We start from the raw sequence: 224,353 nt of genomic DNA on the forward strand, positions 1-224,353 counted from the left end.
CCCACCCGCCCGCCCGCCCGCACCAGGACAGCCCAACGAACGGCGCGACCAGCCTCACCGCCGCTCGCACCGCGCCAGTTCACACGACGGCGCCCCCCACACCGCCCGCCGTTCCATCGCACCAACAGACCCACGCCCGGACGCACCCACGCCGAGATCGGCCTGCCGCCAAGATCGGCCTGCCGCCCGAACGCACTGTTCGCGGACGAACAGCACCAGCACGACGAGGGCGCCGCCCGACGAACCCACGCCCGACGAACCCACGCCCGACAAACCCGCGCCGGTCGACTTCATGCCGGTCGACTTCATGCCGGCGCGACTCAGAGGAGCTGCTTCGCAACGGTCCCGCCGGCGGCGACCGCCCACGTGCCACCCCGCGGACCAACCGTCCCCCGGCATCACGGCGCGCCGGAGTCACCACCCGTCCGGCATTCGCGCGGCCCGCGACACACGCGTGGCCGCTGCGACAGGCCCGGTGTCGCAGCGCCCACGGACAAAAGCGCCCTCTGCGGCAGCGCAAGACCCGCACGACATCGATGCCGCTGGTCGTGGACGCCGTCGATGACACCCGCTCGGCTGCCGCGGATCCCACAGCCACCGACTCCGGCGCCGCCGCCTCACCAGGCACCGCCGACTCGGGCACCGCCAGCTCGGGCACCGCCAGCTCGGACGTTGCCAGCTCGGACGTTGCCAGCTCGGACGTTGCCAGCTCGGACGTTGCCAGCTCGGACGTTGCCAGCTCGGACGTTGCCAGCTCGGGCGTTGCCGGCCTCATCGCCGATGCCGACTCAGCCTCAGACATTCCAACCGTCGACTGTGGACACTCAGCAGGGTCATGAACGGCCTCGGCGATCAGGGCCTCCGCCGAGGCCGCCCACGCCGCAGCGGCCGGCGCCCCACCGGGCGAACCACCCACCACCGCAGCCGGCTCCACACCAGCCTCCCGCCCCAGACCGGGGGCGGCGAAGTCCCCTCCCGCACAGCTCGCAGGACCCCGAACGCCCCCAGTTGCCCTCGTGACGCGGAGACGGGCCAGCTTCGTCGCATGACGCGCGGCCAGGCCGTGCCTGCGGGCCTCGGCGAACTCGGCCTGAGCCCGCCGGCGCTCCTCACGGTGACGGAGCCGCTCGGCCCTCGCCGCGGCGAACCGGGCCAGCCAATCGATCTCCCCGGCAGCAGTCGCCGAGCCGGAATCCGGTGCGTCCAAAGAAAAGTACGGTCGTGGCATGCGCCGCCTCCCCCGATAGGCGCTGCCCCCTCATTCTCGCGCCCGCACACCACCACGTCCAGCGCCATCACGCTGTGCGCACGCCCCACCACGGCAGACCCGCGGAAGTGCTCAGGCGGCGCCGGCCGTGGTCCGGATCAGGTCGGCGCAGACGGCTGGCTCGTCCGAGAACGGCAGGTGGCCGCAGCCCGCCAGCCGGACGTGCCGTGCCGACGGCAACGCCCCGGCCGCCCGGCGGGCCTGGAACGCGGGCAGGATCGCGTCCCGGCTCCCCCACGCCACCGTCACCGGCACGCCGCCGCCCAGCGCCCCCACTCCGGCCACCGCGCTCCCGTCGGCCACCAGACCCCCGCCGGCCACCGCACCCGCACCCGCGCCGGGGAAACGGTGACCGGCGAACGCGGCCCGCGCCGCGGCGAACCCCGGGGCCGCCACGAGCGCGTCGACGTCCGCGACCGCGGCCGCCGGATCCAACCGCCCGGGGTGACCGAAGAACATGCCGAACAGGGCGACCCGGCCGAGCCTCGTAGCGGCCAGGGCAGGCAGCACCGGACGGGCCAGCCGGCCCAGGCCCCGGGCAGCGGTCACCGACACTTGGCACCAGCGGCGCGACACCGGGCCCCAGAAGCCGATCGGCGCGAACGCCGTCACCGAACGCGCCACGCCGCGGCGGCCCAGCTCGAGGGCGACGCCGCCGCCGAGGGAGCTGCCGGCGACGTGGAAGGTGGCGGCGTGCGGGAAGGCGCCCGCGGCGAACGCCGTGACGGCGTCGGCGAAGGTACCGACGTCGGCGGCACCAACGGCGGCGGACGCGCCGAACCCCGGCAGGTCGAGCGCGACCACGTCGAACGACCCGCGCAGCAGCGGCAGGACCGGCTGCCACAGCTGCCAGCGGCTGCCGAGGCCGTGGATGAGCACGAGCGGCTCGCCGGAGCCCTCGCGGTGGTGCGACAGCGTGGTCACCGGCCCACCGTACTTGTTGACACCCGGCCAACAACAGGGCACGGTGACGGCATGCGGATGAGCGGCGGGCCCGCCGAGCGGGGCCGGCGGCTGGAGCCTGACGTCCGGCGGGAGCAGATCCTGGCCGTGGCGGTGCGGTTGTTCGGGGAGCGGCCCTACGCCGAGGTGTCCACGACGGACATCGCGGAGGCCGCCGGGGTGGCCCGCGGGCTCATCAACCACTACTTCGGCACCAAACGGGGGCTGTTCGTCGAGGCGGTGCGGGTCCTCGTGACGATCCCGGCGGTGGCCGTGGAGCAGCTGCCGGAGGGTGACCTGGCGACCAGGGTCGACGCCAGCGTGGCGTGGTTTCTCGACGTGGTGTCGCGGCACAGCAGGTCGTGGCTGGCCGCGGTCGACGGCGGCGGGGTGGGCCGGGACCCGGACATCGAGCGGGTCCTGCGGGAGGCCGACGACATCGCCGCCGACAGCATCCTCGTGGCGGTCGGCCTGGCCGGCGACCACGGGCACCGCGACGAGCTGCGGGCGATGACGCGGGCGTACTGCGGCCTGGCCAAGGCGACCGCGCGGGAGTGGCTGGAGCGCGGCGTGCTCAACCGGGCGCAGGTCCACATCCTGCTGTCGACCACCCTCGTCACGCTCGTGGAGCGGGTCTTCCGCACGCTGGGCGGCCGGCCATGAGGATCGCCGTCATCGGCGCCGGGTTCGGCGGCATCGCCGTCGCGCACCTGCTGCGCCAGGCCGGGTTCGGTGACCTGGTCATCTTCGACAAGGCCGACGGCCCCGGCGGGGTGTGGCGGGACAACACGTACCCGGGCTGCGCCTGCGACATCCCCGCGCCGCTGTACTCGTACTCGTTCGCGCTCAACCCGGACTGGTCGCAGCGGTTCCCGCCGCAGCCGGAGATCCTGGCGTACCTGCGGCGCTGCGTGCGCGACTTCGACCTGGAAACCACGCTGCGGCCGCGCACCGAGGTGACCGCCGCCGACTGGACCGGCGAGGCGTGGCGGGTCACGCTCGGCGACGGCACCACCGAGACGTTCGACGTGCTGATCCCCGCGATGGGGCAGCTGTCGCGGCCGGTCGTGCCGGTGCTCGCCGGCGCGGAGGACTTCGCCGGCCCGGCCATGCACACCGCGCGCTGGGACCCGGGCGTCGACGTGGCCGGCCGGCGGGTCGGGGTCATCGGCACCGGCGCGAGCGCGATCCAGCTCGTCCCGGCGATCGCGGGCACCGCCGCGCACGTGAGCGTCTTCCAGCGCTCGGCACCATGGACGCTGCCGAAGCCCAACCGCCGCTACGGCCCGTGGCGCCGCGCGCTCAACCGCCGGTTCCCCGCGCTGATGCGCGCCGCCCGCGCCGGCACCTGGCTGCTCACCGTCATCACCGGCAAGGCGGTCACCGGCAGCCGCCCCGCGCGCCTCGCGGTGTGGGCCCTGTCCACCGCGCAGCGGCTGGTGCAGGCGCGCGGCATGCGGCGGGCGGTCACCCCCGACTACGCCATGGGCTGCAAGCGGGTGCTGTTCACCGCTGACTGGTTCCGGACCCTGCGCCGGGGCGACGTCGAGCTCGTCACCGCCGACATCGAGCGGGTGACCGCCGCCGGCATCCGCACCGCCGACGGTGTGCTGCACGCCTGCGACATCCTCGTGTACGGCACAGGCTTCGCCGCCACCGAGTTCCTCACCCCGACCCGGATCACCGGGCGGGACGGCCGCGCCCTGCACGACGAGTGGCGCGCCGGCGCGTTCGCGCACCTCGGCATCGCCGTGCCCGGTTTTCCCAACATGTTCCTCATGTACGGCCCGAACACCAACACCGGCAACACCTCCGTCGTGTACTTCCACGAGGCGCAGGCCCGCTACATCGTGCAGGCGGTGCGCCTGCTCGCCGCCCGCGGCCCGGTCGAGGTGCGCCCGGAGGTGGCCGCCGCGTTCGACACCGAGATGCAGCGCCGCCTCGGCGCCAGCGTCTGGGCCGGCTGCGACAGCTGGTACCGCACCCCCGGCGGCCGCGTCGTCACCAACTGGCCCGGCATGGCCGCCGAGTACGCCGCCCGCACCGCCCACCTCGACGAGGCCGACTACGCCACGGTGACCCCCCGGCGCCCGCCGGCACCGAGGCAGGCACCCGCCGGACCGCGGCACCAGGAGCGCACAGCCGGAGGACCGGCGGCCTGAGAGGTCAGTTCGTAGTCGGGTCGACGACGGGCCGGACCATCACGCGTCGGGTGCTTGCCGACAAGGCTGACGCCGGGAAGGCGGACCGTGCCGATCTGCGCCGGCACGGCATCCGGGCGATGCTCCCGATCAAGGCCGATCGTGCCGCGAACCGGGGTGGTCCGTCGTGGCGGGTGAGGAGGGCTGACGCTCGGCGGTGCCGAAGCGCATCCTGAAGTCGCCCGCGACGAACGACAGCAGCGGCCGGCGGCCGGCGAGGAACCGCAGCGGACCGTCCGGCGCGACCGTCCACGTCACGCGGGCGGGTGCGTACCGCGCCGTCGAGCGGATCGGGGTGGTGCACGCCCGGCCGGCCAGGGCCTGCGCCACCCGGAACACCGCCGGCAGCCGGGGTGGCCGGCCGTCGCCGCGGGGCAGCGTCGCCCAGGCGATCGGGCCCTCCGCCGACGAGGCGCGGGCGGTGCCGGCGGCCGGGGGCAGGGTCAGCTCGGCGAGGTCCTTCGGGATGCCCCAGAGGGCGCGGCCGCCGTCGCGGGACGCCACGCTGTCGACCCAGATGTGGGTGATGGTCACCCGGGGGCGCCAGCCGGCCCGGGTCAGCACGGCGCAGAGCAGCTCGCGGTAGCTGAGGTCGCCGCCCGGCCGGTAGTCGACCCACGCGGTGCCCACCAGGCCGCGCCGGCCCAGCCGCAGCGGCCGCACCGCCCCGGCCAGCTCCGGTGGCAGGGCGGGCAGGCCGGCCACCGGCACGGCCCAGACGGACACGTGCATCCGGCCGCGCAGCGACCACGGCGACGGTGGATACGACATCGACGAGCTTGCCTCCACGTCGGCACTCTACGCCTCTTGACAGTCTGCCAACAAGCGGAGGTAAATGAGTCCTCAGGAAACAGCGTTTCGTCCAGCGATACACGTCAGGAGGTAAGCGCTCGATGGTCTCCAAACGACGCTCCGCCGCTGCGGCCCTGCTCGTCGCGGCCGCCCTGAGCCTGCCCGGCACGGCACACGCCGCCGGGTGGACCCAGGTCAGCAACACGGTCGACGTCTCGTGCGCGGGGCTGACCTACCGGCCGGCGGCGGACTGGTTCCTGCCCGCCGGCACCGCCAAGGGCCTGGTCTACCTGCAGCACGGCTTCTCCCGCTCCAACGGCAACATGGCCGACCTCGCCGAGCACTACGCCGCGGCCGGGTTCGTGGTGTTCGCACCGACGCTGCCGTCCGCCGACATCTTCGGCTGCACGGTGAGCAACCTCGGCAACAACGCGCCGTTCCTGAACAACGTCGCGACCTGGCTCGGCCAGGCCAGCAGCCCGACCGGCGCGCTGGCCCGCAGCTACGCCAACGCGCTGAGCAGGGCGGGCCGCCCGGCCACGGCGCTGCCCACCTCGTACGTCATCGCCGGCCACTCCGCGGGCGGCGAGGTCGCCTCGTACGTGGCCAACCGCCTGCGCACCAACTACCCGGCGCAGTTCGCCCGGGTGCGGCTCGTGCAGCTGCTCGACCCGGTGAAGTCGTTCCTCGGGTCCAACATGGACACCGCCCTCGCCGGCCTGAACCTGACCAGCACGCCGATCTACGCGATCTCGTCGCCGCCGTACACGGCGAACAGCAACGCCAGCGGCACGGTCGAGCTGACCGAGGACGTGCACCGGGCCTTCCTCGGGGTCCGGCTCACCACCGGCTCGCACTGCGACGCGGAGGGCGCCAGCACCGACGGGCTGTGCACCGTGCTCAACGGCACGCCCCAGCCCGGCAACGTCACCGCGCTGCAGACCTTCGCGGTGGCGTGGGCGAGCGACGCGGTCGACGGCACGACGACACCCACCTACTACCCGGGCGGCGCGTACTACCAGTCGCTGCTCACCGGCGGCGTCACCCAGACCCTCAGCGGCAGCTGACGGACCCGGCGACGGGGGTCCGCCGCGAGGCATTGACGGCGGGCCCCCGTCTTCCCGTACGCTGTCGCCAAGGGAAACTGCGTTCCACTATGGGAAACAGAGGTCCGAATGGCTCAACGCTTCAGCCGCCGCGGCGTGCTGCTCGCCGCCGGCGGCGCGGTCGTCGCCGGCGCCCTGATCAGCCCGGCCCCGGCCGGCGCCGCGTACTCCTCGGTCGGCACGTACGGCACCACGGTCAACGGCGACCCGGCCGACGTGTACCACCCCAACACTTCCTCGCCGCACCAGCCGTGGCCGGTCGTCCTGCTGCTGCAGGGCGCCAACGTCGGCCGGGCCAACTACGCCGGCTTCGCCCGCAAGGTCGCCTCGTACGGCTTCGTGGTCGTCGTGCCGGACCACACCCGCGTCATCTTCGGCGTGCCCGGCCTGTACGCCGACGGCGCCGAGGCCACCTGGACGGTCGCCTGGGCCACCGCGGAGAACGCCCGCACCGGCTCGCCGCTCAAGGGCCAGATCGACACCGGCACGCTGCTGCTCACCGGCCACTCGTTCGGCGGCGCCGCCGGGCTCGGCCTGTCCACCGGGCTGTCGACGCCGCCGTTCACCGACGTGCCCGTGCCTGCGCCGGCACAACTCAAGGCGGCCGCCTTCTACGGCACGAACAACGCCGTGCCGGGCAGCCCCGTCATCCCGCCCGTCGCCAACACGATCCCGGTCGCGCTCATCCAGGGCGCCGCCGACGGCGTCGGCAGCCCGGCGAACGGGCTCGGCACGTACGCCGTGCTGCAGGGCGTGCCGAAGCTGTACGTGAGCGTGGCCGGCGCCAACCACTACGCCATCACCGACGTCCAGAACCCGGCCGGCGCGCGGCCCGACCTGTCGCCGCAGACCCTCGACCAGGCCACCGGCGTCGAGGTCGTGGCCCGGTGGGCGGCGCTGTGGCTGCGTGCCCAGCTCGGCGACCCCGTCGGGTGCGCCTGGGTCTACGGCCTGGGCGACGCCGTCGACGCGGGCGTGGAGACCCAGTTCGCCCGCTGACCACCGCCGCGGGGCGTCCCGGCCCACCGGCCGCGGCGCCCCGCGGCGTTCACTTTCCTGATGACAACGACCCCTCGTTGACCAGGGCCGATAGTGTTCCACCGATCGACGTCAGGACGGTTTCGGTGGAATTGAACCTGCATGTGCAAGGTCGCATCGGTGGCGGCACCGTCATCGTCGTGCGCGGTGACCTGGACTACGGTGCCGCGGCGCGGTTCCGCGCGTGCGTCGAGCGCGCCCTGCAGCCGCCGCCGGGCACCCTGTACCTGGATCTGCGGCTGGTGACGTTCGTCGACTCCAGCGGCATCGGCGCCCTGGTCGCCGCGCACGGGCTCAGCGAACGCGCCGGGTCGCGGCTGGTGCTGGAGAACCCGTCGGGCGCGCTGGTGCGGACCCTGCGCACCGCGGGTCTGGTCACCCTGTTCAACCTGCCACCGGCGTAGCGGCCCCGACGCCTCAGCACCCGGCACGGCGTCACCCCGACCGGCCCGCCACCGGCACCGCGCCGGCGTCCCCGGCGCGGGCCTTGCCCGCCGGCAGCGCCTGCATCGGCAGCCGCCGCGGCGCGACCGGCGCCGGGCCGCGGCGACGGCGGCGCGGCGTCCAGTCCTTCCACGCCATCGCCCGCCGCTCGATCAGGTGCCAGGACAGCGCGGCGGCCGCGAACGCGGCGGCCAGCGACATGGCGACGTAGGGCAGGTAGCCCCACCGGCTCCAGCCGAGGCTCGCGAACACCTGCTGGCCGATGAACCCGTAGATGTAGACGCCGTAGGAGTAGTCGTTGCGCCGCCCGACCCGGCGCAGCGCGGCCGGCAACCGCACCGCCGCCCAGGCCAGCACGTACACCAGCGCCGGGAAGCCGATCACGAAGAACCCGCCGAACAGCAGCGACCCCGCGAGAGCCACCAGGCAGGCCAACCCGGCGCCGTCGTGGATGACGACCCGGTCGCGGTACAGCTCCAGCACCGCCCCGCCGAGGAACAGCAGCCCCAGGTACATGACCCAGTGGAAGGACACCGCGCCGAGCAGCGGCAGGTGCACCGAGCCGTAGTGCGGGGTGGGCGGGCCGAGCAGCGGGCGGCCCTGGATCCAGTCGACGACGACCACGCCGTACAGGGCCGCGGCGAGGCACACGACCACCCACCGCCGCCGGCGCAGCACCGCGGTCACCGCGAGCAGCGCGGCCAGGCCGTAGCAGAGCACCTCGTACACCAGCGACCACAGCGCCCCGTCGAACACGCTGCCGCCGGTCTGCCGGCCCCACGGGGTGGACGCGCCGAGCAGGTCGTGGATGCCGTACTGGCGGACCCCGGTGAACCAGTTGCCGGTCACGTACTGCAGCGGCCCCTTCGGCCCGGACCAGAACCCGTCGAGGGTGCCCCACTCGCGCAGCGCCACCAGGGGCGCCACGACGAACGCGGTGACCAGCAGGCACACCCACAGCCCGGGCAGGATCCGCAGCATCCGGTGCCACACGAACCGCCACGCCGACGTCCGCGCCGCGCTACGGGTGATCAGCAGCCCGGACAGCACGAAGAAGCTGAACACGGCGAGCGTGCCGGTGTTGGTCTGGTCGCGGAACAGCGACTCGCCGAGATCCTCCCAGCCGAAGCCGAGCGACGTGGCGTGCGTCAGCACCACCACGACGGCCAGGCCGAGACGGATCGCCCCGATGCCGTTGTCGCGTCCGACGTACAGCTGACCGAGGGTCGCGGGCGGGAGCCCGTGCCGCGGCCTGGGCCTGCGCCGCGAGCGTTGCCGGACGACGACCGGCCGGACATGCTGCCCCTGCAGCTGCACCAACGCATGCCTCTCCCCTCGCCGGGGCGGGAACCCTCGGGCGAAGCGGGTGTCATGACGCCGCAGGGCGGGGCAGCGTCGAGCTGAGCGGAACGACACCAGGGGGAAGGGCGAGCACCTGGATGTGGTGAAGGCCGGGCGGGCCCACATCCGCGACGATGGTACCGCCGGGGAGACACCGCCGCGCCCGGAACGCCGGACGTTCACGTCCTCGCCGTCCGGGGTACCACTGCGATATGCCAACGATCGTGCAACGCATCACGAAGTTCCTGCAGAGCCCCGCCGGGCGCCGCGTCGTGGAGCAGGGCCGCCGGGAGTTGGCGAAGCCGGCCAACCAGGAGAAGCTCCGCCGGCTCGCCGCGAAGGTGGCCGGCGGCCGCCGGCACTGACCCCGCGCCGCGCCTATTGTGCTGGGCATGCGCCTGGTGTCCCTGCTGCCGTCCGCCACGGAGATCGTCTACGCGCTCGGCCTCGGCGACGACCTCGTCGGCGTCACGTTCGAGTGCGACGAGCCGCCGTCGGCGCGGGTGGACAAGACCGTCGTCGTCGGCGGCCGGGACACCCGCGGCATGGCTCCCGGCGAGATCGACGCGTACGTGCGGGACCAGTTCGCCGCCGGCGCCGACCTGTACACGCTGCACGCCGGGGCGCTCGCCGCTCTGGACCCGCAGCTGATCCTGACCCAGGACCTGTGCCGGGTCTGCGCGCTGCCGTCCGGGCACGTCGAGGACGCCCTGGAGCACCTCGGCTGCCGGGCGGACGTGCTGTCGCTGGACCCGCACTCCCTCGACGACGTGCTCGGCACGATCCTCGCCGTCGGCGACCGGGCCGGGGTGCCGGACCGCGCCGGGCGGCTGGTCGCCGCGTTGCGCGCGCGGCTGGACGCGGTCGCCGCCGCGGTGGCCGCGCGGCCCCGCCCGGCGGTGCTGATGGTGGAGTGGGTCGACCCGCCGTTCACCGCCGGTCACTGGGTGCCCGACCTGGTGCGTGCGGCCGGTGGCGAGCCGGTCGCCGCGAGCCCGGGCGCCCGGTCCGTGCAGACCTCGTGGCAGCACCTGGCCGCGGCCGGTCCGGACGTGGTGGTCGTGGCGCCGTGCGGCTTCCACCTCGACGGCGCCGTGGCGCAGGCCCGCCTGGTCGCGCCGCGGTTCCCCGGCGCGCAGGTGTGGGCGATCGACGCCGACGGCATCGTGGTGCGGCCCGGCCCGCGGCTGGTCGACGGGGTCGAGGCGCTCGCCGCCGTGCTGCACCCCGGCGCGGTGCCGGACCGGCCGGCCGCGGTCGCCCGGGTCGCGTAGGCCGCCGCACACGACGACGGGCCCGTGCAAGGCCCTTCACAGGACCTCGCACGGGCCCGGACTGTCCGAGCCAGCGCTGCTGCCGCGCTCAGGTGGCGACGGCGCGCGCCGCGGTCACCGGCGGGTGGCCGGCTCCCCGGAGCAGGGGTGTCAGACGCCGCGGACGTTGTCCGCCTGCGGGCCCTTCTGACCCTGGGTCACGTCGTACTCGACCTTCTGGCCCTCGGTGAGCTCCCGGTAACCGGAGCTCGCGATGGCCGAGTAGTGCACGAACACGTCCGCGCCGCCGTCATCCTGCTGGATGAAGCCGAAGCCTTTTTCAGAGTTGAACCACTTCACGGTACCGCTAGCCACGCGTTCCTCCTGAACACGACGAGTCCTGCCGGCCATGCTGACCGGCGGTGAAGACCTCGCCGCGAACCACCGTACGCGAGGTGGCGCCCGTCCGCTTCATCTCAGCCGTGCCGATCGTCGCATTCGCCCGCTGGTATGAGGTGCAGAACGGGCAATAACGGTTGAAAGAGGATGGACAACGTCACCCGTTCGTTTGTATTCCACGACACATCGGGCGAGAATCCCGTCCCATGACCGCGATCACCCACCTGGACCTCACCGGCTTCCAGCAGGTCGACCAGCTCGCCTGGCGGGACGCGCAGGGCACGGTCATGTCGCTGCACTTCTTCAACCTGCGCCCGGACCTCCCCGCGTCACCGCAGGACCCGGCCGCGCTGCTGGCGGGCCTGGCCAGACACACCGCCGGCGCCGGCGCCGGGCTCATCGACGCCGCGGTCGAGCCGGTCGACGGCGTGCCGGCGGTGCGGCAGCTGCTGAAGGTCCGCCACCCCCAGGGCCACGGGCAGGTGTTCATCGGCTCCTACACGGTGCCGCGCGCGACCTGCAGCACCGTGCTGAAGCTGCAGGCCCCGGAGACCGGCACGACCGGCATGCGGGAGGCCGTCGTCATGGCACAGCTCGGCCCCGACCGGTTCTACACGCCGTCGCCGTACGCCCCGGACGCCACCGGCGGGCTGCCGAACCACTGGGCCGACCACGAGCAGTACGACGCGCAGTTCCCGCAGCACCCGCTGACCCTGGTCCGCGCCACGCTGCGCCGCCTGCTGCCGAGCGTCCGGCTGGACGAACGGTTCAAGGCCCTGCCCGCCTTCTGAGGCTCAGCGGACCTCGAGTTCGAACAGCGAGTAGCCGTACTGGCCGTTGCGCCGGGTGCCGGTCATCCGCACGAACCGGGCCGGCGCCGCGGCGAACCGCACGTCCTGCACCCCGCCGGCGCCCTCACCGGTGCGCCACACCGTGCGCCACGTGGTGCCGTCGGCGCTGACCGCGAGGTCGTACTCGACGCCGTACGCCGCCTCCCACCGCAGCACGACCCGGCTGACCAGCCACAGCCGGCCGAGGTCGACGCTGATCCACTGCGGGTCGCTGAACGCGCTGCTCCACCGGGTGCGCGGGTCCCCGTCGACGGCGAACCGGGGCTCGTAGGCCGCCCCCTCCACGGACGACGCCGCGGCGGGCCGGCCCAGCGCCAGGTCGGCTCCGTCGGCATTGACGGCCGCGGCAGGTGTACTGCCACCCGGCGCCACCGCCGACGTCCTCGGCGGGACCGTCCGCGACGACCTCAGCACGCTGGACGCGCCGGCCGCGCTGGACACCGCCGGCGGCGGTCCGGATGCCGGCGGTCCGGACAGCTCCGCGGTGGACCGCGCGCCCGACTCGGGCGGCAGGGGCAGCGCGGACGGGACCGCCACCGGCGCGCCGGCGCCGTCGTCACCGTCCCCGCGGGTCAGCAGCGTCGTGATCAGCCCGGCGAGCAGCGCCACCACCACGGCCACCATCACGACGACGACCGGCCGCCGGCGCCGTCCACCCGCGTCCCTGGTCTCCTCCGCGGCGCCGACCGGGGCGCCGGCGTGGTCCGCCGGGGCGGCGGGTCCCGTCCGGGCGCCGCCGCCGGGCCGCCGGTGCCCGGCCGGCCGGGCCGGTCGACCCGGCCCTGACGGCTGCCCGGCCACGTACGGCCTGACCAGGCGCGGTGGCTCAGGGTCCTGGTCCGCCACCGGACGCCCTCCCTCCGGCCCGATCATGGCGGGCCGACGGTTCGGAGCTTAGGGCCACCCGCGCCCCGCCGCTGGGGAACGCCACCTACCCCGGCACTGTCGCACGAGGGAACGGGACCGGCGGTGGCACCGGGAACAGGTGCAGCCTTCGCAGAGGCACGCCACTTCGGCTGCTGGTGACGGCACGGGGTGCAGTACCGTCGGGCGGTGACCGTGTTCCGGCCCGCCGTCCGGGTCATCTGCCTCGACGCCGCGCAGCGGGTGCTGCTGCTGTGCTGGCGGGACCCGGCCGACGGCAGCGTGCTGTGGGAGCCGCCCGGTGGTGGCATCGAGCCCGGCGAGACGCCGCTGGTGACGGCGCGGCGGGAGCTGGTCGAGGAGACGGGGCTCGATCCGGCGGCGGTGCGGGAGCGGGCGGTGCCGGTCGAGCGGGACCTGTGGTGGAACGGGGTCCACTACGCCGGGGTCGAGCACTTCTTCCTGGCCCGGTTCGACGGTGACCGGCCGCCGCTGAAGCGTGCCGGGTTGCTGCCCGACGAGCAGGTCAACCTGCAGGCGCACGACTGGGTCGGCTGGGCGGAGCTGGGATCGCTGCCGGACCGGCTCGAGCCGCCGCACCTCCTCGACGTCCTCACCGAGCTGGCCCCCGACGGCCCGTGGAACGGCGGCTGAAGCCACCGGCAGCACCGGCGCGGCCGCGCGGGCAGCGCGAACCTGGACGGGACCCGGGCGGCAATCAGGGCGCAACGCGGACGCCGCATCATGGAGCCTTCGACCGATGGGGAGGAATGCCGTGCTGTTGTCCGTCGCCGCCGGGGTGGCCGCCGCGCCGTTCGTGTGGTTCGTGGGGTCGCTCGCCGGGGTCGCTACGTCGGCGCTGGTGCGGGAGGTGCGGGTCGAGCGGGAGGTGCGCCGGATCCGCCGGGAATGGGCCCGCGGCGCGGGATCACCATGGCGGTCCCCGTCTCAGGGTCCGGCATGACCCGGCACGCCAGCCCGAACACGGCCTCGACGACGCGCTCCGTCACCACCGCCGGCGGCGGTCCGGCGGTCACGACCCGGCCGGCACGCATCGCGACGAGGTGCGTGGCGTAGCGGGCCGCCAGGTTCAGGTCGTGCAGCACGGCCACCAGCGTGCGGCCGTGGTCGCGGTGCAGCCGGGCGCACAGCTCCAGGACCTCGATCTGATGGCTGATGTCGAGGTACGTGGTCGGCTCGTCCAGCAGCAGCAGCGGCGTGTCCTGGGCGAGCGCCACGGCGATCCAGACCCGCTGGCGCTGCCCGCCGGACAGCGCGTCCACCGGGGTGCCGGCGAGGTCGGCGACGCCGGTGGCGGCCATCGCCGCGCGCACCGCGTCCCGGTCCGCCGCGCTCCACCGGCCCAGCGGCCCGTGGTGCGGGAACCGGCCGTGCGCGACGAGGTCGGCGACGGTGATGCCGGCCGGGGCGAGCGCCGACTGGGCCAGCAGCCCGAGGGCCCGGGCGACCTCACGGGTCGGCCGGGTGCTGATGTCGCGCCCGTCGAGCAGGACCGCGCCGGCCCGCGGGCGCAGGGTCCTGGCCAGGGCCCGCAGCAGCGTCGACTTGCCGCACGCGTTGGGCCCGACGATGACGGTGAACGACCCGTCGGGGACGGTGACGGTCAGGTCGTCCGCGACGGTGCGCCCGTCGTAGCCGAGGGTCAGGCCGAAGCCGCCGAGCCGGTCAGGCACGCTTCCTCCCGCGGGCGAGCAGCCAGACGAGGTACCCGCCGCCGAGCAGCCCCGTGACGACCCCGACCGGCACCTGGTGGCCCGGGACGGCGCGCTGCCCGACGACGTCGGCGGCGGTCAGCAGGGCGGCACCGAGACACATCGAGGGCACGAGGTTCGGCCCGGGCGCACCGGTGAGCCGGCGGGCCAGCTGCGGCGCGGTCAGCGCGACGAACGCGACCGGCCCGGCGGCGGCCGCCGCGGCCGCGCTGAGCAGCACGGCGCCGCCGAGCGCGGCGAAGCGGACCGTCCTGACCCGCACGCCGAGCGCGTGGGCGGGGTCGTCGCCGAGCTCCAGGGCCCGCAGCGGCCGGCCGCACGCGACGACCGCCGGGCCGGCGACACCGACCGCGACGGCGACGGCGGCGGCGTTGCCCCAGCCGCGGCCGTCGAGGCTGCCGGTGAGCCACAGCACGGCACGGGCGGCGTCGACGACCTGCGCCCGGGTCAGCAGGTAGTTGTTGACACCGGTGAGGACCGCGGCGGCGCCGATGCCGACGAGGATGAGGCGGTGGCCGTACCCGCCGTCGCGCCAGGCGAGCAGGTGGATCGGGGCGCCGGTGGCGATCCCGCCGAGGACCGCGCCGCCCGCGACGGCCGCGGCGCCCCCGCCGGCGGCGACGACCGCGACGAGCGCCCCGGTCGCCGCGCCCTGGGTGAAGCCGAGCACGTCGGGGCTGCCGAGCGGGTTGCGGACCAGCGACTGGAACACGGCCCCGGACAGCGCGAGCGCGGCGCCGGCGAGCAGGCCGGTGACGACCCGCGGCAGCCGCAGCTCGGTGACGATGAACGTCTCCGCGGCCGAGCCGCCGCCCGCCAGGGTGCGCAGCACGTCCGGCACGCTCATCGGGTAGTCGCCGCTGCCGACCGCGTACACCGCGACGGCGAGCGCCGCCAGCGCGCACGCACCCCCCGTCCACCTGGCCCGCACCGCCGCGTGCCCGCTCATCACTCGCGGCTCCTCGCTGCGCTGCGGGCCGCTCACGCCACCACCTCCGCTACGCTCCGGCGCCGGCCTGAGCTCCAAACTGAGCCGCTGATTCGCAGCCCTCCGCTGCGCTGCGGGCCGCTCATGCCCGCCTCCGGCGGACCACGGCCAGGAAGCAGCCGCCGCCGACGACCGCGGTGACGACGCCGACCTGCAGCTCGCCGGGGCGGGCGACGACCCGGCCGAGCACGTCGGCGCCGAGCAGCAGGACCGGCGCCAGCACCGCGCAGAACGCGAGCAGCCACCGCAGGTCGGGGCCGGTCAGCGGGCGTACCAGATGCGGCACCAGCAGCCCGAGGAAGACGATGGGGCCGCAGGCGGCCGTCGCGGCGCCGCACAGCAGCACGACGGCGACCGCCGCGGCCGCCCTGACCCGCACCGGGCTGGTGCCGAGGGCGCGGGCGGCGTCGTCGCCCAGCGCGAGGACGTTGAGCGTGCGGGCGAGCACCGCGGTGAGCAGCACCCCCGCGGCGACGAACGGCAGGACGAGGGTGGCGGTGCCGGGCCGCGCCGCGGCGAGGGAGCCCGCGGTCCAGAAGCGCATCCGGTCCAGCGAGGCGGTGTCCAGCAGCTGCACCGCGGTCACGTAGGCGTACAGCACCGCGGTGACGGCGGTGCCGGACAGGGCGAGCCCGGCCGGGGTGGCCGTGCCGCCACCCGCGACGGCCCACACGGCGACGGTGACGAGCGCGGCGCCGACGAACGCGAACCAGATGTACCCGGACAGGTCGGACACGCCGAGGAACGCGATGGCCGTCACGACGGCGGCCGCCGCGCCGGCGTTGACGCCGAGCAGGCCCGGGTCGGCCAGGGGGTTGCGGGTGAGCGCCTGCATGAGCGCGCCGGCGAGGCCGAGGGCGACGCCGACGAGCAGCCCCAGCGCCGCGCGGGGCAGCCGTAGCTGCCGCACCACGGCGACCGCGCTGTCCGCGGCACCAGCGCCGGCGCCGGCGTCAGCGCCGGTCAGGGCGTGCCAGACGTCAAGCGGGGCGAGGGACCGCGCGCCGATCGCCAGGCTCGCGACGACGGTCAGGACGAGCAGTCCTGTGGCGGCGACCAGCCAGCGTCCTCTGTGGACACCTTGCACGGAGGAGCTCCCGGGGGTGGACTTGACACGATCAACTTAGGTGAGGCTAACCTTACGCCACTCCAGGAATCAAGTCAGCGATCGGAAGGCGAACCACCATGCCCCTCTCCCGACGGCGTCTCCTCACCGGTGCCGGCACCCTCGGCCTCGGCGCCCTGCTCGCCGGCTGCGGCGACAAAGACGACAACGGCGGCAGCGGCGGCAGCGGCGGCCCGTGGGAGTTCACCGACGACCGCGGCACGAAGGTGACCGCCGCGAAGGCGCCCAGCCGCGTCGTGGCGTACGTCGGCTCGGCCGCCGCGCTGCGCGACTTCGGCGTCGACGCCCGGGTCCTCGCCACGTTCGGCCCCTCGAAGAGCGCCGACGGCGGCAAGGACCCGCTCGCCGGCGACCTCGACGTGAACCGCCTCACGTCGCTGGGCAACGCCTGGGGCGAGTTCAACATCGAGAAGTACGCGTCGCTGAACCCGGACCTGCTCGTCACGAACATGTACGAGCCGAACGCCCTGTGGTACGTCCCCGACGACAGCAAGGACAAGATCCTGTCCCTCGCCCCGAGCGTGGGGATCAGCGTGTCCGGCGGCGTCACCCTGCTGCGGGTCATCGAGCGGTACGCGGCCCTCGCCGCGGCCCTGGGCGCCGACCCGGCCGCGGCGGCGGTCACCGACGCCAAGGCCCGTTTCACCGCCGCCGGCGAGGCCGTCAAGGCGGCCGTGCGGGCCAACCCCGGGCTCAAGGTGCTCGCCGCGTCCGCCAGCCCCGACCTGCTGTACGCGTCGACCCCGCAGGCGTACGCGGACCTGAGCTACTACCGCGAGCTCGGCGTCGACGTCATCACCCCGTCGAACGTCACCGGCGGCTTCTTCGAGAACCTCAGCTGGGAGAACGCCGACCGGTACGCCGCCGACATCATCCTGCTCGACAGCCGCACCTCGGCGCTGCAGCCCAAGGACCTCACCGCCAAGCCGACGTGGGCGGGCCTGCCGGCGGTCAAGGCCGGCCAGCTCGTGCCGTGGCTCAGCGAGCCCCGCTTCAGCCACGCCGGCTGCGCCGGCCCCCTCGAGGCCCTGGCCAAGGCCCTGGCGTCGGCGAAGAAGGTCACCCCGTGACGTTCGACTTCTTCGACGTCACGGTGCTGCGCCGGGAGCCGCTCTCGCCGTCGGCGGTGCGGATCGTGTTCGGCGGCGCCGGCCTGTCGGCGTTCGCCAGCGGCGGGCGGGACCAGCGGTTCAAGCTGTTCCTGCCGCAGCCGCACCAGCGGGCCGCGGACGTGCCCAGGGGCGAGGACTGGTACCCGCGGTGGCGGGCCGCCGACCCGGCGACGCGGGCGGTCATGCGCACGTACACGGTCCGCGAGCAGCGCGACGGCGAGTTCGACGTCGACTTCGCCGTGCACGACACGGCCTGCGCCGGGCCGGCGTCGACCTGGGCCCGGCACGCCCGCCCCGGCGACCGGGCCGTCGTGCTCGGCCCGACGGTCGCCGACAACGGCGGCGTCGACTTCCGCCCGCCGGCCGGCACCGACTGGATCCTGCTCACCGGCGACGAGACGGCCGTGCCGGCCCTCGCCGGGATCCTCGCCTGGGTCGGCGGGTCGCTGCCGGTCCGCGCCTGGGTCGAGGTGCACGACCCGGCCGACGTGCGGGACCTGCCCCGCCCCGACGGTGCCGAGGTGACCTGGCTCGTCGGTGGCGGGCTGCTGGACGCGCTGCGCGGCGCCGACCTGCCCGCCGGCACGCCCTACGCGTGGGTCGCGGGTGAGTCCGGCGTGGTGCGCGCGGTGCGCCGGCACCTGGTCGGGGAGCGCGGCTTCGACCGGCGGCGGGTGATGTTCACCGGGTACTGGCGCCGCGGCGCCACCGAGGACGACCTCGTCGCCGAGTCCGACGCCTGACGCCCGCCCCGGACCGCCGGATGGCTCAGTCCCACGCCCGGCCGAGCCGGGCGAGCTGGCCCGCGTACTCGATGCGGTCGAGCCACGGCGCCGGCCACGCGGCCATCCCCCGCTCAGCACCGATGAACGCGCCGGCCAGGCAGGCGATGGAGTCGGAGTCGCCGGACGTGGTCGCGGCCCGGGCGAGGGCGGTCACCGGCTCGCCGGCGTGCCGGATGGCGCACAGCAGGCCGGTCGCCAGCGCCTCCTCGGCGACCCAGCCGGCGCCGGTGGCCGCGCACGGGTCGCCGCCGTCGTCGGGCCGGGTGAGGGCGAGGTCGAGCCGGTCGAGCACGTCGGCGCACTCGTCCCAACCGCGGCTGATGAAGTCCGCCGGGGTGGCCACGCCCGGCTGCTGCCACAGCGTGCCGAGCCAGTCGCCGCGGTACGTGGTGCGCTGCGACCGGCACCGCTCGCGCAGCTCGGCGGGGAGCGCCGCGAGCACGGCGCCGTCGCGCAGCAGGCGCACCGCGTAGGCGGTCAGCTCGCTGGCGGCCAGGGCGGTCGGGTGCCCGTGGGTCATGGCGGCCTGCAGCTGCGCGACCCCGGCGAGGGTGTCCAGGTCGTAGCCGGGGACCAGGCCGGCCGGGGCGACCCGCATGTTGGCGCCGCAGCCCTTGGAGCCGGCGACGGTCGCCTCCACCCACGGCAGCCCCCGGTCGAGCCCGCCGCAGGCGCGCAGGCACGTCATGCCGGGTGCCCGGTCGTTGTCGGGGCTGTGCGCCCACGCCACGAACCGCTCGCGCAGCAGCGGCTCCAGCGCGGCCGGGGTCGGCTCGGCCGCGTCCAGCAGCGCCGCGCCGACGGCGAGGGTCATCTGCGTGTCGTCGGTGACGAGCGCCGGGTCGCCCTCCAGATCGCGGGGGCCGCCGGGTCCGTACCGCGCGACGATCGCCTCGACGGTCAGGAACTCGGTCGGTTTGCCGAGCGCGTCACCGTACGCCAGTCCGAAGAGGCACCCTGAGGCCGAAGTCGACACCAGTGGATCGTAGCCGCCGCACACGCGAAGGCCCCGGCGGCAGCCGGGGCCTTCGCCGCACGCGTCCGCTACGCGAGCGGGTCGGTCTTGCCGGTGGTCGCGCTGGCCTTGCGCGGCGCCTTCGGCGTGGACGCCGTCGCGCCCGGCATGGCGGCCGGCGTCGCGGACCCGCTGGACGTCGCGGTGAGGTGCTTGGCGCCCGGCGAGGCCGCCGACGAACCCGACGACGACATCGACGACGCCGAGTCCGTCACGGCGGCCGGCGAGGCGGGGGACGTCGCGAGCTTCCTGGCCGTCTGCTGCGCCTGCGCCAGCGTCGGGTTGGCACGCAGCTGCCGGGCGCCCTCGACGATCTGCTCGTACTTGCCGCGGCCGGCCCGGGTGCCCAGCACGTATCCGGTGGCGAGCCCGGCGGCCAATGTCAGCAGTCTCATCCTGGTCTCCCTCGAAGGTGCGTCGCTCAGCTTCCCGCCGTGGTGCCCGCGACGCGGGGCCCTCAAACCCGATCGCTCGCCGGGGGTGACGCCGTCCGCGCCGGAATTCGTGATCGTGCAGGGAGACGACGTACGGCTGCGCGAGCGGAGAGGCCGGTTCATGGGTAGACCCGTCCGCGCGGGCATTGTCGCGCTGGCCCTGCTGCTGGTGCCGGCCGTGCTCGGCGCCTGCACCTCGGACGCCCCCGCGAAGCCGCCGCCGTCGCCGACGGTCACCGACCCGACGGACTTCGGCCTCGGGCCGGTCGACCCGTCGGCGAGCTCGGACGCGGGGGTGTCCGTCACCACGATCGCCCGGCACCTGGACATCCCGTGGGGGGTGACGTTCCTGCCCGACGGCGGAGCGCTGGTCACCGAGCGGCGCACGCTGCGGATCCTGAAGGTCGGCCCCGGCCGGGCCGCGAACGGGACGCTGACGGTCACCCCGGTGGCGAAGATCAGCGAGGCCACGGCGGACAACGAGGGCGGGCTGCTCGGCATCGCCGCCTCGCCGCGCTTCGCCCTGGACCAGACGGTGTACGTCTACTACACCACCGACGTCGACAACCGGATCGCGAAGCTGCGGCTCAACGAGCGGCCCAGGCCGATCGTGACCGGCATCCCCCGCGGCGGCATCCACGACGGCGGGCGGCTCGCGTTCGGCCCCGACGGGTACCTGTACGCGAGCACCGGCGACGCGTCGCACACCGAGGGCGCGCAGCAGCTGAGCAGCCTCGGCGGGAAGATCCTGCGGATGACCGTGGACGGCAAACCGGCGCCGGGCAACCCGTTCCGCGGTTCGCTGGTGTGGTCGTACGGGCACCGCAACCCCGAGGGCATGGCCTGGGACGGCACCGGCACCATGTACGTCGCCGAGATCGGCGAGTCGGTGTGGGACGAGCTGAACGTGGTCCGGCCCGGCGGCAACTACGGCTGGCCGCTGGTGGAGGGCATCGGCGGCAAGCCGCAGTACGTGGACCCGATCGTGGCCTGGCACCCGGAGGTCGGGGTCAGCGCCGACGTGGCCGTGGTCGGCGACACCGCGGTGGTCACCTGCCTGCGCGGCCAGCGCGTCTACCTGGTCGGCGTCGGCGGCGCCCGCGAGCAGCAGGCCGGCAGCCGGCCGACGGAGGGCGGCACGCCGGACACGTGGGGGGTCCGCTGGCGGCCCGGTGCCGGGGTGACGGGCCGCCCGAAGGAGGTCCTGGCGACGCGGTACGGCCGGCTGCGCACCGCGATCGCGGCGCCGGACGGCAGCGTGTGGCTCACCACGTCCAACCGTGACGGCCGCAACCCCAACGGGCCGACCGTCGAGGACGACCGGATCCTCCGGCTGACGCTGCATCCGCTCGCCACGCCCGGCCCCCGGTGACGGTGCGGCCGTGCGGTTCCCGCCGAGAACGGTCCGGGGGCGCCGGCAGGCGGCGGCCGCCTGCCTGGCCGTCGCCGTCGCGCTGGGCGGGCTGGTGCTGGTGCGCCAGCGGGCCGGGGAGACACACGGCCGGCGGTGCGCGGAGCCGGGCGCGGCGGCGATGGCGGGCCGGGTGGTCGGCGACGCCGAGCTGTCCCAGCGGCAGCTGCGCTGCGCCGACCTGGAACGCTCCACTGTGGACGGATTCGTGCGGGAGGCGAACCTGAGCGGCGCCAACCTGCACGCGGCCCGCCTGGGGTCGGTGTCGCTGGAGAACGTCGACCTGTCCGGCGCCGACCTCAGCGACGCCGCGGCCCGCGACGCGATGCTCACCGGGGTCGAGCTCGGCCGGGCCGACCTGCGCCGGACCGCCTGGCACGGCAGCACGTTCACCGACGTCGGGCTGCGCGGCGCGGTGCTGCGCGAGGCGGACCTGCGCCGCACCGAGTTCCACCGCTCCGACCTCGGCGGGGCCGACGCCCGCGACGCGGATCTCACCGGCGCGTCGCTGGTCGACACCGACCTGCGCGGCACCCGGCTCGACGGCGCCGACCTGGACGGCACGACGTGGTCCAACGTGGTGTGCCCGGACGGCACGAAGTCCGGCGGTGACCGGCGCGAGTCGTGCGCCGGTCACCTCACCCCTGCCTGAACCACGCTCAGACGCGACCCGTGCCGGCGTTCGCCGTGACCGAGGCGGCCACGGTCGAGGTGGACTCCAAGGTGTACGGGTACGGCGGGCTGGTGAACGACCCGACCTGGGTGATCAGGTTCGGCCCGCAGCCGGTGTAGACGTTGCCGCGCTCCACCGCGTAACCGTCCTGGACGCTCAGCGTGGTGGTCTTGACCGGGGTGGCGACGTTGACGAACACGTTGCCCTCCACCAGCACCTGGGCGCCCATGCGGGAGTGCACCCCGTTGTTGTCGTCGTGGTAGTAGTTGTTGAACACGTGCGCGGTGCCGAAGCGGATGCTGGGCAGCCGCGCGTCGGCGTTGTAGAGCTCGTTGTGGTGGTAGGTCACCGTGAGGTGCCCGACGTCCTCGGCGGCGTTGTCGTCGTCGTGGCTGACCAGCGACGTCTTCCAGTGGTCGTGGATCTTGTTCCAGGAGACCGTGACCCAGTCGCTGGCGTGGGTGATGTCGATCAGCCCGTCGTAGTAGTCGATGTCATGCGCCCGGTCGCTCCACAGCTCGTTGTGGTCGATCCAGACGTGGTCGGCGTCCTGCACGGTGATCGCGTCGGTGCCGACCGGGTTGGACAGCTTCAGGTTGCGGATGATGACGTTGTTGTAGTGCGAGATCTTCAGGCCGCCGCCGTTGATGCCGGAGTTGGCGCCGAGGCCGACGATCGTCTTGTCGCCGCGGACGGTGGCCTGCCCGGAGCCCTGCAGGATGCCGTTGACCTGGACGGTCTGCGGGGTGTGCCGGCCGACCTCGGTGACCAGGTCGGCCCAGGTGGACACGGTGACGGTCGGGCCGCCCGCGCCGCCGGTGGTGCCGCCGGCGAGGGTCGCGTAGCCGACCTGGCCGGCGGGCGGGTTGCCCGGCGGCGTGCCAGGCCCGGACGAGGACGGTCCGGGGCTGGACGGCGGGGTACCCGCCGACCCGGCGACCCGGACGTCGTCGAACGAGGCCGCGGCGTGGTAGGTCCACACCCCGACCTTGCCGGAGGCGAACGCGGTGGCGGTGCCCTGCGCGACGAGGGCGCCGCCGACGTAGCCGCGCAGGGTGGTGCCGGCGGCCTCGACCCGCACCGCCGTCCACGCGCCGGTGGCGGCGGTGTGGGTGCCGGCGCCGATGACGGTGACCGTGCCGTTGCGCACGGCCTCGAGCTGGGCCCGGCCGTCGGTGTACAGGGCGAACCGGTAGGCATTGGTGGAGCTCTGCTGGCGCACGGCGAGCGCCACGAACCCGTCTGCGGCCCGCTCGACGGGCCTGAGGCGGGCCTCGGCGGTGACGTCGGCCCACGCGGAGCCGGCGTACGCGCGGGCGTCGCCGGTGGTGGCGCTGGTCTGGCGCAGCGCGCGGGAGCCGTCGGTCACCACCGACCAGCTGCCGCCGGACTTGGACCAGCCGTTGGCGTTGCCGTCCTCGAAGTCGTCGGTGAACACAGTGGTGTCCGCGGCGGCGATCCTGGCCGCGCCGAGCAGCAGCGCGGCCACGGCCACGGTGACGGCGGCCGTCGAGGACCACCGCCGGTTGAGCAACCGGGCATACATGGGAGTTGGACCTCCTGGCGGGGAGTTGGAGGCCGGGGGCGGGTCGGGCGCCGCGGGGCCGGCGCCCCTCAACCGGCGCACCGGGTGAGGAAAACGGTTTCCTCGACGGTAGGATCGACATTGCCGAGTGTCAATGCGTTGACGAGCCGCGGGGAAGATCTGCAACAAACCTGCACATCGACGTTCGTTGACTTGTTCCACGACCGCTCCTAGCGTCGCCGGAAAGGGCTTTCCTAAGTCTTTCCCGCCAGTCATGGAGGCCGTCATGCGACGTTCCCTCGCCGTGCTGCTGACCGCCGCCGCGGTCCTGCCCGGCTCCCCCGCCCTCGCCGCACCCGCCGTCCCCGCCGCCGCGCTCGCCGCCGAGACCGCGCCGACCGGCTTCGCCGCCGTCAACGCGCTCGGCCGCGACGGCACCACCGGCGGTGCCGGCGGCCAGACCGTCACCGTCACCACCACCGACCAGCTCCTCGACGCCATCGACAGCACCGCCACGCTGGTCATCCGTGTCCAGGGCCGCATCGCCATCACCAGCAAGCAGGGCGTCCGGCCGAACAAGACCATCATCGGGGTCGGCACGAACGCCGAGATCACCGGCGGCGGCTTCGACTTCTACCGCTCCTCCAACGTCATCGTGCGCAACCTGCGGTTCACCGACGCCGAGGACGACGCCATCAACATCGGCCAGCAGTCGCACCACATCTGGATCGACCACAACACGTTCTCCGGCGCGGTCGACGGCTCGGTCGACATCGTGCGCGGCGCCGACTACGTGACGGTGTCCTGGAACCACTTCGACCACACCGACAAGACGATGCTCATCGGCCACTCCGACGGCGCCGCCGGCACCGACGTCGGGCACCTGCGGGTCAGCATCCACCACAACTTCTTCGACCACAGCCGGCAGCGGCACCCGCGGGTCCGCTTCGCCGACCCGGTGCACGTCTACAACAACGCGTTCGTCGGCAACGAGCTGTACGCGATCGCCTCCACCGAGAACGCCGGCGTGCTCATCGAGGGCAACCACTTCCAGGACGTGCCCTACACCGTGTGGTCCACCGGCGGGTACGCCGACAGCGGCCCCGGCCGGGCGGTGGCCCGCGGCAACGTCTTCGTGCGCTCCGGCACCCCGCAGCTCGGCGGCACCGTGATCGAGCCGCGGACGTTCTACCCGTACACCCTGGACGACCCGGCGACCGTGCCGGCCCTGGTGCGGGCGGGCGCCGGTGCCGGGCACCTCTGAGCGCCGCCGCGCAGGGCACCGGCCGGGGAGGTCCGCCGCCCCGGCCGGTGCGTGTCGCGCCTCAGATGTGTCCCGTGCCCGCCCCGGCGAGGACGGCGGCCTTGACCGTGTCCGCGCTCTGCGCGGTGTAGCCGTAGTACGTGCCGGGTTCCTGGACCGTCCCACCGATCGTGCCGGGCGCGCTCTCGCCGATGAAGAGGTTGCCGCGGGCCACGATGCGGCCCTTCGGGCCGGCGTAGTCGATGGCGTACGCCTCCTCGGTGTCCTCGAACACGTTGTGCTCGATCACGCAGCCGGCCGACGCCTGGCAGGCGACGCCGATGTCGGTGTTGTAGAGGAAGTAGTTGTTGAACACGTGCACCGGCTCACCGAAGCGCACCCGGGGGTTGCGTTGCGGGGTGCGGTCGAAGAAGTTGTGGTGGTAGGTCACCTTGAGCTGGCCGGTGTCCTGCGCGCCGTTGCCGTCGTCGTGCCCGAGCAGCATGTTCTTCGTGTGGTGGTGCGTGTGGTTCCAGGACACCGTGACGTAGCTCGAGCCGCGCTTGATGTCCACGAGGCCGTCGTAGCCGCGCGACAGGTCGTTGTGGTCGATCCAGACGTGGTGGCTGAACATCTGCACGTTGATGGCGTCGTCGGGGGTACCGGTGAAGACCAGGTTCCGGATGATGACGTTGTGCACCGCGTCGGCCGGTGGTGCTGTCACCGCGTCGTCGACCGGCAGCCCGATGTTGAGCCCGCCGCCGGTGAGCCCCGAGGCGGCGCCGATGCCGAGGATCGTCTTGTCCGACGTCACGTCGTGCATCGGGCCGGGCAGCGTGATGACGCCGTTGACCCGGATGATCAGCGGCCCCGGGCGGGCGATCGCGGCCAGGAACGCGGTGGCGTCGCCGACCGTCACGGTCGGTCCCCCGCAGCCGCCGGTCGTGCCGTTCTGCCCCCAGGCGTTCACCGCGGCGAACCCGACGACCACCGGCGGGTCGGTGCACTCGCCGGGCGGGTCCGTGGGCTGTGACGGCGTCGGCGACGAGCTGGGCGGGGCGCCCGGCGCGGTATCGGCGGTGACGTCGTCGAAGGTGGCGCTCGCATACGTGGTGAGCAGCCCCAGCCGGCCGGCGGTGAACGTGGTGTCGGTAGCCGTGACGACCTGCGCGCCGTCGACGAGCCCGCGCAGGGTCGCGCCGGCCACCTCCAGGCGCACGGTGGCCCACGTGCCGGCCGGCACGGACGCGACCCCGGTCGCGATGGTGCTCGTCGTGCCGCCGACCCGCTTGACCAGCCGGGCCTGGCCGCCGGTGAGGGCGAGCGCGTAGTAGTTGCCGCTGCTCTGGGCGCGGGCGATCACACCGACGGACTGGCCGTTGTACGCGATCGGCCTGACCCTGGCCTGCACGGCGTAGTCGGTCCAGGTGCTCGCCCCGGCGAACGCCCGGGCGTCGCTGCTGGTGCCGGCCTGGCGCAGCGCGCGGGAGCCGTCGGTCACGACCGACCAGCTGCCGCCCGACTTGGACCAGCCGTTGGTGTTGCCGTCCTCGAAGTCGTCGGCGAACAGCGGCGCGCCGAGCGCGGCGCCGGCAGCGCCGACGACCACGGCCGCGACGAGCGTCACGGCCGCGGCGGCGCCGACGCCGCGGCTGGAGATGGGCATGGTGAGCTGCACGGGTAGCCTCCCGGTGCTGGAACGGCGGGAGCGGGCGGGCGGCACCGCGACGGGGGCGGCACCGCGCCGCCGGCTCATGAGTGAACTTGGCGGAGCTCCTCAGGAAAGGCCTTTCCTGAACAGACGCTAAGCCCCTTTATCGAAACCCGTCAACGAAAAACGTTCGCAGGAAAGTTGCAGCGCCCGGCCCGTGCGGTGCTCAGCTCTCGTCGGCGAGCAGCTGCGCGGTGGGCAGGCGTTGCAGCAGGACCGCCGGGACGAGCGCGGCACCGGCGGCCAGGACGGCGCCGGCGGCGACCGCCCACGCGGCGGTGGTGAGCAGGCCGCCGGTGAGGTCGCCGACGAGCCATGCGGCACCGGCCACGCCGAGACCGGCGCCGAGCACGCCGCCGAGCACCCCGATGCCGAGACCCTCGGCGGCCACCAGGCGGCCCAGGGCCGCCGAGGTCCAGCCGGTGGCGCGCAGCGTGGCGAGCTCGGCGGCCCGGTCGCGGATGTTCAGGTAGAGCACGTCGGCGACGGCGAGCACGCCGAGCAGGACCGTGGCCACGGCCGCGATCGTGTCGACGGCCCTGACCCGCAGGGAGACCGCGTCGCCGAGGAGGGTGCCGACGATCGCGCCGTGGAAGGTGAACGTGATCGCGCCGAGCACGGTGGCCGCGGCGATGCCGATGGCGAGCGCGCCGGCGCCGAGCGCGGTCCGGCCCGGTACCCGCACCAGGTTGAGCAGGCCCATGCTGAGCGGGCCGCGGGGCCGCCCGGCGCGGCGGGGCCGGGTGACCGCGGGGCGCAGGCCGGCCGCGGGGCGTGCCCGGGCCGCACCGAGCGCCGGCAGCAGCCCGGCCACCAGTGACAGCACGACCGCGGTCGGCACCGCCAGCAGCGCCTGCGTCCACGTGGTGCGCACGTCCAGCAGCGCGCCGAGCGGGGCGGCGAGGGCGAGGGCGCCGAGGCCGGCGACGGCGCCGATGGTGGCGACCTCGCCGAGGACGGCGGCGAAGACGCGGTGCGCGGGCCAGCCGAGCGCGGAGAGCGTCGCCAGCTCCGTGCGGCGGTCGCGGACCCCGGCGGTGACGGCGTTGGCCAGGAAGAGCGCGCACACGACGAGGACCAGCACGAACAGCACGGCGCTCTTGCGGTCCACGGCGGTGATGATGTTCGCGGCGACGCCCTTCTTCACCCAGTGCTCGGTGACGCGCAGCTCGGGGCGCTGGTACCGGCCGGCGGCCAGGGTCACGGTCTGCGGGGCGGGCGAGGAGCCGTACGTGATGTCGACGTCGAGCCCGGTGCGCGCGGCGATGTCCTCCGCGACCAGCCGGACCCGCTCGCGGGAGGTGGCGGAGAAGCCGTGCACCCCGGCGACCCGGACCCGCACCGCGCTCAGCGGCGCGGCCTTGTCGGTGCCCCGCGTGTCGTCGAGCAGGTCCGGCAACGCGTCGAGACCCATCAGCATCATCGGCGGCGAGGACAGGTAGCCGGCCGGGTTGGCGCCCGGGGCGAGCGGGCGGCCGCCGAGCAGGTCGCGGGTGTGCTGGTCGGCGCCGACGACCAGCGGCGGCTCGTAGGTCTCCATCGGCACCCGGCTGAGCGGGTTGAACGTGGTGAGCCGCTGCGGGTCGAACGTGCCGACGACGCCGAGCTCGGTCTTCGTCATGTCGCCGTAGACGCGCACCGACACGTTGTGCACCGTGCGGAAGGAGGTGTCGTCGATCTGCCACGGCGCCGGGAAGCCGAACGTGTGCGGCAGCAGGTAGGCGACCGGGTCGTAGGGCACCGGGACCGCGGTGAGCCCGCCGTCCGGGGACTGCAGGTAGGTGACGCCGCCGATCTGCAGCAGCCACTCATGGCTGTACACGAAGCTGAAGCCGTTGCCCTCGCGCTCCATCTCGGTGCTGGTCGTGTGCTTGTAGGCCGCGTCGGTGTCCAGCAGCTCCTCGCGGAGCCGGGCCGCGGGCGCGGCGGCCAGCGCGGCGAGCGTGGCGCCCGGGTCACCGGACGGCAGCGGGCCGTCGATGCGCGCCCGGGACATCGCGACGGCCGCCGTGGTGTCGGCGTACCGGCGCGACGTGGCCAGCACCGGGACGATTTTGCTCGCTGGCGAGCCGGCCGCCGGGCTGACCGTGCGGGCCGGCGCGTCGCTCAGGAACGTGCCCTGGGTGGCGCCCCGCAGCCCGACGAGCCGGTCCTCGGCCTGCGGGTCGACGGCGGCGACGAGCATCGGCTCGTGCCACGCCACGGTGATGACCAGCCGGTCCTGCGGCGGTTGCCTACTCCCGATCCCGGTGTCGAACGTGCCGTCGGCGCGCAGGCCGACCACGAACACGTCCTGCGTGGTGGCGTCGGTGACCTGCCCCTGCTCGGGGAACGGGCACAGCGGCCGGCCGTCCTCCAGCGCCCCGAAGTTGCCGCCGCAGAACTCCTTGAACGGCATCGTCCGCCCGCCCGGGAACACCACGTCGGAGCCGGCGGAGGTGGGCCAGGCCACGTCGTGCTTCGTCACGTACACGTAGACCGGGGTGGCCGGTGCCCGGCTGAGGCCGCGGTCGGCCAGCAGCGTCCGGTCGACCCGGATGACCTGCCGGTCGAGCGCGCGGTCGACGAGGTCGGTGATGTCGACCGGCGCGCCGACCGCGGCGTTGACCGTGCCGGCCATGGCGATCGGCGCCGCGACGTCGACCCCGGGCACCGCGCGGATCTTCGCCCAGTCGTCCATGGTGATGCCGCCGTAGATGCCGGAGACGGCGTTGGGCCGCAGCAGCGCCCGGTCGTCCTCCAGCGGCAGCCGGCTGCCGCGCGGGCGCACCAGGATGTCATAGGCGGCCCGCACGTTGGCGTCGACGGTGCCGGTGACCTGCAGCCGCGCCGTGGCGGTGGCACCGGTCAGCACGGTGAAGCCGGTGGTGGCGGTGAGCACTCCGACGAGGAGTGCCACCGCTCGCCCCGCCCGCCCCCGAAGATGTGCCCAGACGAATCGGATCACGCCGCCACTGTCGCCCATACATTGTCACAATGCAAGCCCCGTTCGGTCCGGGTTCGCCGTGAGGGTCGGCGCCCGGGTGGGTACGACCACAGCCGTGACCACACGCATCGAACCCGACGACGACGTGACCAGGCTGCGCGCCGACATCGCCCGGACCAGAGCCGGCCTCGCCGGCAGCGTCGACGCGCTGGCCGCCCGCCTCGACGTGCCCGGCCGGGCCCGCGACGCCGCGGCCCGGCGGGTCGCGCCGGTGCGCCGGCTCGCCGGCGGCGCCGTCTCCACCGCCACCGGCGCGACCGGCAGGGTGGTCTCCGCGGCCGCGACGGCGACCGGGGCCGCCTGGGGAGTGGCGCAGGGGCTCGCCCGCGACGGCGCGGGGCTCGGCGTCGCCCTGGCCCGCTGGGGCACGGACAGCCTGGGCCACGTCGTACGGGCGTTCACGCGCCGCGGGTGACGTCCGCGCCGCCGCCGGGCGCGGACGGCACGGGCCACGTCGCGCAGGCGTTCACGCGGCGCGGGTGACGTCCCCGCCGCCGGTGGCCGGGAAGGTCGACGGGTGGGAGCACCCTCGCGCGCACCGTCGCCGGCAGGGCTCGGCCGCCGGCTCGCCGTCGAGCTGATCGGCACGTTCTGGCTGGTGTTCGCCGGCTGCGGCACGGCCGTGCTCAGCGCGCGCTTCGACGACATCGGCGCCGGGCTGCTCGGCGTAGCGCTGGCGTTCGGGCTGGCCCTGCTGACCGCGGCGTACGCCTTCGGCCACATCTCCGGCGGCCACTTCAACCCGGCGGTCACGGTCGCGCTGTGGCTCGGCCGCCGCACCAGGGCCGCCGACGTGGTGCCGTACGTGCTCGTCCAGGTGGTCGCCGCCCTCGCCGCGGCGGCGGTGCTGCTGGCCGTCGCCGAGGGCCGGGCCGGGTTCAGCCTGGACCGCGAGGGCCTGGCCACCAACGGCTACGGCACGGACTCCCCCGGCGGGTACAACCTCGGCGCCGCCCTGCTCGTCGAGTCCGTCCTGACCGCGGTGTTCGCGCTGGTGGTCCTCGGTGCCACCGACCTGCGGGCACCGCGCGGCACCGGCCCTCTCGCCATCGGCCTGACGCTCACCGTCATCCACCTGGTGAGCATCCCGGTCACGAACACGTCGGTGAACCCGGCCCGCTCGACCGGCCCCGCCCTCGTCGCCGGCGGCGCCGCCCTGTCGCAGCTGTGGCTGTTCTGGGTGGCGCCGATGATCGGCGCGGTCGCCGCCGGGATCGGCTACCGGTACGTGACCGGCGGCACCGGTACGGTAGAGGCGGCCGCCGAGGCACAGGACGTCGACGACCGCCCCGGCTGACCCCCGGGCCGGCTCACCGGGCCCGGGTGCGCACCGCAGCCGGCGCTGCGGTGGGCACGGCGCCGGACCCGGCCGCGCGCACGATGCGGCGGAACGTCGGGCACTGCATGTGGCTCGGTGCGGGGCAGGCGGCCGCGTGGCGCAGCGAGTCGCGCAGCACGGTGAGCCGGCCGATGGTGCCGTCCAGCTCGTCGGCCTTCGCCGCGAGCATCCCCCGGTCGAGGTGCGGCTGCCCGTCGGGGCCGAACATGCGCGCGATCTCGTCGAGGGAGAAGCCCGCGGTGCGGCCCAGGGCGATCAGGGCCAGCCGCTGCAGGACCCCGGGCTCGAACTGGCGGCGCAGCCCCACCCGGCCGGCCGAGGCGATCAGCCCTCTCTCCTCGTAGTAGCGCAGGGTCGAGGCGGGCACGCCGGCGCGGCGCGCGACCTCGGCGATGTCCAGGTGCGTCATGCGGTTGACCTCAAGTCGGCTTGAAGTGACACCGTCGCATCCCGGACGGGGTCCCCGCAACCACAGGAGACGCAGATGAACCAGACGGCACGCTGGAGCGGCACCGCCGGGCAGGCCTGGATCGACGCGCAGGCCATGCTGGACGAGCTGTTCCGGCCGTTCGAGGACCTGCTGGTCGCCGAGGTCGCCGGGCTCGGCGCCGGCCGGGTGCTCGACGTCGGCTGCGGCACCGGCGCCACCACGGTCGCGATCGCCCGGCGGACCGGCACCGGCGGCTGCGTGGGCGTCGACATCGCCGAGCCGATGGTCGCCGCGGCCCGGGCGCGCGCCGCACGCGACGGCGTGCGGGTGACGTTCGTGCACGCCGACGCGCAGGAGCACGCGTTCCCGGCGGCCGGGTTCGACGCGGTCGTCTCCCGCTTCGGCGTGATGTTCTTCACCGACCCGGTGCGCGCCTTCGCCAACCTGCGCCGGGCCGCGGTGCCCGGCGCCGCCCTGCGCGCCGTCGTGTGGCGCGACGCGGCGCAGAACCCGTTCATGACCACCGCGGAGCGGGCCGCCGCGCCGCTGCTGCCCGACCTGCCGGCCCGCCGCCCGGACGAGCCCGGACAGTTCGGGTTCGCCGCCCCGGCGCGGGTGCGGGCCGTCCTGTCCGGCGCCGGCTGGACCGGCGCCCGCCTGCGGCCGGTCGACGTCGCGTGCGTGCTGCCGGGGCGCGACCTGGAGCACTACTTCACCAGGCTCGGCCCGCTCGGCCTGGTCCTGGGCCGGGCCGACGCCGCCACCCGGGCCCGCGTCGTGGACACGGTGCGGGCCGCCTTCGACCCGTACGTGCACGGCGACGAGGTCCGCTTCACCGCCGCCTGCTGGCAGGTCGACGCCGAGGCGCCGGCCGGGTGAACCCGCCCTAACATCGACGGGTGGACATCTTCGACGCCGCGGACGGCACCCGGCTCGCGTACCGCCGCGTGGGCACCGGCAGCCCGCTGATCTGCCTGCCCGGCGGGCCGATGCGGGCCGGCGCGTACCTCGGCGACCTCGGTGGCCTGCCGGCGCACCACACGCTGATCCTGCTCGACCTGCGCGGCACCGGCGGGTCGGCGGTGCCCCGGGACCCGGCCACCTACCGGTGCGACCGGCTCGCCGCGGACGTCGAGGCGCTGCGGATCCGGCTCGGCCTCGACCGGGTCGACCTGCTCGGCCACTCCGCCGGGGCCGCGGTCGCGCTGCTGTACGCGGTGCGCCACCCCGACCGGATCGGCCGCCTGGTGCTGCTGAACCCGTCGCCGCGGGTGGTCGGTATCGAGGTCACCGACGCCGACCGGCGGGAGGTCGCCGAGCGGCGCCGCGGCGAGCCGTGGTTCCCCGACGCGTACGCCGCGTTCGAGCGGATCTGGGCGGGCACGCCGGAGCCCGCCGACTGGACGGCCGTCACCCCGTTCACCTACGGCCGGTGGGACGACGCCGCCCGCGCCGACGCCGACGCCGCCGACGGGCAGCGCAACGACGCCGCCGCGGCCGCGTACTACCCCGGCGTCGACGTGTCGGCGGTCCGGGCCGCGCTCGCCGGCCTGCGGGCCCGGGTGCTGCTGGTCGCCGGCGAGCACGACGTCGCCCTGCCGCCGAAGCGGGCCGCCGAGTACGCGGGCCTGTTCCCGCACGCCGAGGTCGCCGTCCAGCCCCGCGGCGGGCACTCGCCGTGGCTGGACGACCCGGCGTGGCTCGCCACCACCGTGGCCGCCTTCCTGCGCTGAAACCGGTCCGGACCGGCACCCCGGCGGGAGTTGACGCGGGTTTGTACGGTGACGACCGCTTGTGGCGGGTCACCCCCCGCCGGGATCAGCCGAGAAGGAGCACACATGAAGCGCCTGGCGCTTTCGACATTGTTGGTGGCGGTACTGGGCACGGCGCTCGCCGGTTGCGGTGAGGACGCCGCGGACACCCCCGCCGCGCAGAGCACGCAGCAGAGCACGCAGCAAGCCACGCAGCAGGCCGGGCAGGACAGCACCTACCCGAAGACCGACGAGGGCGCCAAGGCGCTGCTGCAGGCGCTGCCGAAGGACCCCGCGCTGGTCCGCAAGCTGAAGCCGACGACCGAGGACTACCAGGCGCTGTTCGCCGGCGACGTCGCGACGAAGGCCGAGCGGTTCTACGCGACGAACCTGTGGAACGGTGACGCCAAGGTCGGCGGCGACGCCGCGCAGACGGAGCTGAAGCTGTTCAAGGCCACCAGCGAGGAGATCCGGTCCTGGTCCTCGGCGGTCGAGGCGAACTTCCCCGGCGGCTACCAGCAGATCGGGCCGCACCTGAAGCCCGGGCTCACCTGGTACCGGTGGAAGTACACCGAGCCGGGCAAGGACACCGGCATGGCGTACGAGGGCCTCGTGCACGTCAACGGGCACTGGGTGTGGGCGCCGAAGCCTTGGAAGGCCCTGGAGGGCTGACCGCGGTCGCGGGGGCCGGTAGGCTACGCGGGCCGGCCCCCCGCGACGTGAGGCAGATGACGCATGGACGAGCGGGAGACGCTGGACTGGCAGACGTTCGGGGACGCCTCGCGCGGTCTGGCCCAGGCGGTCGCCGACGACGGGTTCCGGCCCGACGTGGTGCTGTGCGTCGCCCGTGGCGGGCTGCTGCTGGCCGGCGCGCTGGGATACGCGCTGGACGTCAAGCGCCTGGTGATGATGAACGTGCTGTACTACACCGGTGTCGACGAGCGCCTCGACGCGCCGGTGGTGCTGCGGCCCACGCCCGACGGTGAGGACCTCGCCGGGGCCCGGGTGCTCATCGTCGACGACGTCTCCGACACCGGCGCCACGCTGCGGGTGGTCCGCGACTTCTGTGCCGTGCACGCGGCCGACGTGCGCTGCGCCGTGCTGTACGAGAAGCCGCAGACGGTGGTGCGGTGCGAGTACGTGTGGCGCCGCACCGACCGCTGGATCAACTTCCCGTGGTCGAGCGAGCCGCCGGTCGTCGCCGCCTGACGGGCCCGGTCACGACAGGCTGCGGGTGCGTCGCAGCGCCTGCTGCAGCTGCTGGAGCAGCTCGGCGGCGGTGAAGGGCTTGCGCAGCAGCGGGTCGTCGGTGAGGGTGCGGCCGCCGGGCAGGTTGCCGGCGGTGTAGCCGGACATGTAGAGCACCGGCAGCTGCGGGCGCAGCAGGCGGGCGGCTACGGCCAGCTGCGGCCCGGCGATGTCGGGCATGATGACGTCGGTGAGCAGCGCGTCGACGGTGAAGGCGGGGTCGGCGCACAGGTCGATCGCGGCGGCGGCCGACGCGGGGGCGGTGACCCGGTAGCCGGCCCTCGTCAGGATCCGCACGACGATGTCGCGGACGTCGCCGTCGTCCTCGACGACGAGGATGTGCCCGCCGGCCTCCTCGACGGTGCCGGGCCCGTCGTCGGCGGCGCCGGCCGCGGTGGCGGGCGGGTCCGACGACGGCAGCAGGACCGTGATGGTGGTGCCGCGGCCGGGCACGCTGTCGATGTGGATGTCGCCGCCGGCCTGGGTGACGACGCCGTACGCGGTGGCGAGCCCGAGGCCGGTGCCGTTGCCGGGGCCCTTGGTGGTGAAGAACGGCTCGAACGCGCGCGCCACGACCTCGGTCGGCATGCCGCAGCCGGTGTCGGTGACGGTGAGGCTGACCGTGCCCGGTGCCGGCGCCACGCCCGCGCCGCCGGCCGCTGCGGGCCTGCCGGGCAGCGGCGGCAGCAGGTGCCTGGTGGTGACGGTGAGCCGGCCGCCGTCGCTCATCGCGGCCCGGGCGTTGACGACCAGGTTCACGATGACCTGCTCGAGCTTGCTGCGGTCGATCGTCACCGGCGGCAGGTCCGGGTCGAGGTCGGTGGTGAACGTGATGTCCTCGCCGATGGTGCGCTGCAGCAGCTGTTCGGTGTCGGCGACGACCTGGTTGAGGTCGAGGACCTCCGGCTGTGACGGTTCGAGGCGGCTGAAGATGAGCAGCTGCCGGGTGAGCGCGGCGGCGCGTTCGGCGGCGTGGCTGATCCGCACGATGTCGGGGTGGCAGGGGTGCGACTCGCCGAGGGCCTCGGTGATGTCGGTGGCGTACGCGGTGATGATGGCGAGCAGGTTGTTGAAGTCGTGGGCGATGCCGCCGGCGAGGTGGCCGAGGGAGTCGAGCCGCTCCGCCTGGCGCAGCTCGTGGTCGAGGCGCTGCTGCTCGGTGACGTCGCGCAGGGTCCCCTCGACCGCGACGGGCTCGCCGTCGGCGTCGGTGATGAGGATGGCTCGCTGCTCGATCCACAGCCGCCGGCCGTCGGGGTGGTGCGCCCGCAGGATCTGCGGCGCCCGCCGCGGCCGCAGCCACGAGCCGGTGAACGCCTCGCGGTCCTCGTCGTCGATGATCGCGGCGAGCAGGGCCGGGTTCGCGTACACCTCGGCGGGTTCGTGGCCGGTGATGCTGGTGATGGCCGGGCTGATGTACTCCAGGCCGCGGTCGGGCCGCAGCCGGAACCGGAAGATGATGTCGATGGCGTGCTCGGCGAGGAGCCGGAAGCGTTGCTCGCTGTCGCGCAGCGCCGCCTCCGCGGCCCGCCGCTGCCGCCGCTCGCCGGCTTCGCGCAGCTCGCGCTGCACCGCGGGCACGAGCCGGCTGGCCCGGTCCTTGAGCACGAAGTCGCTGGCGCCGGCCTTCATCATGGCGGCCGCGATCTCCTCGCCGACCTGCCCGGACACGAGGATGAACGGCGCGTCGCCGCCGTTCTCGCGCAGGGTCCGCAGCGCCTCCTCGGCGGTGAAGGCCGGCAGGTTGTAGTCGGAGATGACCAGGTCGGGCGGGTGCGCGTCGAGCGCGGCGCGGAACTGCTCGGCGGTGGTGACGATGTCGGCGGCGAGGTCGAGGCCGCCGCGGTGCAGCCGGGTCACGATGAGCCGGGCGTCGTCGGGGTCGTCCTCCACGATCAGGACACGGGTCTGCGGCATCAGCGGCTGCCGGGGCGGGCCGGGACGGGTTCGTTGACCACCAGCCAGTACCGCCCGAGGATGTTGGCGGCGTCGACGAAGTCCGCGAAGACGACGGGTTTGCGCACGTAGCTGTTGGCGCCGAGGCGGTAGCTCTCGACGATGTCGCGCTCTTCGCTGGAGGTGGTGAGCACCACCACCGGCAGCGGCTGGGTGACCGGGTCCGCGCGGATGCGCCGCAGCACCTCGAGGCCGTCGTACCGGGGCAGCTTCATGTCGAGCAGGATCAGCGCGGGGCGCAGGGGCGCGCCGCCGTCGCTGGGGTGCAGCAGGTCGATCGCGGCGGCGCCGTCGGACGCGACGACGACCCGGTTGCGGATGTTGTTCTTCGTGAAGGCCCGCAGGGTGAACGTGACGTCGTCGGGGTTGTCCTCGACGAGCAGGATGACCCCGTCGTTCATGTCGTCTCCGGTACGGGCACCGCCCGGTCCTCGCGCCGGGGGGCGAGCGTGAACCGGAACACCGCACCGGACCCGACCGTGCCCTCGGCCCAGATCCGGCCGCCGTGGCGGGTGACGATGCGGTGCACGATCGCCAGCCCGATGCCGGTGCCCTCGAAGTCGGTGACGGCGTGCAGGCGCTGGAACGGCTCGAACAGCTTGCCGGCGAAGCGCATGTCGAACCCGGCGCCGTTGTCGCGCACGTACAGCACGCCGCGGTCCTCGGCGCCGACCTCGATGACGGCGTCGTCGCGTCTCGAGGTGAACTTCCACGCGTTGCCGAGCAGGTTCTGCAGCACGAGCCGGACGAGGTCGGCGTCGCCGGCGGCGGCGAGCCCGTCGGCGACGGTGACCCGCACCCGCCGGTCGGGTTCGACGGCGCGCAGCTCGGCGGCGACGTCGCGGGCGATGGCGGTGACGTCGACGGGTCCGCGGCGCAGCTCGGTGCGGGTGGCCCGGGACAGGTCGAGCAGGTCGTCGATCATCGTGGCCATCCGCGCCACGTTCGCCTGCAGCCGTCGCAGGTACTCGCGGCCCTCGTCGTCGAGCCGGTCGCCGTAGTCCTCCAGCAGCAGCTGGCTGTAGCCGTCGAGGGAGCGCAGCGGCGCCCGCAGGTCGTGCGACACCGAGTACGCGAACGCGTCGAGCTCCCGGTTGGAGGCGCGCAGCTCCGCGGTGCGGTGCAGGACGCGGTCCTCCAGCTCGGCGTTGAGCTGCCGCACCTGCTCCTCGGCGCGTTTGCGTTCGGTGATGTCGGTGGAGATGCCGCAGACCGCGTACGGCGCGCCGTCGGCGCCGATGAGCGGGAACTTGACGGTGACGTACGTGTGCGGGCCGTCCTCGCCGGGTGCCTCCTCCTCCATCTGCACCGGCCGGCCGTGCCGCGCCGCCTGCAGGTCGTTGGCGCGGAACGCGTCGGCCACGTCGGCGGGGAACAGGTCGTGGTCGGTGAGGCCGACGATCGCGTCCCGGCGCACCTCGAACAGCCGCTCGTACTCGCGGTTGACCAGCATGTACCGGCCGTCGAGGTCGCGCATGTAGATGACCGCGGAGGTGTTGTCGATGAGCGCCAGCAGCTGGTCGTGCCCGACCCGCGGGTCGTGGCCGGCGGCCGCGGTGGCGTTCACGACGCGTCCGGCGGCCGGCCGCCGCCGGAGCCGCCGGCGGGTGGGCGTGGCCGTACCAGCGCCGCGGACGGCGGATCGGACGGCGGCGGGGACGGCGGGGCGAACCGTACCCGCGGCGGTTGGGTGCGGCGCAGCGCGTCGACGCCGGCGAGGGACTCCAGGTCGGCGGTCGGCAACCGGCGCAGGGCGCGCAGCGGGTGCCGGCCCCGCAACCGCACCAGCCGCTCCAGCGTGCGCTCGTCCATGCCGGTGGTGCCGCGGCGGTTGGAGACCACACCGGTGTCGCCGGCGCCGGTGCGGTCCCGGTCGCGTTGCGGCGCGAACAGGTACTTCTTGGCCAGCATGAGGTGCGCGCTGGAGACCCGCGCGTGCGCGCGCAGCACCAGGTAGAGCGCGGCGAGCGCCGGGCAGGACCCGAGCAGCGCCCGCAGCCCGGCCGGCGACCGCCCGGACAGGTCGGTGCCGGCGCCCAGCCGCGCCAGCAGCATCCGCGGCAGCCCGGGCCGGTCCATGACGGCCGTGAGCCGGTCCCACTCCCCGGCGAGCAGGCCGGGGCGCAGCCGGGCGAGGTGCGCGCGGTGGCCGGGCAGGTCGATGCCGAGCAGCAGGTCACGTTCGATGGCCTCGGGGTCCAGCGCGCCGCTGGGCGGCACGTCGCCGGGGCGCCAGTGCACGGCGAACTGGCGGAAGACGTCCATGAAGTGCCCGGCCCGCAGCCCGTCGCCGGCCGGCAGCGCGGCGAAGCCGGTGTTGAGCCGGCGCAGCGCGTCCAGCAGCTCCGCGGCGACCCCGAGCCGGTGCACCGCGTCCGCGCCGCAGACGTCGACGCTCTCCTCGGCGATGGGGGCGAGCGCGAGGTTCACCGCCCGCTCGTACGTCTCGGACAGCTTGATCAGCTCGAAGAACCCGGTCTCGTCGCGTTCGCCGGTGTACGTGCGCACCTGCCCGTCGTCGAACACGCCCGGCAGGGTGGCCAACCGGGCCTCGCCCCACCAGACCTCGGTCGCGGGGAGGTTCCACCGGGTCAGCGAGGCGTACGCGTCCCGGTCGGGGTGGCCGGCACCGGTCTGCTCGGCCAGGCCGGTGAAGTAGTCGAGGAACGGCACGCACGCCTCGCCGACGGGCAGGTCGAACGCCCGCTCGGGCCGCCGCCGGTGTGCGGTGTCCCGCTCCTGGTGGTGCCGGCCGAGGGCGGCGCCGGCGAGGCCGAGCAGCACGACGAGCCGCCGCGCCTCCAGCGGGGTGCACCGCTGCGGCGCGGCCGGCAGGCCGGCCAGGGCCGCGGTGACCGCGACCGGGAACTCACCGGGCGGCCGGCGCCCGGCGATGATGTCGCGGTTGAGCTCCGGCATCGGCCCGCTGACCCAGGCCGCCACCGCCGGCACGCCCGAACCTACGCGCAGCGCAGTCGCATGACTACGCTCGGTATGCACCTGAGCAACGTACCACGCACGGGCGGCGGAGCACCGGTATCCGGTCCCCCGCCGCCGCGCCGCGGTCAGGGGTTGGTGTCGCCCTGGCCCGTGTGCTGCTGGGCATAGTCGACGCCCTTGTCGACCTGCTCGTCGTACTTGCCGCCGGTGCGCCGGTCGACCTGCTCGCCGGCCTTCTCCGCGGCCTTGTCGATCTGCTCGTCGTGCTGGTCGGCGAAGTCCTTCGCCCGGTCCATGAAGTCGTTCATCGGTGTGCTCCCAGGTGTCGGTGGTTCACGAACGGGCGCTGGCGGTCACGTTCTGCTTGACCTCGGCGGCGGCGCCCTTGGCGGTCTCCCCCGCGGAGCTCGCGGTGGTGCGGGCGGCGTCCTTGGCGGTGTCGCCGACGGCGGTCGCCGCGTCCTTCGCCCGCTCGCCGATCTCCTGCGCCGCCTCGGTCAGCGGCTGGCGGACCGGCTCGACGAGGTCGTCGGCGTGGTCGCGGACCTGGCGGCCGGCCCGCTTCTCCAGCTCGGTCGCGGGCAGCAGCGACGCGGCGAGCAGCCCGGCACCGAAGGCGATCAGCCCGGCCGCGACCGGGTTGCCCTGCGTCTGGCGGCGGACCGCCGCCGGTGCCTGGCGCGCCTGGTCGGCGACCTCGCCGGCGGTGTCCTTGACCGTGTCCACGGCGCCGGACGCCTTGTCCTTCACCGCGTCGACGGCCCCGGACGTCCGGCCCTTGACCGTGTCGCCGCTGTCGTGGGCGGCACCCATCACGCGCTCCGTCACGCCTCGCACCTTCGCCTTCGTGTTCTGCCAGCCGCGCCGCGCGACCCGGCTGGGACTGGTCCTGTCGGCGAGCCGGTCCACGTCGTGGGCCAGCCGCGCCCTGGTCAGCTCGATGTCGTCTCGGATGTGGTCGGGTGCTTCAGCCATTTCGCGTCCTCCTTCAGCGTCTCGACGGTCCGGCGCGGCACCGGCGACACGGTGCGCGCCTGCTTGCGGCCGGCGGCGAACAGCGCCGCGGCGACGACCGCCCACAGCACGGCGACGATGAACGCCGCCCAGCCCAGCGGCATGACGTTGTCCAGCGCGTACGTCAGCGCGAGGCTCAGCATCAACGCGGTCAGCAGCCCGGCGATCCCGGCGCCGCTGAACATGCCGGCCGCCTTGCCGGCCTTGGACGCCTCGGCCCTGAGCTCGGCCTTGGCCAGCTCGACCTCCTGCCGGAACAGGTTGGACAGGCCTTCGCTGATGTCGCTGATGATCTCGCCGAGCGAGCCGGGCTCCTCCGGCGGCACCGCACGGCCGTACCCCGGCGCGCTCATGAGCGGGGCGTCGTCGCCGACGGGACCGGCTCGGCGGCCGTGGCGGCACCGCCGCCGTACACGGTCGGCACCGGCTCGACAGGCGCCACCGGCTGCACGGGCACCGGCTGGACCGGCACCGGCTGGACGGGCACCGTGGGCAGCTGCTGCGTGTCGGCGGTCAGGCGGTCGGCGCCCGCGTACGGGTCGCGGTAGGCGCCGGCGTACGGGTCGCCGTAGGCGCCGGCGGTGTCGTGCGCCGGCTCCGCGCTGAAGACGCCCTTGCCGAGGCGCCCCACCACGAACCCGGCCGCGGCGGCCGCGAGCAGGAACGTGCCGGGGCGGCGGCGGGCGAAGTCCTGCACGCCCTCCAGGACGCCTTCCGGGCCGTGCTCGGCCAGGTAGTCCGCCACCCGGCGGCCGCCCTGGGACACCTGCGTGACGACCTTGCTCGCCGGGGAGTCGCCGCGCTCGCCGGCCATCTGGTCCAGCTCGTCGGCGAAGCGGCGCACGCCGTCGGCGAGCCGGTCGTTCTGGGTGCGCGCCTCCTGACCGACCCGGTCGCGCACGTCACGGGCCAGATTTCGCGCCTGCGCCTTCGCCTCGCCGGCGACCTCGCCGGCCTGTTGCTTCGCGGTGCCGGCGGCATCGCGCGCGGCGGCGCCGGCCGTCCGCGCGGCCTGTTGCACACCACCGCCGTCCGGTGTGCCGGTCCGGTCCTCGTAGCCGAGTTCCGCCATCAGAACCTCCAACGTGTCGGGGGGATGGCCGCCGTGTACCCCGGCACATCGGGGGTAATCACGACGATGACGGTGGATCGTCCCCAGGTAGGAACGATTTAGCGTCGGCGATTTTCTGGTTGGCGGGCGCATTTCTGGGAAGCGCGCGAGCGGGCGCGCTTCACCGGCAGGCGCGCGCGAACGGGCGCGCTTCTCCGGCAGGCGCGCATGAGAGGAGGCGACCATGACCGATGTCGAACGCGGGCGCACGGCGCAGGACGAGCACGGCGACGCCGTGCCGCGGCCGCCGACCGCGAACCAGGGGCCCGACGAGCTCGGCGCGCTGCCGAAGCGCTCCTACCTCGCGGTGCTCAAGCGCACCGTCAAGGAGTTCGGCGACGACAACGTCACCGTCTGGGCGGCCGCGCTCACCTACTACGGCGTGCTGTCCATCTTCCCCGGGCTGCTGCTCATGGTCACCGCGCTGCGGCTGTTCGGCCAGGACACCGTCAGGTCGGTCGTCGACAACGTCTCCGGCATCGCGCCCGGCTCGGTCGCCGACATCCTCGGCGGCGCCGCCGAGAACCTGCAGAAGGGCGGCGAGGGCACGGCCGGGCTGCTCGCGGTCGTGTCCGTGCTGGGCGCGCTGTGGTCGGCGTCGGGATACATCGGCGTGTTCATGCAGGCGTCCAACGCCATCTACGACGTACCCGAGGGACGCCCGATCTGGAAGACGCTGCCGATCCGGCTCGGCGTCACGCTGCTCACCGGGGTGCTGCTCACCGCCGCCGCGCTCATGGTCGTGTTCACCGGACGCCTCGCCGACCAGGTCGGGCACGCCCTCGGCATCGGCTCGGGCGCGGTGACGGTGTGGAACATCGCGAAGTGGCCGGTGCTGGTCCTGATCGTCAGCCTGCTGTTCGCGATCCTGTACTGGGCCTCGCCCAACGCCAAGCACGGCGGCTTCCGGTGGGTCAGCCCCGGCGGGCTGGTCGCCGTGGTGCTGTGGCTGGCCGCGTCGGGCGGGTTCGCGCTGTACGTGGCGAACTTCGGCTCGTACAACAAGACGTACGGCAGCCTCGCCACGGTGATCATCTTCCTGGTGTGGCTGTGGATCAGCAACATCGCGATCCTGCTCGGCGCCGAGTTCGACGCGGAGCTGCAGCGCAGCCGCGCGGTCCAGGCGGGCCACCCGGAGACCGAGGAGCCCTACGTGGAGCTGCGCGACACCCGCAAGCTGGACCGCTGACCCTAGCCGCGGTCCTCGCCGCCGGCCGTGGCGAGGGGCCCGGCGGCGGCGAGGAGCCCGGCGGCGGCGAGGAGCCCGGCGACGGCCAGGCCGTTGGTGACGGTGCCGTCGCGGACCCAGGCGACGGCCTCCTCCAGCGGCACCCACCGCAGCCGCAGGTCCTCGTCGTCGTCCGGGTCCGCACTGGTCTCGCCGAGCTGCCGGGCCAGGTACACGCGGACCCGCTCCCCGGTCATGCCCGGCGACGGGTGCAGGTCCAGCAGGCGCTCCCAGCGGCCGGCGGTGACCCCGGTCTCCTCGGCCAGCTCGCGTTTCGCGGCGTCGAACGGCTCCTCCCCGTCGTCGAGCAGCCCCGCCGGCAGCTCCCACAGCGTGTCGCCGACGGGGTGGCGGTACTGCCGCACGAGCAGCACCCGCCCGCGCTCGTCGAGCGCGACGACGGCGACCGAGTCGGCGTGGTCCACGACCTCCCGCACGACCTGCCGGTCACCCTGGCGCAGGGTGTCACGGTGCACGGTGATGATGTCGCCGGCGTAGACGACGGTGCGGTCCAGCAGCTCCGGTGTGTCCATGCTTCCGGCGGTACCCACCGCGGCCGCGCACCCAACAGCGGTTCCCAGAAACCTTTCAGCCTGGCCTGCTAGCGTCGGACCATGGACGGCTGCAGTACCGGGCCGGGCGTCGTCCCGGCTACCCTCGGCACGGCGACCGGTGGACACCGGCCGTGTTGATCCTGATCGGTCTCGTGCTCATCGTGGCCCTCACCGCGGCCACCGGATACTTCGTCGCCGCCGAGTTCGCCTATGTGGCGGTCGACCGGGCGAAGCTCAAACGTGCCGCCGACCGCGGTGACGTGCCGGCGCGGCGGGCGCTGCGGGTCACCGAGCGGCTGTCGTTCATGCTGTCGGGCGCGCAGCTCGGCATCACCGTGACGGCCCTGCTCGCCGGCTATGTCGCCGAGCCGTATCTCGGCCGCGGCCTGGCCGACCTGCTCGGTGTCGCCGGGGTGCCGCGCGCGGCCAGCACCTCGATCTCCGTGGCTCTGGCGCTGCTGACCGCCACCGCGGTGCAGATGGTGCTCGGCGAGCTCGGCCCGAAGAACTGGGCGATCGCCCGGCCGGAGGCGCTGTCCCGCGCGCTGGCCCGGTTCACCCTGTTCTACCTGGCCGCGGCCGGCCCGCTGATCCGCATGTTCGACGCCGCGGCCAACCGGCTGCTGCGCCGCGCCGGCATCGAGCCCATCGAGGAGCTGCCGGAGGGCGCCACCCCGGAGGACCTGGCGCGCATCATCGCCGACTCGCAGACCGGCGGGCTGCTCGACGCGGACACCTCGCAGCTGCTGCAGCGTGGCCTCGTGTTCCGGGCCCGCACCGCGGAGGAGGCGATGGTCGCGCGGGTCGACGTGGTCACCGTCGCCGCGACCGACCCGGCGGACCGGCTCGTCGAGCTGTTCGACACCGGCCACACCCGCTTCCCGGTCGTCGGCGACAGCGTCGACGACGTGCTCGGTGTCGTCGGCGGCGCCGACCTGGTGGCGCTGCCCGCCGCCGAGCGGCACCGCACGACGATGGCGCAGATCGCCGCGCCGCCGGTGCTGGTGCCGTCCACGGCGCCCCTGCCGGTGGTGCTGGAGCGGCTGCGCGCCGAGCACCGCCAGCTCGCCTGCGTCGTGGACGAGTACGGCGGCTTCGCCGGCATCATCACCCTCGAGGACATCGCCGAGGAGCTGGTCGGGCAGATCCGCGACGAGGACGACGCCCCGGAGCCGGCGGCGGTCCGCCAGCCGGACGGCTCGTGGCTCGTCCCGGCCCGCTGGCGCATCGACGAGGTCGCCCGCACCACCGGCGTGACCCTGCCCGAGAGCGACGACTACGACACGGTGTCGGGCCTGGTGCTGCAGCGCCTCGGCCGGGTGCCGCAGACCGGCGACACCGTCGACGTCGAGGTGCCCCCGTCAACGCCGGAGGACCCGCACCGCACCGTGCGCATCGACGTGCTCAGCGTGCACCGGCACGTCCCGGCGACCGTGAAGGTGTCCGCATGAGCGGCCCGCAGCGCAGCGGAGGGCTGCGAATCAGCAGCTCAGGGTGGAGCTCAGGCCGACGCCGCAGCGCAGCGGAGGTGGCGGCATGAGCGGCCCGCAGCGGAGCGAGGAGCCGCGAATCATGGGCTCAGGGTGCAGCTCAGGCCGACGCCGCAGCGCAGCGGAGGTGGCGGCATGAGCACTGGTTGGGCGCTGGTCGTTTCGGTGATCCTGCTGGCGCTGAACGGCTTCTTCGTGGCCGCCGAGTTCGCCCTCGTCGCCAGCAAGCGGCACCGGTTGGAACAGGCGGCGACCGAGGGCGGCCGGGCCGCCGCCGCGGCGCTCGCCGGCAGCCGGGAGCTGTCGCTGATGCTCGCCGGGGCGCAGCTGGGCATCACCCTGTGCTCGCTCGGCCTCGGCGCGCTCGCCGAGCCGGCGGTCGCGCACCTGCTCGACCCGGTGTTCACGGCGGTGGGCGTACCGGCGGAGGTCAGCTACCCCATCGCGTTCGTCATCGCGCTCGCGGTCGTGGTGTTCCTGCACATGGTCGTCGGTGAGATGGCGCCGAAGTCGTGGGCGATCAGCGACCCCGAGCGTTCGGCGCTGCGGCTGGCGTGGCCGTTCCGGGCGTTCACCCGGCTCGTACGCCCGCTGCTCACCGTCCTCAACGGCCTCGCCAACGCGTGCCTACGGCTGATCAAGGTCGAGCCGCAGGACGAGCTGTCCGCGGCGCACGGCCCGGAGGAGCTGATGATGCTGCTCGAGTCGTCCCGCCAGCACGGGACCCTGGGCCAGGACCAGCACCTGCTGCTGAGCCGGATGCTGCGCCTGCAGGACACCACGGTCGCCCAGGTGATGATCCCGGCGGCGGACATGGTGACCGTGCCGGCCGACGCGACCGCCGACGACATCGAGGACGCGCACCGCGCCACCGGCCGGTCCCGCTTCCCGGTCGTGGACGCCGGCGGCGCCGTCACCGGCGTCGTGCACGTCCGCGACGCGCTGCGCAGCACCACCGCCGGCGTCCCCGCCCGCGCCGACGGGCTGATGATCGCCGCGTTCTCGGTGCCGGCGCGCAGCAGCGTCCTGGCCGCCGTCCGGTCGATGCGGGAGTCCCGCGCGCAGCTCGCGGTCGCCACCGACGGCGGCGCGGCGGTCGGCCTGGTCGCCCTCGAGGACCTGCTGGAGGAGGTCATCGGCGAGTTCGACGACGAGACCGACGCCGTCACGGCCGCCCGGTGACCGCCGCTCACCCGTTTCGCCGTCACCCGAGCGGGTAGGCGTCGGGGCATGGCAACGGACGGAGTGTGGCGCGACGAGCGGCAGCTGCCGCTGGAGGAGCTGACGGCCGCGGTGGCGACCTCGGCGACGGACGGGCAGGGCGACGACCTCGCCGGCAACGACGCCGGCATCGAGCAGGCCCTCACCGAGGAGGCCGGCGAGCGCCCCGACGGGGCGGACGGCGATCCCGACCCGACCAGCAGCGCGGGCCGGGCGCTGCGGACCGACTACGTCGGCCGCACCGGCCCCAACTGACCCAGCCGGTCGCGCATCGGGGTGCTGCGCAGCACCGCCACCGGCGACCACTCGGCGAGCACCAGGGTCGCGTCGTCGGCCGGCGCGCCACCCTGGTGCTCGGCGACCGCGTGCGCCAGCCGCCGCACGGTCTCCGGGGGCGGCAGCCCTTCCGCCGCGTGCCGCTCCGTCAGGTCGATGAGCCGCCGTACACCGAACTCGTCACCGGCGGCGTCGCGCGCCTCGGTCACCCCGTCGGTGTAGAGCAGCAGCCGGTCGTTGGCCTGTAACGCCTCCTCGGCGACCTCGACGTCGTCCATGACGCCGAGCGGCATGCGCCGGCCGGCGTCGAGGTCCTGCACCACCCGCCCGGTGCGCAGCAGCAACGGCGCCGGGTGGCCCGCGTTGATGTACCGCAGCCGCCCCGCGTCCAGGTCGAGCTCCGCGAGCACGGCGGTCACGAACCGGCTGTCGGGGAACTGCTCGGCCAGCGCGACGTCCGCCGCCCGGGCCTGCTCGCGCAGGTCACCGCCGGCGCGGCGGGCCGAGCGCAGCGCCGACATCGCCACTGCGCACGCCAGGCTGGCCGCCAGGCCGTGCCCGACGGCGTCGAGGATGACGATGCGCGCCTGGGCGCCGTCGATCGCGTAGTCGAACCCGTCGCCGCCGACGTCGTAGCACGGTTCGAGGATCGCGCTGATGACCATCCGCTCGCAGGCCGACGTCAGCGGCGGCAGGAGCTGGCGCAGCAGCTCCGCCCCGGTGGTCATCGGCCGCGACCGGCGCACCTGGGTGAGGAAGTCGCCCTTGTGGGTGGTCACGGTGATGAGATGTCCGATGAGTCCGGCGACCGTCTCGAAGCGCGACCGCAGCTCGCCGTCGCGCACCTGCGGCTCCCCTGCGGCGACGGTGAACTCGACCACGCCCAGCCGGTCCGTGCCGTTCACGATCGGCACGCACCACCCGCCGTCCCCGGTCGCCGCGGAGCGCACCATCGCGAACGCCTGCCCGGCCATGGTCGTGGCGAGCGGCTGCGGCTGCCCCGGCGGCTGCCCCGGCCGCGGTACCTGTCGCAGGTTGCGCTGCTCCTCGTCGACGAGGTGGATCGTGGCGCGTACACCCAACGGCGCCAGGGCCTCGTCGACGGCCGTCGCCAGCCCGTCCGGCTGGAACAGGTGCGACCCGTCCAGGATCGTCGTGAACGCCTCGAGCCAGCGCTGCTCGACCGTCTCTACCATGCGCAGCTCACCCCTCGGCACCGGCCACAGGTCCCACGACCGTCCTTCACGATCGCGTCGGTGTACGGATTTCCCACCCGTCCCGCGAAGGAAACGGCAGTGGTGTTGACCTGCCTCCGTTGCCGATAGGCTCAGGGCGTGGAATTCTCCCTTGCCCGGGAAGGCGCCGCCGGCCACCAGAGCGAACGCGTCGCCGTCGAGGCGACCGAACGCGACGGGGCCGTCGTCGTCACCGTCACCGGCCGCGTGCTGTACGACACGCTCGGTCCACTCGCGGAACAGCTGAGCCACCTGGTCGCGGGCCCGTCACCACGCGTCGTGCTGGACCTGGCACAGGTGCCGATGTGCGACTCCAGCGGCCTCAACCTGTTCGTGCGCACCCGCACCGAGCTGCTCGCCGCAGACGGCTGGCTGCGCCTGGCCGCCACCCAGCCCATGGTCGACAACGTCCTGCACATCACCAACCTGGACCGCATCCTGCCCCGGTACCCCACGGTCGAGGAGGCCACCGGGGCCGCCTGACGGACCTGGGCCGCTCCTGCGGGGCGGGTCCAGGTCAGGGGGCAGCGGGTCGTCCGTGGGTGCGGGCGGCGCACCGCCGAGCAGCTGCTGGTGCAGCGTGGCGCCAAGACCAGGCATCAGGGCGGCCGGCGCGTCCACGCGCCGGCATCACCACACGCCGCGACCGCCACGCAGGCGCCGGCTGGCAGAACACCAGCGATTCCACCGATGCCCGCACGCCCGGGCGACGGCAACGTACATCCATGACATCCTATGCACTGCCACGGCGGGCGGCCGGTGCCGCCGTGGTCCTCGGACTCGTCGCCGCCGCCCCGTCCGACTTCGCGGCTGCGGCCGCGGCCGCAACGTCGGACCGGACACCCGTCGGCCGGGCGAGCGTCACCGGCCCGCTGCCCGGCACCGTTCCCGGCGACCCCCGCTCCCCCGACACGTACCCCTTCTTCTCCACCACCGACGACCTCACCAAGGCCGGCTACGTCGAGCAGGAGTTCATCGTCTCCGGCACCGCCGACGGCTACGACACCGCCGGCGGCAAGGTGGCCGGCGGTGTGCCGTACACGACGCGGATCATCGTGCGGCGGCCGGCCGCGGCGGTCAGGTTCAGCGGCACGGCGCTGGTCGAGTGGCAGAACGTGACCGCCGGGTACGACCTGGACGCCTTGTGGGACGCCGACGCCGTGACCCGCGCCGGGCACGCGTGGATCGGGGTGTCGGCGCAGCGGGTCGGGGTGGACCGGCTGCGTGGCTGGAGTCCGGCGCGGTACGGCGACCTAGACGTGACCGGCGGCGGGCGGTTCACCGGTGACGAGCTGTCCTACGACATCTTCGCCCAGGCGGCGAAGGCGCTCCCGGAGGCGATGGGCGGGCTGCGGATACGCACCACCCTGGCGGTCGGCGCGTCGCAGTCGGCGGCCCGGATGACGGTGTACTACCAGAGCGTCCTGCCGAAGGTGGCGCCGGTCTTCGACGGGTACGCGTTCATCGTGGGCACCGCACCCACCCGCGCCGGGGACGAGCCGGTGTTCCAGGTGCTGTCGGAGACGGACGTGCGGACCCCGGACCGGCCCGCCGACACCGACCGGTTCCGACGGTGGGAGGTGGCCGGCGCCGCGCACTCGGGGTGGCGGGGGCAGCAGTACCGGGCGCCGATCTCGGTGCGGGACCTGGGCGCCGCGCCGCAGTACGCGTGCGGCAGCCCGCCGTTCAGCCGGGTGCCGCTCGATCACGTGGTCGCCGCCGCGTACGAGCACCTGGTGCGCTGGGTCCGCCGGGGCACCCCGCCGCCGGTGGCGCCGCCGCTGCTGTTCAACACCGACGGGACCAAGGCGCGCGACACGCTCGGGCTCGCCGCCGGCGGGATCCGGCTGTCGCAGGTGTCGGTGCCGACGGCGCTCAACACCGGCGACAACACCGGGGAGACGTTCTGCCGGCTGTTCGGCACGCACCAGCCGTTCGACGAGGCCGTGTTGCGGCAGCTGTACCCCCACCGCGCGGGCTACCTCGCGAAGGTGGTCCAGGCCGACGTCGGCAACGTGCGCGCCGGCTACCTGCTGCCCGCCGACGCCTGGCAGAACCTGACCGGGCACTCTTAGCGAACCCTTAGCGCCGCCGCGCACCGGTGGCAGGACGGCGGGTGGGAGGATCCGCGGGTGACCGGCATGCGGATCCTCGTCGTCGACGACGACGCGGCGGTGCGGGACTCGCTCGCGCGGACGCTGCGGTTCGAGGGGTACCGGGTGGACACCGCCCGCGACGGGCAGGAGGCCCTGGACGCGGTCCGCGCCGACGAGCCCGACGCCGTGATCCTCGACGTGAGCATGCCGCGGATGGACGGGTTGCAGGCGTGCCGGCTGATGCGCGGCGGCGGGCTGCTGGTGCCGGTGCTCATGCTGACCGCCCGGGACAGCGTCGGCGACCGGGTCGCGGGGCTCGACGCGGGCGCCGACGACTACCTCGTGAAGCCGTTCGCGCTGCAGGAGCTGCTGGCCAGGCTCCGCGCGCTGCTGCGCCGCTCGATGCTCACCGCACCGTCCGGTCCCGCGGCAGAACCGGCGGCGGGGCCGGCGGGAGGCCCGCTGGTCTTCGCCGACCTGCGGCTGGACCCGGCGACCCGCGAGGTGTGGCGGGGCGGGCAGCCGCTGCGGCTGACCCGCACCGAGTTCGCCATTCTCGAGGTGTTCCTGCGCCACCCGCGGCAGGTGCTGACCCGCACGGTGCTGTTCGAGCTGGTGTGGGGCTACGACTTCGGCGAGACGTCCAACAGCATCCATGTGTACCTCGGCTACCTGCGCCGCAAGCTGGAGGCCGACGGCGGTCCGCGGCTGCTGCACACGGTGCGCGGGGTCGGGTTCGTCCTGCGTGAGGAGCCGCTGTGAGCGGGCCGGAGCGCAGCGGAGGGCCGCGAACCAGGGGCGCAGTGCGTGGCTCGCGGCGGCGCCGGAGCGCAGCGGAGGTGACGGCGTGAGCGGGCCGGAGCGCGGCGGAGGTGACGGCGTGAGGGGTCCGGAGCGCAGCGGAGGTGACGGCGTGAGGGGTGCGCCGGTGCGGTGGTGGCGCCGGCGGACGTTGCACGACCGGCTGTCGCTGTTGGTGACCGCGGCGGTCGCGGCGGCGGTGCTGACGGTGGCCGGGATCGCGTTCGCGGCGGTGTCGCAGATCCAGCGCCAGCAGCTGCACTCGCAGCTGGACGCCGACGCCCGCTCGATCGCGGCGCAGCCGGAGCTGTGGCGCGAGGGCCCGCCGCCGTTCGGCCCGGGCGGCCGGCACGACCTGCGGTACCGGCGCGACATCGGCCCCCGCTGGCAGGTCCTGGGCCGCGACGGCACGGTCGTCGCCGGCTCCACGAACGGCCTGCCGGTCACCAAAGGCGCCCGGCGGGTCGCGGCCGGCCAGGCGCCGGCGCTGCGGGAGCGGGTGCTGCTGGACGGGCACAGCTTCCTGATGCTGACCGTGCCGGCCGACCGCGGCGGCGGCGCCGTGCAGGTCGCCGTCGACCAGACCCCCGCCAACCGGACCCTGGCGGTGTTCGGGCTGCTCATGGCGGCGGGCTGCGTCCTGGGCATCGGCGGCGCGGCGGCGCTCGGCCGCACCGTCGCCCGCGCGGGCCTGGTGCCGGTGCAGCAGCTGACGAAGGCCGTCGAGCATGTCGCGGTCACCATGGACCTCAACCGCCCGGTCCCGATCCACGGCGTCGACGAGATCGCCCGCCTCGGCCAGTCCGTCAACACGATGCTCGCCGCGATCGACGCGGCCCGCCAGTCGCAGCGGACCCTGGTCGAGGACGCCGGCCACGAGCTGCGGACCCCGCTGACCAGCATCCGCACCAACATCGAGCTGCTGCTGGCGGTGGAGCGGCAGCCGGAGCTGGCGCACCGCCTGCCGCCGGACGAGCGCGCGAAGCTGCTGCGTGACCTCGACGCCCAGGTCGCGGAGCTGGCCGCGCTCACCACGGAGCTGGTCGAGCTGGCCCGGGAGGAGACGACCCGCGAGCCGGCCGAGGACGTCGAGCTGACCGACGTCGTGGACGCCGCGACCGACCGGGTCCGCATCCGCGTGCCGTCGGTCACGTTCACCACCGACCTGCGCCCGTGCACCGTCCACGGCCGCCCCGGCGAGCTGGAGCGGATGCTCGTCAACGTCCTGGACAACGCCGCCAAGTGGAGCCCGCCCGGCGGTGTCGTGCACACCGAGCTGGGCGTCGACGCCGGCGGCTGGGCGCGGCTCGTGGTCAGCGACACCGGGCCCGGGATCGACGCCGAGGACCTGCCGCACGTGTTCGACCGTTTCTACCGGGCGCCCGCCGCCCGCGGCATGCCGGGCTCCGGTCTCGGCCTGGCGATCGTCGCCCAGACCGCCGCCCAGCACGGCGGCACCGTCACCGCCGGCCCGCACGACCCGACCGGCACGACGGTCACGATCCGCCTGCCGGTCACCGGCTCCGCGGACCCGGGGGCCGGACCCACCTGATCAGGCGGCGACGGCCGGCCCGCGTCCCCTCCACAGCACCACGCCCGCGCTCGCCGCCACGACCAGCCCGATCGCGACGATCTGCGCCGGGTGCAGCTGCTGCCCGAGCAGCACGAACCCGGCGAGGGCGGCGATCGCCGGGCCGAGGCTCATCAGCACCGCGAACGTCGACGTCGGCAGCCGGCGCAGCGCTGTCAGCTCGAACGTGTACGGCAGCACCGACGACAGCACCGCGACCGCCGCGCCCAGCACGAGCACCCGCGGGTCGAGCAAAGCCCCGCCGGCCAGGAGCAGCCCCGCGGGCAGGGCGAGGACCGCGGCGACGAGCATGGCGAGGGTGAGGCCGTCGCGTTTCGGGAAGTTCGCGCCGGCCCGGGCCGACAGCATGATGTACCCGGCCCAGGCGGTCCCGGCGAGGAACGCGTACCCGACGCCGAGCGGGTCGAGCTGGTCGAAGCCGCCACTGCCGAGCAGCGCCACGCCGGCAAGGGCGAGCAGCGCCCACAGCCACGCGATCCGGCTGCGGGCGGTGACCACCGACAGCGTCAGCGGGCCGAGCACCTCCAGGGTGACGACCGGGCCGATCGGCATACGCGCGATCGCCGCGTAGAACGCCAGGTTCATGCCGGCCAGGACCGCGCCGAAGACCCCGACGAGCAGCCATTGGCGGCGACTGTACCCCCGCAGCCGCGGCCGTCCGACCGCCAGCAGCAGCGCGGCGCCGATGACGAGGCGCATCGAGACGACCCCGGCCGCCCCGGCGACGGGGAACAGGGTGGTGGCCACCGCCGCTCCACTGTGGACGGACGTCTGCGACGCGAGGACCCGCCACACCCCGCCGGCGCGGGCCGGCCGCTCGGCGGCGGCGGTCGGAGCGGGCACGGCCAGCACGTCGGTCATGACGTCACCTCCGCTGCGCTCCGGCGCCGCCCTGACCGCGAACCTGCGCCCATGATGCCCAGCTCCTCGCTCCGCTGCGGGCCGGTCATGCCCCAACGCTATGCACCGGCGCGGATCTTGTGAAATGCCGCTTCGCCGGCGGTTATGCTGCACACGCATGACCATCGAGCTGCGGCACCTCCGAGGGTTCCTCGCCATCGCGGAGGAGGGCAACCTCACCCGCGCGGCCGCCCGGCTGCACCTGACGCAGCCGGCGCTGAGCCGTACCCTGCAGCAGCTGGAGGCGCACCTCGGCGTCCGGCTGGTCGACCGGTCCACCCATCACCTGGCGCTGACCCCGGCGGGCCACGAGTTCCGGCGCAACGCCGCCGCCGCGATCGCCGCCGTCGAGCACGCCCTGGACCCCGACCGCTCCCGCGGCCTGCCGATCCGGCTCGGGCACGCGTGGTCGGCGCTCGGGGCGTACACCACCGTCCTGCAGCGGCGGTGGAAACGCGCGCATCCGGAGACCGTGCTGGAGCTGCTGCGCCTCGACGAGCGCAGCGCGGGCCTCGCGTCCGGCGCGGTCGACGTCGCCGTCCTGCGCGGCCCGGCCGGCGTGCCCGACGTGCCGGGCGTCACCGCCACCCACCTCATGCGCGAGCCCCGCCTCGCCGCCGTCGCCGACGACAGCCCCTTGGCCGGACGGGCCGCGCTGACCCTGGCCGACCTGGCCTCGCTACCCCTGGCCCTGAACACCGTCACCGGCAGCACCACCCTAGCGCTGTGGCCGCCGGGCGGGGCACCGTCACAGGTCGTGCCGGTGAAGAACACCGACGACTGGCTCGCCGTCATCATCGCCGGCGACGCCGTCGGGGTGACCGCCGCCGGGACCGCCGCCATGCACCCGAACCCGGCGGTGCGCTACCTGCCCCTCACCGACGCGCCGCCGGTCGACGTGATCCTGGCCTGGCGCGAGCCGGTCACCCACCCGGCGGTGCCGGACCTGCTACGCCTGGCCCACGACGTCGTCCGGCGCTGACCTCCCCGCGCTACGCACCACGTCGTGCGCGGCGAGGTGTGGCTGGACACGGCCGGCACCCGCCTGCGGGCCGCCCCCGGCGACCTGCTGCTGCTCCCGCACTGGACACCCCGCGCCCTGCGCCACCGCCCCGGGGCGCCCCTGACCGACGCGCCGCCGCCCCAGGCCCAGGACACCCTGTCGGTGCTGCGCCACCTCGGCGGCGACGGCCCGCGCACCGTCGTGCTGAGCGCCGAGCTGACCGTGACCGGCGCCGCCCGGGACCGCCTCATCCGCGCCTTGCCCCCGGCCGTCCTGTTCCCAGGACCGCAGTGCCCCGGACCGCAGTGCCCCGGACCGCTGTGCCCCGGACCGCTGTGCCCCGGACCGCTGTGCCCCGGACCGACGTTCCCCGGACCGACGTTTCCCCGGACCGACGTTCCCCGGACCGCCGTTCCCGGACCGCTGTTGCCAGGACCACCGGAAGCACCGGCCGCCGAGCCACGCCCGGACCCCGACCCGCGACCAATCCCCGCCCGCGACCAGACCCCAACCTGCGACCAGCCCCTGACCCGCTGGCGGATGGAACTCGCCGCCGCCATGCTGCGCGACGAGCCCGGCCGCACCCTCGCCGAGGTCGCCACGGCGGTCGGCTACAGCGACGAGTTCGCGTTCGCTGCCGCGTTCCGCCGCGAGGTCGGCACCCCGCCCGGCGCCTACCGAACCGCCGGCCCACCGCCGGCCCACCGCCGGCCCGCACCGCCGGCCCGCCACCCGGCGTCGCCGCACCCCCGGCGGCGCGGCGGTGAGCTGTGATGCGACCATCGACGGCCGGCACCAGGGCGGGCAGTCGGGGAGGCGAGGCATGCGGCGCGACACACCTGGCTGGCCGTTGCGCCGGCGGCGGTTGCAGCGGGCGCCCCGGCGGGCGTTGACGTACGAGGAGGCCGTGGCGGACCGGCAGGGCGACGGGACGCTGCTGCGCACGCACGGGCGGCGCACGGGCCGGGCGGTGCTGCTGCTGCACGGGTACACGCACAGCCCGCGGCAGGTCGCCCGGCTCGCCGAGCTGTTCCACGAGCGGGGGTGCAACGTGTACGCGCCGCTGGCGCCGGGGCACGGGGCGGGCGGGCGGCATGCCGGGTTCACGGCCGCGGATCTGCTCGCGTACGCCGGTGACGCCCTCGACGTGGCGGCCGCCCTGGGCGAGGAGGTGGGGGTGGTCGGGGTCTCCGCCGGTGCCGCGCTCGCCACGTGGCTCGGTGCGCACCACGGCGATGTGGTGGGCCGGCTGCTGCTGATCACGCCGCTGTTCGCGCCGCACCCGGGGCGGGTGCCGGCGGCGTTGCTGCGGCCGGTGACCGTCCTGTACGGGCTGCGCCTGGTCCCGGACCGGGTCAACGCGCGGGGGTACTCGTTCACGGCCGTCGCCCAGTACCTGCGGGTCGCGGCGAACCTGCCGGCCGTGCCGGTGCGGGGGGCGCTGCGGCGGGTCGCGGTGGTGACGTCGCCGGGCGACACGGTGGTCGACGCGGGCCAGGCCGTGGCGGTGCCGGCCCGGCTCGCCGCGGCGGCGGGCGCGGCCTTCGTCCATCATGTCCTGCCGGACGGCGAAGGCCACGCCCACAACGTCATCGGCGCGCACGCCCAGGCCCTCGACCAGGTCTACCTCGACCTGTACGACGGCTGACGGCTCACCCCTCGTGCCGCCCGGGCGACCCCGACGCCACGTGCCGCCCGCCGCCCGCCACGTGCCCCACCGGACGGGCACCGGCGCCATCGGCCGCAGCGGAGGCCGCAGCGGGAGCCGCAGCGGAGGCCGCGGCCGAGGGCGCGTCGGAGGGCGCGGCGGAGGCCGTACCGGAGCCGGGGGACGAAGCGCCCGGGCGGGCCGGCCACCAGAAGCGCTCCCCGAGCAGCAGCGCGATCGCCGGCACGACGACGGTGCGCACGACGAGCGTGTCGAGGACCACGCCGATGCCGACGATGACGCCGATCTGGGTGAGCACGATGACCGGCAGCACGCCGAGCACGGTGAAGACCGCGGCGAGCAGGATGCCGGCGGAGGTGATCACGCCGCCGGTGGCGCCGAGCGCGCGGATCACCCCGGCGCGGGTGTCGCCGCGCGCCGCCGCCTCCTCGCGGGCGCGGGTGACGAGGAAGATGTTGTAGTCGACGCCGAGCGCGACGAGGAACAGGAAGCTCAGCAGCGGCACGCCCGCGTCGAGGGCGGGGATGCCCAGGCCGTGGCGCAGCACCAGGCTCGCGGCGCCGACGCTGGCGGCGAAGCTCACGATGACGGTGAGCAGGAGCAGCAGCGGCGCCACGAGCGAGCGCAGCAGCACCACGAGCACGAGCAGCACGACGAGCAGCACGAGCGGGACGACGACCGTGTTGTCGCGCCGGTACGCGTCGCGCTGGTCGAGGTCCGCGGCGGGCGCGCCGCCGACGAGCGGGTCGCTGCCGGCGATCCCGGCGAGGGCCGAGCGCATCGCGCGCACCGTGTCGTCGGCGGCGGGCGTGCCGGACGCGGCCCGCAGGTCGACGCGCAGCTTGGTGAGGGTGCCGTCGTCGGAGCGTTCGGGGCGGGCGACCGCGGCGACCCCGTCGAGGCCCTCGATGGTGGCGACGGCCCGGTCGGTGGTGGCCGCGGCGACGATGACGGTCACCGGCTGCGACGAGCCGGCCGGGAAGTGCCGGGCGAGGGCCTCCTGGGCGGTGACGGACTCGACCTCGGTGCGGAACTGCTCCGTCTGCGACAGCCCGATCGACGTGCTGAGCAGCCCGGCGGTGAGCACGGCGAGCACGACGGCGGCGCCGGCGAGGACCCGGGCCGGGTGCCGGCCGACGCCGTGCGCGATGCGCGACCACACGCCCTTGCTGGTCGGATCCTGGCTGCCGACCTGCGGCACGAACGGCCAGAAGATCCCGCGCGGCAGGCTGACCAGGGCGGCGGGCAGCACGACGAGGCCGAACAGCAGCGCCACGGCGACGCCGATCGCGGCGGCCACGCCGAGGGTGCGGTTGGCGGTGAGCACCGCGGCGAGCAGGGTGAGCAGGGCGAGGATCACGGTGCCGGCGCTGGCGACCACGGCCGGCGCGGCGTTGCGCAGCGCGACCTTCATCGCCTCCCGGCGGTCCGGTGTGTGGCGCAACTCTTCGCGGTACCGCGAGATGAGCAGCAGCGCGTAGTCGGTGCCGGCGCCGAAGACGAGCACGGACACGATGCCGCTGACCGAGGCGTCGGTGCGCTCGCCGACGACCTTGGCGACCCACGGCAGCAGCTTCGCCACGACCTGGTCGCCGGTGCCGATGACCACGAGCGGGACGATCCACAGCAGCGGGCTGCGGTACGTGAGCAGCAGCAGCACCGCCACGACGCTGGCGGTCGCGATGAGCAGGGTGACGTCGGCGCCCTCGAACGCGGCGGAGATGTCCCGGCCGAACGCGGGACCGCCGGTGACCTGCGCGGTCAGCCCGCCGGGCAGCGTACCGCCGGCGTGCACGACGTCGCGGATGCGCTCCACCGCGGTCGACTGGGTCTCGCTGTCACCGCTGAGGGTGACGGCGAGCAGCGCGGCCCGGCCGTCCTCGGCGACCGCGGGCGGCGGCACCTGGCCCCCGGTGGCGGTGCCGGCGAGGGTGGTGCGGGCCTGCTCGATCACCGCCTTGTCGGCGTCGGTGAGGGGTGCGTCGCGGCGCTCGTACACCACGACGGCGACGTCGGTGCGGCCGCTGGCGAACCGGTCCGCGAGCTGCGTCACCCGGGTCGACTGCTTGCCCGCCGGCAGGCCGTCGCCGGGCTCCGCGTCCGGCTGGGCCGGCGAGGTGAGGAACACCAGCGCCGACAACCCTACGGTGACGAGCAGGATCAGGACAGCGCCCAGCCGGCTGGTGACGGCGGCTGCCACTCGTGTGCCCACGTTCTTCCCTCTCGACGACCAAATAGTTCCACGATCGAACTTTGTGCTGCCCCTTGATACCCGGTCCACACGAATCGACGCAAGAATCGACGCATCTCTGCGTAGCTGTGACGCTACGTCAAGAATCTGCCCGCCGACAGCCGCCCTCGCGGCGCCGGCGCCGGAGCAGCGGGCGGTGATCGTGCCGCGGCGCTTCGAGGACCTCACCGAGGCGCAGACCGCCGACGCGCTCGGCTGCCGGGTCGGCACGGTCAAGAGCCAGACCCGCGACGCCCTCGCCCGGCTGCGGCGGATCGCGCCGGGGGTGCTGAGCGGGGCCGAGCAGGACCCCAGCCGGACGCAGGCGCCGCCGACGCGGAACCCGCCGCCGCCGACCCCCGCAGGTGTCGCAGGGACTCGCACGCAGGCTCGCCGCGGCCGCCGAGCAGATGCCGGCCGGTTGCACCTGCCGTGGCCGTGGCAGGCCGACGTCGCCGTCGACCCGGTCGCCTGGAGCCACGACGGCCGGCGGCTGCTCGTCCACGACGGACGGCACCGGGATCTGGCTCGTCGTCGCCCTGGCCCGCCGGCTTCGGTAAACAGACCTTCCAATCCCGGTGCCGGTGGACAATCATGGACACATGCAGCGCACCGGGTGGCAAGGGCACGAATCCTGGCCAGGCTGGCGGCGCGACCTCGGCTGGCTGCTGCTCGCGCTCGCGGTCGCCGTGCCGATCCTGTTCGCCGCCCACTACGCGGCGGTGTCGATCCCGCCGCAGGACGCCACCGCTGACCTGCTCGCCGAGCAGGCGGACCGGGCCGCGGCCGCCCGCACCCACGCCTGGCTGGGCCTGGCCGCCGCACCGGTCATCGCCGCGGCGGGCGCGCTGTGCCTGACCTGGAGCCGCCGCCCCCGCCGTGACCTGAGCGCCACCTGACCCACTGGTCGCCAGTTGATCGCGACTCGAGCCGACGATCACCGCCTGATTCACGCGGGCACCCGGACCTGTCGTCGCCTGCCACCCGCGGCAGGTCGCGCGGCCGACCCGACCCCAGTGACAGGCAGCGCCGCCGAGACACTCCCGCGACGGGCAGGCCCGACGGCCCCGTCCGGAAGCCGCGGGCCGGGTCGTCACGCCCCCTTCGGACAGGCGGCGCGGCCGTCCACAGTCCCGCCCCATCAGCGTGCCGTCACCGGCCCGCCGGCCGGGCGACCCGTCAGCAGACGGGCGGGGCGCCCGTCGCCGCGGCGCCGACCGGGCTGGTCGCGGCCGACGGCGACGCCGGATCCGACGGCGACACCGAAGGCGACGGTGACGGCGACGCGGCGGCCGGGCTGTACATGAGGGTGCCGGTCTGCTGGAACGCCGAGGCGCCGAGGGCCACGCCGGGCAGGGTGACCTGGTGGCCGGCGGTGTCGGTGACGCGCAGCGTGACCGGGCCGGTCAGCCCCGACGGGCCGGTCCACGTGTTGTCGGTGTTGTGCTTCAACGGGGTCCAGCCGGCGGGCGTCTGCAGCTCCACAGTGGACAGCCGGTTGCCGTGGTTGTCCAGGACGACCGACAGCGACGAGTAGCCGGTGCCGCCCTTCGCGCGGACCTTCAGCGGGCCGGGCAGCTCCGGGTCCCGGACCGCGCCGTACGTGATCTTGATGATGCCCGCGCCCACGTCGCCGATGCGGCCGAAGGCGGCCCTGCTCAGGTCGATCTTGCCGGCGGGGCAGGACGGGCACTGGTCGACCACCTGCACCATGGTCGTGCGGCCGTTGGGGCCGGTCACGGCGAGATACGACCCGCACGCCGCGCCGCCGGCCCACTCGGCGGGGCCGATGGCGGCGTAGCCGTCGCTGGACGGGGCGCCGAGGTTGCACATGCCGTTGCGGTTGGTGCTGTAGTACGAGGCGCTGCCCGCGCGCACGTTCTCCACCACTGGTTCACGGGCGGCCGGCGGGGCGGCGCAGGCGGCGTTGCCGCTGTCCTGGGCGACGAGCACGATCGAGACGACGACGGCGAGGACGCCGCCCGCGGCGGGGATCATCCAACGCAGGTGACGGCGGTCCATGGGTCCGGGAGTCTAGAAGCCGCCCCCGCGTTGAGGGAAATCGCCGGAACAAGAAGCACTCGACGTGCAGGTATCCGTTGACACGACGGCATCGACGGGCGTTCCATGTGTGGATGCGCAGCGTCGCGTCATTGATCCTCGCGGCCGGTCTCCTCGCCGCCGTCCCGTCCCCCGCCGCCGCGGACCCGCCGGTGTGCGGTCCGCCCGTGGCCAGCACCACGCAGCCGGGCTACACCGTCGCCGACCCGGACTGCGACGTCAACGGCACCCCCTTCGTCCCCGTCGCCGGATCCAGCGTGTGGACCGGGATCGACGACGGTGCCGCGTACCGCATCGAACGGCCCGCCGCCTGGAACGGCGAGCTCGTCCTGTACGCGCACGGCTATCGCGGGCTCGGCACGACCGTGTACGTCGACAGCCCGTCGCTGCGCGCGCACTACCTGGCGCGCGGGTTCGCGTGGGCCGCGTCCAGCTACCAGACCAACGGCTACGACGTCGGTCAGGGCGTGCGCGACACGTACGAGCTGATCCGGCGCTTCACCGAACGCACCGGGCAACCCGCCCGCGCCGTCTACATGACCGGCGCCTCGATGGGCGGGCACGTCACCGCCGTCGCCATCGAGGAGCACCCGCAGGCGTTCGTGGCCGCGATGCCGGTCTGCGGCGTCCTCGGCGACGCCGAGCTGTTCGACTATTTCCTCGACGCCAACGTCACGGCCGCGGCGCTCACCGGCACCACCATCACGTTCCCGCAGGCTCCCGTCGATCCGTCGTTCCAGGAGGTGTACCGCCAGCAGGTGGCCCAGCAGGTGCCACTGCTCGGCCAGGGCGCCGGGCTGACCCCGCTCGGGCGGCGCTGGGGCGACTTCGTCGAGCAGCGCAGCGGCGGCACCCGGCCGGGCTTCGACAACGCGCTCGCCTACTGGAGCGCGCTGCCCGGCATCCCGCCCCTGACCTCCGTGCCGTTCCTGTTCGGCGTCTACCCAGGGCTGTCCGGCGGCACCGCCGGCGTCGCCGAGGGCAACATCACCTCCAACCGGTTCACCGTGTACCAGGGTGACGACAACCCGTGGCTGTCCCGCGACGAGCTGCGGCTCAACCGCGACGTGCTGCGCGTCGACCGGACCGACCGCCCGTCGCGGGACCTGTCCGGGGTGCCCCGCGTCGACGGCCGGCCGCGCGTGCCGGTGCTGTCCATGCACACCATCGGCGACCTGTTCGTGCCGCTGTCCATGGAGCAGGAGTACGCCCGCCGCGCCAACCTCCAGGGCCGCGGGAAGCTGTTCGTGTCCCGGGCCGTGCGCGCCCTCGGGCACTGCGAGTTCACCGGACCCGAGCTGGCACAGGGCTTCGACGACCTGGTCACCTGGGTGCGCACCGGGCACCGCCCGGCCGGCGACCCGATCCTGGACCGCCGGGCCGTCGCAGGTGCGCAGTTCGGCTGCCGGTTCACCCTCACCGACCGGCCGGCGTTCGGCCCCGCCTGCCCACGCTGAGCCCCTGCGGGCGGCGGCCGGGGCCGCCGCCCGCGGCGGGTGTCCACGATGCGCTACACCCTCGCGGCCCTCGGGTCGCCAGCGTGGCTCAAGTCCCGGCACCGGCCGCGCTCAAGTGACGGCCAAGCGATCCTTAACCGGCGGCCAAGCGGCACCGGACACGGTGGGTCCCGCGGCGCCCCGAACCGGTGGGCGCCACCGTCCGAGGGGACCCACCATGACCCTGTCCGCCACCCCGGCCCTGGACACCGCCGGCATCGCCGACCTCACCGCCGCCGTCCGCGGCCCGGTGCTGCTGCCCACCGACGAGGGCTTCGCCGAGGAGACCGCCGTCTGGAACGTGGCGAACCCGCACAGACCCCTGGTCGCCGTCGGCGCGACCAGCACCGCCGACGTCGCCGCCGCGGTCGGCTGGGCCGGCCGGCACGGGCTCGCGGTCGCCGTCCAGGCCACCGGCCACGGCGCCGTCCGCCCCGCCGTCGACTGCGTGCTCATCACCACCCGCCGCATGCGGGACCTCACCGTCGACCCGGCCGCCCGCACCGCCCGCGCCGCCGCCGGGGTCCGCTGGTCGCAGGTCATCGAGGCGACCGCGCCGCACGGCCTCGCCCCGCTCAACGGCTCCTCCTCGCAGGTCGGCGTCGTCGGGTACACCCTCGGCGGCGGCCTCGGCCCGCTCGGGCGCACCTTCGGCTTCGCCGCCGACCACGTCCGATCCGTCGAGATCGTCACCGCCGACGGCGTGACCCGCACCGTCGACGCCGACCACGAGAGCGACCTGTTCTGGGCGGTCCGCGGCGGCAAGGGCAACTTCGGCATCGTCACCGCGATCGAGTTCGCCCTGTTCGACGTGCCGGCCCTCGCCGGCGGCGGCATCTACTTCCCCGCCTCCCACGCCGCCGAGGTCCTGCACGCCTACCGCGCCTGGGCGCCCACGCTGCCCGAGCGGATGAACACGTCCCTCGCGCTGCTGCGCCTGCCCCCGCTGCCGCAGCTGCCCGAGCCGCTGCGCGGCGCGTTCGTGGTGCACCTGCGGGTCGCGTACCTCGGCGACGCCACCGACGCCGCCCGCCTCCTGGAGCCCATGCTCGCCGCCGCCCCCACCCTCCTCGGCGGCGTCGGCGACCTGCCCTACCAGGCCGTCGACGCCATCCACCAGGACCCCGTCGACCCGACCCCGACCCGCGAGCGCGGCGTCCTGCTCGGCGACCTGACCGCCGCGACCGTCGAGGCCCTGCTCGCCACCGCCGGTCCCCAGGTCGACGTGCCGCTCATCATGGTCGAGCTGCGCCATCTCGGCGGCGCCCTCGGCCGCCCGCCGGCGGTGCCGAACGCGGTCACCGGCCGCGACGCCGCGTACTCGCTGTTCGTCATCGGCCTCGGCCTGCCCGACCTGGTGCCGGTCGTGGACGCGGTCACCGACGCGGTCCTCGCCTCCGCCGACGCCACCGTGCCGGGCGGCCTGCTGAACTTCTCCGGCGGCGGCACGCCGGAGGCCCTGCAGGCCAACTGGCCCCCGGCGGACCGCGACCGGCTGCTGCGGATCAAGCGCTCGTACGACCCGGCGAACATGTTCTCCACCAACCAGGCGATCCTCGCCTGACAGCGCGGCCAGGCCACGGACGCGGCGGCTGACGGGCGGCGGACGCGGCGGCTGGTGGTCGGTGGGCCTCTCCGCTCGACCAGCAGCCGCCCGCCGCCCCGAACACCGCCGCGCGTGCGACGGCGGCACGCCCACCACGGGTGGCGCCTGCCGCCGTCCACAGGGCCGCCGCGCCCGGGCGCCCGCCCCGGTCAACGCCGACATCGCCGGCCACAGCCAGGACGGACGGCCCGCCATCCCACCGGTACACGCCGGCGCGGTGGTGGCAGGATCGGCCCGTGGAGCTGAGAGCCGAGCTGCTGCCGCCCGCCGTCGCCGCGGAGCGCCTCGCGGAGGTGCGGGCGCGCATCGCCGCGGTCCGGGGCCTGCTGGAGCGGGGCGACCCGCGGGCCGCCGACGAGATCGCCGCGCTCAACGACGCCACCGGCCACGAGTACACCGCCGATGACCTGCGCGACCAGTGCGGCGGCCCCAACCTCGACGAGCTGGCCGCCGAGGCCGCGGCTCCCCCGGTCCGGCGGACCCCGGCCACCAGCCGCGTCACCCGCGACGAGCTCGTCGAGATCGTGCGCCGCATCCTCGCCGCCGACCGGCACACCGACTTCTTCGTCGCCCTGTTCGAGGCGAACGTCATCATGCCCGGCGCCGCCGGCCTCATCTTCCACCCGCCGCCGCACCTCGCCGGCGCCGAGGCGGAGGAGATCGTGGCCGCGGCGCTCGAGTACCGGCCGATCGCCCTCTGACGCGGGACCCCCTCAGACGGTCCCGAGGGCGTCCAGGGTCGCCGCGTCCAGGGTGACGTCGAGCGCGGCGACCGCCGCGTCGTACTGCGCCGCGGTCCGCGGGCCGATGAGCGTGACCCGCTCCGGGTCCCGCTGGTGCAGCAGCCAGGCCAGGACCAGCTGGTTGCCGGTCACGCCGAGCCCGGCCGCGACCCTGGCCACGGTCGCGAGACGGGCGTCGGTGTCGCCGCCCCGGTACGACTGCATCACGTGATGCGTCCCCCGCTTCGCCGGGTCGTCGTAGATGCCCTTGAGGATCGGCGAGTACGCCACCAGCGTCAGCTCCGGGTGCGCCCGCACGTACGCCAGCTGCTCGTCGTCCACAATGGACACCTTCGGGGTGGTCGGGCGCAGGTACGAGTGCTCCTGCTGCACGGCGACGGGCGCGGGCCAGCCGTGCTCGGCGCACAGCGCGGCGATGCGCTCCAGGCGGGCCGTCGACACGTTGGACCAGCCGATGTGCCGGGTCTTGCCGGCGCCGACCAGCCCGGCGAGCGCCTCGAGGGTCTCCTCCAGCGGGGTCGCGAGGTCGTCGACGTGGACGTAGTACAGGTCGACGTGGTCCACGCCGAGCCGGCGCAGGCTCGCGTCGAGGGCGTGCCGCAGCGTGTCGGCGCCGGCTCCCGCGTACTGCGACGCGGAGGGGCGCCGGCCGTCCAGCGCGGCGGCCGGGTCGGCGACCCACGCGCTGCCCTTGGTCGCGAGGAACACCTCGTCGCGCCGGCCCCGCTTGGCGAACCACCGCCCGAGCAGCGACTCGCTCTCCCCGCCGGTGAACGGTCCCGCCCCCGCCGGCGGGTCGGGCCACCACGCGTAGCAGTCGGCGGTGTCCAGGAACGTGCCGCCGGCGTCGAGATACCGCTCCAGGATCAGGGTCGAAGTGTCCTCGTCGGTGCTGGTGCCCATCAACATGCAGCCGAGGGCGAGCGCGCTGACCTGCTCGCCGGTGCGGCCGAGTGGAACTGTTCGCATACGGCCGACGCTAGGACCTGGAGCGCGCACCAGGTCAAGCCGCGGCCCTACGCCGACGTGCGCTGCTGCATGCGGCCCAGCTCCCGCCGATACCAGCCGATCTTCTCCTTGATCCTGGCCTGCTCGTCGCGCAGTTCGGCGATCTTGCGCTCGATGTCCCGGTCGTGCTCCTCGAGCAGCTCGGCGCGCTCGGCGAAGGTGCCGTCGCCGTCGCGGGCCAGCTCGGCGTAGCGGCGCATCCGGGCGATCGGCATGCCGGTGTCCCGCAGGCAGCGCAGCACGTCCAGCCACGCGAGGTCGTCGTCGGTGAACAGCCGCTGCCCACCGGCGGTGCGGTCGATGCCGTCGAGCAGGCCGATGCGCTCGTAGTAGCGCAGCGTGTCGAGGCTGAACCCGGTCTTCTGGGCGGTCTCCCGCGGCGAGTACGGCATACCTCAGTTTCCCACGACGCCGCGGATCGCATCGCCCAGCGCACGCATGGTCGCCAGCACCTCACCGACCGTCGCCACCTCCGGTGGCCAGTTCGCGAGGACGGCGTAGCTGACCGGACCGGCCGGGCCGGTGACCACCCCGACGTCCGCGCGGACCCCCTCGTCGGTGCCGGTCTTGTTGCGCAGCACCACGCCGGCGTGCGACAGCGGGTCGAGGTCGAACGCCGACGCCACCATCGACAGGTCCGCCGACGTGCCCAGCCACCGCAGCACCTGCGGCCCGCCGTCAAGGTCCGGCAGCCGGTGCAGCAGCAGCGACAGCTCCTCGGCGCTGCCGGAGGACAGCCGCGGCGGGTGCGCGGCGGTCCGCACGTCGCGGACCACGTCGTGCAGCGCCGTCGCGGTCAGGCCGAGCGACCCGGCGAGCGCCGCGACCCGGTCCAGCCCGGCGTGGCGCAGCAGCACGTTGGTGGCCAGGTTGTCGCTCACCGAGGCGACCAGCACGGCGAGGTCACCGGCCGGGAGCACGTCGGTGGACAGGTGCTGCCACAACCCCGAGTCGGCGACCGGCTCGACGTCACGCCGGTCGCACGGCAGGTCGAGCGGCACGCTGCGCGCGACCTGCAGCAGCAACAGCAGCTTGCCGACGCTCGCGGTGGACAGCACCAGCTCCGGCCGGTGCGCGTGCAGCACCGCCCCACCGGCGTCGCGGACGCACACGGACCAGGTGACGGCCGTGTCTGTCCCCCGACCGGCCGGCGCATTCCGCCGGACCGTCAGATCAGGCCAGTGCACGTCCGGCCGATGGCGAGGCATGCGACACACCCCCCGCACCCTGCTCGTGGCCCTGACGGCCCTCTTCGTCGTCGTCGCGTCGTCCACGGTACCGGCAGCCGCCGCCGCCCCGCGCACCTGGTGGAAGCCGGCCGTGGGCGCGACGTGGCAGCTGCAGTACACCGGCACGCTGGACCTCTCCGTGCCCGCCGACGTGTACGACATCGACGGCGCCGACGCCACGAAGGCCCAGGTGACGAAGTTGCACACGGCCGGCCGCAAGGTCCTGTGCTACGTGGACGCCGGCTCGTGGGAGAACTGGCGCACCGACGCCGCCCGCTTCCCGGCCGCGGTGCTCGGCAAGGCCCTCGACGGCTGGGCGGGCGAGCGGTGGCTGGACATCCGGCAGTGGGACACGCTGCGCCCGATCCTCACCGACCGCTTCGCCGTGTGCAAGGCCAAGGGCTTCGACGCCGTCGACCCGGACAACATGGACGGCTACGCCAACCCGTCGGGCTTCCCGCTCACCGCCGCCGACCAGCTGCTGTTCAACCGCAGGGTCGCCGACCTGGCACACTCCCTCGGCCTGGCCGTCGGCCTGAAGAACGACCTCGAACAGGTCACCAAACTGCACCCGTCCTTCGACTTCGCCGTCAACGAGTCGTGCGTGCAATGGAAGGAGTGCGCGGCGCTCGGCCCGTTCGTCACCACCGGCAAGCCGGTGTTCCACGTCGAGTACAAGGCGTCGTCCTGCCCGACGGCGGCGAACCTGCGCTTCAGCTCGATCCGCAAGAACCTGCGCCTGGACGCCTTCCGCGCCGCCTGCTGACCGCCGCTGACTGTTGTGACCGCGACGCAATCACCGCCCCAGCATGCGGTCCGGCCGCGCCGACCGAGGCAAGGCTCGACGCCGACCGAGGCAAGGCTCGCCGCCGACCGAGACGAGGCTCGCCGCCGACCGAGACGAGGCGCCGACCGAGACGAGGCGCCGACCGAGGCGAGGTCATTCGAGGCGCCGGAAGTCGACGGTGACGTCGAGGCCGCCCTCGGGGCGGGGCAGCACGCGCAGGGCCGCACCGTGGGCGGTGGCGATCGCCTGGACGATGGCCAGGCCGAGGCCGTGACCCTCGGTGCGGCGGCCGATCCGCTGCCCTTCCAAGCGCTGGAACGGCTGCAGCAGCCGCTCCACCTCATCGGCCGGGACGACCGCCCCGGTGTTGCGCACCGTGAGCCGGGGGGCGCCCCCCACCGTCGCCGTCGACACCTCGACCCAGCCGCCGTCGACGTTGTGCCGCACGGCGTTGTCGACCAGGTTGGCCACCAGGCTCTCGGCCAGCCGCGGGTCGCCGGCACCGACCGCCGGGCCGAGGCCGGTGTCGACCCGGACGCCGCGGACCTTCGCCTCGTCCGCGCGGCGGCGCAGCGCGGCGGCCGCGATCTCGGCCAGGTCGACCGGCTCGTCCCGCTCGACGCCCTGCTCGCCGCTGGCCAGGGTGAGTAAGGCGTCGACGAGGCGCTCCTGGGCGGCGCCGAGGGCGAGCACCTCCTGGCACGCCTCGCGTAACGTGTCGACGGTGGCGTCGGGGTCGGCGAGGGCGACCTGCAGCAGGGCCCGCTCCGCCGCCAACGGGGTGCGCAGCTCGTGGGAGGCGTTGGCCACGAACCGCCGCTGCGACGCGAACGCGGCCTCGAGCCGCTCGAAGACGCTGTCCAGGGTCTCGGCGAGATCGGTGAATTCGTCGTCCTCGTCCTTGTCCTTGCGCCCTAGCCGCCCGAGCCGCCGGTTCAGGCTGTTCGCCGAGATGTCCTGAGCGGTGGCGATGATGGCCCGCAACGGACGCAGCACCCGGCCGGCGGTGATCCAGCCACCGACGACCGCGATGCAGCTGGACAGCAGCACCGTCGCCACGATGATGCGCAGCATCCGGTCGTCGCCGGGTGACGGGGGCGGCGTCGCGGGCGAATGGTAGATGTCGTCGGCCGGGGCGGTGGCGGCCGATCCGTAGGTGAACAGTCCGATGCCGGAGACCACGGCGAGGACGAACGGCACCGCGTACAGCAGCGTGAGCCGCATCTGCAGGCCGCGCCGCCGGCGGCGGGGAGCGGCGCTCACGGCTCGCCGATGCGGTAGCCGGCCTCGCGGACCGTGTGGATGAGCTCGGGTGCGCCGAGCTTGCCGCGCAGCCGGCGGATCGTCGTCTTCACCACCGTCGTGAACGGGTCGGCGGCCTCGTCCCACACCCGCTCCAGCAGGTCCTCCGCGGAGACCGGCCGGCCGTCGGCGGCGAGCAGGCACTCCAGGACGCCGAACTCCTTCGGGCTGAGCTCCAGGCGGCGCCCCGCCCTGGTCGCGACCCGGCGGGCCGGGTCGAGGGTGAGGTCGCCGAGCTCGTACACCGTCGGCAGCGCGACCGCCGGCCGCCGCGCCAGGGCCCGCACCCGCGCCACGAGCTCCTCGAAGTCGAACGGCTTCGGCAGATAGTCGTCGGCGCCGAGGCCGAGGCCGTCGACGCGCTGCTTGACGGTGCTGGCCGCGGTCAGCATCAGCACCCGGCTGCTGGAGCCCGCCGCGACGATCCGCCGGCACACCTCGTCGCCGTGCACGCCGGGCAGGTCGCGGTCCAGGACGACCACGTCATACCGGTTCACGGCGAGCCGGTCGAGGGCCTCCACGCCGTCGAGGACGACGTCGACCGCCATGCCCTCGCGGCGCAGCCCCGTGCCGACCGTCCTGGCCAGGACCTCGAAGTCTTCGATCACCAGCACCCGCATGCCACCACCATGCCAGGTCGTCGGTGTCAACGAGGTGTCAGCGGCTGTCACCGTGCTGTCACCGCCCCGCCGGTACAACGGGACGCATGATTGTCGTCAACGGCCTCCGCAAGCGATTCGGGTCGCACACCGCCCTCGACGGGATGACGTTCAGCGTCGAGCCCGGCCAGGTCACCGGCTTCGTCGGGCCCAACGGCGCCGGCAAGTCCACCACCATGCGGGTGATCCTGGGCCTCGACGCGCCCGACGCCGGCACCGCGCTCGTCGGCGGCCGGCCATACCGCACGCTGCGCCGCCCGCTGTGCCACCTGGGTTCGCTGCTCGACGCGGGCGCGCTGCAGCCTGGCCGCACCGCCCGCAACCACCTGCTGTGGCTCGCGCACTCCCAGGGGCTGCCCGCCCGCCGCGTCGACGAGGTGCTGGAGCGCGCCGGCCTGCAGGGCGTCGCCCGCCGCGCCGCCGGCGGCTTCTCCCTCGGCATGCGCCAGCGGCTCGGCATCGCCGCCGCCCTGCTCGGCGACCCACCGGCGCTCATGCTCGACGAGCCGTTCAACGGCATGGACCCCGAGGGCATCGTGTGGATGCGCCAGCACCTGCGCGGGCTGGCCGCCGAGGGCCGGGCGGTGCTCGTGTCCAGCCACCTGATGAGCGAGCTGCAGGACACCGCCGACCATGTCGTGGTCGCCGGCCGCGGCCAGGTGATCGCCGACACCAGCATCGCCGCCCTGCTGCAGGCGGCCGCCGCCGGCCGGGTCACCGTGCGCCTCGGTGCCCCCTTCGTCGATGTCGCGGCAGATGTACTGGACTCAGCCGGCGCCACCGCCGTCCGCACCGACGAGGGCACGCTCACCGTCACCGGCCTGCCGGCCGAGGCGGTCGTGGCGGCGCTGACCGGCGGCGGGGTGCCGTTCGCCGAGATCTCCACCCACCGCGCCACCCTGGAGGAGGCCTATCTGGAGCTGACCCGCGACGCCGTCGAGTTCCGCGCCACGACCGCCCCGCAGGTGACCCGATGAAGGGCTATGCGCGGCTCGTACACGCGGAATGGACCAAATTCCGGACCATCCGGGGGTGGATGGTCGGCCTGGTCGCCGCCGCCGTCGTCATCGTCGGCTTCGGGCTCTTCCCGGGCATGGAGGGCACCTGCGGCACGCGCGGCGCCGGCTCCGAGTGCGCGCTGCCGGTCGGCCCTGAGGGGCAGGAGGTCAGCGACACGTTCACGTTCGTGCACCGGCCGCTCGCGGGTGACGGCACGATCACGGTGCGGGTCGCGTCGATGACCGGCACCCGGCCCGACCTGTCCGGCAAGGAAGGGGAGATCGAGGAGGTGGTGCCGTGGGCGAAGGCCGGTCTGATCGTCAAGGACGGCACCCGGCGCGGCTCCACGTATGCGGCGGTCATGCTGACCGGCGGGCACGGCGTGCGCCTGCAGCACGACTACGTGCACGACCGCGCCGGCAGCGCCGCCACCGCGGCCGGCCCGAGGTGGCTGCGGCTGACGCGGGCCGGGGACCGCGTCACCGCCCTGGAGTCCGCCGACGGCACCAGCTGGAACGGGATCGGCACGGTCCGGCTCACCGGCCTGCCGGCGACGGCGGAGGTCGGCCTGTTCGTCGCCTCGCCGCAGTTCACCGAGGCGACCGGCGCCGCCTCAGCGGCCGGCGGCCCGTCCCGGGCGACCGCCGAGTTCGACCAGCTGACAACGGCCGGCGGCTGGCAGCCGGGCGGCTGGACCGTCGACCAGATCGGCGCCGACGCCGCCCCCGGCGGGTCCGGTGGACCGGGCGGACCGGGCGAACCGGGCGGACCGGGCGGACCGGGCGGGGCAGGCGGCCCGGGCCCCGGTGGGCAGAGCGGCGGCGAGCGCGGACCGGGCGGCGGCCGACCGAACGGTGCCGAGCAGACCGCGGGCGGGTTCACCGTCACCGGCTCCGGCGACATCGCACCGGCGGTGGCGGGGGCGGCGGGGCTCGGCACGACGATCAGCCAGACGCTCATCGGCACGTTCGCCGGGCTGGTCCTCGTCGTCGTCCTCGGTGCCATGATCATGACTGGTGAGTACCGGCGCGGCCTGATCCGCACGTCGCTCGCCGCCGCGCCGCGCCGGCTGACGGCGCTGGCCGCGAAGGCCACCGTGCTCGGCACCGTCACGTTCGTCGCCGGCCTCGTCGCGGCCGCCGTGGTGGTGACGTTCGGGCCGGACATCATGCGCGGCAACGGCATCTACGTGCATCCGGCGTCGGCCGCGACGCAGCTGCGGGTCGTCGTGGGGACCGGTGCGCTGCTGGCCGTCGCCGCCGTCCTCGCCCTCGCGTTCGGGGTCCTGCTGCGGCGCGGCACGGTGGCGGTGACGCTCGCGATCGTGGCGACCGTCCTGCCGTATCTGCTGTCGATGACCGTCCTGCCCGTCGCCGCCGGTGCGTGGCTGCTGCGGGTCACGCCGGCGGCGGCGTTCGCCGTGCAGCAGAGCACCCTGCGATATCCGCAGGTCGACGGCGTCTACACGCCCGCCAACGGGTTCTTCCCCCTTGAGCCGTGGGCCGGGTTCGGGGTCCTGCTCGCCTGGGCCGTCGCCGGGATGGCGTTCGCCGCGTACCGCTTCCAGCGCAGGGACGTGTGACGTGCGCCGATACCTGCACGCCGAATGGACGAAGCTGCGCACCGCCCCCGAGACGGTGTGGCTGCCGCTCGGCATCGTGGTCGCCACCGTGGCGGTCGGCCTGGTCGTCGCCGTGAACATCCCGTGCACCGGCCCGCACTGCGGCGGTGACCCGACGAAGGCCGGCCTCACCGGCGTCCAGCTCGGCCAGGCGGTGGTGGCGATCCTCGCGGTCCTCGCCGTCGGCGGGGAGTACGGCACCGGCATGATCCACACCACCGTGGCCGCGATGCCGCGCCGCTGGGCGGTCCTCGCGGCGAAGGCGGCGGTCGTCACCGCGGTCGTCGCCCCCGCCGCGACCCTCGCGGTCGCCGTGTCGGCCCTCGCCGGCCGGCGGATCCTGCCGGCTGAGGCGGCGCTGCACACGGTGCTGCGGGCCGCCGGCGGCTCGGTGCTGTACCTGCTGCTGATCGGCCTGCTCGCCCTCGGCGTCGCCACCCTGGTCCGCAACGCGGCCGCCGCGATCGGGGTGGTGCTCGGGCTGCTGTACCTGTTCCCGATCCTGGCCGCCGCGGCCGCCGATCCGGACTGGGAGCGGCACCTGCTGCAGGTGGGCCCGATGACCGCGGGGCTCGCCGTGCAGGCCACCACCGGCCTGGACAAGCTGCCGATCGGCCCGTGGGCGGGCCTGGGCGTGACCGCCGCCTGGGCGGCCGGCGCCCTCCTCGCCGGCGCCGCCGCCCTGGCCGCCAGGGACGCCTGAGTGGCGAGGAGGCGGCACATGAGCCGGCAGGCGCGGGGGCGGGGGGGGTCGCCAGTGGGGCACGCTTAGCGGTCGACGCTGATGGGTACCGAAGCGGATGTGCATGTCGCTGTGATCGCCCACGCTGGCAAGACGCTTGGTGGAGGGCTCGACGAGCTGCGGCGGGTTCTGGCCCGTGCCGGTGTCGAGCGTCCCGACTGGCGGGAGGTTCCGAAGAGCCGCAAGGCACCCAAGCAGCTGCGCAAGGCCGTCGAGGCGGGCGCCGAGCTCGTCTTCGTCTGGGGCGGCGACGGCATGGTGCAACGGTGCGTCGACACCGTGGCCGGGTCGGACGTCACGATCGCGATCATCCCGGCGGGCACCGCGAACCTGTTCGCTTCGTCGCTCGACATCCCGCAGGACATCGTCGAGGCGGTGCGGATCGGGCTGGAGGGGACGCGGCGGCGGTTCGACCTGGGCAAGGTGGCCGGGGAGCACTTCGCGGTCATGGCGGGGGTCGGCTTCGACGCGGCGATGATCGATGACGCGGACAAGGGGATGAAGAGCCGGGCCGGGAAGCTGGCGTACTTCGGCACGGCCGTACGGCACGTCGGTGACGACCCGGTCAAGGCCACGGTCACCGTCGACGGTCAGGAGTGGTTCTCCGGGCCGGCGACGTGCGTCCTGCTCGGCAACATCGGCACGATCGCCGGGGGGATCGAGGCGTTCGACGACGCCAGCCCGTTCGACGGGCGGCTGGAGGTCGGGGTGTCCACCGCGAAGGGGGCGCTGCAGTGGGCCCGCACACTGGGGCGGATGGCGTTCGGGCGGACCGACACGTCGCCGTTCGTCAAGGTGACCAGCGGGCGGAAGGTCAGGGTCCGCTTCGCCGAGCCGGTCCTGCTGGAGCTGGACGGCGGCGCCCGGAAACCGGTGCGCAAGCTGAAGGCGAAGGCCGTCCGGTCCGCCGTCACCGTCGCCGTCCCCTGACGTCATTGGCGCCGTCCCCTGCCGTCATTGGCGCCGTCCCCTGACCGTCCACCCGGGCGGGGGCGACGGAACCGGGGCCGGCCGCGGCGCGTCGAACGGGCGACGCAGCGGCCGACACCGGAGGTACCCGGGGGTGACGAGACAGCGGCGGGCCCGGCGAGCCGTGACGGCGGCCCTCGCGGTCGCGATGCTCGGCAGCGGATGCGGATCAACCGCCGCCACCAAGCCACCCGAAGCAGCCGGGCCCGACAAGCCGGGGGCCAAGAAGCCGGGGGCCAAGCAGCCGGAACCGAAGCAGCCGGAACCAATGAAACCGGGGCCGGCCCAGTCACCGAGGATTTGGACCGGCTCCGGCGACTGGGAGCCCGCCGCGGGCGCGTTCAAGGAGGCCCTCGCCGCCGGCAAGGTCACCGCCGTCGCGCCCCCCTCCCAAGGGCCGCCGAGCGCCGAAGGCGACGTCGTGTGGGAAGCGGGCGGGCGGCGTACCGTGGCGATCATCACCGCTGCGGAGGCCCTGGCGGCGCTGGCCGGTGAAGGGCGGGACTGCCCGCGGTGCGAGACGATCCGGGTGACCGGGGCGCGGCTCGGCACGGCCCGCATCCAGACGGCGACAGGGGCGGCGACGGCGCCGGCCTGGCAGTTCACCGTCAAGGGGTCGGCGGTGCCGGTGACGAGGGTGGCGTTCGGCGCGGGCGTGACGGTGCGTCCGCCGCCGTGGAACGCCGACGACCCGCCGGGCGGGCTGCGCATCGACGCTGCGACGGTGACGGGCACGACGCTGACCGCGCAGTTCGTCGGCGCGCCGCAGCCGGCGACGCTGCCGTCGGGGATGGACTGCACGGCGGAGGTGGTGGCGTCGGCGAACGCGGTCGTCGTCATCGTCATGGCGCACCCGTTTCCGGGCGGGCAGGCGTGCCGGTCGATCGGCGCGCCGCGGACCGCGACGGTGCGCCTCGCCGGGCCGCTCGGCGACCGCGCCGTCCTTGAGGTGCAGCAGGGCACGCCGGTGCCGGTGACCGTTGAATAATGGGCCCGTGGCGTTGCAGAAGCTGGGTTTCCTGACCATCGGGCTGTTCGACGCGGCGGACCCACGCCGCGGGCACGAGTCGACGCTGGAGGTGATCCAGCTCGGTGAGCGGCTCGGGTTCGACAGCGCGTGGGTGCGGCACCGGCACCTGCAGTTCGGCATCTCCTCGCCGGTGGCGGTGCTGGCGGCGGCGAGCCAGCGCACCAGCACGATCGAGCTCGGCACCGCCGTCATCCCGCTCGGCTGGGAGAACCCGCTGCGCCTCGCCGAGGACCTCGCCACCGTCGACGTGCTGTCCGGTGGCCGGCTCAACCCCGGGGTCAGCGTCGGGCCGCCGATGCACTTCGACCGGGTCCGGCACGCGCTCTACCCGGACACCGCCGACGCCGAGGACTTCAGCTACGAGCGGGTCCGGCGGCTGCTCGACCTCGTGCGCGGCGTGCCGGTCACCGACGCCGGCGTCGAGGGGTTCGAGGTGTTCTCCGACCGGGTGCAGCCGCATTCCCCCGGTCTCGGCAGCCGGATGTGGTATGGCGGGGGCAGCCTCTCCTCGGCCCGCTGGGCCGGCGAGCACGGGATGAACTTCCTGACCAGCAGCGTCGTCAAGGCCGAGGAGTCGGAGGACTTCGCCGAGATCCAGCGGTCGCACATCCGCACGTTCCGCGACCACCACCCCGACGGCGAGCGGGCCCGCGTGTCGCAGGGGCTCGTGGTCATCCCGACGGACTCGGCCACGCCGGAGCAGCGCCGCAGGTACGAGGAGTACGCGCGGCAGCGCACCCCGCGCACGGCGAGCCCGCAGGGCCCGGCCCGGATGATGTTCGCCCCGGATCTGGTCGGGCCGTCGGAGCGGATCGCGGAGCGGCTGCACGCGCACGCCGGGTACCAGGAGGTGCGGGAGGTCGCGTTCGCGCTGCCGTTCAGCTTCGAGCACGACGACTACGTGCAGATCCTCACCGACATCGCGACCGTGCTCGGCCCGGCACTCGGCTGGCGGCGAAGCCCCTGACAGCCCGGCGGCGAAAACTCGTGACGGCCGGATGTCGATCCGGCGGCCCGCACTTCGTACAGGTGGTGAAGGGCCGGCGCGGTGCCGGCCCCGGGCACCGGAAGGTGGGCGAGCATGCGCAAGCTGACCGTCATCGAGTTCCTGACCCTGGACGGGGTCATGCAGGGGTTGGGATCGCCGGACGAGGACCGTGACGGCGGGTTCGAGCACGGCGGGTGGAGCGCGCCGTACTTCGACGAGCGCCAGGCGGCCGCCGCGGCGGAGGGGCTCGCCTCGACGACGGCGTACCTGTTCGGCCGCCGCACGTACGAGAAGATGTTCGAGTTCTGGCCCACGCAGCCGGACACGAACCCGATCGCCGCGCACATGAACGCGACCGAGAAGTACGTGGCGACCGGCACGCTCACCGAGCTGACCTGGCACAACGCCCGGGTCCTGGACGCCCCGCTCGGGGCGGGGGTGCGCAAGCTCAAGAGCGACGGCGACGGCACGATCGCGGTGCTCGGCAGCGGGGCCCTGGTGCAGGATCTCATCGCCGAGGACCTCGTCGACGGGTACCGGCTGTTCCTGCACCCGCTGCTGCTCGGCACCGGCAAGCGGCTGTTCCGCGGGGCGCCCGCGCCGCAGCGTCTGCGGCTGGTGGACTGCACCCAGACGAGCACCGGCGTGCTCATCCTGTCCTACGACCTCACCGGTGACCGCTGAGGTCAGGTGACGTGCTTGCGGGCGGTGTCGCGGGCCCGCGACACCGCCGGCATCCGGGAGCGCAGCAGCCACGAGTCGGTCTGGCAGCCGCGGCACGTGCGCACGGCGCCGACGGGGACGCGCGTGTCGCCCCGCACGTATTCGAGGCGGTGCCGCTCGACCAGCGGGCGGCCGCACCGGGGGCACTCGTCCGCGTCGGTGCCGATCGTCGTGTACGCGATCTGCTGTGTGCTGTACCGCACCGTCGAGTACGACCGCTCGTCACCGATGCGCAGGTCAGGGTTGCGCGGCGCACCGGCGTAGGGTCCGGTGTCGGCGTGGGAGAAGGCGTCGGCGACACCACCGAAGATCCGGAACCGCCGGCGCAGCCACGCCATGAGCTCGGACCTGCGCTCGGCCGGATCGGTCACGACACACCCCCAGGCCGCCCGGCGGCGGGTGGCGAGGCGCCCGGCTCGCCGGCGGCGGGTGGCGAGGCGCCCGGCTCGCCGGCGGCGGGTGGCGAGCCGCCCGGCTCGCCAGTCGGCGGTGGGAGCAGCACGGCGAGGACCCCCGCCGCGACCTCACCCACGGCGGTCGCCGGGTCCGCCGCGTGCAGCAACGCGAGCCCACCGCCGAGCGCGCCCCACGCGACGACGAGGTCCCGCAGCGGCAGCGCCGGTCGGATGCCGAGGCGCCGGCAGTGCCGGTCGAGGTCCGCGGCGACGGTCTCGTCGAGGCGGCGCTGGGTGGCGGCGAGCGCCGCCGCGTGCTCGGGCCGCCCGGCGACCGCGGCCAGGTACTCGGCGGAGACGGCCGTCCACCGGGTGGCGGTCCGCTGGACGTACACGGCGGGATTGAGCACGGCGAGCAGCTCCTCCCGGCTGGTGGCACGGTCGAGGGCGGCCCGCAGCCCGTGCAGGTGCGTGTCGGCGTGGGCGTCGACGATCGCCTGCCACAGCCCTTCCTTGCCGCCGAAGTGCTTGTAGACCGCACCGCGGGTGTATCCGGCCTCGGCGGCGATCTCCTCGACGGTCGCGGCGAGGAACCCGCGCCGCAGGAACACCGCCACCCCGGCCTCGAGCAGCTGCTCGTGCGTGCGGTCCTGTCGCTGCGCCCTCGTCAGCCTCACCGGCGCCCGTCCCAGTCAGAAACGTCGTGTTTCCAGAAACACTACGTCACTGACCGGCGGGTGCCAACAGCGCGGACAGCACGGTGTCCAGATAGGCGCCCTGGCCGGTGGCGTCCGCGGGCAGCAGCTCCGGTAGGCGCGCGGCGAGCTGCGCCTGACCGACATAGGCGGTGTACGCCAGCAGCGCCCGCCGCCCGGCCTCCCCCGGCGCGAACCCGGCCTCGGTGAACAGCTGCTCGACGTAGTCGAGGCGGCGGCGGGTGACCCGGTGCACCACCGGCGCGACGAGCGGGTGCTCGGCGACGGCCAGCACGTTCATCTCCAGTCGGCTGGAGCGCGCGTGCCCGAGCACCGTGGTGAAGAGCAGCGCCAGCTTCTTCGGCGGGTCGCCGGCCGCCTCGACGAGGTCGATGATCGCGTCGGTGCAGGCCCGCTCCCATAGCTGCATGGTCGCCTCGACGAGCGCGTCGCGGTTGGCGAAGTGCCAGTAGAAGCTGCCCTTGGTGGCGCCGAGCCGGGCCGCGAGGGGTTCGACCGCGACCGCGGCGAGCCCGCCGTCGGCGATCGCGGCGAGCGCCGCCGCCGTCCAGTCCTCCGCGTTGAGCCGCCGTTGTGCCATGCCCATACGGTAGCGTACGGTGGCGCCATACGGCACCGTATGGAGGTGGTCATGCGCAATGTCCAACGCCGCACGATCGACGCGCCCATGGACCGGCTGGGCGCTCTGCTGGACCGGGTCGCCGGCCCCGACGACCCGCTGTGGCCGGCGCCGGCGTGGCCGCCGATGCGGTTCGACCGGCCGCTGGGCCCCGGCGCCACCGGCGGCCACGGCATGATCCGGTACACCGTCGTCGAGCACGTGCCCGGCCGCCTGCTGCGCTGCCGGTTCGACCCCACGATCGGCGTGGTGGGCGAGCACGAGCTGCGCCTCGAGCCGGCCGGTCAGGGCACCGCACTGGTGCACGTCATCGACGGGCGGCTCACCGGTGGGATGCGGTGGTGGTGGCCGCTGGCCGTACGGTGGCTGCACGAGGCCCTCCTGCAGGACCTCCTGGACAACGCCGAGCGGGCCGCGACCGGCACCGTGCGCCGCCCGGCCCGGTGGTCATGGTGGGTCCGCCTGATGCGCCGCGCGGTCGCCGGTCGCGCACGTCGAGCAGCCACCGGCGAGCGCCGAGGCCAACCGCGCGCGGGGCGGCCGCGGCGGGTGCCGCTGCCGCACGGGGCCCGGCTCGCCGCCGGCACCCTGGACCGGGTCGACCTGATGGACGCGTGGCAGGGCCCCCGACCGCCGGGCGCGAGCACCGACCCGGCCGCGTGGCGGGCCGCGATGTTCGGCCGGCCGCCGCGCTGGGTCGGTGCGCTGATGCGGCTGCGCAACCACATCCCCGGTCTCGAGCCGCTGCACCCGAAGGAGGTGTTCACCCCGCTGGACGCCCGCGACGACGAGGTGCTGTTCGGCGCCGACACCCGCCACTTCGACCTGCGGGTCTCGCTGTTCGTCGACGCGCGGTCGGTGGTCTGCTCGACCCTGGCCCGTCCCCGGACCCGCCGCGGCCGCGCCTATCTCGCCGTGGTCGGGCGGGTCCATCCTCTGGTCGTCAGGACGATGCTGGGCCGCGCCCTGCGCAGCGCCCCGCCCGCCACCGCGACCTGAGCACGCGCCGCCCGGTCAACCGGGCCGCCGCGACCGGCGGAAGCCCTCCACCGGCCCGGCGCCACCAGGAAAGGCCCGCCCGGCGGGGCGTCAGCCGGCCGGGGTCTGCGCCATGACGGCGAGCAGCCCGCCGTCCGGGTCGGTGAAGAACGCCATCCACTCCTCCACGCCGTCCGCGTGCCTGAAGATCATGTGCGGTGCGCCCTCGAAGGTGACGCCGCGTGCGGTCAGCCGCTCGTGGGCGGCGTGGATGTCCGGCACCCGGAAGTAGATGATCGACTGTTCGCCGGGGGCGGCGCCGTCCTCGCGGCGGCTCAGGAACAGCCGGGTGCCGCCGCAGTCGAAGAACGCCAGATCCCCGTACGTGTACAGGTGTGGCAGGCCGAGGACGCCGCCATACCAGTCGACGGCACGGCCGATGTCGCTGACGTGGCGGGCGACCTGCCCGATCCCGCCGAGCCGGAACTCCACTGTGACCTCCCGACGGTCGACGCCCCACGATACGCCCGCTCACTCCCGGATCGCCGACAGCCGCGCCGCGGGCGTGCGCAAGGCCAGCGCCGCCGGCACGACGCTCGCCACGAACGTGATCGCCACGCACACCCCGGCGACCACCAGGATCGGCGTCCAGGGCACCACGGTGCGCGGGTCGGCGACCATCGGCGCCAGGCCGGCCCGCAGCCCGGCCAGCATCCCCGCGGTGATCACCCCGGCCAGCAGCACCCCGGTCGCGCCGACGAGCAGCGCCTCGACGCCGATCATGGCGAGGACCTGCCGTGGCGTGCCGCCGCCGAGGCGCAGCACCGCGAGGTCCCGGCCGCGGCCGCCGATCGCCATGACGAGCGTGTTGGCGATGGCGATCGCCGTGTACACCAGCGCCATGCCGAGCACCGCGACCAGCGCCAGGTGGTTGAGCCGGCGCTGCTCGGCGTTGCGCTCGCGGAAGTAGTCGGCGGCGGTGACGGTCCGCGCGCCGTCGACGGGTGCCCCGGTGAGGTACACCGCGTCGGCGCCGGTCAGCGGCGCGTGCGCGGCGCGCAGCGCCCACGGCAGCAGGACCGTCTGGTCCAGGTCGATCGACGGGGCGAGGACCGCCACGACCCGCAGCCGGACCGGGGTCGCGTCGTCCAGCCACAGCCGCGCCTCCCCGCCGGTGCGCCACCCCTCGGCGCGGGCCAGCACTCCGCCGACCACGACGGTGTCGGTGCCGGCCAGGTCGGCGACGGAGCCGGAGCGCACCGGCAGCCGCAGCACCCGTTCGAGGCCGGTGCCGGCGTACAGGGCGTCGAACTGCTCCGGCGCGCCGTCGTGGCGCACGTACACCACGGACTGCGCGGTCGGCACGCCGGTGCCGGGGTCGGCGATGCCGGCGGAGCTGACCGGCAGGGCGAGCGTGGGGGCGGCGACCCGGGTGGCGGCGGCGCGCTCCTCGGCGTCCCACAGCGTCGCGGTCGTCGCGAACGTCGACGCGGCGATCCCGGCGGTGACGAGGATCGGCGCGACGGTCGAGGCGGTGCGCCGCACCGCGGTGCGGGCGTTGTCGCGGGCGAGGGCGCCGGCCACGCCCGGCAGCAGGAGCCGCCCGACGAGCCAGGCCAGGCGCGGCGCCAGTACGGGCGCGAGCAGCGCGACGCCGGTGATGGCCAGCTGCGCCTCGAGCATGATCAGCCCGATGGCCTCGGGGCCGAGGCCGGGCACCAGGGCGACGAGCGCGCCCGCGCCGCCGAGGAACAGCAGCCCGAAGACCCAGCGCCCGGCCGTCATGACCCGCCGGTCGACGGACGCCTCGCGCAGCGCCTCGATCGGCCGGACCCGGCCGGCCCGGCGGGCGGCGACGGCGGCGCCGGTGAGCGCGACGAGCAGGCTGACCCCGAACGCGGCGAGCAGCGGCCACAGGATGAACCGCGCGGTGAACCCGGCGGGCGCGAACCCGGACCCGGCCAGCCACGCGGCGAACGGCGGCGCGACCACGGTGCCCGCCGCGCAGCCGGCGGCACCGGCGACGACGCCGACGATGAGGGACTCGCCGAGCACGAGGCGGCGCACCTGCCGCGGGGTGGCGCCGGCGGCCCGCAGCAGGGCGAGTTCGCGGCGGCGCTGCGCGACGGCGAACGCGAACGTCCCGGCGACCACGAACACCGACACGAACAGGGCGACCCCGGCGGTGGTGCCCAGCAGCGCCGCGGCGACGACGAGCAGCTCGCCGTCCGGGTCCGGTTCGGCGCCGGCCCGGCGGTCACCGGTGAGGACCGCGGCGTCGGGGCCGGTCACGGCGCGGACCTGCCCGGCGGTGACGCCGCTGACCGCGATCGCGTCGACGCGCCCGCCGGCGAGCCGGGCCGCGGCCCCGTCGGTGAGGTACACGGCGGGCGGACCGGTGACGACACCCGCGACGGTCCACGTCCGGCGGCCCAGCGGGGTCCACGCCTCGACCCGGTCGCCCTGGCGGTGCCCGGTGGGTGCGGTGAGCACGACCTCGTCGTCGCCGCGCGGTGGGTCTCCGCCGACGAAGGTGTACGGGTGCAGCCCCGCGCTCGACCACGGGTGCGCCCGCACCGCGGCCCCGTCGGCGCCGATGAGGTCGACGGGCACCGCGTGGTCCACCACGACCGTGGCGCCGGGCAGCGCCGCGAGCCGGGCCGCGGTGTCCGGGGGCAGCTGCCCCGGGCGGCGGGTGCGCAGGGTCTCGGTGTACCGCTCGCCGTCGCCCTCGTCGACGGTGACGCTGACCGTCTGGTGGCCGGTGACGACGACGGGGCTGTGCACGTACCAGACGGGCGGACGGCTGCCGGCGACGGTCGAGGCGATCGTCAGGCCGGTCGTGGCGAGCAGGCACGCGCCCAGCCCGAGGGCGACGAACACGCCGATGAAGGACGCCCACCGGGCGCGCAGCGTCTGCCGGGCGATGCTCAGCACGGCACCGTCTCCAGTTCGGTCATGCGGGCCGCGACGGCCTGCGCGGTCGGGTGGTGCAGCTCGCCGGCGACGCGGCCGTCGGCGAGGAACACGACCCGGTCGGCGTACGAGGCCGCGAGGGGGTCGTGGGTGACCATGACGACGGTCTGCCGGCCGGCACCGTCCACCATGGACCGCAGCAGCCGCAGCACCTCCCGCCCGGTCGCGGAGTCCAGCGCGCCGGTCGGCTCGTCGGCGAACAGCACCGCCGGGCGGGTGACGAGCGCCCGGGCGATCGCGACCCGCTGCTGCTGCCCGCCGGACAGCTCCGCGGGCCGGTGCCGGCCCCGGTCGCCGAGCCCGACCGCGTCGAGGACGGCACGGATCTCCTGGCGCGACGGGCGCCGGCCCGCCAGGCGCAGCGGCAGGGCCACGTTCTGCTCCGCGGTCAGCGACGACAGCAGGTTGAACGACTGGAACACGAACCCGATCCGGTCCCGGCGCAGCAGCGTCAGCCCGGTCTCCGACAGCGTCGACAGGTCGGTGCCGGCGACGGTGACGGTGCCGCCGGTGGGCCGGTCCAGGCCGGCCGCGCACTGCAGCAGCGTGCTCTTGCCGGAGCCGGACGGCCCCATCACCGCGGTGAACGTGCCCGCCGCGAACCCGAGGGTGACCTCGTGCAGCGCGGTCACGGCCCCGTCGCCGGCGCCGAAGCGCCGGTGCACCCGGTCGAGCGTGACGACATCGGTTTCCATACCGTCGATTGGACCGGCCGGGACCCTCCGGGCACACGCCCGCACACTGGACCATGCGCGGTAGTGCTGACCCCACCATCCGCCGGCACACAGATCCACCAGCATGATCGGCTACGATCAGCGCCGCTGGAGGAGGGCGCTGTGGTCGATCGGGTGGTGGTCGGGTTCGCCGGCGGGGGCGCCGGCGAAGGTGACCTGTCTTGGGGGCAGCAGGACATCTGGCAGGCCATGGTGCGCCAGAAGTCGTGGCTGCCCAACGGCGCCTGGGGCCCGCTCGAGCCGGGCACGACCGTCGATGACGTCGCCGAGCAGCTGCGGTACATGATGAGCCGCTACCCGACGGCCCGCACCCGGCTGCGGTTCGACGCCGACGGGCGCCCGAGCCAGGTCGTGGCGGGCTCCGGCGAGATCACCCTGGAGATCGTCGACGCGGGTGGGGACGATCCGGCGGCCGTCGCGGAGGCGGTCCGGCTGCGGCTGCAGGACACCGCGTACGACTTCACCGAGGACTGGCCGATCCGGATGGCCGCGGTGCGCTCCGGCGGCGCGCTCACCCACCTGGTCGTCGTCATGTGCCACCTCGTCGCGGACGGCTTCGGCACCCAGGTGCTCCTGGAGGACCTGGCGACCCGGGTCACCACCCCGATCCCCGAGCTGCAGCCCCTCGAACAGGCGCGCTGGCAGGCGTCGCCGGCCGGGCAGCGGCAGAACACGCTCGCGCTGCGGCACTGGGACGGCATCCTGCGCGCCATGCCGGCGCGGCGCTTCCCCGACACGGTCGACAAGCCCGAGCCGCGGCACTGGCGGGGCGAGTTCCAGTCGTTCGCGCTCGGTCCGGCCCTGCGGGCGGTGACCGAGCAGACCGGCGTGCCGCCGGCGCCGGCGCTGCTGGCGGTGTTCGCCGTGGCGCTGGCCCGGGTCACCGGGATCAACCCGGTGGTGCTGCGCCCGATGGTCAACAACCGGTTCCGCCCCGGGCTGGACCGCGTCGTGTGCATGCTCGCCCAGTACGGCCTGTGCCAGCTCGACGTCGCCGGCGCCTCGTTCGCCGAGGTGCTGGACCGGGCCCGGCGCGGGGCGATGACCACGTACAAGCACGCGTACTACCACCCGGTGGAGCTCGACGAACTGGTCCGCCGGGTCGTGCGGGAACGCGGCGCGGACCTCGAGCTGCCCTGCTACTTCAACGACCGCCGCGCCGACACCGGCAAGGCGTCCGGCGAGCCGGCGCCGTCGCCGCAGGAGCTGCGCGCCGCGGCGGCGCGCGGCACGTTCCGGTGGACGACGCGGCAGGACGTGCCGTTCGAGCCGCTGATCGTGCACATCGACGACGTCCCGGGCGCGGTGCAGGCGATCATCTTCATGGACACCCACGTGGTGTCCCCGGCCGACGGCGAGGCCCTGCTGCGCGGCATGGAGGCCGCCGCGGTCGAGGCCGCGCTGGACCCGAGCGCACCGACCGGAGTCTGACCGGCCGCGTCAACGGCGGCGGTCGGACCGGCCTGCCCCGGCCGCGTCAACGGCGGCGGTCAGACCCGGCCGGACCGGGACCGCGTCAGCGGCGGGCGGGCGGGGCCGCGTCCGCGGGGCGGCCGGGCCGGGCCGGGCCGGGACCGGGGTCGCGTCCGCGGGGCGATCAGGCCGGGCCGGGCCGGGACGGGCCGCGTCAGCGGCGGCGGGCGTCGCGGGCCGGGCCGAGCCAGACGGCGTTGCACAGCAGCACACCGGCGAGCCCGGCGCCGGCGACGCCCGCCCAGCCGGCGGCCAGGGCGACGGGCCGGGAGAGGGCGTCCCGCGCGAGGATCCCGGCGGCGAAGCCCGCCGGGTCGATCCGCACGGCCGCCGGGTCGCCGGGCCGCGCGTCGGCGTCGCACGGCAGCCGGCCCAGCGGCCGCCGGTCCTCGGCGAGGGCGATGTCGCAGACGGGGCCGCAGCCGCCGCCGTGCTCCGCGATCTGGACGCAGCCGGTGGCGACGACCACGCCGTCGGCGTCGCGGCCGGCGACGCCGAGGTAGGCGTCGGCGGTCCAGGCCGCCGCCCCGAACGCGATCCCGCCGAGCACCACCATGAGCACCGGCGCCCGGCGGGCCGCGGGCGGCTCGGACCACGGCTCACCGGCGCGGCCCGCGGCGAAGGCGGTCACCATGAGCACGGCGAGCGCCGGCAGGTACGCCAGCATGGTGTGGCCGGTGACGGCGAGCAGCCCGCACGCGGCCACCGCGCCGAGCCACAGGACGTACACCAGGACGAACAGCGGCGCGCGCGACGGCATCGGCCCACGATCGCACGGCGCCCGTCGACGCAGCAACGCCCGTCGATCCCCGGGCGGTTTCGCAGCACCGGCCGCCGCGGTCGCCCGCGTGGCGGCGGCGATCCCGCACATGTCAGAGCGTTTCGAGGTTTACCATCTGATTTGTCCGGTATGAGATCAGCTCCCGGATCGCGCAACGTGACGTATTCGGGGGTATGCATGGTCGCTTCGACGCCCGGCCGGCGGGTTTTGACGGTGGCGGTGACGGCGGCCGTCCTCGCGGGCGGCTCGGCGACCGCCGCCGGCGCCAGCACCGGCCACCACCCGGTGGCGACGTGGTCGATGAACGAGGGCGCCGGTGCCCGTACCATGATCGACAGCAGCGGCAACGGGTTGCACGGCAGCATCGGCGGCGAGGTAGTCACGGACGTGGGGGTCCGTGGCGCGACCGGCTACCGGTTCACCCGCCTGCAGCCGGACCGGCCGCCGGCGCACCCGCGGCACCTGGTGACCGTCGCGGACAGCTCCGCGCTGGACCCGGGGAGCCGGGACTACGCGGTCACGCTGCGGCTGCGCACCACCTACCAGTTCGGCAACATCATCCAGAAGGGCCAGGCGACCGCCTCGGGCGGCAACTTCAAACTGCAGATCCCCAACGGGATCGTGCAGTGCCTGTTCCGCGGCTCGAACGGCACCATCATCGTGCAGGCGTCGCGGCGCATCAACGACGGCTGGTGGCACGTCGTGCGCTGCGAGCGGACCGGATCCGGGGTGAGCCTCGCGGTCGACGGCCGCACCGTGGCCCGCCGCGGCGGCTGGACCGGCCCGATCGCCAACGGCTGGCCGCTGTCCATCGGCGGCAAGACCGACTGCGACCAGCGCGACGTCGGCTGCGACTACTACGCCGGCGACCTCGACTGGGTGGAGATCGAGGCCCGCTGACCCCGCCCGACCGGCGGTCAGCCGGTCAGGCCGGACAGCCCGTCGCCGACCAGCTTGGCCCCGAGCACCAGGCACAGCACCGACACGATCACCGCGTTGTTGCGGCTCATCCAGCCCTTGAGCCGGTCGAGCAGCCGCGCGGAGCGGGCACCCGCCGCCAGGTGCAGCGCCACCGGCGCGGCGACCGTGACCGAGGCGAGCACGGTGAAGACCGCGTACGCGACGGCCTGCCGCCCGGGCGGGCCACCGGTCCGCGCGATCGCGGTCGCCGCCGCGGCCAGCAGCAGGTTCTTGACGTTGAGCGCGGACAGCAGCACCCCGACGCCCGCGGACCGCACGGCACCGAACTGCGCCAGCCCGCGCATCCAGCCCGGCATCGGCGGTTCGGTGTCCCGGGCCGGCCGGCCGCGGAACTGGCGCACCGCCAGGTACAGCAGCAGCGTCCCGAGCGTCAGCTGCAGCCAGCTCACCCAGGTCGGCGGGCCGGCCTCGCCGCCGTGCGCGCCCGGCCCGACGACGGCGAGGACCACGACCCCGACCGCGGCCAGGCCGGCGACCCAGCCGAGCAGGAACGCCGGGCCGTTGCGCCGCGCGCCGGGCGTGGTGAGCAGCAGGACGACCGCGATGACCGGGATCGGGCTCAGCGCGACGCCCACCGCCAGCGGCAGGACCTGCCCGATCGCGGCGCCCACCGCACCGCTCATCGCCGTGCCCCCGTTTCCGGCCCGCGGTCCCGGCCGCTGTCCGGTCCGCTCGCGGTCCGCTTTGTTGCCGGTCCGCTCCCGGGTCGCGGACCCCGGGCGATCGTGTCCGACGCGGGCGTGCCGCGCCCCACCCGCGCGGGGGGAGATCAGTGCAGGACGCCGCCCGGCGGGGTGTCCACCAGCACCCGGGCCCCGGCGAGCGGCGCGTCGTCCAGCGCCGCCCGGTGCACCCGCACCGCCTGGTACGTCAGGCGCTCCGCCAGCGCGGCGCGCAGCGGCGGCCACAGCTCGGCCCGTCTCGCCGCGATGGCGCCGCCGACGGCGACCGCGTCGAGCCCCGCCGCGAGCGCGAAGTTGGCCAGGCCGCCGGCGAGGTGCCGGGCGTACCCCTGCCAGAAGCCCGGATCGTCGACGTCCTCGAGGGGCCTGCCGAGCCGCCGGCCCAGCGCCGCGCCGCCGAGCAGCGTCTCCAGGCAGCCGGTCTGCCCGCAGCCGCACCGCAGGTCGTTGCCGGCGACGAGCTGATGGCCGGCCTCGGTGGTGAGGGCGACGAAATGGCCGCCGGCGCCGAGCCGCAACGCCGCGCCGACGCCGGTCGACAGGGTGACGTAGCCGCACCGGTCGGCGCCGCGCAGGCTGCCCAGCGCGTGCTCGCCGAGCAGGCCGCAGGTCGCGTCGTGGGCCACCCGTACCGGAGCATCCAATGTGGACTCCAGGTCGTGGCGCAGCGGGCGGCCCTCGTAGCCGCGCAGGTGCAGCGAGACCCGCACGTCACCGGCGGCGGTGACCCGCCCCCCGAACGACACCCCGACGGCCGTGGGGGTGCCGGGGACGGCGTCGCGGAGCATGGCCAGCTGCCGCTCGTAGTCGGGGTCGGTGCGCAGCCGCACGACGGTGCCGTCGCCGGGGTCGACCCGGGTGTGCGTGCCGCCGATGTCGACGGCCACGACCGCCACCGCCCGCTCAGCCGAGCTCGGGGCGGGGCTCGGGGGCCGGCTGGTCCCACGGCTGCTTCGGGCCGCCGGTCGCCAGCAGCGCCGCGATGATCAGGCTCATGCCCACCACGTGCAGCGTCAGGAACAGCAGACCGGTCGCCGCGAGGAGGGCCTTCGCCTCCCGCAGGCCGCCGCCGCCGATGAGCTGCGGCAGGAGCGCCACGTAGACCAGGTCGGCGAGGGCGCCGGCGAGCAGCACCGCGAGCCCGGCCACGCCGAGCGTCCAGGCGCGCGGCGCCAGGCGCCGCCGGCGCACGCAGAGCAGCACCACGCCCACGACGAGCGTGGCGATCGCCGGCATCGAGTACGCCATCTGCGGCACCGAGAAGTACAGCTCCCCCATGTGCCAGCACCGTAGTCGACGCGGGGGCGCCACGTCAGCCTCGGCCGCGCGCGACGACAATGGGCCGATGATCGAGAACGTGCGGCACCCTGTCGAGGACGACCATCCCCGGGTCGTGGCGGTGCTCGTGGACTGGTGGGACGGCATCGGCGGCGAGACCGGCGACCGGTACCGGTCGAGGCTGCTGCCCCGCCTGTTCTTCCAGCACTTCACCGACACCAGCTACGTGCTGGACCTGCCCGGCGGCGAGCTCGGCGCGTTCCTCGTCGGGTTCGTGTCCCAGTCGCGCCCGACCGTCGGCTACATCCACGTCGTCGGGGTGGCCCCGCGGCTGCGGCGCACCGGGGTCGGCGCCGCCCTGTACCACCGCTTCTGCACCGACACGGCGGCCCGCGGCGTCCGCGAGGTCCACGCCATCACCGGCCTCGCCAACCGCCGCTCGGTCGCGTTCCACACCGGCCTCGGCTTCACCCTGCGACCGGGCGACACCGAGGTCGACGGCCTGCCCCTGCACCGCGACTACGACGGCCCGGGCCTGGACGCGTTCACGTTCGTCAAGCACCTGCCGTGACCGGCCCGCGGCCCGGCACCGGCGCGGTGGGCGCCCCGCGGCGCGGCACGGGAGCCGCGAACCATCGGCGCGGCCTCAGCGCACGACGGCGCCGCGGCACGGCGGAGGTGACGGCGTGAGCACGCGCGTCACGTTCTTCGACCCGGTGCACGGCATCGGGCTGCGCGTCGCCGCCGGCAGCGGCCGCAGCTGGCAGGACCTGCCCGGCGGCGACCCGGTCCACGCGCACTGCACCCTGGACGTGCCCCGCGACACCCTGCTGCCGGCACCGGACGGCCAGGAGCGCCCGTGCTCCGACACGCTCTTCGTGCGGTGGGCCGACCTGGCCGCGTTCGCCGACGACCTGCTGGCGCTGCGCCCCGGCGGGGTCGCCCGCCTGGGCGACGTCCGCGCGTCCCTGGCGGTGCGGATGCGCCGCGACGGCCGCCTGCGCGCGGAGGCCGTGTTCACCGTCGGGCACCACGTGAGCACGACGGTGCGCTGCCACACCCTGTGGGACGACCACCACGGCACCGCCGCCGACCTGCCCGCCCTCGCCGACCAGCTGCGCGGCGCCCGGGCCTAGGATCGACGGATGTCGGTGTTGCTGGTGGGGGCGAACCCCGGGCTGACGGTGCGGCGCGACGGGGCGACCGTCGCGTTCGTGTCGATGTGGCGGGTGGACTGGTCGCCGCACGGGGCGGGGCGGGCGATCGTGCTGTGGCACGAAGGGCGCACCGGTGTCGTCACCGCGACGCCCGAGCTGGGGCGGTGGCTGGCCGGCACGTTCACCCGGCACTTCCCCGAGGTCGAGGGCCTGCCGTGGCCGGAGCCGGTGGTGACCGAGGCGCCGGTCGCGTTCGGGCTCGACCTCGCCGCCGGCTGCACGGTCACCGGCGGCGAGGTCGGGGTGGAGCTGCGCGGGCCGTCGGGGCACCGCCTGATCACCGTCGAGAACTTCCAGGGTCAGGAGCTGAACCTGTCCACGGTGTACGCGAAGTGCGCCGGCGGCGGGCTCACGATCGGGGGGCGGCCGGTGCCGGGGACGGTTGCGGGGTTTGTCGCCGACGCCGAAGTGTGGACAGCACCGGGCTGATCCGCAGCAGGAACTCCGCCGGTTGTCGATGGTGCGGTCCGGTGGCAGTACCCCCATGAGGAGCACCGTCATCGCGGCGCCGGCGATCCCGGCGGCCAGCCACCACCAGCGACGGATCACGCCTTCGCCGTCCAGAACGGGCCCAGCGCCAGGGCGTCCATGTCGGTCGTGAGGTAGCAGCGCACCGCGTCCTGCGGGGTGCACACGATGGGCTCCTCGTTGTCGTTGAACGACGTGTTCACCACCATCGGCACGCGGCTCGCGGTGCTTGACCTTCTCGTTGAGCCGGTCCTTGGAGTCGGCGCCGCGCGGGTCGGCGAGGATCGAGCGGTTGCCCAGCGCGCGGGGGCCGACCTCGTTGCGGCCCTGGAACCAGCCGATGATCTTGCCGTCGGCGATCGCGGCGGCGGTCTTCGTGATCGGGTCGCGGCGCTCGTACTGCAGGCCGGCCTCCGTCAGCGCCTTCTTCATGTCGGACTCGGTGCAGGACGGGCCGAGGAAGATGTACTCGCCGCTCGGGCGGGGCTGACCGAGGCCGGTCGACACGACGGTCGCGGCGCCGAGCGCGGAGCCGTCGTCGGCGGCGGCCGGCTGGGCGAAGAACTCCTGGAACCCGGTCCGCAGCAGGATCTTGCCGTTCATGACGCTGTTGAGCGCGACGCCGCCGGCGGTGAGCAGCCGCGGGTTGCCGGTCTTGGCGTGCAGCCAGCCCGCGACGTGCAGGCCCGCCTCCTCCAGGGTGTTCTGCAGCGCGTACGCGACGTCGGCGTAGTGCTGCGGCACCGCGTCGCGGGTCTTGGGCCGGGCGGGCCGAACGTCGCCCGGAACTTGTCGGAGACTGGTGCTTGCCGGTGGCGTGGTGGCGGAACCAGCTCAGGTTCAGCGCGTAGCGTCCGTCACTGTCCAGGTGTACGAGCTCCCGGAACTGCTCGACGAAGGTCGGCCGCCCGTACGCGGCGAGCCCCATGATCTTGCCCTCGTCGCGGGTCGGGTGGAACCCGAGCCAGCCGGTGACGTCGGCGTACATGGCGCCGAGCGAGTGCGGGAACCTGACCCTGCGCAGGTCGCGGATGCGGTCACCCTCCGCGGTGGCGAGCAGGGTGCTGGTGCCGTCGCTGCCGATGCCGTCCCAGGCGATGATCGCCGCGTCGTCCCACGGCGAGATGTGCAGGGCGCTGGCCGCGTGCGCGTGGTGGTGGTCGACCAGGTGAACCTTGAACTTGATCGGGCCGTCCTGGCCGGTGGCCGCGCGCGGCTGCGACGCCCGGCGGTACAGCACCAGCAGGGTGCCACCCATGTGGTGGTCGTCGGCGCTGGTCGAGGTGTGCCGGCCCGCCGTGGGCGCGGAACCCGCGGGCCTTGTCGCCGTAGTCGCCGGCGTCGTTGTGCAGCACGCCGAGGGTCGCCGGGAAGTACCGCAGGAGATGCTTCGCGGCGCGCCACAGCAGCTTTCGGCCCTGAAAAAAGTATGCGACATGACCGACGTCGGCGAGGGTGATACCGGCGTGGCGCAGGCACCACTGCACCGCCAGGGCGGGAAGAAGATCGTTCCGTCGCCCGACGACTTGCAAAAGTATTGACGTTGATCCCAGGTAAAGGAAGGCTTACTGCCGGATTGTTGACCGCCAGCAGATCATGACGGAAGATCAGTTGCATTGACGCTGATCTCACGTTCGAGCTGAGCGACCCGGCCGCCTCCGCCGCTCCGTCGTGGTGGGCGTCCGCGGTCCGCGACGCGGAGCTGCACCAGGTGCGTGACTGGCCGGTCATGCGCACGCTCGCCGAGACCCGGCGCGGCCCGGTGCTCGCCGGCGCCTTCCGCGACGGTGGCAAGGTCGTCGGGCTCGGCTCGCTGCGGCTGCGGGGGCTGCGCGGGCTCGGCCTCGCCGTCGCCGACGTGGACAGCATGGTGATCGGCGCGTTCCCCGGCATCGCCCTGACCGGTGGGTTGCCCGGCACCCTGCACCCGTCGGGCGGGCCGCCGCCGGAGCTGTTCGGCGCCGCGGTCCGGGCCCTCGAGACCGCGCTGCGGCAGGCGTTCGGGCGTCGGCTGCAGGCCGTCCTGTACCGCCAGATCTACCGCCGCGAGCTGCCGGAGCTGCTGCGCGGCGTGGCCCTGGTCCGGGCCGGCGTGCCGGCGCTGCTGCTGCGCAACACGTTCGCCGACTACGACGCGTACCTGCGCACGCTGCGCAAGTCCCGGCGGGTCGACCAGCAGCGGCTGGTGCGCAACATCGACGCCGACCCGTCCGTCACCGTCCGCTTCGGCCCGGCCGCCGGCTCGGGACTGGACCCCGACGCGTTCTTCCGGCTGAGCGTCGAGTCGGCCCGGCGCAACCACACGGTGCGCTGGCCGCCGCTGCGGTACTGGCCGCGGGACCTCTTCGCGACCGTGCTCGAGCTGCCGGACGTGCTGGCGCTGAGCTACAGCGCACCCGACGGCTCGCTGATCGCCGCGACCCTCACCTTCGACCACCCCGTCGCGCCGGTGCTCGGCCCGTGGGGCGCCCGCCCGCTGGGCACCGACCGGCGCAGCGGCCTGTGGTTCGACCACCTGGCCCGGCTCATCCGCTGGGGCATCGAGCAGCAGCGGCCGCTGATCATCGGCGGCAAGGGCGCGCAGGGCCCGAAGGAGGCCCTCGGGTTCGTCCCCGAACCCCAGTGGACCGTGCTGCGCCGGCTGTAGCCACGCGCCTTGGTCCGGCCGGAACGCCGGCAAGTGGTCCTTCCCGCGGGCCGGCGACCCGGGCGAGGCTGGAGCGCGTGCAGTTCCGTCATCATCCGCGGCTCCGCGCGGACTTCCCCACGCTCGTCGCCGGCACGCTGCGCCTCGACGGGGTGACGCCCGACGCGCCCGCCGACCCGTCGCCGTGGCTGGACCGGGCCCGCGCCCGGCTGGCCGGCACCGCCGAGGGGCAGCTGCCGGCGGTCCAGGCGTGGCGGCGCGCGTTCGCCGCGATGGGGCTCAAGCCCACCCAGTACCGCTGCGCCTCGGAATCGCTGCTGCGCCGCCTGCGCCGGGAGGGTGACCTGCCGTCGCTGCACCCGCTGGTCGACCTGTGCAACGCCGTGTCGGCCGCGTACGCGATCCCGGTCGCCGCGCTGGACCTCGACCGGATCACCGGCGACCTGGAGGTGCGGCGGGCCGCGGGCACCGAACGGTACGACACCTTCGGCGGCGACGTGGAGCACCCCGAGCCGGGTGAGGTCGTGTTCGTCGACGGCGCCGGCCGGGCGCACGCGCGGCGCTGGACCAACCGGCAGAGCGGCTGGTCGGCGATCGGCGCCGGCACCCGGCGGGCCTTCATCGTCACGGAGGCCCTGCACGAGGACGCCGCCGACGACGTGGCCGCGCTGCTCGCCGACCTCGCCGGTGCCCTGCGCGCGACCTGGCCCGCCGCGACCCTCGTCGAAGACCGGCCGGCGGCCGCCGCCCAGGCGTAGCCGCGGCAGCCACCACCCCCGCCCGGTGTCCGGCCGGTTGCGGCCCGCGTCGACCGCTCATGGCAGCATTCGTGTGGTCGATGTTGGCAGCGCACTGGCGACGGCACCGGACGAGGAGACCGCATGGGCGCACTGCGACGACTGCTGTCGATGTCCAAGCTGATGCGCACCTCGTGCCTGGTGCTGGTGGCGTGCGTCGCCTGGTTCGCGGTGAACCTGGTGACGCCCGTGGGACCGCCGGTGCTGCTGTGGGTGCCGATCCCGGTCGGCGCGCTGCTGCTGACCGCCGCGTTCCACCGCACCGCCCGCACCGCGTCGCTGCCCGCGCCGACGCGGCGCTTCTGGGGGCACCTGAGCGTCTCGGCGTTCCTCGTCGGCGTCGCGCACACCACGCAGGCGATCGACGTGCTCGCCCACCCCGGCGTCGGTGGCGCCTACAACGGCCCCGGCCTGCTGATCTTCGACAGCGGCGCGATCCTGCTCATCCTGTACGCGCTGTACCGGCTGCCACTGACCGCCCGCAGCGCCGGCGAGCGGCTGCGGGTGGCCCTCGACGGCGGGACGGTGGTGGCGGGCGCGGCGGTGTTCATCTGGCACTTCCAGACCCGCGACGCGCTCGGCAGCGACAACCGCGGCCAGGTCGTCGGCTCGCTGATCCTCGGCGTGCTCGCGCTGGTGGTCGTCCTCGCCGTGGCGAAGGTGATGCTGTCGGGCTACGAGTTCATCGACAAGTCGGCCCTGCAGTGGCTGGCGTTCGCGATCTTCTTCGGCGCGACCAGCTCGCTGCTGCAGCCGCTGCTGGGGCCGGACCGCCCGCACCTCATGGTCACCCAGGTCGGCATCCCCGTGGTGTGCTGCCTGGCGTCGTGGGCGGCGGAGCGGCAGCGCCGGGCGACCCGGCGGGTGGTGACGGTGCGGCGCCGCCCGTTCAGCCTGGTGCCCTACGCCGCGGTCGTCGCCGTGTACGTGCTGCTGATCCTGGAGACCTGGAACGCCGGGCACGGCGACCAGAAGATGATGGTGGTCGGCGCGGTCACCCTCACCGCGCTGGTCATGGTGCGCCAGGTCGCCGCGTTCGTCGACAACGGGCGGCTGCTCGCCCGCCTCGACCACGGCGCCACCCACGACGCGCTCACCCAGCTGCCCAACCGGTCGCTGTTCGGCCAGCGGCTGCAGCAGGCGCTCGCGGCCGAAGGCGCCGGCCGCGCGGGCCGGCCGGTCAGCGTCGCGCTCATCGACCTCGACGACTTCAAGGAGGTCAACGACACCCTCGGCCACGAGGTCGGCGACCTGCTGCTGGTCGACGTGGCGCGGCGCCTCGCCGGGTGCGCCGGGCCGGAGGACACGGTCGCCCGCCTCGGCGGCGACGAGTTCGTCGTGGTGCTGCCGGGCGCCGACCCGGCCGCGGCCGGCCGCGCCGCCGGCCGGATGGCCGACGCGCTGCGCGCCCCCGCCGTCGTCAACGGCCACGAGCTGCCGGTCTCGGCCAGCATCGGCATCGCCGACGGGCGCACCGGCGACGACCCGAGCGTGCTGCTGCGGCACGCCGACATCGCCATGTACGCCGCCAAGCAGCAGCGCGGCACCACGTTCCTGCACTTCGACGAGACGATGTCGGCGCCGGGCGGCGACCACGCGCAGCTGCGTGCGGCGATCACCGACGGCCGGTGTTTCCTGGTGTACCAGCCGATCGTGTCCCTCGACGACGGCCGGCTCGCCGGCGCCGAGGCCCTGGTGCGCTGGGACCACCCCGAGCACGGCGTGCTACCGCCGGACACGTTCATCCCGCTCGCCGAGCGCACCGGACTGATCGTGCCGCTGGGCCGGTTCGTGCTCACCGAGGCGGTCCGGCAGTTCGCGGCGTGGCACGCCCAGTACGGCGCCGCCGCACCGACCGTGCTGAACATCAACGTGTCGCCGCGTGAGCTGCGCGAGGCGGACTACGCCGACTTCGTCGCCGGGACGCTCGCCACCCACGGCGTCGACGCCTCGCGCGTCGTGCTGGAGATCACCGAGTCCCTCGCGCTGGACCTCGGGCCCGCCGTCGCCACCCTGGACCGGCTGCGCGCGCTGGGCCTGCGCATCTCCCTCGACGACTTCGGCACCGGCAGCTCCACCCTGCGCCTGCTGCACGACTGCCCCGTCGACGAGGTCAAGCTCGACCGGTCGTTCACCCAGGCGCCCGCCTCGGACCGGGCCCCGGTCGCCGCCGCCGTCATCCAGCTCGCCCGGGCCCTGCGCCTGCACGCGGTCGCCGAGGGCGTCGAGACGCCGGAGCAGGCCGAGCAGCTGCGGTCGCTGGGGTACCGCACCGCGCAGGGCTACCACTTCGCCCGGCCCGTGCCGGCCGCGCAGCTCACCGAGTGGATGACCGGCCCGCCGGTGCCGGCGCAGCCGTCCGGGCTGGCGCGCTGACCGCGGCTACTTCAGGGTGATCCGCTGCTGCGGGCTGGAGTCCAGCCGCAGCGTGGTCGGCTTGCCGTCGCGGGTCAGGGCGCCCTTGGGCTCGAAGCGGACGGTGAGCGCCTGCACGGAGCCCTCCGCCACGTCCATGCGCACCTCGTCCTTGACCGTGTAGCGGGTGATCGGCACCGACTCGCGCTGCACCGTCACGGTGGACGCCTCGACGGTGACGGCCTTGCCGCCGGCCGACAGCTGCAGGCTCTGCCGCATGTCGATGGTGCCGGCGAGGGTACCGATGGAGTCGAGCTGCATCTCCACCCACACGCGCAGCCAGGTGCGCCCGGCCGGGGCCCAGGTGCCGTGCTGGCGGTGGTCGTAGGGTTCCAGGGCCGCGGAGACGGACATCTGGATCTCGACGCGGTAGGGCTCGCCGCCGATCTGCCCCATGACCTTGTACGACACCTCGCCGAACGGGCGCGGTTTCAGGTACGCCTTCACGGCGCCGGGGCCGACGGTGCCGGTGCGCACGTCGACGCTCTGGTCCAGGTCCGCGTCGGTGACGACGAGGGTGGCCGGGGCGCCGGCCGGTACCAGCGCGACGAGGACCGACTCGGGCGTGATCAGCCCCTCGACGGTGCGGGCCTTGTCGCCGACCCGCAGCCGGGCCTTCACCAGCGGGGACGGCTCGGACTTCACCCCCGGCACCGCCGCCAGCCGCACGAACAGGAACTCGTTGCCGGCGCCGGCCGGGATGCTGCCGGTCGCGTCGCGCGGCACCCCGGTCGCCGACTGCATCCGGCCGAACTGGGTGACGACCACCGGCTCGAGGTGGTCGGCGGTGCCGACCTCCGCCAGCCGCACCGCGTAGTCGGGCCCGGCGATCGCCGCGCCCGCCGGCAGCGGCTTCGCCGCCGGCACCGCGATCCCGCCGCCGGCCAGCACGGCCAGCTCCGGCACCACGGTCGCCACCTTCGACCCCACCGCCGACGCCGGCGCCGGGACCGTGCCGCCGTCACACCCCGCGAGCAGCCCGCACACCACCGCCACGGCAACCGCCCCGTGCACCCCGCGCATCGTTCCCCTCACCTCTCGCGCCGACGACGCACCACCTTAGCGGCGTCAGTACACGTCGCGGACGTAGCGCTTGTCCGCGCTGAGCTGCTTCACGTACGCCTCGGCGGCGTCCGGGGCGAGGTGGCCGTGGGCGACGGCGATCTCACGCAGGGTACGGTCGACGTCCTTGGCCATGCGGCTGGCGTCGCCGCAGACGTAGAAGTGCGCGCCGTCCTGCAGCCACGACCACAGCTGGGCGCCGTGCTCGCGCATGCGGTCCTGCACGTACACCTTGTTGCGCTGGTCTCGGGAGAACGCCAGGTCGAGGCGGGTCAGCGTGCCGGCCTCGCGCAGCGCGAGCAGCTCCTGCTCGTAGTAGAAGTCGGTGGCGCGGCGCTGCTCACCGAAGAACAGCCAGTTCGCGCCGCGGGCGCCGCGCGCCTGCCGCTCGTGCAGGAACCCCAGGAACGGCGCGACGCCGGTGCCCGGACCGACCATGATCATGGCGGTGGCCGGGTCCGCGGGCGGGCGGAAGTGCGGCGACCGCTGGACGAACACCGGGACGTCACCGTCGGCGGGCAGGTCGGCCAGGAACGTCGACGCGACGCCCTTGCGGATCTGGCCGCGGCTGTTGGGGAAGCGCAGCACGGACACGGTGAGGCTGACCCGGTCCGGGTCCAGCAGCGGCGTGGAGGAGATCGAGTACTGCCGCGGCTGGAGCCGCTTGAGCACGCCGGCCCACTCCTGCGCGGTGGCGTCGACCGGCCACTCGGCGACGACGTCGATCGCCTGCCGACCCCACGTCCACTTCGCCAGCTCGCCCTGGTTGTCGGGGCGCAGCAGGGTCTTGAGCTGCGGGTCGCCGTTGCGGTCGGCGACGAACCGCAGCAGGTCCGGGCTGATCTTGGCGATTTCCAGGCGGCGGTGCAGCGCCTCGGACAGCGGCAGCGTGCCGTGCTGGGCCAGCTCGACCGGGTCGTCGGCGCGCAGCCCGGTCACCTTCAGCCACTCGCTGACCAGGTCGGGGCAGTTGACGGGCCACACGCCGAGGGAGTCGCCGGCCTCGTACGGCAGGGCACCGGCACCCGCCTCGAACGTGAACTGCCGGACCTCCTTCGCCGAGCCGGGCAGGCTCAGCAGCCGGTTGCCGGCTAGGCGGGCGGTCAGCGGCTGGTTGCGGGTCGGCGCCGGCAGCGGCGCCCTGGGCCGGGGCACCGCACGCAGCGCGGCGATGACCTGGTCGAGCCAGGCGTCGGCGGCCGGCTGGTAGTCCGGCTCGCAGTCGACGCGGGCGGTGAGCCGGGTCGCCCCCAGCTCGCTGAGGCGGGCGTCGAGGCGCCGGCCGTGGCCGCAGAAGTCGTCGTAGTTGGAGTCGCCGAAGGCGAGCACCGCGTACCGGCGGTCGTCGAGGCGGGGCGTGTCGGGCCCGCCGAGCGACTGCCAGAACGCGGCGCCGTTGTCGGGCGCGTCGCCGTCGCCGAACGTGCTGGTGATGATGAGCAGGTCGGCGGGGCCGTTGAGGGTGTCGACGCCGACGTCGGCCATGCTGCGCACCACCGGCTGCCAGCCCGCCTCGGCGAGGCGGCGGCCGACGACCCCGGCGAAGTCCTCGGCGTTGCCGGTCTGCGACGCCCACAGGACCTGGACGGCCGGTCCGGTGCCGTCCTCGGCGGCTTCCCCGGCGGCGCGGACGGCGAGCGCGGGGACCGCCGGCACCCGCGAGTACCGCCCGGCGAGCAGGCCGTTGACCCACAGCGCCCGCTCCGGGCTGACCGGCGCCGACGCCGGCAGGACCGGCACGGTGGTGTGGTCCGGCGGGGCGGCGGTGAGCGCGTCGAGGAACCCGGCGAGGTACCGCTTCTCGTCGTCGGTGAGCTGCGGCGGCGCCGTCGGCAGCCCGAGCATCTCGCGCAGGTCGGAGCGGTCCGGCACGTCCGCGACCCGGGTGAGGGACACGGCGCAGACCTTCAGCTCGGGCTGGAACGACACCGGGTCGACGGCGTCGTTGGTGACCGCGTTGACGCTGAGGTACTCGCCGAACAGGTCGTTCCAGTGGAACGGCGCGAAGCACCCGCCGGGCATGACCCGGTCCGTCACGACCGCGGGCAGCACCGCCCGGCCACGCCGGGACGCGACCTCGACCCGGTCGCCGTCACCGACGCCGAGGCGGGCCGCGTCGACCGGGTTGAGCTCGACGAACGGCCCCGGGTTGAGCTTGTTGAGCTTGCCGACCCGGCCCGTCTTCGTCAGCGTGTGCCACTGGTGCTGCAGCCGGCCGGTGTTGAGCAGGAACGGGTAGTCGTCGTCCGGCAGCTCCGCCGCCGGCAGGTGCGGCCGGGCGTGGAAGACGGCCCGCCCGCTCGGCGTGGCGAACGCCAGCCGCGGCCGGCTGCCGTCCGGGCCCTCCAGGAGGCGCTGGCTGACGCCGTCGTTGCGGTACCGGATCGGGTTGCGCGCCGCCGCGCCGGGGGCGGCCGGCCACTGCACCGGGCCCTCACGCAGCCGGTCGTAGCTGACGCCGCGCAGGTCGTAGCCGGTGGCGGGGTTCCAGAACGCGCGCAGCTCCGCGAAGACGTCCTCGGCGTCGGCGTAGTCGAACGCGGCGCCGTACCCCATCTCGGTGGCGATGCGGGCGATGAGCTGCCAGTCGGGCAGCGCGTCGCCGGGCGGCGGAACCGCCCGGTGCACGAGCGTCAGCGACCGCTCCGAGTTGATCATGATGCCGTCGGCCTCGCCCCAGATCGCCGCGGGCAGGATCACGTCGGCGTACGCGTTGGTCTCGGTGTCGCCGTACACGTCCTGCGTGATGACGAGCTCGGCGGCCTCCAGGCCCTCGATGACGGTGCGGCGGTTGCCCACCGACGCGACCGGGTTGGTGCAGATGATCCAGCACGCCTTGATCTGCCCCTCGGCCATCCGGCGGAACATGTCGACGGTGCCGGTGCCGGCCTCGGTGCGCAGCGTGCCGCGGGGCAGCCCCCAGCGGTGCTCGACGAACGCCCGGTCCTGCTCGACGAGCACGGAGCGCTGACCGGGCAGGCCGGGACCCATGTAGCCCATCTCGCGGCCGCCCATCGCGTTGGGCTGGCCGGTCAGCGACAGCGGGCCGCTGCCCGTGCGGCAGATGGCGCCGGTGGCGAGGTGCAGGTTGACCAGGGCGTTGGTGTTCCAGGTGCCGTGGGTGGACTGGTTGAGCCCCATCGTCCAGCAGCTGACCCAGTTGTCGGCGGTCCCGATCAGCGCGGCCGCGGTCTCCAGGGACGCCTCCGGGATGCCGGTGATGCCGGACACCCGGGCCGGGGTGTAGTCCTCGAGGAACTCCGGCATCGCGGCCCAGCCCTCGGTGTGCTCGGCGATGAACTGCTCGTCGACGTGCCCGGCCCGCACCAGCAGGTGCAGCAGACCGTTGAGCAGCGCCAGGTCGGTGCCCGGGTTGACCTGCAGGAACAGGTCGGCCTTCTCGGCGGTCGCGGTGCGCCGCGGGTCGACCACGATGAGCTTCGCGCCGGCCTTGACCCGGTCGAGCATCCGCAGGAACAGGATCGGGTGGCAGTCGGCCATGTTCGCGCCGATGACCAGGAACACGTCGGCGTGGTCGAGGTCGTCGTACGAGCCGGGCGGCCCGTCGGAGCCGAGCGACAGCTTGTAGCCGCTGCCGGCGCTCGCCATGCACAGCCGCGAGTTCGACTCGATCTGGTTGGTGCCGATGAAGCCCTTCGCCAGCTTGTTCGCCAGGTACTGCGCCTCGAGGGTCATCTGGCCCGACACGTACAGCGCGACCGCGTCCGGCCCGTGCTCGTCGACGATCGCCCGCAGCCGCCGCGCCGTCTCGGTGATCGTCGCGTCGAGGTCGGCGTCCTGCGGCGCGGCGCCCCGGTCCCGGCGCACCTTCGCGGTGCCGAGCCGGCCCGGCGCGGCCAGCATGTCGGCGCTCGTCGCGCCCTTGGTGCACAACCGCCCGCGGTTGGCCGGGTGCTCCTTGTCACCGGACGCCTTGAGCACCCTCGGCTGGCCGTCAGGCCCCCGACCGATGTCCAGCACGATCCCGCAGCCGACGCCGCAGTATGAACACACCGTCCTGACCTGCGTGTCCAGTGCTGCCACCATCACTTCCTTCCGCCCGGCCGACACCGACGCGTCGACCGTGACGCTGCGGCGAGCATAGGAACGGCGCGTTACGCCCGCGTCACGCCGATCATCGCCGCGTCGTTACACGTGCCCCACATCGATCGCGCTGCGGGTGTGAAGGTGCGTCACCTCCCACCGCCGGCGTAATCCGTCAGGTCGCGCAGCCGGCGGACGGGCGACAGCAGCAGCGCGAGGGGCGCGGCGAGCGCGGCGGCGGCGAACACCCACAGCGTCGCCCGCCCGCCGAGCGGCCCGGCGAGGGCGCCCGCGACCAGGCCACCGACCGGGATCGCGCCCCACGACACGAACCGCACCGTGGCCATCACCCGCGGCAGCAGCTGCGGCGGGCTGGCGATCTGCCGGTACGTCCTCGTGGTCACGCTCAGCACCACCACCCCGGCGGCGAACAGGACGTTGCCGGCGGCGAAGGCGGCGAACGCCACCCAGCCCGTGCCCGCCGGGACGAGCACCGCGCCGGCGACCGCCACGAACCCGGCCCGCACCAGCGCCCGCGCGGACCCGAGCCACCTGGTGATCCGCGTCGTCAGCGCGGCACCGGCGAGCGAGCCGACCCCCTCCACCGCGAGCAGCAGCCCGACGAGCGCGGCGGGTGCGTGCAGCTCGCGGACCAGGTACAGCGGGTACACCGCCAGCTGCGCGCCGCAGACGAAGTTGACGGCGGTCGCGGTCCACATGCCGGGCCCCATGACGGGGTGCCGGACGACGAACCACCAGCCCTCCCGGATCAGCACCCAGGTCGGTTCGGGCTTCCCGCCGGGCTTCCCGCCGGGCTTCCCGCCGGGCGTCCCGCCGGGGACCCTGCCGCCCCGAACCGGCAGGGTCCGCAGCAGTGCGGCGGAGACCAGGTAGCTGCCGGCGTCGACGAGCACCGTCGCGACCGGCCCGAGCAGCTGCACGCAGAACCCACCGGCCGACGGCCCACCGAGCTGCGTGGCGGCGTGGGTGGCCGAGGTGAGGCTGTTGCGGGCCTGCAGCTGCTCCCGCTCCACGATCTCCGGCAGGAACGTCGCGTTGGCCACGTCGAACACCACGTCGGCGAAGCTGACCACGAGCGCCGTCACCACCAGGTGCGCGACGCTGAGCCACCCGAGCCACCACGCGACCGGCACCGACCCGACGGCGACCGCCCGCACCAGGTCCGCGCCGATCTGCGCGCCACGCAACGGCAGCCGCTGCACCAGCACCCCGGCCGGCAGCCCGATCACCAGCCAGGCCACGTAGCTCGCCGCGGCGATCACGCCCATCTCGAACGGTCCCGCGTCCAGCACCGTCAACGCCGTCAACGGCAGCGCGACGGCACCGACCGCGGACCCGGCCCCACTGGTCGTGCCCGCCGCCCACCAGGTCCAGAACGCCCGGCGCCTCGAACGCAGGGGCCGCGGACGCGCCTGCCGCAGAGTGAGTTCCATAATGGAACGCACTATAGTTGGTGGTCGTGGACCGCGCTGCCCTTGCCGACGCCGACTGCGGCATCAGTCAGGCCCTGGGCGTCATGGGCGACGGCTGGACGTTCCTGATCGTGCGCGACATCGCCGGCGGCACCACCAGGTTCGACGCCCTGCAACGGGCCTTGGGCGTGAGCCGCCGCGCCCTCACCGAGCGCCTCGCCCGCCTCGTCGAGGACGGCGTCCTGCGGCGGCGGCAGTACAGCGCCCATCCGCCGCGCTACGACTACCTGCTCACCGCGAAGGGCGAGGGCCTGCTACCGGTGCTCGTCGCCCTCCAGGACTGGGGCACCCGCCACGTCATGGGCACCGGCGCGCTGACCGCCACCGCCGACGGCGCCTCGGCCGAGGCCCGCCGGGTGCACGCGCTGACCGGCCGCCGCCTGCCCGACGTCACCCTCACCGGCCACGACGGCACCCCCGTCGACCTGTGCACCCGCGTCGGGTGGACGGTGCTGTACTGCTTCCCCGGCGCCTACGCCCCCGGCACCCACGGCTACCCGCCCGGCTGGAGCGACATCCCCGGCGCGCCCGGCTGCACCCTGGAGTCGATCACGTACGCGGCCCGCCACCCGGCCTTCCTGGCGCACAACGCCGAGGTGTACGGGGTGAGCACCCAGCGCCCCGACCAGCTCGCCGCGTTCGTGGCCCACGCCCGGCTGCCGTTCCCGCTGCTGTCGGACCAGGACCTCACCCTGACCACCGGCCTGCTCCTGCCGACGTTCCGCGCCGGCGGCGTCGACCGGCTCAAGCGCCTGACCCTGCTCGCCGACCCTACGGGCACGATCCGCGAGGTCCAGTTCCCGGTCACCGACCCGGCCGCCTCGGTCGACGACGTCCTCGCCACCCTGACCCGCCTGACTCGCCCGCCCGCGTGACTCGCCCGCCTGACCCACCCGTCCCGACGGCGCGGCGCCCCGACGGCGTGGCGCCCCGACGGCGTGGCGTGGCGTGGCGTGGCGTGGCTACAGCGTGACGGACGCGCGGCCGTCGGGGCGGCTGTCCGGGTCGAGGACCCAGTGCTCGCGGACCGTGGCGCGGTACATGCGATAGACGCCGTCGCCCGTCACCTCGTCGATCTTGACCCGCCGGCCGCCCTTCGGCAGGGCCGCGTCACCGTAGGCGGCCGCGACCGCCGCGACGGCCGACCCGGTGACCTCCGCCGCCACGCCCGCCATGTAGACGGCGTCGGGCTCTCCGACGGGGAGGCTCGAGTCGTACACGACCAGGCTCACTTCAGGCCGCTCAGCCAGGTTCCGCGAGTGCCGCGCCCCGGGCGAGGACATCCAGATCAGCTCCCGGTACCCGCTCAGCGTGTAGAACACCGGCGACACCCACGGCCGCCCTTCCCCGTCGGCGGTGCCGAGCACCACGTACCGGTTGCCGTCCAGCACCGCCCGCGCGACGTCCTCGAATGCGCCCATGTTCGCAGCGTATGACCGTGCCGCCGTCACCGCGACAGCACGAACGTCACCTCACCCCGCCCACCGCAACGGTGCACCCACACCTCCACCGTGACCGGCCCCTCCCGCACCGGCACCCAGTGATCGACCGTGCTCATGGCAGCACCCACGTCGACTCCGTCGGTCCCCACCACCAGCCGCGCCGTGTGCACCAGGGTCGAGCCGGGCAGCTCTGGGCGCCCGTCGTACACCCGGACGGTCACCGGCTCGCGGCCCTCCGTCGCCACCAGGATCACGCCCGGGCCGGCCACCACCGGACCCGCCCCGCCGCCCGGCTCAGGCACCTCGACGTCCGCACCGGTCACGGACAGCATGACCTGCCCGTCCCCCGCCAAGCCCGGGACCTCCACCTCGACGTCAACCTCGAGGAGCAGCTCAGCTTCTGCCACCGCCCGATCATCCACCACCAGGCCCGGCACCGATGCCCCGGCGACGCGACACCGCCAGACACGGCAACACCAACCGGACACAGCACCGCCGGCCAGACACAGCACTGTCCGGCCAGACATGGCGACGCCCGGCCAGACATGGCGACGCCCGGCCAGACATGGCGACGCCCGGCCAGACGAGAGCCAACAGCGACCGGAAAGCTCCCCGCAACCCTGCATTCCACAGCGACCGGCGGGCCACAACCGCCGCCGCAGGCAGCACCGCCGCAGGCAGCACCGCCGCGCAGGCAGCACCGGGCGTGCGGCGCGGCCACAACGGCGCCGCGACAAACCGGACGGCGCTGCCCCGGGCGTCACACCGCACGACCGCCGCAGTCTGCTGCAACCGCGATCCCGAGGCCCGCCGGGCCGCAGGACCGCCGCGGTCGGCCTCAACCACGATCCCGAGGCCGACCGCCAGCATGACCAGCACGCCCGACCAGCACGCCCGACCAGCACGCCCGACCAGCACGCCCGACCAGCACGCCCGACCAGCACGCCCGACCAGCACGCCCGACCAGCACGCCCGCGGATCTCCGGGACGACGTAGCGGGCGTGCGGCTCGCGGATGCCCTTCGGGAACTGGACCTGCCAGTCGTGGTGGTAGCCGGGCGAGACGACCCGGATGCGCAGGCGGCCGCCCTCCTCGAAGCACTCGACGACGACGCCGCCGGAGGGGTCGGTGGCGACCTCGACGTTGGTGGACGGGGCGACGGCCTCCATGCGGGGCGCCTTCACGTCGACATACTCGGGCACGACGCCCTGCTCGGCGTTGCGCACGGCCTCCTCGCTGGCGTCGATGCAGGCCAGGGAGCCGTCGGTGGTGACGATGTACAGCCGCTCGTTGTGATACTGCATCGAGTAGGCGCTGCCGCAGCCGGTGCCGAGCTTCCACAGGCGGCGGCCGTCGGCGGCGAAGCAGTAGACCGACGAGCTGGAGTCGCCGGCGAAGACATAGCGCCCGTCGGGGGCGGCGGCGCACGAGTAGATGGTGTTGTCGCAGCGGAACGTGACCCCGGCCCGGCCGTCCTTGTGGAACTCGAGCACCGAGTTGGAGGACATGCCGGCGTAGAGGGTGTCGCGCTCCTGCCAGCCGAACAGGACCGCGCCGCGGGTCGGCTGGTGCCACAGCTCCTTGCCGGTGCGCCAGTCATAGCTGGTGACGCCCTTGCTGTGGCCGTGGTGCACGGCGTTGTCGTCGCAGCGCACCATCCAGCCGCTGAAGCCCTTGCCCTGCTGGCGCCACAGGAAGTCGTCCTCGTGGTCGATGCTGCAGATGCCGCCCTTGGCGTCGGCGACGCCGAGGACGCCGTCGTGGATGTCGAGCCAGTAGATGTCGATGTCGGGGGCGATCGAATACGCCAGCCGCGGGACCTTGCCGGAAAGGTCGTAGACGTTGCCGTCGTCGCAGCCGGCGTAGAGCCAGTCATCGTCGGCGACGATGCACTTCACGCCGTCGGGGAGCTGGAACTGGCGCTGCACCTCGGCGTCGTGGGAGAGGGTGGTGACGACGCCGGCCTCGTTGCCGACCATGCAGACGCGGTCGTCGACGAAGATGCCGAACGCGGACGAGCCGGACTTGTAGCGCCACAGCAGCGGGGCGGTCTTCGCGGTGGAGCGGGCGCTGACGATGACCCGGCGGGACACCGAACGCTTGGCGCGCTGGCCGGCGACGGCCGGCGCGTAGCCCTTGCGGACCTTCTCGCCGATCTTCTTCGCCGCTTCCGCGGTCGCCTTGGCGTGGTCTGGGTAGGACGTCGTCTTCGTGGTGCCGGGGTCGCCGATGCGGCCGTAACGGATCGACATCTCGGTGCCGTCGACGGTCACCTCATAGAACTTGTGGGCGCTGCCGCTGTCCTCGGACAGCTCGAGATAGGTCGTCTGCAGCATCGGTCACGGCCTTTCGAAAACGGATCAACGAGGGGGCGCCGACAGCGTAGCGACGACCACCGACAAAAATTGAGGGGTGCTGCATCTGCGGGTCATCTCCCCACCGGACCGGACCGACGAGGTCGTCCGGATCATCGAGGCCGCCCCCGGCGCGACCAACCTGGTCGTCCTGCCCGGCGCGGCCCGCCAGCCCGACGGCGATCTCGTGCTCTGCGACGTCGTGCGGGAGGCCGGCAGCCAGGTGCTGTCGGCGCTGCGGAGGCAGAAGATCCACGAGGTCGGCTCGATCGCGGTCGACCACGTCGACGTGGCGCTGTCCCACGTCGCGACCGCGGCCGCCGACGCGGCGCCGGGCCTGGCCAGCGACGCCGTCGTGTGGGACGAGATCGAGCAGAAGACCGGCGACGAGACCGAGCTGTCCGGCACCTACCTGCTGATGTTCTCGGTCGCCACGATCATCGCCGGCATCGGCGTGCTGCTCGACCAGCCGATCCTGATCGTCGGCGCGATGGTGGTCGGCCCCGAGTTCGGCCCGCTCGCCGCGCTGTGCGTCGGCATCATCCGGGGCCGTCCCGGGTTCATCAGGCGGGCGTCGCTCGCGCTGGTGGTCGGGTTCCTGACAGCGATCGTCGCGACGATCGGCACGACGTTCCTGCTGGACCTCGCCGGCCTGGTCGAGAAGGACATGCTGCTGCGGGAGCGGCCGATGACGGACTTCATCTGGCGGCCGGACGCGCTGTCGTGGGTGGTCGGGTTCCTGGCCGGGATCGCCGGCATGCTGTCGCTGACGTCGGCCAAGGCCGGGCCGCTGATCGGTGTGCTCATCTCGGTGACGACGGTGCCGGCCGCGGCCAACATCGCGGTGGCCCTCGCGTACGGGGTGCCGGACGAGGCGCTCGGCTCCGCCGTCCAGCTGCTGCTGAACCTGGCCGCCATCGTCACCGCCGGCGTCCTCACCCTCCTCACCCAACGCGCGTTCTGGAACTGGAAGGCACGACAGTGACCGATCTGCGCGAGGCCCTCGACCGGCTCCTCGAAGCCGTCCCGCCGAAGCGGCTCACCGAGTCGGTGCAGCGCCTCATCGTCGACTACCGCAGCGGCCGCCCCGCCGACGAGCCGCTGCTGCGCACGATGGTGGACGCGACCGCGTACGCCGCCTACCGCATGCCCGCCACCCACGCCGCCGTCTCCGCCGTCCTCGGGCAGCTGGGCCAGGACCTGCGGCCGCAGAGCCTGCTCGACGTCGGCGGCGGCTCCGGCGCGGCGACCTGGGCGGCCCTGGAGGCATTCCCCAGCCTGGCGTCGGTGACGGTGCTGGACCAGGTGCCGGAGGCGCTGAAGCTCGGCGAGCGGATGCTGCCCCGGGCGACCTGGCAGCAGTGGCGGCTGGGCGAGCCGTTGTCCACTGTGGATATGGTACTGGTGTCGTACGTCCTGGGTGAGCTCACCGACGACGACCAGCACACCCTCGTCGACCAGGCCGGCGCCGCGGCCCGGCAGCTGGCGGTTTTCGTCGAGCCGGGCACGCCCGCGGGGTACCGGCGCATCCTCGACGCCCGCGACCGGCTCATCGCCGCCGGCTGGACCGTCGCGGCGCCGTGCCCGCACCAGCTGGCGTGCGGGATGACCGGCAAGGACTGGTGCCACTTCTCCGCGCGGGTGAACCGCTCCGCCCTGCACCGCCGGCTCAAGGGCGCCGAGCTCGGCTACGAGGACGAGAAGTTCTCCTACGTCGCGGTCACGAAGCAGGACAACACGACGCCGGGCCGGGTCGTGCGGCACCCCGCGTTCCGCAAAGGTCTCGTCACGCTGCAGGTCTGCGCCCCCGACACCCGCGTCGGGCCGACCCTGGTGTCGAAGCGGGAGGGGCCGGTGTACAAGGCCGCCCGGGACGCCGAGTGGGGCGACACCTGGCCGCCGGCAGCGCGATAGGCCCGGCCGCTGAGGTCAGCGGCCGGGCCCGTCAGTCGCGTGCGGTGTCAGGTCAGGTCTGGTCCGCCGCGAAGGAGGCGACCCAGGACAGCGACGAGTTCCAGTTGATGGTCAGCTCGTTCGTCGACCACGACTTGATGTCGTCGATGTAGCACAGCTGCGGCTTGCAGCCCTTGAGCGCCGCCGAGGCGACCTCGTCCTGCAGCGAGGAGTTCGGGCCACCGGCCAGGGTGCCGCGCGGCGGGTTGGGCAGCTTCGGGTCGAGCTGGTGGGCGTACCAGCGGCTGTGCTGGTTCTTCGACGCCTTCTCGCCGTAGCCGGTCACGTAGGACTGGTTGAGCGCGTTGCGGCCGAAGATGTAGTCCATGCCGGCCAGCACGCCGTCGCGGTACTTCGCCTCGCCGGTGAGGTCGAACGCGGTGCCGACGACGGCGAGGTTGTTGAGCATCTGGCTGTTGGAGGCCCAGTCGTAACCGCCGTTGGGCGCGTACGCCTGGTTGTACGCCTGCGAGTTCAGCGTGGCGAGGTGCTTGTCGGCGCCGGCGACGACGCTCGCGCGGACCCGCTCACGGTCCGGCAGCTTGTTGTCGACGGTCGCCAGGTCGAGCCGGCCCAGCGCGCCGACGGCACGCCAGTCGAAGGCGTTGGCGAAGACGTCGGACTTGTGCACCGGCGAGGCGGTGACGAAGTCGGCGAACTTCTTCTCGCCGGTCGTGATGTACAGCTCGGCCGCCGCCCAGTAGAACTCGTCGTCGGCGTCGGTGTCGCCGTACGCGCCGCCGCCGGTGGAGTCGGAGTCCGGCGCGTAGACCTTCGGGTTCGCCTGCGCCGCCGCGAACGCGGCACGGGCCGAGGTCAGCAGCTTCTCGGCGTACGCCGCGTCGTACGCCTTGAACAGCCGGGCGCCCTGCGCGGCCGCGGCCGCGAGGTTGAGGGTCGCGGCGGTGGACGGCGGCTTGAGCACCCGCTGCTGCGTGTCGGCGGCCGGGTCGGTCGGCAGACCGGTCCAGGCGACGTCCTGGACCTTGTGGTGCGCCATGCCGGCGAGCTTCTGCCCGGCCGGGACCTGCATCTTCATGAGGAAGTCCAGCTCCCAGCGGGCCTCGTTGAGCACGTCGGGGGTCTTCCCGCCGGTCTCGGGCTGGCGCAGGGTGCGCGCCTTGGACGCCTTCGGGGAGCGCTCGTAGGAGCTCATGAGCTGGGCGACGGAGATGCCGCCGTTGACGACGTACTTGCCGTGGTCGCCGGCGTCGTACCAGCCGCCGGTGACGTCCAGCGTGTAGTCACAGGAGCCGGGTGCGCACGGGACCTTGGTGTCCCCGCCGTTGGGGGTCTCGGCGGTGTGCCCGGCCTTGCGGCCGTAGCCCGGAGCGATCTTGTCGTCGATGGCGATGCCGCTGCGCTGCGGGTAGTAGAACGACATCGCGTCGATCGCGAGCTGCCGGTACGCCTTCGGGTCCAGGTCGAACGGCAGGCTGGCCTTGCCGTCCACCTCGAGGGTGTACGTGTTGCCGGTACCTTTGTAGTCGCTGAAGTCGACCGTGTGGGTGTTCTGGCCGGAGCTGGCATCCATGCCGTGCGGGGTGGTCTCACCCGAGGCGACGACCGTGCCGGCCTTGTCCTTGAGCTGCCACGGCAGCGGGGTGCTCGAGTCGCTGATGACGGTGGCCCGCTTGGGGCCGTCAGGCAGGTAACCGACCTGGTTGACCCGCACCGGCGTGTCGGGGATGTGGTCCGGGGTGGCGGGGAACGCGTATGCCGCGCCGTCACCGCCCGATCCGACGCCGGGCAGGCCGCCGTCCTTGGTGGCGAACGCGATCGGCAGGGCGACGGCGGGGACCGCCACGATTGCCGCGACGGCAGCGAGTTTGGCCTTGTTGGACAGGTTCGGCAGGCGCACCGGCTCTCCTTCTCGGTCTGGTTACAGGGCCCGCCGCCGTCACCCTCGGGGGAGAAATGGGGTGATCGGCGGCGTGTCCGGGCGAACCTACCGAGCGACATCTGCGGAGAACCGGACAAAATGCCCCCCTGTGATGGCGGTCACAATCGGGAATGCCGGTTGGCACATTTGCTCGTACAAACGCATGACACGAAGTGCTGATGCCCAGCTCAGAGGCTGTACAAGGCGTGTATACACAGTTGGTATACACATGGTGTACAGTCCCGCTCATGTCCATCGGTCAAGCGTTTCTGGGGCTGCTCGAGTCCCAGCCCCGCCACGGTTACGACCTGAAGCGGGCCTACGACGAGCGGTTCGGCAGCGACCGCCCCCTCGCCTACGGCCAGGTCTACTCGACCCTCTCCCGGCTGCTGAAGCACGGCCTGGTCACGGTCGACGGCGTCGAGCCGGGCGAGGGCCCCGACCGCAAGCGCTACGCGATCACCCCGGCCGGTGTCGCCGACGTCGAGCAGTGGCTCAGGCAGCCGGAGAAGCCCGAGCCGTACCTGCAGAACACCCTCTACACGAAGGTGGTCCTGGCGCTGCTGACCGGCCGCCCCGCCGCGGAGCTGCTGGACACCCAGCGCGCCGAGCACCTGCGCCTGATGCGTGAGCTGACCCGGCGCAAGACCACCGGCGACCTCGCCGACCAGCTCATCTGCGACCACGCGCTGTTCCACCTGGAAGCCGACCTGCGCTGGCTGGAGCTCACCGCGGCCCGCCTGGACGACCTGGCCCGGAGGGTGCGGCCATGACGGGGCTGCTGGTCGCCGTGGAGCTGACCAAGTCGTTCGGGTCCACGCAGGCACTGTCCGGGGCCTCGGTGTCGATCGACGCCGGCGAGGTCGTCGCCGTGATGGGCCCCTCCGGGTCCGGCAAGTCGACGCTGCTGCACTGCCTCGCCGGCATCGTGCGCCCCGACAGCGGCCAGGTCCGCTACCGCGACCAGGAGCTGTCCGCCATGTCCGACGGGCAGCGCAGCGCGCTGCGGCGCGGCGAGTTCGGGTTCGTGTTCCAGTTCGGGCAGCTCGTGCCGGAGCTCACCTGCCTGGAGAACGTGGCGCTGCCGCTGCGCCTGGACGGGCACCGGCGCAAGGACGCCCAGCGGCGGGCCGCCGAGTGGCTGGAGCGGCTGGAGATCACCGACGTCGCCGGCAAGCGGCCCGGCGAGGTCTCCGGCGGGCAGGGCCAGCGGGTCGCCGTCGCGCGGGCCCTGGTCACCGGGGCGCGGGTCGTGTTCGCCGACGAGCCGACCGGCGCCCTGGACTCCCTCAACGGTGAGCGGGTCATGCGCCTGTTCACCGCGGCCGCCCGCGACAGCGGCGCCGCCGTCGTGCTGGTGACGCACGAGCCACGGGTCGCCGCGTACGCCGACCGCGAGATCGTGGTCCGCGACGGCAAGGCCCTCGACCTGGCCCGGCACACATGACCGGCCCGGCGCCCGCGCCCGCCCGCGCCGGGCGGCTGCGGCGGTGGGCGGCCGAGGTCGCCCTCGGCGCCCGCCTCGCGCTCACCGGCGGCCGCGAGGGCCTGCTGCGCACCGCGCTGACCGCGGTCGGCGTCGGGCTCGGCGTCGCCGTGCTGCTGCTGTCGGTCTCCGTGCCGGTGATGCTCGACGCGCGCTCGGACCGCACCGCCGCCCGCGACGACGACAGGTGGGGCGGCGATGACGTCACACCCGGCGACACGACCGTGCTCACGTTGAACATCAGCACCTCGTACCGTGGCCAAGGCATCCGCGGCAGGCTGGTGCGACCCGACGGCGAGCACCCCGTCCTTCCCCCGGGCGTGCGGGCGCTGCCGCCACGCGGCACCATGCTCGTCTCCCCCGCGCTGCGGGACCTGCTCGCCTCCCCCGAGGGTGCCCTGCTGCGCGACCGCATGCCGGGCAAGGTCTCCGGCACCATCGGCAAGGCCGGTCTGGCGGGCCCGTCCGAGCTGGCCTACTACGCGGTCCGCGACGACCTGGCCTTCGGCCAGCCGCAGGTCCAGCGGATCGACGGCTACGGCAGCCGCGGCGTCCAGGACCCGCTCGACCCGTTCCTGCTGATGCTCGTCGTGGTCATCTTCGTCGTGCTGCTCATGCCGGTCGCGATGTTCGTGGCCGCCGCGACCCGCTTCGGCGGCGAGCAGCGCGACCGGCGCCTCGCCGCGGTCCGGCTCGTCGGCGCCGACGGCGGCATGACGCGCCGCATCGCCGCCGGCGAGGCCGTCGTCAGCGCGACCCTCGGGCTGCTCGTCGGGGGGCTGTTCTTCCTCGCCGGCCGGCAGTTCGTGGAGATGTTCGAGGTCGCGCGGCTCAGCGTGTACCGCACCGACGTCCGCCCGCCGCTGCCGCTGCTCGCCCTGCTCGTCGTGTCCGTGCCGCTGGCCGCCCTGGCCATGAGCCTGGTCGCGCTGCGGCGGGTCGTCGTCGAGCCGCTCGGCGTCGTGCGCCGCGCGGCGGCCCGCACCCGCCGGCGCCTGTGGTGGCGGCTGCTCACCCCGGTCGCCGGGGTCGCGCTGCTCGTGCCGCTCACCGGCCGGCGCGGCGACTTCAACCCGTGGCAGGCCGTGGCCGGCGTGTCACTGGTCCTGCTCGGCGTCGCGCTGCTGCTGCCGTGGGTCTTCGACCGGGTCGTCGGCCGCCTCGGCGCCGCCGGCGGGCTGTCGTGGCAGATGGCCGTGCGCCGCCTGCAGCTGTCCGGCGGCAGCTCCGTGCGCGCCGTCGGCGCGATCGCGGTCGCCGCGGCCGGCACGATCGCGCTGCAGATGCTGTTCGCCGCCGCCGAGGCCGAGTACACCAAGGACACCGGCCAGGACACCACCCGCGTGCAGGCGGTCACGACCGTCACCATGTCCGGCCTGTCCGCGGTCACCGACACCGCCGGGCTCGACGCCCGCCTCAAGGCCGCCGGCGCGACGTCGGTCAGCACGTACCGGCGCGAGATGCTCCACCAGGGCGAGGACGTCTACGTCGAGATCGCCGTCGCGGACTGCACCGTGCTGCGTGAGCTGGCCGAGCTGGACCGCTGCGCCGACGGCGACGCGTTCCTGCTGGAGCGGCCCGAGCTGGCCGGCCAGGAGGTCACGACCGGTGAGCAGTTCGAGCACGCGTGGACGGTCCCGGCGGGCGCCCGCACCGCCAAGGCCCGCCCCGGCCCCTACGGCCGGGCCGACATCGGGCTGCTGGTCACCCCGTCGGTCGCGCCGGCGCCCCGGGCCGAGCCGGCGTTCGTGTCGTACGTCGGCCTGACCCCCGGCGACCCCGACGCGGAGGAGCGGCTGCGCAACGCCGGCATGGCGATCAACCCCACGATGGACGTCACGGTCCTGCGCTCCCGCGCCGTGGACACCACGTTCGCCGGCATCCGCCGCGGCCTGTTCGCCGGGGCGACCGTCACCCTGCTGCTGGTCGGGCTGAGCCTGCTCGTCGGCACCGTCGAGCAGCTGCGCGAGCGGCGGCGGACGCTGGCCGCCCTGGTCGCGTTCGGCACCCGCCGGTCCACGATGGGCTGGTCGGTCCTGTGGCAGACCCTCGTACCGGTCGCCCTCGGCCTGCTGCTGGCCACGGCGCTCGGCCTCGGCCTCGGCGGGCTGCTGCTGGCCACCGTGGACGTGCCGTTCCACGCCGACCTGGCCGGCATCGCGGTGGTGTGCGGCATCGCCGGCGGTGTCGTGCTGCTCGTCACCGCCGCCAGCCTGCCGGCCCTGTGGCGGCTCATGCGCCCCGACGGGCTGCGCTTCGAGTGAGTTTTGTCGTACCCCCCGGCTACGGTCTCGGGTGTGCGGATGGAGCAGTGGTGGGAGCTGATCGAGTCGGCGCGTTCGGAGTGCGGCGAGCGCGCCGACGACCGTGACCCGCCCGACGACCCGCTGCCGGACGCGGTCCTGGACCGGATCGCGGCCCTGCCGCCCGAGCAGATCATCGCGTTCAGCCGGGTGTTCTCGACGGTGTTCGACACGGCGTATCTGGCGCCGCTGTGGGCCGCTGCCTACCTCATCGAGGGTGGCTGCGGCGACGACGGGTTCATGGACTTCCGCGCGGGCCTGATGCTACAGGGCCGCGCGGCGTTCGACCGGGCCGTCGCCGACCCCGACTCCCTCGCCGACCTGCCGGTGGTCCAGCGCATGGGCACCACCGACAAGGGCTGGCTGGGCTGCGAGACGATGCTGTATGCGGCCCGGACCGCGTACACCCGCCGCACCGGCTCACCGGACGGCTACGACGCGGCGTTCGAGGGTTCGACACCACGACCGGCGCCGGCGCGGGGCGAGCAGTGGGACGTGGAGGACGACGAGGAGATGCGCCGCCGCCTGCCCCGACTGTCGGCATTGTTCTTATCGGACTGACCGCGTTCCTTGTCGGACTGACCGCGTTCCTTGTCGGACTGACCGCGTTCCTTGTCGGACTGACCGCGTTCCTTGTCGGACTGAGCAGCCACTGGGACGGCTCACGTTTACTGGCACGGCTCACGTCCACCGGCACGGCTCACGTCCACTGGGACGGTTCACGTCCACTGGGACGGTTCACGTCCACTGGGACGGTTCACGTTTACTGGGACGGTTCACGTTTACTGGGACGGTTCACGTTTACTGGCACGGCTCCTGGCCGCCGGCGTGGGCGGCGACCGCTTCCCCAGACAGCGACCGCTCCCCCGCCGGCAGTCACCGGCCCGGCCCGTCAGCGGTGGCGGGCGTCCGCCACCGGCGCGTCCGCGTCCGCTGTGGCGGCGGGCACTCGCCCAGACGACGGGCACTCGCCCAGACGACGGCCACTCGCCCAGACGACGGCCACTCGCCCCGGCAACCGTCCTCTGACCGACTGGGCCTTGCTCCTTTCGGGCGCCCTGTGCCACTCCTCCGGCGGATGGGCCGCCTTTCCGCGGCGGCAGGGCAACTCGTGTGAGCCGGCGGCAGCGCGGCCCATGTCACCCATGCGGCCTGCGCCAGCGTGCACCCCTCACCGTGTGAGCCGGCGTCACTCCGCCATCCACGTCACGGCGCACCCTGCGTCACCTGCGAATCGGCCTTCCGCACAACCACAGCACCGCGCAAGCCGGACGCCACCGCGCAAACCACGCCACCGCGCAAGCCGGACGCCACCGCAAAAGCCGGCGTCACCGCAGGAGCCGGGCGTGTCGTCGGCGTGCGAGCAAGAGGCTCCAGCCATCGGCCCGACGCAGCATCGAGCATCGTCCGAAGCCGGTCCTGGCCGTAGCAGCACCGATGCCGGCGGCAACGGCCATGGCGGACAGCACAGGCGGCGCTGGCACACCAACCACAACAAGCCCGGCCGCGGCCGGAAAAACCCCCCGGACGCGACACCCGGCGGTGGCATGATCCTGGGCATCGTGGACGGAGGCGGGATGCGGTGGGTGCGGGCGCTGGCGGCGCCGGACGATATCGGGGAACTGGTCGCGGCGCGGTGCGGGCTGGTCGTCACCGGGTGTGCGCTGGTCCGGTCGCTGACGAACGACGTGTACCGGGTCGAGACCGCCGGCGGGGCGTACGCGTGCAAGGTGTACGGAACAGGGCGGTACAGCGCCGGGCAGGTCGCGTGGGAGCAGGAGCTCGCGGCGCACCTCGCGGCGGCCGGGGTGACCGGGGCGGTGCCGGTGCCGGTCGACGGGGGCGCGCTCGTCGGCAGCCTGGACGCGCCGGAGGGGGTGCGGCTGTTCACGGTGACGGTCTGGGCCGGTGGTGACAAGCCCCGGCCGCCGTGGACCGACGGGCTCTTCCGCCGGTACGGCGCCGCGCTGGCCCGGCTGCACACAGCCGCGGACGGGTTCACCAGTGCGCGGCCGGGGCGGGCCGACGATCCGCTGGCCACGTTGGAGGCGTGCCTGCCGAGCGTCGAGGATCCGGTGGTGCACGAGGTGGCGGCGGTGGCGCGGGAGCGGCTGGCGGGAGCGGAGCTCGACATCGGGGTGCGGCACGGGGACGCGAGCCTGGACAACCTGCACCTGACCGCCGGCGGCGGGCTGCTGTGGCACGACTTCGACCTGGCCGCGGTCGGCTGGCGGGCGGCGGACCTGACCGGCGCGTACGGCGGGGCGCACTGGCCGGCGTTCGTCGAGGGGTACCGGACGCTGCGCCCGATCGACACGGGCGCCGTGGCCGCGTTGCGGGTGGTGGAGCTGGTGCGCAACGTCGCGTGGCACCTCACGGACAAGGTGGCGCTGCGCGGCACCGAGTCGGTGGGTGAGGGCTGGGTCGAGCGCGAGCTGGCGAGCCTGCACCGCATGCGCGACCAGCTCTGAACGCCGCTGCCGGCGCCGGGCAGCCGCCGCTCACAGCTGCCCGGCGCCGGACCGGTGTCGCCGCCGACACCCGGACGGCGGCGAACAGGGTGCCGGAGCCGTTGGCGGGGACGTGCCGGGCTCCGGCGGCGTCCGGCCGGGTGCGCCGCGATTGCACACCCGGCCGGAACGGTGCGGGGCCTTACCCGACGGCGCAGTTGGTGCCGTTGAGGGTGAAGGCGGTCGGTATGGCGTTGGTGGTGTTGTTCCAGGAGGCGATGAAGCCGAATTCGACGCTGCCGCCGTTGCCGCCGATCGTCTTGGTGTAGTCGACGTTGGTGACGGTGACGTTGGCGCCGGACTGGGCGTTGACGCCGCCCCAGATCTGGTTGATGACCTGGCCGTTGGCGTACGTCCACTTGAGGTTCCAGCCGTTGACCGGGGTGGCCGAACGGTTGGTGATCTTCACCGCGCCCTGGAAGGCGCCGCCCCACTGGCCGGCGACGGAGTACGTGACGGTGCACGCGGCCGACGAGGACTGCGACGGGGACGAAGACGGCGACACCGAGCGGGACGGTGACACCGAGACCGACGGCGACACGGACCGCGACGGCGAGACCGACGTGGACACCGACGGCGACGCGGAGTACGACGACGGCGGGGCGCCGGTGCGGTCGCCGTAGATGATGCCGCGGCCGTTCGTGCCGAGGTACACCCGGCCGTAGACGCGCGGGTCACCGGTGATGGTGTCGCCGATGTTGCCGTACTGGTGCTGGTCGTCGTTGATGCGCAGCCACGAGGCGGCGGTGTCGTCGGAGCGGTAGACGCCCTTCTTGCCGTCGACCTGCGCCACGGCGAACACCGCGACGTTGGGCCGGCCCGGTGCGCCCTTGCCGAAGCCGACGGCGTTCGCCGCCTGTACCGTGGCCACCTTGGTGAACGTGGTGCCACCGTCGGTGGAGCGGAACAGCCCAGACGTGCCGCCCGCGAGCCAGATCTCGCCGGCGACGCCGGGCACCGCCTTGAACGTGGCGGTCGTGGGCAGTCCGGTCGCGAGCGCGGTGAACGCGGCGCCGCCGTTGGTGCTGCGGTAGAACGTGCCGTTGGCGAAGCCGTAGAACGTGTTCGGGTTGACCCGGTCGGACTCGACGACCGCGTTCTGCGGGATGCCGGTGGCCTGCGTCCACGTGTTGCCGAAGCCGACGGTGTACACGACGGCGCTGTTCTTCGGCGACCAGACGAACCTGGAGCCGTCGGCCGCGGCGGCGATCGTGCCGCCCTCGTTGATGCCGCCGGGCTCGCTGCCCTGGAACCAGTTGGCGCCGCCGTCGGTGGAGAACGCGGCGTGGCTGTCGTTGGGCCGGTCGCTGTCGGTGAAGCTGCCGGCGCGGACCAGGATGCTCGGGTTGAGCTCGGCGTAGTCGAGGCTGGTGGTGCTGGTGAAGTACGGCGACTGGAACATCAGCGGCGGCACCGCGTCGAGGTTGGTGTGCCGGAAGCCGCCGATGTCGCCGAGGCCGGAGATGAGCGGCGCGCCGGACGGCGGGCTGATGAGGTCCAGCACCGCGGTCTCCTCCAGGCCCGCGGCCATCGGCTTGATGGTGATCTGGCCGCCGGTGTCCCAGGTGGTGAGGTCGGTGCTGCCGTAGACGGTGGCGCCGGTGCCGTACATGAACCGGTTGGAGTTGAAGGGGTCGATCTCCATCGACTCGGTCATCCAGCCGAGCTTCGGGGTGACCTCCGGCGGCTGCGGGTTGGCGCCCAGCGACAGCCACGGCGAGCGGCTGACGTCCATCTTGTACCGGAAGCTGCGGTTGGGGTAGCTGGTGAAGTCCCAGATGCGGGTCCACGTGGCGCCGCCGTCGGTGCTGCGGAAGAAGATGACGTCCGGCCACCAGGCGATCTGCGTGGCGACCATGATGGTGTTCGGGTGCTGGCGGTCGATGGTGAGGCCGCTGTAGCCGAAGTAGTCGTCGGAGCTGCTGGACGGGATCGGGCTGATCTGCGTCCACGCGCCGGTGGCGGTGTTGTACTTCCACACGTCGCCCTTGGCGCCGTCGTACGGGCCGCCGGTGTCGCTGGTCGCGATGTACAGGTAGCCGCCGGCGGTGTCCAGCACGCCCTTGTGCGCCATGTACCCGGTCGGCTGCCCGGCGAGGCGCTCCCAGGTCGTGCCGCCGTTGGTGGTGCGGTAGACGGTGTTCTGCTTGTCCGCGACGCCGACGTAGATGGTCTGCGTGACGTTGCCCGCGGTGCCGCTGCGCTTGTCGAACGTCACCCAGGTGACGCCCTGGTTGTCGGTCAGGTACCCGTTGGGGTCGTTCGGGTCCTGCGCGTAGTTGCCCGGGTTCGGGAAGGACGTGACCTTCGACCATGTGACGCCGGAGTCGGTGCTGCGCCACAGGCCGTTGCCGCTCGGGGCGCCCAGGTACAGGACCGAGTTCTTGTTCGGGTCGATCGCGAGCCGCTCGCCCATGCCGCGGCCGGGCATGTTGCCGCCGAGCTTGAAGGGCAGCGGGCTGGCCTGCCAGGTGGCGCCCTTGTCCGAGGAGCGCAGGATCGCGCCGTTGTTGGGGTCCCAGCTGTTGGTGTACATGCCGGCGGCCACGTAGACCTTGTTCGGGTCCACGGCGTCGGTGGCGAGGCTGACCACCCCGTTGTAGCCCCAGTTGTCCTGGCCGACCCAGTCCAGCAGCGGGATCCACCGGTTCGTGGCGGGGTCGAGGCGGTACGCCCCGCCGATGTCGGTCCGCGCGTAGACCAGGTTCTGCTGCGTCTGGTTGAAGATGATGCCCGGGACGAACCCGCCGCCCTCGATCTGCACGTTCTTGAGCGTGTACGGGTCCGCGGCCGCGGCCTGCGCGGGGCTGGTGGCGGTCTGCACGGCGACGCCGACGGCGACGACCGTCACCGCCCCCGCCAGCCCGGCGACGAGCCCTCTCAGCTTGGTTCGCATGGGGCGCATGGTGTGAGCGGTCGATGTCCCGGGTCAACGATGCCCCAGTCCCGGTCCAGGTCACGGCCCCGCGGGCCGTGAAACTCTCACCGAACGTAAGGTTGGGCTCCGTGAGACGCGCCCGACCACTGATCGCTCTGGCCGCCGCGCTCGTCCTGGGCGGTTGGCTGCTGTTCTCCCCGACGTCCCGGGACGTGCCGCCGACGGTCGCCCCGTCGGGTGCCGGCACCGTGACCGCGACGCTGCAGCCCGGGGTGACGCCCGCGCGACTGGCCGACGGGACGATCTACACCCCGCTGCTGTACCTGGACACCGGCACCTCGGTCGGCACGGCACCCTCGGCGGACGGCACGGTCGAGCGGCTGCTGCTGCGGGGCGCCGGCGCACCGCGTGAGCTGCGCAGCGTGCCGAAGGACCGGTTCCCGCAATGGCTGGGCGTCACCGTCGACGAGGGCGTCCTGTACTGGGCGGAGTCCTCGGCGACCGCGGCCGGGCCGTACGAGACGCGGCTGTGGCGGGCCCCGGTCGCGCCGGCCGCCGGCCCGCCGGTCGCGGTGACCGCCGACACGGGCGGGATCGTGTTCTTCGACTCCCAGTACGACATCGTCGTCGCCGAGGGGCGGCTGCACTGGGTCGCGGCGACGCCCGACGACGCGCCGAAGACCGAGCTGCGCTCCGTCGCGGTCGGTGGCGGCGCCGTGACGACGCAGGTCATCGAGGGCCGGTACCGGTGGACCGCCTGGCCGTGGCTGGTGAGCGTCGACCCGGGCGCGCCGGCACTGCTGAACCGCGCCGACGGGCAGCGGCGCCCGGTGCCGGCGACCGCGGCCGAGACCCTGTTGTGCACCCCGGAATGGTGCCGGGCCATCGCGGAGACCGCGAGTGGGCGTAACCTGATCGACGTCATGCACGCCGACGGCAGCGACCGGCGGCGCCTGCCGGGCGACCTCAACGCCATCGGCGTCGACGTCGGCCTGCTGGACCGTTTCGAGCTGCTGACCGGCGTGGAGGGTGAGTCGCTGCGGCTGCTCGCCTACGACCTGCCGACCGGGCGGACCGTCGTCCTGGCGGGAGAGGTCGGCGTGGTGACGGCCAAGGCGAATCTGGTCTGGTGGTCCACCGGTAACCCGGAGCCGACCGACTGGCACGTGCTGGACCTGCGGCGGCTGGCGTAGGCCCTAACCCTGCCGCCGGCAGATATAGAACGTGTGCTCGAATGGTGAACGGCCGTAGAGGCTGGTTTCCGGCGCCCACACGCCGGTCACCTCAACAATGGGGGGTTTTGTGACGAGTCCAACGGCCGCGGCGTCGACCAAGATCGACGCCGCGGTGCTGAAGATCGCGGGGGTCGTGGTCCTCGGCGCGATCATGTCGATCCTCGATATCACCGTCGTCAGCGTGGCGCTGCCGACCTTCCAGACCGAGTTCAACGCGTCGTACGCGACCGTGGCCTGGACGATGACCGGATACACCCTGGCGCTGGCGACCGTCATCCCCCTCACCGGCTGGGCGGCTGACCGGTTCGGCACCAAACGGCTGTACATGGTCGCGCTCGCCCTGTTCACGATCGGCTCCGGGCTGTGCGCCACCGCCGACTCGATCGGCCAGCTCATCGGCTGGCGGGTCGTGCAGGGGCTCGGCGGCGGCATGCTGATGCCGCTGGGCATGACGATGATGACCCGGGCCGCCGGTCCGGAGCGCATCGGCCGGCTCATGGCGATCCTCGGCATCCCGATGCTGCTCGGCCCGATCACCGGCCCGATCCTCGGCGGCTGGCTCATCGACGACTACAGCTGGCACTGGATCTTCCTGATCAACCTGCCGATCGGCGCCGTCGCGCTGGTCTACGCCGCGCTCGCGCTGCCGAAGGACGACCCGAAGCCCTCGGAGTCCTTCGACTTCCTCGGCATGCTCATGCTGTCGCCGGGTCTGGCGCTGTTCCTGTTCGGCGTGTCGTCGCTGCCGGAGACCCAGTCGTTCTCCGCGACCAGGGTGTGGCTGCCGATGCTCATCGGCGCACTGCTCGTCATCGGCTTCGTGCTCTACTCGTTCAAGCCGGAGCACCCGCTGCTGGACCTGCGGCTGTTCAAGAACCGCAAGCTGACCATCGCGACGATCACCCTGTTCGTGTTCATCATCGCCTTCATGGGCGCGGGCCTGCTGTTCCCGAGCTACTTCCTGCAGGTCGGCGGCGAGTCCACGCTGCACGCCGGCCTGCTCATGGCGCCGCAGGGCATCGGCGCGATGCTGACGATGCCGATCGCCGGCATGCTCGCCGACAAGGTGCCGGTCGGGCGGACCGTGCCGTTCGCGATGGCGCTCATCGCGGCCGGCTTCTTCACCTTCACGCAGGTCGGCACCGACACGTCGTACTGGCTGCTGTGCGGCTCGCTGTTCGTGATGGGCCTCGGCATGGGCGGCACGATGATGCCGATCATGACGTCGGCGCTGAAGACGCTCGGCCATGCCGAGGTCGCCCGCGGCTCCACGCTGGTCAACATCCTGCAGCAGATCGGTGGCTCGGTCGGCTCGGCCGTCATGTCCGTGATCCTGACCAGCAACCTCAACGAGTCGGACCCGGTGCCGGGCTCCAACCCGCCGGTCACCGAGGCGCAGCTGGCGATCGCGGCGCAGCACTCCGACCAGATCAAGGCGCAGGTGCCGCCGGCGCTGTTCGAGAAGGGCCTGCAGTTCGTGGCGGACTCGTTCGCCTCGACCTTCTGGGTCGGCTTCGCCCTGGTCCTGGCGACGTTCATCCCGATCGCGTTCCTGCCCCGCAAGCGGGAGAAGACCGTGGCCGGCGACGACGCCACGACCGGCGCCGCGACCCCGGTGATCGTGCACTGACACCGGCGCGCACACGACGACAGGCCGCTCCCGGTTGCCGGGGGCGGCCTGTCGCGTCACCGGTCACGCCATAGTGACGGACCCCGCGAAGAACTCGGCGAACGGCTGCACGAACTCCGGCCGGGCGATGTTCGCCGAGTTGTGCGACGCCCGCGGGATGCACAGGGCCCGCCCCCGTGCGGTGACGTCCGCGACCGCCTGGCAGTTCTGCATGAAGTACCGCGGGCTGCGCGCGCCGGCGGTCAGCAGCAGGTCGGCGGTGATGCCGGCATAGTCGGTGGCCGGGCCGTCGTGCTCGAAGATGCGGCGGACCTCCGGCGGGATCGTGGGCATCAGGTCCACGAACCGGCGCCCGATCGGCGTGCGCAGGAACAGCTTCGTCATGCCGACCGCCACCCCGAACGGCACCTTCGCGCCGATGTCGTCCGGGTACGTGGCGCGCGCCATCACCGTCATCGCCCGGGCGTACTCACCCTCGCTGACGAGCCGCTCGAACTCGGGGATGTACTGCCCGGACGGACGGCCGTCGATGCTCAGGCCCGGGTCGTACACCGCGATGCGTTCCAACGGCATCGTGAGCCCGGCGCGCAGGGCCACGAACCCGCCGCCGCTGTGCCCGAACACGCTGCGGGCGCCCGTGTGCTCCAGGACCGCGCCGAGATCGGCGAGGTCGGTCTCCACCGTCTCCGTGCCGGTCAGCGGCGCCGAGTCCGGGCGGCCGCGACGGTTGTACAGGTGCACCGTGAAGCGGTCGGCAAGAGCGTTCGCCAGCCGCCGGTAGTCCCACTCGCCGACCCCACCGCCGTGCAGGATCACGATGCCCGGCCCTGCACCGGTGGAGTACACCGTGACGACCGCGCCGTCCCCCGACGTGACCTTGTCGACCCGCATCAGACCCTCCCTCAAAGTGCGAACACCGTTTGCAGTTTAGCGGACGCTCGCGAATGCGCGACCCCTATGCAGAACTAGGAGTAGCTGTGTAGAGTACGGGCATGGGTGTGCTGCGCATGACGACGCCGCGGCTGCTCGTGCTCCGGGCGTTGCTCGACGACCCCGGGCGCGAGCGCTACGGCCTCGATCTGGCCACAGAGGCCGGCCTGGAGCCGGGCACGATCTACCCGATCCTCGTCGCGTTCGAGGGCGCCGGCTGGCTGTCCAGCCGCGAGGAGGAGATCGACGTGCACGCCGCCGGCCGCCCCCGCCGCCGCTACTACCTGCTGACCGCCGAGGGCGTCACCGCCGCCCGGTCCGCGCTCGCCCGCCGCCGCGCTCCCCAGCCGGGCCCCGACGCCGGGCGGCTCGCGTGGTGACCGGCGCCGCCCCGGCGGCGCTCTCCCGGGGCCTGCGCCTCGCCGTCGCGGCGCTGGCCCTGCTGCTGCCCGGCGGGTTCCGCGACCGGCAGCGCGCCGAGTGGACCGCCGACCTCATGACCCTGCCGGCGGGCCGGTGGCGGTATCTGTCCGGCGCCGCCCGCACCCTCCCGGCCCTGCACGCCGCCGCCAGGCGCGCCGGCCTGGCCCGCGGCCCCGCCGTCGCCGGCCCGGCCCCGCTCGCCCTGGCCGCGCCCGCCCGCATCCTCCTCGCGGGCCTCGGCTGGCCGGTGCTGTCCTGGCTGCTGGTCGTGCCGCTGCCATATTTCGTGTTCGACATCCCCGACCGCATCGCCAGGACCGGCGTCGTCGACCCGAAGAGCCTCTGGCCCGGCGGCGTGCTCTTCTGGGTGCTGCTGCCCCTGATCCTGGCGTTGACGTTCGGCGCGTATGTCGCCCTCGCCGGCGGCTGGCTGCTCGCCGCGACGATCGGCCTGGCCGGCGCCGCCGTCGGCGCCGCCTGCCGCCGGATCTGGCTCGCCGTGGCCGGTCTGGCCCTGGCCGCGGCCGCCCTGCTCGCCGTCACGGTCGCCGGCCTGCCGATGTTCGACGCCGACCCGGGCTACGGCGCCGCCCTGCTCGGCACGGTCGCCGTCGGCCTCGGCCTGTGGGGCCGCAGCCTCGGCCGCTGGCAGCGCGGCTGGCTCGTCACGGTGGGCCTGGCCGCCGCGGCGGTGCTGGCCGCCCACCACACCACTCTCGGAGCCGCCATGCACGCGTGGTACCTGGACTGACCTCCCGCGCAGGACCCGGCCGCCACCGCCGACGCGCAGGACGACACCGCTGCACCCCGCCCGCCACGCCGCCGGGCCGCGCGGCGCACCGCTGGACGGACTGGGCCGGGCGCGGTGCCGGGCGGGATCGCGGCGCTGGACTTGGCGCGGCGCTGGCCTCGCCGCCCGGCGGGGCACGGTGCTCGGCCGGGCTCGCCGCTCGGCCGGGCTCGACGCTCGGTGGGGCACGGCGAACGCGGGGTCGGGCGCGGGGCCGGGCGGGATCGCGGCGCTGGACTGGGCGCGGCACTGGGCTCACCGCCCGGCGGGGCACGGTGCTCGGCCGGGCTCGACGCTCGGCCGGGCTCGACGCTCAGCCGGGCTCGACGCTCGGCGGGGCGCGGTGCGCGGCGAACGCGGGGTCGGGCGCGGTGCCGGGCGGGATCGCGGCGCTGGCCTCGCCGCCCGGCGGGGCACGGTGCTCGGCCAACGTGGGTCGGGCGCGGGGCAGGGCGCGGAGTCGGGCCGGACGCAGGGCTCGGCCGGGTCGGGCTGGGTGACACTGCGCGCCGGGCTGCACCGTGAGCGGCTCTGCACCGTGAGCTATCGTGCGCCACGGCAATGCCCGAGGCGGTCAACCGGCACTGCACGACCAGCGGCGCTGCACGACCAGCGGCGCTGCACGACCAGCGGCGCTGCACGGACGGCGGCACTGCACGGACGGCGGCACTGCACGATGAGCCGCCTGCGGCCCCGACAACGCCGACGCGGCCGACCGACACGGCACGACGCGGAGCCCCACGCAATGACTGGCGCCGCGCGGCCACCAAAGACAACGTGGACAACCGGCACCGCACGGCAGGCAGGCTCCGTGACGACCGACCAGCGCCGCGCGGCCACCAGGACGACGCGGACGAGCACCGCCGCACGGCATACGGCCTCCCCCCGCGACCCCGGGGGCACGCCGAAATGGGCCCGGGCCAGCAGCTGTGCTCCGCGGTCGTGCGACCTCCGCAGCGTTCCGCCCGGCTCGCCGGGTCCGCCGGAGCGGTTACCGGGGCGACCCGGCGCCACCGACCCGCGCGCCTGCCGGCAGTGACGCGGCCGGTGGGGGATCCGCCTCGGTCGCTTCAGGCGAAGTCATCCCGCCGGCGGCGGCCGGCGTCTCAGGAGTCGCGGTGGGCGGCGTACCACGGCGGCGGTGCAGCAGCAGGGCGGTCAGGCCGCCGGCCACCAGGCCCCAGAAGGCGGACCCGATGTTCAGGATCGTCATTCCCGACGCGGTCACCACGAACGTCACCACCGCGGCCTCCCGCCCCGCCGGCTCGGTGACGGCGCTCGCCAGGGAGGCGCCCAGGGCGGACAGCAGCGCCAGGCCGGCGACGGCGACGACGAGGACCGGCGGGGAGAGCAGGACCAGGGCCATCGCCAGGCCGGCGCCCAGGCCGAGGGCGAGCTGGCCGGCGCCGAGGGCGGCCGTGGCGACCCAGCGGCGGCGCGGGTCGGGGTGGGTGTCGGGGCCGGCGGTGAGGGCGGCGGTGATCGCGGCCAGGTTCAGGGCGTGGCCGCCGAACGGGGCGGCCAGGGCGCTCGCCACGCCGGTGGTGACGAGGACGCCGCGCAGGGGTGGGGTGTAGCCGTACGTGGCCATGACGGCCATGCCGGGGACGTTCTGCGCGGCCATGGTCACCAGGAACAGCGGCACGGCGATGCTGACCAGGGCCGGCACGGTGAACGTGGGCGTGGTGAACACCGCCGCGGGCGCGACGGAGACGCCGGTGAGGTGCACGCCGCGCACGGCGATGGCGAGCACGGCGGCGAGCAGGGCGCCGGGGACCGCCCACTGCCGGGCGAACCGGGTCAGCAGCGCCCAGGTGAGCACGACCGGCACGGCCAGCTCCGGCACGTCGACGACGGCGCGGACCGGGGCGGTGCACAGGCTGAGGATGACGCCGGCGAGCATGGCGCCGGCGATGGGGCGCGGGATGGCGGCGATCGCCCGGGCGAGCCACGGCGACAGGCCGGCGACGACGATGAGCGCGGCCGAGACGAGGAACGCGCCGACGGCGGCGGGCCAGCCGCCCTGCACGTGGCCGGTCGCGACGAGCAGCGCCGCGCCCGGCGTCGACCAGGCGATGCTGATCGGCATGCGGTGCCGCAGCGCGAGGTACATGGCGGTCGCCGCGATGCCGGTGCACAGCGCGAGCAGCCCCGACGCGGCCTGCGCGGGGCTCGCGCCGACGGCGCGCAGGCCGGCGAGCACCACCGTGAACGAGCTCGCGTAGCCGACGACCGCGCTGACCAGACCGGCCAGGATCGGCTGGGCCGTGTCGAACCGCCGCATCCGGGTACCTCCACCGACGGGGCGTTCCGTATATGGAACGCGGGAGCCGGATGTCACCATAGCCACGTGGAGGAGCGCGGGACAAGTCTCGGGGACCGGCTGCGGGAGCTGCGCGCCGCGCGCGGGCTGTCGCTGTCGGAGCTGGCGCGGGTCGCCGGCATCGGCAAGGCCACCCTGTCGGGTCTGGAGCACGGCACCAGGAACCCCACGCTCGAGACGTTGTACGCGGTGGCGGGGGCGTTGGGCGTACCGCTGACGGCGCTGGTGCGGGAGCAGCACGGCGAACCGGTCCGCGGGTCGGCGGTCACCGCGACGCTGCTGGAGGTGTTCGACGAGCCGGGGGTGACGTTCGAGCTGCTGCGCATGTGGGTGCGCCCCGGCGTGGTGCAGCACTCGCCGCCGCACGCCCCAGGCGTGACCGAGCACGTCACGGTGTGGCAGGGGGTGCTGCGCGCGGGCCCGGCCGGCGCGCCGCTGGTCGCGGGGCCGGGCGAGCACATCGCGTGGGCCGCCGACGTGCCGCACGTCTACGGCACCGTCGGCCCCGACGAGGTCGTCGCCACGCTGCTGATCAGGTCCCCGCGCGCCTGACCGGGCCCGCACGCCCGGTCAGGCCGCCGCCCGCGCGGGTCGGCACCCGCGCGGGAAGACCACGCGGGAAGACCACGCGGGAAAGACCACGCAGCGAAGGCCCGCGCAGGGAAAGGCTCGCGCAGGGATCAGTCGACGGTGGTGTCCTCGGAGTCCTCGTCGTGCTCTTTGCCGTGGCCGGTGACCCCGTCGACGATCGCGTCGATCGGCTGCCCGATGTAGTCGAAGTCGGGCACCGCGATGCGCTCCGCCTCGTCGCGGATGGTGGCGTCGTCCACGGTGGAGTCGACCCGCGGCACGCTGTTGCTGTGATGGGTGGTCATACCGTTCAGGTTTCCGGCACGGACGGCGATCAAACGGCCGCCGCCCGAACGGCACGCGATGGTGTGTGATGATCGGGCGCTGTGTCCCGTCTGATCCTGCTGTGCGGTCTGCCCGGCGCGGGCAAGACGACCCTCGCCCGCCGGCTCGCGGCCGCGTTGCCGGCGGTGCGGTTGAGCCCCGACGAGTGGCTGGCGGACCTCGGCATCGACCTGTTCGACGAGGCGACCCGGGCCCGCCTGGAGCGCCGCTTCTGGGCCCTCACGCAGGAGCTGCTGCCGCTGGGCCAGCCGGTGGTGCTGGAGTCCGGCTTCTGGACCAGGGCCGAGCGCGACGAGCTGCGGCTCGGCGCCCGCGCGCTCGGCGTCCCGGTCGAGCTGCACTACCTGACGGCCCCCGTCGACGAGCTGGCCCGCCGCATCGCCGCCCGGACCGCGGCCGGCGAGCCGGCCGCGGTGCCGATCAGCCGGGAGCGGCTCGACGGTTACCTGCGGCACTTCCAGGCGCCGACGGCCGAGGAACTGGCGCTGTTCGACCCGCCGGTCATGCCGCGGTGAACCTGGCGGCCGGCGCGCCCGTCAGGTGCCCCGGCGGCAGCAGCCGGCCACAGACGACCAGCAGCAGGTCCTGGGCCAGGCCGCGCAGCGGCTCGCCGGTCCCCAGGCGCCAGTCCAGGTCGGTGGCCCGCAGCTGGACGCCGGTGAGGTCGGCGCCGAAGTAGTCGACGTTGCGCGGCCGCATCGAGTCCAGGACCAGCATGAGCCGGTCGGCGGGCACCCGCCGGTCGAGGCCGAGCGCGACGGTGCTGTCCAGCCCGTGGATGACCTCGTGCGACAGCGCCCCCGCCAGCCCGCCGCCGGGCGGCGACCAGGGGTGCGCGGCGTTGTCGCGCAGGGCGCGCAGCAGCGCCTCCGCCGGCATCCGGGCGGCGTCGCGGCGGGCGACCCGGTCGGCCATGCGGTTGAACCGGCCGCCCGAGCGCAGCAGCTCCCATACGAACGCGCCGCCGCTCATCCGGAACGGCATCGTGGTGTGCGCGAGCACCTCCCGCACCCGCCACCCGGCGCACAGCGAGGGCGCGTCCCACTGCTGCGGCGTCAGCCCCGCGAACACCTCCGCCAGCTCCGTGCGCTCCGCCGTCACCGCGGCCAGGACCTGATCCTGTGACATCCAAACCTCCGACGTTGTGGTGCTGTCGTCAGGGTGTACGTCGGGGACGGGCGCGACTCATCGGTCGCGGGCGCGGGCCGGATACACTGCCGAGTCATGACGACCTTGACCCGCCGCCTCGCCACGGTCGCCGCCGCCCTGGCCATCGGGGTGGGCGCGCTGACCGCGTGCAGCTCCGACAACGTGGACTGCACCACCAACGCGTGCACCGTCACGTTCGACCGCGGAGTGGAGGCGGAGTCCAGCGTGCTGGGCGTCGACGTCAAGCTCGTCGGCGTCGACAACGGGGTGGTGAAGGTCGACGTCGGCGGCACCACCGTGAGTGTGCCGGTCGACGGTTCCACCCAGGCCCAGGGCTTCGACATCACCGTGCAGAAGGTCACCGACTCGCAGGTCGTGATCCGGGTGCAGACCAGCTGACCGCCACCCGGCGACGCCGGCCCTACCGGCCGGTAGGGTGTCCGGCGTGAACCTCGTCGCGCTGGTCCTGGTCGGCCTCGTCGCCGCGCTGCACGCGTACTTCCTGGTGCTGGAGATGTTCCTGTGGACCGCGCCGCGGACCCGGGCCGCGTTCGGCACGACCGCGGAGTTCGCCCAGGCCAGCAAGGCACTCGCGGCCAACCAGGGCCTCTACAACGGCTTCCTGGCCGCCGGCCTGGTCTACGGCATGCTCGCCGGTGACCCGGTCGGCTTCGCGATGCGGGTGTTCTTCCTGGTGTGCGTGATCGTCGCCGGGGTGTACGGCGCCGCCACGGCGAGCCGCCGGATCCTGCTCGTGCAGGCGCTGCCGGGCGCCCTGGCCCTCACGGCGGTCGTGATCGCCCACTAAGGCGATCCGCAGCGGGTTACGCTGCGTCAAGTGAAGATCACTCGCTGTCTCCTGGCCCTGAGTCTGACCCTCGCCGCGGGCGCCTGCGCCAAGAAGGACGAGCCGGGCGGCGAGGGCGGCACCGGCGGCGGGTTCAACGCCGGGCTCACCGAGGTCGTCAACCCCTCGACCGCGAGCGGCGGCACGCTGAAGCTCGCCAGCGCGCACGACGTCGACTCGTGGGACCCGACCCGCTCGTACGTGACGGCCGTCTACAACCTGCAGCGGCTCTACGTGCGCACGCTGCTCACCCCCGACGCCAAGCCGGGCGCCGACGGGCTGAAGCTGGTGCCGGACCTGGCCGCGGCCGCGCCCACGATCTCCGCAGACGGGCTGACGTACACGTTCACGCTGCGCGACGGCATCCGGTTCGAGGACGGCTCGCCGATCACGTCCAAGGACGTGCGGCACGGCATCGAGCGGCTGTTCGCGCAGGAGGAGCTCAGCGGCGGGCCGACGTACCTCATCGACCAGCTCGACCAGGGCCAGCACTACCGGGGCCCGTGGGCGGACAGCACCGGCCTGCGCAGCATCGCCACCCCCGACGACAGGACCGTCACGTTCAAGCTGGCCGAGCCGTTCGCCGACTTCCCGTACCTGCTCGCGATGGGGGTCGCCGCGCCGGTACCGGCGGCGAAGGACACCGGCGCGAAGTACGGCGACAAGCCGGTCGCCTCCGGACCGTACCGGTTCGAGTCGATCGAGCCGGGCAAGGGCGCGGTGCTGGTGCGCAACGACGCCTGGGACCGCGCCACCGACACGGTGCGCCGGGCCCTGCCGGACCGGGTCGAGCTGGTGATCGGCACCGACCCGAACGAGATCGACCGGCAGCTGCTGGACGGCACCCTCGACGCCGACGCCGGCCAGGGCGGCGTGCAGGCCGCGACCCAGCCGAAGATCCTGCTCGACCCGGCGCTCAAGGCCCGCGCCGACGAGCCGACCACCGGCTTCGTGCAGTACGCGGCGATGAGCACGGCCGTGCCGCCGTTCGACAACGTGCACTGCCGCCGGGCCGTGCAGTACGCGGTGGACAAGACCGCCGTGCAGACGGCCCGCGGCGGGCCGGACGCGGGCGGCGACATCGCCGGCGGAATGCTGCCGCCGGGCATCCCCGGCCACGACCCGGGGCTGGACCCGTTCCAGAGCGGCGGCGGCGCACCGCAGCCGCAGAAGGCGAAGGAGGAGCTGGCCGCGTGCGGCAGGCCCGACGGCTTCGAGACCGTCATCGCGGCCACCGACAGCCCCAGGGCCGGCAAGACCGCCGAGGCGATCCAGGCGTCCCTCGCGGCCGTCGGCATCAAGGCCCGCATCGAGGCGTCCGACCCGTCGCTGTACGCCCGGCAGGTCGTCGGCTCCCCCTCGAACGTGCACGCCAAGGGCTACGGGCTGATCCTGAGCGCCTGGTCGGCGGACTTCCCGACCGGGTACGGCTTCTTCCCGACCCTCGTCGACGGGCGCCTCATCCTGCCCAACGGCAACAACAACTACGCCGAGCTGTCCGACGCGGCGATCAACGACCTGATCGACCGGGCCCGTGCCACCACGGACCCGGTCGCCGGGGCGAAGCTGTGGTCCCAGGTCGACGCGGCGGTCATGGACACCGCGGCGATGCTGCCGCTGACCTACGACAAGGTGCTCAACTACCGCAACCCGAGACTCACCAACGTGTTCGTGAACCAGTACTACGGGATGTGGGACGCCACCGCGCTCGGCGTCGCCTGAGGTGCTACGCGGCGCGGACGCCGGCCGCCGGGCGCAGCATCGCGTACAGCGGCGGGCCGTCACCGATCGGGACCGGGTCGGTGTCGGCGTAGCCGTGCCGCGCGTACAGCGCCGCGTTGCGCCGGCCGGTCGCCTCCAGGTACGCCGGCAGCCCGTCGGCGTCGGTGACCCGGTGGTGCTCCCGCAGCAGCCGGCTGCCCAGCCCCCGGTTCTGGGCGGCCGGCGCGACGCCGAGGAACGCCAGGTAGTCGTGGGTCATCCCGTCCGGGTGCGCGGCCAGCATGTCCTCGTCGAGCCGGACGAACCGCTCGGTGGCCGCACCGCACGCCGCGGCCAGCCGCCGGTCGTAGTCGTCGATCTCCGGCTCGAACTTGCCGTCGAGGCGCACCCACGCCGCCGCCGCGGCACCGTCGGCGCTCAGGTACACCGTGCCGTGCTCGACGAACCACGGCGTGACGAGGTCGAAGTAGCGCCGGTACACCTCGATCCGCTCGGCGTGGTCGGGCACCAGCCAGTGCGCGATGGCGGTGTCGTCGAGCGCCGCGGCGAGGACCGCCGCCACGGCGGCGACGTCGCCCGCCCCGGCGCGACGCAGCGCCGGGACGGTGGAGGTCGACGTCACCGGGGACCGGTGCGGTGTGCGGCGGTGTCCTCGGGCTGGACGGAGAGCAGCGCGGCGTTCACGCCCTGACCGATGCCCCGGTACGTGTCGGGGTTCGCGGAACGCAGGAACGCGGCCCAGACCGCGCCGACGACCGCGGCGGCGAGGAACAGCCCCGGGAACAGGTAGCGCTCCAGGTCGTCGGGTTTGACGCCGAGCAGCGTGTCGAACTCGACGATGGTCACGATCAGCACCGCGAGCAGCAGCACCGCGCCGATGCCCGGGGCGATGAACCGCCGCCACAGCGACACCTCGGCGAGCTCGCCGTCGCGATTGCGCATGAAGTACGCGAGGATCGCCACCGACGTGACGGTCATCAGGATGAGCACGCCGAAGCCGCCGGTGACCGTCCACCAGAAGAACAGGTAGACGACCGGGTCCTTGTCGGCGAGCGCGAAGATCGCGAGCACGGCCAGGGCCAGGATCGACTGGGTGATCGAGCCCCACAGCGGCGCCCGGAAGCGGCGGCCGGTGGCGCCGAACCAGGCGAACAGCACCCGCTCGCGGCCGAGCGCGAACGTGTACCGGGCGGCGGTGTTGTGGAACGCGAGCAGCGCGGCGAACAGGCTGGTGATGAACAGCGCGTGGCCCAGGACCAGCCAGATCTCCGCGAGGTGCGGGCTGACCAGCACGAACATCGTCTCGGTGCCGTTCGCGGTCGACATCTCGACGATCTTGTCCGGTCCGGCGGCGACGGACATCGCCCACGAGCAGAACGCGTACAGCAGGCCGATGATGAGCAGCGACAGGTACGTGGCGCGAGGGATGTTGCGCTTGGCGTTGCGCGTCTCCTCGCTGTACACGGCGGTGGACTCGAAGCCGACGAAGCCGGCGACGGCGGTGGCGAGCGCCGCCCCGGTGCCGGCGCTGAACAGCTGCGACGGGTTGACGGTGTCGAACGTGACGGTGCCGCCGGCCGGGTGCGCGAGTTCCACCACGGAGAAGATCAGCGCGATGATGACCTCGGCGCCGAGCAGCACGCCGAGCACGATGCCGCTGAACTCGATGCTGAGCACGCCGAGCACGGCGATGACGGCCCAGGCGATGCCGGCGCACACCCACCACGCGAGGTTGATGCCCCACTGGTCGGCGAGGAAGCCCTTGAGCACCGCGCCGAACCCGCCGTACAGGCCGATCTGCATGAAGTTGTACGCGAGGACGGCGACACCGGCCGAGCTGAGCCCGAGGACCCGGCCGAGGCCCTGGGTGACGTAGGCGTAGAACGCGCCCGAGTTCACGATGTGCCGGGACATCTCGGTGTAGCCGACGCTGAAGATGCCCAGCACGACGGCCATCGCGACGTACGCGACGGGGATGCCGAGGACCTGCGTGACGGCCCAGCCCGCGGTCGCGCCGCCGCCGATGACGGTGAACGGCGCCGCGGCCGCGATCACCATCAGGATGACGGTGAGCACCGTCAACTTGTTCTGGTCCAGTGCTGAATCGATCTTGCTGACGTAACCGCCTGTTGGCGGCGCGGTGGAGACAGGCATGACGTCCTCCGGGGAAGTGAGGGGGATGCTGCTCTAGCGTCCGTTCATGACCTTGTTGCCGATGACGACCCGGGTTTCCTGGATCAGGGTCTGCACATCGGCGTGCGACTGCTGCATGAGGTGCTCGAAGTACGCGTGCGCCGGCTGTCCACCGCCGTCGAGAATGCTCGGCAGCAGACCGGTGGCATCGGCGATGCCCAGCAGGTGCACGTCGATCTGATCAATCGGTCTGCGCTGCGCCAATGCCGTTCCGAGCCGTACGCGAGGCCAGACGAAATCGTTGGTGTCGGTCGGCAGATAGAACGTGTAGCGGCGCAGCAGCCGCCGGCCTTCCTGGGGGATGACGTGATTGCCGGCGACCAGACGACGGGCGACCCGCTCGTAGGACTCCATCGACAGGTAGGTGAGCCAGGTCCGCACGTCCCTGGGGACGCGCTCACCGCGGATGTCGTCCAGGACCGCGTGCGCGACGGAGTCGCCGGGGGTGGCACCGGCGCGGACCAGCAGCAGGCCGTCCTCGACGGTGAGGATGCCCGCCCAGCCCAGCTCGCCGATGAGCGCGGAGGCGAGCCCGATCCTGGTGGCGTCGTCGGAGAGCCGCAGGGTGCCACTGCGGTCGTCGTGGCAGAGCCGGAAGAAGTCGTCGGCCAGCGGCTCGCGACGCCTGCGGTCAGACAGCAACCGCGTGCCATTTCGCCTGGTGCCGCACAGTCGTCCCCCATGAATGCAATCCGCCGGTCCGAGTCCGGAAAGCACCGTAGCGGTTGCCCACGACGTACTTCAATCCCGAACGACGTTTTAACACCATGGAAACGCCTCGGTCCAGGTGGCCACCGGTGGCCATTGCGAGGTCAGACAGGATATGACGATCTTCGATTGCAAGAGTTTTCACCCGGCCACCGGCGACCCGCCGCGCAAATGGCTCGCAGCCGGGCGGCCCGCCCCCGGTAGGGTGGATCCACATGGATGTGTTCACGATCGCCGAATCCGGCGACGGGCCGTACGGGATCACGACCGGTCCGGACGGCGGGCTGTGGTGCACCCTCGTCCATGCCGGTGCCGTCGCCCGGATCGCGCCCGACGGCACGGCGACCCGCTTCCCCCTCACCGGCGACGGCCCGGCGCTCATCACCACCGGCCACGACGGCGCGCTGTGGTTCACCCTCATGCGGGCGGGCGCCGTGGGGCGTGTCACCACCGCGGGTGCCGTGTCGCTGACCCGGGTGCCGGACGCGCAGGGCCTGTACGGCATCGCCGCCGCCCCCGACGGCGCCATCTGGTACACCTCGATGCGGCCGGACCAGGTGGGGCGGCTGGCACCGGACGGCACCGCGACGGTCGTGCCGATGCCGGCGGGCTCCATGCCGTCGATGCTGACCGTGGGTGCCGACGGCGCGCTGTGGTGCACCCTCAACCAGGCCGGCGCCGTCGCGCGGGTCACCCCGGACGGCGCCGTGACCGTCGTCGCCCTGCCGACCCCGGACGCGGCCCCGGTCGGCATCACCACCGGCACCGACGGCGCCGTCTGGTTCGTGGAGATCGCCGCCGGCCAGGTCGGCCGGGTCACCCCCGACGGCACCGTCACCGAGTTCCCGCTGCCGGACCGGGCCGGCCGCCCGCACGCGATCACCGCGGACCCGGCGGGCGGCTGCTGGTTCACCGAATGGGCCGGCAACCGCGTCGGCCACATCACCCCGGACGGTGGCGTCACCCTTTACGACCTGCCGGTCCCCGACGCCGAACCGCACGGCATCGCCGTCGCCGCGGACGGCACCGTGTGGACGGCCCTGGAGACCGGCGCGGTCGCCCGGCTGACCCGGCGCTGAGCGCCGGGCCCGCCGGGGGTCCTACGACAGGACGCGCAGCTGGACGGTGGTGGCCATGTTGGACAGCTGGGCGAGGATCTCCGCCGGGTAGTCGATCGCGATGTCGGCCAGCAGGTATCCGAACTCGCCGCGGGTGGCCAGGATCTGACCCTCGACGTTGACCTTGTGGCCGGCGAGGATGCTGTTGACGTCGGCGAGCACGCCCGGCACGTTGTGGTGCAGCAGCGCGATGCGGTGGGTGTCCGGGGCCTGCTGCAGGTTGAGCGACGGCAGGTTGACGCTCAGCGTGGTGGAGCCCTCCTGCACGTACTTGTGCAGCTTCTCCGCCACGAACGAGCCGATGTCGGACTGCGCCTCCTCGGTGGAGCCGCCGATGTGCGGGGTGAGGATGACGTTGGGCAGGCCGCGCAGCGCGGACTGGAACTCGTCGCCCTTGGCCTTCGGCTCCTTCGGGAACACGTCCACGGCGGCGCCGGAGAGGTGGCCGTTGACCAGGTGCCGGCGCAGCGCCTCGTGGTCGATGACGAAGCCGCGGCTCAGGTTGAGGAAGATGCTGCTGGGGCGCATCTTCGCGAACTGCTCCTCGCCGAAGAAGCCGCTGTTGCCCGGCCGCCCGTCGACGTGCAGGGTGACGATGTCGGACCGCTCCAGCAGCTCGTCGAGGGTGTCGCAGCGCTGCGCGTTGCCCAGGGCCAGCTTGTCGGCGGTGTCGTAGAAGTACACCTTGAGGCCCAGGTTCTCGGCCAGCACCGACAGCTGGGTGCCGATGTTGCCGTAGCCGACGATGCCGATCGAGCGGCCCCGGACCTCGTGGCTGCCCGTGGCGTCCTTGTCCCAGACGCCCGCGTGCATGCCGGCGTTCTTCTCGGTGAGCCGCCGGGTCAGCGCGATGATCTCGGCGACGGCGAGCTCCACGACGCTGCGGGTGTTGGAGAACGGCGCGTTGAACACCGCGATCCCGGACTCGGCCGCGGCGCGCAGGTCGATCTGGTCGGTGCCGATGCAGAACGCGCCGATCGCCCGCAGGTGCGGCGCGGCGGCGAGGGCCGCGGCGGTCACCTGCGTCTTGGACCGGATGCCCAGCAGGTGGACCCCGTCGAGCTTGGCGATCAGCTCGTCCTCGTCGAGCGCACGCCCGAGGGTCTCGACCACGTATCCCTCGGACCGCATCCGCTCGACAGCGACGGGGTGGATGTTTTCGAGGAACAGGACCCGCACCGGGTCGCTCTGGGATGTCTGTGACTGCACCCCACCAACCCTAAGTGACCTCAGGTGTCACTGGTACGTGACCCGCGACTCGTCCCGCTCTGTGCGACCGCGTGCCGCTGCCGCAGCTTGTCGCGGATCTCCTCCGGCGTGTAGGCGCGCCGCCGCCGCTCCGCCCGGGCGACCACCACCCCGGTCGCCGCGACACCCACGACACCGGCCAGGCCGAGCACCTTCCACCACTTCGCCTTCATGGGCCTCTAGGGTACTGGTCGTGCAGGGAGCTATCGATCTCGACGACGCGGTGCGGATGACCCGGACGGGTGACCTCTGGGTGTTCCGCGGCCGGTCCAAGGCCGACCGGGCGATCCAGACGCTGACCAACAGCCCCGTCAACCACGTCGGCATGGCCGTCGTGCTCGACGACCTGCCGCCGCTGATGTGGCACGCCGAGCTGGGCAGGTCCCTGCCCGACATGTGGAGCGGCACCCACCAGCGCGGGGTGCAGCTGCACGACCTGCGCGAGGCCGTGCTCGTCTGGGGCCGCCGCTACGGCCAGCGCCCCTGGCTGCGCCAGCTGCACCACGAGGTCTCCCCCGCCATGGAGGAGGCGGTGCTGCGCACCATCGCCCGCCTCGACGGCACCCCGTTCCCGTCGACGGCCCGCCTCGCCGGGCGCTGGTTCCAGGGCCGCATTCCCAACATCCGCAAGCGCAACGACTCCTCGCTGGAGACCGCCTACTGCGCCGAGGTGGTCGCCGTCACCTACGAGGAGATGGGCCTGCTGCCGAAGGGCCGCCGCGCCAACTGGTACGACCCCGGCAAGTTCTGGAGCGGCGACGACCTGGACCTGCTGCACGGCGCCACGCTCGGCGACGAGATCGCCGTCACCCTGCCGCCGGCCTAGGGCACCGACCGGGCGGTCGGTGTCAGCCGCGGCGCCTGGTCAGCACGACGACGAGGAGGACGACGGCCACGGCGACGACCGCCGTGCACAGGCCGCCCAGGATCAGCAGGTGCCATGGCTTCAACGCGCCCATCAGTGCCCACTTCCGTAGTCGATGTACAGGTCGGCGAAATTCCCGTCGGTGCGGGACGCCTCGTTGCCGGTGAGCGGCAGAGCACTGTGATCAGCTCCGTCCGCCCGGGCAGACCTCAGCCGGGCAGCTTCACCGTCGGGTCGTCCGGGGGCTGGGCGAGGCGCTGCGTGGTCGGCTCCTCGCCGGTGAGGCGGATCGTGACCTGCTCGCCGATCGGGTCGCCGGCCGGCGCGGGGGGTGCCGGGGCGGCGTGCTGCACCCCGGCCAGCGGCACGGTCGGCGGTTCGCCGGGCCCGACCGGCAGGCCGCCGGCCGGGACGCCCGCGGTGTCGTCCTCGTCGTCCAGCGACGGCGGGACGACCTGGGGCACGACACGGTGCGCGGTCGCCAGGACCGAGGCGACCATGAGTCCGGCGGTGCCGGCGATGCCGAGCGCGCCGCCCGCGTAGGCGGCGAACAGGCGGCGCCGGCTCAGGTCGTCCACGGCGACGTCCAGGGCCTGGTCGGTGAGGTACAGGGCGACGGCCGCGCCGGCGAGCAGGCCCAGGGAGATGAGGCCGAGGAAGACGGTGACGTACGTGCTGGGCGGGCCGTACTGCACGCCGCCGTGCCGGCGCTGCGCGACGACGATGAACAGGCCCGCCGCGCAGGCCCAGCCGCCGACGATCAGCAGCGCCGACACGGCGTCGCTGGGGCGGTGCCAGCCCGCCGAGAGCGTCGCGACGCCGGCCAGCGCGGCGAACGCGGCGGCGATCAGGGCTCCGGTGGCGCGCGCCTTCGCCGGCAGCACCAGGACGAACGCGACCGCCACCGACGCGGCGATCGTGGTGTGCCCGCTGGGCAGGCTGTTGCCGACGCCGGCGCGCTCGGGGTCGACGCCCAGGTCCGGGCGGGCGATGAGGGCCTTGACGACCTGGGTGGTCACGTTGGCGCCGGCGATGAGCAGCACCGCGCCGACGGCGAGGGCCACCCGGCGGCGGATGAGGGCGATGAAGCCGACGGTGACCGTGGCGACGGCGAGCGACAGGATCGAGATGCCGTTGAGGACCCGGTCGACGATCGTCTCGACGCGGGCCCGGCCGATGCTGTTGCCCGTGAGGGCTATGTAGTCCAGCAGCTGCCCCTGTTCGGTCTGCACGAACACGTGCCACACCTGGCGGAAGCCGTAGACCTCCGCGGCGCCGAGCACGAGTAGCCACAGCACCAGCCCGAACGGCCATCCACGCATGGCGAGGAACATAGCCGATCCCGGCGGCGGACAAACGTGGCGGCTGACCGCTATGCGTGGTCGCGCACCGATCGGGGTAGATGGTCGTTGCTGTCGACGTGGAGGAGGCGGGGATGATCACCAGGGTGCGGCCGGTCGGGGTGCTGGTCGGCTACGCGGTCGAGGCGGTCGACGGCCCCGTCGGCACGATCCACCGCGGCACGTACGACCGGGGGCGGCTCGTCGTGCTGTCCGGCAGCGGCGTGCAGGTGACGTTGCCGGTCGACGCGGTGCAGCGCATCGACCACCGGCGGCGCACCGTCTACCTCGGGGTCAGCCGGGCGTCGGTCGCGGGCGGCTGAGCGTCCGCGGCGGGTCGCCGGGCGACCTCCACCCGGTCCCGACCGGCGCGTTTCGCCTCGTACAGGGCGGCGTCGGCGCGGGCGACGAGCTCGTCGGAGGTTTCCGCGCCGTCCCACTGGGCGAGGCCGGCGGAGAACGTCTGCCCCAGCGGGGTGGCCGTCATGAGCCGCCGCAGCACCCGTACCGCCTCGCCGGTGTCCGCGCCGGGCAGCAGCGCGATGAACTCCTCACCGCCGTAGCGGGCCAGGTGGTCGGTGCCGCGCAGCTGCTCGGACCAGGCCGCGGCGGCCGACTTCAGCAGCCGGTCCCCGGCCGGGTGGCCGTACTCGTCGTTGAAGCGCTTGAAATGGTCGAGGTCGAGCATCGCCACGGCGAGCCCGGCGCCGTCGCGGCGGGCCCGCTCGACGGCGGCGGGCAGCTCGGCGTTCCAGGCGCGGCGGTTGGGCAGGCCGGTCAGCTCGTCGGTGCGCGACAGCTGCCGCACCCGGGCCGTCTGCGCCTCCAGCTGCCGCAGCAGCTGCGCCATGCGGATCACGACGAGCAGGAACAGCACGATCGAGCAGATCGCGATCGGCAGCGCGTCGGTGACCTCGCCGGCGGCGATCTGGCCGAGCAGCAGCAGCGGCGCCATGAGCGAGGCCAGGGTCAGCAGGACCAGCAGCCCGGGGCCGAGCTTCGGCGGCGCGCCCGCGGACTCGCCGATGAGGGCCGCGGAGCGGTGCAGCGCGGCGTGCCCGAACAGCACGTACGCGAGCAGGAACACCGCGCCGAGGAGCCGGTGCGCGGCGGGGCCGGGCTCGACCCCGATCGTGTTCAGCACGGCCCAGGTGACGTCGCCGACGAGGAACAGGCAGGCGGACGCGGCGATCAGCCGGTACGCGGTGCTGGTGGCGCCGCCGCCGAGCAGCAGGCGGGTCAGCATCGCCAGGACCAGCACGTCGCCGACCGGGTACGCGACACCGGTGAGGTGCGCCAGCGGCGACAGGCCGGTCTCGGTGACCGCCGGGCGGATCATGAACACCCAGGCGAGCAGGCCGAGGCCGGTGGTGACGGTGGTCGCGTCGACCAGCGCGCCCCAGTCGCGCCCCTCGGACCGGCGGCGGATGAGCAGCACCAGCCCGGCGGCGACCGCCGGGTACAGCGACAGGTAGCCCAGGTCGGCCCAGCCGGGTGACTCGTACTCGGCGTTGACGTGCAGGTTGTAGCCCTCGACCAGGATGCCGGTCGCGTTGCCGAAGATCCCGGCCGCGAACGCCAGCCAGGCGGCCCGCCCGGCACCCCGGTGGCGCAGCGCGCCGGCAACCATGGCGCCGACGGCCAGGTATCCGGTCAGCGCCTGCACCCCGACCTGCCACCAGCTGCCGTCCGGCACGAGGAACGACAACGCGACACAGGTCCCGGCGGCCACCAGGTACCCCCGCAGCATCATGTCACTTAGGGTAACCGGAAAACTACAGCAGGAGGGCGGCGGTGGCGAGCATCGTGCCGGCCACCGCGACGGCGGCGCCCGTGAGCAGGAACCGCGCCGCGGGCACCCGCACCCCGCCGGCTCGGCACCGCTCCCACCACAGCAGCGTCGCCAGGGACGCCCACGGCGCCGCGAGGGGCCCGACGTTGACCCCGATGAGCAGCGCCAGCAACTGCGTGCGGTGCCCGGCACCGATGCCGCCCTCGCCGGCGATGTACGCGGGGAGGTTGTTGACGACGTTCGCCAGGCCCATCCCGGTCGCCGCGGCCCGCAACGCCCCGGCGGCGCCGGGGTCGTTGCCGATGAGCGTGCCGGCGAACCGGTCCAGGCCGTGCGCGCCGAGCGTCTCGACGACGAGGAACATGCCGGTGACGAACACCAGCAGCCGCCACGGCAGCAGCCCCGGCCGCAGCGCCGCACGGTCGCGCACCACGAACGCGCCGACGACCGCGACCGCGGCCACCCCCGACGCGAGCCACAGCGGCACCTCGAACAGCACCCCGGCGAGGAACACCAGGCACGCCCCCAGGGCCACCCGGAACAGCACCGCGTCGCGCGGCCGGTGCTCGGGCGGCGGCGTGAACCGCCGGGCGGCGCCGCGCCAGTACACCAGCCACAACGCGACGGCGGTGACACCGATCGCGGCCAGCTGCGGCAGCCACATCTGCCCCGCGAACGCCACCGGCCCCAGCCCGACCCGCCCCGCGGCCAGCAGGTTCGTCAGGTTGGACACGGGCAGCAGCAGGCTCGCGGTGTTGGCCAGCCACACGGTGGTCACGGCCAGCGGCAGCGGCGGCAGCCCGAGCCGCCGCGCCAGGGCCAGCATGACCGGGGTGAGCAGGACCGCGGTCGTGTCCAGGTTGAGCGTCATGGTGGTGACGGCCGCGAACGCGACGCAGACCGCGAAGAGGGCCACGGTCCTGCCCCTGGCCAGCCCGGCCAGCCGGTCGGCGAGCACGTCGAACACCTCGGCCTGCGCGGTCAGCTCCGCCAGGACGATCACCGCACCGAGGAACGCCAGCAGCGGCGCGATGCGCCGGACGGTACCCTCCGCCTCGGCCACCGGGAGCAGCCCGGCCGCGACGGCGGCGCCGCCCGCGACGAACAACCCGATCCCGACCCAGTCCAACACGTGCAGCCGCCTCATCGCCGATGATCTTCGCACCGCGGGCGGCCGGGCGCACGGCGGGCCCGGTCGTCGGGGCGTCCAGGCCGGGATCGCGGGTCAGGTTCGGGGCGCCGGCGCCTCGTCGGGTTCGGTGAGGGTGGCGTTCGTCCAGCGCAGCGCGGCCAGGAGGTCGTCGGCCAGGTCGGGGACGGCGGCGAGTGGCGCGTCGCGCTGGTACGTGCGCACCTCGGTCAGCACCGCGCCGAGCCGGCCGCGGCTGTGGACGACGGCCTCGGCAACGTCCTCGGTGAGCGGGAGCTGATCGGTGAGCTCGCTCGCGGGGCGGCCGAGCAGGTCGCCGATGGCCGACAGCAGGCCGACGGTGAACGCGGCCGGCCCCGAGCCGCCCTGGCGTTCGGCGACGGTCTGGCACATGCGGGCCCGCACGACCGCGTCGGTGAGCTGGGCCTCGTCGCCGTCGGCGAGGTCGGCGACCATCATCAGGGTCGCCCACTGCCGCACCTGCGGGATGCCGAGCATGACGACCGCCTGGCGGATCGACGACACCTGCTGGGGCAGGCCGTTGGAGGCGGCGTTGACGCCGCGCAGGACGCGCACGGCGAGGGCCGGGTCGCGTTCGATGGTGTCGACGGCGCGGTCCAGGTTGACCTCGTCGGTGGCGAGCTCGGCGAGCAGCCGCATGCGGGCCAGCCGGGTCGGGCTCAGGGTATGGGTGGTGATCAGGTGGGGGCGGCTCAGCACGTGCCCCTGGAACCACTGGAACTGCAGCTTGCGGGCCAGGTCGAGCAGGTCGTGGGTCTCGACCCGCTGGGCGACGAGCCGGACGCGGGGGTACCGGCGGCACTGCCCGGCGACGGCGCTGATCGCGTGGCGGTCGCCGGCCAGCATGTTGACCTTGACGTAGTGGGCGAACGGCAGCAGGCGGGCGCGGGACGCGTCGCCGGCGAAGTCGTCCACGGCGATGCGGTGGCCCTGCTCGACGAGGCGGGCGACGCCGTCGAGCACCTCGTCGTCGACGGCGACGTCGGCCATCAGCTCCAGGCCGGCGGCGCCCGGCGGGAACGGCAGCGGCAGCTCGCCGACGATGAACTCGCGGGTGAGGTTGATGAAGCAGCGACGGTCGCCGACCAGCTCGGGGATGCCGAACGCGGTGAACGCCTCCACGATGACCCGGCTCGTCGCGGCGCTGTCGCGGACGGCGGCGTGCATCGCCTCGGGTCCGTCGCGGAACAGCAGCTCGTAGGCGGCGACGTGGCCGTGCCGGTCGTAGAGTGCCTGCCGGCCGATGTGTACGGGTCGGGTGCTGTCCACGTTCGCCTATCGGCAGGTCACGGCGGCGTTGAAGGAGAGGTCATCGCCCAGTTGCGGTCACGGTGACGTGGGGCGGGTCCTGGGGGCGATGATGTGCCCGGTGTACGCCACGGCGTCCAGGTATGCCAGCGCGGTCTCCTCCACCGGCAGCGGCGCCGCCAGCAGCATCGGCAGGTCCGACGCCTCGTAGGCCGCGACGAGGGACAGCAGCTCGCCGAGCGGCCCGACGCCGTCGACCAGGGCGTCGGTCACCTCGTGGCTCAGCGACAGGCGCGTGGCCAGCTCCGCGGCGCGCTGGCCGAGCAGGTCGGCGACGGCGGAGATCAGCCCGACGGTGAACGCCGGCTCTCCCGGCACCTCCATCCGCTCGGCGATGTTCTGGCACATGCGGGCCCGGGTGATCGCGCCGGACAGCTGCGCCGCGCCGGGGTCGTCAAGGTCGCTGACCAGCATGAGCGTGGCCCAGTCGCGGAGCCGGTCGACGCCGAGGAGCAGGACCGCCTCGTGGACCGAGGACACCTTGACCGGCAGGCCGAGCGCGTCGGCGTTGGCGGCGGCCATGAGCCGCAGGCTGAGCGCCGGGTCGCTGGTGACCAGGCCGACGACCCGGTTCAGCGGGATGCCCGGGCCGACGAGGAGGCCGAGCAGCTCGACCCGGGCCAGCCGCGACGGCGACAGCGCGGTGCCGGACACGACCTGGGGGCGGCCCAGGACGTACCCCTGGAAGAGGTCGAACCCGAGCGCCCTGGTGTGCTCGAGCTGCTCCCGGGTCTCGAGGCGTTCGGCGACGAGGATGAGGTTGGGGTACTTGCGGCAGCGTTCCACGGTGGCGACCAGCTCGTCCGGCGGCGTCTCCAGCACGTCGATCTTGACGTAGGTGGCCAGTTCGAGCAGCGGCTCGTGGCCCAGGCCGAACACGTAGTCGTCCAGCGCGATGCGGTACCCCTGCTCGACCAGCCGCGCGACGGCCGCGACCACGGTGTCGTCGATCGTGACGGTCTCGAGGACCTCCAGGACGACCTGCTCGTGGTCGAAGGGCAGCGGCAGGTCCCCGACGAGGAACTCGCGGGTGAGGTTCACGAAGCACAGGCCGCGTCCGCACAGCGACTCGATGCCGATCTCGGTGAAGGCGGTGATGAGGACGCGGCTGGTGGCGTACGCCCCACGCTCGTCGGCCTCCACCGCCCCGGCGTCGCCGCGGAAGAGCAACTCGTAGCCGTGGACGTCGCCGCGCCGGTCGAAGATCGGCTGACGTCCGACGTGCACTGCGCCGGAAGCGGGGAACATACCGCACACATCGACTCCGGCGGCGCGACAATGACCCCTTTGCCGCGGAAAAGTTGCCGCGGCGGCGCCTCGCCGTGCCGCGCTCAGGCCGCCGCGGCCATCGCGTGGATCTTCCAGCCGAGGTCGGGGAAGCCGGCCGCGTCCGCGACGTGGGCGCTGGCCGTGTTGGCCGGGTCGTGCAGGTACACCGCGACCGCGCCGCCCGCCACGATCCGCCGGGCGGCCCGCGCGACGAGCCGCCGGGCCAGGCCCCGGCCGCGGGCCCGCTCGTCGGTGCCGACGGAGATCTCGACACCGGACACGTCGTGGGGTTTCAGGCCGACCCCGGCGAGGTACGCGCCGTCCTCGTCCCGGGCGACGAGCACCTCACCCGGGAAGGGGCGCAGCCAGTCAGGGATGCCGGGGGAGTCCGACGGCTCCCACGCCCCGGCGTCCGGCAGCGCGGCCGGGGCCTGCGACCAGCGGAACACGCCGGTGAAGCAGACCTGGTCGGGGCGGCCCAGCACGGCCGGCAGCCGCGCGGCGAGGACGTCGGCGGCCGCGTCGGCGGGCAGGCCGGCGACGAGGGCGGCGACCGCGTCGCGGTGCGCGGGTGGCACGGACAGCACCCCGCGCCCGCCGGCGTCGGTGACCCCGAGCATCAGCTGCTCCGCGCCGTCCCAGCGGGGCTTGTCCCGGGCCGGGTGGCCGACGACGGCGATCCCCGCCCCGGGCGGGGGCCACGCGCCGAGCCAGACCTGCAGGAACCTCGTCAGCACGAACGCCTCCGCGGAAAGGATCGAGAGCCCAGCCAGGACCACATCCTAGGCGCTCGATCCTTTCCAGCAGGTCCCCGACAGCAGACCGAAGGCCGACGCAAGGCCGACGCAAGGCCGACGGAAGGCCGGCAACAGCGCCGTCAGCCGACGAGCAGTACCTCGGGCGCGTCCTGGGGCGCCGCGACCCCGGCGGCGAAGTTGCGCTGCACCTGCGCCGCCTCGGTCGTGCTGGGGTTGGCGTTGGTGCACGACACCGGCGCGCTGCTGCCGGACATGAGGTCCGAGCACAGCCCGGTCCGCCGGTCCGGCAGGCCGAGGATGTGGCCGAACTCGTGCGTGGCGATCCGCAGCGGGTAGTAGCCGTCGACGACGGCCTCCCGCCCCATGTACCAGCGTCCGTTGCCGAGGCTCGTGGTGTACGTCCTGGGCCAGCCGTTGTCGGCGTAGACCCGGATGTTGGGTGTCCGGCCGGCGGTGACGGGCACCAGCCGGACGTTGCTGACCCGGCCGTTCCACACGGTGGCGGCCTGGTCGACCACCGCGACGAACTCCTGCGCCTGGCTCGCGTCGTAGTAGAGGGTACGGGTGGCCGCGTGCGCGGGTGCCGCGCCGGCCAACTGGACGCCGACCAGTGCCGCGATGGCGAGCAGCACGGTGGCGAATCTGCGTCTGAGCATGCCCAGAGGCTAGCTTTGCATAGACGGCAACCGATATATATCAGTCAGCTCATACCAGTACCCCGGCCACCGCCGCCACGACGGTGGCGGCCTGGCGGCGGCCGGTCTCGGCGGCCGCGGCGCGCCTGGCCGGGTCGAGCACGTTGCGGCCGATCGCGGCCTTCGCCTCGGCGTCGGGGGTGACCACGACGGAGCGCACCCCCGCGCCGAGCGCGGCCAGCTCGGTGGCCACCCGCCCGGAGCGGCGCAGCGACGCCGTCGACGGGGCGAGCACCACGACCCGGTCGTGGCCGCGGGCGAGGTGGACGTTGGCGGCGGAGCGGGACCCGCCGTCCATGTACCGCCGGCCGCCGATGGTGACCGTGGGCCAGACGACCGGCACGGCGCAGCTGGCCGCGACCGCGGAGACCAGGTCCACCCCGCTGTCGCGGTCGAAGGCAACCTCCTCGCCGGTCTCGGCGTCGACGGCGGTGATCAGCACGCGCGGCGCGTCCGGCCACTCGTGACTGGGCAGCCGCCCGGCGATGACGTCGCGGCGGACCTGTTCGTCGACGGTGTCCGCGGTACGCGCGGCGTGCCCCAACCGGCGCAGCGCCTGCCGGTCGTCGCCGGGGCGCAGGCCGGCGGCGGCGTAGCGCAGCATCGTGCCGGCCCCGAAGTGCGCGGCGATCTCCCCGGTGGCGGGCCGGCGCTGGCGCTCGTACAGCTCCTCGACCGGCACGCCGCTGGTCACCTGGGCGGCGACGACCGCGCCGGCGGACGTGCCGACGACCAGGTCGGCCCTGGTGAGGTCGACGCCGGCGGCGGCCAGGCCGGCGATGATGCCGGTCTCCCAGGCGACGCCGGTGACGCCACCGCCGCCGAGGACGAGCGCAAATGAGGGGTGAGGAGGCATGCGGCAACTGTAGGGTTCCGCGAATGCGTGAGCTCGTCGTGCTGGGGACCAGCAGCCAGGTGCCGACCCGGGCGCGCAACCACAACGGGTACTTCCTGCGCTGGGACAACGAGGGATTCCTGTTCGACCCCGGGGACGGCACGCAGCGGCAGATGTCGCACGCGGGGGTGCCGGCCACCGACATCACCCGGATCTGCCTGACGCACTTCCACGGCGACCACTGCCTCGGGCTGCCCGGGGTGGTGCAGCGCATCTCGCTGGACAACGCCCCGCACCCCGTGACGGCGCACTTCCCGGCGAGCGGGCGGGTGTTCTTCGACCGGCTCCGGCACGCGTCGGTCTTCTACGACGCCGCGGACATCCGTCCCGAGCCGGTCGGCGGGGACGGCCCCATCGTCACCACTCCGACGTGGTCGCTCGAGGCGAGAGCCCTGGACCACGGCATCGACACGTACGGCTACCGCCTGGTCGAGGCCGACGGCCGGCGGATGGTGCCGGAGCTGCTGCGGCGGCACGGCATCGCGGGCCCGGCGGTCGGCGCGTTGCAGCGCGACGGCGCCGTGACGCTCGACGGCCGGACGGTGACCGTCGAGGAGGTCAGCGTGCTGCGACCCGGCCAGCGGTTCGCGTTCATCATGGACACCCGCCTGTGCGAGGGCGTGACCGCCCTGGCCGACGGCGCCGACCTGCTGGTGATCGAGTCCACGTACCTGGACGTGGACGCCGGTCTGGCCGCGGCGCACGGGCACCTGACGGCAGGTCAGGCGGCCCGGGTCGCGGCCGATTGCGGGGTGCGCACCCTCGTGCTCACCCATTTCTCGCAGCGTTACGACGACCCTGAGCGCTTCGCCGACGAGGCGGCGAAGGTGTTCGACGGTGAGGTCGTGGTGGCGGAGGACCTGGCCCGGGTCCGGGTGCCGGCCCGCCGCCCCTGAACGTTCAGGGACCTCACCCTGTACTTGTCACGCCCTACCGGCTGCTCCCGGGTCAGTCGCACTCGCGGCAGATCGGGGCGCCGTTCTTCTCGCGGGAGAGCTGGCTGCGGTGGTGCACGAGGAAGCAGCTGGAGCAGCGGAACTCGTCCAGCCGCATCGGCACCACCGGCACGGTCAGCTCCTCGTCGGGAAGCTCCGCCCCGGGCAGCTCGAAACCGACCTCGCTGTCGTCGACGTCGACGGACGGCGACTGGGCGTTGGCCCGCCGGGCGGTGAGCTCTTCGAGGCTGTCCTCGGCGAGGTCGGTGCCGACGGGGTGGCGTGGCGCGTCGTAGTCAGTGCTGATGGCCATGGCGTTCACCCTCTCTTGGTGACTGTGGTTGTGTAACGAACGCCGCCGGCCTCGGATGTGTTCCCCGACCGACATGAATGAATACCGCCGGGACCAAATCGGTCCACTGTGGACATATCAACAGCGTTGGCGCCCACGAGGCTACCTCGCCCGGCTGGCCGTTCGCGGTGTTTTCGGATTCTGGTTTCCGACGATCGCGGCGGCGGCCGCGCGGCCGGACAGCCAGGCCGCCTCCACCCTTGGCCGGCCATACCCGTCGCCGGCCAGATACACGCCCTCCACCTGCGCAAACGCCGATGCGGCGGGCTGGGCGGGGCGGGCCGCCGGCCAGCGGCGCGCGGTCACGGCGACCGCGGCGTCGGGCAGGTCCAGCAGCTCCCTCACGGCGGCCTCAACGTCGGCGACGGCCGATTCCATGGCGAAACCCGGTGTGGTGTGCGCCACCAGGACCGGTGCACCGTCCCCGCGCCGCGACCCGTCGTCACAGACGGTGGTGAGCACCGGGTGATCGTTGACGAAGGCCCCGGTCAGCGGCGCCCAGCAGCGGCGGCGGTAGCGCAGCGCGACAGCCAGGGACGGCTGCCAGTCCTGCGCCTCGGCGAGGGGCGCCGCCGCCGGCAGCAGCGCGGCCGCCTGCGGGGCGGGCATCGCCAGCACCACCGTGCCGTCCAGCACTGTCAGGTCTTTGACAGCTACCCCACAGGTCACATCAAGCCCGGCCGCGAGGTCCACGGCGAGGGACGCCAGCCCGCCGGGGGCGGACCACCGCTGCGGGACGGCCGCGCCGGCGGGGTGCGGGCGGTGGCCGTACACCGCGAAATCGGGACCGGACCAGGGGCGCGCCAGACCTTCGTCCTGCCAGCGGGCCACGACCGCCCCGAACCCGGGGTCGGTGACGGTGAAGTAGGCCGCGCCCAGGTCCACCGGGCGGCCGTCCAGCACGTCGCCACCGAGCCGACCGCCGGGCGCCGCGGCCCGCTCCAGGAGCCGCACCGGCACGCCGGCGTCCCGCAACGCCCCCGCGCACGCCAGCCCCGCCACACCCGCGCCGACCACCACCACCGCCATCGGCCCAGTCTCGCAGGATGCTTAGGCTCTCGGGATGAACCTTCCACAGCGGGCCCGGGTCGTCGTCATCGGCGGAGGGGTGATCGGCACGTCGGTCGCCTACCACCTGGCGAAGGAGGGCGTGACCGACGTGCTGCTGCTGGAGCGCGACCGGCTCACCGCCGGCACCACCTGGCACGCGGCCGGGCTGATGGTGACGTTCGGGTCGCTGTCGGAGACCTCGACGCGGATGCGGCAGTACACCCGCGACCTGTACGCGTCGCTGGAGGCGGAGACCGGCCTGTCCACCGGGCTGCGGCAGTGCGGGTTCATCGAGGTCGCCGCCGACCTCGGCCGCCTGGAGGAGTACCGGCGGGTCGCCGCGTTCAACCGGCACCTCGGCGTCGACGTGCACGAGATCTCCCCGAAGGAGGTGCTCGACCTGTTCCCCCTCGCCCGTGTCGACGACGTCCTCGCCGGGTTCTACGTCGCCGAGGACGGCCGGGCCAACCCCGTCGACGTGACCATGTCCCTGGCCAAGGGCGCCCGGCAGCGCGGGGTCCGCATCATGGAGGGCGTCGCGGTCACCGGGGTGCTGCGCGCCCGGGGCGCCGTCACCGGGGTCCGCACGCCGTTCGGCGACGTCGAGGCCGAGACCGTGGTCAACTGCGCCGGCATGTGGGCGCGGCAGCTCGGCGAGGACGCCGGGGTCAGCATCCCGCTGCAGGCCGCCGAGCACTACTACCTCATCACCGAGCCGATCGACGGGGTGCACGCCGGGCTGCCGGTGCTGGAGGACCCCGGCGCCTACGGGTACTTCCGTGAGGAGGGCGGCGGGCTCATGATCGGCCTGTTCGAGGGGCAGGCGGCGCCGTGGTCGGTGCGCCGGGTGCCGGACGACTTCTCGTTCGGCACGCTGCCGCCGGACTGGGACCGGATGGCGCCGTACCTGGAGGCGGCGATGGACCGCATCCCAGTCACCACCACCGCCGGCGTGCGCACCTTCTTCTGCGGGCCGGAGAGCTTCACCCCCGACCTGGCGCCCATCTTCGGCGAGGCGCCGGAGCTGCGCGGGTACTTCGTGGCCGCCGGGCTCAACTCGATCGGCATCCTCACCGGCGGCGGGATCGGCCGGGCCCTGGCGCACTGGATCGCCGGCGGCGAGCCCGACGTCGACGTGACCGGCATGCACATCGACCGGCTCCAGCCCTACCAGCGCAACCTGCGGTACCGGGCGGAGCGCACCGTCGAGGCGCTCGGCATGGTGTACCAGACGCACTACCCCCACAAGGCGATGCGCTCCGCGCGGGGCGCCCGGCGCTCACCGCTGCACGACCGGCTCGCCCCGCTCGAGCCGTACCTGCGCGACGTGTCCGGGTGGGAGATGCCGGACGTGTACGGCTTCCCGGGCGTACCGAAGCCGTCGTGGTCGCGGCCGGAGTGGTTCCCGCAGTGGGCGTCCGAGCACCGCGCGGTCCGCGAAGGGGTCGCCGTCATGGACATGTCGTTCATGGCCAAGTTCCTCGTCCAGGGCCGCGACGCCGGCGAGGTGCTGGAGCGGCTGTCGGCCAACCGGGTCGGCGGCGGCCTGGTCACCTACACCCAGTGGCTCAACGAGCGCGGCACCATCGAGGCCGACCTCACCGTCACCGAGCTGGCCGAGGACCGGTTCTGGGTGGTCGCGTCGGACACCGCGCACCGGCACGTGCTGGCCCGGCTGCAGCGGCACACCGCGGACCGGCACGCGTTCGTCACCGACGTCACCTCGGCGTGGGCGCAGCTCAACGTGCAGGGCCCGCGGTCGCGGGAGCTGCTGGCGGCGGTCAGCGACACCGACGTGACGATGCCCTTCCGGGGCGCCCGGGAGCTGGAGATCGGCTACGCGCGGGTGCTCTGCCTGCGCATCACGTACGTCGGCGAGCTCGGCTACGAGCTGTACGTGCCGGCCGAGCAGGCGGTGCACGTGTACGACCGGCTCGTCGCGGCCGGCGCCGACGTGGGGCTGCGCCACGCCGGGCTGAAGGCCCTCGCCAGCCTGCGGCTGGAGAAGGGGTACCGCGACTACGGCCACGACATCGACAACACCGACGACCCGCTGTCGGCGGGCCTCGGGTTCGCCGTCGCGTTCGACAAGCCGTCGTTCATCGGCCGGGACGCGGTGCTCGCCCTGCGCGACGCGGGCCCGCCGCGCCGGCGGCTCGTGCAGATCCTCGTGACGGACCCGTCGGCGCTGCTCTTCCACGGCGAGGTCGTGCGCCGCGACGGCCGCGACGTCGGCTACGTGCGGGCCGCGTCCTACGGCCACACCCTCGGCGGCGCGGTCGGCCTGGCGTTGCTCGACGCGGGCGCCGACGGGCTCGACCAGGCCTGGCTGGACGCCGGGGCGCTCACGGTGCTCGTCGCGGACCGCGAGTACCCGGTCCGTGCTTCCCTGCGTCCGCTGTACGACCCGACGAGCGCACGGGTCCGCGCCTGACGGCCGGCTCGCCGCTCTGGTGGTCCCGGTCCTGGGGCGCTCCGGCGGCGCGCCGGTCCCCGGTCAGGGGGTGGGTGCGGTGGGGGGCTGGCCGCAGATGAAGTGGGGCTCCGGGTCGTAGCGCCAGGTGAAGCGTTCGCGGCGGATCTCCTTGCCGTCCTGCTTGAACACGCGGAACGCCTCCTGGGTGAAGCCCGGCAGGCCGTCGGTCGGGTTGCAGTCCGGTTCGCGCAGGTACGTGGTGGGCGGCTGGACGACCTTCGTGCGGGGACCGTACTCGGCGGTGACGTCCCAGCGTTTCGTGCCGTAAATGGTGACGGTGACCGACGTGTCGGTGGTGGCGGTGTCGATCAGGATGCCGGTCGGGGCGTCGTTGCGGAAGCGCAGGTCCAGGGACGGGTAGACGACGGTCGCCTCGATCACCGCGGGGTAGCGGTCGAAGTAGTACGTGTGCGGGCGGTGCTCCACGTCCTGCAGGCCGGCGTAGAACACGGCGTTGAACAGGGTGGTGGCGACCTGCGACACGCCACCGCCCGGGGAGTTCTTGATCTTGCCGTCCTCGATGCCGGGGGCGTCGACGTAGCCCTTGGCGTGGGTGCGCTGGCCGACGTGGCCGTTGAGGGAGAACGTCTGGCCGGGCAGGACCACGGCGCCGCGCAGGGCCTCGGCCATGGTGCGGATGTTGACCACCCGGGGCTGGCCGGCGACGAACTTCGTGGTGAACGTCGACACCTGCTCCCGGATGCCGAGGGCGCCGAGCTGCGCCGCGGACACCGCGGCCGGTTTGGCGGCGATGCCGACCTCGACCCGGCGCGGGGTCGCCGACGTGCGCAGCGCGGCCAGTATCGCCGGGGTGGCCCCGGCGAGGTCGGCCTGCTCGCCGTCGACCTGCGGTTTCACCACCGGGCGGCCGTCCTGCACGGTGAACGTCGCGTCGGTCGGGGCGAGCTCCACCTTGGCGAAGGCCGGCACCGCCTTGCGCAGCGCGGCCGTGTCCAGGGACGGCTGGATCAGCCCGTCGGCGTCGGACTCCAGTTTCAGGGCGGCCGCGATCGCCGTCGCCGGGACGGTGACGTCGCCGCGGGGGGTGACGACGACCAGCGGCGCGGCGACGGCGGGGGTCGCGAGCTCGGCGACGAGCCGGTCGACGTCGGCCTTGGTGCTGCGCGGCACGAGATCCACGACCGGGAAGTCGACGGTACCGCGGCGCAGCCAGCCGGCCTCCAGGATCGCGCCGACCCGGTGCCGGTCGATGCCGCGGCCGCTGACCGGGTACACGGCGACGGGTCGCTGCCGGTCGAAGCGGACCGCGGGCAGCACCGGCGCGTCGCCCTGGGCGCCGAGGTGGGTCATCAGCGCCTCGTACACGCGGGCCGCGTCGGCGCGCACGACCGGCTCGACGCTGATGCCGCCGTGCAGCCACGCGAACGGGCCCGGAGTGGCCCGTACGGCCCGCTCGACGGTCGCCGCGACGTCCAGGACCAGGCCGACGCCGGCGGGGTCGACGGTGGCGGCGGTCCCGCCGACGCGGACCGCGACCGGCGCGGCGACCCGCTCGCGCAGGCTGTCGCGCAGCAGCCGGACGGCGTCGGCGCGGGAGTGGCCGCCGAGGTCGACGCCGAGGACGTGCACGCCGCGGTCGACGTCGTGGGCGTACGTGCTGACCGCCGTGGCCACGGGCACCACGACCAGCAGCGTCACGGTCGCGGTCAGCCTGCGCCGGCGGCGGGCCCGGGCGCGCCGCACGATGGGCGGCACCACGGGGCGCTCCGGCGGCGCGGTGGGGGCCAGGCGGCGCAGTCGGGACAGCAGGTCCGTTGCCATACACCACAGCCTGCCCGATTTGTACCGTCTGTCTGGCTTGATCGGTCCCGATGTCCCCCAACGTGTCACTGTGATGGCGGCGCGTGCAGCGCGTATGCCGTTCTCGGGGCGGACCTGCCACCGGCAGCGACACTGATGGGCCTCGCTGGCAGGATGTACGGGTGCGGCAGTTCGGGACGTTGGCCATGCGGGTGCGCTCGCCGGAGGCGAGTGCCGCCCTGACGCATGCCGCCCGCCGCATCGGCCTGCCCGTGGCGCAGCTGCCGGGCGACCCGGCCGAGGTCACCGGGCTGCGCTCGGCCGACGGCGTCGCGTGGCGGGCGGCCGGCGGCTACCTCACCACGCTCATCGCCGGCGGCGTCGACATCCGCCTGCACGGCGCCGGGCCCAGCTGGTTCGCCGGGCTGCCCCGCGACGTCACCGGCCGCGACATCCGCCTGGTCAGCGTCGGCGAGGCCCCCGACCTCGTCGGCCCGCGGCCCGCCGTGGCGAAGCTCGCCGACGAGAAGCACCCGGCGTTCTCCGCCGCGTGGGTGCGCAACGCCGACGACCTGCGCAACCGGCTGCGCACCGCCCGGCTGCCCGCCGACAGCACGCTGATCATCATGGACCACTGGCTGGACCTCGCCTCGGAGTACCGGGTCTTCACCATCGGCCGCGAGCCGGTCGCCTGGTCGCCGTACGTGGTGGAGGGCGAGGAGTGGAGCCCGAGCCTGCGCCACCATCGCGCGTCGTGGCACGACGAGGCCGCCACGTTCGTCGCGCTGATGCTCGCCGACCTGCCGGCCGAGGACGTCCCGCCGACCGCGGTCATCGACGTCGGGCGCACCGACGCCGGCGACTTCGCCGTGCTCGAGGTCAACAACGTGTGGAGCTCCGGGCTGTACAGCTGCGACCCCGACGGCGTGCTGCGCGCCGTGCTCGCCGCCAACGACCCCGACTGCGCCCCGCGCTGGCGCTGGCAGCCCGCCCCGGCCCTCGGCGCCTGACACCGCCCCCGCGCCGCTGCTGTTACCGTCGGCGGCGTGGTGGATCTCGTGGGCCGGCTGCGGGTCGGGTTCCACTGGCGCGGCGGGCCCGAGCTGGCGTACGCGGACATCACCGAATGGTGGCGGGACCCGGTGGTGCTGCGGGACCTGCCGGCCGCCCTCGCCGCGCTCGTCCCCGGCACGCCGACGCTGGTGGCCGGGCCGGTGTCCCGGGGCAGCCTGATCGGGGCGCTGGTCGCGGCGCACCTCGGCGCCGGGCTGGTCGAGGTGCGCAAGAACGACCGGGTCGCGCTCGGGTCCGATCCGGCGTTCGTCCGCCGGTCGCTGCCACCGTCCTACCACGGCGGCGGCGGGACCATGAGCTTCCGGCGAGGGCTGGTGCGCCCCGGCGACCGGGTCGTGTGCGTGGACGACTGGATCGAGCACGGCACCCAGGCCGCCGCGACCCGCGAGATGGTCCTCGAGGCCGGCGGGGAGTTCCTCGGCACCGTCTGCGTCGTGGACGACATGGACGACGGCGACCCGCTGCGGTCGGCGCTCGGGGTCCGGGCGCTGCTGCGGGCCGCTGACCTGTGACCCGCCGCCCGGGAAAACCCGGTGACAGGTCCGGGACACTGAGATCATGACGCCGGACAACGTGCTGCTCGCCGGGATCGTCGGCTCGACCGCCTACGGACTGGCCGGTCCGGGCTCCGACATCGACCGCCTCGGCATGTACGCCGTGCCGACCGTCGCGCTGCACGGGCTGCGGCAGCCGGCCGAGTCGATCGTCTCCACGCACCCGGACGTGACGTTCCACGAGGCCCGCAAGTACTGCTCGCTCGCCCTCGGCGGCAACCCGACGGTGTCGGAGCTGCTGTGGCTGCCCGATGAGCTGTACGAGACCCGCACCGCCCTCGGCGAGGAGCTGATCGCGGTCCGCTCGTCGCTGCTGTCCGCCAAGCGCGTCCGCGACGCGTACCTCGGCTACGCCACCCAGCAGTTCCGCAAGCTGGAGTCCCGCGGCGACGGCTCGTTCTCCTCCGAGACCCGCCACCGCACCGCCAAGCACGCCCGGCACCTGCTGCGGCTGTGCTGGCAGGGGTACACCGCCTACACCACCGGCGTCATCCACATCCGCCTCGACGACCCGCAGCGCTTCCTGGACTTCGGCGAGCGGGTCGCCGGCGGCGACATCGACGCGGCCCGCCGGATGCTGGCCGACTACGAGGCCGCGTTCGACGCGACCCCCGGGGTGCTGCCGGCGGAGCCGGACGAGCGGGTCGCCGAGGACTGGCTGCGCCGCGTCCGTGCCGCGTTCCTGCCCGCGGCGTGACGCCCGGGGCGCACGTCGGGCGGCTCCCCCGGCGAGCTCAGCCGGGCGTCACTTCGCGTCGGCGGCGCCGGCGAGGCGCTGCAGCTGGCCGTGGTGCACGTCGCTGACCCATTCCCAGCCGGGTCTGGCCGACGGGCCGATCCGCGGGTCGGCGGCGTCCCGGCCGTCGCGCAGGGCGAGGACGTACGCCCGGTCCCGGTCGATGCGTGCGGCCACCTCGCCGGCGCCGCCGACGCCGCCGTGGCCGGGGACGACGACCCCGGCGCCGCCCGCCACGCGCTCCAGCAGCAGCAGCGCGTCGAGGTAGTCGTCGAACGGGTCGGCGGTGGCGTCCAGGCCGAACATCGGGATCAGCACGTCGGACAGCATGTCGCCGGCGACGAGCACCCCGCGGTCCTCGATCAGCAGCGCCGCGTGGCCCGGTGCGTGCGCCCGGTGCTCGACGATCCGCACCCGGGGGCCGTCCCACGGCACGTGCGTGGTCCCCGCGGGCAGGGCGGTGACCAGGCCGAACAGGTCCAGCGGGACGTGCTCGGCGATGCCCGTCGGCTCCAGGTGCTCGATGATCTCGGCCTTCGTCCCCGGGTCGGCCAGCTGGTCGCGGGCGCTGGCCGCGCAGCGGGCCGTGCCGTACCGCGGGGCCTCGCCGAGGCGGGGGTGCCACAGCAGGTGGTCCCAGTGCGGGTGCGTGGAGAAGCCCGCCACGACGGTGCGGCCCGAGCCGGCCAGGTCGTCGGCGAGGCAGGCCAGCTCGTGGTCCTGCACCCCGGGGTCGATGAGCAGCACGCCGTCCCGGCCGTGCACGACCACGGCGTTGCTCTGGCAGAACCCGCTCTCGTGGACCAACACGCCCTCCGCGACCTGCGTCAGCACGGCGACCCCTTCCGCTTGTGGTTTGCAACCGCTTCCGGCCGACGGTAAGGCCAGTGGTGGCAGATTGCAAGCACTCTGCAGGCGTGCCGGTCGGGTCCCCGGCGCCCGGGTCGTGGTGGTCGAGGGCTGGTGGTCAGCGCACGGCGGCGACCGCGGCGTCGGGGCCGCCGCGCCACAGCGTGCCGGCCTCGGTGAAGCCGGCCTCGCGCAGCGCCTCCAGGTGCCAGCCGACCGGCGGCAGGTGCTCGGCGCTGGCGCCCTTCGGGTGCACCACGGCCCGGCGCGCCATCAGCGGGCCGAGGACCGGGTCGGCCGCCGCCAGTTCCCACCAGCCCGTCCAGGTCGGCGCGGCGCCGGCCGCGTACCGGGCGTCGCGGCGCGCGTCGGCCAGCGCGACGAGCCGCCCGGTGAGGCCGGGCAGCAGCGGCTCGGGCATGTGGTCGGCGTTGACCAGCAGGCCGCCCGGGCGCAGGACGGTGCGCAGCTCGCCGTACAGCTCGCGGAGTCGCCCCGCCGGCAGCCAGTGCAGGGCCGTCGCGGTGAGGACCGCGTCGTAGTCGGGGTGCGGCAGGGCCTCGACCCAGGCGGGGTCGCGCAGGTCGGCGGTCACGACGGCGGCCCGCCCGGCGAGCGAGGCGCCGGCGACGCACAACAGCACCGGGTCCACGTCGAGGAGGGTGACCGTGGCGCCGGGCAGCCGGCGCAGGACCCGCAGCGCGATCGAGCCGGTGCCGCCGGCCAGGTCGAGCACCCGCGGCGCGGTGCCGGCGACGGCCTCGACGGCGTCGAGCATGGCGGCGATGCGGTGCTCGCGGTCCGGCATGAACGCCGACTGCTGCAGGTCCCAGCCTTCCTGCCACGCCCCCGGATCGGCAAGGTAAGGAGTCATACCTACCACGCTACTTACCCGTGGCATCGATGTCCAGCACTGCGCCGGCGACAGGAGCCTCAGCGGAAGGCGCGCCGGTACGCGGCCGGCGTGGTGTTGACCGCGGCACGGAAGCGGCGGCGCAGGTTGACCGCGGAGGACAGCCCGACGCGCCCGGCGATCGTCTCCACCGGCAGGTCGGTCTCCTCCAGCAGCGCCCGGGTGCTCGCGATGCGGCGGTCGAGCAGCCACCGCCCCGGTGAGATGCCGAGCTGCTCGTGGAAGTGGCGGTTGAGCGTCCGCGGCGACATGCCCGACCTCGCCGCGAGGACCGCCAGGGTGAGCGGCTGGTCGAGGTTCGCGGCGATCCAGTCCAGCAGCGGGGCGAGGGAGTCGGGGACGGGGCCGGTGGTCGGCAGCGCCGGGTACTGCCGCTGGTGGCCCTCGCGCTGCGGCGCGGCGGCGAACTGCCGGCCGATGCGCATCGCCAGCGCGGCACCGTGCTCGCGGCGGACCTGGTTGAGACACAGGTCGACGGTGGTGGCGGTGGCGCCGGCGGTCGCGACGTCGCCGTGGTCGACGTACAGGACGGTGCCGTCGGCGCGGACCTTCGGGTAGTGGCGGGCCAGCCAGCCGGTGATCTCCCAGTGCGCGGCGGCGGTGCGCCCGTCCAGCAGGCCCAGGTGCGCGGGGACGTGGATGCCGGCGCTGACCGCGACGATCCGGGCGCCACGGGTGTGCGCGGCCAGGACGGCGTCGCAGATGTCGTCGGTGAGGGCGGGCGCGGGGCACCAGCCGGCGATGAGGATCGTGCCGGCGTCGTCGAGGGCCTCCAGGCCGGCCTCGACGATGAGGTCGGCGCCCATCGTGGTGCGGATCGGGCCGGGCCGGGTCGCGCACAACCGGAACTCGTAGTGCCGCGGGATGTCGGGGCCGTGGTCGCCGAAGACCGCCGACGCGCACGTCACCGGGTACATCTCCTGGACCGGCCCGAGCAGTGCGACGACGCGGTGCGGCATGGCACGAATGTACCCAAGGATGTCGCCCGGACGCCTGTGCAGGTCCACCCGCCGCCTGAAGAATCAGTGATCATGGAGTGCTCCGGATGACCGCGGTCATCGCCCGGCGGCCGGACGGCGAGCTCGCGCCACGGCTCTGGACCAGGGATTTCACGTTCTACTTCGCGGCCCGCGTGGTATCGCTGCTGGGCGACGCGATGATGCCGGTCGCGGCGGCCCTGGCCGTCGGCGCCGTCTACGGCGTCTCCGGCGTGGGGTACGTTCTTGCCGTCTGGACCGCGCCGTTCGTGATGTTCATCGTCTTCGGCGGGGTGTTCTCCGACCGGGTCGGCGCCCGCGCCATGATGGTCGGCGCCGACGCGGTGCGCACCGTCACGCAGGGCGCGGTCGCCGTCGCGTTCTTCGCCGGCACCCCGCCGATGTGGCTGCTGCTGGCCGCGTCCGCGCTCGCCGGCCTCGCCGCCGCGATGTTCCAGCCGGGCGTCAACGGCATGGTGCCCCTGGTCGCGAAGGACCCGCAACGCGCCAACGGCACCCTGAAGATCGCCGACGCGGCGACGCAGCTGGGCGGGCCGGTCCTCGCGGGGCTGCTGATGACGCTGACCGGCGCGGGCGCGGTGTACCTGGTCGACGCCGGCACGTTCCTGGTCAGCGGCGCCTGCCTGGCACTGATCAGCCGGACCCCGGCGGCGGCGCCGCGCGCGGCGTCGACCGTGTTCGCGGACCTGCGCCGGGGCTGGGCGGAGTTCCGCTCCCGCAGCTGGATGTGGTCGGTGATCGTGGTCTGGGTCTTCTTCGGCCTGTTCGTGTTCGGCCCGTACATCCCCCTCGGGTCGCGGCTCATCGGGGAACGCCTCGGCGACGCCGCGTACGGCTGGACGATGGCCGGCCTCGGGTGCGGCACGGTGCTCGGCGGCCTCGTCGCCATCCGTTTCCGGCCGGCCCGTCCGCTCGCCGCGGGCGGCGTGGTGCTCATCGGCTTCGCCGCGATCCCGCTGTCGGTGGCCCTCGAACCACCCCTGCCCGTGCTCGTCGCGGGCCACCTGCTGGGCGGCGTCTCCTGGGCGTTCTGGTCGGTGATGTGGTCCACGAGCGTGCAGACGCTGGTGGCGCCGGAGGTGCTCAACCGGGTCACCGCGTACGAGGTCGCCGGCTCCGTCTCCGGCGTGGCCGTCGGTCAGGCCCTGGTCGGCCCCGCCGCGTCGGTGGTCGCGCCCCGGGACCTGCTGCTGCTGTCCACCGCGGTCACCGTGGCGGTGTGCGCGGCGGTGCTGCTCATCCGCCCGGTGCGCCGGCTGCGGCGGGCGTGAGGCCCGGGCTCTGCCGGCGCAGGGTGGACCCGTCGTGACGGTGGACCCGTCGTGACGGTCGGTGCCTACTCGAAGCGGCTGGGGTCCCCGGCGCCGACGCGCAGGATCTCGGGCTCGTCACCGGACAGGTCGACCACCGTGGTGGGCTCGACCCCGCACTCGCCGTCCACGACCGCGTCGACCTGGTGGTCGAGCAGCTCCTTGATCTCCCAGCCCTGCGTCATCGGCTCGTCCTGCCCGGGCAGCAGCAGCGTGCTGGACAGCAGTGGCTCGCCCAGCTCGGCGAGCAGCGCCTGGGTGACCGTGTGCTCCGGGATGCGCACGCCGACGGTGCGCTTCTTCGGGTGCAGCAGCCGGCGGGGCACCTCGGGGCTGGCCGGGAGGATGAACGTGTAGCTGCCCGGGGTCACCGCCTTGACCAGGCGGAACACCGAGTTGCTGATCTGCACGAACTGGCCCAGCTGCGCGAAGTCCCGGCACATCAACGTGAAATGGTGGCGGTCGTCGAGCTTGCGGATGTCCCGGATGCGGTCCAGACCCGGGCGGCTGCCGAGCTGGCAGCCCAGCGCGAAGCAGGAGTCCGTCGGGTAGGCGATCAGACCGTCGTCACGCAGCACCGTCACGATCTGCTGCAGCAGCCGCGGCTGCGGGTTGTCCGGGTGCACGTCGAGGAACCTGGCCACAGCGAAAGCGTACGCGCCGGGCCCGGACCGCCGGGGCTGGACCGCGGTCGATGACGCCTCGACCCGGCCCGGTGGCCCGACCGCAGCCAGGGAGCGATGCCATGCCCTCGCCGGCGTACGGCCCCAGGGGCACCGCCGGACCCGGTGCCGCCCCGGCCGGCACCGCACCCGCCACCCCGGTCCCGAGCCCGGCCGCCACCCATCGCCTTGCACCGACGACGGTCCCCCGGCCACCCACCCGACCCACCCGGATCCCGACCGAATCCGAACGCCGCGGTTCTCCGCACCCCCGCCGTCGCTTCGCCGTGCGGTCAGCGCTGGTCCGATGCGGTGCCGGTCCGGTTCGCTCGGTGGTGATGATGGTGGGCCGGGACCGGAACCATCACAACGGAACGCCGGTCGGATGTGTGACCCGGCGCCGATCGTGGTGTCGTGTCGGGCGGCAGGGTCGGCAACCGCTCCCGGGTCGAGTGCGCGATCGTCGGCTTGTCCGAAACGATCGGCCGGTGACGCCCGGGCCGCCGTGGCAGAGCCGGTCAGATGTGTGACTCGGCGCCGATGGTGGTGTCGGTGCCGTGGCCGGTGTGGACGACCGTGTCGGGCGGCAGGGTCAGCAGCCGCTGGCGGATCGAGCGCAGGATCGTGGGCTTGTCCGAGAACGATCGGCCGGTGGCGCCCGGGCCGCCCTGGAAGAGGGTGTCGCCGGTGAAGACGACGCCGAGGGTTGGGGCGGACAGGCAGACGGCGCCGGGGCTGTGGCCGGGGGTGTGCAGGACGGTCAGGTCGGTGCCGGCGACGGTGATGACCTGACCGTCCGCGAGGGTGGCCGAGGGTTCCAGGTCGGGGTGGCGCATGTGCCACAGCGGCAGATCCTCCGGGTGCAGCAGGATCGGCGCGCCGGTGCGCAGCGCCACCTCCGGGGCGGCGTCGATGTGGTCGTCGTGGCCGTGGGTGCAGACGATCGCCAGCAGGTGCCGGGAGCCGACGGCGTGCAGGATCGCGGTGGCGTCGTGGGCGGCGTCGATCACGACCGCCTCGGTGTCGTCGCCGACGATCCAGACGTTGTTGTCCACGTCGAACGTCTCGCCGTCCAGCGAGAACGTGCCCGACGTCACCAGTCGTTCGATACGCGCCATACGCCCCAGCTTAGAGACCTCGGCGCCGCTACAGTCCCGGGAACTTCCCGTTGCGGAACAGGTCGACGAAGATCTGGTGGTCGGCGCGGGCCCGGGCGCCGTAGGAGTGCGCGAAGTCGACCAGCGACGCCACGAACCCCTCCTCGTCGCGGGAGATCGCGGCGACGATCGCCTCCTCCGTGGAGAAGTTCACCAGGTCGTGGCTGGACTCGTCGTCGGCGACCGAGTGCATGCGGGCCGTCGCCCGGCCCAGGTAGTCCACCACGCCGGTCAGGTCGGCCAGCTCGTTGACGTCGCTCCAGTCCAGGTCCGCCGCGTACGGTGACACCTCCGCGACGACCTGCCCGACCCCGCGCAGCTCGGTGTAGCCGGCCCACGAGTCGGCGTGCGCCTGCAGGGCCCGCTGCGACTCGCTGGTGCGGTGCCCCTGGTGCTTGAAGTAGGCCTTCACCCGCGGGTCGGTGATCCAGCGGGACACCGCCGGCGTCTGGCCCTGCTTCATGTAGATGATGACGTCGTTCTCCAGGGCCTGGGTGTGGCCCTCGAGCAGCACGTTGTAGGAGGGCAGGCCGGCCGAGCCGATCCCGACGCCCTTGCGCATCACGACGTCCTTGATGGTGTACCGCGGCGAGCGGGTGCCGTCCCACGCCGGCAGCGTCGGCAGGTACGCCTCGAACGCGGCCTCGACCTCGGCCCGGGTCTGCGCGTCGACCGCGTACACGCCGTCGGTCATCGCGAAGCGGCGGTCGTAGTCCTCGATCACGGTCTGCTCGTCGAGCAGACCGACCCGGGTGTTCAGCCGGGCCCGCTGCAGCACGTCGCGCAGCACCCCGTCGGTGGTGTCGAGGGTCAGCGACCCGATCGCCTCCTCACCGCCGGCGGCGATGGCGCGCAGCTCCGTCGCGTACGTGCGGGCGTAGCCGGCGACCAGGTCACCGATCACGGTGTCGGACAGGGCCTTGGCGTAGCCGATCAGCGCGATGCTCGCCGCGAACCGCTTCAGGTCCCAGATGAACGGCCCGACGTACGCCTCGTCGAAGTCGTTGACGTTGAACACGAGGATGCCCTCGGAGTTCAGGTACGTGCCGAAGTTCTCCGCGTGCAGGTCGCCGTGGATCCACACGGCGGAGGTCTGCTCGTCGAGGAACGGGTCGGCGACGCCGTTGAGGTCGGCGTAGTAGACGCAGGCGCTGCCCCGGTAGAAGGCGAACGGGGTGGCGGCCATCTTGCGGAACTTGCGGCGGAACGCGGCCGGGTCCAGGGCCATCAGCTCGCCGAACTCGGTGACGAGTACGTCGACCAGCTGATCGGCCCGCTGCTGGGAGTCAACCATTGATCAACCGTAGGCACACCCGGGCGCCGGCGGACGCACAATGCCGCAATCACGACAGGCGCGAAGCGCACGTGGTTGATACCCTCGGCGCCCAACGGATCTCCCCCGCCCGAAGGACCCACGTGACCGCCCTGCTCGTCGTGCTCGTCGTGGTGCTGCTCGCCGCCGTCGTGGTGCTCGTGGTCGCCCTCACCCGGCGCCGCGGTCAGCAGCGGCCGGCGGCGCCGCAGGACCCGTTCCGGGACCGCGACGCGGACGTGCTGCGCGGCGACCCGCGCACCCTCACCGCCGGCGACACGGTCGAGATCCGGGGCCGGGCGTACACGGTCCGCGGCAGCCTGCACTACACGGAGCAGTCCTGGGGCTGGGCCGAGCACCTGCTCGACGACGCCGCCGGCGGCCCCAAGGTGTGGCTGTCGGTCGAGGAGGACCCGGACCTGGAGCTGGCGCTGTGGCACGAGGTGCCGTCGGCGACCGTGACCCCGGGCGCGCCGACGGTCGACTTCGACGGCCGCCGGTACACCAGGGACGAATCGGGCACGGCGAGATTCACCTCGACCGGCACGACCGGCCTCAACGCCACGGGCACCGCCAGGTACGCCGACTACGCGGCTCCCGACGGGGCGCTGCTGTCGTTCGAGTCCTACGCGGGGCCCGGCGAGCCCGACCGGTGGGAGGTCGGTCGCGGCGAGCGGCTGTCGCGCGCCGAGGTGCGCGTCTGGTCGCGGGGCGGCTGAGGTGCTCGTCACCCTCGACACGGCGTACACCGACACGACCGCCGCCGACCTGCGCTTCGCGCTCGGCCTGCCGCCGCAGCCGGCGCTGCGCACGATGACCGTCCGCCTGCCCGCCGGCGACGTCGAGTTGCGGCTGCTCGGCGCGTCGCACCAGATCCGGTTCGGCGCCGTCGACGAGACCCTGGCCTGCCTGCCCGCGGTCACCGCGCCGATGCCGGCCGTGTTCGAACGCCCCGGCTACCGGTTCGCCGCGACGGTCCGGCGGCTGGCGCCCGCCGCGTTCGAGGACGCCGTGTCGGACCTGCGCGACCGCGCCGGCGCCGGCGGGCACGTGCTGGCCGGCGCGTTCCCCGGCGACCGCAACGCCCTGACCGTCCTGGCCGCCCGGGCGGTCCCCGGCGGCGCCGAGTGGTGGACCGCGCACGCCTACCCCCAGACCGGCGAGCTGGTCATGACGGAGACGACAGTGATACGAGCATGAAGCGCATCTGGTACGTCCTGGCCGGCAGCCTCGCCGCGATCGGCCTGCTCATCGGCGGGTTCACCGCCTGCTCCGGCAACTTCTCCCCGACGTCGTACGTGGCCCGGCACTACACCCGCGCCGCGGCGCAGGACATCGGCACCGACGCCCGCGCCTACACCAGCGGCAAGTCCCCGACCCGGGTCGCGGACGAGATCACCCGCGCCTGGACCCCGGCCGGCCGGTACGCCGACGGCACCGGCGTCTACCTGCGCTACTCCAACGACTCCGTCGTGCTCAAACCGAACGGCACCGGCACGCTGATCCTGGTGGAGGGGCTGCGCACCGCGTACCGCCGCTACTCCGGCGTGGTCGGCAACGGCTGGATCGGCCGGGGCGACGGCAACAGCGGCCGCGGTGGCGGCCCCGGCTCCGGAAAGTAGACCGACATGCTCGATCTCGTCACCGACCTGGCGGTCACCCTCGGCTACGCCGCCGTCGGCATCGTCCTCATGGGGATCGGCGCCGTCCTCGTCGACCTCGCCACCCCCGGCTCCCTGCGGCATCTCATCTGGGACGAGCGCAACGCCAACGCCGCGATCCTGCTCGCCTCCAACCTCGTCGCCGTCGGCACCATCGCGACCACCGCGATCGTCGCCAGCGACGGCGACTTCCTGCGCGGCATCGGCTCCACCGCCGGCTACGGCTTCATCGGCCTGCTGGTCATGACCGTCGCGTTCGTGGTGCTGGACATGGCGACCCCCGGCAAGCTCGGCGAGCTGCTCGTGCACCCCGAGCCGCACCCGGCCGTGTGGATCAGCGCCGTGGTCCACCTGGCGGTCGGGGCCATCATCGCCGCGGCGATCCTCTGATGACCCGGCCGGAGGAGCCCGAGAAGCCGGCGTTCGCCCTTCCTGCGCCGGTACCGGAGGATCCGTCGCCGTCCGCGGGTGGCACCGCGCCCGCGTTCGCGGCGCCACCGGCGCCCGGTCAACCGGCCGCACCGGGCGACGCCGCCGGCCCGCCGCCGTTCGCCGTGCCCCCACCGCCGCCCGGCCACGGCCCGCCGCCGGCCCAGGGACCGGCCTACGGCCCGCCGCCCGGCTCCGCCCCACCGCCCGGCTATGGCCCGCCGCCGCCCGGTTACGGCCCGCCGCCCGGGGTGCAGCCCGCGTCGTCGCCGGGGGTCCAGCCGGTGCCGGCGCAGTTCGCGCCGACCTCGGGGGCGCCGGCGGTGGGCGTACCGCAGCAGCCGCCGACGACGAACGGCACACCCGCGGCGACCCGGTCGGGCGGGCTGCCCAAGGGCTGGCTGTGGGCCTTCCTCGCGCTCGCCGTCGTGGTCTGCGGCGTGTCGTGCTTCGGGGCCTTCGACACCTCCGGCACCACCGTCGACACCCCGGCCGCCGCCGACCAGCAGTCGGTCGTCGACGGGCTCGCCCGGGCCACCGCCGCGCACGGCATCTGCTACGGCTGGCGGCTGCAGAGCTCCGCCTCGACCGTGAACGTCGGCTCGAACCTCGGCGTCGGCAAGGCCGTCACCGACGACCCGGCGAAGTGCGCCAAGTACGTCGAGGTGCAGGGCAACGTCCGCTACTACCCGGACAGCAGCGAGTCGGAGGACACCGCGGCGTACAGCATCCGCAGCACCCTCGGCGACGGCGCGCGCCTCGACCCGGCCGCGTTCGACCGGCTCGGCGCCGGCACCAAACAGCTCCTGGACGACCCGGCGACCACGATCCTGGTCGCCGCCGACGCGCTGCCGCTGCTGACCCTGGAGGCCGGCCTCGCGCCGGCGCCGGTGCCGCCGCCGAGCGCCACCGGCAGCGTCGCGCCGGTCGCCACCGGCGGCAACGACTTCCTGCGCGACCGGTGGCCGCTGCTCGCGCTGTCCGGCGGGCTGCTGCTGGTGGCGGTCGGGGCGCTGTTCCTGGGCCGCCTGGTGTCCCGCCGCGCGGCGGCCGGCCCGCCGTCCGGTCCTGTGCCTGGTCCGGTGTCTGGTCCGGTGTCCGGTCCGCCGGCCGCCGGCTCGCCGTGAGCCGGTTCCGTCGCACGGCCGTGCTCGCGGCCGTGTTCGTCTGCGCGGCGTGCGGCCTGGTCTACGAGCTCGCCCTCGTGGCCCTCGGCAGCTACCTCATCGGCGACACCGCCGCGCAGGCGTCGATCGTGCTCGGCGTCATGGTCTTCGCCATGGGCATCGGCGCCCTGGCCGCCAAGCCGCTGCAGGGCCGGGCGCTGGTCGCGTTCGCCTGGATCGAGCTGCTCCTCGCGCTGCTCGGCGGGCTGTCGGTGCTCGCCCTCTACGCCGCGTTCGCGTGGCTGGACCTGTACGCCCCGGCCCTCGTCGCCGTCGCGCTCATCCTCGGCGCCCTCATCGGCGCCGAGATCCCGCTGCTCATGGTGCTGCTGCAACGCATCCGCCGGCAGGACGCGGGCAGCGCGGTGGCCGACCTGTTCGCCGCCGACTACGTCGGCGCCCTGCTCGGCGGGCTGGCGTTCCCGTTCCTGCTGCTGCCCGTCTTCGGCCAGCTCCGCGGCGCCCTCGTCGTCGGCGTGGTGAACGCCGTCATCGGCGTCGTCGTGGTGTTCGCCGTGTTCCGCCGCGACCTGAGCCGCCGCGCCGGCGCCGCGCTCACCGCCGGCGCTGTCACGGTCCTGGCTGTGCTCGGCGGCGCGTTCTGGGTGTCGGAGCCGTTCGAGGTGACCGCCCGCCAGCAGCTGTACGCCGACCCGGTGGTCTACTCCACCCACAGCCGCTACCAGGAGATCGTGCTCACCTCCTCGCTCGACGGTGCCGACGTGCGGCTCTTCCTCAACGGCGACCTGCAGTTCGCCTCGATCGACGAGTACCGCTACCACGAGGCCCTGGTCCACCCGGTGCTCGCCGGCCCGCACGGCAGCGTGCTCATCCTCGGCGGCGGCGACGGCCTCGCCCTGCGGGAGGTGCTGAAGTACCCGGACGTGCGCGCCGTGACCGAGGTGGAGCTGGACCCCGCGGTCATCGACCTGGCCCGCACCGACCCGCGGGTCCGCGCGCTCAACGCCGCCGCCTTCGACGACCCCCGCGTCCACCTGCTGAACCTCGACGCCTTCGCCTGGCTGCGCGACGGCCCGCCGCAGTTCGACGCGATCATCGTCGACATGCCCGACCCCGACGAGACCGCCACGGCGAAGCTGTACTCCGTCGAGTTCTACGCCATGGTCCGCCGCGCCCTCGCCCCCGGCGGCCGGGTCGTGGTGCAGTCCGGCTCGCCGTACTTCGCGCAGCGCTCGTACTGGTGCGTGGAGGCCTCGCTGCGCGAGGCGGGGTTCGCCACGTCGCCGTACCACGTCGACGTGCCGTCCTTCGGCGACTGGGGCTTCTTCCTCGCGGCCCCCGGCACCGCCCCGGCGCTCACGCTCCAGCCGCCCGCGCCGCTGCGCTTCCTCGACACCGACGTGCTGCGCGCCGCCACCGTCTTCCCCGCCGACCGCCGCCGCGTCCAGGTGCCACCGTCGACCCTGATGGACCCGCGCATCCTGCAGTACGCCCGCGAGGAGTGGAAGGGCTACTGACCGCTCAGCCCGTCCTGCCTCACCGGCCCGGCTGGCGCATCCACCACTCGGTGAACTCGCGGCACTGCCCGACCGTGTCGAGCCGGATCAGCCACAGGTTGCTGTACACCCGGTCCGGGTACACCGTCACCCCCTGCACGACGCTCAGGTCCGGCCCGACCGTCACCGGATGCCAGGTGAACGCCGTCTCGCCGGGCTCGTCCCGCCGGGCCAGCCACTGCCGCACGATCGCCGCCCGCCCCCGCCACGGCTCGTCGTACGGCGCCGGGTAGTACACCGCGTCCTGCGCGAACAGCCCGCCGATCTCCTCGCGGTCGTTGCTGTTCCACGCCCTCACGTAGCCCGACACCCAGTCGGTCACCGCCTCGAGGTCCGTCATCCCCTCTTCCTACCCCCTGCCCGCCCCGACCGCGATCCCGCACGGCCCCGGACCAGCGCGCCGTTCATGGCGCGGCTCGCGTCTAGCCGGCGGCGTCGAGGAGGTCGCGGGTCAGCAGGGGGTGCAGGGTGATGCCCTCGGCGGCGAGGGCCTCGGTGCCGCCCTCCTGACGGTCGATGACGCACACCGCGTGCTCGATGACGGCGCCCGCCTGGCGCAGCTCGGCGGCGGAGATGGCGATCTGCCCGCCCGAGGTGACCACGTCCTCGACGAGCAGGACCCGGCGGCCGGCGAGGTCGGTGCCCTCGGCGAGGCGGCGGGTGCCGTACGGCTTGGCGGCCTTGCGCACGAACGCGCACGGCAGCCCCGCGTGCCGGGCCAGGGCGACGACGACGGCGATACCGCCCATCTCCAGGCCGGCGAGGACCTCGGTGCCGGCGGGCACGAGCGGGGCGAGCCCGGCACCGACGGCGTCGAGCAGGACCGGGTCCGCCTCGAACTGGTACTTGTCGAAGTACTCGGTCGCGGTCCTGCCCGAGCGCAGGACGAACGAACCGCTCAGGCGGCACCGGGCGGCGATGGCCGCGGCGAGGTCAACGGTCTCCACGGACGTGCATCATCCCATTCACGGGGACAGACAACGGCGGCAGGTGCTGCCATGATGTGCCGCGTGATACGCCTCTATGGACTGCTCTTCCTCATCGACCTGGTGATGCTGGTCGTGGCGCTCATCGACTGCCTCTCCAGCGACGAGGACCGGGTGCGCAACCTGCCGAAGGTCGCGTGGGTGTTCATCATCCTGCTGTTCTCCCCCGTCGGATGGATCGCCTGGTACGTCGCCGGCCGTCCCCAGGCGGTCCGCGCCGGCGGCACGTGGCGGCCCGGTGGCGGCTTCCCCGAGCGGGAGCGCCCGCGGCCCGTGGCACCGGACGACGACCCGGAGTTCCTGCGCCAGATCGCCCGGTCCCGCCGCGACGACGAGGACATGTTCAGCCGGTGGGAGGCGGACCTGCGCCGCCGCGAGGAGGAGCTGCGCCGCCGCGAGGAGGAACGCCCGCAGTAGGCCCCCGCCCGGCGGGCAGCCGGGCCGAAACCAAAGGGTCAGGCCGAAACCAAAGGGTCAGGCCGAGACCGGGGTCAGGCCAGGCCGGCGGCGAGGCGGGCGCGCAGCCACGGCAGCATCACGGCGGCCTGGTCCTGCTGGAACCGGCGCAGCGTGGGCAGGCCGGGCGGGTCGGGCTCCCGGCCGCGGTCGGTGAACAACGCCGCCAGCCCCGCGATCACCGCCGTCACGTCGGCCGGGTCCGGCTCGAAGACGTCCAGGAGGGTGTCGGACGGGGCGCCACCGTACAGGCGGACGTTGAGCAGCAACGACAGCGTGTCGAACCACGGCACGCCCACCGCCGCGCCCGGCCAGTCGACGACCATGACCGAGCCGTCGGGCCGGATCAGCAGGTTGTCGGCGCGGATGTCCACGTGCACGAGCCGGTCGCCGGCGAGCGCCGTGACGCCGCGGTCGGCGAGCTCGACGAGCAGGTCCAGGTTGGACGCCGCCCACGGGTCGAGGGCGGCGGGCGGGTCGGCCGCCAGCCGCCGCCAGCCGCCGAAGCTGTCCGCCAGCAGCGACGGCAGCGACGGCAGCCCGGACACCGGGACCGGCAGGCGGCGCAGCGCGTCGAGGACCGCCGCCAGCTCGTCGTCCTGCCACGGTACGTGCGGCTGCCGGCCCTCCACGTCGGCGAACACCAGCGCCACCCACGTGCCGTCGTCGTGGAACCCGAGCAGCCGCGGCGCGGGCACGTCGGCCGGCAGCATCGCGGTGACCCTGGCCTCGGTGCGGTGCAGCTGCACGCTGTGCGCGTTCTGCGCGGCGCTGACCGCCTTCACGAACGCCCGGGATCCGTCGGCCAGCAGGACCCGGTCGGCGGTGCCGGGCGAGAACCCACCGGGCTGCGACACGGCCCGCACCACCGGGCCGCCCAGGATGGCGGTGACCGCCGCGTGCACCGTCGACGGCAGGTCGTCCCAGCCGATGCGTACCCCGGAAGCCTGCACCATCGCACGATCCTCGCACTCCCGGCCGTGCCTGCGCGAGAACCCGATCGTGGGCTGCTAGCATTCCGGGCGTCGTACAGGTGATCGGGGAAAGCGGGCGGACGGTGGACCGCGACGAAGGCACGCAGCGTCAGGGCCTCGGCCCGGTGCTCACCGTGCCGAACCTGATCAGTTTCGCCCGTCTGCTGGGTGTTCCGCTCTTCCTGTACCTCTTCCTCGCCACCGACGCCACCGGCTGGGCGATCGCCGTGCTCGTCGTCGGCGGGCTCAGCGACTGGGTCGACGGCTTCGCCGCCCGGCGCCTCAAGCAGGTCAGCCGCCTCGGCGAGCTGCTCGACCCGCTCGCCGACCGGCTGTACATCCTGGCCACCCTGTTCGCGCTGACGTTCAAGGACGTCGTGCCCTGGTGGTTCACGATCGCGCTGCTGGCCCGCGAGGCGGTCATGGTGCTGTGCCTGGTCGTGCTGCGCGTCCTCGGCCACGGCCCGCCGCCGGTGCACTACGTCGGCAAGACCGCGACCGCGGTGCTGCTCATGGGCTTCCCGATGATGCTGCTGGCGAAGTTCAGCGAGGCCGCCCGCCCGTGGGCGCTGCCGAGCGGCTGGGCGCTGCTGTGGTGGGGCATCGTCCTGTACTGGGTCGCCGCCGTCTTCTACTTCATCCAGGCCGCGATCCACGTGCGGGCCGGCCGGCTGCAAGCCTCCGACGCCTCGTGACCTTCGCTCGCCGCGACGACCTGCTCGGCGACCTGTTCCGCACGCCGCTCGACCCCGGCTACGCGCAGGCCGCCGCCCGCCGCGCGGCGACCGGCGAACCCCCACCCCGGTGGGGCCGGGCCGCCCGCGCGGTGACCCTCACCGCCGTCGGGTTCCTGCTCGCCGTGGCGTACCACCAGGCGGTCGCCGAGGCGCCGTCGGCGAGCCGGGCCCGCGACGACCTGGTCGCCGACGTCCGCTCCCGGCAGCGCACCGCCGAGGACCTGCAACGCCGGGTCGACGCGCTGCGCGCCCAGGTCGACCAGGCCCGCGACGACGCCCTCGCCGACGCGTCCGGCGCCGCGCGGCTGCGCGGCCTCGCGGCCCGCGCCGGCACCGGCAAGGTCACCGGCGACGGGGTCGTGGTCCGCGTGGCCGACGCGCCCCCGCAGGTCGACCCGGTCACCGGCAAGACCGCCGAGGAGAACCTCGGCATCGTGCTGGACCGCGACCTGCAGGACGTCGCCAACGGCCTGTTCCAGGCCGGCGCCGAGGCCATCGCCGTCAACGGCCAGCGCCTCACCGCCACCAGCACCATCCGCGCCGCGGGCGGCGTGATCCTGGTCGACTTCAGGCCGGTCACCAGCCCGTACGAGGTCGCCGCCATCGGCCCGTCCGACCTCACCGACCGCTTCTCCGCCTCCGCCACGGCCAAGCGCTTCCGCCGGTACGTCGACAACTACCGGATGCAGTTCGCCGTGAAGGCCCGCAAGGCCCTGGTCCTGGCCGCCGCCCCAGAACCGCCCCTGCGCTACGCCCACCCGCCGGCCCCGTCCCCCTCGGTCCCGGCCTCACCCTCACCCTCAGGAGGTCGCCGGTGATCGCGGTCATCGCGCTCGCCATCGGGGTCGCGGCGGGGATCTTCCTCGAGCCGACCGTGCCGCTGGGCCTGCAGCCGTACCTGCCGATCGCCGTCGTGGCCGCCCTGGACGCCGTCTTCGGCGGCGTGCGGGCCAAGCTCGACGGCATCTTCGACGACAAGCAGTTCGTCGTGTCGTTCGTGTCCAACGTGCTGGTCGCCGCCCTCATCGTGTACCTGGGCGACCAGCTCGGCGTCGGCGGCCAACTCTCCACCGGCGTCGTGGTCGTCCTGGGCGTGCGGATCTTCAGCAACGCCGCCGCCATCCGCCGCCACCTGTTCCGGGCATGACCGCCACGCCCGCCCCGGACCGGGACCCCGCGGCGTCGAACGACGGCAAGGACGCCCGCCGGCGCCCGCCGTCGCCTCGCCCCGTCCGTCAGGCGGGACCGTCCAGCCCGGTTCCCTCAGAGCAATCCCCCGGACCCAGACCCCAGGCCGGACCATCGAGCCAACTCCCCTCGGAGCAACTCCCTGGGCCCAGCCCTCAGGCGGGACCGTCGAGCCCGGTTCCCTCGGAGCAATCCCCCGGACCCAGCCCTCAGGCGGGATCATCAAGCCCGGTTCCCTCGGAGCAATCCCCCGGACCCAGACCCCAGGCGGGACCGTCCAGCCCGGTTCCCTCGGAGCAATCCCCCGGACCCAGACCCCAGGCCGGACCATCGAGCCCGGTTCCCTCAGAACAGCTCCCTGCACACATTCCCCAAACGGGCGACATTTCCGAAATGTCGGGCAAGGAAGGGGGCCGACACGTGGTGCATTCCGAAGGCGACGACGCTGGCATGACCGGTGAGGCAGGGCACGGGGCCACCCCCGCGACGCCCGGCGCGGCAGACGACGACGCTGGCACGACCGGTCAGGCCAGACACGAGGCCACCCCCGCCACGCCCGGCGCGGCAGACCCGGCCACCACCGCGGCGGCCGGCAGGGCGGGTGAGTCCGGCGCTCCCGGCGACACCACCCCCGCGGGTGACGGGGTCACCATGGCGGGCCCCGGCGCGGATGAGGCAGCCACCCCGACCGGCAGCGTGGGTGACCGGGTCGGCCACGACGGCAGCGACGGCAACAGCGACAGTGACCTGGCCACAGCCGGGGCCGGCAGGACCACGCGGGCGGGGTGGCTGCGGGGTGGGACGGGGATGGTGATCGCGCTGCTCGTCGGGTTGCTCGGGTTCGCCATCTCGGTGCAGTTCAAGGCGAGCAACTCCGACGCCGGGCTGGCGGCCGCCCGGCCGGAGGACCTGGTGCGCATCCTGTCCGACCTGGACGCGCAGCAGGACCGGCTGCGGCGGGAGATCGGGGACCTGGAGGAGACGCGGCGGCAGCTGGACTCGGGGGCGCAGGGGCGCGACGCAGCCCTGGCGGAGGCCCGCAAGCGCGCCGACGAGCTGGGGATCCTGGCCGGGACGTTGCCGGCGGAGGGGCCCGGGCTGTCGATCGAGATCACACCCGGGACGGAGAAGGTCAAGGCGGAGGTGATCCTGGACGCGGTCGAGGAGCTGCGGGGCGCCGGGGCCGAGGCGATGCAGATCAACGGGCACGACGGCGGCACGGTGCGGGTCGTCGCGTCGACGTATTTCGTGGACGGTGACAACGACCGGCTGGTGGTCGCCGGGCTGAGTCTCGCCGCACCCTATACGATCATGGTCATCGGCGGACCGGACACCATGCGCACGGCGCTGAACATCCCCGGAGGGGTGGTGGACAGCGTGCGGCAGCACGGCGGTACGGTTCTGGTGCGTGCAGCGGATCCGGTGCGCGTGACCGCGTTGCACACCGCCGGTGAGTTGCAGTACGCAAAACCCGCCTGACGACTAAGGACCGACGTGATTCCCGAGGATCTGCGCTACACGGCGGAGCACGAGTGGCTCGCACCGGCCGAGGCCGGCGCCTTCAAGGTCGGCATCACCCACTTCGCACAGGAGGCGCTGGGCGACATCGTCTTCGTGCAGCTGCCCGAGGTCGGTGCGAAGGTCCAGGCCGGTGACGCGTTCGGTGAGGTCGAGTCGACCAAGAGCGTGTCCGAGATCTACGCGCCCGTGTCGGGTGAGGTCGTCGCGGTCAACGCGGCCCTCGACGCCACTCCCGAGGTGCTCAACTCCGACCCGTATGGGGACGGCTGGCTGGTCGAGCTCAAGGCCGACGACCCGGCGGCGGTCGACGCGCTGCTGGACGCCGCGGCGTACCGGGAGCTGACGGAAAACAGCTGAGCCGCGACAATACGGCTCACCGACATCGGCTGATCCGCGAATCGGCCGATTGAGCACGGCAAAGCGGAAACGCGAGCAGCACGAGAAGACAACGTCCGACGACCCGCGACAGGAATTGCGGCAATACGGTGCCGCGCGTCTGGTTGACCCGTGATTTCGGGCGTGACTAGGCTCGCTCAGTCAACCGTATGCATCGGCCTGTCGCATCGGAGGACACCCGAGAAGACGACCGTGAGGTGGTTCCATGACGCGCCCAGACGACGAGTTCCCCCCGCTCGACGTCACGTCCACGCTCAACCTTGGCGCCATTGAGGATGCCATCGCCGGGCCGGACGACGACGTGGTCCCCACCCGCGTGTCGGGTTCACTCCCGCCGGGCACGGCCCTGCTGGCCGTGCGCCGCGGGCCCAACGCCGGCGCGCGCTTCCTGCTCGACCACGACGTGACGACCAGCGGCCGTCACCCCGACAGTGACATCTTCCTCGACGACGTCACCGTGTCCCGGCGCCACGCCGAGTTCCACCGCGAGGGTGGCACGTTCACGGTCCGCGACGTGGGCAGCCTCAACGGCACCTATGTCAACCGTGAGCGGGTCGAGGCCGCCACCCTCAGCAACGGCGACGAGGTCCAGATCGGCAAGTTCCGCCTCGTGTTCGTGGCAGGACCGCGCCCCGACGAGAGCTGAGGCGATGACGGGGGCGACGGCAGCCGCCTGGGACACACCGCAGGACCGCGACGGGCACGACCGTGGCGGTCCTCCTGGCGCTGCCCGCGGGGAGCGCCTGATGAGCATCGGTGAGGTGCTCGCGCAGCTGCGCGCCGACTTCCCCGATGTGACGATCTCGAAGCTGCGGTTCCTGGAGACCGAGGGTCTGGTGGAGCCCCGCCGGACCCCGGCCGGGTACCGCAAGTACACCTGGACCGACATCGCCCGGCTGCGGTACGTGCTGACCGCCCAGCGCGACCAGTACCTGCCGCTGCGGGTGATCCGTGAGCACCTGGCCACGATGGGTGACCCGCTCACGGACGTGTCGCAGGCGGTGCCGGTCGAGGCGCCCGTGGAGATCCGGCTCACCCGCGACGAGCTGCTGGACAAGGCCGGGCTCGGCGACGCCACGCTGCGCGCCCTGGAGGAGTACGGCCTGCTGCGGGCCCGGCCGGGCGGGGGCTACGACGCCGACGCCCTGGAGGTCGCCACGGCGGCGGCGCGGCTGGCTGAGTTCGGCGTCGAGCCGCGCCACCTGCGCGCCTACCGGGCCGCCGCGGACCGCGAGGTCGGCCTGTTCAGCCAGCTGGTGTCGCCGATGACCCGGCACAGCAACCCGGCGGCGCGGGCCCGGGCGGCCGACACGGTGCACGAGCTGGCGGCGCTGACCCAGCGGGTGCATGCCGCGCTGGTACGTGCCGGTCTGCGGGAGATCCTGGGCAAATGACCGCTCCGGGGACCCTCCCCGGCACCCTCGACCGGAGCGATCTTCGCCACTGAGCGCACTTGTGCGGTGGCGCGAGTGGCACGACCGCCCCTGTGCCCGTGTACCGTGCAGGGAGTGGCAAGTCGACACGGAGGCGGGCAGTGCGAGAGCTGAATGTGGTCGGTGTACGCGTGGAGCTGCCTACCAATCAGCCCATCGTGTTGCTCAAGGAGGTCGACGGCGACCGCTACCTGCCGATCTGGATCGGTGCGGTGGAGGCGACCGCGATCGCCTACGAGCAGCAGGGGGTCAAGCCTGCCCGGCCGCTGACCCACGACCTGATGCGCGACATGCTGGCGGCGCTCAAGGCCCCGCTGAAGGCGGTCGAGATCGTCGAGATGCGGGACAACATCTTCTACGCCGAGCTCGTCATCGGCGACAACGTGCGGGTCTCCGCCCGGCCGAGTGACTCGATCGCCCTGGCGCTGCGCGTCGGCGCACCCATCCGCTGCGCGGACCAGGTGCTCACCGAGGCCGCGATCGTCATCCCGGACGAGCAGGAGGACGAGGTGGAGAAGTTCCGCGAGTTCCTGGAGCAGGTTCGCCCGGAGGACTTCGCCGGGTAGGTTCGGCACTGTGGCCACCCGCCGCCTCCGGTACCGGACGGCGAATCAGGACAAACGGTCACAGTGGCGACGCGCGGAAAATTCGGCGCACCGACACGCGGCGTGTCGCGGCGTTACCTCCACGCAGACCCTCAAGGTGCGCTATAGGGTTGCCGTGTTGACGCTGGAGGTGGGTCGCAATGCAACAGCCGCCCGATCCCGGGATACCCGGTCATGCTGCTGACACGGTTTCGGTGAGCGCTTTCGCCAAGTCCGACGACGTCGGCTACCGCGGTCCGACCGCCTGCCACGCCGCCGGGATCAGCTACCGGCAGCTCGACTACTGGGCCCGCACCGGGCTGGTCGTGCCGAGCGTGCGCGACGCGGCCGGCTCCGGCAGCCAGCGGCTCTACTCGTTCCGCGACATCGTCGTGCTCAAGGTGGTCAAGCGCCTCCTCGACGCCGGCGTCTCGCTGCAGAACATCCGCAAGGCGATCGACACCCTGCGCTCCCGCGGCGTCGCCGACCTGGCCGGCATCACCCTGATCTCCGACGGCACCACCGTCTACGAGTGCCGCTCCCCCGAGGAGGTCGTCGACCTGCTCCAGGGCGGTCAGGGCGTGTTCGGCATCGCGATCTCCGGCGCGTTCAAGGAGATCGAGGGCACCCTGTCGCACCTGCCGGCCGAGGCGGCCACCCCCGCCGAGGAGGCCCCCACGGCCACCGACGAGTTCGCCGCCACCGGCGGCGACGAGCTGGCGATGCGCCGGGCCCGCCGCCGCGCCGGCTGACGTCCCACCACCGCGACCACCACGCCGGTCGACCAACCCCCACGGTCGGCCGGCGTTTCCGTGCCCGGCGGCATGGCAGGAAAGGTGGGATCCGCGTCGTTGCGGACACCGCGCGGCGCCGGTGAGGATCGCAGGCATGGCAGCCCAGCGGGTCCTCGTCGCCCTCTTCGACGGCGTGCAGAGCCTCGACGTCACCGGCCCCGTCGAGGTGTTCGCCGGCGCCGAGCAGGCCAGGCCCGGCTCGTACACGATCCGCACCGGCAGCGTCGGGGGCGGCGCCGTCACCACGTCCAGCGGGCTGCGGATCACCCCCGACGAGGACCTGACCGGTGACCCGACCGGAGCGCCAGGCGCCGACGTGCTCGTCGTGCCGGGCGGCACCGGCACCCGCGCCGGCGACCCGCGGCTCGTCGCCTGGCTGCGCGCCGCCGCGCCGGGCGCGAACCGGGTGGCGTCGGTGTGCACCGGGGCGTTCCTGCTCGCCGAGGCCGGTCTGCTCGACGGGCGGCGCGCCACCACCCACTGGCGGCACGCGGGCGCCCTCGCCCGCCGCTTCCCGCGGGTCACCGTCGACACCGAGCCGATCTTCGTCCGCGACGGCGACGTGTGGACGTCCGCCGGGGTCACCGCCGGCATCGACCTCGCCCTCGCGGTCGTGGAGGCCGACCACGGCCGCGACATCGCCCTCACCATCGCCCGGCACCTGGTGATGTTCGTGCGCCGGCCCGGCGGGCAGCGGCAGTTCAGCGCGCAGCTGGCGGCGCAGGTCGCCGCCCGCGACCCGCTGCGGGAGGTGCAGCGGCACATCGCCGAGCACCCCGCCGGCGACCTGCGCGTCGACGCCCTGGCCAGGCTCGCGAACCTGTCGCCGCGACAGTTCAGCCGGGCGTTCACCGCCGAGGTCGGCACCCCACCCGGCCGCTACGTCGACCGGGTCCGCCTGGAGACCGCCCGCCGGCACCTGGAGGACGGCGCGTACGTCGAGGACACGGCGCGCGCCTGCGGCTACGGCACCGGCGAGGCCATGCGCCGGGCGTTCGTGCGGACGCTCGGGGTCACCCCGACCGACTACAAGGAGCGGTTCACATGCACCTGATCTTCGTCGTGTACGACGGGATGACCGCGCTCGACGCGATCGGCCCGTACGAGATGCTGTCCCGGCTGCCCGGTGCCACGGTCACGTTCGCCGGCGTGACGGCCGGCCCGGTGCGCACCGACACCGGCGCGCTGCGCCTCGTCGCCGACCGGGCCCTGGCCGACTGCGACGCCCCGGACCTCGTCCTCGTCCCCGGCGGGCCCGACGTGCGCGCGCAGACGTCGGACACGGCGCTGCACGCGTGGCTGCGCGCCGTGGACCCGGCGACGACGTGGACGACGTCGGTGTGCACGGGCTCGGTGATCCTCGCCGCCGCCGGCCTGCTGCGGGGCCGCACGGCAGCGTCGCACTGGCTCGCGCTGGACCTGCTGCCCCGCTACGGCGCCATCCCCTCACCCGAGCGGGTGGTCCGGGACGGCAAGTACGTCACCGGCGCCGGCGTCTCGGCCGGCATCGACCTGGCGCTCACCCTCGCCGCCACGATCGCCGGCCCGGACGTCGCCCAGTCGATCCAGCTCGCCACCGAGTACGACCCGCGGCCGCCGTTCACGGCCGGCTCGCCGCGGACCGCGCCGCCGGCGCTCGTGTCGCGGCTGCGGGCCAACCCCGGCCTGGTCATGTCCACGTAGACTGCGGGCGTGGCGTTCCGTGGCTGGCCCGCCGAGGCCCTCGACTTCTACGACGGTCTTGAGGCGGACAACTCCAAGACGTACTGGACGGCGCACAAGGCCGTCTACGACGACAAGGTCCGCGCCCCGATGACCGAGCTGCTCGCCGAGCTGGAGCCCGAGTTCGGCCCGGCGAAGATCTTCCGGCCGTACCGGGACGTGCGGTTCAGCGCCGACAAGTCGCCGTACAAGACGTCGTGCGCGGCGTCGTTCGAGCGTGGTGGCTACATCCAGCTGACCGCCGCCGGGCTCGCCGCGGGCGCCGGGGCGTACATGATGGACCCGCCGCAGTTGGCGAAGTTCCGCCAGGCCGTCGCCGACGACGCCAGCGGCGAGCGGCTCGCCGCGATCGTCGCCGACCTCGCCGCCCACGGCACCTCGGTGACGTCGCGGGAGCAGCTCAAGTCGGTGCCGCGCGGCTACCCGAAGGACCACCCGCGCGGTGACCTGCTGCGGCACAAGGGCCTGATCGCGTGGCACCAGTTCGAGCTGCGCCCGTGGCTGGGCACGGCGAAGGCGAAGACGCACGTGGTGACGTTCCTGCGCTCGTGCGCGCCGCTGCAGGAGTGGCTGGCCACGCACACCTGATCCCGGAGGACCCGAACGGTCCCCCGGGATCGGTCATGCGTTCAGCGGCGCTCCACCGCCGCAAGGACCACGTCGAACGGCGCGGCGGCGGCCCGGGCCGCCTCGGCGAGCTCGGCGGCCTCCCGCTCGGCGGCGTCCAGCCACAGCCCGCCCTCGGTCCGCATGGCCTCACGGGCCGCTGACGCGCCCGCCTCCCACGCGGCCTCCTCGGCGGCCGCCCGGACCAGCAGCTCCGGCGGCTCACCGACCGGCACCGCCGGCGGGTCCGCGAGGAGGTTGCCGGGCGGCACGACCACCACGGGCAGGCCGCCACCGACCAGGGTGGTCTGCCGCTGCGCCTCGAACGCCGGCGCGTCCGCGACCGCCTCGGCGTAGACGGCGGCGGTGCGCTCGGCGGTCGCCTGCCACGAGTGCCGGTCGCGGACCATCTGCCGGGCCTTCGACGCGAGCGCCTGGGCGAGCATCGGGTCCTGCAGCAGGGCGCTGACGGCGTCGGCGAGTCCGTCGGGCTCCCCGACGGGGAACCGGACACCGGTGACGCCGTGCTCGACGATGGACGCCAGCCCGCCGGTCGACGCGACTACCAGGGCGGCGCCGGATGCGGCGGCCTCCAGCGCGACGGTGCCGGTGGCCTCGTAGCGGCTGGGCATGACGAACGCGTCGGCGGCGGCCAGGACCGCGGCGAGGGTGCGCTGGTCGAGGTGGCCGGGGAAGCTCACGGCGCGGTGCAGCTTGCGCTTGCGGGCCTCCTCGATGAGCGCGGCCCGGTAGTCGCCGTCACCGGCGACCACGGCGCGGGTGCCGGGGTGCCGGTCGCGGATCGTCGGCAGGGCCGCCAGCAGGTCCTGGACGCCCTTCTCGGCGACGAGCCGGCCCGCGAACACCAGCAGCGGGCCCTCACCGGCGAAGCGGAGCCGGGCCGCGCGCACCTCGCGGGGCGTCGCGGTCCACAGGTCGGGGTCGATGCCGTTGGGCACCACGTCGACCCGGCCGGCGGGGATGTCGAACAGGTGCTGGACCTCCCACCGCAGGTAGTCGGTCGGCACGATCACCCGGCACGCCTCGGAGCCGAGCCACCATTCGACGGAGTGCACGGAGCGGCTCGCCTCGCCGGTGACATACCCCTGGTGCCGGCCCGCCTCGGTGGCCTGCATGGAGGCGACGAACGGCAGCCCGAGCGACTCCTTGAGGGTGACGGCGGCGTGGGTGACGAGCCAGTCGTGGGCGTGGATGACGTCGTAGCCCTCGTCGGGCACGGTGCGCCGCGCGGCCTCGGCGAGCAGGTGGTTGACGGCCATCGTGTGCTCGAGGCCGCCGGTGGTGTCGGCGGGCGGCGCGTCGGCGTGCACGACGCGGACGCCGTCGACGACGGTCACGTCCCCGGCGACGGCGGCGCCGACGGACGGGTCGTGCCGGGTGACGACGGTCACGGCGTGGCCGGCGGCCACCAGGGCGGTGGACAGTGCGGCGATACGCCCGCGGGGCGCATCATCGGTCGTCGGACGTTGGAATTCCCAGGCGATCATCAATACGCGCATAGCGGATACCTCTCGACGCCGACTGTCACCGTAGCGCGTTGCGGCGCTTGCGCGGAGCAGCTTCGCGGGCCAATTTCGTGGGCGGTGGTGTGGTGGATGATGCCGACTGCAACTTGCGGTTCTCCCTGATTACGGACCGTGCGTGCAGCAGCGCGGCGACCGAGCGGGCGGAGAAGGGGGCGCCCGTCGGGCGGTGCGGAGCGTCACCCTCTGCGATCTCGCTCACGGACCCGAGGCCGCACTCGGCGACGTGCGCCTCGGCGGCGGTGAGGACCGCGTCGACCGGCAGCCCGGCCGCCAGGCACGCCTCCACGTACGGGCCGAGCCACCACAGCCACACCGTCCCCTGGTGGTACGCGGTGTCCCGGGCGACGACCCCGCCGCGGTGGGTGCCGTGGTAGCCGTACTCGGCGGGGGCGAGGCTGCGCAGCCCGAGGGGGGTGAGCAGGGCGGCGCCGACGGCCCGCAGCACGTGCTCGCGCAGGTGCGCCTCGTCGGCGCCGGGCGCGTACGGCAGGCTGAACGCGAGGACCTGGTTGGGGCGCAGCACGGCGTCGTCGTGGACGCTGCCGCCGCCCTTCGGGTAGGCGGCCGGCTGGGCGTCCACGACGTCGAACAGCCAGCCGTCCGGTGCGCGGAACCGCTTCACGAACTGTGCCTTCACCGCGTCGCGGCGGGCCTGCACGACGGAGCCGTCGCGGCCGCAGCGTTCCCGCAGCGCGCCGACGGCGCCGAGCGCGTTGGCCCACAGGGCGTTGAGCTCGACGGGCTTGCCGTCGCGCGGGGTGATCGGGCCCCGCGGCAGGCGGGCGTTCATCCAGGTCAGGCCGGACTCGTCGGCGTCGATGACGAGCAGCCCGTCGGCGGGGTCGGCGCGCACCCCGTCGGCGGTGCCTTTCGTGTACGCGGCGATCACCCCCTCCAGCGCCGGCAGCAGCTCGGCGGCGAGGGCGTCGTCGCCGGTGCGGGCGATGTGCCGCTCGGCGGCGTGCACGAACCACAGCGGCCCGTCGGCGTCGCCGAGCGCCGCTCTCCCGGCCCCGGGGCGCATCCGCTCGGGCAGGTCGCGGTGCGCCCGCAGCAGCCGGGCGCCGTCGGCGAACCGGCCGGTGGCCAGGAACAGCCCCTCGTAGGCGGTCATCGTGTCGCGCAGGTAGCTGCCGAACCACGGGTACCCGGCGACGACCTCGGGCGTGCCGCCGGCGCCGGTGACGACGAACGTGTCGGCGGCCAGGACGAGGGCCTTGTCGACGGCGTCGCGGGCGCCGGCGGTGGCCGCGGTCCGCAGCAGCCGGCGGGCCCGGCGGCGGGCGGCGGCGACGACCTCCGGCGCGGGCGGCGGCACGGTGTCCAGGTCACCGGACCACGCCGACACCGACAGGGTCTCCCCGGCGGTGAGGGCGGCCTGGAACGTGCCGGCGGCCCACAGGTCCTCGACGGGGTTGAGGCCGCGGGCGGCCTCCTCGCGCGCGTACGCGTCCAGGTACCACTCGCCGACCGGCCGGAAGTCGGGGCCGTCGACGCGGTAGGTGTCCTCGACGGTGAACCCGCTGTCGCCGGCGAGCGCGACGGCGGGCGGCGGGGTGGTCCGGTCCCGTTCGACGTCGGCGTGCCGCCACGTGCACAGCGCCGTCAGCGTCAGCCGCACGGCGACCCCGGCGGGCGCGGCGACGAGCCGGTGCACCACGGCGACGCTGTTGCCGCCGTGGGTCATCGCCAGCTCGCGCTCCAGCACGACGTCGCCGACCCGCCAGCGCCAGCGGGGCACGCCGTCGGCGACCTCGAAGTGCTCCAGGTGGTGGTGGCCGGCCGGGTCGATCGCCCCGGACGCCCACTCGTGCACGGCGAGGCGCACCTCGGCGCCGCCGGGCAGGGTGAGGACCGGGTCGAGGGCGGCGAGCGCGAGGTGCCGCTGCGGCGTGACGAGCAGGCCGTGGTAGCGGCGCGTGCGCAGACCCGCGACCGTGCCGGTCGCGTATCCGCCGGTCCCGTCGGTGACGAGCCATTCGTGTTCGAACCCGGCCGCCGAGCCGCAGACATGGGGGCCGAACATCATGACCGATCCGGGGGGCATGTGCCCAACTATGATCTGAACTCCCTCGGTTGAAACGCGCGCCACGACGAAATTCGCGTGTGATTCATCCCAGCGGCATGTCAGGGCCACTGTCGGAGATCCGACGCGCAGTGCTGCACGATTCATTATTGGTGGCGTTGGGCATATGGCAGCCAGCTTCGCGCGTACTCGCGCGTGAACTTTCGACGCACGTAACACCGTGGCAACGCGGCATCGGTTGAACACCGGTGCCAGCCGATAGAGCAGGAGCTTCAGATGCAGGTGTGGCCGGGCAACCGGTACCCGTTGGGTGCTACGTACGACGGGCAGGGCACGAACTTCGCGATCTTCTCCGAAGTGGCGTCGGGCGTCGAACTGTGCCTCTTCGACGACAACGACGTCGAGGAGCGCATCAAACTCGTCGAGGTCGACGCGTTCGTGTGGCACGCGTACCTTCCCGGGGTCGAGCCGGGCCAGCGCTACGGTTTCCGCGTCCACGGTGAGTACGACCCGTCGCGGGGGCTGCGGTGCAATCCGCACAAGCTGCTGCTGGACCCGTATGCGAAGGCGATCGACGGCGACATCGCCTGGGACCCGGCCGTCTACGGCTACGACTTCAACGACCCGGAGCAGATGTCGACGGCGGACTCCGCGCCGTTCATGCCGAAGGCCGTCGTGGTCAACCCGTACTTCGACTGGGGCAACGACGCCGCGCCGCGGGTGCCGTACCACCACACCGTGGTCTACGAGGCGCACGTGAAGGGCCTGACGATGCGGCACCCGGAGGTGCCGGAGGAGCTGCGCGGCACGTACGCCGGCATCGCCCACCCGGCGATCATCGAGCATCTGCGCCGGCTCGGCGTGACCGCCCTGGAGCTGCTGCCGGTCCACCACTTCGTGCACGACCAGCGCCTGGTGGAGCTCGGCCTGTCCAACTACTGGGGCTACAACACCATCGGCTTCTTCGCCCCGTACCACGGCTACGCCCGGCGGCACCGCGGCCAGCAGGTCCAGGAGTTCCGCGGCATGGTCAAGGCGCTGCACGCGGCCGGCATCGAGGTGATCCTCGACGTCGTCTACAACCACACCGCCGAGGGCAACCACCTGGGCCCCACGCTCGGCTTCAAGGGCCTGGACAACGGCCACTACTACAAGCTCGAGGACGACGACAACCGGTACTACACCGACTACACGGGCACCGGCAACAGCCTCAACGTGCGCAACCCGCACACCTTGCAGCTCATCATGGACTCGCTGCGGTACTGGGTGACGGAGATGCGCGTCGACGGGTTCCGCTTCGACCTCGCCTCCACCCTCGCCCGCGAATTCTACGAGGTCGACCGGCTCTCCACGTTCTTCGAGGTCGTGCAGCAGGACCCGGTCGTCAACCAGGTGAAGCTCATCGCGGAGCCGTGGGACGTCGGCCCCGGCGGCTACCAGGTCGGCAACTTCCCGCCGCTGTGGACGGAGTGGAACGGCAAGTTCCGCGACACGGTCCGCGACTTCTGGCGCGGCGAGCCCGCGACCCTCAGCGAGTTCGCCAGCCGCATCTGCGGGTCGGCGGACCTGTACCAGGACGACGGCCGGCGGCCGTTCGCCAGCATCAACTTCGTCACGTGCCACGACGGGTTCACGCTCAACGACCTGGTGTCCTACAACGAGAAGCACAACGAGGACAACACCGAGGACAACCGCGACGGCGAGAGCCACAACCGGTCGTGGAACTGCGGCGTGGAGGGCCCCACCGACGACCCCGAGATCAACGCGCTGCGGGCCAAGCAGCGGCGCAACTTCCTGACCACGCTCATGCTGTCCCAGGGCGTGCCGATGATCGCCGCCGGTGACGAGCTGGGCCGCACCCAGGGCGGCAACAACAACGCGTACTGCCAGGACAACGACATCAGCTGGGTCGACTGGGAGAACGTCGACGAGCAGCTGCTCGCCTTCACCCGCGGGCTGGCCGCGTTCCGCGAACGGCACCGGGTGTTCCGCCGGCGGCGGTTCTTCACCGGCCGGCCCGTCACCCGGCACGAGGGCACCCCGATCCCGGACGTGGCCTGGTTCGCCACCGACGGCCGGCAGATGACCGAGGAGGACTGGGACAACCACTTCGGCAAGGCCCTGATGCTCTTCGTCAACGGCGAGTCGATCACCGAGCGCGGCTCGCACGGTGAGCGGCACGTCGACGACTCGTTCCTGCTGTGCTTCAACGCCCACTACGAGCCGCTCGAGTTCGTCATCCCGCAGCAGGACTACGGCAAGGAGTGGGAGCTGGTGATCGCGACCGCGCCCGGCTCGGCCCGCGGCGGCGTGTCGTACACCGCCGGCGGCACCCTCGTCGTGCCGGACCGGTCCCTCGTCGTGCTCGACCGGACGGTGTGAGCCGTGGTCGCGAACTTCCCGACCGGCACGTACCGGGTGCAGGTGCGCCCCGACTTCGACCTCGACGCGACCGCCGGGCTCGCCGGCTACCTGTACGACCTCGGCGCCAGCCACCTGTACTCCGCACCGCTGCTGGCCGCGACGCCCGGCTCCCCGCACGGCTACGACGTGGTCGACCCGACCCGGGTCAACCCGGAGCTCGGCGGCCCGGAGGCGCTGCGGCGGCTCGCCACCGCGCTGCGCCAGCAGGGCCTGGGCCTGGTCGTGGACATCGTGCCCAACCACATGGGGCTGTTCCAGCCGGCCGCGAACCCGGCCTGGTGGGACGTGCTCACGCACGGGCGGGAGTCGCGGTACGCGGACTGGTTCGACATCGACTGGGCCGCCGGCCCGCTCGTCGTGCCCGTCCTCGGCGACGAGGCCGACCTGGCGCGGCTGACCGTCGAGGACGGCGAGCTGCGCTACTACGAGCACCGCTTCCCGATCGCCCCCGGCACCGGCGGCGGCACCCCGCAGCAGGTCCACGACCGGCAGCACTACCGGCTCGTCGACTGGCGGCTGGGCAACCGGCTGCTCAACTACCGCCGGTTCTTCGCGGTGACGGAGCTGGCCGGGGTACGGGTCGAGGACCCGGCCGTGTTCGAGGCGACCCACGCGGAGGTGCTGCGCTGGGTCGCCGACGGCGACGTGCAGGGCATCCGGGTCGACCACCCGGACGGGCTGCGCGACCCCGGCGGCTACCTCACCGCACTGCGCGAACGGGCCCCGGACGCGTGGCTGGTGGTGGAGAAGATCCTGGAGCGTGGGGAGCCGCTGCCGCCGCACTGGCCGGTCGACGGCACCACCGGCTACGACGCCCTCGGCGAGGTCTGCGGCCTGTTCGTCGACCCGGACGGCGCGCCGCCCGTCGAGGGGCCCGGCTGGGACGAGGAGGCGCACGAGCAGAAGCTGGACGTGACCCGGCGGCTGTTCCCGGCGGAGCTGCGCCGTCTCGACGCGCTCGCCCCAAGCGTTGGAGCCGGCGCGAGCGCCGGCTCCAACGCTACAACGGAGACCCTCGGCGAGCTCGCCGCGAACTTCCACGTGTACCGCACGTACCTGCCGTACGGCCGGGCCGACTTCGACGCGGCCGTCGCCGAGACGAAACGCCGCCGGCCCGACCTCGCCGGCACCCTCGACGCGCTGACCCCGCGGCTGACCGACCCGGCCGACGAGCTGTGCGCCCGGTTCCAGCAGCTGACCGGCGCCGTCATGGCCAAGGGCGTCGAGGACACCGCCATGTACCGGTGGAACCGGTTCATCGCCCTCAACGAGGTCGGCGGCGACCCGTCCCGGTTCGGGGTGCCGCCGCAGGAGTTCCACGAGGCCGCCGCCCGCCGCCTCGAGCAGTGGCCGGCCGGCATGACGACCCTGTCGACCCACGACACGAAACGCGGCGAGGACGTGCGGGCCCGCCTGGCCGTGCTGTCCGAGGCGCCGGACCTGCTCATGCCCCTGTACGGGCGGGCCGGCATCCCCGACTTCTCGTTCGAGGCGCTGTTCTGGCAGACCGTCGTCGGCGCGTGGCCGATCGGCGCGGACCGGCTGCTGGCGTACCTGACGAAGGCCGCCCGCGAGGCGAACCGCTCCACCTCATGGGACGCGCCCGACGAGGCGTTCGAGGCGACATTCGCCGCCGCCGTGCGCCGCCTCGACGACGACGCCGCCCTGCGCGCCGACGTCGACGCGATCGTGCGGCGGATCCGGCCGTTCGGCTGGTCCAACGCGCTGGGCCAGAAGCTGGTGCAGCTCACCATGCCCGGCATCCCGGACGTCTACCAGGGCACCGAGCTGTGGGAGGACTCCCTCGTCGACCCGGACAACCGCCGCCCCGTCGACTTCGCCGAGCGCCGCGATCTGCTCGCCGCGCTCGACGCCGCGGCGGCGCCCCCGCCGGTCGACGACTCCGGCGTGGCGAAGCTGCTCGTGGTGAGCCGCGCCCTGCGGCTGCGGCGGGACCGGCCGGAGCTGTTCCAGCGCTACCACCCGGTGCCGGTCACCGGCGACGCCGCCGGGCACGCCGTCGCGTTCGACCGGGGTGGCGCCCTGACCGTCGCCACCCGGCTGCCGCTGCGGCTGGCCGCCGCCGGCGGCTGGGACGCCGAGGACCTCAAGCTCCCCGGCGGCGCCTGGACCGACGTGCTGACCGGCCGCGCCGTGGACTCCACCCGGGTCGGCGACATCCTGGCGACGTACCCCGTCGCGCTCTTGGTGAGGGAGTAGCTCGTGCACGAGTTCCGCGTCTGGGCCCCGGCGGCGGACACCGTCGGCCTGGCCACCGGCGGGTCGACCCTGCCCATGTCGCCCGACACGGGCGGCTGGTGGACGCTGACGCTGCCCGACGCCGGCCACGGCACCGAGTACGGGTTCGTCCTCGACGACGGCTCCGGCGGCCCTCAGGTGCTGCCCGACCCGCGCTCGCGCCGGCAGCCGCACGGCGTGCACGGTCTCAGCCAGGTGTACGAGCACGACCGGTACACCTGGAACGACGGCGGCTGGACCGGGCGCCAGCTGCCCGGCAGCGTCATCTACGAGCTGCACGTGGGCACGTTCACCCCCGGCGGCACGTTCGACTCGGCGATCGAGAAGCTGCCCTACCTGCGTGACCTCGGCGTCGACCTGGTCGAGCTGCTGCCGGTCAACACGTTCAACGGCGAGTGGAACTGGGGCTACGACGGCGTCGGCTGGCACGCCGTGCAGGAGTCCTACGGCGGCCCCGACGGCCTGAAACGCTTCGTCGACGCCGCCCACGCGCACGGGCTGGGCGTGATCATCGACGCGGTCTACAACCACTTCGGGCCGTCCGGCGCGTACACCCCGGCGTTCGGCCCGTACCTGTCGGCCGGCGCGAACACGTGGGGCCGGTCGCTGAACCTCGACGAGGCCGACTCCGGCGAGGTCCGCGCGTTCATCATCGACAGCGCCCTGCAGTGGCTGCGCGACTACCACGCCGACGGCCTGCGCCTGGACGCCGTGCACGCCCTCGTCGACCGCGGCGCCACGCACCTGCTGGAGGAGCTCGCGGTCGAGGTCGACGCCCTGTCGACCGCCGTCGGCCGGCCCCTGTCGCTGATCGCCGAGTCCGACCTCAACGACGCCCGGCTGGTCACCGCCCAGGAGGGCGGCGGCTACGGCCTGCACGCCCAGTGGGACGACGACGTCCACCACGCGCTGCACGCGCTGCTCACCGGCGAGCGGCAGGGGTACTACGGCGACTTCGGCTCCCCCGCCTGCTTCGCCAAGGTGTGGACGTCGGCGTTCTTCCACGACGGCACCTGGTCCTCGTTCCGCCGGCGCCGGCACGGCCGCCCGGTCGACACCCGCCGCATCCCCGGCCACCGCTTCGTGGTCTGCCTGCAGAACCACGACCAGATCGGCAACCGCGCGGTCGGTGACCGGCTCACCGAGGTGCTGTCCCCCGGCCTGCTGAAGGTCGGCGCGACGCTGCTGCTCACGTCGCCCTTCACCCCGATGCTGTTCATGGGCGAGGAGTTCGCCGCCCGCACCCCGTGGCAGTTCTTCACCAGCCACCCCGAGCCGGAGCTCGCCGGCGCCGTCCGGGAGGGCCGCCGCGCCGAGTTCGCCGAGCACGGCTGGCCACCCGGCGACGTGCCCGACCCGCAGGACCCGGCCACCTTCGAACGCTCCCACCTGGACTGGTCCGCCCAGGACCCGGCGATGCTGTCGGTGTACCGGTCGCTGATCGCGCTGCGCAAACGCCACCCGGCCCTCGCCGACCCGCGCCTGGACCTGGTCGAGGTCACCCACGACGACGGGGTGCTGCTGATCCGCCGCGGGCCGCACGTGGTGGTCGCCAACCTCACCGGCGACCCGCGCACGGTGCCCCTGTCGGCGGACTGCCTGCTCTTCAGCACCGACGACACGGTGCTCCTGCAGGCCGACACCCTGACGTTGCCCCCGGAGTCCGCCGCGGTCATCTGACGTCGCTCGGCCCCGCCCGGTGGGTCCGGTGCGGCCTAGGCGAGCCGGCGCAGCCGCCAGGTGACCTGCGTCCGCACGCCCGGGTCCGGGTCGGCGGCGAGGGGGCGCAGCGCGTCGGCGGCGCCGGGCCGGGCGAGGAAGCCGACGATCCCGGCGGCCGCGGCGCGGATCCCCGGGTCGGGGTCGGTGAGCAGGGACCGGGCGACGGCGTCGACGCGGGCCCGGTCGGGCTGGTTGCCGAGCGCCACCAGGGCGGTGTGCCGCAGGGCTCGGTCGCCCGCGTCGGCTCGCTGGTCTTGGTCGCCGCCGCCGTCGCCCGTCGGGGTGGGCGGCTGGAGCGCGGTGGCGGTCAGCTCGTCGAGGTCGGCGGGGTCGGCGGTGAGGCCGAGCGCCCACAGGCGGGTCAGCGGGCTGCCCGGGTGGGCGAGGATGTGCCGGCGGCTGCCCGCGGGGTCGGCGGCGACCAGGGCCTCGATCTCGTCGACCACGGGGTCGGCGCAGTCGCACACGGCGTCCATGGCGTGCAGGAGGTCGCGCAGCGTGCGGGCCATCCGCCGACGGTACCCGGGGGCACCGCCGGCGGACGCGTCGCGATCCGGTCAGGCGCGGGGCGGGATCTCCTGCAGCAGCCACGTGTTGCCGTCGGGGTCGGCGAAGTGGGCGTACAGGATGCCGCCGAGGTCGTCGACGGCGCCCATCGGCACCCCGCGGGCCAGCAGCAGCTCCCGGGACTTGTGGATGTCGGCGACGACGAGGTGCAGGCCGCGCAGCGTGCCCGGGGGCAGGTCGAGGCCCGGCAGGTCCTTGTACAGCACGATCGAGCACGCGGAGCCGGGCGGGGTCAGCTGGGTGACGCGGGCGCCGGTGCCGGGCTGGACGTCGTGGTCGAGGTGGAAGCCGAGCAGGTCCACGTAGAAGGCGAGCGCGCGGTCGACGTCGGCGACGGGCACCGGGACGAGCTCGAGGCGCATGTCGGGCACCGGCGGCAGCTCCACGCCCGCCAGGTACGTCTCGAGGGTGCCGAAGCCGGCCTCCAGGCCCTCCTTCATCCCCGACTGCAGGGCGGCGTCGCGGGCCTCCTTCGACGGGTACCGCACCAGCGTGGTGATCATCGTGTGGCTGCCGAACGCGGTCAGGGTCAGCGTGTTGAGCGTCTCCGGCCAGCCGGGTCCCCACGTCTCGGTGCTGACGACCCGCAGCGGGCGGTCGATCTCCTGGTAGGTGCCGGTCAGCACCAGCTCGGCGTCGCCGTCGCCGCGCAGCACGTAGCGGAACGCGCCGCCGGGGCGCAGGTCGATCTCGCAGACGTCCATGCGCCAGCCGGGCGGGCCGGCCATCCAGTTGGGCAGGTGCTCGGGCTTGGTGTAGCAGTCGAAGACCAGGGCGCGGGGCGCGGCGACGGTGCGCCGGATCTGGATGTCGGTGTCGCTGGGCAGCTCGAACGTGGTGACGCCGGGCTCATGCATCAGGCTCATCGGTGCCGTCCTTCTGTTGCAGGGTCTTGAGGTAGCTGTCGAGTCGGGCGTAGTTCTCGTCCCAGAACCGCCGGTACTGCTCGGCGAACTCCGTCACCGCGCGCATGGGTGCCGCCTCCAGCCGGCAGGGGCGCCACTGCGCCTCGCGGCCGCGGCTGATCAGGCCGGCCTGCTCCAGCACCCGCAGGTGCTTGGAGATCGCCGGGCCGCTCATGGCGAAGGGCGCGGACAGCTCCTTCACGGTCGCCTCGCCGCGGGTGAGCCGGGCGAGGATCGCGCGCCGGGTCGGGTCGGCGAGCGCCGCGAAGGTGACACTGAGCTGATCGGTGACCATCCGTTACCTCACCACTTGGTTATCTAACCTATCGGTTATTTAAGCGTGCCGGCGTACGGGTCGTCAAGCGGGTCCGGCGCGGCTCGGTCCCGGGCGCGTCTTCGCCGGGTGAGCTCAAGGACCGGGCGGTCGGGTAGCCTCACGGGGATGTTCGGCCACGTGGCGGCGTCCGCTTTCAAGTGCGGCTTCGGGGGGTTCCACAGCGTCCGGTCGGCGCGGCTGGAGCTCACCGTCCCCCGGCGGCAGGAGCTGGTCGACGTGTGGGCGGACCTCGCCGACGCCGAGGCCAGGTTCCGGCTCGGCTGGGGCGAGGACGGCCCCGTGGTCGACCGCGACGAGACCGACCCCATGGTGATCGCCGACACGGGCGCCGAGTTCGTCGGCCGTGACCCGCAGACCGGGGTCGCCGTCGCCAGCGTCGGGTTCGGCCGGGCCGGTAACGGGTTCATGGAGGTCGGCGGGCTCGTCCACCCGGCGTTCCGGCGGTTCGGGTTCGGCCGGGAGGCGCTCGACCTCGTCTGCGCGTTCGCGCACCAGCACTTCGGCATCGTCGAGCTGCGCGCCCGCTGCGAGACCGACAACGAGGCCAGCCGCCGCTGGCTGGCCTCGGCCGGCTTCCTGCCGCTGGAGGGCATCTCCATGCACACGCTGCCCGACGGCCGCAGCATGGCGACGATCCAGTGGCGGCGCCTGGACCCGACCGCGCGGCGCCGGTGCAAGCAGCCGTTCACCCCGGCCGAGTAGCCCCCGGGCTTCCTGGCACCTGACCCCGGGTCCGGCCCGGCTACGGCTTCTTCAGCGTCGCCTGCAGGGCGCCGACGACGCCGGCCAGCTCGGCGAGGAGGCCGCCGATGGTGCTGGTGTCGTTGCCGCCGATGGTGACGGCGCGCAGCTCCGCGGGCTTCGGCAGCTTCGCCACGATCTCGGGCAGGGCGTCGACGAGCTTGGCCTGGATGGCCTCGGCGGACTGGGTGTTGTCGATGTCGGCGCGCAGGCGTTCGCGTTCCAGGTCCAGCAGCGCGCGGTCGTGGGCGGCGCGGGCGCGGGCGGCCTCCACGGCCAGTTCGCCGTCGACGGTGAGGCGGCGCAGCTCGGTCTCGCGTTCGATGCGCAGCCGGCCGATCTCGGCCTCCTCGGCGGCCCGCTGCCGCTCCAGGGCCATCGCGTGGCGGGTCGTGGCGTCCTGCAGGTCGGCGAGGGCCCGGCTGTCCTCCTCCTGCCGCTGCGAGCGGCGCAGCTGCTCGCCGGCCTCCTGGTCGAACTGCAGCGCGGCGTTGCGGGCGCGCAGCTCGGCGAGCTCCCGGTCGCTCTCGATCTGCTGGGTCTGGCGCAGCCGGGACGCGGCCAGCTCGCGGGCGCCGATCGCCTCGTCGGCGGCGAGCTCGGCGAGGCGGGCGATGCGGCCCTGCTCGGAGCGGTACGGCTTCTGCAGGTTCTCCCACAGCCGCGCCGAGCTGACCACGGCCTCCTTGATCTGCACGGTGACGATGCGCAGGCCGAGGCCGGCCGAGGTGTTGGCGGCGGCGTCGGCGGAGGTGCCCTCGGCGACGGCGCGCAGGCGGGCGGTGAGCTCCTCGATGATCGGCTGCTTGTCGCTGAGGACGTCGCTGACGCCGAGGGTGGCGACCTTGTCCTTGATGGCGGCCTCGGCCTGCTCCTTGAGCTGCAGGTTGACCAGTCGCATCGGGTCCTCGGCGTCGCCGAAGTCGAGTTTGCGGTACGCGGTGGAGAAGTCCTCGATGATCCACTGCACGTACGCCTGGACGAGGACGCCCTGCAGTTCGCGGCAGATGCAGAAGGCGTTGATGAGGATGGTCTGCATCGCGCCGGGCACGACGAGATACGAGTCGGTCGCCGGGTTGTACCGGAACGACACGCCGAGCCCGACGTGCAGGGGTTCGCTGCGGCCGCGGCGGGTGTGCACGACGAACGCGTTCGGCGGGACGATCACGGTCTTCCACCGGCCGATCCCGGTGACCCGGACCTCGACCGCGTTCGGCGCGGGCTGGGCCGCCTGCTGCCGGTCCCGGCCGCGGGTCGGCCCGCCCGGGGCGGGCGCCTGCGCGGCCGGGGCCGGGGCGCTGCGTTTGGAGCGCAGGTCCGCCTCGAGGCGTTCCTGTTGTGCGACGACCTGCTGCAGGTACTGGTTCCCGCTCGACGACATCCGCCCGCTCCCTGACCGTGGGACTCACTGTGGGATTCCGGGCACCATCTTGGCCGCCCCCGTCAAGGGGCGGCCATCGAACGAGCGGTCAGGCGTTGAACAGGTCCGCGATCTGTTTCATCCGCGCGTCGGTGGTCAGGTCCTCCAGCGTCAGCGGCAGCGGCACCCGCCAGTTCGGGTACTGCGTGGTCGTCCCCGGCAGGTTCGGCTGGCGGACCTCGCCGAGCACGTCGTACGGGGAGGCGAGCACGATCCGGCAGGGGGTGCGCAGCAGCAGCTGGTGCATCGCCAGGACGATCTCCTCGTCGGTGCTGTCGGGGCCGGTGAGCCCCTCGGCGTCGAGCAGGTCGAGCAGGGCGGTGCGGTCGGCGGTCGCGGTGGCCCACTCGACCTTGACGTCCCGGGTGAGGACGCCTGCCTCGGCCCGGGCCAGGACGTGCTCGCCGGACAGGAACCCGGCGGCGGTCGGCAGGTCGTGGGTGGAGATGCTGGCCATCGCGTTGTCGGGCCAGTCGCCGGGCGGCAGGAACCGGCCGTCGTCGTCGCGGGTGAACCACAGCACGGCCGAGCCGAGAATGTTGCGGTCCTGCAGGGTCGTGGTGACGACCTCCTCGACGGTGCCGAGGTCCTCGCCGACGACGACGGCGCCGGCGAGCTTCGCCTCCTCGACGAGGATGCCGAGCATGGCCGCGTCGTCGTAGTAGACGTACGTGCCCCGCGCCGGGCTCTGGCCGGGCGGCACCCACCACAGCCGCCACAGCCCGGCGACGTGGTCGACGCGCAGCCCGCCGGCGTGGCGGAAGATGTCCCGCAGCAGGGTCCGCCAGGCGGCGTAGCCGGTGTCGGCGAGCCGGTCGGGGCTCCACGTGGCCAGGCCCCAGTCCTGACCCTGCTGGTTGAACGCGTCGGGTGGCGCGCCGACCTTCGCGCCGGCGGCGATGACGTCCTGCAGGGTCCAGGCGTCGGCGCCGCCGGGGTCGATGCCGACGGCGAGGTCGTGGATGATGCCGACGCTCATGCCGTCGGCGGCGGCGTTCGCGGCGGCGAGCTGCTCGGCGCAGCGCCGCTGCAGCCACGTGTGGAACGCGACGGCGGCCGGGTCGGCGACGGCGTAGGCGGCGGGTCCGGGGCGGCGCAGCTCGGCGGGCCAGGTCCGCCAGTCGGGGCCGTGGTCGCCGACGAGCGCGCAGTAGACGGCGAAGTCGGTGAGGTCCGAGCGCTCCGCCGGCACCCGGGCGGCACCGGCGGGGCACAGCAGGGTGAGCGCGGCGCGTTTGGCCCGCCACACGCCGTCGTAGTCGATGAGGCCGTCGGCGGCGGGGGCGGGGCGCAGCGCGTCGACGGCGGCGCGCACGGCGGCGGTGGCGTCGCGGTACTCGGGCAGGTCGGTGACGCGCAGGTAGAGCGGGTTGACGAACCGCCGCGACGACGGCGAGTACGGCGAGGCCGGCAGCGGGTCGACGGGCGCGACCGCGTGCAGCGGGTTGACGAGGATCGCCCCGGCGCCGGTCGACTTCGCCCAGCGGGTGAACGCGGCGAGGTCGGCGAAGTCGCCGACGCCCCACGAGCCGGCCGAGCGCAGCCCGTACAGCTGCAGCATCCACCCCCAGGTGCGCGGCACCTCGGGCAGCGGGCCGGCCGGTTGGACCGGCGCGGCGGCGGGTGGGTTCGCGGGCGGGCCGAGCAGCGACAGCACCGTCCGCACGACGGCGGGGTCGATGTCGACGCGTCGGCCGTCGGAGGTCTCGTAATAGGTCGCGACACCGCGGTGGAAGCCTGGCACGGGTCCAGTCATACCCCGCTGACCTGGTCGCGAAGCACGAGACTCGGCACGGTGTCGGCGCCGACGAGGTGCAGCGTCTGCCGCACGCCGCGGGTGCAGCGCACGACGGTGCTGCGGTGGGGGCGCGACGCGGCGAACCGGACGATGGTGCCGGCCCCGGCGGCGTCGAGGAAGCGCAGCTCGCTGGCGTCGAGCAGGACGGTGCTGTCGGCGCCGGCGACGATGTCGAGGATGGACGGCAGGGCGGCGGCGTTGGAGGCGTCGAGCTCGCCGGACAGCCGCAGGTGGGCACCCCAGCCGCCGACGGTGAAGCGCAGCAGCGGGCCGGGGTGGACCGCGGCGATGGCGGTGAGGGCGTCCTTGGTGAAGCGGCGGCGGTCGTACAGGCACAGCCCGGCGACCCGGGCGTCGCCGAAGAACCGGTTCGCGGCCGCCTCGTAGCGCACCAGCTCGTCGGCGCCGAGGCCGGCGCGCAGCGCCCACGTCATCTTCCCGGCGAGGAACAGCCCCCCGTACCCGTCGCCGGCCGCCTGCTCGCGCATGGCGGCCATGCCGTCGAGCATCCGCTCGACGAGGGCCGGGCCGGTCCGCGCCGTCAGGTCGAACCCGCCGGTGCCGTACCGGGTGATGACCAGCTGCCCGGGCGCGGCGGCGGGGGCGGCGGCGGTCAGGTGCCGGGCCAGGTCCGCGTCGTCGGCGTCGAGGAAGACCGCGACCCGCTGGCCGGGGCGGACCCCGGCCCGGACGTAGCGGGTGAGCAGGTCACGGCACTCGTCGTCGGCGGAGTACATGGCGCTGACGTGGTCGCCCAGTCGCCATGATCGATCCTCGCGCCCCTCCGACACCTCCTCAGCGTATGGAGAAACCCGATGCGGGGCTAGTAGTGCTTTGTTCAGCGCAGCCGCAGTGACCGAACGGCGTAGGGGCCGAGGGCCACGGCGGCCGGGTCGACCTGCGTGCCGCACGGGGTCTCGCCCATGGTGCACTCGCTCCAGTCCGAGGCGGCGACGCCGGTCACCGTCGCCACCGTCGCCGCGCCGGTCGGGTTCGCCAGGCGCACGACGACGCCGTCGCCGTCCTCGGCCGGCTTCACCGCGGTGACGGTCGCGCCGGTCACCGCCATGCCGGTGGTGTCGGCCGGCACGGCGGCGCCGAAGCGCAGCTGCCAGGCGCGCAACGGCGCACGGTGCAGCGCGGCCGCGTCCGCCATCTGCCGCTCGCCGGTGGCCAGGACGACGCCGACGGCGGCGTGGACGTCCCGCAGGCACTGCGCTTCGGGCGTGGGCAGTTGCGGTCCGGCGCCGGTGGTCCGTGACCGCAGGTCCGGCCGGGACAGCCAGCCGGTGGCGCGCAGCACCGTGACGGCGAGCTCGGGGCGGGTGGCCGGCAGCAGGCCCTGCACCTCGGGCAGGCCGGCGACGAGCAGGCCGAGCCCGCCGGTGGCGGCCCAGGTGTGGACCGGCGCGACGCCGCACTCGGCTTCGTGGGCGCGCTGCGTGGGCAGGGGCCCGAGCGGGGCGCTCAACGGTCGGCGCAGGACGGAGAAGTGGGTGTCGGCGCTCCACGCGTCGGCGGGTTCGGCCGGGAAGTGCGCGCGAAGCCGGTGGTCCTCGGCGGCGTTGGTGAAGGACAGGTGCCAGTCGACGCGGTCGATGCCGCGCCACAGGGTGAGGGTGAGCCGGATCGGCACCCGCACCGTGTCGGCGGCCCGGGCCTGCCGATCGGCGGTCAGGCCGCCCGGCAGGTCGAGGTCGGCGTCGACGTGCCAGGTGCGGCGCACGGCGGTGGCGGTTTCGCGCACCGCACGGACCTGTGGCATGACCTCGAGGTCGTCGCGTGGCGGGTCGTAGTTGTACGTGTCGCCGGCGTCGCCGCCGTCGACGAGGCGGCCCAGGCCCGCCAGGATCCGGCCGGTCCCGGTGTCGGTCAGCGTGAACGACGCGTCGGCGGCGACCTCGACCCGCCACGGGTGCTCGAACGTGGCGCCCGGCCCGGCCGGCGCGTCGCCGAGCAGGACCTGGTAGCCGCGCCGGCCGCTGGGGCCGACGTCGGCGACGAACGCGAGCCGGTGCCGGGTCGCCGGCTTCGTGTCGGGCGGCAGGTCGACGTCGGCGCAGAACAACGGGGTGTCCTGGGACGCACCGGTCTCGAACGGCACGTCGCGACCGTCGCTGTCGCGCAGCCCGACCACGTGGCGCCCGGGTGCGCTGTACACCTCCAGCTCGACCGGTCCCCGCACGGGGCGCGGGTGGGGGTTGGCCACGACGACGGCGAGGGCGTCGGCTGACGGCGCGCCGTACAGCCGGGTGTCCAGGCCGAGCCGTTGCAGCGAACGCTCCAGCAGGTGTTCACCCGTCTGGGTGGCGCGGGCGAAGCGGACCTCGTTCTCGCGGTGGACCTCGTCGACCGAACAGCCGCAGATCGAGTCGTGCGGGCTGTTGGCCAGCACCAGGTCCCACGCGTGACGCAGGGCTCCGGTGGTGGCCGGGGTCGGTCCGGTCAGCGCCAGGTACGGCTCCACCCAGGTCTCCAGCAGGGTCTGCACCGCGACGTTGGCCTGCTTGAGGTACAGGCGCGAGGAGAGCGTGCCGGGCAGCAGGAAGGTCAGCCAGCCACCCGGATAGCGCAGTTCGCCGTCGACGACGGGTGCCGTGTCGCGGTCGTGGCCGGGATCGGCGAAGAACGCCGCGAGGCTGCTGTGCGTGAGCGCCGGGTCCGTGCGGTGTACCGCGGGAGCGAGGTGGTCGGCGCCGTTGAGCAGCAGCTGGGGGCCGCCGCCGACACGTTGCCGCTGCTGGGCGGCGTAGGCGGCGATCCGCTCGGCCATGCCGTCCTCGTGCCACAGCACGTCGGGCTCGTAGTAGCACTGGTTGACGGCGTAGACCTCCGAGCCGTCCGGGGATCGCCAGCGGAACCGGGCGTGCTGCGGTGGGGCGCCGCGCCAGACGAGCGCGGTGTCGAGGCCGAAGCCGCGCAGGATGCGCGGCAGGTCGGCGGGGTGGCCGAACGAGTCCGGGCAGTATCCCACCGTCGCCAGTCCCGCGCCGGCGGCGGCCCGCCGGGCGGTGAGCAGGTTGCGGATCAGGTTCTCGCCGGAGACGAGCTGGTTGTCGGCCAGCACGTGCCACGGGCCGATCGACAGCCGGCCGGCGCGGGCATGGTCGCGGACGCGTTCGGCCAGGGTCGGGTGCACCGCCTCGACATCGGTGACGGTGATCGTCTGCCCGTCCAGGTGGAAGGACGGGATCCGCCGCTCGTCCAGCGCGTCGCAGACCTGTTCGACGAGCTCGACCAGCCGGGCGCGGAAGGCCTCCATCGGCCGGTACCACTCGCGGTCCCAGTGGACGTGGTGGACGACGTGCAGGTTCGAGGTCACGGGTGCTCCTGGCGCAGTGCGGCGGCGAACCGGGCGGTGATGGACGACGGACGGGTGATCGCGGTGCCGACCACGACGGTGTGGGCACCGAGGCGCAGCGCCTCGGCGCACTGCTGCGGGGTGGCGAAGCGGCCCTCCGCGGCGAACGGGACGCTCAGCGTGCGTGCGAGCCGGGCGACGAGGGCGAGGTCCGGCCCGGGCGGCGGCGGGTCGGGCTCGGTGTAGCCGGCCAGGGTGGTGCTGACGATGTCCACGCCGGCGTCCTGCGCGGCCAGCGCCTGGGCCTCGGAAGCGACGTCCGCCATGATCATTACGCCGCTGCGGTGCCGGATCGCGGCGACGGTCTCGGCGAGCGTGCGCCCGTCGGGTCGGTGCCGGTCGGTGCCGTCGATGGCCACGATGTCGGCCCCGGCCTCGGCGACGGCGATCGCGTCGTCGACGGTGGGCGTGATGTAGACCCCGTGCCGGCCGCGCTTGACCAGGCCGATGAGCGGCAGGTCCGCGGCGGCGGCCCGGATCGCGGCGATCTCGGCCAGGCCCTTGGCCCGGACACCGACGGCACCGCCGGCGCGGGCGGCCAGCGCCATGGCCGTCATGTGGATCGGCGCGTCGAGCGGTTCGCCCGGCTCGGCCTGGCAGGAGACGACGAGTCCGCCGCGCAGTGCGGTGAGCAGCGCCGCGCCGGCGGTCGCCGGCCTCACCGGGGCACCGCCAGGGCCGCTGTCGCGTGCTCGCGCCACGTCGACGTCGCTGCCGCTGCCGGTGCCGGTGCCACTGCCGGCCCGGGCAGGCCGAGGCTGTCCCGCACGGTGGCGGCGGCGCCGTGCAATGCCGCCAGGTCGGCGGTGCCGGGCGTTTCGTCCGGACGCAGTCGCAGGTCGGCGGCGAGGTCCGCCTCCAACGCGCCGTGGGCGGCCAGCAGGTGGGCCGCCGGGAACAGCGGGTCGTCGGCGGCGACGTCGGCGATCCAGGCGAGCGGCACCGCGTGCCGGGCGAGGGCGAGCTGCGCCGTGACGAGCAGCGCCGGTGTGTCGACCACGTCGCGGGCGGTCCGGTTCGTGGCGCAGGCGACGGCGGCGAGCGCGCCGGCCGCCTCCCCGACCGCCCACTCGCCGTGGTGCACCCGGTACGCGGCCGCGGCGATCTGCGTCGCGGCGAGGTTCTTGGCGCCCATGAGCAGGTTGCCGACGCGGCCGACGAGCGCGTGGGCCGGGATCGTGAACGGTGCGGTCGGCTGGTAGACGGGGGCCGGGTGACCGGTGCGCTCGTGCAGGTCGATGTGATACCAGGCGACGCCGACGGAGCCCGGCAGGTGACGGGCCCGTGCCCGGCCGGGGACCGGGAGCAGGTCGTGACCGGTCACCGGCCGGTCGTTGCGCAGCCGGCGCGACTCGCGCAGATACGGGGCGGCGGCGTAGCCGTCGACGGTGCCGGCGTCGGCCGCGGCGAGCCGCAGACCCGGGTAGCCGCGCCCGCCGTCCTCCCGTGGGGCTTCGGTGCGCAGCCAGTGGATGAACGCGGCGGTCAGCTCCCGGCCGGCCCGCTCGGCGGTGTGTCCGTCACCGATGGGGTCGTAGCCGGCGCAGTCGTTGCTGGCCCAGTTGAGCACGATCAGCTCCGGTGTCCCGGTCCGGAGTCGCCGGTAGGTCCAGAACGGTGGTTTGCCGTCGGGGCCGTCGGTGAACATCCGGTAGCGGTGCACGCCGCCGTCCCAGCCGGCGATGTCGAGACCGCAGTGCTGCCGCAGCTCGTCGTACCGGGCCGGGGCCGGGCCGGGGTCGTCGCCGTCCCGGTCGGGGTGGTAGGTCAGCAGCGCGCACCAGGTGAACGACTGCTGGGCCTGGGGAGCCGGCCCGCCGGGGACGGCGAACGGCTCGCCGTGCGCGTCGGTGCCCTCGGAGCCGACGCTCCAGTGCTCGCCGGCCAGCGGCAGCAGGTCGCCGCGTTCGGTGGCGTCGATGAACACGGGGGCGGTCAGCCGGGTGCCGTCGGTGAACGTGACGGCCGTGACGGTGTCGCCGTCGACGGTCACCGTCTGCGGTGCGCTGTGCAACCGGACCTGCACGCCGTGCTCGGCGAGCAGCGCGTCGAGGACACGCTGCCCGACGGCGGGCGGGAAGCACAGCCGGCTGACCCAGCCGTCGCCGGGGTTGGCCGCTCCCCCGCAGGCCGCACGGATCCGGTCACGCAACTGCCGGTAGGCCGCCGACACGCCGAAGGTCTCGACGTGGGGGTGCTCGTCGAGCGCGCTGACGAGCTGCGTGGTGAGCTGGCCCCCGACGCGGTCGAGCTCCTCGGTCAGGATCACGGTCATGCCGGCGCGCGCGGCGGCGATCGCCGCGGCCACGCCGCCGAGGCCGCCGCCGACCACGACGACGTCTGCTTGCGATGTCATTGCTGCTCCACGTCGATGTCGATTTCGAAGGTGCGCCCCCACGGCAGGGCGACGCTGCCGGGCCGCACCCGCCAGCCCGGCAGCGGGTCGAGCTGCCGCCAGCGCGCGGTGACGAGGCGCTCGATGCGTTCCTCGACGCCGGCGCCGGGCGCGACCTCGTCGTGGCGGGTCGGATCGGTGCCGAGCTCGGCGCGGATGACGGCCCGGCCGTGCGACATGTAGGCGTGGTCCTCGGCGATCCGGTGGGCCAGCAGCCGCTCGTGCGCCCGCCGGTCCAACGTGCCGGTGGCGGTGCCGACGAGGTAGGCGGTCAGGTGCGCCGCGGCGCTGCCGAGGGTGTTGCCGGCCGTGTTCCACCCGGCGTACCCGGCGAGGCGTGGCAGCAGGTTCCGCTCGACGAGCGCGGCCAGCAGCGCGGGATCGGCGCCGTTCGGTGTGGCGCAGTCGGCGACCGCGACGGTCTTGCCGGCGGTGAGCAGCCGCTCGATCAGCACCGCGGTGGCCGCGGCGGCGCCCGGGTCGGGCGCGGCCGGCGGGTTGACCGCCCAGTCCGCGCCGCCGGGCCGGGGCGGGTGCACGACCAGGACCGCCGGGGCGTCCGGTGGCGTCGACGACGCGGCCAGGCCGGGTCGGGCGCCCGCGGCGGCGAGCTGGCTCATGGCACCGACGCCGACGGGCACGGGCTCGTAGGGGGCGATGAGCGACAGCTTCGCCGGGTCGGCGCAGACCACCGCGACGTCCGGTGCGACGTCCGCCGTCTGTGCCAGGGCCCGGGCGACGAGGACGGCACCGGTCTCGTCGGCGCCCGGATGGGACAGCACGGTGCCGCGCGGCTCCAGCCAGCCGGCCCAGGCGCGCAACCACTGCCACTCCGCGGTGCCGACCGCGTCGACGGCGGAGTCGTCGGCGCCGATCACCAGGGTGCGCAGGGTGCCGTCGGCGGCCAGGCCCAGCGCGTGCTGGTTGAGCAGGTGGTTGCGGTGCCGGCGGCGCAGGAAGTCCTGGCGGGCCGCCGCCGGCACCGTCGCGGGGTCCGGTGCGGCGGCGCCGTCGCGCAGCGTGCGGTGCAGCGCGGCCGAGTAGCGGTGCAGCGCGCGACCGCTGGTGGCCCAGTAACCGGGCTCCTCGCCGGCGTCGTCGGCGTCGGGCGTGCGCTGCACCACCGTTGCCGCGTGCACCGGCTGCGGCAGCTCGCCCAGCACGCGCCACCGCGCCAGGGCGGCGGTGACGGGCTCCTGACTGAGCCGGGAGGCGATGAGGCCCCCGTGGGCCAGGGTCTCCAGGCTGACCACCGCGGCGTCGGCGCGTGTGGTGCGCAGCCAGCCGGCGATCGCGTCGGCGTCGCCCGGCTGCCGTTTCGCCGGCAGCGCCCGCGGCGGCGGGCCGCACACGCGGGCGCCGGCCACCGCGGCGATCAGGGCCGGCAGGGTGCGGCAGACGGGCCGCTCGTCGAGCGGCACCAGCGCGATCGTGATCATGATGGCTCCAGCGCGGTGATCGCGGCGCCGAAGAGCGCGGCGTCACCGCCGAGTGCGGTTGGCAGGACCGGGACGTCGGCGCGGATCGGCATCGCCGCGGCGGCGACCGCCGGCACGGTGGCGGCCAGCAGCGCGGGCACCGCGGCGCCGCCGCCGATGACGACCACGTCCGGGTCGAAGGTGTTGACGAGCCCGCCGAGGACGGTGCCGAGCGCCGTGCCGGCCTCGCGCAGGATCGTCGCCGCGAGCGGGTCGCCGTGCGCCGCGGCGGCCACGACGTGCCGGAGGTCCATGCGCTCGGCGTCCGCACCGGTGGCCCGGCGTCCGGCGCGGTAGCGGGCGGTCATCGCCGGCCCGCTCGCCACGGCCTCGATGTGCCCGCTGCCCCCGCAGGGGCAGGGCAGACCGGCCGCCGGCCCGGCCGGTACGTGACCGAGGTGGCCGGCGGCGCCGCGCGCGCCGGTGAGGAGCCGGCCGCCGCTGATGATGCCTCCGCCGATACCGGTGCCGACCGCGACGCCGATCACGTCGCGCCGGCCGGCCGCCGCGCCGTGCCCTGCCTCGCCGAGGACGAAGGCGTGCACGTCGTTGATCGTCCGGCCGGGCAGTCCGGTCAGTGCCGTCAGGGCCGCGGTGACGGCGGTGCCGTCCCAGCCGTCGATGGCGTCGGTCGCCGAATGGACGACACCGTCGGTGTCGACGACGCCGGCCACCGCGGCGCCGAAGGCCACCGGCGCGGGAACACCGTCGCGCAGCGTGTCCAGCAGGTGCGCGGCCTGCCGCAGCACCGCCGCGCCGCCGTCCCGGGCCGGCGTCGGTGCCTGCGTCCGGGCGAGCATCCGGTCGTGCCGCACCAGCGCGACAGCGGTCTTGGTGCCCCCGATGTCGATCGCGGCGACGACACGGTCGCAGCTCATGCGGTTCTCCGGGTGACGGTGATGCGGTACGAGTAGCGGTCGGCCCGGTACACCGACTCGCCGCGCTCCACGGCGCGGCCGGCGGCGTCGAAGGTGACCCGGGTGACGTGCAGCGCCGGCGAGAACGGCGGCACGCCCAGCAGCGCCGACTGGTCCGGGTCGGTGACGGTGGCGGCGATGATCTGGTCCGCGTGATGGGGGGCGGCGCCGCGTTCGGTGAGCGTCTCGTACAGCGATCCGCCGAGTCGGGACTCCTCGACGTCGCCGACGACGGTGGCGAGGATCCAGACCTGCTCGACGCACATCGGGCTGCCGTCGGCCAGCCGCAGCCGCTCCACGTACACCACCGGCGTGCCCGGGGACAGGCCGAGGTCGCGGGCCACCTCCGCGGTCGCGGGAATCCGCTGCCAGGACAGCAGCTTCGACCCTGGTGTGAGGCGCCGGGCGCGCATGTCCTCGCTGAACGAGGTCAGTGCCAGCGACTTGGAGATCGTGGCCGGGTCGGCGACATAGGTCCCGGAACCCTGCTGGCGGTACACCCACCCCTCTTCTTCCAGTCGCCGCATCGCCTCGCGCACCGTCGCCCGGGACATCTGGTACCGCGCGGTCAGCTCCCGCTCGCTGGGCAACGGGTCGTGCGGCTGCAGCACCTGCTGGATCTCGGTGAGCAGGCGCTGGTACACGATCTCGTGCTTGCGCTCCCCCTGCGTCGAGGTCATCCCTTGACACCGCCCTCACCGACACCGCGGAAGAACAGCCGCTGCAGCAGCAGGAACACCACGATCAGCGGCAGGACGGCGATCATGGTGCCGGCCGCGATGACCCGCTGGTCGTTGGTGAACGTGCCGGACAGGTACTGCAACCCGATCGTGAGGGTGTAGTTGTCGGGGTCCTTCAACACGATCAACGGCCACAGGAAGTCGTCCCACGCGAACAGGAAGCTGAACACGGCGACCACCGCCAGGGATCCGCGGACGCTGGGCAGGGCGATCCGCCAGAACCGGGCCCACTCCCCGGCACCGTCGATGACGGCGGCCTCCTCCGTCTCACGCGGCAGTGCGAGGAACCCGGTGCGCAGTACCAGGATGGACAGGCCGCTGACCGCGCCGGGCAACAGGACGCCGAGCAGCGTGTCGACCAGGCCGAGGGCTTTGACGGTGAGGAACACGCTCACCATGATGACCTCGAACGGGATCACCAGGGCGGCCAACACGGCGGCGAGGACCGCGCCGCGGCCACGGAAGCGCATCCGGGCCAGGGCGTAGCCGGCCATCGCCCCGAACAGGCAGTTCGTGACGACGCTCGTCACGGCGACGATCATGGAGTTGGCGATGTACCGCCACACCGGCACGGTGTCGGCCACGGCGGCGTAGTTGTCCAGCGTCGGGTGTTGCGGCAGCCAGGTCGCGGACGTGCCGTAGATCGGCTCCTGGGCACCTTTGAGCGAGGTCAGCAACTGCCAGACGAACGGCCCGAGGCTGACCACCACCATGGCGCACAGCAGCAGGTAGCGTCCGGCCCGGCCGGTGTACAGCCGTGCTCTGGGGTTCATGCCGACGCCCCTTCCCCGGTGCGCCGGCGCAGCCGCAGGCTCAGTGCGGAGAAGACCAGCGTGCCGGCGAGCAGCACCAGGCTCAGGGCGGACGCGTATCCGATCTCGCCGTCGACGCCCAGGCCCACCTCGCGGATGTAGAACACCATGGATTTGGCGTCACCGCCGGGGCCGCCGCTGCCGTCGCTCATGACGTAGATCTCCGCGAACACCTTGGCGGCCGAGATCGCTGCCAGGGTGCCGACCAGCACCATGGTCGGGCGGACCGTGGGCACCGTGATCGACCAGAACCGGCGGGCCGGCCCGGCGCCGTCCACGGTCGCCGCCTCGATCACGTCGGACGGCACGTTGGCCAGCGCGGCCAGGTAGATGACCATGTAGTAGCCGAGCCCTTTCCAGATCGTCACGGCCATGCAGCTGACCAGCAGCAGCGTGCTGTCGGTGAGGAACGGCAGCGGCTCGGCGACCACTCGCAGGCGCACCAGGACCGCGTTGACGATGCCGTCGCTGCGCAGCAGCCAGCTGAAGATGAGGCCGACCACGACCATCGACGCGACGACCGGGGTGTAGAACACGGCGCGGAACGCGCCGATGCCGGGCACCTTGGCGAAGACGAGCGTCGCCAGCAGCAGCGGCAGCACGACCAGCGCGGGCACCACGACGAGCAGGTACAGCACCGTGTTCATCAGCGCCTGCCAGAAGTCGGCGTCCGTGCCGATGCGGGTGAAGTTCGCCAGGCCGTTGAACCGGCCGCCGCCCAGGGCCCGGGCGTCGGTGAAGGCGAGCACGGCGGTGTTGGCCAGCGGGCCCCACAACACCACCGCGACCAGCACCAGCGCCGGGGCGAGGAACAGCCACGGCACGTACCAGCGTCGGCCGATCATCGGCACTTGTCCTTCCCGGATCGGCCGGTCGGGACCTGGTGTCCCGGCCGGACGATCACCACCGTCGGATTCGGTTACTTGGCGAGCAGCTTGTTGGCCTCGTCGACGGCCTGGTTCAGCGCCGTCTTCGGGTCGAGGTCCCCCTTGACCGCCAGCTGGATCTTGCCGATCACGGCCGCTTTCGTACGGTCGTCGAACTGCACCGGCGTGAGGTTCTGGGCCTTGGCCAGCTGCTGGGCCGACAGCTTGCGGGCCAGGGACTCGGGCGTGCCGTCGGAGGTGTCGGTGAAGTACGGGTCGGTCAGCGACGTGGTCGTCGACGGCAGAATGGTCACGATCTTGGAGAACGCGAGCTGGTTCTCGGCGTTGGTCACGAACTTGGCGAACTCCAGCGCCAGCCGCGGGTTCTTGCTGGCCTTGGGCACGAGCAGGCCCATGACCGACATGTTCGTGAGACCGGTGGGACCGGACAGCTGCGGCCCGACCACCGTGTTGGCGGCGATCGCCGGCGCGTTCTGCTTGACCACCTTGAGGAAGTTCGGCCCGGACGGGAACAGGGCGCTCTGCCCCGCGGAGTACGCCTCGGTGGCCTTGGAGTGGTTCTGCGTCAGCCAGTCCGGCGCGATGGCCTTGGTCTGGTACAGCTCACGCAGCTTGGTCACGTACTGCTCGGCGGTCGGGGTGTTGAACGTCCAGGCGGTCTGGTCCTGGTTGAGCAGCGGGACGTTGAGCTTGGCCAGGTCGGTGATGAAGCGGTTCTCCAGCGCCGGGTGCATGCCGTAGAAAGCGCCCTTGCCCGCCTCAGCGATCTTCTTCGACTGCTCCAGCGCCTCGTCGATGGTCGCGGGCGGCTTGGCCGGGTCGAGCCCGGCCTTGATGTAGAGGTCCTTGTTGACCATGGTCACCTCACTGGTGAGGTACCACGGCAGCGCGAACCCACCTGGCTGCCCGGGGACCTTGAAGGCGTCCCAGGCGCCGGGGACGAAGGTGCCCTTGACGTCGCCGGCGTTGGCCTCGAGGTCGAAGAAGACCCCCTGCTTCTCCAGCTTCTGCGCGAAGTTCGGGTTCAGGTTGACCACGTCGGGCAGCGTGCCGGCCTGCGCGTCGGTGGTGATCTTCTCCTGGGCGCCCTGGAAGGGCAGGTCGAGCCAGTTGACCTTGGTGCCCGGGTGCGCGGTTTCGAACGTCTTGATCAGTCCGCTGATGTAGTCGTCGAACGTCGGCTTGAGCGCCAGCGTGGCGAAGGAGATCTCACCCTTGAGCTCTCCCGCCGGGATGGCGCCGTCCTTGGTCGCCGTGTCCTGCGCACCAAGACCACAGCCGGCGGTCGTCAGTGCGAGGCCCCCGGTGACCACCGCGGTCACGAACCAGCGCCGGGTTCGCATCATCGCGTCTCCTCTTCGTTGATCGTCAAGTGGTACGTTCCACTTGGGTCGTGAACCTAGCCCGTCACAACCGTCGACCGTCAAGAGTGAGCGTGATCACATGAGCTGTTTCATGGCTGTTGAACTGGGGATATGCCTGTCGGAACGGTATGACACCGGATGCGCCGCAGTTCCGCACGAGGTGGCCGTACCTCGATTCATATGGACCACCTGTCCGCGGTGGTGACCAATCACCGCCGCCGGTGCGCCACCTGTCCGAATAAATCCTGGCCCTGGCCGCTGCCGCCACCGAAAATGGACCGGACCAGTAGTTCGACGTCACCGCGCACCGGCCGGGCCCGCCGCGAACGGTGCGGCCAGCGAGGAAGCGGCGGGTCGGGAATGTGCCGCCACCCGGCGGCGGTGCGAGGCCCGTGCCGGATCCCCGCCGTGGTCGACGCGGCCGGGTTGCCGCCGGCGTTTCTGCTGACCCTGGCCAGGCCGGGGACTGCCCGCAGTGCCGGCGGGTCCTACGACACCGAGGGCAACACGGGTCCCGCCGACCGTTGCAGCCGGCCGGAGACCAACCGACCCGCACCCGTCGCCGAGGCTGAACGGTTCAACCGCACCCTGCGACACCGAATGGGCCTACCGCCGCCCCCGCACCGGCGACATCCAGCGCGCCGCAGCCCCAGCCCGAGGTCATGAGCGGGTACACCTAGAGCCTGGGGGCGTCGTCGACGGTCTCGTCGGCGAGGGCGGCGGGGCCGACGATCAGCGGGTCGGGGGTGCCGACCAGGCTGTGGTCCTTGTTGTCGTAGTTGAACCGGTTGAGCACGTGCCGCATCGCCTCGATCCGGGCGCGTTTCTTGTCGTTGGACTTCACGACGGTCCAGGGCGCGTCGGCGGTGTCGGTGTAGAAGAACATCGCCTCCTTCGCCTCCGTGTAGTCGTCCCATTTGTCCAGTGAGGCGAGGTCCATCGGGGACAGTTTCCACTGCCGGACCGGGTCGACCTGGCGGATCAGGAACCGGGTCCGCTGCTCGTTGCGCGACACCGAGAACCAGAACTTGACCAGGTTGATGCCGGAGCGCACCAGCATCCGCTCCAGCTCCGGCGCCTCCCGCATGAACTCCAGGTACTCGGCGCGGGTGCAGAAGCCCATGACACGTTCCACGCCGGCCCGGTTGTACCAGGACCGGTCGAACAGCACGAACTCCCCGGCGGCCGGCAGGTGCTGCACGTACCGCTGGAAGTACCACTGTGTCAGCTCGCGTTCGCTGGGCTTCTCCAGCGCGACGACCCGGGCGCCGCGCGGGTTGAGGTGCTCCATGAACCGCTTGATGGTGCCGCCCTTGCCGGCGGCGTCGCGGCCCTCGAAGAGGATCACCAGCCGTTCGCCGCCGGACTTCAGCGTGTTCTGCAGTTTCAGCAGCTCGATCTGCAGCAGGCGCTTGGTCCGGTCGTACTCGTCGCGGGTCAACCGCTCGTCGTACGGGTAGTCCTCCCGCCAGGTGTCGACCGGCCGACCGTCCTTGCGCAGCAGCACGGGGTCATCGTCGTCGTCGTCCTCGACGAGGTAGTCATCCAGTGACAGGTCAGCCATGCCACTGATGTACCCGCTCGCCCGCCGTTTCACCACTGCCGGCGTTTGAACGGTGCGTTACTGGTAGCCCCGGATCTCCTTGAACGCGGCGGGCAGCGCGCCGGTCGCGCGGGCGTCGAAGGTCCGGCCGCCGGTGAGCGTGGCGACCTCGGTCATCTCGCCGGTGTCGCTCTCGCCGAACAGCACCGTGAACACCGGCACCCTCGGCAGCCGCGGCAGCCGCGCCCGGAACGCGGCGAGGTCCGCGCCGGCGGTGCGTACGCCGTCGGTGAGCAGCACGATCGAGGTGAACCGGTCGCCGCCGGAGCCGGCGAGGGCGTACGCGGCCAGCAGCGCGTCGTAGATCGCGGTGTCGCCGTCGGCCTTGAGCTGCTGCACGTGGCCGCGGATCTGCGCCAGCACCGGGGCGAAGTCGGCCTCCGGCAGCTCGAACGTGGTGGCCGTGCCGGGTCTGGTGCTGAACGGCAGCAGCACCACCTGCTCGCGGCCGTTGAACCGGCTGAACTGCCCGGACAGGCTCGCGTCGGCGCCGGTCAGACCGGTCAGGGCGGTCTTGAGCCCCTGCAGCCGCTCGCCCTTCATCGACCCGGACAGGTCCAGCACGTAGACGGTGCGGGCGGGGCGGCGCAGCGAGTCGCCGAACGCGCCGATCAGCGCGTCGGCGGCGTCGAGCTTGCCGGGGAACGGCAGCTCCGGCAGGTTGCCGGACCTCGGGCCGAACTGCGGGGCGAGGGTCAGCGCCGGGTCGGGCACCGCGGGCCGCCGCCACGTCCTCGCCATGATCTCGCGCTGCACGGACGGGCGGCGCAGGTAGTCGCTCACCGCGGCGTAGTTGGTGCGGGCCTGCTCGGACGCGCCGGTGAGCAGCGTCAGCGGGTAGTCGGCGGTGACGACGCCGTCGGCGGGGTAGATCACGGTGAGCGGTTCGGTGAGCTTGCCGGACGCGTTCAGCGACAGGATCACCGACTCGTAGTTGACGAGCCCGTCGACGGGGCGGCCGTCGGCGGCGGCGCGCAGGTACGCCTCCATCAGCCAGCCGGAGGAGCCGGCGGTGAGGCTCTGCCCGGCGAAGAACGCCCGCAGCCGCGGGGTGATCGGCCCGATCTGTTCGGCGGTCAGCGCCGCGCCGGTGCCGGCGAGCGCGGCGGCGACCCCGACCAGCGCGGCGAACCCGGAGTTGGAGCCGGCCGGGTTCGTCATCCCGTACGTGAAGCGGCGCTCACCGGTGGCGACGGCGATCTCGCTCCACGTGGGGCGGGTCTCCAGCCAGCCGAGCCGCTGCGCGACGGACGTGCGCACGCCGAGGACGACGGGCGACGTGGCGATCTTCGTGGCGGTGCCGGTGCGGGCCGCGGCGTCGGGGTGCAGCTGCAGGTAGCGGTTGCTGGCGAACCAGGTCGCGTCGTACTGCTTGGCGGCGCCGCCCTGCACGACGGCCTCCACGCCGTCGAGGGTGCCGGTGGCGGTGAGCTTGACGGTGACGCCGGTCGCGGCGGCCGCGCCGTCCAGGACCGGCTGGAGGTCGGCGAGCTCGCTGCCGGCCAGGACGCGCAGGGTGCCCTCGCCCTTGAGGAACGGCGGCTCGCCCTTCGCCGGCTGCGACTGCGCGGTGCAGGCGGTGAGGGTGGCGACGGCGGCGAGCGCGGCGGCGAGGGTGGCGGCGATGATCGGCGGCTTCCTCATGTGAGTCTCTCTTCCAGCGCGGCGAGCAGCGCGTGCAGGGTGGGTTCGTCCGGGGACGGGATGGTGTCGGTGGCGCCGAGGGCGACCACGCCGGGCGCGCCGGGCGCGCCGGCGGTGCGGAACCCGTGGGCGGCGGCGAGCCGCTGCAGCTGCGGGTCCGTGGCGAGCAGGTGGGCGAGGTCGGCGCCGGCGGTGGTGAACGGCACGACGGTGTGCTCGCTGAGGATCGTCGGCGCCGGGTAGAGCACGATCCGGTCGGCGCCGGCGCCGGGGGCCGGGTAGCGCTCCAGGAACTGCGCCTCGTAGATGAGCAGCAGCGGCGCGAAGTCCTTGCCGCGGCGCAGCCAGCTCTCGAACGGCTCGCCGGTGGTGGTGTCGACCGCGCCCTGGTCGGCGAAGGCCTTGGTGACCGCGGCCAGGTCACCGCCGGTGACCTGGTTGAGGAGGGCGGCGAACAGCGCGGCGGAGTTGGAGTCGGCGGGCCGGGTCGTGGCGACCAGCACCGCCTGGCGCACGGGGAACGTCGCGTTGCCGGGGATCTGGTCCCACCGCAGCCCGCGCTGGTTGGCCGCGACGAACGCCTTGAGGTCCAGGGTCCAGTGCCCGCCGGTGACGCGGCGGGCCAGGCCGGCCGTCTGCAGCAGGTCGACGACCGGGGTGAAGCTCGCCACCGCGAGGGGTGAGGTGAACACCGCGACCGGCGCGCCGACGGCGGGGCGGCGGCGGGTGATCTCGGCGGCGGCGGGCGCGCTGCCGGGGAACGCGAAGTCGTAGCCGCCGAGGTCGAGGTCCGCCATCCGGCGGGAGCCGGCCGGGTCCAGCCGCAGCCGGACGCCGTGGTCGGCGAGGGCCTGCCGGACGGCGGGGTCGGCGAAGAAGGCGGTCATCTGCGAGCCGATCACGCCGGTGAGTTCGCGGGTATCGCCGCGGCGGCCGAGCAGGTGGCCGACGGAGGCTCCGGCGACGACCAGCAGCACCACGAGGACGAGCAGCCATCCGGTCCTTCCCATGGCCGTGATTGTGCCCCGGACAAGCAACTCCCGGCCGTCTATTCCCTGTTCAGACGCCGTTCACTTAGTCCACTGTGGATGATCGTTCGGCCGTTGTTCACGTCGCCGGTTCCGGCCGGACGACATCGATGACTATCGTGCCCACATGCGCTGGAAGTCATTGACCGCCGTCACACTCCCGACGGTCGTCGCCGCTGCCCTGCTCGCCCCCGCCGCCGCCCACGCCGCCGGCCCGACCGACGCCCTCAAGCTCTCCCACACCACCGCCGTCGGCGTGCACAACACCTACGACAAGGCGAAGTTCGCGTACCTCGCCGACGCCCTGGACACCGGCGTGTCCCTGCTCGAGTTCGACATCTGGGTCGACACCGCCACCCGCCGCTGGCGGGTCAACCACGAGCTGTTCGGCACCAGCAACAACTGCACGGCCGCCACCACCGCCGCCCAGCTGCGCACCGGCGCCCGCGACCAGCAGTTCGGCGTCTGCCTCGACGACATCCGCATCTGGAGCGACGCCCACCCCGGCCACGCCCCGCTGCACCTGAAGATCGAGCTCAAGGCCGGCTTCGACAGCCGCTACGGCCTCGGCCCCGCCGACTTCGACACCCTCGTCGCGGCGAGGCTCGGCACCAAGGTGTTCAAGCCCGCCGACCTCAAGGGCGGCTACGCCAACCTCGACGCCGCCGCCAGGGCGGACAACTGGCCCACCCGCGCCGCCCTCGCCGGCAAGGTCCTCATCGAGATCATCCCCGGCACGTTCGAGCGCGGCAACCCGTTCGACAACCTCGACACCGACGTCGAGTACGGCCGGTACCTGCGCGACCTCGCCGCCGCCGGCACCCTCGCCCGGGCCCAGGCGTTCCCGGCCGTCCTCGACGCCGCCGCCGGCGACCCCCGCACCCGCTACGGCGAGACCACCATCCGGCCGTGGTTCGTCGTGTTCGACGGCAGCGCCAGCACGTACGTCGGCGGCACGATCGACACCACCTGGTACGACACCAACCACTACCTGCTCGTCATGACCGACGCCTCCGCCGTCCCGCCGCCCATCGACCCCACCGCGCCGACCAGCGCCCAGGCCCTCGCCAGGATCAACCTGCTCGCCGCCCGCGGCGCCACCGTCGTGTCCGCCGACTGGTCCCCCGGCACCGGCGTGCTCGGCACCGTCGTGCCCCGCGGCTGAGCCACGACCCGCCGGTGACCGACCGGCCGGCACCCCTGACTGAACGGCTCAGGGTGCCGGCCGGACGGTCGAGGGGTACCGGAATCCGTCCCGCTCAATGGCATACTTTCCCGCGGTCCACCCCCTCTGACCCCGCGGATGGTTCGACACCATGGGCAAGCACCAGACCGGCATCGTCGGCTCGCTGCTGCGCGGGCTCGTCCTGCTCCTCGCCGTCGGTCTCCTCGGCGGCGCCGGCTGGTACGTGCTGCGCAACAACACCGCCAACGGCGCCGGCGGCTGCCCCACCACCCTGCGCGTGGTCACCGCCTCGTCGTTCACCACCGTCGTCTCCGCCGCCGGGCGCACCCTGCGCGCCGGCGACAACTGCGTCCTCGTCGACACCATCACCACCGACGGCCGCCCCGCCGCCGGCCAGCTCACCCAGAGCCGCGCCGACCTGTGGATCCCCGACGACGCCGCCTGGGACGTCGTCGCCCCGCCGCAGTTCCTGGCGAAGAAGGACACCCTCAACGCCTACGCCACCCTCGCGACCAGCCCCATCTACATGGTCACCGACCCGGCGACCGGCGACCGGATCAACGCCGGCGGCGGCAGCTGGCTCGCCCTGTCCGGCCTGCTCAACACCAAGGGCTCCGGGGTCAGGATGGTCGTGCGCAACCCCGCCATGTCCGGCGACGGCATGGTCGCCGCCGGCGCCGTCGGCGAGGCCGTCTGGCTCGAGAAGGGCATGGACGCCTCCTCGCTCGTGCTGACCAACGTCCTCGGCGTCACCCGCACCGTCAACCACGAGCTCGCCGCCGTCCCCGAGACCCCCGGCGAGGTCGGCCTCATCCCCGAGTACGCGCTGCTGGCCACGCTGCGCCTGGCCAAGTCCGACCGCCGGTACATCGTCGGCAGCGACCACACCGCCCTGCTGCGCTACACGTGGCTGCCGTCCGCGGCCGCCGCCGCCGACCCGAAGAAGGCCGCCGCGCTGCGCCGCCTCTTCGCCGCGTTCACCAGCCCCGAGGCCAGCCGCGCCATCGCCGAGGCCGGCCTGCGCGCCCCCGACAACCTCCGGCCGATCTTCGACGGCGCCAACGTGCTGCCCGAGCCGACCGCCAAACCGTTCGAGGTCCTCCAGCCGCACCACGTCCAGCACATCTTCGCCACCTGGGACCCCGAGGACCGCCGCAGCAACCTGCTGATCATCGTCGACCTCACCACCACCGGCGCCGGCGCCACCCCCACCACCGGCGCAACCCCCACCACCGGCGCCTCACCGCCGCCCGGCAACAAGGTCCCGCCGATCGACGTGCTCCGCGAGGGCTGCATCGCGCTCGGCGGTCTCATGCCCGTCGGCTCCCGCCTCGGCCTGTGGGAGGTCAACCCCGGCACGCCCGGCTACCGCAAGCTCATGCCCACCGACCGGCTCGACGACACCAGCCGCGCCGCGTTCGGCAAGCAGGTCGGCAAGCTCGCCGCGCACAAGGCCGGCCCCGGCCTCTTCGACGCCATCGTCGCCGGGTACCAGTCCGTCCGCGACGACTACCACGACGACATGTTCAACCAGGTGCTCGTCTTCACCGACGACCAGAACAGGGACAGCGCCAACACCCAGGCGGTCAACGACCTGGTCCGCAGGCTCACCGGCCTGCAGGACCCCGCCAAACCCGTCAAGGTCAGCGTCGTCGTGCTCGGCAAGAAGGAGTCCGCCGACCGCCTCAAGGACGCCCTCAAGCCCGTCGACGCCTACGTCGACAACGCCCTGCAGACCAGCGACGTGCAGGCCGCGTTCATCCACGTCGTCGCCGGCGGCCTGCACGAGTAGCCGCCGCGGCGGCACCTACGCGGGGGTCGTCGGCGAGTCCAGCCACGCGTCGATGAGCCCGGTGAAGTCCCGCCCGGTCTGCCGGTTCACGAACGCGGTGAACGCCGCCCGGTCCTGCGCCGTGCCCGCGTGCTGCGACACCCACGCCCTGGCCAGGGCGAAGAACGCCGGCCCGCCCAGCTGCCGGTGCAGCTCGTACAGCATGAGCGCCGGGCACACGTACACGTTGCCCTCCGCGAAGCTGTCGGAGCGCGGGTTGCCGGGCGGCCCCAGCTGCTGCCGCACCTCCGCGTCACGCTGGCGGGCCCGCTTCGCCCACGCCTCGATGCCGGTGCCGTCGCGCTCCGCGGCGTACAGCGCCTCGGCGTAGGTCGCCCAGCCCTCGTTGAGCCACACGTCCTTCCACTGCGACGGCCCGACCGTGTCGCCGAACCACTGGTGCGCGTACTCGTGCAGCATGACCGTGTCCAGCGCCGCCGGGTACTTGCCGAGGCTGCCGCCGACGGTGACCATCTGCTGCGTCTCCATCGCCGAGTCCGACGGCACGACCACCGCGCCGGCGCTCGGGAACGGGTACTGCCCGAACCGCGACTCCAGCCAGCGCAGCTGCTCCGGCGCCTTGCGCAGCACCGGCAGCATCGCGTCGTCGACGCCGGGCCGGGTCCACAGGGTGATCGGCAGGCCCCGCGGGCCGGTGAGCCGCTCCTGCTGGTACTGCCCGACGGCCAGGGTCGTCAGGTAGGTGGCGACCGGCCGGTCCGACGAGTACGTGAAGGTGCTGCCCCGCACCGGCCCCGGGGTGCCGCCGGCGACCGCCTCCCAGCCGTCCGGGACGGTGACGGAGATGTCGTACAGCGCCTTGTCCGACGGCTGGTCGTTGGACGGGTACCAGGTCGACGCGCCGTACGGCTCCTGCATCGTCCACAGCCCGCCGTCACCGGTGACGGTCAGCCCGAGCGGCTCGGCGTCGCCGCGGTGCGACGGCATCGGCACCGGCGCGGGCGTGCCCTGGTACTGCACCACGAGGGTGAGCGTCGAGCCGGCCGTCACCGCGCGGTCCACGGTCAGCTTGCCGCCGCCGACCCGGCCGGTCGCCGCGGCACCGTCGACCGTCGTGGCCGTCACCGCGTACGGGCCGGTCAGGTCCAACCGCAGCGCCTGGTCCGCGCGCAGCACCCGCAGCTTCAGCGTCGCCGTGCCCGTCAGCGTCTTCGTCGGCGGCGCCCAGGTCAGCGCCAGCCCGTAGTGCAGCACGTCGATGCCGGGGTTGCCGTAGGACGGGTACACCGGGTCGGCGACGGGCGTGGACGTGCCGTCGCGGTTGCCGGCGTCCAGCGGCTGCGGGGAGCGCAGGGTGCGGCCCTCAGCCGGGGCGGTGCAGCCCGCCAGGACGGCGAGGGCCGCGAGGGCGGCGACCACCCTGGGCGCGCGGCGCCGCCCGGCGGCGCCCGGGTGTGCCGCTGTCTTCCGACGGCTGGCGGTGCTTCGGTGGCTCGGGGGTCGACGCACCCGGCCAAGCATATGACTCAGGTGCATCCGAGCGCTTCACGCAGCGCTGCGAGGTTGCGCACCATGACCGACACGTAGTCGTCGCCGTCCTCGACGCCCTCGATCGGGTCGAGCACCGCCGCCTTCGCACCGATCTCCTTCGCGATCGTCTGCGACAGCTTCGGGCTGACCAGCGCCTCGAAGAAGATGGTGGTCGCGCCCTTCTCCTTGGCCAGGGCGGCGACCTGCGACACCCGCTGCGGGCTGGGCTCCTCGTCGGGGTCCAGGCCGCTGATCGGCACCTGCGTCAGGTGGTACCGGCCGGCGAGGTACCCGAACGCCGCGTGGCTGGTCACGATCTCCCGCCGGGCGCACGTGCGCAGGCCGGCCGTGTACTCCTCGTCGAGGCGGTGCAGCTCGTCCTGCAGCTGACCGGCCCGCACCTTGATCGCGTCGGCGTTGGCCGGGTCGAGGGCGGCGATGCGCTCGCCGAGCTTGCCGACGATGACCGCGAACCGGACCGGGTCCAGCCACACGTGCGGGTCGCCGCCGTGCTCACCGCCGGCCGCCAGCCGCTCGACCGCCGCGACGTCGAACGCCTTGTCCTTGGCCTGCAGGCGGACCGCCTCGTCCACCGACGGCTGGAACCCGTTGAGGTACACGACCAGGGCCGCGTCGCTGACCTGCGCCAGCTGGCTCGGCTTGAGCTCCAGGTCGTGCGGCTCGGCGCCGCCCTGGGTCAGGTTCGTCACGGCGGCGTCCTCCGCGCCGACCCGCTCGCTCATGTACTGCAGCGGGTAGAACCCGGCGACGATCCGCAGCCGCCCGTCCGCCTGCCGCTGCTGCTGCGCCGGCTCGCCGTCACCGCCGCACGCGGTGCTCAGCATCAGGGACCCGGCGGTGAGACCGGCGAGGACGGCGCGACGCAGCATGATCCCATCCTCAGGGCAGTTGACAATGATTGTCAAAAACGCATGGTTGCGGGCGTCACGGCGTGCTAAGCTTCCTAGGACACTAGCCCGAAGATGTCGCTGCCGGGATGTCGATCCCGTCCGCCCGTTTCCGACCTGTTGGTGACACCGTTGCGAAAGGATCCTGAGCATGCTGCGTGTGCACAACTTCTGCGTCTCGGTCGACGGCTACGGCGCGGGAGCGGACCAGAGCCTCGACGACCCGATCGGCGCCGGCGGCGGGCGGCTGCACGACTGGGTGTTCCAGACCCGGACCGGCCGGCGCATGATCGGCGAGGAGGGCGGCAGCGAGGGCGTCGACGACGAGATGATGCGGGCCGGCGAGACCGGCATCGGCGCCACGATCATGGGCCGCAACATGTTCGGCCCGGTGCGCGGGGCGTGGGCCCCCGACGAGCCGTGGACCGGCTGGTGGGGCGACGACCCGCCCTACCACCACCCGGTGTTCGTGCTGACCCACCACGCCCGTCCCAGCGTGACGATGCGGGGCGGCACCGTCTTCCACTTCGTCACCGGCGGCATCGAGGCCGCCCTGGAGCAGGCCGAGGCCGCCGCCGGCGGGCTCGACGTGCGCCTCGGCGGCGGCGTGTCCACCATCCAGCAGTATCTGCGCGCCGGCCTGGTCGACCAGCTGCACCTGGCGATCATCCCGGTCGTGCTCGGCCGCGGCGAGCGGCTCTTCACCGACGGGCTCACCGACGGCTACACGTGCACCAGGATGGTCGCCTCCGACGCCGCCACCCACATGGTCCTCACCCGGTCATGACGACGCCCGGATCAGCGCGCGGGGCCGGGCAGCGTGACGGCGAACTGGCGGGCGGTGATGCCGTACCAGCGGTCGGTCAGCCCCTCGTCGGTCATGCCGAGCCGGCCGGCGACCGCCTGCGAGGCGAGGTTGTCCTCGTCGGTGAGGGCGAGCACCCGGCCGCCGGTGCGCGACAGCAGCTCGCGGGCCGCCCGGGTGGCCAGACCCTTGCCCTGGTGGTCGGGGTGCAGGTGCCAGCCGACCTCGACCTCGCCGGTCTCCCCCGCCGCGTCCTGCAGCGGCAGCAGGAGCACCGTGCCCACCGGGACACCGTCGACGTCGATCGCCCAGTAGCCCCTCGGGCCGTCCTCCCGGCTCCGCATCCGCGCCAGCCGGTGGAGGGCCTCCTCGCGGTCGGCGACCACCCGCCGCGGGTGCGCGCCCAGGTGCCGCATCACCTCCCAGCGGGAGTAGATGTCGTAGAACGCCTCGACGTCGTCGTCCGTCCACCGCCGCAACCGCATGCCGGCCATGATGCACCGTCCGCCGCCGCCGGGCGGGCGGGGGACGTCACCGACCGACACCGTTCGATATGATCCGCAGCGTTTTGCCGCGACCGTGTCGCCGAGTCCCGCTGGGCCGGCGCTCGTGACCGGCCTGGAGCGCAGCGGAGGGCCGGTCACCATGTACGCAGTCTCAAGGTCAGGACGGCGCCGCAGCGCAGCGGAGGCGACGTCATGACCGTTATGGAGACGGCGCCGGCAGCGGCGCGGCAGATCCCCCTCGTGAAGGGTTGGCCCGTCGTCGGCAACGTGCTGGAGATGGCCAAGGACCCGGCGCGGTTCTTCGCCCGGGCCTACCAGGAGCACGGCCCCGTCTACCGGATCAAGCTGTTCAACCGGACCTACCCGGTGCTCGCCGGCGCCGACGCGGCCAACTTCATGGGGTCCCGCGAGGGCCGCGAATGCCTGCGCTCCAAGGAGTTCTGGCAGGGCTTCCTCGACGAGTACGGTGGCACCCGCACCATCCTCGGCGAGGACGGCGACAGCCACAAGGAGCTGCGCGACATCATGCGCCGCGGCTACTCCCGCGACGCCATCAAGGGCCGCGCCGATGAGCTCGTCGCGATCACCGACCGGGCCCTGGAGCGCGACTGGCGCCCCGGCAAGCCCGTGCCCGTCGTGCACGCCTTGCAGTACATGGTGACCGACCAGCTCGGCACGATCCTCACCGGCAACGCGCCGCTGGAGTACGTGCCCGACATCCGCACCATGACCCTGTACGTGCTCAACGTCCTGGTCACCAGGCAGCGGCCGAAGATCCTGCTCAGGCACCCGAAGTACCGCCGGGCCCGGGCGCGGGTGTTCGAGCTCGGCGACAGGATGGTCGCCGAGCTGCGCGCCACCGCCGGCAGCACCCCCGAGCAGGAGCGCAACCTGGTCGAGGACCTCATGGACGTGCACCTCAACCGCGAGGGCGTCCTGCCGGCCAACGACCTCACCATGGCGCTGACCGGGCCGTATGTCGCGGGCCTGGACACGGTGGCCAACACGACCGCCGCGTTCATCTACTCGGTCCTCAAGCACCCCGAGGTCCTCGCGAAGGTGCGGGCCGAGGCCGACGCCCTGTTCGCCGGCGGCAGCATCACCGACGACGACCTGCGCAGGATCCCGTCGATCCGCTACGCGCTCATGGAGGCGATGCGCCTGTACCCGATCGCGGTCGCGCTCACCCGCACCGCGACGCGGGACTTCGAGTTCGGCGGGTACACCATCAAGGAGGGCGAGATGGTGTACGTCGCGACGACCGTGCCGCACTTCCTCGACGAGTACTTCCCCGACCCGGACACGTTCGACATCGGCCGGTACGAGAAGCCCCGGTCGGAGCACCTGCGGCCGGGGGCGTACTCGCCGTACGGGCGCGGGCCGCACACGTGCCTCGGCAAGAGCTTCGCCGACGTGCAGATGGCCCTGTCGATGGCGCGCCTGTTCCACCGGCTCGACCTGGAGCTCGACCCGCCCGGCTACACCCTCGTCACGAAGACCGCGCCGACCCCCGGCCCGGCGATGAGCTTCAAGGTGAAGGTGAAGGGGTACCGGCACTAGCCGCTAGGTTCTACCGCATGGCCTCACTCGCGTACGGCAGCCCGGCCGGTCGCTGGGTCCTCGCCGCGACGATCCTCGGCTCCGGCATCGCGGCGATCGACGCGACCGTCGTCGGTATCGCGCTGCCGGCGATCGGCCGCGCGTTCGACACCGACCTGCAGACCCTGCAGTGGGTGGTCACGTCGTACACCCTCGCCCTCGCCGGGCTGCTGCTCATCGCCGGGGCGCTCGGCGACCGGTACGGGCGGCGGCGGGTCTTCCTCATCGGCGTCATCTGGTTCGCGCTCGCGTCGGTGCTGTGCGGCGCGGCACCGGACGCGCCGACCCTCATCGCCGCCCGGGCCCTGCAGGGGGTCGGCGCGGCCCTGCTCACCCCGGGCAGCCTCGCCATCCTGCAGGCGTCGTTCCGCCCCGAGGACCGCGGCCGCGCCATCGGCGCCTGGTCCGGCCTCGGCGGGGTCGCCACCGCCATCGGCCCGTTCCTCGGCGGCTGGCTCGTCGGCGCCGCCTCCTGGCGGCTGATCTTCGCGATCAACGTCCCGATCGCCGCCGCCGTCGTGTACCTCACCTGGCGGCACGTCCCCGAGTCCCGCGACGCCACCGCCACCGGCCCCGTCGACGTCACCGGCGGCGTCCTCGTCACCGCCGGCCTGGTCGGCGTCACGTACGGGCTCATCGACGGCTTCTCCCCCGTGCCCCTCGCCGCCGGGGCGGCGGTGCTGGCCGCGTTCGTGTGGTGGGAGCGGCGCACCGCCCACCCGATGCTGCCGCTGGACCTGTTCGCCTCCGCCCAGTTCAGCGCCACCAACGCCGTCACGTTCGTGGTCTACGGCGCCATCGGCGGCGCCCTGTTCCTGCTGCCGATCCAGCTGCAGCAGAGCTCCGGGTACACGCCGCTGCAGGCCGGCGTGTCGCTGCTGCCGATCACCGTCATCATGCTGCTGCTGTCGGCCCGCTCCGGCGCCCTCGCCGGGCGGATCGGGCCCCGTCTGCAGATGAGCGCCGGGCCGGTCGTCGTCGGCGCCGGGATGGCGCTGTTCACCCGGGTCGGCACCGGCGGCTCGTACGTCGCCGACGTCCTGCCGGCCGTCGCGGTCCTCGGCCTGGGGCTCGCCACGACGGTCGCGCCGCTCACCGCGACCGCGCTGTCCTCGGCCCGGGCCAGCCACGCGGGCATGGCGTCGGCGGTGAACAACGACGTCGCCCGGGCGGCCGGGCTGATCGCCGTGGCCGTGCTGCCGGCGGCGGCCGGGATCAGCGGGACGGCGTACCTGCACCCGGACGAGCTCACCGCGGGCTTCCACACGGCGGTGCTCATCTGCGCCGGGCTGTGCGTGCTGGCGGGCGCGGTGGCGGCGCTGACGATCCGCAACCCGAAACAGCCGCCGGCGGCCACGGCCGCGCCGCGGCACTGCGCCGTCGACGCGCCTCCCGCCGCCGCGCCGGTCTCAGGTCAGCAGGCCACGTAGGACACCGCGGATGGTGCGTTCCAACAGGTCCGGCGCCTCCGGCGGGGGTGCCGCGGCGGTGAACGCGGCCGTGAGGTGCGGATGGGTCACCGGGTCGAGCATGGCGAACAGCTGCGCCGCGGCGGCCTGCTGCCGCTGGACGGCCTGCGGGTCGTCGGGCGGCGGGTTCATCGGCGTCGGCGTGGCGAACAGGGTCACCACGCCGGTCAGTACCGCCACCGCCTCCATCTTCACGCTCGCCGGCTGCGGCAGCGGGGCCATGATCGCCAGGCAGCGCTCGAAGTAGGTGATGGTGTTGGGCCCGAACGTGCTCACCCGGCGGGCCGCCTCGCTCAGCCAGGGGTGGCGCCGGTACAGGGCGAGCTGGTCGCGGGCGACGCCGATGAGGCCGTCGAGCCAGTCACCGGCGGCCGGGGCGCCGGCCGGCAGCTCGCTCAGCGCCGCGTCGACCATCAGGTCGAGCAGGTCGTCGCGGGAGGACAGGTAGCGGTACAGCGAGCCGGCCGCGGTGTCGAGGGCGGCGGCGACGGCCCGCATCGACACGGCGTCGAGACCGCCCTGGTCGGCGAGGGCCGTGGCGGCGGCGACGATCTCGGCGCGGGTGTGCTGCGGGACCGGACCCCGCGACCGGCGGTCGGGCCGGCTCCAGACCGACTCCCGGGGCGTGGCGGGCATGCCGACAAGCATAAACCGCGAACACCGTTCGCCGTTATGCGCCGCTCCGGGCGGGAACGGGTGGCGGCGACGGCAGGAGGAAAATCTGTCGGACGCACCCGGTAACATCCCAGGCGTCCCGAAAAACCCTAGCCAAAGGTGCGCGGCAACCATGCTCGACATCGAGTTGATTCGCAAGGACCGGGCCTTCGTCGAGGCCGCTCTGTCCAAGAGGCTCGAGCCGTCCGAGGTGTCCCGCGTCCTGAGCTCCATCGCCGAGCTCGACAAGCAGCGCCGCGAGCTCATCGGCGACATCGACGCCGAGCGGGCCCGCCGCAAGGAGGAGGCCCGCGCCTTCGGCGCCGCGAAGGCCGCCGGCCAGGCCGTCGAGCCGACCACCCGGGACTCGAAGGCGGCGCTGCAGGAGCTCGAGGACCGCCTCGCCGCCGTGCAGGAGCAGCTCACCACCGTGATGAGCGAGCTGCCCAACCTGCCCGCCGACGACGTCGTGGCCGGCGGCAAGGAGGCCAACGTCGTGGTGAAGGTCTTCGGCGAGGCGCCGAAGATCGAGCACGTCCGCGACCACGTCACCCTCGCCAGCGAGCTGGGCCTCGTCGACTTCGAGCGCGGCGTCAAGCTCGGCGGCTCCGGCTTCTGGATCTACACCGGCTGGGGCGCCCGCCTCGAGTGGGCCCTCGTCAACTGGTTCATCGACCGGCACTTCGCCGCCGGCTACCAGTTCATGCTCCCGCCGCACCTGCTGCTCGACTCGGCCGGCTATGCCGCGGGCCAGTTCCCGAAGTTCTACGACGACGTGTTCCACATCGCCACCGACGGCGAGGAGCGTGGCCGCTTCCTGCTGCCGACGTCGGAGACCGCGATCCTCGGCGCCTACCAGAACGAGATCTTCGATACGGCCGACCTGCCGCACAAGGCGTATGCCTACACGCCCTGCTACCGCAGCGAGAAGGCCGGCTCCCACTCCGACGAGCGCGGCACGGTCCGCGGCCACCAGTTCAACAAGGTCGAGATCTTCCAGTTCACCACCCCCGAGGACGGCGAGAAGACCCTCGAGGAGATGGTCGACTACGCCGAGGACCTGGTGAGCTCGCTCGGCCTGCACTTCCGCCGCTCCCTGCTCGCCGCCGGCGACTCCAGCGCCTCGATGCGCAAGACCATCGACATCGAGGTGTGGATGCCCAGCACCGGCAAGTACAAGGAGGTCTCGTCGGTCTCCTGGGCCGGCGACTACCAGGCCCGCCGCGCCGGCATCCGCTACCGGGTCCCCGGCTCGAAGAACAACCGGTTCGTCCACACGCTCAACGGTTCGGCCCTCGCCACCAGCCGCATTTTCCCGGCCATCCTGGAGCAGTTCCAGCAGGAGGACGGCTCGGTCCTGGTCCCCGAGGTGCTCCGCGACAAGGTCGGCACCGACCGCATCGTGAAGCCCACCAAGCGCCGCTGACCGCGCCTGTTGACCGTTACCGGCGCTGATCGCGTCACCCTGATCGCATCACCCTGATCGCACCGGGAGGTGACCCGGCCGGTCCATCGACCGGGCCGCCTTCCGGTGCAGGGTTGCTGCGTGCTGCCCGGTGCGTGGCCGGGTTGGCCGGGATGGCCGGGATGGCCCAGGAGGCCGGGCTGCTCAGGATCCGCGGCGATGGCGAGCCGGGCTGCCCCGCGTAACCCGGCAACTCGGCACTCCGGCGGTGGTGCGGCCAGGTCGCCCGCGACAGCTTGCCGGCGACAGCTTGCCCGCGTCATCGTGCCCGCGACGTGGCCGGGCGACCTGGCTGGTCGTGGCCGGGGTGGCTCGGCGCCCGGAGTTCCGGTGGTGGGTCAGGCGGACGATAACGGCGTGGTCATCGCGGAGCAGGCCGGCGGCGGCGGAGCCGGGACCAGCCGCCGGGCGAAGCCGCGTGCCAGGCGGGTGCGGGTGTCGAGGTCCGGGCATCGCGTTCGTGCCTGATTGGGACCGGTTCGATCGTCCTTTCCGGGTTCGGGTCGGGTCGCGTGATCCAGCCGGTGGTCTTGCCTGGCCGGTGGGGGGTCGTGGTGGAAGACGTCGCTCTCGGCGGCGAAGCCCGGTGGTGAACCGTTGCGGGTGCGCAAGGTTGCTCGGTAGCCGCGGGCTGGCTGTCGGTGCACATGGCGGGAGTGCCGGTGTCGCAGACCTGTCCTGAACGCCTCCGGGGCCCGTCGCCACGGGGCGGGTCGTCCCGGTCTGGATCGCGTCCGGCGCACCGCGGGCCGCTTCCGTCGGCACGAGCGCCGGCCCGGTCCCGGCAGGCGACGTCCGCGCACGGTGGGTGAACCCGACCCCGCACTCGCGGCCGTGTCCGTCAGCGAGACGGCCGCCACGGCGGCCATGCGGGCCGAGGCGGTCATCCACGCGGGATCCGGCCTCGGCCTGACCGGGCCCGGGCATGCGACGCGGCGCCGGTGCTCTGCTACGAAACGGGCGGTGCGGACTCCTGAGCGGCGGCACTGGCCCGGCGGACCAGGTTGGTGAGCGCCGACCCACGCGCCACGACGAGCAACCGGTCCTCCACGGTGAGCTGCCGCTGCCGGGAAGCGACGGGGTCAAGGAGTTGACCATCGGACAAGGCAACTCCGGCCAGGCGTACCGCGCCTGCCCGATCGACCTCGGTGGCGGGCTGGCCGACGAGCGGCGCGCCGGCGGCGACGGAGACCTCGGCCACGAGCAGCTCCCGGTAGCCGATGGGGATGGCGGCGAGAATCTCGCGGTTGAGCAGGGCCGTGGCGAACGCCGCGGCCGCCGGCGCCGAGACACTGTGCGACACGGCAAAATTGAACGCCCGGCGCGCGCGTTCCGCCCGGAGGTCCGACACCCGCAGCACGACCCGGGCCTCGGGAGCGAGCTCGCGGCCGGTCAACGCGGCCTGCAGGTTGGCCATGTCGTCGCGTCCGAGCACGACCAGCGTCCGGCAGGTCTCGACCCTCGCCGCGGTGAGCGTCGCCTCGGTGCTGGCATCGCCGACAATCACTGGGATGCCGGCCCGGCGTGCGGAGTGGACGCCGGGCGCGTCGGCCCGCTTGTCGATGCCGACCGCTTCGACGCCGAGGTCGTGCAGATACCGCATCACCTGCGTACCGAGACTGCCCAGACCCGCGATCACGACGTGGTCGCGCCAGGCCGGCTGAGCCAGGTACTGGCGTACGGTGTACAGGAAGGCGCCGAGCGCCGGGATCAGCGCCACGCCGGCGACGGTCAGCAGGAGCTGCATCACCTGCGGGGCCGTCGATCCGGTGGGATCCAGGTTGCCGCCGGTGACCGTGGTCTGGAAGGTCAGGTAGAACACCTGCCACACCGACATCTGTGGAAGGGTGCGCGCCAGCAGCCAGCCCAGCACGACCGTGGCGAGCAGGATCGCAACGAGTGCCACGCCGGTCGGGCGGGTCACCAGCAGAGCGGCGGCGCGGGCGGCCCGCGGGACGCCGCGTGGCCGCCACCGCATGCGCCAGCCGACCGGCGGGGACCAGTTCCGTTCAACGGGCCTCAGGTGTGCCAGGACCACGTCCGTGTCGCGATCGTCCGCTGGTAGCAGCTGCACGGCTGCCGGGTCGCGGGTGTCGATGAGCCCGCACACGATGTGATCCGGCGGTACGTGGTCACGCCGGGCGATGTACATCGTGTGCCCGGCGTACCGGAAGTGCGTCGGTGCCACCTCACCGAGCGCCGCGGCGACGAACGTGGGCGCGGCCAGCGCGGCGTCCGACAGCACGGTACAGCTGCCGAACAGTGGCCGGATCTGCGTTGCGAGCCGCTGGTTGAACATGCGCAGCACGAAACGCGCCTCCGGCCGCACCGCCTGGGCCTCCAGCGCCGCGGTGATGTTGGTCAGGTCATCGGCGTACAGCAGCGCCACCCCGGTGGCGGCCTCCATGCCGGCGGACCGGAACACCGCCTCGTCCAGCCGCTTGACGCGCCTCACCTGGACCGGCCGCGCCGCCACGTCATCGGGGTCCAATTGCGACGGCCCGTTCACCAGGATCAACGTCACCTGCGCCCCGTCCTCGACCAACGCGTCCACCACATACATGGTCAGCGTGTCGTCGCCGCAGACGATGTACCGGTCCCGGGCACCGTCGTCCGCCGGGCCGGGCTGTGCGGCCGTCGCAGTCACACCCGAAGGATAGAGGCAACCGCCGGGTCCCTCGGTGCGCCGCGCGTGCCGGGTGGTCACCTGCGGCACCCGCTCCACGGACGTCCTGCGAATGCCCGCGGGCTGGCGGGCGGACGCACCGACGGATGGCCAGGCCCAGCGGACCTCACGACCGAAGGGCGCGCTGTCCACCAGGCGCCGCACGTAGGCGGCTGCGCGCCCGACCGGAGACGGGCCGAACGCGTCACCCGGGCCGACGGGGCCACGGCGTCAAGCCCGACGGCACCCCGGCCGGTCGCACCCGCCGCAACCGCCCAGACGCCGGATCGCGGCAGCAACACCACCGTGCACTAC

The 224,353-nt window shown here is 74.0% G+C and carries 212 protein-coding genes and 6 pseudogenes; 111 read left to right on the forward strand and 107 right to left on the reverse strand.

All coding sequences use genetic code 11. The annotated features are described in order from the left end of the window. Positions 1-1,339 precede the first annotated feature (1,339 nt). The gene (locus OP18_RS10945; RefSeq protein ID WP_033358714.1) at positions 1,340-2,191 is read right to left on the reverse strand and encodes an alpha/beta fold hydrolase; all 852 of its coding nucleotides are present in this window, start codon (positions 2,189-2,191) and stop codon (positions 1,340-1,342) included. A gap of 51 nt (positions 2,192-2,242) precedes the next feature. Here OP18_RS10945 and OP18_RS10950 point away from each other — a divergent pair, with 51 nt between their 5' ends. Both OP18_RS10950 and OP18_RS10955 read left to right on the forward strand, forming a co-directional pair. Continuing rightward, positions 2,243-2,872, forward strand: a complete 630-nt coding sequence (locus OP18_RS10950) for a TetR/AcrR family transcriptional regulator (protein ID WP_245635337.1) — start codon at positions 2,243-2,245, stop codon at positions 2,870-2,872. Continuing rightward, positions 2,869-4,371: a flavin-containing monooxygenase gene (locus tag OP18_RS10955; protein WP_063745481.1), complete on the forward strand. Its 1,503-nt coding sequence runs from the start codon at positions 2,869-2,871 to the stop codon at positions 4,369-4,371. Before OP18_RS10950 ends, OP18_RS10955 begins: the two co-directional genes overlap by 4 nt. A gap of 129 nt (positions 4,372-4,500) precedes the next feature. On the opposite strand, the gene OP18_RS10960 is transcribed toward OP18_RS10955, so the two are convergent. Beyond that, entirely contained in the window at positions 4,501-5,199 is a 699-nt protein-coding gene (locus OP18_RS10960; protein ID WP_211273497.1) for an acetoacetate decarboxylase family protein, read from the reverse strand. Positions 5,200-5,303: 104 nt separating this feature from the next. On the opposite strand from OP18_RS10960, the gene OP18_RS10965 reads away from it, so the two are divergent. The 3 genes from OP18_RS10965 to OP18_RS58605 all read left to right on the forward strand — a co-directional run bounded on the left by OP18_RS10965 (position 5,304) and on the right by OP18_RS58605 (position 7,750). Continuing rightward, positions 5,304-6,269, forward strand: a complete 966-nt coding sequence (locus OP18_RS10965; protein WP_052386521.1) for an alpha/beta hydrolase — start codon at positions 5,304-5,306, stop codon at positions 6,267-6,269. Between the two features lie 108 nt (positions 6,270-6,377). Then, entirely contained in the window at positions 6,378-7,307 is a 930-nt protein-coding gene (locus OP18_RS10970; protein WP_081970637.1) for an alpha/beta hydrolase family protein, read from the forward strand. Between the two features lie 143 nt (positions 7,308-7,450). Next, entirely contained in the window at positions 7,451-7,750 is a 300-nt protein-coding gene (locus OP18_RS58605; protein WP_162189769.1) for an STAS domain-containing protein, read from the forward strand. A 31-nt stretch (positions 7,751-7,781) separates the two neighbouring features. Here OP18_RS58605 and OP18_RS10980 read toward each other — a convergent pair whose 3' ends face one another. Further along, on the reverse strand, positions 7,782-9,107 hold the full coding sequence (locus tag OP18_RS10980) for an acyltransferase family protein (protein ID WP_162189770.1): 1,326 nt from the start codon (positions 9,105-9,107) through the stop codon (positions 7,782-7,784). Between the two features lie 236 nt (positions 9,108-9,343). Between OP18_RS10980 and OP18_RS59095 the strand changes: the two genes are divergently transcribed. Both OP18_RS59095 and OP18_RS10985 read left to right on the forward strand, forming a co-directional pair. Beyond that, positions 9,344-9,496: a hypothetical protein gene (locus OP18_RS59095; protein WP_169788951.1), complete on the forward strand. Its 153-nt coding sequence runs from the start codon at positions 9,344-9,346 to the stop codon at positions 9,494-9,496. Positions 9,497-9,523: 27 nt separating this feature from the next. Continuing rightward, positions 9,524-10,405 carry an ABC transporter substrate-binding protein gene (locus OP18_RS10985; protein ID WP_033358716.1) on the forward strand — a complete coding sequence of 294 codons (882 nt, stop codon included), beginning with the start codon at positions 9,524-9,526 and terminating at the stop codon, positions 10,403-10,405. Between the two features lie 150 nt (positions 10,406-10,555). On the opposite strand, the gene OP18_RS10990 is transcribed toward OP18_RS10985, so the two are convergent. Continuing rightward, entirely contained in the window at positions 10,556-10,759 is a 204-nt protein-coding gene (locus OP18_RS10990; RefSeq protein WP_033358717.1) for a cold-shock protein, read from the reverse strand. A gap of 230 nt (positions 10,760-10,989) precedes the next feature. Between OP18_RS10990 and OP18_RS10995 the strand changes: the two genes are divergently transcribed. Then, on the forward strand, positions 10,990-11,574 hold the full coding sequence (locus tag OP18_RS10995) for a hypothetical protein (RefSeq protein WP_033358718.1): 585 nt from the start codon (positions 10,990-10,992) through the stop codon (positions 11,572-11,574). A 3-nt stretch (positions 11,575-11,577) separates the two neighbouring features. Here OP18_RS10995 and OP18_RS11000 read toward each other — a convergent pair whose 3' ends face one another. After that, positions 11,578-12,480 carry a discoidin domain-containing protein gene (locus OP18_RS11000; RefSeq protein ID WP_033358719.1) on the reverse strand — a complete coding sequence of 301 codons (903 nt, stop codon included), beginning with the start codon at positions 12,478-12,480 and terminating at the stop codon, positions 11,578-11,580. Between the two features lie 207 nt (positions 12,481-12,687). Here OP18_RS11000 and OP18_RS11005 point away from each other — a divergent pair, with 207 nt between their 5' ends. After that, positions 12,688-13,152 carry an NUDIX hydrolase gene (locus OP18_RS11005; protein ID WP_033358720.1) on the forward strand — a complete coding sequence of 155 codons (465 nt, stop codon included), beginning with the start codon at positions 12,688-12,690 and terminating at the stop codon, positions 13,150-13,152. 194 nt (positions 13,153-13,346) lie between these two features. Here the strand turns inward: OP18_RS11005 and OP18_RS11010 are convergent, their stop codons facing one another. The 3 genes from OP18_RS11010 to OP18_RS11020 all read right to left on the reverse strand — a co-directional run bounded on the left by OP18_RS11010 (position 13,347) and on the right by OP18_RS11020 (position 16,306). Next, positions 13,347-14,192, reverse strand: a complete 846-nt coding sequence (locus OP18_RS11010) for an ABC transporter ATP-binding protein (RefSeq protein WP_156089437.1) — start codon at positions 14,190-14,192, stop codon at positions 13,347-13,349. Further along, positions 14,185-15,180, reverse strand: a complete 996-nt coding sequence (locus tag OP18_RS11015; protein WP_033358721.1) for a FecCD family ABC transporter permease — start codon at positions 15,178-15,180, stop codon at positions 14,185-14,187. The genes OP18_RS11010 and OP18_RS11015 overlap by 8 nt, the downstream gene beginning before the upstream one ends. Before the next feature lie 121 nt (positions 15,181-15,301). Next, complete coding sequence (locus OP18_RS11020; RefSeq protein ID WP_081970640.1) at positions 15,302-16,306, reverse strand: FecCD family ABC transporter permease; 1,005 nt, start codon at positions 16,304-16,306, stop codon at positions 15,302-15,304. 98 nt (positions 16,307-16,404) lie between these two features. On the opposite strand from OP18_RS11020, the gene OP18_RS11025 reads away from it, so the two are divergent. Both OP18_RS11025 and OP18_RS11030 read left to right on the forward strand, forming a co-directional pair. Next, on the forward strand, positions 16,405-17,415 hold the full coding sequence (locus tag OP18_RS11025; RefSeq protein ID WP_033358722.1) for an ABC transporter substrate-binding protein: 1,011 nt from the start codon (positions 16,405-16,407) through the stop codon (positions 17,413-17,415). After that, a complete protein-coding gene (locus OP18_RS11030; protein WP_033358723.1) occupies positions 17,412-18,200 on the forward strand; it encodes a siderophore-interacting protein in 789 nt (262 codons plus the stop codon). The genes OP18_RS11025 and OP18_RS11030 overlap by 4 nt, the downstream gene beginning before the upstream one ends. A gap of 25 nt (positions 18,201-18,225) precedes the next feature. Here OP18_RS11030 and OP18_RS11035 read toward each other — a convergent pair whose 3' ends face one another. Together OP18_RS11035 and OP18_RS11040 are read right to left on the reverse strand one after the other, a co-directional pair. Further along, on the reverse strand, positions 18,226-19,185 hold the full coding sequence (locus OP18_RS11035) for an ADP-ribosylglycohydrolase family protein (RefSeq protein ID WP_052386596.1): 960 nt from the start codon (positions 19,183-19,185) through the stop codon (positions 18,226-18,228). 101 nt (positions 19,186-19,286) lie between these two features. Continuing rightward, a complete protein-coding gene (locus tag OP18_RS11040; RefSeq protein ID WP_033358725.1) occupies positions 19,287-19,652 on the reverse strand; it encodes a hypothetical protein in 366 nt (121 codons plus the stop codon). Positions 19,653-19,812: 160 nt separating this feature from the next. Between OP18_RS11040 and OP18_RS11045 the strand changes: the two genes are divergently transcribed. Both OP18_RS11045 and OP18_RS11050 read left to right on the forward strand, forming a co-directional pair. Next, positions 19,813-21,063 (forward strand): PQQ-dependent sugar dehydrogenase, encoded by a 1,251-nt coding sequence (locus tag OP18_RS11045; RefSeq protein ID WP_033358900.1) that lies wholly within the window; start codon positions 19,813-19,815, stop codon positions 21,061-21,063. A gap of 10 nt (positions 21,064-21,073) precedes the next feature. After that, a complete protein-coding gene (locus OP18_RS11050) occupies positions 21,074-21,754 on the forward strand; it encodes a pentapeptide repeat-containing protein (protein ID WP_052386526.1) in 681 nt (226 codons plus the stop codon). A gap of 7 nt (positions 21,755-21,761) precedes the next feature. Here OP18_RS11050 and OP18_RS54970 read toward each other — a convergent pair whose 3' ends face one another. Then, positions 21,762-23,321: a pectate lyase family protein gene (locus OP18_RS54970; RefSeq protein WP_081970641.1), complete on the reverse strand. Its 1,560-nt coding sequence runs from the start codon at positions 23,319-23,321 to the stop codon at positions 21,762-21,764. Positions 23,322-23,586: 265 nt separating this feature from the next. On the opposite strand from OP18_RS54970, the gene OP18_RS11060 reads away from it, so the two are divergent. Continuing rightward, complete coding sequence (locus OP18_RS11060) at positions 23,587-24,564, forward strand: pectate lyase family protein (protein WP_033358903.1); 978 nt, start codon at positions 23,587-23,589, stop codon at positions 24,562-24,564. Positions 24,565-24,625: 61 nt separating this feature from the next. On the opposite strand, the gene OP18_RS11065 is transcribed toward OP18_RS11060, so the two are convergent. Together OP18_RS11065 and OP18_RS11070 are read right to left on the reverse strand one after the other, a co-directional pair. Beyond that, positions 24,626-26,221 carry a pectate lyase family protein gene (locus tag OP18_RS11065; protein WP_245635338.1) on the reverse strand — a complete coding sequence of 532 codons (1,596 nt, stop codon included), beginning with the start codon at positions 26,219-26,221 and terminating at the stop codon, positions 24,626-24,628. A gap of 199 nt (positions 26,222-26,420) precedes the next feature. Continuing rightward, a complete protein-coding gene (locus OP18_RS11070) occupies positions 26,421-29,153 on the reverse strand; it encodes an FtsX-like permease family protein (protein ID WP_162189771.1) in 2,733 nt (910 codons plus the stop codon). 142 nt (positions 29,154-29,295) lie between these two features. On the opposite strand from OP18_RS11070, the gene OP18_RS58610 reads away from it, so the two are divergent. Together OP18_RS58610 and aqpZ are read left to right on the forward strand one after the other, a co-directional pair. Continuing rightward, entirely contained in the window at positions 29,296-29,655 is a 360-nt protein-coding gene (locus tag OP18_RS58610; RefSeq protein ID WP_033358727.1) for a DUF3618 domain-containing protein, read from the forward strand. A gap of 102 nt (positions 29,656-29,757) precedes the next feature. Beyond that, positions 29,758-30,537: an aquaporin Z gene (gene aqpZ / locus OP18_RS11080; protein WP_052386528.1), complete on the forward strand. Its 780-nt coding sequence runs from the start codon at positions 29,758-29,760 to the stop codon at positions 30,535-30,537. 13 nt (positions 30,538-30,550) lie between these two features. On the opposite strand, the gene OP18_RS11085 is transcribed toward aqpZ, so the two are convergent. Continuing rightward, entirely contained in the window at positions 30,551-30,988 is a 438-nt protein-coding gene (locus tag OP18_RS11085; RefSeq protein ID WP_033358728.1) for a helix-turn-helix domain-containing protein, read from the reverse strand. A gap of 75 nt (positions 30,989-31,063) precedes the next feature. Between OP18_RS11085 and OP18_RS11090 the strand changes: the two genes are divergently transcribed. From OP18_RS11090 to OP18_RS11105, 4 genes are all read left to right on the forward strand, one after another. Continuing rightward, positions 31,064-31,888 carry a class I SAM-dependent methyltransferase gene (locus tag OP18_RS11090; protein ID WP_033358729.1) on the forward strand — a complete coding sequence of 275 codons (825 nt, stop codon included), beginning with the start codon at positions 31,064-31,066 and terminating at the stop codon, positions 31,886-31,888. A gap of 20 nt (positions 31,889-31,908) precedes the next feature. Beyond that, positions 31,909-32,742 (forward strand): alpha/beta fold hydrolase, encoded by an 834-nt coding sequence (locus tag OP18_RS11095; RefSeq protein WP_033358730.1) that lies wholly within the window; start codon positions 31,909-31,911, stop codon positions 32,740-32,742. Between the two features lie 105 nt (positions 32,743-32,847). Continuing rightward, on the forward strand, positions 32,848-33,432 hold the full coding sequence (locus tag OP18_RS11100) for a hypothetical protein (RefSeq protein ID WP_156089439.1): 585 nt from the start codon (positions 32,848-32,850) through the stop codon (positions 33,430-33,432). Positions 33,433-33,495: 63 nt separating this feature from the next. Beyond that, entirely contained in the window at positions 33,496-33,969 is a 474-nt protein-coding gene (locus tag OP18_RS11105) for a phosphoribosyltransferase (protein ID WP_033358732.1), read from the forward strand. Positions 33,970-33,978: 9 nt separating this feature from the next. Here the strand turns inward: OP18_RS11105 and OP18_RS11110 are convergent, their stop codons facing one another. The 8 genes from OP18_RS11110 to OP18_RS52275 all read right to left on the reverse strand — a co-directional run bounded on the left by OP18_RS11110 (position 33,979) and on the right by OP18_RS52275 (position 40,990). Further along, a complete protein-coding gene (locus OP18_RS11110) occupies positions 33,979-35,925 on the reverse strand; it encodes a hybrid sensor histidine kinase/response regulator (protein ID WP_033358733.1) in 1,947 nt (648 codons plus the stop codon). Continuing rightward, a complete protein-coding gene (locus OP18_RS11115; RefSeq protein ID WP_033358734.1) occupies positions 35,925-36,365 on the reverse strand; it encodes a response regulator in 441 nt (146 codons plus the stop codon). The genes OP18_RS11110 and OP18_RS11115 overlap by 1 nt, the downstream gene beginning before the upstream one ends. Further along, on the reverse strand, positions 36,362-37,531 hold the full coding sequence (locus OP18_RS52270; RefSeq protein WP_052386529.1) for a sensor histidine kinase: 1,170 nt from the start codon (positions 37,529-37,531) through the stop codon (positions 36,362-36,364). The genes OP18_RS11115 and OP18_RS52270 overlap by 4 nt, the downstream gene beginning before the upstream one ends. Continuing rightward, entirely contained in the window at positions 37,528-38,916 is a 1,389-nt protein-coding gene (locus tag OP18_RS11125) for a hypothetical protein (protein WP_052386530.1), read from the reverse strand. The genes OP18_RS52270 and OP18_RS11125 overlap by 4 nt, the downstream gene beginning before the upstream one ends. 113 nt (positions 38,917-39,029) lie before the next feature. Then, positions 39,030-39,212 (reverse strand): antitoxin, encoded by a 183-nt coding sequence (locus OP18_RS11130; RefSeq protein ID WP_033358735.1) that lies wholly within the window; start codon positions 39,210-39,212, stop codon positions 39,030-39,032. Positions 39,213-39,237: 25 nt separating this feature from the next. Next, a complete protein-coding gene (locus OP18_RS11135) occupies positions 39,238-39,879 on the reverse strand; it encodes a DUF3618 domain-containing protein (RefSeq protein ID WP_033358736.1) in 642 nt (213 codons plus the stop codon). Beyond that, the gene (locus tag OP18_RS11140) at positions 39,837-40,271 is read right to left on the reverse strand and encodes a phage holin family protein (protein WP_033358737.1); all 435 of its coding nucleotides are present in this window, start codon (positions 40,269-40,271) and stop codon (positions 39,837-39,839) included. The genes OP18_RS11135 and OP18_RS11140 overlap by 43 nt, the downstream gene beginning before the upstream one ends. Next, positions 40,268-40,990, reverse strand: a complete 723-nt coding sequence (locus OP18_RS52275) for a hypothetical protein (RefSeq protein WP_052386532.1) — start codon at positions 40,988-40,990, stop codon at positions 40,268-40,270. The genes OP18_RS11140 and OP18_RS52275 overlap by 4 nt, the downstream gene beginning before the upstream one ends. 223 nt (positions 40,991-41,213) lie before the next feature. On the opposite strand from OP18_RS52275, the gene OP18_RS11150 reads away from it, so the two are divergent. Further along, on the forward strand, positions 41,214-42,218 hold the full coding sequence (locus OP18_RS11150; protein ID WP_081970644.1) for a YihY/virulence factor BrkB family protein: 1,005 nt from the start codon (positions 41,214-41,216) through the stop codon (positions 42,216-42,218). Positions 42,219-42,220: 2 nt separating this feature from the next. Here OP18_RS11150 and OP18_RS11155 read toward each other — a convergent pair whose 3' ends face one another. Beyond that, positions 42,221-42,790, reverse strand: coding sequence for an NUDIX domain-containing protein (locus tag OP18_RS11155; protein WP_052386533.1), 570 nt, complete (start codon positions 42,788-42,790; stop codon positions 42,221-42,223). Between the two features lie 152 nt (positions 42,791-42,942). On the opposite strand from OP18_RS11155, the gene OP18_RS11160 reads away from it, so the two are divergent. The 3 genes from OP18_RS11160 (at position 42,943) to OP18_RS11170 (ending at position 45,777) form a co-directional block, all read left to right on the forward strand. After that, the gene (locus OP18_RS11160; protein WP_033358738.1) at positions 42,943-44,262 is read left to right on the forward strand and encodes a hemolysin family protein; all 1,320 of its coding nucleotides are present in this window, start codon (positions 42,943-42,945) and stop codon (positions 44,260-44,262) included. 174 nt (positions 44,263-44,436) lie between these two features. After that, positions 44,437-45,483: a hemolysin family protein gene (locus OP18_RS11165; protein ID WP_033358739.1), complete on the forward strand. Its 1,047-nt coding sequence runs from the start codon at positions 44,437-44,439 to the stop codon at positions 45,481-45,483. Between the two features lie 48 nt (positions 45,484-45,531). Further along, entirely contained in the window at positions 45,532-45,777 is a 246-nt protein-coding gene (locus OP18_RS11170; RefSeq protein ID WP_033358740.1) for a hypothetical protein, read from the forward strand. On the opposite strand, the gene OP18_RS11175 is transcribed toward OP18_RS11170, so the two are convergent. Further along, a complete protein-coding gene (locus OP18_RS11175) occupies positions 45,750-46,994 on the reverse strand; it encodes a PP2C family protein-serine/threonine phosphatase (RefSeq protein ID WP_156089440.1) in 1,245 nt (414 codons plus the stop codon). The genes OP18_RS11170 and OP18_RS11175 overlap by 28 nt on opposite strands. A 138-nt stretch (positions 46,995-47,132) precedes the next feature. On the opposite strand from OP18_RS11175, the gene OP18_RS11180 reads away from it, so the two are divergent. The 4 genes from OP18_RS11180 (at position 47,133) to OP18_RS11195 (ending at position 51,482) form a co-directional block, all read left to right on the forward strand. Continuing rightward, positions 47,133-47,516 (forward strand): STAS domain-containing protein, encoded by a 384-nt coding sequence (locus OP18_RS11180; RefSeq protein ID WP_052386535.1) that lies wholly within the window; start codon positions 47,133-47,135, stop codon positions 47,514-47,516. A gap of 242 nt (positions 47,517-47,758) precedes the next feature. Beyond that, positions 47,759-49,108, forward strand: a complete 1,350-nt coding sequence (locus OP18_RS11185) for an alpha/beta hydrolase domain-containing protein (protein ID WP_211273498.1) — start codon at positions 47,759-47,761, stop codon at positions 49,106-49,108. A 66-nt stretch (positions 49,109-49,174) separates the two neighbouring features. Further along, on the forward strand, positions 49,175-49,891 hold the full coding sequence (locus tag OP18_RS11190; RefSeq protein ID WP_033358914.1) for a response regulator transcription factor: 717 nt from the start codon (positions 49,175-49,177) through the stop codon (positions 49,889-49,891). 151 nt (positions 49,892-50,042) lie between these two features. Beyond that, on the forward strand, positions 50,043-51,482 hold the full coding sequence (locus OP18_RS11195) for a sensor histidine kinase (RefSeq protein ID WP_033358741.1): 1,440 nt from the start codon (positions 50,043-50,045) through the stop codon (positions 51,480-51,482). Here the strand turns inward: OP18_RS11195 and OP18_RS11200 are convergent, their stop codons facing one another. Then, on the reverse strand, positions 51,483-52,382 hold the full coding sequence (locus tag OP18_RS11200) for an EamA family transporter (RefSeq protein WP_052386536.1): 900 nt from the start codon (positions 52,380-52,382) through the stop codon (positions 51,483-51,485). A gap of 157 nt (positions 52,383-52,539) precedes the next feature. On the opposite strand from OP18_RS11200, the gene OP18_RS11205 reads away from it, so the two are divergent. The 4 genes and pseudogenes from OP18_RS11205 (at position 52,540) to OP18_RS52280 (ending at position 55,072) form a co-directional block, all read left to right on the forward strand. Beyond that, on the forward strand, positions 52,540-53,403 hold the full coding sequence (locus OP18_RS11205; protein ID WP_033358742.1) for a LysR family transcriptional regulator: 864 nt from the start codon (positions 52,540-52,542) through the stop codon (positions 53,401-53,403). Between the two features lie 21 nt (positions 53,404-53,424). After that, positions 53,425-53,691: pseudogene (locus tag OP18_RS62490) on the forward strand (cupin domain-containing protein); the annotation flags it as partial. A 159-nt stretch (positions 53,692-53,850) separates the two neighbouring features. Then, a complete protein-coding gene (locus OP18_RS62495) occupies positions 53,851-54,198 on the forward strand; it encodes a helix-turn-helix domain-containing protein (protein WP_425388632.1) in 348 nt (115 codons plus the stop codon). Between the two features lie 49 nt (positions 54,199-54,247). Next, on the forward strand, positions 54,248-55,072 hold the full coding sequence (locus OP18_RS52280) for an alpha/beta hydrolase (protein ID WP_081970646.1): 825 nt from the start codon (positions 54,248-54,250) through the stop codon (positions 55,070-55,072). 4 nt (positions 55,073-55,076) lie between these two features. Here OP18_RS52280 and OP18_RS11220 read toward each other — a convergent pair whose 3' ends face one another. Next, the gene (locus OP18_RS11220; protein ID WP_081970647.1) at positions 55,077-57,305 is read right to left on the reverse strand and encodes an MMPL family transporter; all 2,229 of its coding nucleotides are present in this window, start codon (positions 57,303-57,305) and stop codon (positions 55,077-55,079) included. A gap of 43 nt (positions 57,306-57,348) precedes the next feature. Between OP18_RS11220 and OP18_RS62500 the strand changes: the two are divergent. Together OP18_RS62500 and OP18_RS60480 are read left to right on the forward strand one after the other, a co-directional pair. After that, positions 57,349-57,582: pseudogene (locus tag OP18_RS62500) on the forward strand (sigma factor-like helix-turn-helix DNA-binding protein); the annotation flags it as partial. A 343-nt stretch (positions 57,583-57,925) separates the two neighbouring features. Then, positions 57,926-58,222 (forward strand): hypothetical protein, encoded by a 297-nt coding sequence (locus OP18_RS60480; protein ID WP_033358744.1) that lies wholly within the window; start codon positions 57,926-57,928, stop codon positions 58,220-58,222. Between the two features lie 280 nt (positions 58,223-58,502). On the opposite strand, the gene OP18_RS11230 is transcribed toward OP18_RS60480, so the two are convergent. Continuing rightward, on the reverse strand, positions 58,503-59,345 hold the full coding sequence (locus tag OP18_RS11230; protein ID WP_081970648.1) for an expansin EXLX1 family cellulose-binding protein: 843 nt from the start codon (positions 59,343-59,345) through the stop codon (positions 58,503-58,505). A 113-nt stretch (positions 59,346-59,458) separates the two neighbouring features. On the opposite strand from OP18_RS11230, the gene OP18_RS11235 reads away from it, so the two are divergent. The 3 genes from OP18_RS11235 to OP18_RS11245 all read left to right on the forward strand — a co-directional run bounded on the left by OP18_RS11235 (position 59,459) and on the right by OP18_RS11245 (position 63,187). Next, a complete protein-coding gene (locus OP18_RS11235; protein ID WP_033358919.1) occupies positions 59,459-60,841 on the forward strand; it encodes an alpha/beta hydrolase family protein in 1,383 nt (460 codons plus the stop codon). A gap of 217 nt (positions 60,842-61,058) precedes the next feature. Beyond that, entirely contained in the window at positions 61,059-62,444 is a 1,386-nt protein-coding gene (locus OP18_RS11240; RefSeq protein ID WP_033358745.1) for an FAD-binding oxidoreductase, read from the forward strand. Positions 62,445-62,722: 278 nt separating this feature from the next. Next, entirely contained in the window at positions 62,723-63,187 is a 465-nt protein-coding gene (locus OP18_RS11245) for a hypothetical protein (protein ID WP_033358746.1), read from the forward strand. 12 nt (positions 63,188-63,199) lie between these two features. Here OP18_RS11245 and OP18_RS11250 read toward each other — a convergent pair whose 3' ends face one another. Genes OP18_RS11250 through OP18_RS11260 form a run of 3 tightly spaced genes read right to left on the reverse strand, consistent with a single transcriptional unit; the run spans position 63,200 to position 65,445 of the window. Continuing rightward, a complete protein-coding gene (locus tag OP18_RS11250) occupies positions 63,200-64,198 on the reverse strand; it encodes an aldo/keto reductase (RefSeq protein ID WP_033358747.1) in 999 nt (332 codons plus the stop codon). 47 nt (positions 64,199-64,245) lie between these two features. Beyond that, positions 64,246-64,629, reverse strand: a complete 384-nt coding sequence (locus OP18_RS11255) for a MerR family transcriptional regulator (protein ID WP_033358748.1) — start codon at positions 64,627-64,629, stop codon at positions 64,246-64,248. Positions 64,630-64,632: 3 nt separating this feature from the next. Next, a complete protein-coding gene (locus tag OP18_RS11260; protein ID WP_081970649.1) occupies positions 64,633-65,445 on the reverse strand; it encodes a serine hydrolase in 813 nt (270 codons plus the stop codon). On the opposite strand from OP18_RS11260, the gene OP18_RS11265 reads away from it, so the two are divergent. After that, complete coding sequence (locus tag OP18_RS11265) at positions 65,444-66,232, forward strand: endo alpha-1,4 polygalactosaminidase (RefSeq protein WP_033358750.1); 789 nt, start codon at positions 65,444-65,446, stop codon at positions 66,230-66,232. The two genes, OP18_RS11260 and OP18_RS11265, sit on opposite strands and share 2 nt — an antisense overlap. A gap of 174 nt (positions 66,233-66,406) precedes the next feature. Here OP18_RS11265 and OP18_RS11270 read toward each other — a convergent pair whose 3' ends face one another. Further along, on the reverse strand, positions 66,407-67,516 hold the full coding sequence (locus OP18_RS11270; protein WP_245635339.1) for a sensor histidine kinase: 1,110 nt from the start codon (positions 67,514-67,516) through the stop codon (positions 66,407-66,409). Then, positions 67,513-68,175: a response regulator transcription factor gene (locus OP18_RS11275; RefSeq protein WP_033358751.1), complete on the reverse strand. Its 663-nt coding sequence runs from the start codon at positions 68,173-68,175 to the stop codon at positions 67,513-67,515. Before OP18_RS11275 ends, OP18_RS11270 begins: the two co-directional genes overlap by 4 nt. Before the next feature lie 86 nt (positions 68,176-68,261). Here OP18_RS11275 and OP18_RS11280 point away from each other — a divergent pair, with 86 nt between their 5' ends. The 7 genes from OP18_RS11280 (at position 68,262) to OP18_RS11310 (ending at position 75,247) form a co-directional block, all read left to right on the forward strand. Further along, a complete protein-coding gene (locus OP18_RS11280; RefSeq protein WP_033358752.1) occupies positions 68,262-69,191 on the forward strand; it encodes an ATP-binding cassette domain-containing protein in 930 nt (309 codons plus the stop codon). Beyond that, entirely contained in the window at positions 69,188-70,795 is a 1,608-nt protein-coding gene (locus OP18_RS11285) for an ABC transporter permease subunit (RefSeq protein WP_033358753.1), read from the forward strand. Before OP18_RS11280 ends, OP18_RS11285 begins: the two co-directional genes overlap by 4 nt. A 1-nt stretch (position 70,796) precedes the next feature. Then, the gene (locus OP18_RS11290; RefSeq protein WP_033358754.1) at positions 70,797-71,537 is read left to right on the forward strand and encodes an ABC transporter permease; all 741 of its coding nucleotides are present in this window, start codon (positions 70,797-70,799) and stop codon (positions 71,535-71,537) included. Positions 71,538-71,648: 111 nt separating this feature from the next. Continuing rightward, positions 71,649-72,506: a diacylglycerol/lipid kinase family protein gene (locus OP18_RS11295; RefSeq protein ID WP_245635340.1), complete on the forward strand. Its 858-nt coding sequence runs from the start codon at positions 71,649-71,651 to the stop codon at positions 72,504-72,506. Between the two features lie 307 nt (positions 72,507-72,813). Further along, on the forward strand, positions 72,814-73,533 hold the full coding sequence (locus tag OP18_RS11300; protein WP_033358756.1) for a hypothetical protein: 720 nt from the start codon (positions 72,814-72,816) through the stop codon (positions 73,531-73,533). 7 nt (positions 73,534-73,540) lie between these two features. After that, the gene (locus OP18_RS11305) at positions 73,541-74,542 is read left to right on the forward strand and encodes an LLM class flavin-dependent oxidoreductase (protein ID WP_211273500.1); all 1,002 of its coding nucleotides are present in this window, start codon (positions 73,541-73,543) and stop codon (positions 74,540-74,542) included. Positions 74,543-74,656: 114 nt separating this feature from the next. Further along, positions 74,657-75,247, forward strand: coding sequence for a dihydrofolate reductase family protein (locus OP18_RS11310; RefSeq protein ID WP_033358758.1), 591 nt, complete (start codon positions 74,657-74,659; stop codon positions 75,245-75,247). A 2-nt stretch (positions 75,248-75,249) separates the two neighbouring features. On the opposite strand, the gene OP18_RS11315 is transcribed toward OP18_RS11310, so the two are convergent. From OP18_RS11315 to OP18_RS11325, 3 genes are read right to left on the reverse strand one after another with little or no spacing between them, the layout of a single operon-like run. Further along, positions 75,250-75,657, reverse strand: coding sequence for a hypothetical protein (locus OP18_RS11315; RefSeq protein WP_156089442.1), 408 nt, complete (start codon positions 75,655-75,657; stop codon positions 75,250-75,252). Further along, on the reverse strand, positions 75,654-76,358 hold the full coding sequence (locus OP18_RS11320; protein WP_063745483.1) for a TetR/AcrR family transcriptional regulator: 705 nt from the start codon (positions 76,356-76,358) through the stop codon (positions 75,654-75,656). The genes OP18_RS11315 and OP18_RS11320 overlap by 4 nt, the downstream gene beginning before the upstream one ends. Positions 76,359-76,404: 46 nt before the next feature. Next, entirely contained in the window at positions 76,405-76,977 is a 573-nt protein-coding gene (locus tag OP18_RS11325; protein WP_033358922.1) for a TetR/AcrR family transcriptional regulator, read from the reverse strand. A 51-nt stretch (positions 76,978-77,028) separates the two neighbouring features. Between OP18_RS11325 and OP18_RS11330 the strand changes: the two genes are divergently transcribed. Next, positions 77,029-78,015, forward strand: coding sequence for a DUF2867 domain-containing protein (locus OP18_RS11330; RefSeq protein ID WP_081970675.1), 987 nt, complete (start codon positions 77,029-77,031; stop codon positions 78,013-78,015). A gap of 90 nt (positions 78,016-78,105) precedes the next feature. Here OP18_RS11330 and OP18_RS11335 read toward each other — a convergent pair whose 3' ends face one another. From OP18_RS11335 to OP18_RS11345, 3 genes are read right to left on the reverse strand one after another with little or no spacing between them, the layout of a single operon-like run. Then, positions 78,106-78,486 carry a VOC family protein gene (locus OP18_RS11335; protein ID WP_033358761.1) on the reverse strand — a complete coding sequence of 127 codons (381 nt, stop codon included), beginning with the start codon at positions 78,484-78,486 and terminating at the stop codon, positions 78,106-78,108. Between the two features lie 39 nt (positions 78,487-78,525). After that, the gene (locus tag OP18_RS11340) at positions 78,526-80,931 is read right to left on the reverse strand and encodes an ABC transporter permease (protein WP_033358762.1); all 2,406 of its coding nucleotides are present in this window, start codon (positions 80,929-80,931) and stop codon (positions 78,526-78,528) included. After that, a complete protein-coding gene (locus OP18_RS11345) occupies positions 80,925-81,665 on the reverse strand; it encodes an ABC transporter ATP-binding protein (RefSeq protein WP_033358763.1) in 741 nt (246 codons plus the stop codon). Before OP18_RS11345 ends, OP18_RS11340 begins: the two co-directional genes overlap by 7 nt. A gap of 141 nt (positions 81,666-81,806) precedes the next feature. Here OP18_RS11345 and OP18_RS11350 point away from each other — a divergent pair, with 141 nt between their 5' ends. Then, on the forward strand, positions 81,807-83,135 hold the full coding sequence (locus OP18_RS11350) for a condensation domain-containing protein (protein ID WP_033358764.1): 1,329 nt from the start codon (positions 81,807-81,809) through the stop codon (positions 83,133-83,135). Between the two features lie 196 nt (positions 83,136-83,331). Here OP18_RS11350 and OP18_RS11355 read toward each other — a convergent pair whose 3' ends face one another. Next, positions 83,332-83,937, reverse strand: coding sequence for a hypothetical protein (locus tag OP18_RS11355; protein ID WP_033358765.1), 606 nt, complete (start codon positions 83,935-83,937; stop codon positions 83,332-83,334). Between the two features lie 234 nt (positions 83,938-84,171). Between OP18_RS11355 and OP18_RS11360 the strand changes: the two genes are divergently transcribed. Continuing rightward, positions 84,172-84,858, forward strand: a complete 687-nt coding sequence (locus OP18_RS11360; RefSeq protein ID WP_245635341.1) for a laminin G domain-containing protein — start codon at positions 84,172-84,174, stop codon at positions 84,856-84,858. 17 nt (positions 84,859-84,875) lie between these two features. On the opposite strand, the gene OP18_RS11365 is transcribed toward OP18_RS11360, so the two are convergent. From OP18_RS11365 to OP18_RS11375, 3 genes are all read right to left on the reverse strand, one after another. Continuing rightward, positions 84,876-85,562: a GAP family protein gene (locus OP18_RS11365; RefSeq protein WP_211273501.1), complete on the reverse strand. Its 687-nt coding sequence runs from the start codon at positions 85,560-85,562 to the stop codon at positions 84,876-84,878. A 146-nt stretch (positions 85,563-85,708) separates the two neighbouring features. Next, complete coding sequence (locus OP18_RS52285; protein WP_162189774.1) at positions 85,709-86,509, reverse strand: ROK family protein; 801 nt, start codon at positions 86,507-86,509, stop codon at positions 85,709-85,711. 16 nt (positions 86,510-86,525) lie between these two features. After that, positions 86,526-86,900 carry a hypothetical protein gene (locus OP18_RS11375; RefSeq protein WP_033358768.1) on the reverse strand — a complete coding sequence of 125 codons (375 nt, stop codon included), beginning with the start codon at positions 86,898-86,900 and terminating at the stop codon, positions 86,526-86,528. A 67-nt stretch (positions 86,901-86,967) separates the two neighbouring features. On the opposite strand from OP18_RS11375, the gene OP18_RS11380 reads away from it, so the two are divergent. From OP18_RS11380 to OP18_RS11390, 3 genes are all read left to right on the forward strand, one after another. Beyond that, entirely contained in the window at positions 86,968-87,471 is a 504-nt protein-coding gene (locus OP18_RS11380; RefSeq protein ID WP_033358769.1) for a GNAT family N-acetyltransferase, read from the forward strand. Between the two features lie 115 nt (positions 87,472-87,586). Further along, positions 87,587-88,036, forward strand: a complete 450-nt coding sequence (locus tag OP18_RS11385; protein ID WP_033358770.1) for a hypothetical protein — start codon at positions 87,587-87,589, stop codon at positions 88,034-88,036. Positions 88,037-88,045: 9 nt separating this feature from the next. After that, positions 88,046-88,546: a hypothetical protein gene (locus OP18_RS11390; protein WP_052386541.1), complete on the forward strand. Its 501-nt coding sequence runs from the start codon at positions 88,046-88,048 to the stop codon at positions 88,544-88,546. Positions 88,547-88,662: 116 nt separating this feature from the next. Here the strand turns inward: OP18_RS11390 and OP18_RS59555 are convergent, their stop codons facing one another. Then, a complete protein-coding gene (locus OP18_RS59555) occupies positions 88,663-88,794 on the reverse strand; it encodes a carbamoyltransferase C-terminal domain-containing protein (RefSeq protein WP_245635354.1) in 132 nt (43 codons plus the stop codon). A 70-nt stretch (positions 88,795-88,864) separates the two neighbouring features. After that, positions 88,865-88,966 (reverse strand): annotated as a pseudogene (locus OP18_RS62505) (carbamoyltransferase C-terminal domain-containing protein); the annotation flags it as partial. Between OP18_RS62505 and OP18_RS59560 the strand changes: the two are divergent. Continuing rightward, a complete protein-coding gene (locus OP18_RS59560; RefSeq protein ID WP_211273518.1) occupies positions 88,926-89,075 on the forward strand; it encodes a hypothetical protein in 150 nt (49 codons plus the stop codon). The pseudogene OP18_RS62505 and the gene OP18_RS59560 overlap by 41 nt on opposite strands. Before the next feature lie 35 nt (positions 89,076-89,110). On the opposite strand, the pseudogene OP18_RS62510 reads toward OP18_RS59560, so the two are convergent. Both OP18_RS62510 and OP18_RS62515 read right to left on the reverse strand, forming a co-directional pair. Then, positions 89,111-89,329, reverse strand: a pseudogene (locus OP18_RS62510) (carbamoyltransferase N-terminal domain-containing protein); the annotation flags it as partial. 133 nt (positions 89,330-89,462) lie between these two features. Beyond that, a pseudogene (locus OP18_RS62515) lies at positions 89,463-89,843 on the reverse strand (carbamoyltransferase N-terminal domain-containing protein); the annotation flags it as partial. Between OP18_RS62515 and OP18_RS59575 the strand changes: the two are divergent. The 4 genes from OP18_RS59575 (at position 89,842) to OP18_RS11410 (ending at position 94,405) form a co-directional block, all read left to right on the forward strand. Continuing rightward, on the forward strand, positions 89,842-90,126 hold the full coding sequence (locus OP18_RS59575) for a hypothetical protein (RefSeq protein ID WP_211273503.1): 285 nt from the start codon (positions 89,842-89,844) through the stop codon (positions 90,124-90,126). The pseudogene OP18_RS62515 and the gene OP18_RS59575 sit on opposite strands and share 2 nt — an antisense overlap. A 170-nt stretch (positions 90,127-90,296) precedes the next feature. Continuing rightward, positions 90,297-91,232, forward strand: a complete 936-nt coding sequence (locus tag OP18_RS11400) for a hypothetical protein (protein WP_033358771.1) — start codon at positions 90,297-90,299, stop codon at positions 91,230-91,232. A gap of 77 nt (positions 91,233-91,309) precedes the next feature. Beyond that, positions 91,310-91,990: a B3/B4 domain-containing protein gene (locus OP18_RS11405; protein WP_033358772.1), complete on the forward strand. Its 681-nt coding sequence runs from the start codon at positions 91,310-91,312 to the stop codon at positions 91,988-91,990. Between the two features lie 123 nt (positions 91,991-92,113). Further along, positions 92,114-94,405 (forward strand): putative bifunctional diguanylate cyclase/phosphodiesterase, encoded by a 2,292-nt coding sequence (locus OP18_RS11410; protein ID WP_052386545.1) that lies wholly within the window; start codon positions 92,114-92,116, stop codon positions 94,403-94,405. Between the two features lie 6 nt (positions 94,406-94,411). Here OP18_RS11410 and OP18_RS11415 read toward each other — a convergent pair whose 3' ends face one another. The 3 genes from OP18_RS11415 to OP18_RS11425 form a co-directional block, all read right to left on the reverse strand. Further along, a complete protein-coding gene (locus tag OP18_RS11415) occupies positions 94,412-95,467 on the reverse strand; it encodes a hypothetical protein (protein ID WP_156089443.1) in 1,056 nt (351 codons plus the stop codon). Positions 95,468-95,512: 45 nt separating this feature from the next. Beyond that, positions 95,513-99,553: a bifunctional nitrate reductase/sulfite reductase flavoprotein subunit alpha gene (locus tag OP18_RS11420; RefSeq protein ID WP_033358774.1), complete on the reverse strand. Its 4,041-nt coding sequence runs from the start codon at positions 99,551-99,553 to the stop codon at positions 95,513-95,515. A 146-nt stretch (positions 99,554-99,699) separates the two neighbouring features. Beyond that, positions 99,700-101,004: an MFS transporter gene (locus tag OP18_RS11425; RefSeq protein ID WP_052386546.1), complete on the reverse strand. Its 1,305-nt coding sequence runs from the start codon at positions 101,002-101,004 to the stop codon at positions 99,700-99,702. A 26-nt stretch (positions 101,005-101,030) separates the two neighbouring features. Here OP18_RS11425 and OP18_RS11430 point away from each other — a divergent pair, with 26 nt between their 5' ends. Continuing rightward, positions 101,031-101,918, forward strand: coding sequence for a winged helix-turn-helix transcriptional regulator (locus OP18_RS11430; RefSeq protein ID WP_033358927.1), 888 nt, complete (start codon positions 101,031-101,033; stop codon positions 101,916-101,918). 87 nt (positions 101,919-102,005) lie between these two features. Here OP18_RS11430 and OP18_RS52305 read toward each other — a convergent pair whose 3' ends face one another. Further along, positions 102,006-102,464 (reverse strand): pyridoxamine 5'-phosphate oxidase family protein, encoded by a 459-nt coding sequence (locus tag OP18_RS52305; RefSeq protein WP_052386547.1) that lies wholly within the window; start codon positions 102,462-102,464, stop codon positions 102,006-102,008. Positions 102,465-102,490: 26 nt separating this feature from the next. Continuing rightward, positions 102,491-104,821 carry a WGR domain-containing protein gene (locus OP18_RS60485; RefSeq protein WP_245635342.1) on the reverse strand — a complete coding sequence of 777 codons (2,331 nt, stop codon included), beginning with the start codon at positions 104,819-104,821 and terminating at the stop codon, positions 102,491-102,493. Between the two features lie 76 nt (positions 104,822-104,897). On the opposite strand from OP18_RS60485, the gene OP18_RS11445 reads away from it, so the two are divergent. Further along, entirely contained in the window at positions 104,898-105,824 is a 927-nt protein-coding gene (locus OP18_RS11445; RefSeq protein ID WP_033358775.1) for a DUF389 domain-containing protein, read from the forward strand. Continuing rightward, positions 105,821-106,753 (forward strand): small ribosomal subunit Rsm22 family protein, encoded by a 933-nt coding sequence (locus OP18_RS11450; protein ID WP_245635343.1) that lies wholly within the window; start codon positions 105,821-105,823, stop codon positions 106,751-106,753. Before OP18_RS11445 ends, OP18_RS11450 begins: the two co-directional genes overlap by 4 nt. Before the next feature lie 52 nt (positions 106,754-106,805). On the opposite strand, the gene OP18_RS11455 is transcribed toward OP18_RS11450, so the two are convergent. Continuing rightward, entirely contained in the window at positions 106,806-108,653 is a 1,848-nt protein-coding gene (locus tag OP18_RS11455; protein ID WP_052386548.1) for a glycoside hydrolase family 9 protein, read from the reverse strand. A gap of 269 nt (positions 108,654-108,922) precedes the next feature. On the opposite strand from OP18_RS11455, the gene OP18_RS11460 reads away from it, so the two are divergent. The 5 genes from OP18_RS11460 (at position 108,923) to OP18_RS11480 (ending at position 114,934) form a co-directional block, all read left to right on the forward strand. Beyond that, positions 108,923-109,447, forward strand: coding sequence for a PadR family transcriptional regulator (locus OP18_RS11460; protein WP_033358776.1), 525 nt, complete (start codon positions 108,923-108,925; stop codon positions 109,445-109,447). After that, entirely contained in the window at positions 109,444-110,121 is a 678-nt protein-coding gene (locus OP18_RS11465; protein ID WP_033358777.1) for an ABC transporter ATP-binding protein, read from the forward strand. Before OP18_RS11460 ends, OP18_RS11465 begins: the two co-directional genes overlap by 4 nt. Next, a complete protein-coding gene (locus OP18_RS11470; RefSeq protein WP_063745484.1) occupies positions 110,118-112,424 on the forward strand; it encodes an FtsX-like permease family protein in 2,307 nt (768 codons plus the stop codon). The genes OP18_RS11465 and OP18_RS11470 overlap by 4 nt, the downstream gene beginning before the upstream one ends. Before the next feature lie 39 nt (positions 112,425-112,463). Further along, entirely contained in the window at positions 112,464-113,024 is a 561-nt protein-coding gene (locus OP18_RS11475) for a DUF4240 domain-containing protein (RefSeq protein ID WP_033358778.1), read from the forward strand. Between the two features lie 1,016 nt (positions 113,025-114,040). After that, complete coding sequence (locus OP18_RS11480) at positions 114,041-114,934, forward strand: phosphotransferase enzyme family protein (protein ID WP_033358933.1); 894 nt, start codon at positions 114,041-114,043, stop codon at positions 114,932-114,934. Positions 114,935-115,115: 181 nt separating this feature from the next. On the opposite strand, the gene OP18_RS11485 is transcribed toward OP18_RS11480, so the two are convergent. After that, positions 115,116-117,869 carry a cellulose binding domain-containing protein gene (locus OP18_RS11485; protein WP_033358779.1) on the reverse strand — a complete coding sequence of 918 codons (2,754 nt, stop codon included), beginning with the start codon at positions 117,867-117,869 and terminating at the stop codon, positions 115,116-115,118. A 110-nt stretch (positions 117,870-117,979) separates the two neighbouring features. Between OP18_RS11485 and OP18_RS11490 the strand changes: the two genes are divergently transcribed. Beyond that, positions 117,980-119,044 carry a hypothetical protein gene (locus tag OP18_RS11490; RefSeq protein WP_052386550.1) on the forward strand — a complete coding sequence of 355 codons (1,065 nt, stop codon included), beginning with the start codon at positions 117,980-117,982 and terminating at the stop codon, positions 119,042-119,044. Between the two features lie 97 nt (positions 119,045-119,141). Further along, positions 119,142-120,716, forward strand: coding sequence for a DHA2 family efflux MFS transporter permease subunit (locus OP18_RS11495; RefSeq protein ID WP_033358780.1), 1,575 nt, complete (start codon positions 119,142-119,144; stop codon positions 120,714-120,716). A gap of 63 nt (positions 120,717-120,779) precedes the next feature. Here OP18_RS11495 and OP18_RS11500 read toward each other — a convergent pair whose 3' ends face one another. Further along, positions 120,780-121,607: an alpha/beta fold hydrolase gene (locus OP18_RS11500; RefSeq protein ID WP_033358781.1), complete on the reverse strand. Its 828-nt coding sequence runs from the start codon at positions 121,605-121,607 to the stop codon at positions 120,780-120,782. Between the two features lie 101 nt (positions 121,608-121,708). Between OP18_RS11500 and OP18_RS11505 the strand changes: the two genes are divergently transcribed. Both OP18_RS11505 and OP18_RS11510 read left to right on the forward strand, forming a co-directional pair. Further along, positions 121,709-122,026, forward strand: coding sequence for a PadR family transcriptional regulator (locus OP18_RS11505; protein WP_245635344.1), 318 nt, complete (start codon positions 121,709-121,711; stop codon positions 122,024-122,026). Then, positions 122,023-122,820: a hypothetical protein gene (locus tag OP18_RS11510; RefSeq protein ID WP_156089445.1), complete on the forward strand. Its 798-nt coding sequence runs from the start codon at positions 122,023-122,025 to the stop codon at positions 122,818-122,820. The genes OP18_RS11505 and OP18_RS11510 overlap by 4 nt, the downstream gene beginning before the upstream one ends. A 1,030-nt stretch (positions 122,821-123,850) precedes the next feature. Here the strand turns inward: OP18_RS11510 and OP18_RS11515 are convergent. Further along, entirely contained in the window at positions 123,851-125,143 is a 1,293-nt protein-coding gene (locus tag OP18_RS11515) for a benzoate/H(+) symporter BenE family transporter (RefSeq protein WP_033358783.1), read from the reverse strand. 66 nt (positions 125,144-125,209) lie between these two features. Here OP18_RS11515 and OP18_RS11520 point away from each other — a divergent pair, with 66 nt between their 5' ends. Beyond that, on the forward strand, positions 125,210-125,734 hold the full coding sequence (locus OP18_RS11520; protein ID WP_033358784.1) for a helix-turn-helix domain-containing protein: 525 nt from the start codon (positions 125,210-125,212) through the stop codon (positions 125,732-125,734). A 128-nt stretch (positions 125,735-125,862) separates the two neighbouring features. On the opposite strand, the gene OP18_RS57030 is transcribed toward OP18_RS11520, so the two are convergent. Next, complete coding sequence (locus OP18_RS57030) at positions 125,863-126,057, reverse strand: hypothetical protein (protein WP_033358785.1); 195 nt, start codon at positions 126,055-126,057, stop codon at positions 125,863-125,865. 81 nt (positions 126,058-126,138) lie between these two features. Between OP18_RS57030 and OP18_RS11530 the strand changes: the two genes are divergently transcribed. Next, positions 126,139-126,612, forward strand: coding sequence for a P-loop nucleotide/nucleoside kinase family protein (locus OP18_RS11530; RefSeq protein WP_033358786.1), 474 nt, complete (start codon positions 126,139-126,141; stop codon positions 126,610-126,612). On the opposite strand, the gene OP18_RS11535 is transcribed toward OP18_RS11530, so the two are convergent. Then, positions 126,599-127,225 (reverse strand): maleylpyruvate isomerase family mycothiol-dependent enzyme, encoded by a 627-nt coding sequence (locus OP18_RS11535; RefSeq protein WP_033358787.1) that lies wholly within the window; start codon positions 127,223-127,225, stop codon positions 126,599-126,601. The genes OP18_RS11530 and OP18_RS11535 overlap by 14 nt on opposite strands. 96 nt (positions 127,226-127,321) lie before the next feature. Between OP18_RS11535 and OP18_RS11540 the strand changes: the two genes are divergently transcribed. Genes OP18_RS11540 through OP18_RS11550 form a run of 3 tightly spaced genes read left to right on the forward strand, consistent with a single transcriptional unit; the run spans position 127,322 to position 129,815 of the window. Continuing rightward, positions 127,322-127,645, forward strand: a complete 324-nt coding sequence (locus OP18_RS11540; RefSeq protein WP_033358788.1) for a hypothetical protein — start codon at positions 127,322-127,324, stop codon at positions 127,643-127,645. Between the two features lie 46 nt (positions 127,646-127,691). After that, the gene (locus OP18_RS11545; RefSeq protein ID WP_033358789.1) at positions 127,692-128,054 is read left to right on the forward strand and encodes a DUF1304 domain-containing protein; all 363 of its coding nucleotides are present in this window, start codon (positions 127,692-127,694) and stop codon (positions 128,052-128,054) included. 30 nt (positions 128,055-128,084) lie between these two features. Continuing rightward, positions 128,085-129,815, forward strand: a complete 1,731-nt coding sequence (locus OP18_RS11550) for an ABC transporter substrate-binding protein (RefSeq protein WP_033358790.1) — start codon at positions 128,085-128,087, stop codon at positions 129,813-129,815. 4 nt (positions 129,816-129,819) lie between these two features. Here the strand turns inward: OP18_RS11550 and OP18_RS11555 are convergent, their stop codons facing one another. From OP18_RS11555 to OP18_RS11565, 3 genes are read right to left on the reverse strand one after another with little or no spacing between them, the layout of a single operon-like run. After that, positions 129,820-130,437 (reverse strand): GNAT family N-acetyltransferase, encoded by a 618-nt coding sequence (locus tag OP18_RS11555; protein ID WP_033358791.1) that lies wholly within the window; start codon positions 130,435-130,437, stop codon positions 129,820-129,822. After that, positions 130,434-131,969, reverse strand: a complete 1,536-nt coding sequence (locus OP18_RS11560) for an APC family permease (RefSeq protein ID WP_052386552.1) — start codon at positions 131,967-131,969, stop codon at positions 130,434-130,436. Before OP18_RS11560 ends, OP18_RS11555 begins: the two co-directional genes overlap by 4 nt. A 33-nt stretch (positions 131,970-132,002) precedes the next feature. Then, positions 132,003-132,725 carry a GOLPH3/VPS74 family protein gene (locus OP18_RS11565; protein ID WP_081970651.1) on the reverse strand — a complete coding sequence of 241 codons (723 nt, stop codon included), beginning with the start codon at positions 132,723-132,725 and terminating at the stop codon, positions 132,003-132,005. A 206-nt stretch (positions 132,726-132,931) separates the two neighbouring features. Between OP18_RS11565 and OP18_RS11570 the strand changes: the two genes are divergently transcribed. Continuing rightward, the gene (locus OP18_RS11570; protein ID WP_033358792.1) at positions 132,932-133,795 is read left to right on the forward strand and encodes a Vgb family protein; all 864 of its coding nucleotides are present in this window, start codon (positions 132,932-132,934) and stop codon (positions 133,793-133,795) included. Between the two features lie 21 nt (positions 133,796-133,816). Here OP18_RS11570 and serA read toward each other — a convergent pair whose 3' ends face one another. Then, positions 133,817-135,043, reverse strand: a complete 1,227-nt coding sequence (gene serA / locus OP18_RS11575) for a phosphoglycerate dehydrogenase (RefSeq protein WP_081970652.1) — start codon at positions 135,041-135,043, stop codon at positions 133,817-133,819. 20 nt (positions 135,044-135,063) lie between these two features. Next, positions 135,064-135,255, reverse strand: a complete 192-nt coding sequence (locus OP18_RS11580; RefSeq protein ID WP_033358794.1) for a hypothetical protein — start codon at positions 135,253-135,255, stop codon at positions 135,064-135,066. A gap of 20 nt (positions 135,256-135,275) precedes the next feature. Between OP18_RS11580 and OP18_RS11585 the strand changes: the two genes are divergently transcribed. Then, complete coding sequence (locus tag OP18_RS11585; protein ID WP_033358795.1) at positions 135,276-135,908, forward strand: hypothetical protein; 633 nt, start codon at positions 135,276-135,278, stop codon at positions 135,906-135,908. 494 nt (positions 135,909-136,402) lie between these two features. On the opposite strand, the pseudogene OP18_RS11590 reads toward OP18_RS11585, so the two are convergent. Continuing rightward, positions 136,403-137,269: pseudogene (locus tag OP18_RS11590) on the reverse strand (phosphatase PAP2 family protein); the annotation flags it as partial. 80 nt (positions 137,270-137,349) lie between these two features. Between OP18_RS11590 and OP18_RS11595 the strand changes: the two are divergent. After that, positions 137,350-137,610 carry a hypothetical protein gene (locus OP18_RS11595; protein ID WP_156089447.1) on the forward strand — a complete coding sequence of 87 codons (261 nt, stop codon included), beginning with the start codon at positions 137,350-137,352 and terminating at the stop codon, positions 137,608-137,610. Here the strand turns inward: OP18_RS11595 and OP18_RS11600 are convergent. The 7 genes from OP18_RS11600 to OP18_RS11630 form a co-directional block, all read right to left on the reverse strand. Next, positions 137,571-139,040, reverse strand: a complete 1,470-nt coding sequence (locus tag OP18_RS11600; RefSeq protein WP_245635345.1) for a GGDEF domain-containing protein — start codon at positions 139,038-139,040, stop codon at positions 137,571-137,573. The two genes, OP18_RS11595 and OP18_RS11600, sit on opposite strands and share 40 nt — an antisense overlap. A gap of 22 nt (positions 139,041-139,062) precedes the next feature. Beyond that, complete coding sequence (locus tag OP18_RS11605) at positions 139,063-140,226, reverse strand: ArsB/NhaD family transporter (RefSeq protein ID WP_052386555.1); 1,164 nt, start codon at positions 140,224-140,226, stop codon at positions 139,063-139,065. 78 nt (positions 140,227-140,304) lie between these two features. Then, positions 140,305-141,519: an EAL and HDOD domain-containing protein gene (locus OP18_RS11610; RefSeq protein ID WP_052386556.1), complete on the reverse strand. Its 1,215-nt coding sequence runs from the start codon at positions 141,517-141,519 to the stop codon at positions 140,305-140,307. 57 nt (positions 141,520-141,576) lie between these two features. Continuing rightward, the gene (locus tag OP18_RS11615; protein WP_162189776.1) at positions 141,577-142,785 is read right to left on the reverse strand and encodes an EAL and HDOD domain-containing protein; all 1,209 of its coding nucleotides are present in this window, start codon (positions 142,783-142,785) and stop codon (positions 141,577-141,579) included. 104 nt (positions 142,786-142,889) lie between these two features. Further along, the gene (locus OP18_RS11620) at positions 142,890-143,564 is read right to left on the reverse strand and encodes a GNAT family N-acetyltransferase (protein ID WP_033358942.1); all 675 of its coding nucleotides are present in this window, start codon (positions 143,562-143,564) and stop codon (positions 142,890-142,892) included. 140 nt (positions 143,565-143,704) lie between these two features. Continuing rightward, complete coding sequence (locus tag OP18_RS11625; RefSeq protein ID WP_033358798.1) at positions 143,705-144,241, reverse strand: snapalysin family zinc-dependent metalloprotease; 537 nt, start codon at positions 144,239-144,241, stop codon at positions 143,705-143,707. Positions 144,242-144,290: 49 nt separating this feature from the next. Beyond that, a complete protein-coding gene (locus OP18_RS11630; protein ID WP_033358799.1) occupies positions 144,291-145,136 on the reverse strand; it encodes a patatin-like phospholipase family protein in 846 nt (281 codons plus the stop codon). A 23-nt stretch (positions 145,137-145,159) separates the two neighbouring features. On the opposite strand from OP18_RS11630, the gene OP18_RS11635 reads away from it, so the two are divergent. Further along, positions 145,160-146,071 (forward strand): ribonuclease Z, encoded by a 912-nt coding sequence (locus tag OP18_RS11635; protein WP_033358800.1) that lies wholly within the window; start codon positions 145,160-145,162, stop codon positions 146,069-146,071. Positions 146,072-146,123: 52 nt separating this feature from the next. Here the strand turns inward: OP18_RS11635 and OP18_RS11640 are convergent, their stop codons facing one another. Both OP18_RS11640 and OP18_RS11645 read right to left on the reverse strand, forming a co-directional pair. Next, on the reverse strand, positions 146,124-146,417 hold the full coding sequence (locus OP18_RS11640) for a DUF4193 domain-containing protein (protein ID WP_033358943.1): 294 nt from the start codon (positions 146,415-146,417) through the stop codon (positions 146,124-146,126). 147 nt (positions 146,418-146,564) lie between these two features. Next, positions 146,565-147,485 carry an NAD(P)/FAD-dependent oxidoreductase gene (locus OP18_RS11645; protein WP_052386602.1) on the reverse strand — a complete coding sequence of 307 codons (921 nt, stop codon included), beginning with the start codon at positions 147,483-147,485 and terminating at the stop codon, positions 146,565-146,567. A gap of 40 nt (positions 147,486-147,525) precedes the next feature. On the opposite strand from OP18_RS11645, the gene OP18_RS11650 reads away from it, so the two are divergent. Next, positions 147,526-149,946 carry a GcvT family protein gene (locus tag OP18_RS11650; RefSeq protein WP_033358801.1) on the forward strand — a complete coding sequence of 807 codons (2,421 nt, stop codon included), beginning with the start codon at positions 147,526-147,528 and terminating at the stop codon, positions 149,944-149,946. A 63-nt stretch (positions 149,947-150,009) separates the two neighbouring features. Here OP18_RS11650 and OP18_RS11655 read toward each other — a convergent pair whose 3' ends face one another. Beyond that, the gene (locus OP18_RS11655; RefSeq protein ID WP_052386558.1) at positions 150,010-151,770 is read right to left on the reverse strand and encodes a VanW family protein; all 1,761 of its coding nucleotides are present in this window, start codon (positions 151,768-151,770) and stop codon (positions 150,010-150,012) included. 161 nt (positions 151,771-151,931) lie between these two features. Between OP18_RS11655 and OP18_RS11660 the strand changes: the two genes are divergently transcribed. Genes OP18_RS11660 through OP18_RS11670 form a run of 3 tightly spaced genes read left to right on the forward strand, consistent with a single transcriptional unit; the run spans position 151,932 to position 154,074 of the window. Beyond that, positions 151,932-152,759, forward strand: a complete 828-nt coding sequence (locus tag OP18_RS11660) for an ATP-grasp domain-containing protein (protein ID WP_033358802.1) — start codon at positions 151,932-151,934, stop codon at positions 152,757-152,759. Between the two features lie 36 nt (positions 152,760-152,795). Then, on the forward strand, positions 152,796-153,335 hold the full coding sequence (locus OP18_RS11665; protein ID WP_211273504.1) for an adenine phosphoribosyltransferase: 540 nt from the start codon (positions 152,796-152,798) through the stop codon (positions 153,333-153,335). A gap of 46 nt (positions 153,336-153,381) precedes the next feature. Continuing rightward, entirely contained in the window at positions 153,382-154,074 is a 693-nt protein-coding gene (locus tag OP18_RS11670; protein ID WP_033358804.1) for a nucleotidyltransferase domain-containing protein, read from the forward strand. 48 nt (positions 154,075-154,122) lie between these two features. Here OP18_RS11670 and OP18_RS11675 read toward each other — a convergent pair whose 3' ends face one another. From OP18_RS11675 to OP18_RS11685, 3 genes are all read right to left on the reverse strand, one after another. After that, positions 154,123-154,947 (reverse strand): MBL fold metallo-hydrolase, encoded by an 825-nt coding sequence (locus OP18_RS11675; RefSeq protein WP_033358805.1) that lies wholly within the window; start codon positions 154,945-154,947, stop codon positions 154,123-154,125. A gap of 133 nt (positions 154,948-155,080) precedes the next feature. Further along, positions 155,081-155,836: a class I SAM-dependent methyltransferase gene (locus OP18_RS11680; RefSeq protein ID WP_033358806.1), complete on the reverse strand. Its 756-nt coding sequence runs from the start codon at positions 155,834-155,836 to the stop codon at positions 155,081-155,083. Positions 155,837-155,895: 59 nt separating this feature from the next. Further along, positions 155,896-156,834, reverse strand: a complete 939-nt coding sequence (locus OP18_RS11685) for a GlxA family transcriptional regulator (RefSeq protein WP_033358807.1) — start codon at positions 156,832-156,834, stop codon at positions 155,896-155,898. A gap of 86 nt (positions 156,835-156,920) precedes the next feature. On the opposite strand from OP18_RS11685, the gene OP18_RS11690 reads away from it, so the two are divergent. Continuing rightward, positions 156,921-158,144, forward strand: a complete 1,224-nt coding sequence (locus tag OP18_RS11690; protein WP_052386559.1) for an MFS transporter — start codon at positions 156,921-156,923, stop codon at positions 158,142-158,144. A gap of 65 nt (positions 158,145-158,209) precedes the next feature. Here the strand turns inward: OP18_RS11690 and OP18_RS11695 are convergent, their stop codons facing one another. The 3 genes from OP18_RS11695 to OP18_RS11705 form a co-directional block, all read right to left on the reverse strand. After that, positions 158,210-158,827, reverse strand: coding sequence for an L-threonylcarbamoyladenylate synthase (locus OP18_RS11695; RefSeq protein WP_033358808.1), 618 nt, complete (start codon positions 158,825-158,827; stop codon positions 158,210-158,212). Between the two features lie 536 nt (positions 158,828-159,363). After that, positions 159,364-159,963, reverse strand: coding sequence for an MBL fold metallo-hydrolase (locus OP18_RS11700; RefSeq protein ID WP_033358809.1), 600 nt, complete (start codon positions 159,961-159,963; stop codon positions 159,364-159,366). A 28-nt stretch (positions 159,964-159,991) separates the two neighbouring features. Beyond that, positions 159,992-161,296: a DUF2252 domain-containing protein gene (locus OP18_RS11705; protein WP_033358810.1), complete on the reverse strand. Its 1,305-nt coding sequence runs from the start codon at positions 161,294-161,296 to the stop codon at positions 159,992-159,994. Between the two features lie 122 nt (positions 161,297-161,418). Between OP18_RS11705 and OP18_RS11710 the strand changes: the two genes are divergently transcribed. From OP18_RS11710 to OP18_RS11735, 6 genes are read left to right on the forward strand one after another with little or no spacing between them, the layout of a single operon-like run. After that, entirely contained in the window at positions 161,419-162,033 is a 615-nt protein-coding gene (locus tag OP18_RS11710; protein WP_052386560.1) for a DUF4178 domain-containing protein, read from the forward strand. A gap of 1 nt (position 162,034) precedes the next feature. Then, a complete protein-coding gene (locus tag OP18_RS11715; protein WP_033358811.1) occupies positions 162,035-162,514 on the forward strand; it encodes a DUF2617 family protein in 480 nt (159 codons plus the stop codon). Further along, the gene (locus OP18_RS11720; protein ID WP_033358812.1) at positions 162,511-162,936 is read left to right on the forward strand and encodes a DUF4247 domain-containing protein; all 426 of its coding nucleotides are present in this window, start codon (positions 162,511-162,513) and stop codon (positions 162,934-162,936) included. Before OP18_RS11715 ends, OP18_RS11720 begins: the two co-directional genes overlap by 4 nt. 6 nt (positions 162,937-162,942) lie before the next feature. Continuing rightward, positions 162,943-163,365 carry a DUF350 domain-containing protein gene (locus OP18_RS11725; RefSeq protein ID WP_033358813.1) on the forward strand — a complete coding sequence of 141 codons (423 nt, stop codon included), beginning with the start codon at positions 162,943-162,945 and terminating at the stop codon, positions 163,363-163,365. After that, positions 163,365-164,531 (forward strand): hypothetical protein, encoded by a 1,167-nt coding sequence (locus OP18_RS52310; protein WP_052386561.1) that lies wholly within the window; start codon positions 163,365-163,367, stop codon positions 164,529-164,531. The genes OP18_RS11725 and OP18_RS52310 overlap by 1 nt, the downstream gene beginning before the upstream one ends. Then, on the forward strand, positions 164,528-166,048 hold the full coding sequence (locus tag OP18_RS11735) for a polyamine aminopropyltransferase (protein WP_033358814.1): 1,521 nt from the start codon (positions 164,528-164,530) through the stop codon (positions 166,046-166,048). Before OP18_RS52310 ends, OP18_RS11735 begins: the two co-directional genes overlap by 4 nt. 19 nt (positions 166,049-166,067) lie before the next feature. Here the strand turns inward: OP18_RS11735 and OP18_RS11740 are convergent, their stop codons facing one another. Both OP18_RS11740 and OP18_RS11745 read right to left on the reverse strand, forming a co-directional pair. Next, complete coding sequence (locus OP18_RS11740) at positions 166,068-166,427, reverse strand: YybH family protein (protein WP_033358815.1); 360 nt, start codon at positions 166,425-166,427, stop codon at positions 166,068-166,070. An 82-nt stretch (positions 166,428-166,509) separates the two neighbouring features. Beyond that, positions 166,510-167,034: an orotate phosphoribosyltransferase gene (locus OP18_RS11745; protein WP_033358816.1), complete on the reverse strand. Its 525-nt coding sequence runs from the start codon at positions 167,032-167,034 to the stop codon at positions 166,510-166,512. A gap of 63 nt (positions 167,035-167,097) precedes the next feature. On the opposite strand from OP18_RS11745, the gene OP18_RS11750 reads away from it, so the two are divergent. After that, complete coding sequence (locus OP18_RS11750; protein WP_033358817.1) at positions 167,098-167,490, forward strand: PLD nuclease N-terminal domain-containing protein; 393 nt, start codon at positions 167,098-167,100, stop codon at positions 167,488-167,490. 74 nt (positions 167,491-167,564) lie between these two features. Here OP18_RS11750 and OP18_RS11755 read toward each other — a convergent pair whose 3' ends face one another. Further along, entirely contained in the window at positions 167,565-168,485 is a 921-nt protein-coding gene (locus OP18_RS11755) for a phosphotransferase family protein (RefSeq protein ID WP_033358818.1), read from the reverse strand. 101 nt (positions 168,486-168,586) lie between these two features. Here OP18_RS11755 and clsA point away from each other — a divergent pair, with 101 nt between their 5' ends. The 12 genes from clsA (at position 168,587) to OP18_RS11815 (ending at position 177,466) form a co-directional block, all read left to right on the forward strand. Beyond that, positions 168,587-169,198, forward strand: coding sequence for a cardiolipin synthase ClsA (gene clsA, locus OP18_RS11760; protein WP_033358819.1), 612 nt, complete (start codon positions 168,587-168,589; stop codon positions 169,196-169,198). Further along, on the forward strand, positions 169,195-170,058 hold the full coding sequence (locus OP18_RS11765) for a DUF881 domain-containing protein (RefSeq protein ID WP_052386562.1): 864 nt from the start codon (positions 169,195-169,197) through the stop codon (positions 170,056-170,058). Before clsA ends, OP18_RS11765 begins: the two co-directional genes overlap by 4 nt. Continuing rightward, positions 170,055-170,387, forward strand: coding sequence for a small basic family protein (locus tag OP18_RS11770; protein ID WP_033358820.1), 333 nt, complete (start codon positions 170,055-170,057; stop codon positions 170,385-170,387). Before OP18_RS11765 ends, OP18_RS11770 begins: the two co-directional genes overlap by 4 nt. A 491-nt stretch (positions 170,388-170,878) precedes the next feature. Then, positions 170,879-171,907 (forward strand): DUF881 domain-containing protein, encoded by a 1,029-nt coding sequence (locus OP18_RS11775; protein WP_052386563.1) that lies wholly within the window; start codon positions 170,879-170,881, stop codon positions 171,905-171,907. Between the two features lie 15 nt (positions 171,908-171,922). Then, positions 171,923-172,306, forward strand: a complete 384-nt coding sequence (gene gcvH, locus OP18_RS11780; RefSeq protein ID WP_033358821.1) for a glycine cleavage system protein GcvH — start codon at positions 171,923-171,925, stop codon at positions 172,304-172,306. 244 nt (positions 172,307-172,550) lie between these two features. Continuing rightward, the gene (gene odhI / locus OP18_RS11785) at positions 172,551-172,991 is read left to right on the forward strand and encodes an oxoglutarate dehydrogenase inhibitor Odhl (RefSeq protein ID WP_033358822.1); all 441 of its coding nucleotides are present in this window, start codon (positions 172,551-172,553) and stop codon (positions 172,989-172,991) included. 100 nt (positions 172,992-173,091) lie between these two features. Next, entirely contained in the window at positions 173,092-173,739 is a 648-nt protein-coding gene (gene ftsR / locus OP18_RS11790; RefSeq protein ID WP_033358823.1) for a transcriptional regulator FtsR, read from the forward strand. 140 nt (positions 173,740-173,879) lie between these two features. Continuing rightward, a complete protein-coding gene (locus OP18_RS11795) occupies positions 173,880-174,344 on the forward strand; it encodes a bifunctional nuclease family protein (protein WP_033358824.1) in 465 nt (154 codons plus the stop codon). Between the two features lie 179 nt (positions 174,345-174,523). After that, entirely contained in the window at positions 174,524-175,114 is a 591-nt protein-coding gene (locus OP18_RS11800; protein WP_033358825.1) for a MerR family transcriptional regulator, read from the forward strand. A 136-nt stretch (positions 175,115-175,250) separates the two neighbouring features. Beyond that, the gene (locus tag OP18_RS11805) at positions 175,251-176,210 is read left to right on the forward strand and encodes a GlxA family transcriptional regulator (protein ID WP_033358826.1); all 960 of its coding nucleotides are present in this window, start codon (positions 175,251-175,253) and stop codon (positions 176,208-176,210) included. Next, positions 176,201-176,839, forward strand: coding sequence for a DJ-1/PfpI family protein (locus tag OP18_RS11810; RefSeq protein ID WP_033358827.1), 639 nt, complete (start codon positions 176,201-176,203; stop codon positions 176,837-176,839). Before OP18_RS11805 ends, OP18_RS11810 begins: the two co-directional genes overlap by 10 nt. A gap of 9 nt (positions 176,840-176,848) precedes the next feature. Then, a complete protein-coding gene (locus OP18_RS11815; protein ID WP_033358828.1) occupies positions 176,849-177,466 on the forward strand; it encodes a DUF2461 domain-containing protein in 618 nt (205 codons plus the stop codon). 41 nt (positions 177,467-177,507) lie between these two features. Here OP18_RS11815 and OP18_RS11820 read toward each other — a convergent pair whose 3' ends face one another. Together OP18_RS11820 and OP18_RS11825 are read right to left on the reverse strand one after the other, a co-directional pair. Then, complete coding sequence (locus OP18_RS11820; RefSeq protein ID WP_162189777.1) at positions 177,508-178,992, reverse strand: glycosyltransferase family 4 protein; 1,485 nt, start codon at positions 178,990-178,992, stop codon at positions 177,508-177,510. Between the two features lie 37 nt (positions 178,993-179,029). After that, entirely contained in the window at positions 179,030-181,078 is a 2,049-nt protein-coding gene (locus OP18_RS11825) for an amylo-alpha-1,6-glucosidase (protein ID WP_245635346.1), read from the reverse strand. Positions 181,079-181,333: 255 nt separating this feature from the next. On the opposite strand from OP18_RS11825, the gene glgX reads away from it, so the two are divergent. The 3 genes from glgX to treZ are packed head-to-tail and all read left to right on the forward strand — an operon-like array spanning position 181,334 to position 187,420. Beyond that, complete coding sequence (gene glgX, locus OP18_RS11830) at positions 181,334-183,439, forward strand: glycogen debranching protein GlgX (protein ID WP_033358829.1); 2,106 nt, start codon at positions 181,334-181,336, stop codon at positions 183,437-183,439. A 3-nt stretch (positions 183,440-183,442) separates the two neighbouring features. Next, positions 183,443-185,701: a malto-oligosyltrehalose synthase gene (gene treY, locus OP18_RS11835; RefSeq protein WP_033358830.1), complete on the forward strand. Its 2,259-nt coding sequence runs from the start codon at positions 183,443-183,445 to the stop codon at positions 185,699-185,701. A 3-nt stretch (positions 185,702-185,704) separates the two neighbouring features. Then, positions 185,705-187,420 carry a malto-oligosyltrehalose trehalohydrolase gene (gene treZ / locus OP18_RS11840; protein WP_033358831.1) on the forward strand — a complete coding sequence of 572 codons (1,716 nt, stop codon included), beginning with the start codon at positions 185,705-185,707 and terminating at the stop codon, positions 187,418-187,420. Positions 187,421-187,455: 35 nt separating this feature from the next. On the opposite strand, the gene OP18_RS11845 is transcribed toward treZ, so the two are convergent. Genes OP18_RS11845 through OP18_RS11855 form a run of 3 tightly spaced genes read right to left on the reverse strand, consistent with a single transcriptional unit; the run spans position 187,456 to position 189,229 of the window. Continuing rightward, positions 187,456-187,971 (reverse strand): HEAT repeat domain-containing protein, encoded by a 516-nt coding sequence (locus tag OP18_RS11845; RefSeq protein ID WP_033358832.1) that lies wholly within the window; start codon positions 187,969-187,971, stop codon positions 187,456-187,458. A 48-nt stretch (positions 187,972-188,019) separates the two neighbouring features. Further along, positions 188,020-188,895: an SRPBCC domain-containing protein gene (locus tag OP18_RS62305; RefSeq protein ID WP_081970655.1), complete on the reverse strand. Its 876-nt coding sequence runs from the start codon at positions 188,893-188,895 to the stop codon at positions 188,020-188,022. Then, positions 188,879-189,229 (reverse strand): ArsR/SmtB family transcription factor, encoded by a 351-nt coding sequence (locus OP18_RS11855; RefSeq protein ID WP_033358833.1) that lies wholly within the window; start codon positions 189,227-189,229, stop codon positions 188,879-188,881. Before OP18_RS11855 ends, OP18_RS62305 begins: the two co-directional genes overlap by 17 nt. A 159-nt stretch (positions 189,230-189,388) precedes the next feature. Between OP18_RS11855 and OP18_RS52315 the strand changes: the two genes are divergently transcribed. Beyond that, complete coding sequence (locus OP18_RS52315; RefSeq protein WP_162189778.1) at positions 189,389-189,973, forward strand: GNAT family N-acetyltransferase; 585 nt, start codon at positions 189,389-189,391, stop codon at positions 189,971-189,973. Positions 189,974-190,013: 40 nt separating this feature from the next. On the opposite strand, the gene OP18_RS11865 is transcribed toward OP18_RS52315, so the two are convergent. The 15 genes from OP18_RS11865 to OP18_RS11935 all read right to left on the reverse strand — a co-directional run bounded on the left by OP18_RS11865 (position 190,014) and on the right by OP18_RS11935 (position 209,441). After that, complete coding sequence (locus OP18_RS11865) at positions 190,014-191,393, reverse strand: SPFH domain-containing protein (protein ID WP_033358834.1); 1,380 nt, start codon at positions 191,391-191,393, stop codon at positions 190,014-190,016. Between the two features lie 88 nt (positions 191,394-191,481). Next, positions 191,482-193,176 (reverse strand): 4-alpha-glucanotransferase, encoded by a 1,695-nt coding sequence (malQ, locus tag OP18_RS11870; RefSeq protein ID WP_063745488.1) that lies wholly within the window; start codon positions 193,174-193,176, stop codon positions 191,482-191,484. Positions 193,177-193,184: 8 nt separating this feature from the next. Beyond that, positions 193,185-194,021, reverse strand: coding sequence for an MEDS domain-containing protein (locus tag OP18_RS11875; RefSeq protein ID WP_156089449.1), 837 nt, complete (start codon positions 194,019-194,021; stop codon positions 193,185-193,187). A gap of 47 nt (positions 194,022-194,068) precedes the next feature. Continuing rightward, on the reverse strand, positions 194,069-196,552 hold the full coding sequence (locus tag OP18_RS11880; RefSeq protein ID WP_033358836.1) for a glycoside hydrolase family 38 N-terminal domain-containing protein: 2,484 nt from the start codon (positions 196,550-196,552) through the stop codon (positions 194,069-194,071). Next, the gene (locus tag OP18_RS11885) at positions 196,549-197,253 is read right to left on the reverse strand and encodes an N-acetylmannosamine-6-phosphate 2-epimerase (RefSeq protein ID WP_033358837.1); all 705 of its coding nucleotides are present in this window, start codon (positions 197,251-197,253) and stop codon (positions 196,549-196,551) included. Before OP18_RS11885 ends, OP18_RS11880 begins: the two co-directional genes overlap by 4 nt. Further along, the gene (locus OP18_RS11890; protein ID WP_081970657.1) at positions 197,250-198,947 is read right to left on the reverse strand and encodes an FAD-dependent oxidoreductase; all 1,698 of its coding nucleotides are present in this window, start codon (positions 198,945-198,947) and stop codon (positions 197,250-197,252) included. The genes OP18_RS11885 and OP18_RS11890 overlap by 4 nt, the downstream gene beginning before the upstream one ends. Next, on the reverse strand, positions 198,944-200,425 hold the full coding sequence (locus OP18_RS11895; protein ID WP_052386567.1) for a DUF4127 family protein: 1,482 nt from the start codon (positions 200,423-200,425) through the stop codon (positions 198,944-198,946). The genes OP18_RS11890 and OP18_RS11895 overlap by 4 nt, the downstream gene beginning before the upstream one ends. Further along, on the reverse strand, positions 200,422-201,342 hold the full coding sequence (locus OP18_RS11900) for an ROK family protein (protein WP_033358838.1): 921 nt from the start codon (positions 201,340-201,342) through the stop codon (positions 200,422-200,424). Before OP18_RS11900 ends, OP18_RS11895 begins: the two co-directional genes overlap by 4 nt. Beyond that, positions 201,339-202,061, reverse strand: coding sequence for a GntR family transcriptional regulator (locus OP18_RS11905; protein ID WP_033358839.1), 723 nt, complete (start codon positions 202,059-202,061; stop codon positions 201,339-201,341). Before OP18_RS11905 ends, OP18_RS11900 begins: the two co-directional genes overlap by 4 nt. Beyond that, positions 202,058-202,894, reverse strand: coding sequence for a carbohydrate ABC transporter permease (locus OP18_RS11910; protein ID WP_033358840.1), 837 nt, complete (start codon positions 202,892-202,894; stop codon positions 202,058-202,060). The genes OP18_RS11905 and OP18_RS11910 overlap by 4 nt, the downstream gene beginning before the upstream one ends. Continuing rightward, positions 202,891-203,778, reverse strand: a complete 888-nt coding sequence (locus OP18_RS11915) for a carbohydrate ABC transporter permease (protein ID WP_033358841.1) — start codon at positions 203,776-203,778, stop codon at positions 202,891-202,893. The genes OP18_RS11910 and OP18_RS11915 overlap by 4 nt, the downstream gene beginning before the upstream one ends. A gap of 74 nt (positions 203,779-203,852) precedes the next feature. Continuing rightward, entirely contained in the window at positions 203,853-205,166 is a 1,314-nt protein-coding gene (locus OP18_RS11920; protein WP_052386568.1) for an ABC transporter substrate-binding protein, read from the reverse strand. Between the two features lie 694 nt (positions 205,167-205,860). Further along, a complete protein-coding gene (gene ppk2 / locus OP18_RS11925) occupies positions 205,861-206,748 on the reverse strand; it encodes a polyphosphate kinase 2 (RefSeq protein WP_052386569.1) in 888 nt (295 codons plus the stop codon). Between the two features lie 57 nt (positions 206,749-206,805). Beyond that, positions 206,806-208,431 (reverse strand): vWA domain-containing protein, encoded by a 1,626-nt coding sequence (locus OP18_RS11930; protein ID WP_033358842.1) that lies wholly within the window; start codon positions 208,429-208,431, stop codon positions 206,806-206,808. Next, entirely contained in the window at positions 208,428-209,441 is a 1,014-nt protein-coding gene (locus OP18_RS11935; RefSeq protein ID WP_156089451.1) for a hypothetical protein, read from the reverse strand. The genes OP18_RS11930 and OP18_RS11935 overlap by 4 nt, the downstream gene beginning before the upstream one ends. A gap of 145 nt (positions 209,442-209,586) precedes the next feature. On the opposite strand from OP18_RS11935, the gene OP18_RS11940 reads away from it, so the two are divergent. Together OP18_RS11940 and OP18_RS11945 are read left to right on the forward strand one after the other, a co-directional pair. Beyond that, the gene (locus tag OP18_RS11940) at positions 209,587-210,624 is read left to right on the forward strand and encodes a phosphatidylinositol-specific phospholipase C domain-containing protein (RefSeq protein WP_033358843.1); all 1,038 of its coding nucleotides are present in this window, start codon (positions 209,587-209,589) and stop codon (positions 210,622-210,624) included. A 151-nt stretch (positions 210,625-210,775) separates the two neighbouring features. Beyond that, positions 210,776-212,437: a substrate-binding domain-containing protein gene (locus tag OP18_RS11945; RefSeq protein WP_033358844.1), complete on the forward strand. Its 1,662-nt coding sequence runs from the start codon at positions 210,776-210,778 to the stop codon at positions 212,435-212,437. Between the two features lie 15 nt (positions 212,438-212,452). On the opposite strand, the gene OP18_RS11950 is transcribed toward OP18_RS11945, so the two are convergent. Together OP18_RS11950 and OP18_RS11955 are read right to left on the reverse strand one after the other, a co-directional pair. Then, positions 212,453-213,946 carry a M1 family metallopeptidase gene (locus OP18_RS11950; protein ID WP_245635347.1) on the reverse strand — a complete coding sequence of 498 codons (1,494 nt, stop codon included), beginning with the start codon at positions 213,944-213,946 and terminating at the stop codon, positions 212,453-212,455. Positions 213,947-213,963: 17 nt separating this feature from the next. Further along, positions 213,964-214,857 (reverse strand): metal ABC transporter substrate-binding protein, encoded by an 894-nt coding sequence (locus OP18_RS11955; RefSeq protein ID WP_033358846.1) that lies wholly within the window; start codon positions 214,855-214,857, stop codon positions 213,964-213,966. Positions 214,858-215,026: 169 nt separating this feature from the next. Here OP18_RS11955 and OP18_RS11960 point away from each other — a divergent pair, with 169 nt between their 5' ends. Continuing rightward, the gene (locus OP18_RS11960) at positions 215,027-215,662 is read left to right on the forward strand and encodes a dihydrofolate reductase family protein (RefSeq protein ID WP_211273505.1); all 636 of its coding nucleotides are present in this window, start codon (positions 215,027-215,029) and stop codon (positions 215,660-215,662) included. A gap of 11 nt (positions 215,663-215,673) precedes the next feature. Here the strand turns inward: OP18_RS11960 and OP18_RS11965 are convergent, their stop codons facing one another. Continuing rightward, on the reverse strand, positions 215,674-216,165 hold the full coding sequence (locus tag OP18_RS11965; RefSeq protein ID WP_245635348.1) for a GNAT family N-acetyltransferase: 492 nt from the start codon (positions 216,163-216,165) through the stop codon (positions 215,674-215,676). Between the two features lie 213 nt (positions 216,166-216,378). Here OP18_RS11965 and OP18_RS11970 point away from each other — a divergent pair, with 213 nt between their 5' ends. Further along, on the forward strand, positions 216,379-217,746 hold the full coding sequence (locus OP18_RS11970) for a cytochrome P450 (RefSeq protein WP_211273506.1): 1,368 nt from the start codon (positions 216,379-216,381) through the stop codon (positions 217,744-217,746). A gap of 17 nt (positions 217,747-217,763) precedes the next feature. Next, a complete protein-coding gene (locus tag OP18_RS11975) occupies positions 217,764-219,215 on the forward strand; it encodes an MFS transporter (protein WP_033358849.1) in 1,452 nt (483 codons plus the stop codon). Here OP18_RS11975 and OP18_RS11980 read toward each other — a convergent pair. Further along, on the reverse strand, positions 219,195-219,890 hold the full coding sequence (locus OP18_RS11980) for a TetR/AcrR family transcriptional regulator (RefSeq protein WP_033358962.1): 696 nt from the start codon (positions 219,888-219,890) through the stop codon (positions 219,195-219,197). The two genes, OP18_RS11975 and OP18_RS11980, sit on opposite strands and share 21 nt — an antisense overlap. Before the next feature lie 151 nt (positions 219,891-220,041). Between OP18_RS11980 and serS the strand changes: the two genes are divergently transcribed. After that, positions 220,042-221,334, forward strand: a complete 1,293-nt coding sequence (gene serS, locus OP18_RS11985) for a serine--tRNA ligase (RefSeq protein WP_033358850.1) — start codon at positions 220,042-220,044, stop codon at positions 221,332-221,334. A 988-nt stretch (positions 221,335-222,322) separates the two neighbouring features. Here serS and OP18_RS11990 read toward each other — a convergent pair. Further along, positions 222,323-224,020, reverse strand: a complete 1,698-nt coding sequence (locus OP18_RS11990) for an NAD-binding protein (RefSeq protein WP_156089453.1) — start codon at positions 224,018-224,020, stop codon at positions 222,323-222,325. Between the last annotated feature and the right edge of the window lie 333 nt (positions 224,021-224,353).

The organism is Dactylosporangium aurantiacum (genome assembly GCF_000716715.1).
In the GTDB taxonomy this organism is placed as follows: Bacteria; Actinomycetota; Actinomycetes; order Mycobacteriales; family Micromonosporaceae; genus Dactylosporangium; species Dactylosporangium aurantiacum.

What these genes read in the sequence shown, in the direction of transcription:
- OP18_RS11560 (WP_052386552.1), bottom strand. Translation starts at nt 131,969, where the DNA reads ATGCCTGTCTCCACCGCGCCGCCAACAGGCGGTTACGTCAGCAAGATC.
- OP18_RS11855 (WP_033358833.1), bottom strand. Translation starts at nt 189,229, where the DNA reads ATGGTCACCGATCAGCTCAGTGTCACCTTCGCGGCGCTCGCCGACCCG.
- OP18_RS11425 (WP_052386546.1), bottom strand. Translation starts at nt 101,004, where the DNA reads ATGGAACTCACTCTGCGGCAGGCGCGTCCGCGGCCCCTGCGTTCGAGG.
- OP18_RS62305 (WP_081970655.1), bottom strand. Translation starts at nt 188,895, where the DNA reads ATGAGCCTGATGCATGAGCCCGGCGTCACCACGTTCGAGCTGCCCAGC.
- OP18_RS11150 (WP_081970644.1), top strand. Translation starts at nt 41,214, where the DNA reads ATGACCGATGTCGAACGCGGGCGCACGGCGCAGGACGAGCACGGCGAC.
- OP18_RS11800 (WP_033358825.1), top strand. Translation starts at nt 174,524, where the DNA reads ATGCAACAGCCGCCCGATCCCGGGATACCCGGTCATGCTGCTGACACG.
- OP18_RS11265 (WP_033358750.1), top strand. Translation starts at nt 65,444, where the DNA reads ATGCGACACACCCCCCGCACCCTGCTCGTGGCCCTGACGGCCCTCTTC.
- serS (WP_033358850.1), top strand. Translation starts at nt 220,042, where the DNA reads ATGCTCGACATCGAGTTGATTCGCAAGGACCGGGCCTTCGTCGAGGCC.
- OP18_RS11670 (WP_033358804.1), top strand. Translation starts at nt 153,382, where the DNA reads ATGACGCCGGACAACGTGCTGCTCGCCGGGATCGTCGGCTCGACCGCC.
- OP18_RS11155 (WP_052386533.1), bottom strand. Translation starts at nt 42,790, where the DNA reads ATGGACACACCGGAGCTGCTGGACCGCACCGTCGTCTACGCCGGCGAC.
- OP18_RS11275 (WP_033358751.1), bottom strand. Translation starts at nt 68,175, where the DNA reads ATGCGGGTGCTGGTGATCGAAGACTTCGAGGTCCTGGCCAGGACGGTC.
- OP18_RS59560 (WP_211273518.1), top strand. Translation starts at nt 88,926, where the DNA reads ATGATCTTGCCGTCGGCGATCGCGGCGGCGGTCTTCGTGATCGGGTCG.
- OP18_RS11025 (WP_033358722.1), top strand. Translation starts at nt 16,405, where the DNA reads ATGCCCCTCTCCCGACGGCGTCTCCTCACCGGTGCCGGCACCCTCGGC.
- OP18_RS60485 (WP_245635342.1), bottom strand. Translation starts at nt 104,821, where the DNA reads ATGCTGCAGACGACCTATCTCGAGCTGTCCGAGGACAGCGGCAGCGCC.
- OP18_RS11920 (WP_052386568.1), bottom strand. Translation starts at nt 205,166, where the DNA reads ATGATGCGAACCCGGCGCTGGTTCGTGACCGCGGTGGTCACCGGGGGC.
- OP18_RS11650 (WP_033358801.1), top strand. Translation starts at nt 147,526, where the DNA reads ATGAACCTTCCACAGCGGGCCCGGGTCGTCGTCATCGGCGGAGGGGTG.
- OP18_RS52310 (WP_052386561.1), top strand. Translation starts at nt 163,365, where the DNA reads ATGACCCGGCCGGAGGAGCCCGAGAAGCCGGCGTTCGCCCTTCCTGCG.
- OP18_RS10995 (WP_033358718.1), top strand. Translation starts at nt 10,990, where the DNA reads ATGACCGCGATCACCCACCTGGACCTCACCGGCTTCCAGCAGGTCGAC.
- OP18_RS11915 (WP_033358841.1), bottom strand. Translation starts at nt 203,778, where the DNA reads ATGATCGGCCGACGCTGGTACGTGCCGTGGCTGTTCCTCGCCCCGGCG.
- OP18_RS11475 (WP_033358778.1), top strand. Translation starts at nt 112,464, where the DNA reads ATGGAGCAGTGGTGGGAGCTGATCGAGTCGGCGCGTTCGGAGTGCGGC.
- OP18_RS11130 (WP_033358735.1), bottom strand. Translation starts at nt 39,212, where the DNA reads ATGAACGACTTCATGGACCGGGCGAAGGACTTCGCCGACCAGCACGAC.
- OP18_RS11535 (WP_033358787.1), bottom strand. Translation starts at nt 127,225, where the DNA reads ATGTCACAGGATCAGGTCCTGGCCGCGGTGACGGCGGAGCGCACGGAG.
- OP18_RS11375 (WP_033358768.1), bottom strand. Translation starts at nt 86,900, where the DNA reads ATGGGGGAGCTGTACTTCTCGGTGCCGCAGATGGCGTACTCGATGCCG.
- OP18_RS59555 (WP_245635354.1), bottom strand. Translation starts at nt 88,794, where the DNA reads ATGGTGGTGAACACGTCGTTCAACGACAACGAGGAGCCCATCGTGTGC.
- OP18_RS11940 (WP_033358843.1), top strand. Translation starts at nt 209,587, where the DNA reads ATGCGCTGGAAGTCATTGACCGCCGTCACACTCCCGACGGTCGTCGCC.
- OP18_RS11515 (WP_033358783.1), bottom strand. Translation starts at nt 125,143, where the DNA reads ATGCGGCGGTTCGACACGGCCCAGCCGATCCTGGCCGGTCTGGTCAGC.
- OP18_RS11135 (WP_033358736.1), bottom strand. Translation starts at nt 39,879, where the DNA reads ATGGCTGAAGCACCCGACCACATCCGAGACGACATCGAGCTGACCAGG.
- OP18_RS11595 (WP_156089447.1), top strand. Translation starts at nt 137,350, where the DNA reads ATGGTCGTTGCTGTCGACGTGGAGGAGGCGGGGATGATCACCAGGGTG.
- OP18_RS11345 (WP_033358763.1), bottom strand. Translation starts at nt 81,665, where the DNA reads ATGGAAACCGATGTCGTCACGCTCGACCGGGTGCACCGGCGCTTCGGC.
- OP18_RS11930 (WP_033358842.1), bottom strand. Translation starts at nt 208,431, where the DNA reads ATGAGGAAGCCGCCGATCATCGCCGCCACCCTCGCCGCCGCGCTCGCC.
- OP18_RS11570 (WP_033358792.1), top strand. Translation starts at nt 132,932, where the DNA reads ATGGATGTGTTCACGATCGCCGAATCCGGCGACGGGCCGTACGGGATC.
- OP18_RS54970 (WP_081970641.1), bottom strand. Translation starts at nt 23,321, where the DNA reads ATGTATGCCCGGTTGCTCAACCGGCGGTGGTCCTCGACGGCCGCCGTC.
- OP18_RS11725 (WP_033358813.1), top strand. Translation starts at nt 162,943, where the DNA reads ATGCTCGATCTCGTCACCGACCTGGCGGTCACCCTCGGCTACGCCGCC.
- OP18_RS11580 (WP_033358794.1), bottom strand. Translation starts at nt 135,255, where the DNA reads ATGAAGGCGAAGTGGTGGAAGGTGCTCGGCCTGGCCGGTGTCGTGGGT.
- OP18_RS10970 (WP_081970637.1), top strand. Translation starts at nt 6,378, where the DNA reads ATGGCTCAACGCTTCAGCCGCCGCGGCGTGCTGCTCGCCGCCGGCGGC.
- OP18_RS11825 (WP_245635346.1), bottom strand. Translation starts at nt 181,078, where the DNA reads ATGCCCCCCGGATCGGTCATGATGTTCGGCCCCCATGTCTGCGGCTCG.
- OP18_RS11680 (WP_033358806.1), bottom strand. Translation starts at nt 155,836, where the DNA reads ATGACTCCTTACCTTGCCGATCCGGGGGCGTGGCAGGAAGGCTGGGAC.
- OP18_RS11105 (WP_033358732.1), top strand. Translation starts at nt 33,496, where the DNA reads ATGGACGAGCGGGAGACGCTGGACTGGCAGACGTTCGGGGACGCCTCG.
- OP18_RS59575 (WP_211273503.1), top strand. Translation starts at nt 89,842, where the DNA reads ATGTGGTGGTCGTCGGCGCTGGTCGAGGTGTGCCGGCCCGCCGTGGGC.
- OP18_RS11945 (WP_033358844.1), top strand. Translation starts at nt 210,776, where the DNA reads ATGGGCAAGCACCAGACCGGCATCGTCGGCTCGCTGCTGCGCGGGCTC.
- OP18_RS52275 (WP_052386532.1), bottom strand. Translation starts at nt 40,990, where the DNA reads ATGGCGGAACTCGGCTACGAGGACCGGACCGGCACACCGGACGGCGGT.
- OP18_RS11085 (WP_033358728.1), bottom strand. Translation starts at nt 30,988, where the DNA reads ATGACGCACCTGGACATCGCCGAGGTCGCGCGCCGCGCCGGCGTGCCC.
- OP18_RS11045 (WP_033358900.1), top strand. Translation starts at nt 19,813, where the DNA reads ATGGGTAGACCCGTCCGCGCGGGCATTGTCGCGCTGGCCCTGCTGCTG.
- OP18_RS10950 (WP_245635337.1), top strand. Translation starts at nt 2,243, where the DNA reads ATGCGGATGAGCGGCGGGCCCGCCGAGCGGGGCCGGCGGCTGGAGCCT.
- OP18_RS52305 (WP_052386547.1), bottom strand. Translation starts at nt 102,464, where the DNA reads ATGGGCGCATTCGAGGACGTCGCGCGGGCGGTGCTGGACGGCAACCGG.
- OP18_RS11190 (WP_033358914.1), top strand. Translation starts at nt 49,175, where the DNA reads ATGCGGATCCTCGTCGTCGACGACGACGCGGCGGTGCGGGACTCGCTC.
- OP18_RS11165 (WP_033358739.1), top strand. Translation starts at nt 44,437, where the DNA reads ATGAGCACTGGTTGGGCGCTGGTCGTTTCGGTGATCCTGCTGGCGCTG.
- OP18_RS11415 (WP_156089443.1), bottom strand. Translation starts at nt 95,467, where the DNA reads ATGCGCGGGGTGCACGGGGCGGTTGCCGTGGCGGTGGTGTGCGGGCTG.
- OP18_RS11465 (WP_033358777.1), top strand. Translation starts at nt 109,444, where the DNA reads ATGACGGGGCTGCTGGTCGCCGTGGAGCTGACCAAGTCGTTCGGGTCC.
- OP18_RS52280 (WP_081970646.1), top strand. Translation starts at nt 54,248, where the DNA reads ATGCGGCGCGACACACCTGGCTGGCCGTTGCGCCGGCGGCGGTTGCAG.
- OP18_RS11895 (WP_052386567.1), bottom strand. Translation starts at nt 200,425, where the DNA reads ATGATCACGATCGCGCTGGTGCCGCTCGACGAGCGGCCCGTCTGCCGC.
- OP18_RS11775 (WP_052386563.1), top strand. Translation starts at nt 170,879, where the DNA reads ATGACCGGTGAGGCAGGGCACGGGGCCACCCCCGCGACGCCCGGCGCG.
- OP18_RS11955 (WP_033358846.1), bottom strand. Translation starts at nt 214,857, where the DNA reads ATGCTGCGTCGCGCCGTCCTCGCCGGTCTCACCGCCGGGTCCCTGATG.
- OP18_RS11685 (WP_033358807.1), bottom strand. Translation starts at nt 156,834, where the DNA reads ATGCCGCACCGCGTCGTCGCACTGCTCGGGCCGGTCCAGGAGATGTAC.
- odhI (WP_033358822.1), top strand. Translation starts at nt 172,551, where the DNA reads ATGACGCGCCCAGACGACGAGTTCCCCCCGCTCGACGTCACGTCCACG.
- OP18_RS11505 (WP_245635344.1), top strand. Translation starts at nt 121,709, where the DNA reads ATGGGTGTGCTGCGCATGACGACGCCGCGGCTGCTCGTGCTCCGGGCG.
- OP18_RS11170 (WP_033358740.1), top strand. Translation starts at nt 45,532, where the DNA reads ATGGCAACGGACGGAGTGTGGCGCGACGAGCGGCAGCTGCCGCTGGAG.
- OP18_RS59095 (WP_169788951.1), top strand. Translation starts at nt 9,344, where the DNA reads ATGCCAACGATCGTGCAACGCATCACGAAGTTCCTGCAGAGCCCCGCC.
- OP18_RS11805 (WP_033358826.1), top strand. Translation starts at nt 175,251, where the DNA reads ATGGCAGCCCAGCGGGTCCTCGTCGCCCTCTTCGACGGCGTGCAGAGC.
- OP18_RS11495 (WP_033358780.1), top strand. Translation starts at nt 119,142, where the DNA reads ATGGGGGGTTTTGTGACGAGTCCAACGGCCGCGGCGTCGACCAAGATC.
- OP18_RS11235 (WP_033358919.1), top strand. Translation starts at nt 59,459, where the DNA reads ATGCGCAGCGTCGCGTCATTGATCCTCGCGGCCGGTCTCCTCGCCGCC.
- OP18_RS11420 (WP_033358774.1), bottom strand. Translation starts at nt 99,553, where the DNA reads ATGGTGGCAGCACTGGACACGCAGGTCAGGACGGTGTGTTCATACTGC.
- OP18_RS11975 (WP_033358849.1), top strand. Translation starts at nt 217,764, where the DNA reads ATGGCCTCACTCGCGTACGGCAGCCCGGCCGGTCGCTGGGTCCTCGCC.
- OP18_RS11905 (WP_033358839.1), bottom strand. Translation starts at nt 202,061, where the DNA reads ATGACCTCGACGCAGGGGGAGCGCAAGCACGAGATCGTGTACCAGCGC.
- OP18_RS11965 (WP_245635348.1), bottom strand. Translation starts at nt 216,165, where the DNA reads ATGCGGTTGCGGCGGTGGACGGACGACGACGTCGAGGCGTTCTACGAC.
- OP18_RS11865 (WP_033358834.1), bottom strand. Translation starts at nt 191,393, where the DNA reads ATGTCGTCGAGCGGGAACCAGTACCTGCAGCAGGTCGTCGCACAACAG.
- OP18_RS11015 (WP_033358721.1), bottom strand. Translation starts at nt 15,180, where the DNA reads ATGAGCGGGCACGCGGCGGTGCGGGCCAGGTGGACGGGGGGTGCGTGC.
- OP18_RS11970 (WP_211273506.1), top strand. Translation starts at nt 216,379, where the DNA reads ATGACCGTTATGGAGACGGCGCCGGCAGCGGCGCGGCAGATCCCCCTC.
- OP18_RS11300 (WP_033358756.1), top strand. Translation starts at nt 72,814, where the DNA reads ATGAAACCGGGGCCGGCCCAGTCACCGAGGATTTGGACCGGCTCCGGC.
- OP18_RS11390 (WP_052386541.1), top strand. Translation starts at nt 88,046, where the DNA reads ATGTCGGTGTTGCTGGTGGGGGCGAACCCCGGGCTGACGGTGCGGCGC.
- OP18_RS11260 (WP_081970649.1), bottom strand. Translation starts at nt 65,445, where the DNA reads ATGCCTCGCCATCGGCCGGACGTGCACTGGCCTGATCTGACGGTCCGG.
- OP18_RS11280 (WP_033358752.1), top strand. Translation starts at nt 68,262, where the DNA reads ATGATTGTCGTCAACGGCCTCCGCAAGCGATTCGGGTCGCACACCGCC.
- OP18_RS11600 (WP_245635345.1), bottom strand. Translation starts at nt 139,040, where the DNA reads ATGATGCTGCGGGGGTACCTGGTGGCCGCCGGGACCTGTGTCGCGTTG.
- ppk2 (WP_052386569.1), bottom strand. Translation starts at nt 206,748, where the DNA reads ATGGCTGACCTGTCACTGGATGACTACCTCGTCGAGGACGACGACGAC.
- OP18_RS11540 (WP_033358788.1), top strand. Translation starts at nt 127,322, where the DNA reads ATGACGACCTTGACCCGCCGCCTCGCCACGGTCGCCGCCGCCCTGGCC.
- ftsR (WP_033358823.1), top strand. Translation starts at nt 173,092, where the DNA reads ATGAGCATCGGTGAGGTGCTCGCGCAGCTGCGCGCCGACTTCCCCGAT.
- OP18_RS11100 (WP_156089439.1), top strand. Translation starts at nt 32,848, where the DNA reads ATGAAGCGCCTGGCGCTTTCGACATTGTTGGTGGCGGTACTGGGCACG.
- OP18_RS11040 (WP_033358725.1), bottom strand. Translation starts at nt 19,652, where the DNA reads ATGAGACTGCTGACATTGGCCGCCGGGCTCGCCACCGGATACGTGCTG.
- OP18_RS11625 (WP_033358798.1), bottom strand. Translation starts at nt 144,241, where the DNA reads ATGCTCAGACGCAGATTCGCCACCGTGCTGCTCGCCATCGCGGCACTG.
- OP18_RS11700 (WP_033358809.1), bottom strand. Translation starts at nt 159,963, where the DNA reads ATGGCGCGTATCGAACGACTGGTGACGTCGGGCACGTTCTCGCTGGAC.
- OP18_RS11110 (WP_033358733.1), bottom strand. Translation starts at nt 35,925, where the DNA reads ATGCCGCAGACCCGTGTCCTGATCGTGGAGGACGACCCCGACGACGCC.
- OP18_RS11460 (WP_033358776.1), top strand. Translation starts at nt 108,923, where the DNA reads ATGTCCATCGGTCAAGCGTTTCTGGGGCTGCTCGAGTCCCAGCCCCGC.
- OP18_RS11330 (WP_081970675.1), top strand. Translation starts at nt 77,029, where the DNA reads ATGCGCAATGTCCAACGCCGCACGATCGACGCGCCCATGGACCGGCTG.
- OP18_RS11140 (WP_033358737.1), bottom strand. Translation starts at nt 40,271, where the DNA reads ATGAGCGCGCCGGGGTACGGCCGTGCGGTGCCGCCGGAGGAGCCCGGC.
- OP18_RS11935 (WP_156089451.1), bottom strand. Translation starts at nt 209,441, where the DNA reads ATGGGAAGGACCGGATGGCTGCTCGTCCTCGTGGTGCTGCTGGTCGTC.
- OP18_RS11200 (WP_052386536.1), bottom strand. Translation starts at nt 52,382, where the DNA reads ATGACCGACGTGCTGGCCGTGCCCGCTCCGACCGCCGCCGCCGAGCGG.
- OP18_RS11755 (WP_033358818.1), bottom strand. Translation starts at nt 168,485, where the DNA reads ATGGTGCAGGCTTCCGGGGTACGCATCGGCTGGGACGACCTGCCGTCG.
- OP18_RS11230 (WP_081970648.1), bottom strand. Translation starts at nt 59,345, where the DNA reads ATGGACCGCCGTCACCTGCGTTGGATGATCCCCGCCGCGGGCGGCGTC.
- OP18_RS11380 (WP_033358769.1), top strand. Translation starts at nt 86,968, where the DNA reads ATGATCGAGAACGTGCGGCACCCTGTCGAGGACGACCATCCCCGGGTC.
- OP18_RS11255 (WP_033358748.1), bottom strand. Translation starts at nt 64,629, where the DNA reads ATGCCGTACTCGCCGCGGGAGACCGCCCAGAAGACCGGGTTCAGCCTC.
- OP18_RS11250 (WP_033358747.1), bottom strand. Translation starts at nt 64,198, where the DNA reads ATGCGAACAGTTCCACTCGGCCGCACCGGCGAGCAGGTCAGCGCGCTC.
- OP18_RS11060 (WP_033358903.1), top strand. Translation starts at nt 23,587, where the DNA reads ATGCGACGTTCCCTCGCCGTGCTGCTGACCGCCGCCGCGGTCCTGCCC.
- OP18_RS11845 (WP_033358832.1), bottom strand. Translation starts at nt 187,971, where the DNA reads ATGGCCCGCACGCTGCGCGACCTCCTGCACGCCATGGACGCCGTGTGC.
- OP18_RS11115 (WP_033358734.1), bottom strand. Translation starts at nt 36,365, where the DNA reads ATGAACGACGGGGTCATCCTGCTCGTCGAGGACAACCCCGACGACGTC.
- OP18_RS11900 (WP_033358838.1), bottom strand. Translation starts at nt 201,342, where the DNA reads ATGAGCTGCGACCGTGTCGTCGCCGCGATCGACATCGGGGGCACCAAG.
- OP18_RS11630 (WP_033358799.1), bottom strand. Translation starts at nt 145,136, where the DNA reads ATGCCTCCTCACCCCTCATTTGCGCTCGTCCTCGGCGGCGGTGGCGTC.
- OP18_RS11960 (WP_211273505.1), top strand. Translation starts at nt 215,027, where the DNA reads ATGCTGCGTGTGCACAACTTCTGCGTCTCGGTCGACGGCTACGGCGCG.
- OP18_RS11410 (WP_052386545.1), top strand. Translation starts at nt 92,114, where the DNA reads ATGGGCGCACTGCGACGACTGCTGTCGATGTCCAAGCTGATGCGCACC.
- OP18_RS11690 (WP_052386559.1), top strand. Translation starts at nt 156,921, where the DNA reads ATGACCGCGGTCATCGCCCGGCGGCCGGACGGCGAGCTCGCGCCACGG.
- OP18_RS11365 (WP_211273501.1), bottom strand. Translation starts at nt 85,562, where the DNA reads ATGAGCGGTGCGGTGGGCGCCGCGATCGGGCAGGTCCTGCCGCTGGCG.
- OP18_RS11355 (WP_033358765.1), bottom strand. Translation starts at nt 83,937, where the DNA reads ATGCCGTCGCGCGCGCCGCTGTTCGTCCTGGTGTACGTCCTGTGGCTC.
- OP18_RS11655 (WP_052386558.1), bottom strand. Translation starts at nt 151,770, where the DNA reads ATGGCAACGGACCTGCTGTCCCGACTGCGCCGCCTGGCCCCCACCGCG.
- OP18_RS11310 (WP_033358758.1), top strand. Translation starts at nt 74,657, where the DNA reads ATGCGCAAGCTGACCGTCATCGAGTTCCTGACCCTGGACGGGGTCATG.
- OP18_RS11240 (WP_033358745.1), top strand. Translation starts at nt 61,059, where the DNA reads ATGACCCTGTCCGCCACCCCGGCCCTGGACACCGCCGGCATCGCCGAC.
- OP18_RS11325 (WP_033358922.1), bottom strand. Translation starts at nt 76,977, where the DNA reads ATGGCACAACGGCGGCTCAACGCGGAGGACTGGACGGCGGCGGCGCTC.
- OP18_RS11820 (WP_162189777.1), bottom strand. Translation starts at nt 178,992, where the DNA reads ATGATCGCCTGGGAATTCCAACGTCCGACGACCGATGATGCGCCCCGC.
- OP18_RS10985 (WP_033358716.1), top strand. Translation starts at nt 9,524, where the DNA reads ATGCGCCTGGTGTCCCTGCTGCCGTCCGCCACGGAGATCGTCTACGCG.
- glgX (WP_033358829.1), top strand. Translation starts at nt 181,334, where the DNA reads ATGCAGGTGTGGCCGGGCAACCGGTACCCGTTGGGTGCTACGTACGAC.
- OP18_RS11635 (WP_033358800.1), top strand. Translation starts at nt 145,160, where the DNA reads ATGCGTGAGCTCGTCGTGCTGGGGACCAGCAGCCAGGTGCCGACCCGG.
- OP18_RS11980 (WP_033358962.1), bottom strand. Translation starts at nt 219,890, where the DNA reads ATGCCCGCCACGCCCCGGGAGTCGGTCTGGAGCCGGCCCGACCGCCGG.
- OP18_RS11605 (WP_052386555.1), bottom strand. Translation starts at nt 140,226, where the DNA reads ATGAGGCGGCTGCACGTGTTGGACTGGGTCGGGATCGGGTTGTTCGTC.
- OP18_RS11285 (WP_033358753.1), top strand. Translation starts at nt 69,188, where the DNA reads ATGAAGGGCTATGCGCGGCTCGTACACGCGGAATGGACCAAATTCCGG.
- OP18_RS10965 (WP_052386521.1), top strand. Translation starts at nt 5,304, where the DNA reads ATGGTCTCCAAACGACGCTCCGCCGCTGCGGCCCTGCTCGTCGCGGCC.
- OP18_RS11175 (WP_156089440.1), bottom strand. Translation starts at nt 46,994, where the DNA reads ATGGTAGAGACGGTCGAGCAGCGCTGGCTCGAGGCGTTCACGACGATC.
- OP18_RS11810 (WP_033358827.1), top strand. Translation starts at nt 176,201, where the DNA reads ATGCACCTGATCTTCGTCGTGTACGACGGGATGACCGCGCTCGACGCG.
- OP18_RS11205 (WP_033358742.1), top strand. Translation starts at nt 52,540, where the DNA reads ATGACCATCGAGCTGCGGCACCTCCGAGGGTTCCTCGCCATCGCGGAG.
- OP18_RS11485 (WP_033358779.1), bottom strand. Translation starts at nt 117,869, where the DNA reads ATGCGAACCAAGCTGAGAGGGCTCGTCGCCGGGCTGGCGGGGGCGGTG.
- OP18_RS11740 (WP_033358815.1), bottom strand. Translation starts at nt 166,427, where the DNA reads ATGACGGACCTCGAGGCGGTGACCGACTGGGTGTCGGGCTACGTGAGG.
- OP18_RS11470 (WP_063745484.1), top strand. Translation starts at nt 110,118, where the DNA reads ATGACCGGCCCGGCGCCCGCGCCCGCCCGCGCCGGGCGGCTGCGGCGG.
- OP18_RS10955 (WP_063745481.1), top strand. Translation starts at nt 2,869, where the DNA reads ATGAGGATCGCCGTCATCGGCGCCGGGTTCGGCGGCATCGCCGTCGCG.
- OP18_RS60480 (WP_033358744.1), top strand. Translation starts at nt 57,926, where the DNA reads ATGCAGCGCACCGGGTGGCAAGGGCACGAATCCTGGCCAGGCTGGCGG.
- OP18_RS11185 (WP_211273498.1), top strand. Translation starts at nt 47,759, where the DNA reads ATGACATCCTATGCACTGCCACGGCGGGCGGCCGGTGCCGCCGTGGTC.
- OP18_RS11910 (WP_033358840.1), bottom strand. Translation starts at nt 202,894, where the DNA reads ATGAACCCCAGAGCACGGCTGTACACCGGCCGGGCCGGACGCTACCTG.
- OP18_RS11705 (WP_033358810.1), bottom strand. Translation starts at nt 161,296, where the DNA reads ATGGTTGACTCCCAGCAGCGGGCCGATCAGCTGGTCGACGTACTCGTC.
- OP18_RS57030 (WP_033358785.1), bottom strand. Translation starts at nt 126,057, where the DNA reads ATGACCACCCATCACAGCAACAGCGTGCCGCGGGTCGACTCCACCGTG.
- OP18_RS11480 (WP_033358933.1), top strand. Translation starts at nt 114,041, where the DNA reads ATGCGGTGGGTGCGGGCGCTGGCGGCGCCGGACGATATCGGGGAACTG.
- OP18_RS11890 (WP_081970657.1), bottom strand. Translation starts at nt 198,947, where the DNA reads ATGACATCGCAAGCAGACGTCGTCGTGGTCGGCGGCGGCCTCGGCGGC.
- OP18_RS11720 (WP_033358812.1), top strand. Translation starts at nt 162,511, where the DNA reads ATGAAGCGCATCTGGTACGTCCTGGCCGGCAGCCTCGCCGCGATCGGC.
- OP18_RS11090 (WP_033358729.1), top strand. Translation starts at nt 31,064, where the DNA reads ATGAACCAGACGGCACGCTGGAGCGGCACCGCCGGGCAGGCCTGGATC.
- OP18_RS11500 (WP_033358781.1), bottom strand. Translation starts at nt 121,607, where the DNA reads ATGCGGGTCGACAAGGTCACGTCGGGGGACGGCGCGGTCGTCACGGTG.